This window comes from Nonomuraea sp. NPDC050394 (assembly GCF_044459065.1).
In the GTDB taxonomy this organism is placed as follows: Bacteria; Actinomycetota; Actinomycetes; order Streptosporangiales; family Streptosporangiaceae; genus Nonomuraea.
On record NZ_JBITIO010000001.1, the window covers coordinates 106,808 to 330,138 of the forward strand.

Sequence of the window (223,331 nt, forward strand, 5' to 3'; positions counted from 1 at the left end):
CCGTCGCCCGTATGGAACGTGACGGCCTGGTGAAAGTCGAGGGCGATCGCCATCTCGCGATGACCGACCTCGGCCGCACCCTGGCCACGCGCGTCATGCGCAAGCACCGCCTCGCCGAATGCCTGCTGACCCAGGTCATCGGGCTGCCGTGGGAGGAGGTGCACATCGAGGCCTGCCGCTGGGAACACGTCATGTCGGAGTCGGTGGAGAGCCGCCTGGTCACGCTGCTCGACAACCCCACGGTCTGCCCGCACGGCAACCCCATCCCCGGGCTGGCCGAGCTCGGCGCGCACGAAGCGGATGAAGCAGCAGATAAGCCCCTGGAGGCCATGGCCGATCTCGCCGGACCCCGCGATATGGCGGTTGTCGTGCGGCGAATTAGCGAACAAGTGCAAAGCGATCCCGCTGTGATGCTTAAACTCAAGCAAGTTGGGATACAACCCGGACGCGAGGTGACGCTCGCGGCGAGCGACGACGGTGTGCGGGTGACAGGTGACGGAGACGCGAACGGAACTCCCGCGGAACTTCCGCGTGAGGTTGCCGCGCACGTTTTCGTCTCTAGGCGCTGACGCGCGAGCTTCTGCTTGGTTGAATCCCTCAAGGGAGAACCCTCCACTCCCCCCGGCCATGACTGTTGCAGGAGCGCCCGTGGTTCGCTTTTCGCATAAGCCTCCCCGAGGAGTGGTCTCCGGATGAAGCGATGGGGGGATCTGTCACCGGACGCGGCTGATCACTTGGCAGCCGGGTCGGTGCTGGATCACGCGGAGATGGCCGTCGTCGTGACGGACAGGTTCAGCAACCTGCTCTACTGGAACCCCTTCGCGGAGAAGCTGTTCGGCCGCCCCGGCAAGTCGTCGAGCAGGGAGACGTCCGTCCTGTCCCTCGGGATCATGGAGAAGGACCACCCGCTCGCGATCGAGCTGGCCAAGCACGTGCTCAAGGGTGGCGTGTGGGAGGGCACCTTCGACGTACGGCGCGGCGACGGCACCATCGTCTACGTCCGGGCGCAGGCGGTGCCGCTGCGCCACCCGTCCGGCTCGGTGACCGGCATCGTCATCACCGCCCGCGAGGCCCTGCGCAGCAACGAGCGCGAGAAGGACCGCTTCGGCCTGCTGGAGCGCATCGGCGAGCGGCTGGCCGGCTCCCTCTACGTCGAGGAGACGCTGAAGCGGGTCGCCGAGATGCTGGTCCCGCAGTTCGCCGACCACTGCTTCATCGAGCTGATGGAGGGCGAGCGCCTGGTGCGCCGCGTCTCCCAGCACGTCCAGGGCTGGACCCCGCCGCCGGGCACGTGGAAGCCGGTGGGCGCGGAGATCCGCTACCCCTCCGGCCACTACGCCGACACCGCGATGCGCCGCCAGGAGACGATCCTGGTCGAGGACTTCGCCACCAGCAGCTTCCCGGCCCCCCACGAGGGCAGCGCCCAGCTGTGCGGCGAGGTCGGCATGACCTCCGCCATCGTCGCCCCGCTGTGCGTGCGCGGGGAGACGCTCGGCCTGATGTACCTGGGGCTGTCCAACCTCACCGACCGCCGCAGCCCCCACTACGACGCCTTCGACCGCGACTTCGTCGGGGCCATCGCCACCCGCGTCGCGCTCGCGATCGACAACGCGCTGCTGTTCGAGGAGGAGCGGCACACCGCCGAGTCCTTCCAGAAGCACCTGCTGCCGCGCGCGCTGCCCCAGCTCGACGGCCTGGAGATCGCCGTCCGCTACTACCCGGCGGCGCCGCTGGCCTCCCACGGTCAGGGCATCCAGACCCAGGTGGGCGGCGACTGGTACGACGTGATCCCGCTGTCGGCAGGCCGGGTCGGCATCGTCATCGGCGACGTCGAGGGCCGGGGCGCCAAGGCAGCGGCCATCATGGGACAGCTGCGCGCCGCGCTGCGCGCCTTCGCCCAGGACGACAAGTCGCCCGCCGACATCCTGGCCAGGCTCGACGAGTGGACCCGCATCATCGCCACGCCCGAGCAGGACGACAACGGCACCGAGGTGAGCATCCCGCCGATCGTCACCTGCCAGTACCTCGTCTACGACGCGTGGTCGCGCCAGCTCTCCTTCGCCAACGCCGGCCACGCGCCACCGCTGCTGCTGGTCGACGGCCAGTGCCTGGAGATGGACATCGAGGAGGTCGGCCAGCCACTCGGGGTGCGGGCCAAGAACCTGCACGCCGACCTGGTCTACAAGGAGGAGACCCGCACGCTGCCGCCCGGCGCCGCGCTGCTGCTCTACACCGACGGGCTCGTCGATCGCCGCCCCGCCCGCGACGGCCGCGTCCCGACCGACGAGGAGACGCTGGGGATCCTCTGCGAGAAGCTGGCCAAGGCCACCGGCGACGACGTCGAGCGGGTCGCCGACGCCGCCACGGTCGCGGTGCCCGGCGAGATCGACGACGACATGGCGATCCTGGTGCTGCGCTCCAGCGACATCGATCTGGACGTCGAGGAACGCACGTTCCCCGCGCAGCCGATCATGGTCGGTGAAGCCCGGCGGATGGCCGCCGAGGCCTTCACCGGCTGGAACGTGCCCGAAGAGCGCGCCGAGCTGGCCTGCCTGCTGGTCTCCGAAGTGGTCACGAACGTGGTGCTGCACGCGGCCACCGCGAGCGTGCCGCGCCGGGAACTGGTGGTCGAGGGGCCGCCGCTGCCGTTCGAGGAGTCCTGGGACGTACCGTTCGAGGACGAGGTGATGGGCGACAAGGAGTTCACGCTCCGGCTGCGCAGAGGCGAGGAGTCGGTCTGGGTCGAGGTGTTCGACCAGGACCTTCGCCTGCCGCGCATCCGCAGCGCGGGCGAGAACGACGAGGGCGGGCGCGGCCTCTACCTGGTCGACCAGCTCGCCAAGCGGTGGGGTTCGCGCCCGACCAGGGAAGGTAAAGCGGTCTGGTTCGAGATTCCCACGCGCAGCCGCTGAGTGGTTGACTCCTCGGCATGGAGCTGGCCTTCGAACGCCGTGGCGCGGGCGCGCCGCTGATCCTCATCCACGGCATCGGGCACCACTGGCAGGCCTGGTTGCCGGTGCTCGACCGGCTCGCCGCCGCTCGCGACGTGATCGCGATCGACCTGCCCGGCTTCGGGGTCTCGCCGGGGTTGCCGGACGGCACGCCGTACACCGCCGAGTCGCTCGCGGACGCCGTGGAGTCCTTCTGCGCGCTGATGGGGGTGCGCGAGCCGCACGTCGCGGGCAACTCGCTCGGGGGCTACATCGCGCTGGAGCTGGCTTCCCGCGGAGTCGTCCGTACGGCTGCCGCCCTCTCGCCGGCCGGTTTCTGGTCGCGCTCGGAGCTGGTGTGGTGCCAGACGGCGCTGCGCGCGCTGCGTTCGACGGCCCGGTCGCTGCCGTACGAGCAGGCGGCCAGGGCGGCGGAGAACCCTCTTGGCAGGGCGATGTCGGCGGGCCTTCTGGTCGCCCATCCGTCCCGGCTGACGCCGGCCGCGCTGATGGCGGCCACACAGGCGCTTGCCGGGGCGGCCGGGTTCGACGAGACGCTGGAGTCGTTCACCAACCTCATGCCACCCGCCCCGCCCAAGACGCCGATCACGATCGCGTGGGGCGAGCACGACCGGCTGCTCCCGCGCAGGCAGGCGGTGCGCGCGGCCAAGTGGTCGGGGCAGCGGGTGAAGCTGCTCAAGGGCTGCGGGCATCTGCCGATGAGCGACGACCCCGGCCTGGTGGCCCGCGTCATCCTTGAGTCCGGCTGAAACAAGCGCGCTTTCCTGATGCGGCTCGTAAACTGTGGGTGATCACTCGGGGACGCACGCCTGACGAGCCGGCAGGACGTGATGGCGCACTTCGTGGACGATTCCTGGCGACATCTGGTCATGGACGACTGCCTGCTGCGCGAAGGCGGGCAGGAGCTGCCGATCATCGTGCTGCTCGGTCCACCGGGCACCGGCAAGAGTGCGCTGGCCAGGCACGTCCGCGACAGCGTGGTGACCGAGCCCGCCTCACCTGGTGCCCTGGTGAGCCTGCGCGACCAGGACGACGAGCAACTCCCGGTGACGGGGATCGTCGCGCGCGTGGCCCACGGGCTGATGCAGAGCTCGCGCGTGAAGCTGCCCCGGGTCGTGTTCACCCTGCACGTGCTGGCGTTGCGGCCGGGCAGGCGCAGTGACCAGGCGGTGGAAAAGGAGCTCGACGGGCTGGTGGACGGCACGGCGCAGAACCCGCCGGAGTTCCTGGACCCGCTGCGCGAGCTGCTCGGGATGGTGCCGCAGATCGGGCAGTTCCTGGCGGGCGGCGTGTCGCTGCTCCGGCTGGCGCTGCTGCGCAAGCGGATCGCCGTCAGGCTGCTCAACCGCAAGGGCAGGACGTGGCTGACCGCCCAGTTGCCCGACGGCAACCTGGTGAGCCTGGCCCGGCGGAACCAGCAGGGTGGCGGCGACCTGGCGGGTTCGCCCGCGGTGATCCTGTGCCGGGCGCTTCTCGCCGACCTGCGTGAGGAATACGCCAAGCCGGGCCGCCATCCGCGCAACTGCCTGCTGGTGCTGGAGGGCGCCGAGACCGAGCGCGGCCAGATGTTCCTCAAGGCGCTCAAGCTCGCCAAGGGCGACGACCCGCTGGTGGTCGTGGCGACCTCGCGATCCTGGGTGCCGGTGGGCGGCGCCTGGGCGCGGCCCGGCCTGGGCACGTCCGGCCGGCCGCAACCGGCCATCCTGCCGGAGGCCGCCCATGCCGACTGGCTCGCCCGCCGGGGTGAGGGCGAGGACCGGTGGTGGTACCCGGTGCTGATGCCGCCGCTGCCCACGTCCGGCAGCGAGCGACGCTACGCCTCCGCGATCGACCGGCTGACCGGCGGATACCGGCAGGCCGCCCTGGAACTGCTCGACCTGGCCGGATCCGCGCCCGACGACGACGCCTTCCGCTCGGCCCTCCACCGTAAGGGCGTGCTGCGCTGGCCGGAGCGCCTGCACCTGCCCAACCTCCACCACCTGTCCGGCTGGGCGGCGGCGAGGCACGTGGAGGACGCGGAGAACGCGCTCAGCGGCCGGCGGAACCTGCGTGACCTGCTGGCCGACGCGCTCTGGCTGAGGCACGACGACGAGCTGGGCCCGGTCATCCACCCCTGGTTGAGGCGGCTGCTGCTGCACCGGCTCAGTGAGGAGCAGTGGGATCGGACGCACGAGCTGCTGGAGTCCTTCTGCCATGGCAGGGACGGCGAGGCCTTCTACCACGCCCTGGCCCGCGTACGGCCCGGCGACGCCGGAGGGCACCTGGCCCGCGTGACCGCCTGGCTGGACGGGCGGTTCGAGGAGCTCGACGCGCGACGCGCGCTGCCGGAGTGGATCGCCCAGTTCAACCTGGTGACCACGGCGCCGAACCGGCTGCCGCTGGAGCGCGATCTGGAGGACCTGCACGACTCGCTGGTGACAGGCTCGGCGGAGGGGCCGGACGACTGGAGGGCGCGGATCAGGACGCTGGTCGTGGACCGCTGGTTCTGGAACGACCCCCTCCTCGACCCCTCGGGACGGCGGCGCGAGGACATCCGGCACGGCCTGATGGAGCTGCGCGAGCACTCGAAGGCGAGCAAATCCGTGCTGAAGCGGGAGGCGGACCGGTATGTCGCGGACTGATGGATCGCCGGTCAAGGAGTCCTTCCTGCGCCGTCGCCGCCGCCTGCGGATCATCCTGGTGGCCTCGGTCGCGGTGCTGGCGCTGGTGGCGACCGTGGCGGTGGTCTTGACGTTGCGGACCGCGCCGCTGACCGACGATTCCGGCGCCTTCGGCGAGGACCTGACCGAGGTGATGGAGCGCATCCGGCTGGAGAACGCCGAGGTCGAGAAGAAGCATCCTGACGCGCACGTCACGATCGTCGCGCTGCTGCCCATGTCGGGGGAGGTGCCGGAGATCTCGATGTCGCGCCAGACCATCCGGCACGGATTGCAGGGCATCCATCTGGCCCAGCTCTGGCGTAACCGGCTGGAGCAGTCGCCCCCGTACGTCAGGGTGCTGGTGGGGAGCAACGGGCCGGACGACTGGGAGGCGACCTTCGCCGACCTCGAACGGCGGGCGGCGGGCGAGCGCATCGTGGCCGTGACCGGGCTGGGCGCGAGCACGGAGAGCACGCGCAAGTCCGTCGCCGACCTGAGCGAGCGGTGGTACGGGATGTCGGCGGCGGTGATCACCTCCGACGAGTTCGGGCCGTTCAAGGGCCTGGCCAGGGTCGCGCCGCTCAACGGCGACCAGGCCAAGGCGGTGCTGCGGCTGGCCAGGCACATCAACCCGGTCCTGCGGGCGACCGTGGTCAAGGACCGGAACCGGGGCGACAGCTACACCAAGACGCTCGGCGACCACTTCACCAGGGAGCTGGGGGACAAGGAACTGGAGGAGACGCTCACGTTCGACGCGGGGGCCGGCTCGCCGGGGACGGTGCTGGGGCTCAACGCGGAGCGCATCTGCACCTCGGAGGCCAACACGGTCCTGTACGCGGGCCGCGCGGACCACCTGCCTGCGCTGATGGCCGGGCTGAGCCGGCACGCGAAGTGCGCCGACCGGGGCATCACGGTGATCAGCGGCGACGACGTGGCCGAGCTGACCGGGCCGGTCAGGCAGCCGATGTGGGGCGATCAGGCGATCCGGCTCTTCTACACCGCGCTGGCGCATTCTCAGGGAGTCACGCAACTGGGCGGGCCGGTCATCGACGACATGAAGGAACGCTTCGGTGACAAGAGCCCGGCCGCCTACGGCGTCCTGTATCCCAAGGAGTCGCTGGACGACGGCATGGCCATCGTGCACCACGACGCCATGTACCTGGCGATCAGGGCCGTGGAGAAGTTCGCCGGCGAGTTGCCGACCGCGCGGGACATCGCCAGCGTGCTGACCAGCGGCACGCTGACACTGGCGGGCGCCAGCGGGCCGTTCACGATCGGCGACGGGGGCGACCCGGTGGGCAAGAACATCCCGGTGCTGCAGCTCGGGCCGGACGGTAGCGCGACGTTCTACCGCTGGGCCGACCCGGCTAGCGCATCGTCTGTCCCCAGACCAGGAGCATGACGATGATGAAGACCAGCATGACGCCGACGTAGCCGACGGGGCCCAGCCGTAAGGACCGCCGGACACGGTTGAGACCCCAGGCGAACAGCAACGCCAGGAAAACCAGGAGGATCAGGCCGCCGTCCATAGGGCCAGTATGGCCAACTTTTCCGCTTAAAAGCCGAAAGAGCGGCCGATGATCTCCTTCATGATTTCGGTGGTTCCGCCGTAGATCGTCTGCACGCGGCTGTCCAGCCACGCCTTGGCCACCGGGTACTCCATCATGTAGCCGTAACCGCCGTGCAACTGCAGGCAGCGGTCGATGACCTTGTTCTGCAGCTCGGTCGTCCACCACTTGGCCTTGGCGGCGTCGACGACCGTGAGTTCCTTCTTGTTGAGCGCCACGACGCACTTGTCCACGTAGTGGCGGGCGATCTCGACCTCGGTGGCCAGCTCGGCCAGCACGAACCGGGTGTTCTGGAACTTGCCGATGTTGCGGCCGAACGCCTGGCGGTTCTTGCAGTACTCGATCGTCATCTCCAGTACGGCTTCCGCCGCCCCCACCGCCACCACCGCGATCGACAGGCGCTCCTGGGGCAGGTTGTTCATCAGCTGGAAGAAGCCCTCGCCCTCGTTCGGGCCGAGCCGGTTGGACACCGGCACCCGGACGTTGTCGAAGAACAGCTCGGCGGTGTCCTGCGCCTTGAGCCCGACCTTCTCCAGGTTGCGGCCCCGGCTGAAGCCGTCCATGCCGCGTTCGACGACGAGCAGCGTGGTGCCGCGCGCGCCCTCGTCCGGATCGGTCTTGGCGACGATCACGACCAGGTCGGAGTTGATGCCGTTGGTGATGAACGTCTTCTGGCCGTTGACGACGTAGTGGTCGCCGTCGCGGATCGCGGTCGTGCGGATGCCCTGAAGGTCGCTGCCGGCGCCCGGCTCGGTCATGGCGATCGCGGTGATCAGCTCGCCGCTGACGAAGCCGGGCAGCCAGCGCTGCTTCTGTTCCTCGTCGGTCAGCTCCACCAGGTAGGGCGCCACGACGTCGTTGTGCAGGCCCCAGCCGAGGCCGGACGCGCCGGTCCTGATGATCTCCTCGGTGATGATCGCGTTGTAGCGGAAGTCGGTGATGCCGGCGCCGCCGTACTCCTCGGGGACGGCGAAGCCGAACATGCCGATCTCCCCGGCCTTCTTCCAGACCTCCCGGGGGACGATGCCGTCCTTCTCCCACTGGTCGTGGTGGGGGAGGACCTCGCGGGTCATGAACTCGCGGACGGTCTCCTGGAAGAGCAGGTGCTCGTCGTCGAAGAGGTCTCGCTGCATTAGTTCGCCTCCAACTCGGATGGATGGGCAACAGAATACGATTCTGTTACTCGGAGGTATACCCGCTTTCCCACCGTACGGGGCGGCGATGGGCCCCCGGTAGATTCATCCCCATGTTGCATGGCCGGGGGGAAGAGCAGACGGCCGTCGAGCGGCTGCTGGACTCGGCCCGCGACGGCGACAGCGGGGTCCTGGTGATCCGCGGCGAGCCCGGCGCCGGCAAGTCCGCGCTGCTGCGGCATGCCGCCGAGCGGGCCGGGGACCTGCGGACCCTGCGCGGGGCCGGCGTGGAGTCCGAGGCCGAGCTGCCGTTCGCCGCTCTCCACCTGCTGTTGCACGCCGAACTCGGCCGCCTGGACGCACTGCCACAGGCTCAGGCCGAGGCGCTGAGAGGCGCGCTGGGACTGGGCGCGCTCGCTCCCGAGAACCGCTTCCTCGTCGGACTGGCCGTGCTCAGCCTGCTCGCCGAGATCGCCGGGGACGGCTCGCTGCTCTGCGTCGTCGACGACGCGCAGTGGGTCGACCAGGCCTCACTCGACGCGCTCGTCTTCGCCGCCCGGCGGCTCGACGCCGAGGGCATCGCGCTGATCTTCGCCACCCGGGACGCCGCCGCGCCCGCCGGGCTGCCCGAGCTCGTGCTGCGCGGCGTCGACCGCGCCGCCGCCACGGCGCTCCTGCCCGGCGACCTCGCGCCCGCCGTGCGTGAGCGCATCCTCGACGAGGCCGACGGCAATCCGCTGGCCCTGCTCGAACTGCCCGCCGTCCTCACCCCGGAGCAGCGGTCCGGCCGGCTGGCCCCCTACACCAAGATCCCCGTCACCAGCCGGGTGCGGCAGGCGTTCCTGGGGCAGATCACCGCGCTGCCGGAGGCCGCCCAGCTCGTGCTGGCCGTGCTCGCCGCCGACGACACCGGCTCGCTGGGCGTGGTGTTGCGTGCCTGCGAGGAGTTCGGGGCGGGGATCGGGGACCTGGAGAGCGCGCGGCGGGCCCGGCTGGTCGAGGTCGCCGGTCAGGCGGTGAGCTTCCGCCATCCGCTGATCCGGCCCACGGCCTATCAGAACGTGCCGCTGACGACGGCGCTGGCCGTACACCGGGCTCTCGCGGGTGCGCTCGACGGGCGCGAGCACGCAGACCGGCGGGCGTGGCACCTCGCGGCCGCGACGGCCGCGCCCGACGAGGACGTGGCCGCCGAGCTGGTGCGGGTCGCCGAGCGCGCGCAGACGCGCGCGGGATATGCCGCCATGGCCGCCGCCTACGAGCGCGCCGCCGAGCTCACTCCCGACCCCGACCTCCGTTCGGTACGGCTGGCCGCCGCGGCCGTGGCCGCCAGCGACGGCGGCCGGTTCGAGCACGCCGACCGGCTGGCCGACCGGGCCAGCGGCATCGGCGACCCGCTCGCGCTCGCCCACCTGCTCCAGGTACGCGCGCACGTGCACGTGCAGCAGGGGGCCTATGCCGAGGCGGCCCGGGTGATCGTCGCGGGGGCCGGGCGGATCGCGCCGCTCGATCCCGAACGGGCCGCCTACCTGTATCTGGAGGCGATCCGCTGCGCGTGGTTCGGTACCGCCGCCGAGCCGGCGCTCCGGGCGGCGGAGCTGATGCCGCCGGTGGACGTGCCGCTGGTGGGCGGGGCGCTCGGGGTCGCGGCGATGATGGGCGGGGAGGTGCCGAAGGCGCTGGCGTCGATGCAACGCCTGCTTGCCGATCCCGACGATTCCGGACTGGGAATTCCGGGGCGGCTCTTCCTCGCGCAGGTGGCGCTGGCGGCCGGACGGCCCTCGCGGGCCGACGAGGTCGCCGCGCGGGCCGTCGCCGACTGCCGGGCGCGAGGGATGGACGGCTGGCTGATCGTCGGGCTGAACGCGCGGATGCAGGCCTTGGCCTGTCTCGGGCGCTACCAGGACATGATCGAGGCGCGGGAGGACGGCACGCCGCTGGTCGGCGACCCGGCGCTGCTGGACGGGCCGCTCGCGTTCGCCCACGCGGAGCTCGGGGACGAGGAACGCGGGCGCAGCGGGGGCGGAGCCGTGGGAGCGTGGGCTCTGGGGCGCCTGGAGCTGGCGCTCGGCCGGCCGGAGGCGGCGCTGAAGGCGATGGAGCCGGTGGCGGGTGCGGCTTATGCGCCGTTCTCCCTCTTCATGTTGCCGGACCGGGTCGAGGCCGCGCTGCGGGTCCGGGACACGGCGGTGGCCGAGACACTGGCGGGGCGGTACACGGAGTGGGCGGAGGCCGTGGGGCAGCCGTCCGCGCTGGCCGTCGCCGCACGGTGCGCCGCGCTGGTCGCCGATGACGAGGAACGGTTCGCGCTGGCCGTACAGCTGCACGAGAGTGGTGAGCAGCCGCAGGAGGAGGCGCGCACGCGGCTGCTCTACGGCGAGTGGTTGCGGCGGGCGCGCCGGCGGGCCGAGGCACGTACGCAGCTGCGGGGGGCTCTGGCGGCCTTCGACCGGCTGGGGATGAGCCTGTGGGCCGAGCGGGCGCGGGCCGAACTGCGGCTCACGGGCGACGTCCCCGCCGCGCCGCGCCGCGCCGACGATCCGCTGAGCGTCCTGACCGCCCAAGAGCGCCAGGTGGTACGGCTGGCCGCCACCGGCGCCTCGAACCGGGACATCGCCGCCCAGCTGTACCTGAGCCCCAGAACGGTCGGATACCACCTGTACAAGGCGTATCCGAAGCTGGGGATCGCCGCCAGGTCGGAGCTGGCGGCACTGGTCGGTTAGGGCCTTAGCAGGCCGTAGAGGGCGTTGATCTTGGGCTGATCGGCGATGAGCGGGAGCTGGTCGAAGCTGAGCTGCCAGTTCGTCGTGACACCCCACCGGTCGTCGAGTCGCTCGATGATGCCGAAGCTCATCTTCTGGCCGTGCTTGGGGGTGACCGTGCCGTACCACTCTACGTATGTGGAATTGCCTGCTCTGACCGCCTGGCCGGGCTTCAGGTGGAGTTCGCCGATCTGGGCGAAGAACGCGTTCAGGTAGGCCAGCTTGCCCCGGGACGTCCTGATGGCGCGGCCGTCCAGGCCCGTGCCCTTGAGCGGCGCGCCGGTGAGCGGGGTGAGGAGGGCGGCGGCGTCCTTGCGGTTCCACGCCTGGCCGCGGGCCACGATCGCGTCCGGGCTGATGGCAGGCGTGCGGCCCGTCTCGGCCGGGCCGGTGTCGGTCACTCCGGCGAACAGGTTGCGGACGGTGGGGTCGAGCTTGGTGAACCACGTGTACCGGTCGTAGTAGCGGCGGCCCTGGACCACCTTGCCGTCGTCGGCCATCAGGACGCGGTAGACGGCCGGGTAGGAGATCGCGTGTCCCTTGATCGTGACCTCGTTGGCCGCCTCGAACATCACCGCGGCGCCGTCCACGCCGATCCGCGTGCCGTGGAAGCGGAAGTCGGGGGCGAGGGTGAGCGACCCGGTGATCGCCCTTTCGATCTCCGCCAGCCCCTTGGTCGGAGGCAGTTCGGCGGCGGCCGGCTCCCAGAGGGTGGCGTCCTTGTCCCAGATGTCCAGATAAAGCGGGACTCGCGTTAGGGCGTCGGGGGCCTCCTTGCCGAACGCGACCTGCCGCTTGATGAAGCTGCAGGCGTTGGGAGAGACCCAGCCGATCGCGCTGTCGCACTCGTGGGGGGTGGTCTGCGCTTGGGCAGGGGCACTCAGCAGCCCCACCGCCAGCATCGCTCCGGCCAGCGTCGCCGTCTTCCTCATCGCCGTCTCCTTCTGTTTCGCCCGGCCCAAGCGGCCGTGGCGCGATCGAAATTACGGAGATCGGTGAACGCGGGAATCTGTCATCGTGACGGTAGTGACACGGCTTCATCACAAGTCACGGCCACCGCCACATATGGCCGCTTTCGCGGTCGTTCCAGCCCTAAGATCTACCGTTGGTATGCCTGGGTGATCGGAGTAACCCATGAGTCGGTGGCGTAAGGCAGTGGTTGCCTCTTCGGTCGGATTAGCGGCCTCCGCGGCTTTCGTGGTCGGGCTGTCCAGCCCCAGCCAGGCGGCCACACTCAATGTGACCTACCGCTGCGCCGGCGGCGTCGCCGGCACGATCCCGGTCGAACTCGAGGCCGGCGTCACCCCCAAGATCAACTCTGCTGGGCAGCTGGAGGTCGGCTGGTCGCTGAAGTACCTGGGCGATCGCCGGTTCGGCTCGCCCGGCTTCTTCGCCGAAGGCTCGCTGCTCAGCCTGGAAGGCGTTGTCGACATCACCGGCGCCTGGAACGGCGCGCTGAGCCCCAGGGGCGGCAAGGAGCAGGGCTTGCTCGTCCCCGGTACCCAGATGGTGCTGCCGGAAGGACTGTCGGACGCCGGTTCCGTGCAGCGGCCCGGGAAGGTCCGGGTGAAGCCGGGCGCGCTCGTGGTCCGGTTCACGCCCGCGCAGGGCGAGGTGATGGTCAACAACACCCACGAGGCGATCGACTACACCGGCGGCTGGTCGCTCACCCACCCCGGGGCGCATTACGGCGACCATGAGCTCGACCTGCACACCACCACGACGGCGAACGCGGTGGCCAAGCTGGAGTTCACCGGCACGCAGGTCGAGTACATCGGCCGGCGCGAGCAGAACCTGAGCCCCATCAAGGTCTCCTTCGACGGCCAGCCGATCACCGACCCGCTCGTCGAGCCCGGCAAGGATGTCAACGGGACCCCGATGACCGGCACCAAGGCCAAGGAGGTCCTGTGGACCTCGCCAGAGAGGGACTACAAGCCGCACGTCATCGAGGTCGAGAACACCGCCGCCGGACGCGCCTACCTCGACGCCTTCAAGGTGATCACCGGAGCTCTTCCCGAGCCGCCCAAGCACCACGAGGCGACCTGCACGATCACCAGTGGCGGCGGCAGCATCGACGTGGACGTCCCGGGCACGCCCAGCAGTCCGCCGCCGACGACACCCACGCCGACCAAGACGCCCACCGGCACGAACAGCCCCACCAACACCCCGACGACCACGCCGCCGAACAACAACGGCGACAACAACCAGGACCCGTGGCACGTCGGCGTGGTACCGGGTGCCGTGAAGACCCCGACGACCCGCGCCTCCGCCTCGCCGACCACGACCCGCTTCATCAAGGCCCAGGTGGTCAAGACGCCCAAGGGCGGGGTGGACACGGGTGAAGCGCCCGCGGAGGCGGCGGGCGGGCCGTACGGGCTGATCGCGGGTGGTTCGGCCCTGCTGCTGGTCAGCGCGACGGGCGGCTTGCTGGTACGGCGGCGCCGCGCCGCGCACGCCGGAGGAGCGAAGTGATGAGTGAGCGGAAGAAAGCCATGAACCGGGCACTGCCCGGACTGCTGGTCGCCGGCTCGCTGGCCGGTGTGGTCGCGGTGACCGTAGGCGTGCTGCAGCTGGCCCCGAGAGTGGAAGGCGGCCCCGGCGGCGTCCTGGCCGGAGCCGCCGCCCCCCGCCCAGCCGAGAACGGCGAGCAGCCGACGCCGATCGAGATCCAGAACGCCGGCGCCTTCATGCTGTCGCCCACCGTGGGGCCGGGCGGCAAGGACGTCCCGCTGACCCCGGCCAGGCTGGAGGCCCCGCCGCCGCTGGCCGCCGTCCCGGCCGTGGCTCCCATTCCGCCGGCGAAAAAGGCGGCGAAGAAGGCCAGGCCGACGCGTATCAAGATCCCCAAGATCAAGGTGAACGCCCCGATCGGCGCCGTGACCCTCGACTCCAAGGGCGCCCTGGGCGTCCCGTCCCTGGCGAAGCCGAACCTGACCGGCTGGTACCGCGACAGCCCCATCCCCGGCGGAATCGGCCCGTCGATCATCAACGGCCACGTGAACACCCGCAAAGGCCCCGCGGTCTTCAACCGCCTGGCCGAGCTGACCAAGGGCGACCCCATCTACGTGTACCGCTCGGACGGCAAGGTGACCCGCTTCACGGTGAGCGGCATCGAGCAGGTCAGCAAGTCCACGTTCCCGACGAACCGCGTGTACGGCAACACCACCGACGCCCAGCTCAGGTTGGTGACCTGCGGCGGCGTCTACAACAAGTCGGCCCACAGCTACGCCGACAACGTCATCGTGTATGCGACCCTGTCCAAGAAGAAGGGTTGACCGGTTCTTGGTTCCGGTTTTCAGGTTTACAGGAGATTTACAGGGTCAGTTCGTACGATCTCAACCTAACCGTGACCAATCGCTGGAATCCTGGTACGCCTGTTGAACCTGCGCTGAAACGGAGATAGACAGTGCTGACGTCCAAGGCGCGGCGCCGCCTCGCCCAGAAGACTTCCGCCTTGGGGCTGGCAAGCACCCTCATCTTCGTCGCCGGTTCCACCTTCCTCCAGGCGCCCGCCACCGCGGCACAGTCGAACATGACCTCGACCTGCACGGCCGCGACGACGCCCGATGCCACGCTCAAGGTCCCGATCGGCACGGGCACCGGTGACAAGGGCCCCAAGACGGCCACCTTCAACTGCACCGCCGGCACCGTCACCAACACGTCGATCCAGGTCAGTCTGAGCACGGTCGCGAGTTCGGTGACGGCCGGAGGCAGCTTCGACGTCACCCTGGAGATCCCAACGCTCACACTGGCGACCGCGCCCACGACGGCTTCCAGCTTGAACGTCGGCTGGACGCCCACCGTCACCGGGGGCAACGCCGAGACCGGGACCAAGCCGGGCGGAGCCATCACCGCGCAGTCCACGACGGTCCCGGCCAAGAGCGTAGTCTTCAAGATCACGGCAGCGACGACGGGCACGATGGTGGAGATCAAGCCGGGGTCGCTGAGCTTCACCATCGGCACCGGGGGCGGCAACGGGACCGCCGAGATCGTCGAATACACCTGTACGGCCACGAACACCGCTGACGCCGAGTACCCGGCATATCCCGACATCAAGGTGGCACTCACTCCGCCGGCGGCCGTGGCCAACACTGAGGCAAACATCCCGTGGAGCGGGGCCATCCAGACTGGCAGTGACACGCTGAAGGTGCCTGTGGGCGCGACGTCCAGCACCAAGTTCATCGTCACCGTCAAGGCGAGCGGCGCGGGGGCTCCCGCTACAGCCTCAGGTGAGACGACGATCACAGGCTCTGCCGGTGCGGATCTCACACTGCCGACTTCGCTCAATATCAAGATCAAAGCGACCACCGCGGGCACCGTCACGCTGACGCCAAGCGATATCTACATCGGGACTTCGACGACGAACTCGCTGGTCAAGTGCTCAACGACACAGACGAACCTCAAGACGTACACCATGACCGTCACTGCGGGTAACGGGACTACGCCGACTCCCACGCCGACGCCGACCCCGACCCCCACGACGACAACCCCCAAACCCACCAAGACCACGACGAAGTTCGTCACCGAGACGCCCAAGGACAACAACGGGAAGGTCACCAAGACTCCCAAGGCCGGGGCGGACACCGGTGGTGGTGGGGACATGGGGCCTGATGGGCGGATGTTCATTCTTACCGGTTCACTGCTCATCCTGGCCGCGGGTGCCGGTGGGTTGATGGTCCGGCGGCGCGGGCTCAACCGGGGCTGAGGGTGACCGGGCAGGGGTCTCAGGGTGGCGGGCTGCGGATCACGCTGATTCTCGCGGCCATCGCCGGAGTGGTGACGGTTGTGGCCGGGTTGCTGATCGTCGCGGGGTCGCCGCAGGAGTATGGGCTGGCTCGGGACAGTCTTGATCTTGGGGCGCAGCCGGACGGCAAGAACACCGGGGCGCCGCAGCAGGCGTTGTTCAAGGCGGAGCCCACGGTGCCGCCGCCCCTGCCGCCGATCAATCCGGCGCCCGCCATGCTGCCGTCCACGCCCAAGAGGATCGTGATCAAGCGGCTGGGCATCAACGCGCCGATCTCGTCGATCGGGCTGGACAAGCGGGGCGCCATCCAGGTCCCGTCGATCGACAATCCGAACCTGGTCGGCTGGTACCGGCACGGGCCGACCGCGGGTGAGGCGGGGCCGTCGGTGATGCTGGGGCACAAGGACACGCGGCGGGGCACCGCGGTGTTCAGCCGCCTGTACGAGATCCGCAACGGCGACACCATCGAGGTCAAGCGGCAGGACGGCGTGACGGCGGTGTTCACCGTGGGCGGCGTGGAGCAGGCGGCGAAGACGACCTTCCCCACCCAGCGCGTCTACGGCGACCAGGGCGACAACGCCCAGCTCCACCTGATCACCTGTGGCGGCTACTACAACCGCAACATCGGTCACTACACCGACAACATCATCGTCTACGCGACAATGACGAGCTCCTACAGAAGCTGAGGACACGCGCATGGGCTGGATGGCGAAGCGGCGACTGCGTACTGGCCCCACGGCGGCGGTGTCCGCCAAGCCGGATCCAGCCGAACTGCTGCGGATCGTGCAACTGGCCGACCCGGACGCCCGCGCGGACGGCGGCGACATCCTGGCCGCCGACACCAGGATCCACGCGGCCGTCGAGGCGGAGCCCGAGCTGGTGGGCGGCGAGCTCGAAACGGTCTGGGCGCTGCGGGTGGCGGCCGAGGGGCCGCTGCCCTTCGACTACTTCGACCGCTACCTGGCCGAGGGCATCGCGTTCCGGCTGGGCGGGCTGGCGGTGTGCCGCGGTGAGGTGAGCGATCCGTCCGACGAGGGCGTGCAGCGCGGCGCCGCGGTGATCCTCCCGGTACGGCCGGCCGACGAGGAACTGGCCGAGTTGCTCGAAGCCGAGCCCGGTGAGGACGACGCCTTCGAGGGCACCGGGTTCCGCGCGGTCGTGGTGCCGCTGAAGACGCGGCCGCCGGCCGTACGGGATCTGCTGCCTTTCGCGACGGAGCTGACGGCGGTGGAGCTGCGCGGCGACGACCTGGAGAAGGTCGGCGCGCTGGCGCTGTCGCTGGCGGAGGGGCTGCAGGGCATCGCGGTGGACCGGTGGTGCTTCCGTATCGACGCTCCCGGAGACCTCCTGTAGAGCATCGTTCTGTTGTAGTCTGCCCAGTAACCGAATATTGCTCGGTTTCATGGAGGGCACTGTGGCAGAGGCGTACATCGTCGGGGCGGTCCGGACCCCGGTCGGCAAGAAGAAGGGCGGCCTTTCCACCGTCCACCCCACTGACCTGGCCGCGCAGACGCTGAAGGCGCTCATCGACCGCACCGGCGTCGACCCCGTCGCGGTCGAGGACGTCATCATGGGCTGCGTCATGCAGTTCGGCCCGCAGAGCATGGACATCGCGCGCAACGCCTGGCTCAGCGCCGGCCTGCCGGAGACCACGGCCGGCGTCACGATCGACCGGCAGTGCGGCTCCTCGCAGCAGTCGATCCACTTCGCCGCGCAGGGTGTCCTGTCCGGCACCCAGGACCTCGTGGTCGCCGCCGGAGTGGAGTCGATGAGCGTCGTGCCGATGGGCTCGTCGATCACGGCGGCCTTGGAGAAGGGCATGCCGTTCCCCTTCGGCGAGATGTGGGTCGAGCGGTACGGCAAGCAGGAGATCTCCCAGTTCCGCGGCGCGGAGCTGATGTGCCAGAAGTGGGGTTTCACCCGCGAGCAACTGGAGCGGTTCGCCTACGAGTCGCACCAGCGTGCCGCCAAGGCGATCGCGAACGGCCACTTCAAGGACCAGATCGTCCCGGTCAACGGCGTGCACGACGACGAGGGCCCCCGCCCGGACTCGACGCTGGAGAAGATGGCGGGCCTGAAGACGCTGAAGGAGGACGGCGTGATCACCGCCGCCACCTCCTCGCAGATCTCCGACGGCTCCGGCGCGCTTCTCATCGCCTCGGAGCAGGCGGTCAAGGATCACGGGCTGACCCCGCGCGCCCGTATCCACCAGCTCGCGCTGACCGGTGACGACCCGGTGTACATGCTGACCGCGCCGATCCCGGCCACCCGGAAGGCGTTGAAGAAGGCGGGCATGTCGATCGACCAGATCGACGTCACCGAGATCAACGAGGCGTTCGCGCCGGTCCCGCTGGCCTGGATCAAGGAGCTGGGCGCCGACCCGGCCACGGTCAACCCGAACGGCGGCGCCATCGCCCTGGGCCACCCGCTGGGCGGCACCGGCGCGATCCTGATGACCAAGCTGCTGCACGAGCTGGAGCGCACCGGCGGCCGGTACGGCCTGCAGACGATGTGCGAAGGCGGCGGCCAGGCCAACGTCACGATCATCGAGCGCCTGTAGGGCACGCGGGACGCCGCCCCGGGGCACAGACCCCGGGGCGGCGAACTCCTGGAATGATCTTGCGCATACTCAGCCCAGCTCTAGAGGGATCTCCGGGTAGCAAGATCGCGAAGGAGGTGCCCCATGTCCGGTGCCAGCAGGCGGCAGGTATTGATGGCGATGGGGGCGGTGCCGTTCCTGGCCGGTCCGCCGCCCATCGACGGGTGTGTCGAGCTCACCCACAAGGGCCGAAAGATCAGGATCTGCCCGTCGGGGCATGAGATGCACGGCCTGCTCAACAGGTCGGTGTTCGTCGACGGCGCCGCCCTGGAGATCATGGAGCAGAACGGCAGGTTCATCAGCGAGCTCAACCTGTACTCCAGCCATCGCACGCTCAAGGGCGTGGCGATCGAGGCGGTCGAGCTGCTGCGCGGCGCCAAGCTGGTCGAGCGGCCACCGGCGCCGAAGGTGAAGCTGGAGCAGCCCGACTCCGGCGGCCGGCGCAGGGCGGCCCGCCTGCGCAAGAACGCCGCCGCGCTGAGCTCCGCCGAGAAGTCCGCACTGGTGGACGCCTTCCTGCGGCTCAAGCGCAGCGGCGCGTACGACTACTTCGTCGACCTGCACCGCAGGGCCTTCGCCCAGCACGGGTGGAACGCCCACATGCACGCCGGCTTCCTGCCCTGGCACCGGGCGATGCTGGTGCACTTCGAGACGCAGCTGGGGGTGGCGCTGCCGTACTGGGACTGGACGGTGCAGCAGAGCGGCGGCGCGACGCCGTTCACCCCGGACTTCCTCGGCGGCAACGGACGCCAGGGCGACCAGCAGGTGATGGAGGGGCCGTTCGCCTTCCGCCACGGGCAGTGGCCGCTCAACGTCCGCGAGGACAACAGGGAGTTTCTGCGCAGGGAGTTCGGCGTCGGGGCGGACCGGCCGTCCGGGGCCGGACTGGTCAGTCAGGCGATGGCGACCTCGCTCTACGACCAGGCGCCGTACGACTCCTCGGCGAGCGCCGGCTTCCGCAACCTCGTCGAGGGCTGGCCGGGTGGTCCGGTCATGCACAACCGGGCCCACGTGTGGATGGGCGGCAGCATGCTGCCCGCCTCGGCGCCGAACGACCCGGCGTTCTTCCTCAACCACTGTTTCGTGGACAAACTCTGGGCCGACTGGCAGGCCAGGCACGGCTCGGCCGCCCACTTCCTGCCGGGTGAGCTGATCGACGTGCCGGTGGAACCGTTCGGGAGCGAGGTCGGCTGGACGGTCACGCCGCGCCAGCTCCTCGACCACAGCCAGTGGTACACATACGGCGGCGCCCCGGCCCTGTGACAAGCAGGGCAGGGGCGCCGGCGGTGTTCGCGCCCATGGCGTGGAGGCGCTTCAACTACCCATCCAGGTAGTGGCTCTTGGTGCTCCGACAGTAGGGGAGCGATCATTGAGGGCGCAACGGGTTATCGGCCGGGCGGCTCAGGAGCCGTTCCTCAAGGAACCGAGTTCCGCAGTCTTTCTCCCAATGCGCGGATGTGCTCGACGAGTTCGGGCGGCTCGTGCGTCTCGAAGCGGAAGCCGAGCCGCCCCACCCACAGCGCCAGCTCGTCCAGGGAGTCGGAGCCGGTGCTGACCACGCAGGTGTGCTCGTCGATCGGCTCGATCGCGCCGGAGGTCGCGGTCATGCGCTCGCTCACGGCGGCGGCGGACCCGTGGACGGTGAAGCGGCCCTGGTGGCGGTAGGGCGCGCTGGCGATCCGCCGCGAGGTGTAGCCGGCCAGGTCGTCGGCGGGCAGCGGGCGGGGCGTGAAGCGGGGGCCGTTCGGGGTGCGCAGGGTGAGCCGGTCGACGCGGTAGGTGCGCCAGTCGCGCCGCTCGACGTCCCATCCGACCAGGTACCAGCGCCGTCCTGAATGCACCAGCCGGTACGGCTCCGCCGTACGCCTGCTCGGTGTGCCGTCGTGCGCGCGGTAGTCGAACAGCAGGCACTCGCGCGCCCACGCGGCGGCCGCGATCGCGGACAGCACGCCGGGATCCACCGCGGGACCGCCCAGCGGCATCGGCACGGTCACCGCCTTCAGCGCGTCGACCCGATGCCGCAGGCGGGAGGGCAGCACCTGCTCCAGCTTGGCCAGCGCCCGCACGCAGACCTCCTCCAGCCCGGCCACGGTGCCCCCGGCGCCGGTACGCAGCCCGATGGCCACCGCGACCGCCTCGTCGTCGTCCAGCAGCAGGGGTGGCAGCCGTGACCCCGCGCCCAGCCGGTACCCCGGCGCGCCCGGGGTGGCGTTGACCGGGTATCCGAGCTCGCGCAGCCGGTCCACGTCGCGCCGGACGGTTCGCGTGGACACACCCAGCCGTTCGGCCAGTTCGGTCCCCGACCAGTCCCGGTGGGTCTGCAGGAGACCCAGCAAAGAAAGCAACCTCACAACCTAGGACGGTATCTGACCTAGGCCGTTCCTAGAGTCGTCCCCATGAAGCCCTTCCACATCGACATCCCGGACGCCGACCTCACCGACCTGCGCGAACGTCTGGCCCGCACCCGCTGGCCAGACGAACTACCCGGGGTCGGCTGGTCCTACGGCGTCCCGCTCTCCTACGCCCGCGAGCTCGCCGCCTACTGGGCCGACGGCTTCGACTGGCGGGCCCAGGAAGCCGCGCTGAACGCCCTCCCGCAGTTCACCACCGAGATCGACGGGCAGAACATCCATTTCGTCCACGTACGCTCCGCCAAGCCGGACGCCCTGCCGCTGATCATCACCCACGGCTGGCCCGGCTCGTTCGTGGAGTTCATGAAGGTCATCGAACCGCTGGCCCGGGACTTCCACGTCGTCGCGCCGTCGATCCCGGGCTTCGGCTTCTCCGGCCCGACCCGCGAGAAGGGCTGGGACCTCAAGCGGGTGGCCAGGGCTTGGGCGGCGCTCATGGAACGCCTCGGCTACGAGCGCTACGGCGCGCACGGCACCGACACCGGCTCGGTCATCGCACCGGAACTGGGCCGCGTGGCGCCGGACAAGGTGGTCGGCGTGCACGTCAACGGCGGCCTCGGCTTTCCGACGGGCGACCCGGCCGAGCTGGAGGGCCTGACGGAGGCCGAAAGCGCCCGGATGGCGATATATCCGGACACGGAGGCTCTCGGCTACGCCATGATCCAGTCGACCCGCCCCCAGACCCTCGCCTACGGCCTGCACGACTCCCCGGCCGGCCAGCTCACCTGGATCGCCGAGAAGTTCCACGAGTGGGCCGGCGTGGAAGTGGACCGCGACCAGTTGCTCACCAACATCAGCGTCTACTGGTTCACCGGTACGGCAGGCTCGGCGGCCCGCATCTACAAGGAGGGCGCCGCGGCCTGGGGCGGGCAGAGCCCGTACTCGGGAGTGCCCCACGGCGTCGCCGTCTTCCCCGGCGACACCGGCGTGCGGCGCATCGCCGAACGCGAGCACAAGGTCGTGCACTGGGCGGAGTACGACCGCGGCGGCCACTTCCCCGCCATGGAGGTGCCTGAGGTACTGGTCGCCGACCTGCGCACGTTCTTTCTCTGAGAAGAACACTTCGGCCGCCGCGGATCGCGCGGCGGCCGAAGGGCGGGGCGGGAGGAGGTCGCCCGCTGGGAATGGCCTACTTGATCGAGCCGGCGGTGAGACCGCCGACCACCTTCCGCTCGATGAGCGCGAACAGGATGATCACCGGGATCGTGGCGATCACCGATCCGGCGAACAGTCCCTGCCAGTCCACGGAGTACTGGCCCATGTAGGAGTGCAGCGCCACGGGCAGCGGCTGGTTCTCCGGGCTCGTGGTCAGGGTCAGCGCGACGACGAACTCGTTCCACGCGGCGATGAACGTGAAGATCAGCGCCGTGATCACGCCGGGCATGGCCAGGGGGAGCGTGATGCGGAACAGCGCGCCCATCCGCCCGTTGCCGTCGATGAAGGCCGCCTCCTCCAGCTCACGGGGGATGCTGGAGAAGTACGCGTTGAGGATCCACACCGCGAAGGCCAGGTTGAAACCGCCGTTGACCAGGATCAGCGACCACACCGAGTCCACCAGACCGAACTGGAAGAACTCCCGGTAGATGCCCACGACCATCGAGGTCGGCTGGAACATCTGCGTGACCAGCACCAGGATCAGGAAGAACGTGCGTCCCCTGAAGTTGTGCCGCGCGGTGTAGTACGCGGCGGGCAGCGCCACGATCAGTACCAGCAACGTCGAGCCGATCGCGACCTGCAACGAGACCAGCAGGTTGTCGGCCAGCCCGCCCCGCCAGAACCCGCCGATCGCCGACAGGTCCCAGGTGTCGGGGAACCACTGTGCCGTGCGCAGCTCGTTCTGCGGCCGCAGCGCGATCAGCACCATGACCAGGTACGGGAAGAGGAAGACGAACCCGATCAGGTACGCGAGCCCGGCGATGAGCGTCGTCTTGACCCGCGGCATCGTGTGCGAGCGGCGCGGGCGCTGGTGGTGATGGTGCCGCCGCCGGCTCAGCGGGGCGGGAGCGGTCTGCGTGCTCACCTACGCCACCTCCCTGTTCCAGCGGGAGACCCGCAAGAAGATGATGGTCAGCACGATGACCATGCCGAAGTTCACCACCGACATCGCCGCGGACGCCCCGATGTCGGAGCCCTTCAGGATGTACATGAAGATCGTGGACGTCGCGGTGTCGTAACCCGGCTGGCCCTTCGTCATCGCCCAGATGATCGGGAAGCTGTTGAAGACGTTCATGACGTTGATCAGCGCCGCGACGGTCAGCGCGGGCCGCAGCAGCGGCAGCGTGATCGACCAGTAGGTCCGGAACTTCGAGGCGCCGTCCATCCTGGCCGCCTCGTAGATGTCGGCCGGGATCGTGGCCAGGCCGGCCAGCAGCGCGTACGTCGTGAACGGCACCGACACGAACACCGCCACGAAGATCAGCCACGGCATCGCGGTGGAGGCCTGGCCGAGCTGGTCGGCCGAGGTGCCGCCCATCGCGCCGAGCAACCCCAGCGAGCTCGGCTCGATGCCGAAGGTGTCTTTCAGGAAGACGCCCAGGTCACGCCGGATCAGGTTGATGACACCGACCTCGGGGTCGAGCATCCACTTGAACACGATCGCGGTCATCAGCACCGACGCCGCCCACGGCGCGATCAGCGCCCAGCGGGCCAGCTTGCGTCCCGGGAACTTCTGGTTGAACAGCTGCGCCAGCAGCAGGGAGATCACCACGGTGAGCACCACGACCGCGATCACCCAGATCACGCTGCGGACCATGATGTCCCCGAAGTCCTTCGAGGTGAAGACCTTCGTGTAGTTGTCGGGGAAGTTGCCCTCCCGGACCACGCCGAACCGGCTGATCTGCAGGAACGACGACCGGATCATCTCGATCACCGGCCAGATCACGACGGCGGCGATCAGCAAGACCGCGGGCCCGACCCAGGCGAGCGGCTCCAGCTTCTTCATGCGAACCCTTTCTGGAGGTACGGCAGGCGCCCGGCACCGAGCCGCCTGCCGTACACACCTCGGCCGATCAGCCGGTCTCGGCGACCTTCTGGAGCTCGCCGAGCGTCTTGGCCGGGTCCTTCACGGCGCCGCCCATGGTCTGCTTGATCTCGGTGTTCAGGTCAGACCACTTGGGGTCCTGGAACGGGTAGAAGCTGGCGTTGGGCAGGCCGTCGAGGAACGGCTTGAGCTTCTCGTCGCCCGAGAGCTTCTGGATGCCGCCGTTGGTGACCGGCAGCAGCTTGTAGAGGTCAACGATCTTCTCGGCGGCGGGGCCGGTGTAGAAGAAGTCGAAGAACTTCTTGATCTCGTCGGGGTGCTTGTTCTGGTTGAACGCCATGATCCAGTCCATGACGCCCAGGGTCGTGTCGAGCGGGCCGGTCTTGCCGGGGATCGCCACGACGCCGTACTTGTCCTTCACGGCGCCCTTGTCGAAGATCGGGATGGACATGGGGCCGCCGTTGGCCATGCCGACCTTGCCGGCGGCGAAGTCCTCCCAGACCGTCTTGCGGTCCTTGGTGCCGGGGTTCGGGCTGGTCAGACCGGCGTCGACGAGGCCCTTGACGTAGGTGAAGGTCTCGACGTTCGCGGGGGAGTTGATCGCCCACTTGCCGGCGGCGTCCTTGTAGCCGCCGCCGTTGCCCAGCATCCACAGGTACGCCTCGGCCTGCGCCTCCTCCTGGCCCAGGGGCAGGCCGAAGGGCTGGCTGACGCCGGACTTCTTCAGCTTCTCGGCCGCGGCCTTGAGCTCGTCCCAGGTCTTCGGCGGCTCGGCGATGCCGGCCTTCTCGAACAGTTCCTTGTTGTAGAACAGGGCGCGGGCGGAGGAGACGAACGGCAGGCCGTACGCGGCGCCGTCGACCTTGCCGAACTCGGCGAACTTGGCCAGCAGGTCCTGCTGGACGTTCGGGGAGACGATCTCCTCGACCTTGTGCAGCAGGCCGTCCCTGACGAAGCCGGAGTAGTCGCCGGTCTGCAGGATGTCGGGCGCCTGGCCGTTCTGGACCATGGTCGCGACCTGCTTGTCGATGTCATTCCAGTTGATGACGGTGACCTGGACCTTGATGTTCGGGTTGGCCTTCTCGAACTCGCCGACGACCTCCTTCCAGAAGTTGTCGCCGGAGTTCGCCGCGCCGGGGCCGTCGCCGTAGTCGGCCGCGACCATCTTCAGCGTGACCGCGCCGCCGGCGGAGGCCGTGTTGCCACCCTCGGCCGGCGTGCCCGAGCCGCCGCCACCGCCACAGCTGGACAGGACCAGCATGGTGGCCAGGCCGAGAGCGGCGCCGCCCACAAGCTTGATGTTCACCGTAGATACCGCCTTCTCGTCGGACGGGTCACGCTGGTCCGTACCAGCCCCGGACCCAGCCCACAGGGTTTTGGGGGTGCGTGAGCCACAGCTCACCGCGTTTGCGTCAGAGTAAGCCTCTGTTCAGCAGCCGGTCTATACCGGTGGGTATCGGTTTGAAAACATCCAAACGCACAAACCTGCATAACCGGTCTAGACCGGGTGTGTCAGGGGATCTTTCTCCGCACGTTCTCCCCGCCCTCGGGCGCGCCAATCCACGGGCCCTCGACCGAGGGGTCGAGGATGCCCTCTTCGAGGAAGGTGTAGCGGCCTTCCAGGACGTAGCGCGCCAGCCGTACCTCCTGGGCGTCGTTGTTGTCCCAGAGTGTGGAGAAGAGCGTCTGGATGCGGCGGCTGGCCTGCAGGCAGAACGTGTCGGCCAGTTCCTGCGGGCGCCGGCCCAGGTCGGCGGCGTCCTCCCGGGCCTTGACGCAGGCGGCCGTCATCGCGAACAGCTCGGCGCCGATGTCCACGATCCGGCCGAGGAAGGCCTGCTTGTGCTCCAGCCGTCCCTGCCAGCGCGACATGCCGTAGAAGAGCGAGCGCGCCAGCTTCCTGCTGGTCCGCTCCACGTAGCGCAGGTGGCGGGCGAGCGGGCCGAAGTCGGGGTACGACGCGGGCAGCGAGCCGGAGCCCGCGACCAGCGTGGGCAGCCACTTGGCGTAGAAGGCGGTCGCCCGCCGGAGCGCCTGGGCCCGCTCGTGGCGGGAGGCGTCCGGATTGATCAGCTCACCGGCGGCGCTCAGATGGGCGTCGACCGCCTCACGGGTGATCAGCAGCTTCATGATCTCCGAGGAGCCCTCGAAGATCCGGTTGATCCGGGAGTCGCGCAGCATCTGCTCGGCGGGTACGCCCCGCTCGCCCCTGGCCACCAGCGACTCGGCGGTCTCGTAGCCGCGTCCGCCCCTGATCTGGACCAGTTCGTCGAGGGCGGTGTAGGACAGTTCGGTGGCGTACAGCTTGGCCAGCGCCGCCTCGATGCGGATGTCGGTGGCGGCCGAGTCGGCCATGCGCGCGGTCAGGTCGCAGACGGCCTCCAGCGCGTAGGCGGTGGCCGCGATGAACGCGATCTTCGTCGCCACGGCCTCGTGCTCGCCCACGCTGCGCCCCCACTGCACGCGCGCCGAGCTCCACTCGCGGGCGATCTTCACCGCCCACTTGGCGTTGCCCGCGCAGGTGGCGGGCAGGGAGAGCCGCCCGGTGTTGAGCGTGGTCAGCGCGATCTTCAGTCCTTCGCCCTCGCGCCCGATCAGGTTGGCCGCCGGCACCCGCACGCCGGCGAACGTCGTGACCCCGTTCTCGATCCCGCGCAACCCCATGAAGGTGTTGCGCCGCTGCACCGTGATCCCCGGCGAGTCGCCCTCGACCACGAACGCGCTGATCTTCTTTCCGGTACGCGCCATCACGACGAGCAGGTCGGCGACCACCCCGTTCGTGGTCCAGAGCTTCGTTCCGTCGAGGACGTAGTCGTCCCCGTCCTTGACGGCGGTGGTGGCCAGCCGCGCGGGGTCCGACCCCACATCCGGCTCAGTCAGCAGAAACGCCGATATTTCACCCTTCGCGCAGCGTGGGAGGAATTTCCGCTTCTGCTCCTCGGTGCCGAACAACTTCAGCGGCTGCGGCACCCCGATCGACTGATGCGCCGACAGCAGCGTCGCCAGCGCCGGGCAGTACGACCCGACCAGCATGAGCGCCCGGCAGTAGTAGAGGTACGGCAGGCCCAGCCCGCCATACTCCTCGGCGATCGTGATCCCGAACGCCCCGAGCTCCCTGAACCCGTTGACCACCTCGTCGGGAACGACCCCCGTCCGCTCGATGACCGCCGGATCGACCCGCGTATCCAGGAATCGCCGGACGGCCCTGACGAAGTCCTCCCCCCGCTTGGCCGCGTCGTCGGGGACCGCCTGAACCGGATAGACCAGATCCAGCCGGAAATCCCCGAGGAACAGCTGCTTCGCGAAGCTCGGCCGGTTCCATTCCGTCTCACGGGCCTGCTCGCCGAGCTCTCGTGCCTTGGCATAGTCGCTCATCTGCGCCCTCCCGCCGACGTTACGCCCCTGTCGCGGATGTCGGAAGGCGCCGCCCAGTACGTGGAGACCTCTATGGGCTTGCCGTCCGGGTCGCGGAAGTAGACCGACGTCATCTCGCCCAGGGCGCCCGTACGCGGCGCCGGCCCCACCTCGATGGCGACCCCCGAGGCGTCCAGATGCGCGATGACCTCCCCGATCGGCACCGCGCTCACCAGGCACAGGTCCGCCGACCCGGCTGTGGGCCCGGCGGCCTTGGGATCGATCTCGTGCCCGGCGGCGTGCAGGTTGATCTTGTGCGGGATTTGTCGGGAGCACCGGCTACTGTGTGGGCGTCACCACGGACCTAGGGGGCTCCATGACCACTCTCGCCGACCGGCCCAACACCGCGCTGCTGGTCATCGACGTGCAGAACGGCGTCGTCGCCGGCGCCCACGAGCGCGACACGGTCGTCGCCAACATCGGCGACCTCGTGGACAGGGCCAGGCGCGAGCAGGTGCCCGTCGTGTGGGTGCAGCACTCCGACGAGGAGCTGGCCCTGCGCAGCGACGGCTGGCAGATCGTGCCCGAGCTGGTGCCCGACGCGGCCGAGCCGCTCGTGCACAAGCTCTACGGCGACTCCTTCGAGGACACCGACCTGGAGACCATCCTGTCGGGCCTCGGCGTCGGCCACCTCGTGGTCGTGGGCGCGCAGACCGACGTCTGCGTGCGCTCCACGCTCCACGGCGCCATCGTCCGCGGCTACGACGCGACGCTGGTCAGCGACGCGCACACCACGGAGGACCAGTCCGCCTGGGGCGCGCCCGCGCCGGAGCAGGTCATCGCCCACACCAACCTCTACTGGCGCTTCCAGACCGCGCCGGGGCGCAAGGGCGGCACCGTGGAGACCAAGGACGTGGCCTTCGGCTGATCAGGACTGGGGAACCCGGGCCACGCAGAAGACCGTCTGGCCGAACGGGGGCCGGATGAACCGCTCGATGAAGCGGGTCGTCGGCACCACCGTGCGGTCGTAGATCTTGACCAGCCGGGGATCCGGGTAACCCACGCCGCCCCGGCGGACCGCGGCCCACCAGGCGATGCCGCCCAGGAAGTTGATCGGCTTGCACACGTCGATGTCCAGCCCGGCGCGCATGACCGTCTGGGTCAGCGTCTTGGGCGTGTAGCGCTGGACGTGGCCGACCTTGCGGTCGAAGTCTCCGTAGAGCTGCATGTAGCCGGGCACCCAGATGATGATCCGGCCGCCGGGCGCCGTGACCTTGGCCAGCGAGCGCAGGGCCTCGGAGTCCTCCTCGATGTGCTCCAGGACGTTCATGAGGACGACCGTGTCGACCTGGCCCTCCATCGGGACCGGGTCGGGAAGCGCGAAGTGCAGGACCTCGATGTCGGAGTTGTCGGCGAAGCGCTTGTTGAGCTGGTCGCAGCAGTAGGGGTCGAAGTCGCTGACCACCAGCCGGTCAAGGCGCGGCAGGAACTGCTCGGCGAAGTGCCCCAGCCCGGAGCCGATCTCCAGCATCGAGCGGCCGACATGAGGTGCGACCATGTCGAACTCGTACTGCCGGTAGTTCTTGGCCTCGTCGCCACCTAGGTGGTTCTCCAGGGCCTCGTCACCGGCCGCCGGTTGCACTACACGGTCATACCCAGAAGACATGAGTCCTTGTTTCCTTCAAGGGGCTACGGATCTGCCAGAGTCTAGTGCCCGCTTAACGTTGAGGCTCACCTCTTCCGCTGCGGGGCCGCCATGCGGTGGAATCTGTCTCGTCCATGGACGACGACGAGGCGATCACCCGCGCGCTGTCCGGCGACCTGTCCGCCTACGAGGCGCTGGTCGCCCGTTACAGCGCGCTCGCGCACCGCACCGCGGCCATGCTGGGCGCCGGTGACGAGGCCGAGGACGTCGTGCAGGAGGCGTTCGTCAAGGCCTACCGCCACCTGGTCTCCTTCCGCCGCGACGCGCCGTTCCGCCCGTGGCTGCTGCGGATCGTCGCCAACGAGACGCACAACCTCACCCGCTCGCGCGGCCGCCGCACCGAGCTGACGTTGCGGGCGAGCATGAGCGCCGACGCGGCCGCTCCCGACGACCCAGAGGGTACGGCTGTCGCCGCCGACCGCAGGGCCCGGCTCCTGGAAGCGGTACGGCGGCTGCCTGATCGGGAACGTCAGGCCGTGGTCTGCCGGTACTTCTTACAGCTGTCGGAAGCGGAGACCGCCCAGGTGCTCGACTGGCCGCTGGGCACCGTCAAGTCCAGTACGCACCGCGGGCTGGCCAGGCTGAGGGAGGAGGTGGGCCGTGACCTCGCATGAGCCGTTCGACGATCTGGAAGCCGAACTTCTCGCGCTCGGCGACGCCGTCGACGTGCCCGCGCCGCCTCCCTCCGACGTGGCGGCGGCCGTACGCGCCCGGTTGGAGGCCGACGGCGCGAACCTCGCGGACGGCGCGGACACCACCGCGCCCGAGCGGGCAGCGCCCGAGCAGGCAGCGCCCGAGCAGGCAGCGCCCGAGCAGGCAGCGCCGGGCGACGGGGTCATCGCGCCCGAGAGTGGCGCCGGGACGGCTTCACCCGCGCCGGGCGAGCACGGTGCCCGGCGGCCCGGTGGTCTCTTCCGGCGGCCGCGTGGCCGGGAGGACGTGTCGCGGCCGCCCGCCAGGCGGCGGCGGTGGGTGATCACGGCGGTCGTGGTCGCGGTCGTGGTGGCGATCACGGCGGGTACACCGCAGGGCAGGGCGGCGGTCGCGCACATCCTGCGGCTGGCCGGCATCGAGCTGCGCATCAGCGACACCCCGCCGGTGGCGGTGACGCCGACCCCGCTGCCGGGCGAGCGCACGGTCACCCCGGACCAGCTCTCCGGTCTGGTGAAGTTTCCGGTCAACCGCCCCGGCGTCCTGGGCGAGCCGGACGAGGTCAGGATCAGCGACAAGGGCCGCGTGGTGTCGATGTTCTGGGACGGCATCAGGCTGGACCAGTTCGACGGTGGCTTCAGCCCGGTCTTCCTCAAGGAGATGGGCGAGCCCTGGCCCGACAACGTCCCGCTCCGCTACGGCGAGGCGTGGTGGATCACCGGCACCCACCGGCTCAGCTACCTCAGGCGCGGCGACAACACCCCGCTCCCGCTGCGGCTGGCCGAGGAGACCCTGCTGTGGGAGCGCGGCGGCGTCGGCTTCCGCCTCGAAGGCGTCAAGGACAAGGACCGGGCAGCGGAGATCGCGAACTCACTCCGCTGACGGCGCCGCCAGCCAGTCGTCCACGCCCTTGAGCATCTCCTTGCCCACCGACTCGGGGGCGGCCGACGACCTGATCGACTGCCTGGCCACCTCGGCGATCTCGGCGTCGCGGAAGCCGTACACCTCGCGAAGAAGCTCGTACTGGCGCAGCAGGCGCGCGCCGAACAGCAGCGGGTCGTCGGCGCCCAGCGCGATCGGCACCCCCGCCTCGAACAACCGCCGCACCGGCACGTCGGCCGCCCGCTCGGCCACCCCGAGGCCGACGTTGGAGGTCGGGCAGACCTCACAGCAGATCTGGCGGTCGGCCAGGCGCTCCATGAGCCGCTCCGACTCCGCCGCGCGCACGCCGTGGCCGACACGGTCGGCGTGGAGGTCGTTGACGCACTGCTCGATGCTGCGGGGGCCGAGCAGTTCGCCGCCGTGGGGCAGTGACAGCAGGCCCGCGCGCTTGGCGATGCGGAAGGCGCGCTCGAACTCCCTGGCCTCGCCGCGCCGTTCGTCGTTGGACAGGCCGAAGCCGACCACCCCGCGGCCGGTGTACTGCACGGCGAGCCTGGCCAGCGTGTTCGCGTCGAGCGGGTGGCGGGTCCTGTTGGCCGCGACGATCACCGCGACACCGATCCCGGCATGCGCGGCGGCACGCGCGGCCGCGTCGAGCATCAGCTCCAGCGTCGCGGTCAGCCCGCCGAAGCGCTGCTGGAAGCCCGACGGGTCGACCTGGATCTCCAGCCAGCGCGAACCCTCCGCGGCCTCGTCCTCGGCCGCCTCGCGCAGCAGCCGGTAGACGTGCTCGGGCGTGGACAGCACGGATCTGGCGATGTCGTAGAGCCGCTGGAAGCGGAACCAGCCCCGCTCGTCGGTCGCGCGCAGCCGCGGCGGCCAGTCCTCCTCCAGCGCGTCCGGCAGGTGCAGGCCCTGCGACCTGGCCAGCTCGATCAGTGTCGAGTGGCGCATCGAGCCGGTGAAGTGCAGATGCAGGTGGGCCTTGGGAAGCGTGTGGAGCGGGCGGTGCATCTCCTTATTCTTCCACTCAACTTCCCGGCGGGTTCGCGTGTTGTGGAAGGCGAAAGGGGACCCCGCTGATGACGGATGAAGACGAGGCGGCCTTCGACGAGTTCGTCGCCGCCAGAAGCACCTCGCTGCTGCGGACCGCGGTCCTGGTCTGCGGCGCGTCGGCGCACGACGCCGAAGACCTGGTCCAGGGCGCACTGGAGAAGGTCTACCGGCACTGGCCGAGGATCCGCCGCGACAACCCCGAGGCGTACGCGCGCAAGGTCGTCGTGAACGCGGCCATCAACAAGGCCAGGCGCCGCCGGGTACTGCAGGAGATCACCTTCGCCCGGCCGCCCGAGACCGTGGCCGGCTCGCCCGACGTGGACCTGCGCGACAGCCTCATCGGGGAGCTGCGCAGGCTGCCGCCCAGGATGCGGGCCGTCCTGGTCCTGCGCTACTGGGAGGACCAGTCCGAGAGCGCCACCGCGGCGCTGCTGGGCTGCTCGCTCGGCACCGTGAAGAGCCAGGCGGCCAGAGGACTGGCCAAGATGCGCGAGAGCGTCAAGGAAGGAGTGTTTCGATGAACGTCGAGGAAGAGCTCAAGGAGGCGATGGCCAGGCACGTCGCCGACGTGCACGCGCCGCCGACGCTGGGGCGCTCCGTGCGCCGCGCCAGCCGCCGCCACACCATCAGATTTCGTACGGCGGGAGCCGCCCTGGTCACCGCGGCGGTGGCGGTGACGGTTCCCGCGGTCCTCACCTCCGGCGAACCCCAGCCGGTGAGGGGCAACGAGACCGCCTCGGCCGTGGTCAAGACCAAGGTCACCGTGCCCGACGTGAACGGTCTCAAGCTGGATCAGGCGGTGAAGACGCTGAGAGCCGCCGGGCTACAGGTCGACGACATCGGCGAGATCCCCCAGTTCGTCACCGAGCAGAAGCCCGCCGCGGGCGAGGAGGTCGAGCCGGGCACGAAGGTGACGCTCCTCTCCGCCCTCCAGGACCTCGGCGACCTGGGCGACGGACGGGAGTTCGGCGGGATCCGGGTGGGATACGTCCCCGAGGGCCTGTCCTGGGGCAACTGGTCGGGCAAGGACGGGTTCGGGAAGACCTCCTACACCACCTCTTTCGACGAGCCCAACAAGGACGGCGCCTACTCCATCCAGATCGTCGTCTACGAGGGTGACGCGGCGTCGTTCGTCGGGAAGCGGCTGGCGGAGTTCCCCGGCGAGGGCGCGGAAACGGTCGAGGTCAAGGGGAAGAAGGGCTACCTGGTGGCGCTGGCGGAAGACATCCGGGTGGTCAAGAAGGAAGACGAGGCCGATCCGAACATGGTCACCCATACCATCGGCTGGAAGCTCCGTGACGGCCTGGCCGTCGAGGTCATGATGAGCCCGTTCCGCGCCATGAAGCTCGACCGGGACCAGATCAAGGACGAGCTGGTCAAGATCGCGGAAGGAATTCATCCGATCTCCGAGTAAGGTACGCCCGAAACTGGGGATCTACCGGGTATGCGTTCGGGGCAGTGGTGGCGTGCCGTGTTCTCGGTCCTGGCCCTGGTGTCGTCGGTGGTGGCGCTCTCCCTGGTGTTCTCCACGGATTTCGGACAACAACCGCGACCCGCGCCGCTGCCTCCCGCCCCCACCTCCGCTCCCGCTCCCGCGATGATCAAGCCCACCACGATCGCCGTCGTCTCCGACAACTTCTGGCTCACCTACCTTCCTGCGGGCCTGGAACGGACCGGCGGCGGGGTGATCGCCCGGGAAAAGGGCGCCGACGGCGGCTGGGCCCGCTTCGGAACCGGCGAACACACGGTCGAGGCGCAGGTCGAACACGGTACTGTCGCTGCTGACTGGGAGACCTACCGCAAGCGGGCCGACCTTGAGCGTGCCCGCGAGACCACCGTGCGTGGCAAGCCCGCCGTGGTCGGCGCCCATCCGGAAGGCGGCAAGATGATCGTCTGGCTGGAACGCGTCGGCACCGGCGCGTGGATCCGCGTCAGCGAGCCGCTGGCCTGGGAACTGCTCGCCATCGCGGCCTCGGTGAAGGCTCCGCTGGGAGACTAGGGATCTTTTCCGGAAGGCGGACGATGCGGCGGTTGGCAGCGTTGGCGCTCGTGTTCGCTCTGGGCGGGTGCGGCACCGCCGTACCGGAGAGCCGGGTCGTCCCCAGCCCCAGCCCGGAGCCCGTGCGGGCGACGGTGCTCGGGTGCGGCGAGCAGCGGATCGCCTACACCGTGCCCGCCGGGCTCAAGCGCGGCGACACGGCCACCCGCATCCCCGGGCTGTCCAGCCGGTACGAGGCGCAGAGCGTCGCCTTCGGCAGCGGGGACGACACCCTGTGGATCGGGGTGGTGTGCGGCGTGCACTCGGCCCAGCGGTTCGTCACGCTGATCGGCGACTCGCGGCTGAGCACGCACGAAGGGCGGCCGGCGTTGCGCTGGAACACCCGGGGCAGCGTCCGGCACTTCATGTGGCTCGACCGGCCGGGCCTCGCCGTGTACATCGCGGCGACGCCCGACCTGGCCGACCAGATCGCCAAGGTCGCGTCCACGATCGGCGCCGGGTAGCTGGTACGGACCGCCCCGGCGGCTAGCGGGCCTCCGACAGCAGCTTGGCGATGCGGCCCACGCCCTCGGCGAGGTCCTGGTCGCCCAGCGCGTAGGACAGGCGGAAGTAGCCGGGGGTGCCGAAGGCCTCGCCCGGGACCACCGCGACCTCGGCCTCCTCCAGGATCAGCTCCGCCAGCTCCGCCGAGGTCTGGGGGCGGCGGCCGCGGATCTCCTTGCCGAGCACCTCCTTGACCGACGGGTAGGCGTAGAAGGCGCCCTTCGGCTCCGGGCAGAACACGCCCGGGATGTCGTTGAGCATGCGCACCATCGTCTGGCGGCGGCGGTCGAACGCCTCGCGCATCTCGGACACGGCCGACAGATCGCCCTTGACCGCGGCCAGCGCGGCGACCTGGGCCACGTTGGAGACGTTCGAGGTGGCGTGCGACTGGAGGTTGGTGGCGGCCTTGACGACGTCCTTCGGGCCGATCATCCAGCCGACCCGCCAGCCGGTCATCGCGTAGGTCTTGGCCACGCCGTTGAGGATGACGATGTGGTCGGCAGGGACGTAGTGGGCGATGCTGGTGAACTCGGCGCCGCCGTACACCAGGTGCTCGTAGATCTCGTCGGTGACGACCCACAGGCCGTGCTCGCTCGCCCAGCGGCCGATGGCCTCGACCTCCGCGCGGCTGTAGACCGCGCCGGTCGGGTTGGACGGCGAGACGAACAACAGCACCTTCGTACGCTCGGTGCGCGCGGCCTCCAGCTGCTCCACCGAGGCCAGGTAGCCGGTGGACTCGTCGGTGACCACGTCGACCTGGACGCCCCCGGCCAGCTTGATCGCCTCGGGGTAGGTGGTCCAGTAGGGGGCGACGACCAGGACCTCGTCACCCGGGTCCAGCAGGGTCGCGAACGCCTCGTAGACGGCCTGCTTGCCGCCGTTGGTGACCAGGACCTGGGCGGCCTCGACCTGGAAGCCCGAGTCGCGCGCCGTCTTGTCGGCGATGGCCTGCTTCAGCTCGGGCAGGCCGCCGGCCGGGGTGTACTTGTGGTTCTTGGGGTCGCGCGCGGCCTCGACGGCCGCCTCGACGATGTAGCCGGGCGTGGAGAAATCCGGCTCGCCGGCGCCGAAGCCGATGACCGGGCGGCCCGCGGCCTTCATCGCCTTGGCCTTGGCGTCGACGGCGAGGGTGGCGGACTCGGAGATCGCGGAGATTCGTGTGGAGATGCGGGGTCGGGTGGACATGGCTCCATGCTCCCACGATGCTGTTTCTTGGGTGCTGTGACCTGGGCGATCGGATTCGGTTCGACGTAGCGGGGTATTCACCCGTAGACTCTCGCCTGGTCCTGCCGCCGCATGTCGAGCCGCGGTTCGGTCCGGGCAGTGAGCCGGCCGGGGTAGTCTGGTTGGCGACATAGGGCACTAGCGCAATTGGTAGCGCACCGGTCTCCAAAACCGGCGGTTGGGGGTTCGAGTCCCTCGTGCCCTGCGAGTGCGGTCCGCGCAGCTTGGCGTGAAAGCGCGCCGCAATCTGCGTTGGACACGACGGATCAGGTGAGGACTGTGGCGATCGACACGCGCGGCGAGACCGCAGGCAAGCCTAGTGGCGAGAAGAAGACCCGCACATCTCCTGCCCTTTTCTACCGGCAGGTGGTCAACGAGCTGCGTAAGGTCATCTGGCCGACACGCAAGGATCTCATCACCTACACCACGGTCGTTCTGATATTCGTTCTGATCATGGTTGGGATCGTTTACGGCCTCGACGCCGCCCTGGGCTGGGGTGTCATCCGCGTCTTCGGCGGGGAATAACCCTTCGCCACGCGATTCGACGAAAGAGGAAATGTCACCGTGTCCGAGTCTTCATTCCCGGCCGACGAGCCCCGCGAAGAGCGGGACGCCGAGCCGGTAGAGGCCGCTGACGAGGCTGCCGAGCCCGCCGACGACGACGTCGTCGCCGAGGCTCCTGCCGCCGATGAGGTCGATGAGGCCGAGGACGACGACGCTGAGGTTCCCGCCGCCGTCGATGAGGTCGAGCTCGATGACGCGGAGTCCGGCGACGACGAGGACGACGAGGCCGGGGAAGACGCCGAGGACGAGGATCTCCCGGAGGTCGACCCGGTCGAGGAGTTCAAGCAGTCGCTGCGTGGCCAGCTCGGCGAGTGGTATGTCATCCACTCCTACGCCGGCTACGAGAACCGGGTGAAGTCCAACATCGAGAGCCGCAACGTGTCGCTCAACATGGAGGACTACATCTTCCAGGTCGAGGTGCCCACGCACACCGTCCAGGAGTTCAAGAGCGGCAAGAAGGTCCCGGTCAAGGAGCGCGTGCTGCCCGGCTATGTCCTGGTGCGCATGGAGCTGACCGACGAGTCCTGGGCCGCCGTGCGTAACACGCCCGGTGTGACCGGCTTCGTCGGCCTGTCCAACAAGCCCTCCCCGCTCAGCCTCGACGAGGTCGCCAAGCTGCTGGCCCCGGAGCCGAGCGAAGAGGCCAAGCAGACCAAGACCAAGGCGGCCGCCGGCCCCACGGTCGAGTTCGAGATCGGCGAGTCGGTCACCGTCATGGACGGTCCGTTCGCCACTCTGCCCGCCTCGGTGAGCGAGATCAGCCCCGAGTCGCAGAAGCTCAAGGTGCTGGTCTCCATCTTCGGCCGCGAGACCCCGGTCGAGCTGTCGTTTAACCAGGTCTCCAAGATCTGACATACACTGAGTCGTTCGGCTGGCCGTCTCTCGCGAAGGGCGGCCTTCCGACATGTTCGGCCAGGTACCCGGCCGAACACATCACCTATCAGGACCCGGAGTAGGAAAAATGCCTCCGAAGAAGAAGATCGCGGCCTTGGTCAAGGTCCAGCTCCCCGCTGGTCAGGCCACCCCGGCCCCGCCCGTCGGTACCGCCCTCGGTCCCCACGGCGTCAACATCATGGACTTCGTCAAGCAGTACAACGCTGCGACGGAGGCTCAGCGGGGCAACATCATCCCCGTTGAGATCACCATCTTCGAAGACCGTAGCTTCACCTTCATCACGAAGACGCCCCCGGCGCCTGAGCTGATCAAGAAGGCCCTGGGCCTCGACAAGGGCAGCGCGGTCCCGCACAAGGAGAAGGTCGGCAAGCTCAGCCGCGAGCAGCTCCGCAGCATCGCCGAGACCAAGATGCCGGACCTCAACGCCAACGACGTCGAAGCAGCGGAGAAGATCATCGCCGGCACCGCCCGGTCGATGGGCATCACCGTCGCCGACTAACCTTCCGACCACCGTGGAAGGGCCGCGCTGGCCCGCACCACAGACTCCACCACAGGAGATTGCCATGCAGCGCAGCAAGGCGCACAAGGACGCGGCGGCCAAGGTCGACCGCGACAAGCTCTACTCTCCGGCCGAAGCCGCCAAGCTGGCCAAGGAGACCACCACCACCAAGTTCGACGCGACCGTCGAGGTCGCGCTCCGACTGGGCGTCGACCCTCGCAAGGCCGACCAGATCGTGCGCGGCACGGTCAACCTCCCGCACGGCACCGGTAAGACCGCCCGGGTCCTGGTCTTCGCGACCGGTGACCGTGCCGAGGCAGCCCGCGAGGCCGGAGCCGACATCGTCGGCGCCGACGAGCTCATCGACGAGATCTCCAAGGGCAACCGCCTCAACGAGTTCGACGCCGTCGTGGCCACCCCCGACCTGATGGGCAAGGTCGGCCGCCTGGGCCGCGTGCTTGGTCCCCGTGGCCTCATGCCCAACCCGAAGACCGGCACCGTGACGCCCGACGTCGCCAAGGCCGTGACGGAGATCAAGGGCGGCAAGATCGAGTTCCGCACCGACCGGCAGGCGAACCTGCACTTCATCATCGGCAAGACGTCGTTCCCCGAGCGCCAGCTCATCGAGAACTACGCCGCCGCGCTGGACGAGGTGCTCCGTCTCAAGCCGTCGGCCGCCAAGGGCCGTTACGTGAAGAAGGTCACCTTCTCCACCACCATGGGCCCCGGCGTCCCGGTCGACCCCAACGCCACCCGCGGGCTCACCGCGGAGCTGGACGGCTAGCCGTACTGGCTGCATCCGCTCAAGGCCCTGCCGTTTGTACGGCGGGGCCTTCTGCTTTACCGGCTCGGGCCTGACAGGCTCGGGCCTTCGCCTTTCGTGCAGCCGCTTCGCGCAGGGGCGACTCCGGGCAGCGTCCGACCGGGGGGCAGAGCCCCCCGCGCCCCCACCCAAGGCACGGTCCTCGCTTCGCTCGAGCAGCCCTTCTTCGGGGGCAAGCCCAGGTGTGGCAGGCTCCCGCAGTCGCCTGGCGGTGGCCGCTTGCACGGCCGAGGAGTCGTAGACCGGCGTTCGGAGGGCAAGTGCCTTGCGGCTCGCCGGCCCCGGATGAACGCGCGCGGGCACGGTGATGGACGATCACCGCGGGTGTCTTGAGGGTCTTCGCAGCGGACTCGCCCCGGCCGCGGGGCAGGTGTCACGGCCGGAGTTCTTCGGGCAAGATCACTGTTGCTCTATGCTCCTGAACGGCAACACTGAGTGATCATCTCGTGTCTGGGGGAGTCATGCGCGTCAGGAACATCGCTACCGGTCTCGTCGTCGCGGCCCTGCTGTCCGGGCCGCACCCGGCGATGGCGGCCGCCGCCGCGGCGCCCGCGTGCACAGGGGCAGGATGCTTCAACAAGGACCCGCTCACCACCGGGTGCGACAAGGACGCCAGGCCCATCGCGGAGGTGTGGTTCCGCGACCGCCTGCTGCAGGGGTACTACAGCCCTTCCTGCAAGGCGAAGTGGGCCACCGTGATCGGCGCGCCGCTGGACCGCAGGATCTACGTCAGGAACAACAACGGCTCTCCGCTGTTCGAGAACATGGTCCACCATGTCGCGTGGACGAAGATGGTCGACGGCACGCGTCCGGCGGAGGCCTGCTTCGAGAACACCTCCGTCTGCGCGAGGCCGACGGTGGGCCAGGCTCTCTTCTAGGAGTCGGCCCGCGTCTGCCACAGTGCGCTGACAGGTACGGCAAGCATCCGATCTCCGAAGGAGAAGGTGTCGGCGCCGGTGTGCAGGACCAGGCCGGCGACGAAGCCGGGGCCGACGCGCTCGGAGAGGTGACGGAGTCCCCTGAAGTCCTCCGGTCGTACCGTGGACGCGGCCTTGACCTCGATGCCCACCACCCGGCCCTGGCGAGTCTCAAGGATGGCGTCCACCTCCACCTTGTCCTTGGTTCGGTAGTGATAGAGCTCGGCCAGGGTGTCCGACCAGGTTGTCTGCCTGGCCAGTTCCATGAGGACGAAACCCTCCAGCAGCGGGCCGAACGCGGAACCCGGCCGCAGCAGGCCGCGGGCGTCGGCGCCGAGGAGGTTCGCGGCCACCCCCGAGTCCACAAAGGCGATCTTGGGGGTGTGGATGGCCCGGTTGCTGATGTTGCCCGACCAGGCGGGCACCCGCTTCACTAGGAAGACCTCTTCGAGGAGCGCGAGGAACCGTGCGGTCGTGCTGCCGGGCAGGCCGAGATCGCGGCTCAGGCTCTGGGTGACGAGCAGTTGGCCGGACCTCGTCGCCAGCAACCTGATCAACGAACGCAGTTCCGCGGTGCGCTCGATCTCCGACAGTTGCATCACGTCGCGGTTGATCAGGTCACCGATGTAGGAGTCGAAGAAGCGTTGCCGGCGACGGGGGTTGGTCCGGGTGACCGCCTCGGGGTAGCCGCCGCGTATCAGGCGTTCGGCGTAGTCCGCTCGGGTGATCTGGGAGGTGTGCCTCAGCGCGGGACCATGGGTGAAGATCGCATCGATGAAGCCGTCGGGCTGTCCGTCGATCTCACCCTGGGCGAACGGCCAGAGCTCGATCGTCTCCATGCGGCCGGGCAAAGTGTCCGGTAGTCCGCGTAGTGCGAGGAGGCGCGACGAGCCGGTGAGCCGATACCTGCCGGGCCGCGGGTCTGCGTCCACCTGGGACTTGATGGCCAGCAGCAGTTCGGGGGCCCGCTGGATCTCGTCGATGACCATGGGCCCCGGAAAGTCGACGAACCCGCCGGGGTCGCTCATTGCGGCCTGCCGGGTCAAGGCGTCGTCCAGGTCACGCCACTCGGTGCCGCCTGACTTCGCCAGCTGCCGGACCAGTGTGCTCTTGCCCGACTGCCGGGCGCCGTTGACCAGGACAACGCGGGTGTCGGCCAGTGCGTCCGTGACCGCTTGCTCGGCGTGGCGCCGTACCAGCTGCCCGTGAGGTGTCGTGACCATGGGTTCACGATGGCATCTGTGGGGAGATGGTCGCTGGGTTGGTGGGGAGATGGTCGCTGGCGTCGGTCAGTCTGTGGGGGTGGGGTGGGGGAGGCTGAAGACGAGGATGCGGGTGCCGGTTCGGGTGCCGGGCTGGTGGACGGAGCCTGGGTGGTAGTGGAGGAAGGATCCGGCGGGGAAGGTGTGGCCGTTGTCGAGGAGTTCGCCCTCGGCCACGTAGATGAGTTCGTCGGTGGCGTGGTGGTCGGGTTCCGGCCAGGTGGTGCCGGGGGCGAAGTCGAAGGCGCGGGCGGCCAGGGCGCCGCCCGGCAGGCCGCGGCGCACGATGCCCGGGGCGATGTCGCTGGTCTCCACGGTGTCGATGGCCACGTGGGTGAGCTTCGGGATTTCTGGCATGGGGCTCATCGTGGCGGGCGGCGTACCGGGTGGAAAGTGGCTGGAATGTCATCGCTGGGTATATTGCTGCCATGATCCGAGTGGTCGCGCTGGTACACCCTCCGCAGGCGCCGTTCGAGCTGGCGTGTGTCACGGAGGTGTTCGGGCTGCGGCGGCCGGGGATGGCCGCCCGCTACGACTTCGGCATCTGTGCCCTCGAACCCGGGCAGGTGCCCACGCTCGGCGGCTACACGATCGGGGTGGGCGACGGGCTGGCGGCGCTGGAGAGCGCGGACACCGTGGTGATCCCGGGCTGGCAGGCGGACGAGGTTCCCGGGGAGATCATCGACGCGGTACGGCGGGCGCATCGCCGGGGGGCGCGGATCGTGTCCATTTGCTCGGCGGCGTTCCTGGTGGCCGAGGCCGGGCTGCTGAAGGGACGGCGGGCCACCACGCATTGGCGGCGGACGGAGGAGTTGGCGCTGCGGTATCCGGACGTGACGGTGGATCCTGACGTCCTCTATGTCGATCACGGCGATGTGGCGACGTCGGCGGGGACCGCCGCCGGGCTTGATCTTTGCCTGCACATCGTCAGGAACGACCATGGCGCCGCCTACGCCACGGAGATCGCCCAGCACATGGTGATGCCGCCACGCAGGGAGGGCGGGCAGGCGCAGTTCGTGCGGCCGGCGCCGGCGCGCGAACGTGACGGGTCGCTGGGCGCGGTGCTCGACTGGGCGGCGGGGCGGCTCGACCAGCCGCTCACGGTCGGGGATCTGGCGCGGCGGGCCCGCCTGTCGCCGCGTACGTTCGCACGTCGTTTCGCCGCCGATCTGGGTGTCAGTCCTGGTCAGTGGCTGCTCGCCCAGCGGGTGGACGCCGCCCGTGAGCTGTTGGAGCGGACCCCGTTGCCCGTCGAGACGATCGCCGCCCGGGTCGGGCTGTCGTCGGCGGTTAACCTGCGGCGCCACTTCCACGCCCGCCTCGGCACCACCCCGGCCGCGTACCGGCGGACTTTCGGCGGGTAGCGGGTCACCAGGGGACCCGCGTGCGAGAGTGGAAGGCGTGGACTACGTCGCTCACTTTCATCGCGAGGTCCAGGCGTTCGAGGCCGCGTGCCGGCGGGTGGCGGGGCGGGAGGCGCCGCCTGTTCCGTCCTGCGCGGGGTGGACGATGTCCGACCTGGTGATGCACCTGTCGGGCGTGCACCGGGTGGTGACGGCGGTCATCGGGGAACGGCTCGCGCAGCCGCCGGACCCCAGCGGGCTGGCGCACCTGCTGCCCGCCGACACCGGGGGGTGGCCGCTGTCGGGGCGGACCCCGAGCCTCGGGGTGTTGCCGGTCGGCCTGGTCGACTGGTTCGCGGAGGGCGCCGCCGTACTGGAGGACGTGTTCGCCAGGACCGGCCCGGACGAGCGGGTGTGGACGTGGTCGGCGGAGCAGACGGCCGGGTTCTGGTCGCGGATGCAGACGATCGAGGCGGCCATCCATCGGTGGGACGCCGAGAACGCCCTCGGCGAGCCGGGGGACATGGACGCCGAGATGGCCGCGGACGCCGTGGCGCAGACGTTCGAGGTCATGGTCCCGGCCCGGCGGGTGTTGAAGAACGCGCCGCCGGGGGCGGGGGAGACCTTCCGGTTCGTGTGCGGCGAAGGGGCGTGGACGGTGCGGTTCGAGGGGGATGAGCTGTTTGATGGCGGTTCCCCAGACCTGGAGGTCGCGGGTACGGCTTCGCAGCTGATGTTGTTCCTGTGGCAGCGGATCCCCGCCGGACGGCTGGCCGTCTCCGGAGATCCCAAGCTGCTTGATCGCTACTTCGAGCTGGCGCCGCCCGTCTGACCGCGGGCAGATGTGGAGGTGCTGTGCAGATCTAGGGGATTCCCCCGAGGTTTCCCTGGGTTTGTGCGGGGAAGCCGCCAGATCGGTGATTAGCCACATAGGGTCGGAGGCATGGTGAAGCGTAGGTTTTCTCTCGCTGCCGCCGCGGCTGCTGCCGCACTGGTGGTAGCCGGGGTAGCAGGTTGTGGATCGACGGCGCAGCCCATCCAGGTCAACCTGGCCGCCTCGGAGGTGCTCACGCAGGCTGCGCAGAAGACCGAGCAGGTATCCAGCTACACCGTTGACGCGGTGGTCAACGCGACGGACCCCAACGGGCAGAGCGGAAAGCTCCAGGGCCGGATGCTCTACCAGGGCAAGCCGACGCTGGCGATCGATCTCACCGTTGACACGGCGGGATTCGGCGACCGCGAGCTGCCGGGCGGGGCCAGGGCGGTCCTGCAAGGGGACGTCGTCTACGTCAAGGTCGACGCCCTCAACAAGCTCGTCGGAGCGACCAAGCCGTGGATCAAGGTTTCGCTCAGCGAGGCCGACAGCCGCGGTGAGGTGCAGCAGTATCTGGCGCAGGTCCAGCAGTTCGACCTGGCGGCGGTCACGAAGATGGTCACCGCCTCGAAGGACGTCAAGCAGGTCGGCACCGAGAGTGTGAACGGCGTCGACACGACCCACTTCAGCGGCACGTTCCCGGTCGAGGCGGCGGTGCAGCTGCTGCCGGCCGACGAGCAGCAGCGGGCCAAGGAGAACATGGCCGAGCTGAAGGACGTCAAGTTCGACATCTGGGTCGACGGCCAGGGCCTTCCGGCGAAGCTCCAGCTCAACGGTGAGAAGCAGGGCGGCAAGCTCGACGCCACCCTGTTCTTCAAGGGCTTCAACGAGCCCGTCAACATCCAGGCTCCGCCCGCGGACCAGGTCGGCGAAATGCCGTCGAACGTCCCGCAGCCGAGCCCGTCGAACTCGTAGCGACAACCCACAAGAGAACATCGATTTGGAAACTCGGCGACCAGCCCGTAGTCTGGTCGTTGCCGAAGACCGCCGGTTGTCACCTTGGCCAGTCCTGGTGACCGAAGGATCCGCTTCTTGCGGACGGCCCGCGCAGGTGTGATACGAGTTTCCCCACACGATGAGTGTGTGTGAAGCCCCGTGCGCCCTGCGCCCGGGGCTGTTCTCATTTCTGGGCCTTCTCCGGCGGAACATCCTGGAAGGAGGCCCATGGCGAGGCCGGATAAGGCGAGCGCGGTCGCCGAGCTCAAGAACGAGTTCGTGGGAAGCAGCGCAGCCGTTCTGACCGAGTACCGCGGTCTCACCGTCGCTCAGCTCAAGGAGCTGCGCGTTGCACTCGGTGGGAATGCGAAGTTCGCCGTGGCGAAGAACACCCTCACCAAGATCGCTGCCAACGAGGCCGGTCTGACGGGCCTCGACGGCCTGCTCAGCGGCCCGACCGCGATCGCCTTCGTCAGCGGCGACGTCGTCGAGGCTGCCAAGGGTCTGCGTGACTTCGCCAAGGCCAATCCCCTCCTGGTGATCAAGGGCGGTGTCCTCGACGGCAAGACGCTGGACGCCACGGAGATCACCAAGCTCGCCGACCTGGAGTCGCGCGAGGTTCTCCTCGCGAAGCTGGCCGGCGCGATGAAGGCGAAGCAGTCCGCTGCTGCCGCCATGTTCGCCGCGCTGCCCACCAACATGGCTCAGCTGGCCGAAGCCCTGCGCGCCAAGCGCGCGGAGGCCGGCGAGTAGCTGGGGGTTGCCGCACTTAACCGCGGTCCCGATCCACCTTTAAAGCACATCCCATACGGAGGAAAACATGGCGAAGCTCAGCACCGACGAGCTGCTCGGCGCGTTCAAGGAGATGACCCTTCTCGAGCTCTCCGAGTTCGTGAAGGTCTTCGAGGAGACGTTCGACGTCAAGGCTGCCGCCCCGGTCGCCGTCGCCGCCGCTGCCGCCCCGGCCGCCGGTGGTGGCGAGGCCGCCGCTGAGGAGCAGGACGAGTTCGACGTCATCCTCGAGGCTGCCGGCGACAAGAAGATCCAGGTCATCAAGGAGATCCGCGCGCTGACCTCCCTCGGCCTCAAGGAGGCCAAGGACCTGGTCGACGGCGCTCCGAAGTCCGTCTTCGAGAGCAAGGTCAACAAGGAGCAGGCCGAGAAGGCCAAGGCCGCCCTTGAGGGCGCCGGCGCCAGCGTCACCGTGAAGTAACTTTCACGCTTCCGAAAGAGGCGGCCACACCCAGGTGCCGGGTGTGCCGCCTCTTTCTGCTTTCCGCGCCTTTCCGTTACGGCTCCCGCCACCCCACCCGCCCCGCCGCACTCGGCGGGCCCCCGTCGAGCGATGGTCGTGAGGGCTCACGGGGTTCTCGCCGCGACGACTCCGCTCAGGCGATTCTCATGGCCGTCTCAGGCGGGGTGCCTAGCGTCCGGGGCATGAACTGGAAGGTGATCGGGCTGCTCGGTGGCGCCGCCGTACTGTATGTGTGGGGTCTGGGGGCTTCCGGGTGGGCCAATCCCTACTACTCGGCCGCCGTGCAGGCGGGTGCCCAGAGCTGGAAGGCGTTCTTCTTCGGCTCCTCCGACGCGGCCAACGCGATCACCGTGGACAAGACGCCAGCCTCGCTGTGGCCGATGGTGCTGAGCGCGCGGCTGTTCGGGGTGAACGCGTGGAGCGTCCTCGTGCCGCAGGCGCTCATGGGCGTGGCGACGGTGGGCGTGGTCTACGCGAGTGTGCGGCGGCGGGCGCCGGAGTGGGCGGCGCTGCTGGCCGGGGTGGTCATGGCGGTGACGCCGGTGGCGGTGCTGATGTTCCGGTTCAACAATCCGGACGCGCTGCTGGTGCTGCTGCTGTGCCTGGCGGCGTACTGCCTGGTGCGGGCGCAGGAGGGTGCGGCCACGCGGTGGGTGGTGGCGGCGGGGGCCCTGGTGGGGTTCGCGTTTCTGGCGAAGATGTTGCAGGCGTTCCTGGTCTTGCCGGGGTTCGCGGTCGTTTATCTGGTCAGTGCGCCTACGTCCGTCTGGCGGCGGTTGTGGCAGCTCTTGCTGGCCGGTGGAGCCATGGTGGTGGCGGCCGGGTGGTGGGTGCTGGCGGTGGCGCTGGTGCCGGCGGGCGAACGGCCGTACATCGGCGGGTCGCAGGGTGACAGCGTGCTCGAACTCGCGCTCGGCTACAACGGCATCGGGCGGCTCAACGGCGACGACTACGGCGGGCTCGGCAATCTCAACCAGGAGGCCGGGTGGTTCAGGCTCTTCGACTCCGAGGCGGGCGGGCAGGTCTCGTGGCTGCTTCCGGCGGCGCTGGTGCTTCTGGCGGCGGCGGTTTGGGTGACGCGGCGGGCCGGGCGCGACGACCCCATGCGGGCCTCGCTGGCGATCTGGGGGAGCTGGCTGCTGGTGACCGGGGTGATCTTCAGCCTCATGCAGGGGATCTTCCACGCGTACTACACGGTGGCGCTGGCGCCCGCGATCGCGGCGCTCGTCGGGTTGGGCGCGGCGGTGCTGTGGGAGCGGCGGGCGTTCCCGGTCCTGGCCTCGGTGATCGGGGTGAGCGCGGTGTGGGGGTATGTGCTGCTTTCCCGGAGCCCGGAGTGGAACGCGTGGCTGGGGCCCGTGGTGCTGGTCGCCGGGGCGGCGGCGGCGCTGGGGCTGGCAGGGGCGGGCATGATCTCCGGGTACGGCGGCGCCAGGGACCGGATGCTCTGGGCGGTGGGCGGCGTGGGCGTACTCGTGGTGCTGGCGGGACCCGCGGCGTACGCCATGGACACCGCGGCCACCCCGCACACCGGCGCGATCCCCGCGGCGGGGCCCTCCACGGGCGGCGGCGGCTCCAGAGCGCTCGATCGGCGGCGACCCGGCGCAGGCAACAGGCCCATGGACGGACGCCGCCCCGGCGGCGGGCAGGGCGGGCCCGGCGGGCCCGGCGGGCAGGGCGGGCCCGGCGGTGGACGGGGTGGGTTGCTGGGCGCCGTGACTCCCGGCGCCGAGCTCACCGCCCTGCTGAAGGCCGGCGCCGCCCGCTACACCTGGGTGGCCGCCACCGTGGGCTCCAACAACGCGGCCGGATACCAGCTGGCCACCGGGCTGCCCGTCATGGCGGTGGGCGGGTTCAACGGCACCGACCCGGCGCCAACCCTCGCCCGATTCCGGCAGTACGTGGCCGAAGGGCGCATCCACTACTTCCTGCCCAGCGGTCTCGGCCGCGGCCCGGCCGCCGAGATCGCCGCCTGGGTCGAGCGGACCTACGACTCCGCCACGGTGGCCGGTACGACGGTGTTCGACCTGACCAGACCCCGATAACCGGCCAGTAACAAGTTATTAGAATCTGTTCCAATTCCGCGGAACACGGCTAACGTGATGGGAACTTGAAAGTAAAGTGTGCGTCACGTTACCCCATGCTCGCGGAAGGTGACCGGTGGGCGTCGAAGTCGTGGTCGAGGGGCTGACCAAATCGTTCGGTCGGCAGGTCATCTGGCAGGACGTCTCGCTGACGCTGCCCGCGGGCGAGATCTCGGTGCTGCTCGGCCCGTCCGGCACCGGAAAGTCCGTCTTCCTCAAGACGCTCGTCGGCCTGCTGCGTCCCGACCGTGGCCACATCTGGATCGACGGCTACGACCTGGCCAACTGCAGCGAGGACAAGCTCTACGAACTGCGCCGGCTGTTCGGCGTGCTCTTCCAGGACGGCGCGCTGTTCGGCTCGCTGAGCCTGTTCGACAACATCGCCTTCCCGCTGCGCGAGCACACCAAGAAGAGCGAGACCCAGATCCGCCAGATCGTCATGGAGAAGATGGAGCTCGTCGGCCTGCTCGGCGCGGAGTCCAAGCTGCCCGGTGAGATCTCCGGCGGCATGCGCAAGCGCGCGGGCCTGGCCAGGGCGCTGGTGCTCGATCCGGAGATCATCCTCGTGGACGAGCCGGACTCGGGGCTCGACCCGGTGCGCACCGCGTACCTCAACCAGCTCTTCGTCGATCTCAACACCGACTTCGAGGCGACGTTCCTCATCGTCACCCACGACATCAACACCGCCCGTACCGTGCCTGACGACATCGGGCTGTTGTTCCGCCGGGAACTGGTGATGTTCGGCCCGCGCGAGATGCTGCTGTCGAGCGACGAGCCGGTCGTGCGCCAGTTCCTCAACGCGCGCCGCCACGGCCCGATCGGCATGTCGGAGGAGAAGGACGTCTCGGAGCTGGAGGCCGAGGCCCAGATGGGCCACGACCCCGGCGCGCTGCCGCCGATCCCGCCGCAGCTCATGCCCACGGGCAACCGGGTGCGCCGCAGTCAGCAGCCGCCCGGCGCCTGGCTGGCCGCCCACGGTGTGATCCCGCCGCAGGGCTCGTTCGTCGACGACCGCGGGCGCAACTGGCTGGAGGAGTACCCCCGGCTGGTCAGCGCCCATCTCAACGGCGTCAGGTAGCCCCCGCGCATGGACGGACCGGCCTTTTCCGCGGCCCCGAACGACTACTCTCCGCACTCGAAAGGACGCTGCCAGTGATCAGGGCGAGTGGTGCGTTCGTGGCGCTCACGCTCGACACCCTGCGGGCCGTGCCCAAGCGGCCCTTCCACTGGCGGGAGTTCCTGCGGCAGGCCTGGTTCATCGTCAGCGTCAGCGCCCTGCCCACGGCGCTGGTGTCCATCCCGTTCGGCGCCGTGCTCGCGCTCCAGGCGGGCAACCTGATCCGCCAGTTCGGCGCCCAGTCGTTCACCGGCGCCACCGCCGTGCTCGGCATCGTGCGCGAGGCCGGTCCGGTCGTGACCGCGCTCATGATCTCGGGCGCGGCGGGCAGCGCCATCTGCGCCGACCTGGGCGCGCGCAGGATCCGGGAGGAGATCGACGCGCTGGAGGTGCTCGGCATCGACCCGCTCCACCGCCTCGTGGTGCCCAGGGTGGCCGCGTGCGCGGTCGTCGCGCCGTTGCTCAACGGCCTGGTGACCACTGTCGGCCTGATCGCCAGCTATCTGTTCAACGTGATCGCCCAGGGCGGCTCGCCCGGCTCGTACCTGCAGTCGTTCAACGCGCTGGCCGAGCTGTCGGACCTGTGGGTCGCCGAAGTCAAGGCGCTCGTCTTCGGCGCCACGGCCGGGATGATCGCCTGCTTCAAGGGACTGAGCGCGGCCGGCGGGCCCAAGGGCGTCGGCGACGCCGTCAACCAGACGGTGGTCTTCGCGGCCATGGTCCTGTTCGCCGAGAACTTCCTCATCAGCGCGGCGGTGTGGTGATGTCACTCAACAAGCAGGGCGAGTTCTACACCAAGACCTTCGTCCAACTGCCCCGGGCGCTCCGCTACCGCGCCGAGATCCTGCGGCTGCTGTCGGAGGTGAGCCTCGGCACCGGCGGCCTGGCCGTCATCGGCGGCACGATGGCGATCGTCGCGTTCATGACCTTCTTCGCCGGGACCGAGGTCGGCCTGCAGGGCTACACCGCACTCGACCAGATCGGCACCTCCGCCTTCGCCGGGTTCCTCTCCAGCTACATCAACACCCGCGAGATCGCCCCCATCGTGGCCGCCATCGGCCTGTCGGCCACCGTCGGGGCGGGCTTCACCGCCCAGCTCGGCGCGATGCGGATCAGCGACGAGATCGACGCGCTGGAGGTCATGGCGATCCCCTCGGTGCCGTTCCTCGTGGGCACCCGGCTGATCGCCGGGTTCGCCGCCATGCTGCCCCTGTACGTCCTCGGCCTGCTCGCCTCCTACGTCGCCACCCGCCTGATCACCACCGTCCTCTACGGCCAGTCGACCGGCACCTACGACCACTACTTCGACCTCTTCCTCGTGCCCTACGACGTGCTCTGGTCGCTGGGCAAGGTGGTGCTGTTCGCCGTGCTGGTGATCCTGGTGCACTGCTACTACGGCTTCCACGCCTCCGGCGGCCCCGCGGGCGTCGGCGTCGCGGTGGGGCGGGCGATGCGCGCGGTGCTGGTCGCGGTCAACGTGGCCAACGTCCTGCTCGGCCTGGCCATCTGGGGCACCACCACCACGGTACGGCTGGCCGGATGAGACACGGCGCCGCCCTGCTGGCCCTGATCGCCGCCTTCACGGCGGTGACCGTCGCCGCGTACTTCAAGGTGTTCTCCGGCGCGACCATCGTGACCCTGTCGGCCCCCAGAGCCGGGCTCCAGCTCGGCCCGCGCGCCGACGTCAAGGTACGCGGCGTCCTCGTCGGCGAGGTCACCGCCCTGAAGGCCACCACCGGAGGCGCGGAGCTCACCCTCGCCCTCGACCACCCCGTCGACCGCGCCGCGACGGCCAGGCTGATGCCGAAGACCGTCTTCGGCGAGAAGTACGTGGACCTCGTCCCGCCCGCGACGCCGACCTCCGAGCTGCGCGACGGCGACCGCCTGATCGCCCCGGCCGCCGCCGTCGAGATGGCGCAGGTGCTCGACCGGCTGCTGCCGCTGCTGCGGAGCATCCACCCCGAACGGCTGGCCACCACCCTGACCGCCCTCGCCACCGCCCTGGAAGGCAGAGGCGCCAGAACCGGCGCCACCCTGGACAAGGCCGAGGACTACCTCACCCGGCTCACCCCCCACCTCCCGGCGATCCGCCGCGACATCTCCGCCCTCGCCGACGTCACCGACCTGTACGGCCAGGCCGCCCCCGACCTCCTGCGCACCCTGGCCAACTCCGCCGCGCTGAGCGCAACGCTCACCGGCAGAGAGGCCGAGATCGACCAGCTCGCCCGCGCGGTCACCAGGAGCGCGGGCAAGGCCGACGCCCTGCTGACGGTCAACGAGACCGGCCTGGTGGGACTCCAGCATGTGTCCAGGCCCGCTCTCGACCTCGCCGCCCGCTATGCGCCGACCGTGCCGTGCGTGTTCCAGGGCCTTGACCGCCTCCGGCCGCTGCTGGACGAGGCGTTCGGTGACGGGCGGGTGAAGGCGGTGCTGGAGCTGGTCAGGCCGGCGCCGCCGTACCGGGAGGGGGCCGACGCGCCCGCCTACGGCGACACCAGGGGCCCGCGCTGCTACGGCCTGCCCCGGCCGGCGGTGCCCTTCCCGGGGGTTCGGTTCGCCGACGGCACCGAGGACCTGGCGGGGCTGATGCTGCGATGACCACGCTGAAGGCGGCGATCAAGCTCGGGCTGTTCGGACTGGCCACGACCCTGTGCGTGGCCATGCTGGCGGTCACGATCTCCGGGACGCAGTTCGCCGCGTCGAGCGTCTACCGCGCGGTGTTCACCGACGTCACCGGACTGCGGCCGGGCGACGACGTGCGGGCCGCGGGCGTACGGGTGGGCCGCGTGGAGGAGGTCGCGCTGGCCGGGACGCGCGCCGAGGTCTCCTTCACCGTCCTCGAACGCACCCGGCTGCCCCGCGGCGTCATCGCCGCGATCCGCTGGCGCAACCTGGTGGGCGACCGCTACCTCGCGCTGTCCACCGGCCGCGGCGGACCCGGCGCGCTGCGGCCGGGCGAGCTGATCACCGACACCCGCCCGGCGCTCGACGTCACCGCGCTGTTCAACGGCTTCCGCCCCCTGCTCAAGGCCATCCGGCTGGAAGACGTCAACAAGCTGAGCTGGCAGATCGTCCAGGTGCTGCAGGGGGAGGGCGGCACCGTCGACAGCCTCCTCGGCCACGTCGCCTCGCTCACCGGCACGCTCGCCGACCGCGACGCGGTCATCGGCCGGGTGATCGACAACCTCACCGCGGTGCTCGCCGAGATCGCCGGCCGCGAGGACGCCTACAGCGAGCTCGTCGCCGACCTGCGGTCGCTGGTCAGCGGCCTGGCCGAGGACCGCAAGGCCATCGGCGACTCCCTCACCGCCCTCGACCGGCTCGCCGGCGTCACCGCGGGCTTCACCGAGCGCGCCAGGCCCGACCTCAAGGCCGGAATCCGGCACGCCGACGGCTTCCTCGCCGCGCTCAACGAGGAGCGGGCGCTGATCGACAAGACCATCAAGGACGTTCCGATCCGGCTCAACCAGCTCACCCGGGCCGTCTCCTACGGCTCGTGGTTCAACTTCTACCTCTGTTCCCTGGAGGTCCGGGCGGGCGCGACCACCACGCCGAAGATCGTCAACGAGAGCCGCCGATGCCGCTGATCCCCTTCCGCCACCGCGACCCGCTCCCGCTCGGCATCGCCGGCCTGGCCGCCGCCGCGGCGCTGGTGGCCGGTGCGCTGGCCGTACCCCAGCTGAAGACCGGAACCGTCTACACGGCCGCCTTCGCCGAGTCGGCGGGGCTGCGGCCGGGCGAGGACGTCGTCGTGGCCGGGGTGAAGGTCGGCGAGGTGAGCGAGGTCGAACTGGAGGGCGCGCACGTCCGCGTCGGCCTGCGCCTGGAGCGGGAGGTGCCGCTGGGCTCGCGGACCCGCGCGCACATCCGGCCGGCGACGCTGCTCGGCTCCCACCACGTCCAGCTCGAACCCCACGGCCCCGGCCGCCTCGACCGCGCCATCCCGGTCGAGCGGACCAGCGTGCCGTACGAGATCATGCCCGCCCTCGGCGACCTCGCCGACAGCGCCGCCCGCATCGACGCGGGCGCGCTCAAGAGCGCGCTCGACACGCTCGCACAGACCCTGGACGGCTCCTCGCAGGAGATCCGCGCCTCCGTGCTCGGCCTCGGCCGCCTCTCGCGGACCGTCGCCTCCCGCGACGACAAACTCCACGATCTGGTACGGCACGCCGAAACGGTCACCGGCCTGGTGGCCGGCCGCAACCAGGAGCTCCGCGCCCTGATCAAGGACGGCGACCTCCTGCTGCGCGAGATCTCCGCCCGCCGCGCCGTCATCCACAGCCTGTTGACGAACACGCTGGAGCTGACCGCGCAGATCGACGGCCTGATCGCCGACAACCGGACCACGCTCAAGCCCGCTCTGCGGCAGTTGCGGGAGTTCGCCGGGCTGCTGCGGCGCAACGAGGAGAGCCTCGACCGCTCCCTGCGGCTGCTGGCACCCTTCACCCGGCAGTTCACCGACGCGATCGGCAACGGACGCTGGTTCGACGCGATCGTCCAGAACCTCGTGCCGCTGCCCGCCTCCGTCCGGATGCCCGACCGCACCCTCGGAGGGCTGGCTCCGTGAAGACGCCCGTCGCGATCATGGCCCTGCTGCTGGCCGCCGGCTGCGGTTTCGAGGGCGTCCAGTCGCTCCCGCTGCCCGGCGGAGCCGACCTCGGGCCGAACCCGCGCGAGGTGACGATCGAGTTCGCCGACGCCCTCGACCTCGTCCCGCACTCGCTGTGCAAGCTCAACGACGTCACCGTCGGCAAGGTCACCGCGATCGAACTGGCCGCCGGCTGGCGGGCCGAGGTCACCTGCACGGTCAGGGCGGACGCCGCGTTGCCCGCGGGGACCGGCGCCGCCATCTCCCAGACGAGCCTGCTCGGCGAGAAGTTCGTCAAGCTGGTCCCCTCCGGCACCGGCAGCCTGGGCGGCCGCATCCCGCTGAGCCGCACCACCCGGACCGCCGAGGTCGAGCAGGTGCTCGCCGCCGCCTCTCTGCTGGTCAACGGCGGCGGCCTGGAACAACTGGCCACCATCAACACCGAACTCGGCGCCATGCTCGACGGCCGCACCGGCACCGTCAGGAACCTGCTGCGCCGCCTCGACGCGTTCGCCACCGCGCTCGACGGCTCCAAGGGCGACATCGTCCGCCTCATCGGCAACCTCGACCGGCTCACCGCCACCCTGGCCGCCCAGCGCCGGACCCTGCGCGCCGTCGCCACCGACATCGGCCCCGCGGTCAAGCAGTTGCGCCGCCAGCGCGCCGACCTCACCCGCATGCTCACCGCCCTGGCCCGCCTCGGCCGCACCGCCACCCGCGTCGTGACCCGTTCCCAGTCCGACACCCTCGCCAACCTCGCCCACCTGCGTGCCCTGCTGGCCGACCTCGACCGCGCCCGCCGCGAGATCGCGGCCAACCTGGGCACCGCGCTCACCTTCCCCTTCCCCGGCTCGGCCACCGGCCTGCTGCGCGGCGACTACGGCAACGTCGACGTCACCGTGGACCTCACCCCCTCCACCACCCTGGACAACCTCCTCGGCAGGAGCCCGCGATGAGCCTGCGGATCAAGCTGGCCGCCTTCCTCGCCATCAGCCTCGCCGCCACCGCGTACACGCTGGTCCGCTACGCGCGGGTCGGCGCCGACCTGTTCGACCCCGCCTACCGGGTCGGCGTCGAACTGGCCGATGCCGGCGGCCTCTTCGAACACGCCGAGGTCACCTACCGCGGCGTGCGGGTCGGCCGCGTCGAGTCGCTGTCGCTCACCGCCGGCGGGGTGCGCGCCGTCCTCCGCCTGCGGCACGAGCCGCCGGTGCCCGCCACGGGGCTGCTCGCCGTCGTCGCCAACCGCTCGGGTGTGGGCGAGCAGTACCTCGACCTCCAGCCTTCAGGTACGGCGCGGCCGTACCTGAAGGAAGGCGACACGATCGCCAGGGAACGCACCGCGCTGCCGATCACCACCGCCCAGTTGCTCGGCGACGCCGAGCGGCTGCTGACGTCGGTGGACCCGCGCGACGCCGAGACCGTCGTGACCGAGATGGAACACGCCTTCGGCGGCAACGCCGCGCACCTGCGGCGGCTGCTGACGGCGGGCGAGGAGCTGACGGCGGCGGCCGTGGAGGTCCTGCCCGAGACGGTCACGCTGATCGAGCGGGGGGAGACGGTTCTGCGCACGCAGCGGGCCGAGGGCGGGCACCTCAAGGCGTTCGCGCGCGACCTCGCCTCGCTGACCGGTTCGCTGCGCGAGGGTTCCGCGGACCTGGAGCGCACGATCGACGCCGGCGGCCCTGCGGCCCGCTCGGCGGAGAAGCTCGTGGACGGGCTCGAACCGCACCTGCGGCCGCTGCTGGGCAACCTCATCGTCGGCGGGCGCGGCGTATCGGCCAGGGTGGCGGCGCTGCGCCAGCTCCTCATCGGCTACCCGGCGGGCGTGGCAGGGGCCTTCACCGTGGTCGGCCGCGACGGGCTGCACTTCGGGCTCAACCTCAACCTCAACGTGCCGCCGCCGTGCACGCGCGGCTACGAGGACGTGCGCCGCCGCCATCCCCAGGACACCCGGGTGAAGGCGGTCGACCCGCGCGCGACCTGCACGGAGCCGGAGGGCTCGCCGACCGGGGTGCGCGGGGGCGCGGATGTGCCGCCGCCGGGCGTACCGCCGTCGATCCCGGGTCTGGAAGAGTGGCTCGCGGGTAATGATCCGGCGATCAGGAAGGAGCGGACATGACAGGCACCGCCTCTCGGTCCGCCGCTTGGCTGACGATCATCGTGCTCGGGGTGCTGGCGCTGCTGCTCGGCGGGTTCGCGCTGTGGGTCAGCGGCGAGCTCCGCGGCGAGCAGGCCACGGACGACGACCGGGCCGCCGCGCTCGACGCGGCGGGCACCCACGCGGTCAACCTGCTCTCGCTCAACTACAAGACCGTCGACGCCGACCTCGGGCGCATCCTGGCGACCTCGACCGGGGCCGCGCGGGCCGAGTACTCCGCCAACGCCGCCCGGCTCAAGGAGACCACGATCACCAACAAGGTCGTCCAGCACGGCGTGCTGCGCGCCCGGGGGCTGGAGTCCATGGCGGGCGGCGTCGCCAAGGTCCTGGTGGTGGCGGACGTCGAGATCCGCTGGGAGGGCTCCAAGAACGCCCCTCAGGAGCGCTTCTACCGCTGGTCGATGGATGTGACCAAGGTCGGCGGGGTCTGGCTGGTGTCGAAGGCGGTGCAGGTGCTGTGAAGGCCGTGGCGATCGGGGTGCTGGCGGCGCTCGTGCTGGGGCTGTCGGTGGCCCTCTGGGTGATGTGGACGGATCTGCGGCACCTGCGCGACGGGCAGTCCGCGGGCGTCGAGGCCATGGCCGCCGCCAAGGCCGTGGCGCCGGACCTGCTGTCGTACAACCACCGCACGATCGAACAGGACCTGGCGCGGGCCGGCGAGCACACCACGGGCCAGCTGACCACCCACTACAAGGAGCTGGCCACCACCCTCGTGCCGACCGCCAAGGCCCAGAAGACCGTCCAGACGACCGCGGTCGCCGGGGCGGCCGTCGAGCGCGCGGAACCCGGCCGGGTAGAGGTTCTCCTGTTCGTCAACACGGGTACGGTCAAGGAGCTGCCGGGCGAGGCCGAGCCCCAGCAACAGATCACCCAGAACCGCGCCAGGTTCGTCATGATCAAGACAGCCGGCCGGTGGCTCGTCGCCGACCTGTCGACGCTGCTGGGCACCGCCTGAGTCCCCGGGCGCGGCGTGTCCTTCAATTGTTATCAAAATTCAGGTTTAGCGAGTCCTTGCCCAGGGGTATCCCAGTCACTGCTACACCGGTTGTCGGCATGGGTTCGACCCTCGGTGTGACGGAGCGTTAGCCGTCCCCGTTCGCGGGTATCGTCTTGGGCCTGACGGTAGGCGCCCGATCACGCAGGGGAGAAATCCCAGCGTCCCGGCCTCGACCCGGCGGAAAGTCGGGGTTGTGGGCTTGACGTTTGCGTCCGAACGGGCGATGCTGCGACCAACGTGGAGCATGCAGCGAGAGCGAAGTGGACAGGCGTGTGCCGTTCGGCTACACTGCCCCTTTGCGCTGCCCTTTGACGACCCGCGATGCTTGCTCACGTTGCGAGGTTGTCTGGCGTGCGTGTAGTCAGTCCGCCGCGAGCCCTCGGAAGGACATCTGTTGGCAGCCTCGCGCAACGCCTCCGCCGTACCCGCTGGTCCCAATCGCGTTTCGTTTTCGCGTATCCAGGAGCCCCTCGAAGTTCCTGATCTTCTCGCCCTGCAAACCGAGTCCTTTGACTGGCTGCTGGGCAACGAGAAGTGGAAGGCCCGGGTTGAGGCGGCTCGCCAGGCCGGGCGCAAGGACGTCCCGACCCAGTCGGGCCTCGAAGAGATCTTCGAAGAGATCAGTCCCATTGAGGACTTCTCGGGGACCATGTCCTTGTCGTTCCGCGACCACCGGTTCGAGCCGCCCAAGTACTCAGTAGATGAGTGCAAAGACAAGGACATGACCTTCTCCGCCCCGATGTTCGTCACGGCGGAGTTCATCAATAACACCACTGGTGAGATCAAGAGCCAGACGGTGTTCATGGGCGATTTCCCGCTCATGACGCCGAAGGGCACCTTCATCATCAACGGCACCGAGCGTGTCGTCGTCTCCCAGCTGGTCCGGTCCCCGGGTGTCTACTTCGGCCGCAGTGTCGACAAGACCTCGGACAAGGACCTGTTCGACTGCCGTGTCATCCCCTCGCGGGGTGCCTGGCTGGAGTTCGAGATCGACAAGCGCGACAGCGTCGGTGTGCGCATCGACCGCAAGCGCAAGCAGGCCGTCACCGTGCTTCTCAAGGCACTGGGATGGACCAACGAACAGATCCTCGAGCGCTTCGGCCAGTACGAGTCGATGCGGGCCACCCTGGAGAAGGACCACACGGCCGGCCAGGATGACGCCCTGCTCGACATCTACCGCAAGCTCCGTCCGGGCGAGCCGCCGACCAAGGAGTCGGCGCAGACCCTGCTGGAGAACCTGTACTTCAACCCCAAGCGCTACGACCTCGCCAAGGTCGGCCGCTACAAGATCAACAAGAAGCTCGGGGTCGACAGCGACATCACGCAGGGGACCCTCACCGAGGACGACATCGTCTCCACGATCGAGTACATCGTCCGCCTGCACGCGGGCGAGGAGTCGATGCCGAGCGCCCAGGGCGAGCGGATCGTCGAGACCGACGACATCGACCACTTCGGCAACCGCCGTCTGCGCAGTGTCGGCGAGCTCATCCAGAACCAGGTCCGCCTGGGCCTGGCCCGGATGGAGCGCGTCGTCCGTGAGCGGATGACCACCCAGGACGTCGAGGCGATCACGCCGCAGACCCTGATCAACATCCGCCCGGTCGTGGCCTCGATCCGGGAGTTCTTCGGCACCTCGCAGCTGTCGCAGTTCATGGACCAGACCAACCCGCTCGCCGGCCTGACGCACAAGCGGCGTCTGTCCGCGCTGGGCCCCGGTGGTCTGTCCCGTGAGCGGGCCGGCTTCGAGGTCCGAGACGTGCACCCGTCCCACTACGGCCGGATGTGCCCGATCGAGACTCCCGAAGGCCCGAACATCGGCCTCATCGGCTCGCTGGCCTCCTACGGCCGGATCAACGCCTTCGGCTTCGTCGAGACGCCCTACCGCAAGGTCGTCGACGGCAAGGTGATCGAGCAGGTCGACTACCTGACCGCCGACGAGGAGGACCGCTTCGTCAAGGCGCAGGCCAACACGGTGCTCAACCCCGACGGCACCTTCGCCGAGTCCCGCGTCCTGGTCCGCACCAAGGGCGGCGAGACCGAACTCGCCCGTGCCGAGGAAGTCGACTACATCGACGTGTCGCCGCGCCAGATGGTGTCGGTCGCCACGGCGATGATCCCCTTCCTGGAGCACGACGACGCCAACCGCGCGCTCATGGGCTCCAACATGCAGAGGCAGTCCGTGCCGCTGCTGAAGAGCGAGGCGCCGCTGGTCGGAACCGGCATGGAGTACCGTGCCGCGACCGACGCGGGCGACGTCATCAGCGCCGAGAAGGCCGGTGTGGTGGAGGAGGTCTCCGCCGACTACGTCACCGTGATGAACGACGACGGCACCCGCACGACTTACCGTGTCGCCAAGTTCAAGCGTTCCAACCAGGGCACCTCGTTCAACCAGAAGCCCATCGTCGTCGAAGGCGACCGGGTCGAGGTCAACCAGGTGATCGCCGACGGTCCCTGCACCGACCAGGGCGAGATGGCCCTGGGCAAGAACCTGCTCGTGGCGTTCATGCCGTGGGAGGGCCACAACTACGAAGACGCGATCATCCTGTCGCAGCGGCTGGTGCAGGACGACGTCCTGTCCTCGATCCACATCGAGGAGCACGAGGTCGACGCCCGTGACACCAAGCTGGGCCCCGAGGAGATCACCCGGGACATCCCGAACGTCTCCGAAGAGGTCCTGGCCGACCTCGACGAGCGCGGCATCATCCGCATCGGCGCCGAGGTCGTACCCGGCGACATCCTCGTCGGCAAGGTCACGCCCAAGGGCGAGACCGAGCTGACCCCCGAGGAGCGGCTGCTGCGCGCGATCTTCGGCGAGAAGGCCCGCGAAGTGCGCGACACCTCGCTGAAGGTGCCGCACGGCGAGCAGGGCAAGGTCATCGGCGTCCGCGTGTTCTCCCGTGACGAGGGCGACGAGCTTCCCCCCGGTGTCAACGAGCTGGTCCGCGTGTACGTGGCCCAGAAGCGTAAGATCACCGACGGTGACAAGCTCGCCGGCCGCCACGGCAACAAGGGCGTCATCTCCAAGATCCTGCCCGTCGAGGACATGCCGTTCCTCGAGGACGGCACGCCGGTCGACATCATCCTCAACCCGCTGGGCGTGCCCGGCCGGATGAACATCGGGCAGGTGCTCGAGGCTCACCTCGGCTGGATCGCGGCCCGCGGCTGGGACATCTCGGGCCTGACCGAGCAGTGGGCGGAGCGCCTGCGCGAGAAGGGCTTCGAGCAGGTCGCGCCGCGTACCAACGTGGCGACGCCGGTCTTCGACGGCGCCCACGAGGAAGAGATCGTCGGTCTGCTCAGCAACACCCTGCCCAACCGCGACGGCGATCGCATGGTGCAGGAGAGCGGAAAGGCGCAGCTGTTCGACGGCCGCTCCGGCGAGCCGTTCCCCTACCCGATCGCGGTGGGCTACAGCTACATCCTGAAGCTGCTGCACCTGGTGGACGACAAGATCCACGCCCGGTCCACCGGCCCGTACTCCATGATCACCCAGCAGCCGCTCGGCGGTAAGGCCCAGTTCGGTGGCCAGCGCTTCGGTGAGATGGAGGTGTGGGCGCTGGAGGCCTACGGCGCGGCCTACGCCCTGCAGGAGCTCCTGACCATCAAGTCCGACGACGTCCTCGGCCGGGTCAAGGTCTACGAGGCCATCGTCAAGGGCGAGAACATCCCCGAGCCCGGCATCCCCGAATCCTTCAAGGTCCTCATCAAGGAAATGCAGTCGCTGTGCCTGAACGTCGAGGTGCTCTCCAGCGACGGCATGTCCATCGAGATGCGCGACACCGACGAGGACGTCTTCAGGGCCGCCGAAGAGCTCGGTATCGATCTGTCCCGGCGTGAGCCGAGCAGCGTGGAAGAAGTCTGAGGGGGAGATCGCACATGCTGGACGTCAACTTCTTCGACGAGCTCCGGATCGGGCTGGCAACGGCCGATGACATCCGCCAGTGGTCACACGGCGAGGTCAAGAAGCCGGAGACGATCAACTACCGGACGCTCAAGCCGGAAAAGGACGGACTCTTCTGCGAGAAGATCTTCGGCCCGACCCGCGACTGGGAGTGCTACTGCGGTAAGTACAAGCGCGTCCGCTTCAAGGGCATCATCTGTGAGCGCTGCGGCGTCGAGGTCACTCGCGCCAAGGTGCGTCGTGAGCGGATGGGCCACATCGAGCTGGCCGCGCCCGTCACGCACATCTGGTACTTCAAGGGCGTTCCCTCGCGCCTCGGCTACCTGCTTGACCTGGCCCCGAAGGACCTCGAGAAGGTCATCTACTTCGCGGCCTACATGATCACGCAGGTCGACGCCGAGATGCGCGACCGTGACCTGCCCTCGCTCGAGGCGAAGATCTCGGTCGAGCGGCAGCACATCGAGCAGCGTCGTGACGCCGACATCGAGACCAGGCAGAAGAAGCTCGAAGGCGACCTGGCCGAGCTTGAGGCCGCGGGCGCCAAGGGCGACCAGCGCCGCAAGGTCCGCGAGGGCGCCGAGCGCGAGATGCGCCAGCTGCGCGACCGCGCACAGCGCGAGCTCGACCGCCTGGACGAGGTGTGGAGCCGCTTCAAGAACCTCAAGGTCCAGGACCTGGAGGGCGACGAGCTGCTCTACCGCGAGATGCGCGACCGCTTCGGCCGCTACTTCAAGGGCGGCATGGGCGCGCAGGCGATCCAGGACCGTCTGACCAGCTTCGACCTCGACGCCGAGGCCGAGAACCTGCGTGAGACGATCCGCAGCGGCAAGGGCCAGAAGAAGGCCCGCGCCCTCAAGCGGCTCAAGGTCGTCTCGGCGTTCCTCAACACCACCAACTCGCCCCGCGGGATGGTGCTCGACTGCATCCCGGTCATCCCGCCGGACCTGCGCCCGATGGTGCAGCTCGACGGTGGCCGGTTCGCGACCTCCGACCTCAACGACCTCTACCGTCGTGTGATCAACCGGAACAACCGCCTCAAGCGTCTCCTTGACCTCGGCGCCCCCGAGATCATCGTGAACAACGAGAAGCGGATGCTCCAGGAGGCCGTCGACTCGCTGTTCGACAACGGCCGCCGCGGCCGCCCGGTCACGGGCCCCGGCAACCGTCCGCTCAAGTCCCTCAGCGACATGCTGAAGGGCAAGCAGGGCCGCTTCCGCCAGAACCTGCTGGGCAAGCGCGTCGACTACTCCGGCCGTTCGGTCATCGTCGTCGGCCCGCAGCTCAAGCTGCACCAGTGCGGTCTGCCCAAGCAGATGGCGCTGGAGCTGTTCAAGCCGTTCGTGATGAAGCGCCTGGTTGACCTCAACCACGCGCAGAACATCAAGTCGGCCAAGCGGATGGTCGAGCGTGCCCGCCCGGTCGTGTGGGACGTGCTCGAAGAGGTCATCACCGAGCACCCCGTGCTGCTCAACCGCGCTCCGACGCTGCACCGCCTGGGCATCCAGGCGTTCGAGCCGCAGCTGGTCGAGGGCAAGGCCATCCAGATCCACCCGCTCGTCTGCACCGCGTTCAACGCGGACTTCGACGGCGACCAGATGGCCGTGCACCTGCCGCTGTCGGCTGAGGCCCAGGCCGAGGCACGCATCCTGATGCTCTCGACCAACAACATCCTCAAGCCGGCCGACGGCAAGCCCGTGACGATGCCCACCCAGGACATGGTCATCGGCCTCTACTGGCTGACCACGCAGAAGGAGGGCGCCCTCGGCGAGGGCCGCGTCTTCGGCTCCGTGGCCGAGGCCCAGATGGCGTTCGACCGCCGCGAGCTGGACATTCAGGCGAAGATCCAGATCCGGCTCAAGGACGTCTTCCCCGCGCGCGACTGGGTCGCGCCGGAGGGCTGGGAGCAGGGCGACCCGATCCGCCTGGAGACGACGTTCGGCCGGTGCCTGTTCAACCAGACGCTGCCGCCGAACTACCCGTTCGTCAACTTCCAGGTCGGCAAGAAGCAGCTGTCCACGATCGTGAACGAGCTGGCCGAGACCTACCCCAAGGTCGAGGTCGCGGCTTCGCTCGACGCGCTCAAGGACGCCGGCTTCCGCTGGGCGACCCGCTCCGGTGTCACGATCTCGATCGACGACGTCGTCGCGCCGCCCAACAAGGCCGAGATCATGGAGAACTACGAGCGCCGGGCCGACAAGGTCCAGCGTGAGTACGAGCGCGGCCTGATCACCGACGAGGAGCGCCGCCAGGAGCTCATCGAGATCTGGACCCACGCCACCGCGGACGTCGAGACCGACATGGTCAACGCGTTCCCGGCGACGAACCCGGTCTGGATGATGCTCAACTCCGGCGCCCGCGGTAACAAGATGCAGGTGCGTCAGATCGCCGGTATCCGTGGCCTGGTGTCCAACACCAAGGGTGAGACGATCCCGCGTCCGATCAAGGCCTCGTTCCGCGAGGGCCTGTCGGTGCTGGAGTACTTCATCTCCACCCACGGTCAGCGGAAGGGCCTGGCCGACACCGCCCTGCGTACCGCCGACTCGGGTTACCTGACCCGTCGTCTGGTGGACGTGGCGCAGGACGTCATCGTGCGCGAGATCGACTGCGGCACCGACCGCGCGGTCCCGCTGCACGTCGGCGAGCGTGACGCGTCGGGCAACCTGGTCAAGGCCGACAACGCCGAGTCCAACGTGCACGGCCGCATCCTGGCTGAGGACGTCGAGGTCGACGGCAAGATCATCGCCCCGGCGGGTGTCGACATCAACGACATCCACGTGAGCGACCTGGTCAACGCCGGGATCGAGACCGTGCGCACCCGCTCCGCGCTGGTGTGCGAGGCCAAGATCGGTGTCTGCGCGACCTGCTACGGCCGCTCGCTGGCCACCGGCAAGCTCGTGGACGTCGGCGAGGCGGTCGGCATCATCGCCGCCCAGTCGATCGGTGAGCCCGGTACCCAGCTGACGATGCGTACCTTCCACACCGGTGGTGTGGCCGGTGCGGACATCACCCACGGTCTGCCCCGTGTCCAGGAGCTCTTCGAGGCGCGCATCCCCAAGGGTGTCGCCCCGATCTCCGAGGCCGAGGGCCGCGCGCGGATCGACGAGACCGACAAGACCCGCAAGGTGGTCATCACCCCGGACGACGGTTCCGAGGAGATCGCCTACCCGGTGTCGATGCGGTCGCGTCTGCTCATCTCGGAAGGCCAGCACGTCAAGGTCGGCCAGCAGCTGATCGCCGGTGCGGTCAACCCGAACGAGGTCCTGCGCATCATGGGCCCGCGCGAGGTGCAGCTGCACCTGGTCGCCGAGGTTCAGCAGGTGTACCGCTCGCAGGGTGTGTCGATCCACGACAAGCACATCGAGATCATCGTCCGCCAGATGCTCAAGCGCGTGAACGTGCTGGAGTCGGGCGACACCGACCTGCTCCCCGGTGAGCTGGTCGAGCGTCCCCGCTTCGAGAACATGAACCGCGAGACCGTGGCCGAGGGCGGCCAGCCGGCCGCCGGCCGTCCGGTCCTCATGGGCATCACGAAGGCGTCGCTGGCCACCGAGTCGTGGCTGTCGGCGGCCTCCTTCCAGGAGACCACCAGGGTCCTGACGGACGCGGCGATCCACGCCAAGTCCGACTCGCTCCTGGGCCTGAAGGAGAACGTCATCATCGGTAAGCTCATCCCGGCCGGTACGGGCATGCCCCAGTACCGCAACATCCGGGTGGAGCCGACCGAGGAGGCCAAGGCCGCGATGTACACGGTCGGCGGCTACGACGGCTCCGCGGCGGACTACACGTTCGGCACGGGGTCGGGCGAGGCTGTGCCGCTGGAGGAGTACGACTTCGGCCAGTACAACCGATGAGCCCGTCGCGCTAGACGGTTGACGAGGCGCCCGAGATCTCCGGATCTCGGGCGCTTCCGCGTTCTGCCCGCCCTGGGCGGTGTCCGCGCTTCCGCGTTCTCCGCGTTCTCCGCGCCCTGTGCGGTGTCCGCGCGGTCTGGGCGCCGCTGCCCGGCAACCTCCCGGTTCATCCGGCCTCCGGGCACACAGGCCCGCCGGGAGAGCGGGTGGCCCTCCACAGGCACCACCGTGGCGCCGTGAAGGGCCGCCTGCCGTGATCGTGTGCGGGAAGGGTTGCCGGGGGCTTGCCGTACCCGCGTAGAAGGTTGGTGTAACGAGGGCAGAACAGTGGCCCGGAGCGGGTAAACTTGGCGCGGAGTCTGCTACTGACCACGGCGCGAAACATATCGACGCGCAGCCGTTTTGACGTGCTGCGCGGGGCTAGGTAGTCTTGCCCTTCGTGCCCGTGTATTCATGGGCTCTCACGCGTGCGCTCGCAATGGCGCGGCGTGGCCTCCCCCTGGCGTTCTTCTGCGCGGGAGTGTGGCTCTGTAAGAGCGCGACACGCCCGACCGCGTGGGTCGAAGCAGGGGAGAAAACCGCAGGTCATGACACCGGCAGTACCTGCGAAATGCACAACCTGACGTATCACCGGCTTAGGCATGAACGGAGTGGCAGTGCCCACTATTCAGCAGTTGGTCCGCAAGGGCCGGCAGGACAAGGTCTCCAAGACCAAGACTCCTGCCCTAAAGGGGAGTCCGCAGCGACGCGGCGTCTGCCAGCGCGTCTACACCACGACCCCCAAGAAGCCGAACTCGGCACTGCGCAAGGTGGCCCGTGTCCGCCTCACCAACGGCATCGAGGTCACGGCCTACATCCCGGGTGTGGGTCACAACCTGCAGGAGCACTCCATCGTGCTCGTGCGTGGCGGTCGTGTGAAGGACCTGCCGGGTGTTCGCTACAAGATCATCCGTGGCTCGCTCGACACCCAGGGTGTCCGTAACCGCAAGCAGGCCCGCAGCCGCTACGGCGCGAAGAAGGAGAAGAGCTAACTATGCCTCGCAAGGGTTCTCCTGGCCGTCGTCAGCTCATGTCTGACCCGGTTTACAGCTCGCCGCTGGTTACGGCTCTGATCAACAAGGTGCTGCTGGACGGCAAGCGCTCCATCGCGCAGTCGATCGTCTACGGCGCCCTCGAGGGTTGCAAGGACAAGACCGGCAACGACCCGGTCATCACGCTCAAGCGCGCCCTCGACAACGTCAAGCCCACTCTTGAGGTCCGCAGCCGCCGTGTCGGTGGCGCGACCTACCAGGTCCCGGTCGAGGTGCGCGCCTCGCGCAGCACCACCCTGGCCCTGCGTTGGCTGGTGCAGTACTCCCGCGCCCGCCGTGAGAAGACCATGACCGAGCGCCTCATGAACGAGCTCCTCGACGCCAGCAACGGCCTGGGGGCGAGTGTCAAGAAGCGCGAGGACACCCACAAGATGGCCGAGTCCAACAAGGCCTTCGCCCACTACCGCTGGTAACAGCGGGTTCGACGAGACGACGAGGACGCGAGAGAAGTGGCCGCAACGACCGCTCTTGACCTGGCCAAGGTCCGCAACATTGGGATCATCGCCCATATCGATGCGGGCAAGACCACGACGACCGAGCGCATCCTGTTCTACACCGGTATCAACTACAAGATCGGTGAGGTCCACGATGGCGCTGCCACCATGGACTGGATGGAGCAGGAGCAGGAGCGCGGCATCACGATCACGTCCGCCGCGACGACTGCCGAGTGGGACGGTCACACGATCAACCTGATCGACACCCCGGGCCACGTCGACTTCACCATCGAGGTTGAGCGCAACCTGCGCGTCCTCGACGGCGCGGTCACCGTGTTCGACGGTGTCGCGGGTGTCGAACCGCAGTCCGAGACGGTGTGGCGGCAGGCTGACCGCTACGGCGTTCCGCGCATCTGCTTCGTGAACAAGATGGACCGCGTCGGCGCGGAGTTCCACCGCTGCGTCGACATGATGGTCAGCCGGCTGGCGGCGACGCCGGCGGTTGTCCAGCTTCCGTGGGGCGTCGAGGCCGGCTTCAAGGGCGTCATCGACCTCATCCGGATGAAGGGCCTGCTCTGGAGCGAAGAGGCGGCCAAGGGCGAGATGTACGACGTCGTCGACATCCCGGCCGACCACGCCGAGATCGCTCGCGAGTGGCGCGACCGTCTGGTCGAGACCGTCGCCGAGAACGACGACGAGCTGATGGAGCTCTACCTCGACGCCGTCGAGCCCACCGAGGAGCAGCTCGTCGCGGCCATCCGCCGCGCGACCCTCGCCAGCGCCATCAACCCGGTCCTCACCGGCACCGCGTTCAAGAACAAGGGCGTGCAGCCCCTGCTCGACGCCATCGTCGCCTACCTCCCGGCGCCAACCGACATCCCGGCCTTCAAGGGCCACGCGGTCGGCAACGAAGAGGAGATCATCGAGCGGCACGCGGACCCCGAGGAGCCCTTCTCGGCGCTGGCCTTCAAGATCATGAGCGACCCCCACCTGGGCAAGCTCACCTACCTCCGCATCTACTCGGGTTCGCTCGAGACCGGCTCGCAGGTTCTCAACCCTGTGAAGGGCCGTAAGGAGCGGATCGGCAAGATCTACCAGATGCACGCCAACAAGCGCGAAGAGCGCCCGTCGGCGTACGCCGGTCAGATCGTCGCCGTCATGGGTCTGAAGGACACCACGACCGGTCACACGCTCTGCGACGTGAACAAGCCCGTGGTCCTCGAGTCGATGACCTTCCCGGCCCCGGTCATCCAGGTCGCGATCGAGCCCAAGACCAAGGGCGACCAGGAGAAGCTGTCCACCGCCATCCAGCGTCTGGCCGAGGAGGACCCGTCCTTCCGCGTCCAGCGTGACGAGGAGACCGGTCAGACGATCATCTCCGGCATGGGCGAGCTCCACCTGGAGATCATCGTCGACCGCATGCGCCGCGAGTTCAAGGTCGAGGCCAACGTCGGTCGTCCGCAGGTCGCCTACCGCGAGACCATCCGCCGCAAGGTGGAGAAGGTCGACTACACCCACAAGAAGCAGACCGGTGGTTCCGGTCAGTTCGCGCGGGTCATCATCAACCTCGAGCCGCTCGGCGAAGGCAACGACGGCTACGAGTTCGAGAACAAGGTTTCGGGCGGTCGCGTGCCGAGGGAGTACATCCCCTCGGTCGACGCCGGCGCCCAGGAAGCCGCCGAGTTCGGCGTGCTGGCAGGCTACCCGATGGTGGGCGTGAAGGTGACGCTGACCGACGGTGCCGCCCACGACGTCGACTCGTCGGAAATGGCCTTCAAGATCGCTGGCTCGATGGCCTTCAAGGAGGCCGCGCGCAAGGCGGACGCTGTGCTTCTCGAGCCGATGATGGCCGTCGAGGTCACCACGCCCGAGGACTACATGGGTGACGTCATCGGTGACCTCAACGGCCGCCGCGGTCAGATCCAGTCGATGGACGAGCGCTCCGGCGCCCGCGTCATCACCGCCCTGGTTCCGCTGTCCGAGATGTTCGGCTACGTGGGTGACCTTCGTAGCAAGACGCAGGGCCGCGCGAGCTACAGCATGCAGTTCGACTCCTACGCGGAGGTGCCGCCCGGCATCGCCAAGGAGATCGTCGCGAAGGCCCGGGGCGAGTAGTACGAACCCCGGAGTCCCTGGTGGGGCGGTGCGAGCCGCCTCACCGCCCAGGGGCCGGGTAACTTCCCGGGCCCGAGTGTGAAGTAAGTCAGTCAGATTCTCTAAGGAGAGAACCAGTGGCTAAGGCCAAGTTCGAGCGGACTAAGCCGCACGTGAACATCGGCACCATTGGGCACATCGACCACGGCAAGACCACTCTGACCGCGGCGATCACCCAGGTGCTGCACAAGCGCTTCCCCGAGATCAATGAGGCGACCCCGTTCGACAAGATCGACAAGGCGCCCGAGGAGAAGGCTCGCGGCATCACGATCTCGATCGCGCATGTCGAGTACCAGACCGAGAAGCGCCACTACGCTCACGTGGACTGCCCCGGTCACGCCGACTACGTGAAGAACATGATCACCGGTGCTGCCCAGATGGACGGCGCGATTCTGGTGGTCGCGGCGACCGACGGTCCGATGCCCCAGACGAAGGAGCACGTCCTCCTGGCCCGCCAGGTCGGCGTTCCCTACATCGTCGTGGCGCTCAACAAGTCCGACATGGTGGACGACGAGGAGATCCTGGAGCTCGTCGAGCTCGAGGTTCGTGAGCTCCTGTCCGCTCAGGAGTTCCCCGGCGACGACCTCCCCGTGGTCCGCGTCTCCGCGCTCAAGGCGCTGGAGGGCGACACCAAGTGGGAGGACAGCATCATCGAGCTGATGACCGCTGTCGACGAGAACGTCCCCGAGCCGGTCCGTGAGACCGACAAGCCGTTCCTGATGCCGGTCGAGGACGTCTTCTCGATCACGGGTCGCGGCACCGTCGTCACCGGTCGTATCGAGCGCGGTGTGGTCAAGGTCAACGAGACCGTCGACATCATCGGCATCAAGGAAGACAAGACCACCACTACGGTCACCGGTGTCGAGATGTTCCGCAAGCTGCTCGACGAGGGCCAGGCCGGTGACAACGTCGGTCTGCTCCTGCGTGGCATCAAGCGCGAGGACGTCGAGCGCGGTCAGTGTGTCATCAAGCCGGGCACCACGACCCCGCACACCGAGTTCGAGGCTCAGGTCTACATCCTGGGCAAGGACGAGGGCGGCCGCCACACGCCGTTCTTCAACAACTACCGCCCGCAGTTCTACTTCCGTACGACGGACGTGACCGGCGTGGTGAACCTCCCCGAGGGCACCGAGATGGTCATGCCGGGCGACAACACCGAAATGCGCGTTGAGCTGATCCAGCCCATCGCCATGGAGGACGGTCTGAAGTTCGCGATCCGTGAGGGTGGCCGCACCGTCGGCGCCGGTCGCGTGACGAAGATCCTCAAGTAGCACGATTCGCCGGGGCGGCGGTCGGCCTCATCACAGGGCCGGCCGCCGATCCGCGAAAGCTCCAGCACGGCTCCACGCAAAGCCGTGATCTCGCAGTGGCTTCGGACGACCGCAGGTTGTGACCGAAGTAACTGCCGGATCACGGAAGAAAACGGCAGATCGTATGCGTCTGCTACGTGGGGTTATCGGGCGGTTTCGCCCGTATGAACAGCGGCAACAGGCCGCACGATACTTTTTCAGACGACAGCGAAGGACACCGAGGCCACTATGGCGGGACAGAAGATCCGCATCCGGCTTAAGGCCTATGACCACGAGGTCATCGATAGCTCGGCCAAGAAGATCGTCGAGACGGTGACGCGGACTGGCGCGAAGGTCGCGGGCCCGGTGCCGCTGCCGACCGAGAAGAACGTGTACTGCGTCATCCGCTCGCCGCACAAGTACAAGGACAGCCGCGAGCACTTCGAGATGCGCACGCACAAGCGGCTGATTGACATCATCGACCCCACGCCCAAGACCGTCGACTCGCTCATGCGTCTCGACCTCCCCGCGGGCGTTGACATTTCGATCAAGCTCTGAGGGAACGCACTGACATGGCTAAGACGATCAAGGGCGTCCTGGGCAAGAAGCTCGGCATGACCCAGGTCTTCGACGCGGACAACCGGATGGTTCCGGTGACCGTGGTCGAGGCCGGTCCGTGCGTGGTGACCCGCGTCCGCAGCGCTGAGAAGGACGGCTACTCCGCCATCCAGCTCGGCTTCGGGCAGGTCGACCCCCGGAAGGTCAACAAGCCGCTCGGCGACTACCTGCGTAAGCACGACATCACCCCGCGCCGTTACTTTGCGGAGATCCGCACCGACGACGCGAGCGACTACACCCTGGGCCAGGAACTGCTGGCCGACACCTTCGAGGCCGGCCAGTACGTCGACGTGACTGGCAAGTCCAAGGGCAAGGGCTTCGCCGGTGTCATGAAGCGCCACGGCTTCAAGGGCCTGGGCGCCTCGCACGGTACGCAGCGCAAGCACCGCTCGCCGGGTTCCATCGGTGGCTGCGCCACCCCGGGCCGCGTATTCAAGGGTCTTCGCATGGCTGGCCGGATGGGTAACGTCCGCACCACCGTGCAGAGCCTCAAGGTTCACGCCGTGGACGCCGAGAAGGGCCTCATCCTGATCAAGGGTGCGATCCCCGGCGCCAACGGCAGCCTGGTCCTCGTCCGTACCGCTGCCAAGAAGGGGGCTGCCAAGTGAGCACCACTATTGACGTCCTCGACGCCAGCGGCGCGAAGACCGGCACGGTTGACCTCCCCGAGAACATCTTCGGGGTCAAGGTCAACGTTCCGCTGATCCACCAGGTGGTCGTGGCCCAGCTCGCCGCTCGCCGGCAGGGCACCCACAAGGCCAAGACCCGTGGTGAGGTCCGTGGCGGCGGCAAGAAGCCTTACCGCCAGAAGGGCACCGGCCGCGCCCGTCAGGGTTCGACCCGCGCGCCCCAGTTCGCCGGCGGTGGCGTCGTCCACGGTCCGGTCCCGCGCGACTACTCGCAGCGGACCCCGAAGAAGATGAAGGCCGCCGCCCTGCGTGGCGCCCTGTCCGACCGGGCGTCCGGCAACCGCGTTCACGTGGTCAGCACGCTGGTCACGGGGGAGACCCCGAAGACCAAGGCCGCCCTCGAGGCGCTGCGTAAGATCACCCAGGCTCCGCGCGTTCTCGTCGTCGTCGACGAGGCCGACGAGCTGACCTGGATGAGCCTGCGCAACGCTCCGGAGGTCCACCTGCTGGACGCCGGGCAGCTGAACACCTACGACGTGCTCGTCCACGACGACGTGGTCTTCACGCAGGAGGCCTACGACCAGGTCGTCGCGCGGCTTTCGGTCGAGTCGAGCAAGAAGGAAGACGCCTGATGGAGAAGATCGCCGACCCGCGCGACGTCATCATCAAGCCGGTCGTCTCCGAGAAGAGCTACGGCCTGATCGATGAGCACAACAAGTACACGTTCCTGGTCCGTAAGACCGCGAACAAGACTCAGGTGAAGATTGCCGTTGAGCAGATCTTCGGGGTCAAGGTCAGCAGCGTGAACACCATCAACCGGCAGGGCAAGCGCAAGCGCACCCGCACCGGTTTCGGCAAGCGTCCCGACACCAAGCGCGCGATTGTGAGCCTGGTCGAGGGCGATCGGATCGACATCTTCGGTCAGATCGGCTAGTGCTCGCCGTACATAGCTAGAAAAGGGCGAACCGCCGCACATTCGTGCGGCGGGCTCTCCCATGTAACCGACAAAGGATGAACGAAAAAGATGGGCATCCGTAAGTACAAGCCGACGACCCCGGGTCGCCGCGGCTCGAGTGTCTCGGACTTCTCCGAGATCACCCGCAGCACGCCCGAGAAGTCGCTGCTTGCGCCCCTTCACAGCAAGGGCGGCCGCAACGTACACGGCCGGGTCACCGCTCGCCACCAAGGCGGCGGTCACAAGCGCGCCTACAGGATCATCGACTTCCGCAGGCATGACAAGGACGGCGTTCCGGCCAAGGTCGCTCACATCGAGTACGACCCCAACCGGACCGCCAACATCGCTCTGCTGCACTACGCCGATGGTGAGAAGCGCTACATCATCGCTCCCACCGGCCTCAAGCAGGGCGACCGGATCGAGAACGGCCCTTCGGCCGACATCAAGCCGGGCAACTGCCTGCCGCTGCGCAACATCCCGACCGGTACCTTCATCCACGCGGTGGAGCTCCGTCCGGGCGGTGGCGCCAAGCTGGGTCGTTCCGCCGGTGCGCAGATCCAGCTGCTCGCCAAGGAGGGCCAGTACGCCACGCTGCGTATGCCCTCCGGCGAAATGCGCATGGTTGACGTGCGTTGCCGCGCGACTGTCGGTCAGGTGGGCAACGCCGAGCAGGCCAACATCAACTGGGGCAAGGCCGGACGTATGCGGTGGAAGGGCAAGCGCCCGACCGTCCGTGGTGTCGCGATGAACCCCGTCGACCACCCCCACGGTGGTGGTGAGGGTAAGACCTCCGGTGGTCGCCACCCGGTCAACCCCAAGGGCAAGCCCGAGGGCCGTACCCGTCAGGCGAACAAGGCCAGTGACAGGCTGATCATCCGCCGTCGGTCCAAGAGGAAGAAGCGGTAGGAGCAGCCACAATGCCACGTAGCCTTAAGAAGGGCCCCTTCGTGGACGACCACCTTCAGAAGAAGGTCGAAGTCCAGAACGAAAAGGGTTCCAAGAACGTCATCAAGACGTGGTCGCGCCGGTCGATGATCGTGCCCGACATGCTCGGTCACACGATCGCCGTGCACGACGGCCGCAAGCACGTCCCGGTGTTCGTCACCGAGTCGATGATCGGCCACAAGCTCGGCGAGTTCGCGCCTACGCGGACGTTCCGCAGCCACGTCAAGGAAGACCGCCGCAGCCGGCGATAAACAGCCTTCAGAAGTAAGAGGAGTAAGCGATGGAAGCCAGGGCTCAGGCGCGGTTCGTCCGTGTCACGCCCCTCAAGGCCCGCCGTGTGGTGGACCTTATTCGCGGGCTGCCCGCTTCGGAGGCGCAGGCCGTGCTGCAGTTCGCTCCCCAGGCGGCGAGCGAGCCGATCTACAAGGTGCTCTCGAGCGCGATGGCGAACGCGGAGCACAACTTCAAGCTCGACCCCGAATCGCTCGTCGTGAGCCGTGCGTGGGTCGACGAGGGCCCGACGCTGAAGCGGTTCCGTCCGCGTGCCCAGGGTCGCGCCTATCGGATCAACAAGCGGACGAGCCACATCACCGTGATCGTGGAATCCCGCGAGCCGAAGGGAAGGACCCGATAGTGGGCCAGAAGGTTAACCCGCACGGGTTCCGCCTCGGCATCACGACCGACTTCAAGAGCCGGTGGTACGCCGACAAGCTGTACAAGTCATACGTCGCCGAGGACGTGTCGATCCGCCGCATGCTGCAGAAGGGCATGGAGCGGGCCGGCATCTCCAAGGTCGAGATCGAGCGCACGACGGACCGCGTACAGGTGGACATCCACACCGCGCGTCCCGGCATCGTCATCGGCCGCCGCGGCGCCGAGGCCGACCGGATCCGTGGCGACCTGGAGAAGCTGACCAAGAAGCAGGTTCAGCTCAACATTCTCGAGGTCAAGAACCCGGAGATCGACGCTCAGCTGGTGGCTCAGGCCGTCGCCGAGCAGCTGTCCAGCCGTGTCTCGTTCCGCCGCGCCATGCGCAAGGCGATGCAGTCGGCCATGAAGTCCGGCGCCAAGGGCATCCGTGTCCAGTGCTCCGGTCGTCTGGGCGGCGCCGAGATGTCCCGGTCGGAGTTCTACCGCGAGGGCCGCGTGCCGCTGCACACCCTTCGCGCGGACATCGACTACGGCTTCTACGAGGCCCGCACGACCTTCGGCCGTATCGGCGTGAAGGTCTGGATCTACAAGGGCGAGGCTCCGACCAGCCGCGCCGAGCGTGAGGCGGCTGCCGCCGGTGCTCGTGCCGGCCAGCGTCGTGAGCGCGACGACCGTCGTGGTGGTGGCGGCGGCGACCGTCCGCGTCGTGGTGGTGGCGCCGGTGGCGCTCGCCGCGGCGGCGGTGGCGGTGGCCGTGGCGACCGCGCCCCCCGCACCGAGGCGGCCGCACAGGCTGCCCCCGAGACCGGCCCGGCTGCGCAGCCGGGTGCTGAAGGGAGCTGACCATGCTGATCCCGCGCAGGGTCAAGCACCGCAAGCAGCACCGGCCCGACCGCAGTGGCGCCGCCAAGGGTGGCACCAGGGTCACGTTCGGCGAGTTCGGCATTCAGGCGATTGAGCACTCTTACGTGACCAACCGCCAGATCGAGTCCGCGCGTATCGCGATGACCCGCCACATCAAGCGTGGTGGCAAGGTGTGGATCAACATCTACCCCGACCGTCCCCTCACCAAGAAGCCCGCCGAGACCCGCATGGGTTCCGGTAAGGGTTCGCCGGAGTGGTGGATCGCCAACGTCAAGCCCGGACGCGTGATGTTCGAGCTGTCGGGTGTCGCGGAGCCTGTGGCTCGTGAGGCGCTCAAGCGCGCGATCCACAAGCTGCCGATGAAGTGCAAGATCGTCAAGCGTGAAGTGGGTGAGGCGTGATGGCCAAGAGCCTGACCGCCGGCGAGCTGCGGGTGGAGGACCAGGACACCCTGGTCCAGAAGCTCAAGGAAGCCAAGGAGGAGCTGTTCAACCTCCGCTTCCAGTCAGCGACCGGTCAGTTGGAGAGCCACGGGCGGCTGCGCGCCGTTCGCCGCGAGATCGCCCGCATCTACACCGTGATGCGCGAGCGCGAGCTCGGCATCGTCACGGTGGTTGAGAAGGAGTCGAGCGATGGCTGAGACCGAGACCACTGAGACGACGCAGCGGACCTTCCGCAAGGTCCGCGAGGGCCTGGTCGTCAGCGACAAGATGGACAAGACCGTCGTCGTCGCTGTCGAGGACCGCGTCAAGCACCGTCTGTACGGCAAGGTCATCCGCCGTACGACCAAGTACAAGGCACACGACGAGGCCAACGCCTGTGGCGTCGGCGACCGCGTGCTGCTCATGGAGACCCGCCCGCTCTCCGCTACCAAGCGGTGGCGCGTGGTGGAGATCCTCGAGAAGGCGAAGTAGGGCCTGCTCGGATATATGCGCGCCTCGTGGGGGCTGTCTCGACAGCCCCCATGACGGCGTCCAAGGACGTGGCCGTCGTACGGCTGCCGCGTCGCCTGCGGTGCGGCCTCTCTCCCTGAGAGGGGCTGTGGCCGGGGGAACAAGACAACGACAGGTTCCGCCAGGCTCAGCTCGCTGAGAACCGGCGCGACTAACAGGAGTAACAGTGATCCAGCAGGAGTCGCGACTCAAGGTCGCCGACAACACGGGTGCCAAGGAGATTCTCTGCATCCGCGTTCTCGGTGGCTCGGGTCGACGCTACGCGGGTATCGGCGACGTGATCGTCGCCACGGTTAAGGACGCCCTCCCCGGCAGCACGGGCGTCAAGAAGGGTGACGTGGTCAAGGCCGTCGTCGTCCGCACGGTCAAGGAGCGCCGCCGGCCTGACGGCTCCTACATCCGCTTCGACGAGAACGCCGCCGTCATCATCAAGGACAGCGGTGACCCTCGTGGCACTCGTATCTTCGGCCCGGTCGGCCGCGAGCTGCGCGACAAGAAGTTCATGCGCATCATCTCGCTCGCTCCGGAGGTGTTGTAATGCCGAAGTTCCTGCACGTGAAGAAGGGTGACCTGGTTCAGGTCATCGCCGGCAAGGACAAGGGTGCCAAGGGCCGGGTGATCGCCTCCCTCCCGCACGAGGACCGTGTGGTGGTCGAGGGCGTCAACCTGATCAAGAAGCACTCGAAGGAGACCAACCAGGGTCCGCGTGGCGCCAAGCAGGGCGGCGTGCAGACCATGGAGGCCCCCATCCACGTGAGCAACGTGAAGAAGCTCAAGGACGACAAGCCCGCGGAGAAGAAGGCCGACGAGAAGAAGGCCGACGCTTCGGAGGGTGAGGACAGCTGATGACTGCCACGACCACCGAGACCGAGCGTCCGACGCCGCGCCTCAAGACGAAGTACCGCGAGGAGATCATCGCGAAGCTTCGTGAGGAGTTCGGCTTCGAGAACGTCATGCTGGTGCCCGGTCTGACCAAGATCAAGGTCAACATGGGTGTCGGCGAGGCCGCTCGCGACTCCAAGCTGATCGAGGGCGCTGTCCGCGACCTCACGGTGATCACCGGCCAGAAGCCGGCCGTCGTCCGCGCCCGCAAGTCCATCGCGCAGTTCAAGCTGCGTGAGGGCATGCCGATCGGCGCGCACGTGACCCTTCGCGGCGACCGGATGTGGGAGTTCCTCGACAGGCTGCTGTCGCTGGCGCTGCCCCGTATCCGTGACTTCCGCGGTCTGTCGCCGAAGCAGTTCGACGGCAACGGCAACTACACCTTCGGTCTGACCGAGCAGGTCATGTTCCACGAGGTCGACCAGGACAAGGTCGACCGGCCGCGGGGCATGGACATCACGGTCGTGACCACCGCGAAGAACGACGACGAGGGCCGGGCGCTGCTGAAGCTCCTCGGCTTCCCTTTCAAGGAGGCCTAAACGATGGCGAAGAAGTCGCTGATCGCCAAGGCGGGGCGTAAGCAGAAGTTCGAGGTCCGGGCATACACCCGTTGCTCTCGCTGTGGCCGTCCCCGCGCCGTCTACAGGAAGTTCGGCCTGTGCCGTGTCTGCTTCCGCGAGATGGCGCACCGGGGCGAGCTGCCCGGCATCACCAAGTCCAGCTGGTAGGTACTCTAAGGGGCGGCCGTTCTCCGGCCGTCCCTGGAGTGCGCCGGCCGTACTTTCCAGATATATCCAAACTGGGTGCTCCGTCGGAGCGCCCGTGACCACGCCGAAGGTCCACCGGTAGAGCGCGGAGAGGTAGCCGAAGCGGGCACCGAGGGAGGGCATTCGCCCACCCCGAGGTGCGAGCCGAGGCGGACTCGACCATCAGATGCGACTTCACCGACTGGAAACCGCGGCGAGGAAGGCCGTTGGCCATGACGATGACCGACCCGATCGCAGACATGTTGACGCGTCTGCGCAATGCGAATTCGGCATATCACGACAGCGTGACCATGCCGTATTCCAAGATCAAGGCGCACATCGCCGAGATCCTCCAGCAGGAGGGTTACATCCAGGCCTGGACCGTTGAGGACGCCAAGGTCGGAAAGAACCTCGTGGTGGAGCTCAAGTTCGGGCCGAGCCGTGAGCGTTCGCTCGCGGGGCTGCGCCGGGTTTCCAAGCCCGGGCTGCGTGTATATGCGAAGAAGGACAACCTGCCTCGAGTTCTGGGCGGGCTGGGCGTCGCGATCATCTCGACGTCTGGCGGGCTCATGACCGACAAGCAGGCCGGCAAGCGTGGCGTGGGCGGCGAAGTCCTCGCCTACGTCTGGTAGAGGGGAGGAACACAGCATGTCGCGAATCGGACGGCTGCCCATCCCTGTGCCCAGTGGCGTAGACATCACGATCACCGGCCAGGACGTCCAGGTCAAGGGCCCGAAGGGCACGCTTTCTCACACGGTGGCCGAGCCCATTTCGGTGGCTCGCGCCGAAGACGGGACCATCTCGGTCTCCCGTCCCAACGACGAGAACAAGGTCCGTGCGCTGCACGGCCTGTCTCGCACGCTCATCGCCAACATGGTGCAGGGTGTCACTCAGGGCTACTCCAAGAGCCTTGAGATCGTCGGTGTTGGTTACCGCGTTCAGGCCAAGGGCCCGTCGCAGCTGGAGTTCGCTCTCGGCTTCAGCCACCCGGTGATCGTTGACGCTCCCGAGGGTGTCTCCTTCCGCGTCGAGAAGCCGACGCTGTTCCACGTGGACGGCATCGACAAGCAGAAGGTCGGCGAGGTCGCCGCGAACATCCGCAAGCTGCGCAAGCCCGACCCGTACAAGGGCAAGGGTGTGCGGTACCAAGGCGAGCAGATCCGCCGCAAGGTCGGAAAGGCTGGTAAGTAGGCATGGCTGGCAAGACTGCGTACAGCAAGCACACGGCTGCCCGCACCGTCTCGCGGGCCCGCCGACACGGCCGCGTCCGCAAGAAGGTCGTCGGTACGGCGGAGCGTCCGCGCCTCGTCGTCAACCGCTCGACCCGGCACCTGTTCGTCCAGATCGTGGACGACTCCAAGGGTCACACGCTGGTCAGCGCCTCGACCATGGACGCCACGCTGCGTTCGGCCGAGGGCGACAAGACCGCGAAGGCCAAGAAGGTCGGCGAGCTCCTCGCTCAGCGGGCCAAGGATGCCGGTATCACCGCTGTCGTGTTCGACCGTGGTGGTAACCGCTACGCGGGCCGTATCGCCGCTCTGGCGGACAGCGCCCGTGAAGGCGGGCTCGAGTTCTGATGAGGAACCGAGGATCGCAACTGATGGCAACAGCTGAGAAGAGGAACCACTGATGGCTGCAGCTCCGCGTCGCGGTGGCGGCACCGGTGGCGAGCGGCGGGACCGTCGCGACGACCGCCGCGGTGGCGCCGCCGACAAGGGCGTTTCGTACATCGAGCGCGTAGTGAAGATCAACCGAGTGGCCAAGGTCGTGAAGGGTGGTCGTCGCTTCAGCTTCACCGCCCTGGTAGTCGTCGGTGACGGCAACGGCCTGGTCGGCGTCGGCTATGGCAAGGCCAAGGAAGTTCCCGCGGCCATCGCCAAGGGTGTCGAAGAGGCGAAGAAGCACTTCTTCCGCGTACCTCGCATCCAGGGCACCATTCCGCACACCGTGCAGGGCGAGGAGGCGGCAGGCGTCGTCTTCCTGCGTCCGGCCTCGGCCGGTACCGGCGTCATCGCCGGTGGCCCGGTGCGCGCGGTCCTGGAGTGCGCGGGCATCCACGACGTGCTGTCCAAGTCGCTCGGCTCGGACAACCCGATCAACATCGTGCACGCCACGGTCGCGGCGCTGCGGGGTCTTTCGACTCCCGAGGCGATCGCGGCCCGTCGTGGCCTGCCGATCGAGGACGTCGCTCCCAAGGCGATGCTCAAGGCGCGCGCCGAGGGTATTGCCGAGGCTGCCGCGGCGGCTAAGGCGGTGAGCTAGTCATGGCACGCCTGAAGATCACTCAGGTTCGCTCGAAGATCGGTGGCAAGCAGAACCAGCGTGACTCGCTGCGTTCGCTTGGCCTGAAGCGAATCGGCGACGTCGTCGTCAAGGAGGACCGTCCCGAGATCCGTGGGATGGTCTCCGTGGTGACGCACCTCGTCGTGGTGGAAGAGGTCGACTAGTCATGACTGACAAGGCTCCGCTCAAGATTCACGACCTGCGTCCGGCTCCTGGATCCAACAAGTCGAAGGTCCGCAAGGGCCGCGGCGAGGCGTCCAAGGGCAAGACCGCGGGTCGCGGCACCAAGGGCTCGCGGGCCCGCACGACGGTTCCCCTCGGTTTCGAGGGTGGCCAGGTGCCGCTGCAGCGCCGTCTGCCGAAGCTGAAGGGCTTCTCCAACGCGCTGTTCAAGACGACGTACCAGGTTGTCAACCTGGACAAGCTCGGCGAGCTGTTCCCCGACGGTGGCGAGGTCACCGTCGAGACGCTGGTCGCCAAGGGCGCCGTCCGCAAGAACCAGCCGGTGAAGGTCCTCGGCACCGGTGAGATCTCCGTCGCGGTGAACGTGCAGGCTCACGCCTTCTCGGGTTCCGCGAAGGAGAAGATCACCGCTGCTGGTGGGTCCGTTACCGAGCTGTAAGACCGCTATGACGAGGCGTGGGGGCCCTGACCATGGGCCCTCACGCCCGTAGTGCGTTAGAGTTCGCGAGACGGCAGGCATCTGTCCGGCTCGAATTGACTTGACACTTCAAATGGCAGATCCCCGCACCATCGCATACTCACACCGCCACCATGGCGCGCAGGAGGGACCGTGCTGACCGCGTTTACCCGGGCGTTCCGGACGCCGGACCTGCGCAAGAAGTTGCTCTTCACTCTGGGCATCATCGCGCTGTTCCGACTCGGCTCGGTTCTTCCGACTCCGGGCGTTCACGTCCAGAATCTCGCGACCTGTCTCGAACAAGCACGAGACAGTTCCGCCGGCAACATCTATGGAATGGTGCAGCTGTTCAGCGGCGGCGCCCTTCTGAAGTTGTCGGTTTTCGCGCTGGGCATCATGCCGTACATCACCGCGAGCATCATTCTGCAGCTGCTCGTCGTCGTGATTCCCCGACTAGAAGCCCTGAAGAAGGAGGGGCAGGCCGGGCAGACGAAGATCACGCAGTACACGCGTTATCTGACCATCGGCCTCGGCATTCTCCAGTCGACCGCCTTCATCGCGCTGGCCCGTACCGGCCAGCTGTTCCCGCAGTGCCAGCAGGAGATCCTGCTCGACCCGGACAACATCTTCGGGATCGTCACGATGGTCATCATCATGACGGCGGGCACCTCGGTGATCATGTGGCTCGGTGAGCTCATCACCGACCGCGGTGTCGGCAATGGTATGTCGATCCTCATCTTCACGCAGGTCGTTGCGGTCTTCCCGTCCGAGCTGGCCAACATCTTCCAGGCGAACAAGTTCACCTTCGCCGCCGTTCTGGTGGTCGGCATCTTCATGATCGCCGCGGTCGTCTTCGTCGAGCAGGCTCAGCGCCGCATCCCCGTGCAGTACGCCAAGCGGATGGTCGGGCGCCGGATGTACGGTGGCACTTCCACCTACATCCCGCTGAAGGTGAACCAGGCGGGCATCATCCCGGTCATCTTCGCCTCGTCCCTGCTCTATCTGCCGCAGCTGCTCACCTCGTTGTTCGCCAACGCGGAGAGCCCGAACGCGGTCGTGCAGTGGATCTCACAGAACTTCGTGACGGGCGACACCCCGATCTACATGATCACGTTCTTCCTGCTGATCGTGTTCTTCACCTACTTCTACGTGTCGATCACCTTCAACCCCGTTGAGATCGCCGACAACATGAAGAAGTACGGTGGGTTCATTCCGGGTATCCGCCCGGGACGGCCCACGGCCGAATACCTGAACTTCGTGCTCACCCGGCTGACCGCGCCCGGCTCGCTGTATCTGGGTCTGATCGCCATGGTCCCGATCGTCGCCCTGGCCATCGCCGGCGCGAGCCAGAACTTCCCGTTCGGAGGGACGAGCATTCTCATCATGGTTGGTGTCGGCCTGGACACGGTGAAGCAGATCGAAAGCCAGCTCCAGCAGCGTAACTACGAAGGTTTCCTGCGCTAGTGAGGCTGGTTCTGGTCGGGCCCCCCGGAGCGGGTAAGGGGACACAGGCCCAGTACATCGCATCAAACCTGTCCATCCCGAAGATCTCGACAGGTGACATTTTCCGTGCCAACGTCTCGGGCGGCACGGAGCTCGGCACGCTCGCCAAGACGTACATGGACCGCGGCGACCTCGTGCCCGACGAGGTCACGATCGCCATGGTCCGCGACCGGCTCCGTGAGGACGACGCGCAGGACGGTTTCCTGCTCGACGGCTTCCCTCGCAACGTGTCGCAGGCCGAGGTGCTGCGCGACATGCTGAAGGACTGGGAGCAGGGTCTCGACCTCGTGCTGGAGCTCGTGGTCGACGACGAGGAGGTGGTGCGCCGGCTGGCCGGCCGGCGTACCTGCAGTCAGTGCGGGCGCATCTGGCACGTCGAGTTCGACGACAAGAAGGACGACGTCTGCGACGCGTGCGGAGGCAAGCTCTTCCAGCGCGACGACGACAAGGAGGAGACCGTCAGGCACCGCCTGGAGGTCTACCAGGAGCAGACGGCGCCGCTGGTCTCGTTCTATGCCAAGGACGACCTTCTCGTGGGCGTCGACGCCACTGGGCCGGTGGAAGAGGTCACGCAGCGGGCCATGGAGGCGATTCGCCCTTTCATGGGATAGCGAGCTAGGTATGCGAGGTGGCGCGGGATTCCGTGCCACCTCGCGGCTATTGTGGGGGAATTGACCTCCCGCGTCCGCCCGTTGAAACACCCTGGGGGGTGCCACACGTGTTCAAGAAGAACCGGCATGGAATTCAGATCAAGTCGCCCGAGCAGCTCGAGAAGATGCGGGCGGCCGGTCTGGTCGTCGGGCGTACGCTCGATCTGCTGAAGCGCTCGGTGCGGCCCGGCATGACGCCGCTGGACCTCGATGTGATCGCGGAGAAGGCGATCCGCGAGGAGGGCGCCGTTCCGTCGTTCAAGGGCTATCAGGGCTTTCCCGCGACGATCTGTGCCTCGGTCAACGACGAGGTGGTCCACGGGATCCCGACCAATGCCCGCCAGTTGCGCGAGGGCGACATCATCTCGATCGACTGCGGCGCGATCCTGGACGGCTGGCACGGCGACTCGGCGGTGACCGTCGCGGTGGGCGAGGTGGCACCCGAACTGGTCGAGCTCATGCGGGTGACGGAGGAGTCGATGTGGCGGGGAATCGCGGCACTCAAGGTGGGCGCGAACCTGTCCAACATCGGTTTCCAGGTGGAGAAGTACGTCAAGTCCCAGGGCCGCTACGGCATCCCCCAGGAGTACGGCGGGCACGGCATCGGCACCGAGATGCACATGGACCCGTGGATCGCCAACCACGGCAAACCGGGTCGCGGGCCGGTTCTGGAAGAGGGCATGTGCCTGGCGATCGAGCCCATGGTGAACCTGGGCGGGGCGCGTACGCGGGTGCTGGCCGACGAGTGGACCGTCGTGACGATGGACGGCAAGCCATCCGCGCACTTCGAGCACAGCGTCGCGGTGACACATAATGGTCCTTGGGTGCTAACCGCCCTCGATGGGGGCAAAGAGCGACTAGCACAGCTGAACTAGCGGGCCGGGAGTTGAGGGTGATGGCGCAAAGCCCCGAGATGAGGGCGTCCGACGTCGATCGCGACCGGGTGGCCGCAGTCCTGCGTGAACACACGGCACAGGGCCGCATCACCATGGACGAGTTCAATGATCGGCTTGAGCAGCTGTACCAGAGCAAGACCTACGGCGAGTTGGCCAGGCTGACCGCCGACCTGCCCGACGTGGACCTGCGGGCACGGCCCGCGAAGGCGGTCGGATCGGGGGTGCCCGCGCCCAAGCAGGGAATGCACCCCGGGATGCGCGGCGCCTGGGGCGCGTGGGCGGCGGCCAGCGGCATCAACTGGGTGATCTGGCTGATCATCAGCGTGACCTCGGGCGACTTCATCTATCCGTGGCCGCTGTGGGTGATGGGGCCGTGGGGTGTGATCCTTCTGCTGAGCACGGTCTTCGGTAGCGGGCCGCGCCGTACGTAAAAGTGGTATGTGTGCATTCCTGCGCAGATCGGGCGGGTTCTGCTTCCTAACGTGAGCGGTGTCGGCAACAGCCGGCCCAACTCCCGGAGGAAGACAGATGCGTAAGTTCCTCGTAGCAGCAGCGATCGCCGGATCCGTCGCCAGCGGCCTCGCCCTCGCCCCCGCCGCCCAGGCGAGCGCCGACACGTCGAGCTCGGCCGGCTTCTGGGGGCCGTACTTCTCCAGCAACGGTGGCAAGGCCTACGCGAAGGGCCGCACCTACAAGTCCGGCGGATACGTTCACACGATCTGGTCCGGCAAGGAGAAGTTCGGCGGCGACAAGAAGTACGGCTACGTCTGGTTCGAGTACTACAAGGGCGGCAGCTGGCACAAGTTCTACCGCCACTGGAACGGCTCGGGCGGCGACAGCTGGAAGGGCAAGGGCATCAAGAAGATGTACACCTACACCTGCTGGGGCAAGAAGCCGAACCACTACTGCGGCTCGAAGCACCGCATCTACTAGGCGATTCCCGCACAGAGCCCGTCCGTGACCTGGTCACGGGCGGGCTTTGCCCTATATCCGGAGTGAAAGACGCACTCTTTACCGCTGGTGCCAGTTGGCGGCGATCAAGAGGGGTAGATGATCTTTGACCAGCGAACCGGCGCTTTAGGGGGACAGATTGAGACGTGTCCTGCTCGGGGTGCTGGTGACCGCGTTCTCCACTACGGGGGCTTCGTCTTCGGAGCCCGGGGTGAGTGTTTCGCCCACCAGCGCCGGGCCTGGCGAGCGGGTGACCGTGCATGTGCACGAGTGCGGTGCCACGGACCAGGTCGTCGCCTCGTCGATGGCGTTCGCGGGGCGGCACGTCCGGCTGGCGCGCGGCGGGAGTCCCGGCGGGTGGGTGGGGAGCGTGGAGGTGCAGGTCGGGGCGGTCAGCTCGGTGCACGAGGTGACCGCTCGATGCTCCGATCGGCTGGTCAGGACCTACCTCACCGTGCGTGGCCATCCACGGCGCGGGCCGGATACCGGAGGAGGCGGGCTGGCCCTTGGCGGCGGTTCCGGGCTCGCCGACTCTGGGCTCGCCGACTCTGAGGTTGCGGGTTCTGAGGTTGCGGGTTCTGAGGTTGCGGGTTCTGAGCTTGCGGCTTCTGAGGTTGCGGCTTCTGAGGTCGCGGGTTCTGAGCTTGCCGGGGACGAGGGGCGGGCGCCGTGGCTGGCGGGTGCGCTGGGCGTCCTCGTGCTGGTGGCCGGGGGCGGTGCGCTGGCCGCCTGGAGGCGGTGGCGCGGCTCGCGTGACGCCGCGCCCTAGAGACTCGTGCCCGCCTGGCGCCGCGTGTCGGCGGTCGTCGGCGCCGGGCGGGCACGTGATCGTCGCTGTGGGGCTCGTTCTGGGCCTTTCCTCCTGTACGGCGCCGCCCGCCATGCCCGGGGAGGTGGCCGGCGGGCCGCCTGCCGTACAGGGGAAGGGGTGGCCGCGGCCGCTCGCGGGAGAGCCGGGCCGGGCCGAGCCCACGCGGGTGCTGATCCCGCGCCTTCATGTGAGCGCGCCGCTGGTGGTGCTCGGGGTGGGTGGCGACGGAGCGCTGGCGGTGCCACCTCTGGACCACGGGAATGTGGCCGGATGGTACGGCGGTGGCGTGACGCCGGGGGAGCGTGGCTCGGCGGTGATCGCGGGGCATCTCGACACCAGGCGGGGACCGGCGGTCTTCGCCCGGCTGGCCGAGCTGCGGGCGGGAGACGTGGTGGGCGTGGTGCGCGCCGACACGAGCGTGGCGGTGTTCGTCGTGGAACGGCTGTCGCGCGCGCCCAAGGACCGCTTCCCCGCGGAGGAGGTCTACGGGCCGACGGACACGCGCTGGCTGCGGCTGGTGACCTGTGGAGGCAGCTTCGACCGGATCCGGCGTACCTACAGTGACAACGTGATCGTGCACGCGCGCTTCCGAGCGGCGTACGCGAGCGCGGACTTGCGCTAAACTGGCGCATGGTTGTGTCAGGACACCTGGCACGCGTTTCGCGTTTTTAGCTCAGGTGTCGTACACTCCTTAGTCGGCTCACTTTGACTGTCACGCGTCGGCGATCCTTGCCGGTCGCCGCTCTCTTCGAAGCGTGATGTCGCGGCTGCAGTGAACCGAAACCTCAGACGACCGATCAGTGAAACGCGAGGGATTTTGGCCAAGAAAGACGGCGCCATCGAGATCGAGGGCACTGTGGTTGAGTCGCTCCCGAACGCCATGTTCCGGGTGCAGCTCGACAACGGCCATAAGGTCCTGGCCCACATCAGCGGCCGGATGCGGATGCACTACATCCGAATCCTGCCTGACGACCGGGTAGTCGTTGAACTGAGCCCCTACGACCTCAGTCGTGGGCGGATCGTCTACCGATACAAGTAACGACGGAAGCCGCCGCTCCGCGGGGGATGTTCCGGCGTTAGGCGCGGGTTTCGGCCCGCGAGGAAACACGTCTGAGGATACGAAGGACAATGAAGGTTAAGCCGAGCGTCAAGAAGATCTGCGACAAGTGCAAGGTGATTCGCCGGCACGGTCGCGTCATGGTGATCTGCGACAACCTGCGCCACAAGCAGCGTCAGGGCTAGTCGCGGTAAGGCTTCTCCGAGTCCGACACCCGTCAAGGGGTGGCGGGCTCGACGCATGAGCAGCCTGAAGTAATCGCGTGCCACACCCACATCAGTGGGACACCCTCGGTCGGAGGCCGAGGCCCTCACCCCGGGCATGGGGAGGGGCAGTGGAGCGCAAGACCTCCGCCACAGAGAAGGAGAATGCCCGACCATGGCTCGCCTGGTTGGCGTCGATCTCCCCCGCGAAAAGCGGCTGGAGATCGCTCTCACCTACATTTTCGGAATCGGCCGCACCCGGGCCCTTGAGATTCTCAAGGCCACCGGCGTCAACGGCGACCTTCGCGTGCACCAGCTCTCCGACGCTGAGCTCGTCCCGATGCGTGACTACATCGAGTCGAACTACAAGATCGAGGGTGACCTGCGCCGCGAGGTCCAGGCCGACATCCGTCGCAAGATCGAGATCGGTTGCTACCAGGGCATCCGTCACCGCAAGGGTCTTCCCGTCCACGGCCAGCGCACGCAGACCAACGCGCGCACCCGTAAGGGCAAGAAGAAGACCGTCGCCGGTAAGAAGAAGCCCGGTAAGAAGTAGTTCGCGCAGCCGCGGACCGAAGACCTCAGGAGTAATGGCTAACAATGCCTCCTAAGAGCCGTCAGGGCGCACCGAAGAAGGTGCGCCGCAAGGAAAAGAAGAACGTCGCTCACGGGCACGCCCACATCAAGAGCACGTTCAACAACACGATCGTCTCGATCACCGACCCCAACGGGAACGTGATCTCCTGGGCCAGCGCCGGCCACGTGGGTTTCAAGGGCTCCCGTAAGTCCACCCCGTTCGCCGCCCAGATGGCCGCCGAGAACGCCGCCCGCCGCGCCATGGAGCACGGCATGCGCAAGGTCGACGTCTTCGTGAAGGGCCCCGGCTCCGGCCGTGAGACCGCGATCCGTTCGCTGCAGGCGACCGGGCTCGAGGTCGGCTCCATCCAGGACGTGACCCCGGTTCCGCACAACGGCTGCCGTCCGCCGAAGCGCCGCCGCGTCTGACACCCAGGAGATATTGAGAAATGGCTCGTTACACGGGCGCGGACTGCAAGCTCTGCCGTCGGGAGAAGACCAAGCTCTTCCTCAAGGGCAGCAAGTGCGAATCCGCCAAGTGCCCCATCGAGATCCGTCCTTACCCGCCGGGTGAGCACGGTCGCGGTCGTCCGAAGGAGTCTGAGTACCAGCTCCAGCTTCGTGAGAAGCAGAAGACCCGCCGCATCTACGGCGTCCTCGAGAAGCAGTTCCGCAACTACTACGAGGAAGCCAGCGCCAAGACCGGCAAGTCCGGTGAGGTGCTTCTCCAGATTCTGGAGAGCCGTCTCGACAACGTCGTCTTCCGCGCCGGGTTCGCCCAGTCGCGTGACGCCGCCCGCCAGCAGGTGCGCCACGGCCACATCCTGGTGAACGGCAAGAAGGTCGACATTCCGTCGTACCGCGTTCGCGAGCACGACATCGTCGAGGTCCGCGAGAACAAGCGCAACCTGATGCCGTACGAGGTGGCCCGCGCCACCGCCGGCGAGCGCACCGTTCCGCCGTGGCTCGGCGTCGTGCCGGAGAAGCTCCGCGTCCTGGTTCACCAGCTGCCCGTCCGCGGTCAGATTGACACCCAGGTCCAGGAGCAGCTGATCGTCGAGTACTACTCCAAGTAGTCACTCGTCTCTAAGTGGAGTACGGCCCGCCGTACTCCACTTAAGCTGTTATGGAGAGCGGCGTCATATAGCGGTCGCCGCACTACAAGGGGAGATCCCACATGCTGATCGCTCAGCGTCCGACTCTTCTCGAAGAGTCGCTCGACGAGACCAGGTCCCGATTCGTCATCGAGCCGCTGGAGCCGGGCTTCGGCTACACCATCGGCAACGCGGTGCGGCGTACGCTGCTGTCGTCCATTCCGGGCGCGGCCGTCACCAGCATCCGCATCGAGGGCGTGCTCCACGAGTTCTCGACCGTGCCGGGGGTCAAGGAGGATGTCACCGACATCATCCTGAACCTCAAGGAGCTGGTCGTCTCCTCCGAGCACGACGAGCCGGTCGTCATGTACCTGCGCAAGCAGGGCCCGGGTGAGGTCACCGCCGCCGACATCGCGCCCCCGGCCGGTGTCGAGGTGCACAACCCCGAACTGCGCATCGCCACCCTCAACGGCAAGGCGAAGCTGGAGATGGAGCTGACCGTCGAGCGCGGTCGCGGCTACGTCTCCGCCGCGCAGAACAAGCAGCCCGGCCAGGAGATCGGCCGCATTCCGATCGACTCGATCTACTCGCCGGTCCTCAAGGTCACCTACAAGGTCGAGGCGACCCGAGTCGAGCAGCGTACCGACTTCGACCGTCTGATCCTGGACGTCGAGACCAAGGCCGCCATGAAGCCGCGCGACGCCGTGGCCTCCGCGGGCAAGACGCTGGTCGAGCTGTTCGGCCTGGCCCGCGAGCTGAACGTCGAGGCCGAGGGCATCGACATCGGCCCGTCGCCGACCGACGCGGCCCTGGCCGCCGACCTCGCGCTGCCGATCGAGGAGCTGAACCTCACGGTTCGTTCCTACAACTGCCTCAAGCGCGAGGGCATCCACACTGTGGGCGAGCTAGTCGCCCGCAGCGAGCAGGACTTGCTCGATATAAGGAATTTCGGCGCCAAGTCCATCGAAGAGGTCAAGCAGAAGCTCCACGAGATGACGCTTGCTCTCAAGGACTCCCCGCCCGGGTTCGACCCGAGCGCGGTGGCCGGCGGCGGCTACGACGACGACGACTCCGCGTACGTCGAGACCGAGCAGTACTAAGCAGGACCCCCGGGCCGCGAGGCCCGGGATCGCATCTGGTTTATCGCGGGCCCCTGTTCGCAGGGGCCTGGCGGCTCGACTCCGGTACCTAACACGGCCGGGGCGGGTTCATTCTCAAGGAGAACGTAATGCCCAAGCCCACCAAGGGTGCACGTCTTGGCGGCAGCCCGGCTCACGAGCGGCTGATCCTGGCGAACCTCGCCACCGATCTGTTCCGCTACGGCCGTCTCACCACCACCGTGACCAAGGCCAAGCGCGTCCGCCCGCTGGCGGAGCGCCTGATCACCAAGGCCAAGAAGGGCGACATTCACAACCGTCGCCAGGTGCTGACCGTCGTCAAGGACAAGGGCGTCGTCCACCACCTGTTCACCGAGATCGCCGTGACTTTCGCGGAGCGTCCCGGTGGCTACACCCGGATCACCAAGATCGGTAACCGTAAGGGCGACAACGCGCCCATGGCGGTCATCGAGCTGGTCACCGAGCAGCTGAACCCGGTCACCGTCTCGCGCACCACCCCGGCCGCCGAGGCTGCCGCCGCTCCCGCGGCCGCCGCCGAGGTCGTCGAGGAGGTCGCTGAGGAGACCACCGAGGCTGAGACCACCGAGGCCGAGGCCCCCGCGGCCGCCGCCGACGAGGCTCCCGCCACGGAGACCGAGGCGAAGAAGGACGAGGCCTGATCTTTCAGGCCGTCAACGGGCCCGGACCCCTTTTGCGGGGGTGCGGGCCCGTTGCGCATTCAGGAGGATGACATCGTGGTACGGCTCCGCCTCGACCTCGGTTACGACGGCACCGACTTCTCCGGATGGGCGCGTCAGCCGGGGCGGCGTACGGTGCAGGGCGAGATCGAGGAAGCGCTGACACGGATCCTGCGGCTGCCGGAGCCGGCCTCGCTGACGGTCGCCGGGCGGACGGATGCCGGGGTGCACGCCCGGGGGCAGGTGGCGCACGTCGACCTGGATGAGGAGTCGCTGGGGCAGCTGGATCCGCGGGGCGGCGCGCCCGCGGGACGGGCTGAGAGGCTTGCTGCGCTTGTGCGGAGGTTGGCGGGGGTCCTGGCGCCAGATGTACGGATATTTCGCGTCTCGGTGGCTCCTGAGGGCTTTGACGCGCGATTCTCGGCTCTGTCCCGGCGGTATGCGTACCGGGTGTGCGACGCACCGGGTGGGGTGGACCCGTTGGTGCGGCGGGAGGTGGTCTGGCATGCCCGGCCGCTGGACGTCGAAGCCATGAACGCCGCGGCCGTGCGGTTGCTGGGTGAGCATGACTTCGCGGCATTCTGCAAGAAGCGCGAGGGCGCTACGACGATTCGGGAGCTGCAGCGGCTTGAGTGGGTCCGGGACGGGCGGGGGCTGCTGGTCGCCACCGTGGTCGCGGACGCGTTCTGCCATTCCATGGTCCGGGCGCTGGTCGGGTCGTTGATGGCGGCCGGGGACGGGCGCCGGCCGGTGGAGTGGCCGGGGGAGGTGCTGGCGGCAGCCGTACGGGATTCGGGGGTGCACGTGGCGCCCGCCCACGGGCTGTGCCTGGAGGAGGTCACCTACCCGGCGCCCGCCGAACTCGCCACAAGAGCAGCCGCCACCCGCCGCGTCCGCACCCTCTGACCACCCCTCGGGGTCTTCGTCCCCGCACCCATCTGGCGGTACGGCTGACGCGCACCCATGCCACGCTGCCCCCGTCCTGGGCGACGACCATCCGGGTCCTGCCCGCCGCGTGCCCCGGAGTCGCACCTGCGCCTCGCGACTCGGGGCCGGCATTTGGCCCGAAGCATCGATGGCACGGGAATCCGGATCACGGCGACGAACGTCCCATGCGGAGTGTGTCAGCTGGCGGCGATTCGGCGTTCCAGGACCTTGGCGGTCTGGTCGCGGAAGCCGCCGCTGATCTTGCCCAGGCCGGTTTCCTTTTCCGTCGGGGTGTGGCCGTCGGCGTAGGTGGCGTAGCTGAAGACGATGTAGCGCCCCCAGACCAGGCCGGCCGCGTAACCGCCGGCGATGTGGATGCGGTCGCCGCCGCTGCCCGCCGAACCGGGCAGGGCGCGGAACCAGAGGTTGCGGCTCAGGTTCTTGGCCTGGTCGGCTTCGACCGCCGCCTCCTTCGTGGGCAGGACCGCGAGGCCGGTGGTGACGGCGTAGCGGCGCTTGCTGTCGACGTACGTGGCGCGCAGGACGCGGCTGCAGTCCTGCTTGCGCAGCGCGTCGGCGAACGGGCCCGCGGCGACCTTCTCGCAGTTCTCGGCCATGCTGGTCTTGACCCTGGTGAACGACCTGCCGCCGATCTTGATCTTCTTGGCGGGGAAGGCCTCGGTGAGGGCGAGCTTCTTGGGGTCGGTCTGCTCGGAGTTCAGGACCGAGGCGCCTGCGGTGTCGTCCGGTGGGTCGGTGGTCGCGGAGGTGGAGGGCTGCGACGTGGCCGGGGGTTGTGAGGCCGCGGCGTCGGCGGGCTTGGAGCCGTTGATCGACCGGTAGGCGAAGAACGCGCCGGTCGCCACGCCCGCCAGGACCAGGACGCCCAGCGCGGCCAGGAGGACCTTCTTGCCCTTGGCCGGTGGTTGCGGGGGGCCGGGTTGCGGGGGCGCGGTGGGGCCGCCCGGCGTGAACAGGCTGCCCGGCTGGGTGTGCGCCTGCTGACCGGCGAAGGGCTGGTTGCCGAAGGCCTGGCGGGCCGGGGGCTGGAAGTTGTTCGGTACCGGTGCCTGTGGGCGCGCGGGGTCCGGGTGGGGGCTGTCCGCCGCCGGAGGGCGGGGGCCGGGGAAAGCGGGGATGCCGTGGGGCGGGGTGTCCGAGTCGGCCGGGGGCAGCGCCATGGGCTGCCTCGGCGCGGGCAGCTCGGGCTTCGGGCCCCAGACCTCTGGCGGGAACGGGAGCTCGGGCAGCTGGTGCGGGCCGGTGTCGTCGGACTGCTTCATCGGCCACACCGGGATGTCGCCGGGCTCGGCCTGGCGGGCCACCGGGAGGGTGAGGCCGGGGTCGAACGGCTGGTTGGGTCCGGCGCTCTGGGGTCCGGGCGGCTGGTTGTGCCCGGTGCCCTGGTGTCCGGGCGGCTGGTTCGGTCCGGTGCTCTGGGGGCCAGGTGGCTGGTTGTGCCCGGCGCTCTGGTGTCCGGGTGGCTGGTTCGGTCTGGTGCTCTGGGGTCCGGGTGACTGGGGTGGGCTGCCGGGGGGCTGGGGTGTGTTGCTTTGGGGGGCTGTGGCCGGGTGCTGGGGGTTTGCGGGTACGGCGGGCGTACCCGGCCATGGGGCCTGGGTTTCCAGGGCGTCGTAGTCGGCGCCGGGGATGGGTTCGCCGGTCGCCGCGGGCCACGGGGGTACCGCCGGGTCGGTCACCGGGGACGGCCAGACCTGCATGCCCGCTGCCGCGGCGGTGAAGCCGGGCGGGGGCTCCCAGGTGGGCTCGCCGGGAGGCGGGGTGCCGGACGGGAGTTCGGGCTTGGGCCAGGAGGTTCGGGTGAGCTGGGGGTCGTCGGGCTCGGGGTCGGCGAACCAGTCGTACTCGGCTTCCTCGCCGGGCACCTCCCACGGCTTCGCGCCCGGGAAGGCGGGCAGCTCGGGCAGGTCGGCGGTGGGCACAGGCTCGGGGGCCGGAGCCGGGGCCGCAACGTTCCACGGCTGGACGTCGGCAGTAGGCACAGGCTCGGGGGCCTGGGCCTGGGCCTGGGACGCAACGTTCCACGGCTGGGCGTCGGCATGAGGCGCCCCCGGCACGGGGTTGGCCGGGTTGGTGTCCGCGGCGCCGAAGTCCGGGGCGGGACCGGGCGGCGGTGGGTATCCGAGCGCGTCCGCCGGTGGCGGCTGGGGGCCGCTGCTGGGCGGGGGTCCGGTTGTTGGCCTGGTGGGGTCGTGGCGGGGGTCCGGGGTGGTGGAGCGGGGGGCCTCGGGCCAGCTCGGGGGCAGGGGCGGCTCGGGGGCCGGGAGGTTGGGGGGCGGGCCCGGGTAGACGGGGATGGGGGCGCCGCCGGCACTTGGCCAGGGCAGGCGCTCCGCCGTCTCCTGCTGGTCGCCCTCGCCACCGTCCTGTACGGCGTCGCCGTACAGGACGGGCGGGGCTGTCTGGTCGTCGGCGGGTGAGAGGAGCTGGCCGAAGCTCGGCGGCGGTGTCGTCGCCGGAGCGACCGAGCCGTCGGTCTCGGCGCGCTCGTGCTCGGACCCGGGTTCCTGGCCACGCATAAGGGGGAGCCTAGCGAGAAGGTCGAGATCGTCATGCCGGTATGGGCGTTCCCGGCCGGATCGACCGCCTTGTTTGTCCGCTTATGGTAGGTTATGGGCGGTTCAAGTCCCGGGGTATCCGCTGAGTGAACGGGCGTCCAGAGCCTTGAAGGCGGTCGCCTTCGCGATGTCGTCGGCCGCCTGGGCGAGAACCTTGGAGGTCTTCTTGGTCGGCTCCGAGCCATCCTTGTTCTGGAACCAGACCATGATCGCGTAGTGCCCGTGGACCCAGATCTCGGCGGCGCCGGAGCCCGATCCGATGTACTTGGTCACCGCGTCCTTGCCGGGCAGCGCCTTCACGTACACCGAGCGCTTGTCCTTGCCGCCGGCGGCGGCGACCTTCTTGGCGGAGCCGGTGGTGTTGAGGTTCGCGACGCCGACGGTGCCGATGACCTTGCCGGCCTTGTCGCGGAAGCTGGCGCGGACCACCTGGGTGCACTTGCCGGACTTCAAGGCCTTCGCCAGCTTCTCGCCGTTGGCGGCGTCACCGCACTTCTTGTCGCTCTTGGTGATGGTCATCTCGTAGGAGCGCCCCTCCACCGTGAACTTCTTCTGGGCGAAGAGCTCCTTGACCGTCAGCGGTTCGGGGTCGGTCTTGCGTTCGCCGGCGAAGCCGAACTCGCCGGGCGGCGCCGACGGCAGCGGCGCGGAGGTACGGCGCGCCGTCTCGGCCTGGCCGGGAGTCTCGGTGTTCCACATGATGACGAGGCCGCCGGCGAGCAGTCCGAGCACGGCCAGCCCGCCCAGGGCGAACCACAGCGGCCCCCGGGAGCGCGGTCCCTCGTCATAGGGGCTCCACATGGTGCTCTGCCGTGTGGTCTCGGTCGTGGCCGAGGCCTCGTCTTCGCCGCCGGTCGATCGCTTCTTGGGGAAACCCATGCCGGGAGATTACCGCGTCAGCGGTAGCCGAAGTCCTGGGTCCACCACAGGCCGGTCGGCCCGTTGGCGACGCCGACGCCGATGGCCACGATGTCGCAGTTGAGGATGTTGCCGCGGTGGGAGCGGTTGGTCAGCCACCCGCTGACCGCCTCGCCGGGGGTGGTGTAGCCGCTGCCGATGTTCTCCGCGGCGCCCTGGCGGTAGCCCGCGCGCTCCATCCGCTCCCACGGCGAGGAACCGTCGGGCGAGACGTGGTCGAGCTTGCCCTCGGTGGCCATCTCCATGGAGTGGGCGCGGGCCGATCGGGTCAGGCGCGTGTCGACGCGCAGCGGCCGGCAGCCCTTCTTGACCCTGGCGCTGTTGGTGAGGACGACCACGCGGCGGGCGAACTCGGGCTCCAGCCGTACCACCGGATCGCCGAGGATCTGCGTGGGGTGGTCCTGCGGGAAGAAGCCGGAGATCTCGCTCGACGGCGAGGGCAGCGGCTTGGCGGTCGCGCGGCCGTGCGGCTGCGACGGGGTGGTCTCGCGCGGGATCGGGGCCGCGAACGGCTGTTTCCTGGGCGTCGGTACGGCTGTCGCCGCCGCGGGCGGCACGCTCTCGTTGAGGTAGAGCTGCTCGGCCGGCGGCTCGGCGTCGGTCAGGCGGCCGATGAGCACACCGGTGAAGACCGCGGCAGAGAGGCACGCCAGCACCCCCAGGTGGTTCCGGCGCCGGAAAGTCCGCTGGGTCAGCCGGGTGTGAATGCTCTGCCACATGCCGGAGCCAACGATAGGGATGAGCGGTGGTGGTAAAGAAGGGATTGCCGGGAAACGAAATAGAACCGTTCTGTGTCGGGTAGACTCGGCGCCGGTTACCGGTAGCTCTTGAAGTGAGGTAGCCTAGTCAATCGTTGTGTGCATAGGTCCAGAGCGACCGATGCGCGGCGCGTCCGGCGTCATCTCCCATGAAGCCTGTTGAGGCAGGGAGACGGAAGGTCCGGGCTGTCGTGCGCCCGCACCGACCGACAAAGGCGCTGACCGATTCCGGCAGCGGTAAGAAGACGCCGAGCAAGATAAGGCTAACGACCGTGCGCACGTACTCACCGAAGCCCGCTGACGTCGAACGTCAGTGGTACGTCATCGACGCGACCGATGTCGTGCTGGGCCGGCTGGCCAGCCACGTCGCGACCCTGCTCCGCGGCAAGCACAAGCCGATCTTCGCCAACCACGTCGACACCGGTGACTTCGTCATCGTCATCAACGCGGAGAAGATCGCGCTGAGCGGTAACAAGCTTGAGCAGAAGAAGGCTTACCGCCACTCGGGCTACCCGGGCGGTCTGCGTTCCGTGACCTACGGCGAGCTCATGGAGAAGCGCCCCGACAGGGCGGTCGAGAAGGCCGTCAAGGGCATGCTCCCCAAGAACTCCCTCGGCCGGAAGATGGCGAAGAAGCTCAAGGTCTACGCGGGTTCCGAGCACCCGCACCAGGCCCAGCAGCCCGTGCCGTTCGAGATCACCCAGATCGCCCAGTAGTAGTTCGAAAGATTTAGAGGAGAACCGTGGCTGAGCCCACCGGTGTCGAGACGGCCGTCGTCGAGGCCGAGCAGGAGGACTTCTCCACCGAGGAGTTCCCGTCCGAGTACACCACCGAATCCGCCGCCAGCGCCGACGCCCCCGTGCGTAAGCCCGTCACCACGGGCAACTCGTACGGCACCGGCCGCCGCAAGGAGGCGATCGCCCGCGTGCGCATCGTCCCCGGCACCGGCAAGTGGACGATCAACGGTCGTTCGCTGGATGCCTACTTCCCGAACAAGGTCCACCAGCAGATCGTCAACGAGCCCTTCGTGGTGCTCGGTGCCGAGGAGGCCTTCGACGTCATCGCCCGCATCGACGGTGGCGGCGTGACCGGCCAGGCCGGTGCCCTGCGCATGGGCCTGTCCCGCGCGCTGGCGGTCCTGGACGTCGAGAACAACCGTCCGCCGCTGAAGAAGGCCGGCTTCCTCACCCGTGACGCCCGCGCCACGGAGCGGAAGAAGTACGGCCTCAAGAAGGCCCGCAAGGCTCCGCAGTACAGCAAGCGCTAAGTGGGGCGCCTTTTCGGCACCGACGGGGTACGTGGGGTCGCGGGTCGCGACCTCACGGCCGAGCTCGCCATGGACCTTTCGGTCGCGGCGGCTCACGTCCTCGGCGATGCGGGCGCGTTCGCCGCGACAGGCCACAAGAGGCCTGTCGCGGTCGTAGGCCGGGACCCCCGGGCTTCAGGTGAATTCCTGGAGGCCGCGGTGGTCGCCGGCCTCGCGTCGTCCGGAGTGGATGTGCTGCGCCTCGGCGTGCTGCCCACCCCGGCCGTCGCCCACCTCACGGCCGCGCTCGGCGCCGACATCGGCGTCATGTTGTCGGCGTCGCACAACCCGGCGCCGGACAACGGCATCAAGTTCCTGGCCAGGGGCGGCTTCAAGCTGTCCGACGCGGTCGAGGACGAGATCCAGCGGCGGCTCGGTGAGGCGTGGAACAGGCCCGTCGGCTCGGCCGTCGGCCGGGTCAGAGACGCCTACGGCGAGGCCGACCGTTATATCTCCCACCTGCTGACCACCGTCCAGGGCAGCCTTGACGGGCTGAACGTGGTGGTCGACTGCGCGCACGGCGCGGCGCACATGGTGGCGCCGGAAGCGCTGGTACGCGCGGGCGCCCGGGTGGAGGCGATCGGCGCCAGGCCCGACGGGCTCAACATCAACAACGGCTACGGCTCGACCCACCTGGACAAGCTTCAGCAGGTGGTCATCTCGCGCGGCGCCGACCTCGGGGTCGCCTACGACGGTGACGCCGACCGCTGCCTCGCGGTCGACCACACCGGTGCGATCATCGACGGTGACCGCATCATGGCGGTGCTGGCCAGGGCCATGCACGACGAGGGCACGCTGGCCCACGACACCGTGGTCGCGACCGTGATGTCGAACCTCGGCTTCAAGCTGGCCATGCGCGAGGCCGGGATCAACGTGATCGAGACCGCGGTGGGTGACCGCTACGTTCTCGAACGCATGAAGGCCAACGGCTACAACCTCGGCGGTGAGCAGTCGGGCCACGTCATCATGCTCGACCACGCCACCACCGGCGACGGCCTGCTGACCTCGCTCCACCTGCTGTCGGTGGTCGCGCGGACCGGCAAGACGTTGCGCGAGCTGTCCTCGGCGATGACGGCGCTGCCGCAGATCCTCATCAACGTCAAGGACGTCGACAAGGGCAAGGCTTCGGTGCCGGAACTGGTCGCCGCCGTGGCCGCGGCGGAGGCGGAACTGGGCGAGACCGGCCGGGTACTCATCCGGCCGAGCGGCACGGAGCCGATGATCCGGGTCATGGTCGAGGCCTCATCGGAGGACCAGGCCTCGCAGGTCGCGGGCCGCCTGGCCGATGTGGTGCGCACGTCCTGCTCGTAGAGGTTTTTTCAAGGGGTACGGCGGTGCCGTACCCCTTTCCTCATTCCACGCGCCCGCCGGGATAGACGCGCACCTGGGCGCGTCGTCGATGGCCCGCCGGGGGAGAGTTGACCGCCCGCCCGCGGATCTGCCTGCTGGTCGAGGACGCGCAACTGCGCGTACAGGCTCTCACTCGTCTCCGGTGAGGGAGAAGGCGCGCAGCCGCAGCCCCGCCCAGACGACCGCGCCGACCGTGACGATCACGATCGCCGGTATGGCCCAGCCGATCGTCACCGCGGTCTGGTCGATGAACGCCGAGGTGGAGATCTGGTCGGCGATCGCCTGGGCCCACTGCTGGATGGAGAAGTTCTGGGCGCCCTTGACGAAGGTGCCCACCATGCCTTCCCAGATCAGCGCGTAGATGATGCCGATCGTGACCGCGTGGCGGGTGAGGACGCCCAGCAGCAGGAACAGCGCCGCGTACGCGATGCCGCCGAGCAGGGAGCCGAGGGCGAACCCGAAGGCGATGCCGTCCTCGTCGCGCACCAGCAGCCAGGCGGCGAGGTAGGTGGGGACGGCGGCGAAGACGGCCAGCATGGAGGCGGCCACCAGGAACTTCGTCTGGGCGATCACCGGCCGGGAGATCGGCTTGGACATCAGGTGGATGATGGTTCCGTCGTCGATCTCGGGCGCGATGACGCCGGTGCCGGCGATCAGGCCGAGCAGCGGCAGCATGGTGGCGATCGCGAAGTTCTGCATGAGCAGGATCGCCGAGCGCTGGTCGGCGCCGCCGGTCAGGCGCAGCAGGACGGCCAGTCCGATGAGCGCGAGCGGCAGCAGGAGCAGCAGCACGATGCGCCGCCTGCCGAGCAGTGCGCGGTAGGTGATCCCGGCAACCACGGTGTTCATCAGGTGCTCCGGTTGATCAGGTAGGAGAAGACGCTCTCCAGGTCCTCGTCGACGGGGGAGACCTGGTGCAGGTTGATGCCCTCGGCGCGGGCGACGCGCGGCAGCAGCCAGGCGAAGCGGCGGAACTCCACCGCCTGCACCTCCAGGCCGTCGGGGCCGAGCGTGACGCCGCCGGAGGAGGCGTCCACGATGAGCGCGGCGGCCAGCTTCCTGTCGTCGCTGGACTTGATGCGGAACAGGTGCGGGCGGTCGGTCATCAGGCGGCGGATCTGCCGGAAGTCGCCGGAGGCCGCGTGGCGCCCGGCGACCAGTACCTCGATGTGCTGGGCGACCCGCTCGACCTCTTCGAGGATGTGCGAGCTGAACAGGATGGTCTTGCCGGCGGTGCCCATGGCGCGGATGAGGTCCATCAGGTGCATGCGCTGGCGCGGGTCCATCCCGTTGAACGGCTCGTCGAGCAGCAGTACCTCGGGGTCGTGGACGAGGGCGGCGGCGACCTTGACGCGCTGGCGCATGCCCTTGGAGTAGGTCTCGACGCGGCGGTCCTTCGGCCCTTCCATCTCGACCGTGGCCAGCGCCTTCTGGGCGGCGCTGACGGGGTCGGACAGGCCGTGGAGCTTGGCGGCCGAGAGCACGAACTGCCAGCCGGTGAGGAAGCCGTAGACGCCCTCGCGCTCCGGCACCAGGCCGATGTCGCGGTAGATGTGGTGGTTCTTCCACACCTTGGTGCCGTCGAGCGTGACGCTGCCTCCCGACGGGCCCAGGAACCCGGCCATCATGTGCAGGAGCGTCGACTTGCCCGCGCCGTTGGGCCCGAGCAGGCCGGTCACGCCGGGCCCGATCGTCATGGTGACGTCGTTGACCGCCACCACGTTGCCGTACCAGCGCGAGACCTGGGAGAGCTCGAGTTTCATTGGGCCGCCGCCTTCCGGTAGCGCAGGGCCAGCACGCCGATGGCGAAGGCGATCAGCGCGAGCGTGATCAGCGCCGGGGCCGGGCCGGGCGGGTATCCGCCCTCGGAGTTGGGCGTGGTGCCGAACAGCCACACCTGGACCGCGTCCACCAGCCAGAACGGATTGAGCAGCCACGCCCACTTGGCGGCCACTTCCTCGTTCATCGACAGCAGCGTGCTGTAGATGACCGGTACCGCCGCCAGCGACAGCAGGTAGACGGCGATGACCGAGGCCACGCCGAGCCCGCGCCGGGGCGTGAGCGAGGCCAGCGCCAGGCCGAACGCGGTCAGCAGCACCGCGAGCAGCAGCGCCATGGTCAGCGCGCCCAGGTACTCCTTGGTCTGCGGCGGCCCCGGCAGGTCGATGAGCAGTTCGCCGACGTAGATGAGCGTGAGCGGCACCGCCACCAGCATGAACAGCGCGGCCGTCATCGAGATGACCTTGGCGCTGACGTACTGCACGATCGCGACCGGGCGCGAGAGGTAGAGCGGCAGCACGCGGTAGCGCAGGTCGGGGGCGACCACGGTGGGCGCCTGCGCGGCCAGGAAGATGGCGATCACCGCCTGCATGATCACCGCGAACGCGCTGTAGGCCATGCCGCGCTGCTGGAGCAGGGCCATCATGGCGATGCTCACGACCGCGGGCAGCAGCATGATGATGGCGAGCAGGAAAGGCATGATCTTGCTGCGGGCCGTACGGCCGAGGCCGAAGATGCCGCGCAGGCTGTGCAGCGTCAGCGCCCGCGTCGCGTAGCCGGGGCCCAGTCGCGGCCCGTCGTAGTGGCGGTAGCCGATGTCATAGATCTCAGACGACATCCGCGGCCTCCTCCCTGAAGACGTCCTCGATGCGGTGGCGGCCCTGCTCCATCCGGATGAGGCACAGGTCGAGGTCGACCACGGCGTCGCGGATGGCGTCGAACGTCTCCGGGCCGCTCACCTTGACCAGCAGCAGGCGGCCGTGCTGGGTGACCTGCTGGCCGTGCTCCGCCAGCCGTTCCGCCAGGGGCTGCACGCCCTCCTCGACCTCGACGGTGAGGCTCTGGGTGGCCTGGGTGAACTCGGTGATGGCGGAGGAGCGCAGCAGGCGGCCGGCGTCGATGACGATCACGTGGTCGCAGATGCGTTCCAGCTCGCCGAGCAGGTGGCTGGTGACCAGGACGCTGATCCCGAACTCGGTGCCGATGCGGCGGATCAGCGCGAGCATCTCGTCGCGCCCGCGCGGGTCGAGGCCGTTGGTGGGCTCGTCAAGGAAGATCATCTTGGGGTCGTGTACGAGCGCCTGCGCCAGCTTGACCCGCTGCTTCATGCCGGTGGAGTAGCCGCCCATGGCGCGGTAGCGCTCTTCGGCCAGCCCCACGTGGCGCAGGACGTCGGCGGCGCGCTCGCGGGCGGCCGTGCGCGGCAGCCCGGACATCTGGGCGAGGTGGACGACGAACTCGGTGGCCGACACGTCGGGCGGCAGGCAGTCGTGCTCGGGCATGTAGCCGACGAGGCGGCGAATCTGCGTGCCCTGCGTGGTCACGTCGAGATCGAGCACCTTGGCGCCGCCCGCGGTGGGTGGCAGCAGGCCCAGGAGGATCTTGATCAGTGTCGACTTGCCCGCGCCGTTGGCGCCGACCAGGCCGGTCACGCCCGTTCCGACGTCCACCGTGAGCCGGTCGAGCGCGGTGACGGTCGGGAAGCGTTTGGTCAGCCCCTCGGTAGCGAGGATGTGCATGATCCGGACACTACCCTCCGTGGCCGTCAGGTGGCCTCCTTCATGGGGAGGAGGGGCGTCCTACTTGAGGCCAGACTCTGCGCTGGATCAGGAGGGTGACGGTCCCGGCGAGCACCATGCCGAAGATGTTCACCGCGAGTTGCCAGACCGGCCCCGCAACCTCCGCCCAGTCACCCACCGCGAGCGCCACGGCCAGGTAGCCGGCGGCGGGCACGGTGGTGACCGAGATGAAGACGCCGATCAGCGCCGAGGACTTGCCCGAGGTGATCGACAGTACGCCCGCGACGCCGGCCAGCAGCGCGACGATGAACGACCAGCGGTCCGGCTTCACGATGAACTTCACCTCGTCGTTGATGTCGAGGTTCGTGCCGTCGATCCAGCCGAGCCAATGGGAGACCAGCGCGCAGGCGAAGGTGATCGCGATCGCGATGGTGAAGCCGATGAACAACGTACGCAGCGCCTCGATCACGAGGCGCCAGCGGCGGCGCAGGAGCCCGAAGCAGATCGCCGCGACCGCGCCGAACTCCGGCCCGAGCACCATCGCGCCGACGATGAGGATGGGCGAGTTCTGCAGGGCGCCGATGCCCGCGAGCTGCGTGGCGATGGCCAGGAAGGCCAGGTACGCCCAGGTGATGCGGGAGTCGTTGTGCACCCGGTGGGCCAGTTCCTCCCACACCACGGCGTCGTCGGGGTCGCCCGGCGCCTCCTCGACCGCCTCCTCGGCGACCCTGGACAGGGCCAGGTCGATGTGCTCGATCGCGATCGACCCCTCGTCCTCCAGCCACTTGAGCCTGGACAGGGCCTCGTTGGCCGACTCCCGCGCGGTGTCGCAGAAGACGAGGTCGCCGGCGGGCTCGCGGGCGGCGCCGGGCAGCACCACGATGTTGGTGATGCCCGGACACTCCCGCAGCACTCCCAGTACCTCGTCCGTGCGGCCGGGAGGGCAGATCAATCGAAGATGTAGCACGAGGCCATTGTCGTAGATTCGACGTTGACGTTCTGTTGAACGGGTCCCTTCAGGCTGTGGCCATGTCAATACGCATCTGCCACGTCGACGGCGAGGACTGCTGGTTCGCCGACATCGACGACCAGGGCTGCCAGGGCCGCTTCGCCGTCTACGTACTGGGGGAGAGCGGGGGCGGGGATCTCACGTACGGCGCAGCCGTATCCGCCTGATCGAGTGGTCGGCGCCCTTCTGCAGGACCAGGTCGGCGCGACCGCGGGTGGGGGCGATGTTCTCCACCAGATTCCGCTCGTTGATGTCGCGCCAGACGTTGACGGCGAAGTCGGTGGCCTCTTCGTAGGAGAGTTCGGCGATGTACTTGAAGTAGGACTTGGGGTCTTCGAAGGCGGTTCTGCGCAGCTTGTGGAAGCGGTCGACGTACCAGCTCCTGATGTCCTCGACCTTCGCGTCCACGTAGATGGAGTAGTCGAAGTAGTCGTTGACCGCCAGCGAGGTCGGGGGAGCCGGCTGGAGGACGTTGAGCCCCTCGATGATCAAGATATCGGGGTTTTTCACGATCTGGTGGGCCCCGGGGACGATGTCGTACTCAAGGTGGCTGTAGACCGGGGCGCGTACCTCGCCCATGCCCGACTTCACCTCCGCCACGAACCGCACCAGCGCCCGCCGGTCGTAGCTTTCCGGGAAGCCCTTGCGGTGCATGATGCCCTTGGCTTCGAGAACCTTGTTGGGGTAGAGGAAGCTGTCGGTGGTCAGCAGCCCGACGTTGGGGTGCTCCGGCCAGCGGGCCAGCAGCGTGTGCAGCAACCGCGCCGTCGTCGACTTGCCGACCGCGACGCTTCCGGCGATCCCCAGCACGTACGGCACGCGCGGCCCCGGCTTGCCGAGAAAGGCGCTCAGCACGTTGCTGCGCTCCTGGGACCCGGTGTAGTGCAGGTTGAGCAGCCGGGTGAGGGGGAGGTAGATGTCGGTGACCTCGGCGAGGTCGATGGGGTCATCGACGCCGCGAAGGGCTTCCAGCTCGTCTGCGGTGAGAGTCAAGGGCGTGTTTTTGCGGAGATCGCTCCACTGCTCCCTGCTCAGTTCCACGTAGCCGTTGTTCACGTTGGCAGCGTAGCGACGGCGTACAAACCGGGTCCCCGGGGGTGCCCCGCGAACCTCTCCACAGCCTGTGGACAAAACACGGGGATTACCGGCGCTTGGCGCGGGGAATGATGTACTGCCTTGGCGAGGTCTGACATAGGCCACGATCTTCCGCGCACCTTAACATCCGGTGAACAACGTCACGGAAGGTCAGCACCATGGATCGACGTCGCTTCATCACCGGAGCGGGAGCCGTCGCGGCGGGTGTCGCCGGGCCGTTCGCCGGGGTCGCGGAGGCCGGAGCAAGGGGCGGCGTGCGGCCCGTGACCGGGTACGGCCCGCTCGGACCGGTGCCCGACGCCCGGGACGGCCGCACCAGGCTCTTCCTGCCGGACGGCTTCCGCTACCGCTCGTTCAACGCGGCGGGCGAGACCTTCCCCGACGGCAGCCGGGTGCCGGGCAGGCACGATGGCATGGCCGCCTTCCGCGGCCCGCGCGGCAGCACGATCCTGGTCCGCAACCACGAGGTCAACGGGCCCGTCGGCGCGTTCGGCGATCCGGCCGGGGCCTACGATCCTGCAGCCGGCGGCGGCACCGCGACCCTGCGGGTGACCCCGTACGGGGAGGTGCTGGCCGGCGGGCCTTCGCTCAACGGCACGATGATGAACTGCTCGGGTGGCCCGATGCCGTGGGGCGCCTGGGTGACCTGCGAGGAGACCGTCAACGGCCCCGACGTGGGCGATGACTTCTCCGGCGGCGACAACTCCAAGCTCACCCAGAAGCACGGGTACGTGTTCGAGGTGCCGATCACCGGTGTCGCGCGGCCCGTGCCGATCCGGTCGGCGGGGCGCTTCGCGCACGAGTCCGCGGCCTTCGACCCGGTCAGCGGGGCCCTGTACCTCACCGAGGACAACTTCGGCTTCCCGTCCGGGTTCTACCGCTACCTTCCGCCGAAGCATCCGCTCAGGGCCGGGCGCATCCTGGACGGCGGGCGGCTGGAGATGCTGGCCGTACGGGATGAGGACGGGAAGGATCTGTCGGCGGGTCAGCCCGCGGGCGCCGTCTACCGGACCCGGTGGGTGGAGATCGCCGAGCCCGACCCGGAGTTCACCGGCAGGCCGGCCAACGACACGGCGGTGCGGGCGGTGAGCCGGCAGGGGCTCGACCAGGGCGCGGCGATCTTCTCCAGGCTGGAGGGCGCCGTCCACCACCACGGCACCGTCTACTTCGTCTCCACCCAGGGCGGCGCCACCGGCGACACGCCGCCGTCCGGGTTCGGGAAGGGCCGCGGCCAGGTCTGGGCCTACGAGACGTGGAGCGGGCGGCTCAAGCTCGCCTACGAGTCGCCGGGCTCGACCGTCCTGGACCTGCCCGACAACGTCACCGTCAGCCCGCGCGGCACGCTGGTGCTGTGCGAGGACGGCGGCGGCGACAACTTCCTGCGCGGCCTGACCAGGCGCGGTGAGATCTTCGACTTCGCCCGGCTGGCCCCCGTGGACGGCGACCCGGGTGCGGAGTTCGCCGGTTCGACCTTCGGCCCCGGCGGGCGGACCCTCTACGTCAACATCCAGTCGAACCAGGGCGTGTCGTTCGCCATCTGGGGACCCTGGCATCGGGGCGGCTTCTGACGTGAACGACGTGCGCGGGCATCCGGAATGTTCGCAAATCGCGTACGTCGTGCGCTATGCTGGCGGCACGTGAGAGGAGCTTCGCATGCCCGCCCAGAAGCAGCCCATTCCCTCGGTGTGGACCCGCCCGCGCCGCCAGCAGCAGCAACCCGCCCTCAGCCGTGAGCGCATCGTCGCCGAGGCCGTGAAGCTCCTCGACGAAGAGGGCATGGACAACCTCAGCATGCGCACGCTCGGCACCCGGCTCAACGCGGGCGCCACCTCTCTGTACCGCCACGTCGCCAACAAGGACGAGCTCATCGAGCTCGTCGTCGACGAGGTGTACGGCGAGCTGCGCGTGCCCGAGGCGGAAGGCGACTGGCGGGCGGCGGCGACCGAGTGCGCCGGCAGCCTGCGCTCGATGATCCTGCGCCACCCGTGGGTGGCCTCGGTCCTGGGCCAGGTCGGCCTGGCCGAGCTCGGCCCCAACCTGATGCGCCAGACCGACCGCATGCTGGCCATCTTCACCCTGGCCGGATTCGAGCTCGACGAGGCCAGCCAGGCCATGAGCACGCTCATCTCCTACGTCATCGGGATGTCGACCTCAGAGGCGGCGCTGCTGTCGATGCTGGCCAGGCTCGGCCAGACCGAGGAAGAACTGGAGGCCCAGATCCGCGCCGCGGCCGCGGAGACCAACCGGGAGCTGCCCCGGCTCCAGGCGCTGGACGAGCACATCCTGAAGAGCGGCGGCGGCCCCGCGGCGATGCGCGACCGGGACTTCCGCTACGGCGTGGACCGCATCCTCGACGGCCTCGCGACCCGCCTGCCCTAGCCTGGGGACATGATCCTGGGCATCGGGGTGGACGTGGTCGACGTCAAGCGGTTCGCGGCGGCCTTGGAGCGCACCCCGGGGCTGCGCGGCAGGCTGTTCACCGAGGACGAGCAGAAGGGCCGGGCCGTCCACTCCCTGGCCGCGCGCTTCGCCGCCAAGGAGGCCGTCGCCAAGGCGCTCGGCGCGCCACCCGGCCTCGGCCACCTGGAGGCCGAGGTCGTCTGCGACGAGAACGGCCGGCCCGAGCTCCGCGTGCGCGGCAAGGCCGCCGACGTCGCCTACGGCCTGGGCGTCAAGCGCTGGCACCTCTCGCTCTCACACGACGCGGGTGTGGCGATGGCCTACGTGATCGCGGAGGGATAGCTTCTGATCATGCTTACCGCCTACACCGCCGATCAGATCAGGGCCGCCGAGCAGGCGCTCATGGCGCGCCTGCCCGAGGGGACGCTGATGGAGCGCGCCGCCGCCGGGCTGGCCGCCTGCTGCGCCGCGATGCTCGGGGGCGTCTACGGGGCGCGGGTGGTCCTTCTCGTCGGCAGCGGCGACAACGGCGGCGACGCCCTCTACGCCGGCGTACGGCTGGCGCGGCGCGGCGCCCGGGTCGAGGCGGTCCTGGCGGGCAGCAGGGTGCACGAGGCCGGACTGGCGGCCCTGCGGCGGGCCGGCGGGCGGGTGCGCGGCATCGAGGCCGTGGACCGGGCGGACCTGGTCGTCGACGGGCTGGTCGGGATCGGGGTGGCGGGGGCGCTGCGGGAGCCGTACGCGCGGGCCGTGGCGCGGGTGAACCAGGGGCCGGGGCTCGTGGTCGCCGTGGACGTGCCGTCCGGGGTGGACGCGAGCACGGGCCGGGTGCCGGGGGCCGCCGTACGCGCGCACGTGACGGTGACGATGGGCGCCTGCAAGACCGGGCTGCTGATCGACCCCGGCGCCGGCCACACCGGGCGGCTGGAGCTGGTCGACATCGGGCTGGGCGCGTACCTGCCGGATCCGGACGTCGCGGCGCTCACCGACGGGGACGTCGCCGATCTGCTGCCGGAGCCGGGCGCGGAGTCCGACAAGTACCGCAGAGGCGTGGTGGGCGTGGCCGCGGGCAGCGAGGAGTACACGGGCGCCGCGGTGCTGGCCGTCGGCGGGGCGCTGCACGCCGGGGCCGGCATGGTGCGCTACGCCGGCACCGCCGCGCCCGTGGCGCAGGTGCGTTCCCGCTGGCCCGAGGCGGTCATCACCGAATTGCGTGAGCCCTCGCTCGACGGCGTCGGCCGTGTGCAGGCCTGGGTGCTCGGCCCCGGGCTCGGCACCGGCGACTTCGCCCACGAGCTGGCCAGGAGGGTGCTGGCCAGCGACGTGCCCGTGCTGGTGGACGCCGACGCGCTCACGCTGGTCTCGCGCGACGCCACGCTGCTGCGCCGCAGCGCGCCCGTGCTAATCACGCCGCACGCCGGTGAACTGGCGCGGCTGATGCGGGTCCCGCGCGAGCGCGTCGAGGCGGGCAGGCTGGAGCACGCCCGCAGGGCGGCGGCCGACCTCGGCGTGACGGTGCTGCTCAAGGGCTCCACGACGCTGGTGGCCGAGCAGGACAGGCCGGTGCGGGTCAACCGTACGGGCACCTCGCGGCTGGCCACGGGCGGCACCGGGGACGTGCTGGCCGGGGTGGCGGGGGCGCTGCTGGCCCAGGGACTGAGCTGTTATGACGCCGGGTCGTGCGGGGCGTATCTGCACGGGCTGGCGGGACGGCTGGCCGCCGACGGGGCGCCGCTGGTCACCGCCGACGTGGCCGCCGCGATTCCGGCGGCGATCAGGTCGCTGACCGAGTACGCCTAGCGCTGCGAGCGGGCTGCCGTCGAACCCCGCTCAAGCATCGAGTCCAGCTGACACACTGGAAAGATGACATCTCCGGCCGAGGCCCGCATCGATCTGTCCGCCATCAGGCACAACGTCGCCGTGCTCACCGAGCACGCCGACGGCGCCGCGTTGATGGGCGTGGTCAAGGCGGACGCCTACGGGCACGGGCTGGTGCGGGTGTCGCGGGCCCTGCTCGACGCGGGTGTGAGCCGGTTGGGCACCGCCACGCTGAGCGAGGGGCTGGCGCTGCGGGCCGCGGGGATCACCGCTCCGGTCACCTCGTGGCTGCTGACGCGGGGCGGGCCGTACGAGGAGGCGCTGCGCGCCGACGTGGAGCTGTCGGCGGCGGAGACGGGGCTGCTGGGGGAGATCGCCGCCGCGGCGCGCGCCACCGGCGTCACCGCGAAGGTGCACCTGGAGGCCGACACGGGCATGAGCAGGGGCGGCGCGCCACTCGCCGCCTGGCCCGAGCTGCTCGCCGCCGCGGCGGCGCTGCGGGCCGAGGGCGCCGTCGAGGTCGTGGGCCTGTGGTCCCACTTCGCCTGTGCCGACATCCCCGGTCACCCGTCGATCGAGGCGCAGCTCGACGCCTTCGACCAGGCGCTCAAGATGGCCGACCAGGCCGGTCTCAGCGGGTCCCACGTGATCAGGCACATCGCCAACTCCGCCGCGCTGGTCAACGTGCCGCGCGCCCGCTTCGATCTGGTACGGCCGGGCATCGCCCTCTACGGCCTGAGCCCGATCCCCGAGCTGGGTGATTTCGGTCTGCGCCAGGCGATGACCCTGGTGGCCAGGCTCGCCCTGGCCAAGCGCATGCCGGAGAGTTCCGGAGTGTCCTATGGGCACCTTTATGTCACAGATCGCGAGACAACGCTTGGCCTGGTTCCCCTCGGGTACGCCGACGGGATCCTCAGACACGCGACGGGGCGGGTCGAGGTGCTGGCAGGAGGCCGCCGCAGGGCGATCGCCGGCCGGGTGTGCATGGATCAGTTCATGATCGACGTCGATGACGACGTCATCGCCGCAGGGGACGAGGTCGTCCTGTTCGGTCCTGGCAAGGACGGCGAGGCCACCTTGCAGGAATGGGCGGATAACCTCGGCACGATCACGCATGAGATCGTGACGAAGATCGGCGCACGCGTGCCGAGAGTTTATGAGGGGACATGACGACGACAACACGGCGGAAGGTTGGGATCGCCGGCGCGATCGTCGGCGCCGCTTCGGCGGGCGTCGCGGGGCTGGCCCTGGCCAAGCGCCTGGCGGTGGGCCGGATCAGGCTGCGCCCCGACTCCGAGGCCAGCGAGCCCTTCGGCGAGCTGCGCGGCAGGGAGCGCACCCACACCACCTCCGACGGCATCGACCTGCACGTGCAGATCGACGGCCCCGACGACGCGCCGCTGACGATCGTGCTGTGCCACGGCTACTGCCTCAACCTGGAGTCCTGGCACTACCAGCGCCGCGACCTGCGCGAGGAGTACCGCCTGGTGCTGTGGGACCAGCGCTCCCACGGCCGCTCGCAGCGCGCCGCCCCCGAGGACAGCACGATCGACCGGCTCGGCGACGACCTGGCCGAGGTGCTGGAGCGCTTCGTGCCCGGCCCGTGCGTGCTGGTCGGTCACTCGATGGGCGGCATGACCATCATGGCGCTGGCCGACCGCCACCCCGAGCTGTTCGGCGACAAGATCCGCGCCGTCTCGCTGATGGCCACCAGCGCGGGAAAGCTGGCCGAGCTGACGCTGGGCCTGCCCGCGATGGTCTCCAAGGCGGTCCACAAGATCGCGCCGGGAACGATCTCCCTGCTCGGCAAGCGCGGCTCCCTGGTGGACAAGACCCGCCACGCCGGCAGCGACATCGCCTTCCTGATCACCCGCTTCGTCGGCTTCGGCGACTCCAAGAACGTCAGCCCGACCCTGGTCGACTTCGCCGAGTCGATGATCCGCGCCACCCCGACCGAGGTGTTCGCGAACTTCTACCCGGCGCTCATGGACCACGACAAGCTCTCGGCGCTGCACGTGCTCGATCCGGTGCCGACCGCGATCCTCGTGGGCGACAAGGACTGGCTCACCCCGCCCGAGCACGGCAGGGCGATGGCCGAGGCCCTGCCCAGGGCGAGCTTCACCGAGGTGCCCGACACCTCGCACCTCATCCAGCTGGAGCGCCCGGCCGTGATCAACGAGGCGCTGCGCGATCTGATCAAGGAGATCTAGTGGAAAGGCTCGCCACCGCCGAGGACATGCGCGCGTACGGCGCGCGGCTGGCCGCCCGGCTGCGCGCGGGAGACCTGCTGGTGCTGTCCGGCCCGCTGGGCGCCGGGAAGACCACGATGGTCCAGGGGATCGCCGAAGGCCTGAAGGTCCGCGGCCCGATCACCTCGCCCACGTTCGTCATCGCCCGCGTGCATCCGTCGCTGTGCGAGGGTCCGCCGCTCGTGCACGCGGACGCGTACCGGCTGGGCGGGGATCTGGAGGTCGACGACCTCGACCTGGACGCCTCGCTGGAGGAGTCGGTCACGATCGTCGAGTGGGGCGAGGGCCTGGTGGAGGGCCTGTCGGAGGAACGCCTGGAGATCCACATCGACCGGGAGGGCGGCGACGACGTCCGCCTGGTCACCCTGCGCGGGGTCGGCGAGCGCTGGGCCGACACGCCGTCTGATCGCGTGGAAGAGTAAAACGCTCCTCAGGCCCCGGCAACCCTGGCACCCTTGACGAGTATCGACATTGGCGTAAATCATGATCATTGGTCATGGATTTACCTAGATTTTCTGGGTATCAGGTGGGGCGGCATCCGCAATTCTGGTGGATGCTGAGGGAAGTCGGCGGAGTGGGGTGCGGCCGTGCTCAGGGTCAGGCAAGTCGCGTACGCAGGTGCCATCGTCATGATCGGCGTCGTCGGCTGCACAGCCGACGCCTCGACCGATCCCACGGCCACGCCAACGGCGAGCCCCACGACGACCGCGACCACCTCACCGACCACCTCACCGCAGGCCACCGCGAGCGCCACACGGGCGCCCATCGACGTCCAGCTCAACCCTGACCGCGTCACCGCGGGCGAGACGTCCAAGGTCTGGATCCTGGCCAACTGCCCGGTGCCCACCGGCGGCCCGGCGCACGTCGGCACCGCCTCATCCAACGCGTTCCTGTCCGGCGTCACGCTCAACCCGGTGCCGCCCGCCACGCCGTCGGCCAGCCCCGCCAACGCCACGGCCACCCCCGCGCCCGTCCCCTGGGTACGCGGGCAGGCGTCGGTCTCCGGCACCGTCAAACGCGGCAGCTACACCGTCGACGTCAAGTGCGACGGCACCAGCCACACCGGCAAGGCCACGCTGCGCGTGGTCAGGGCCACCGACGACACGCCCACCGGCGTGCCCACCAAGGCGCCCAGGGCGGGCGGCGGCGGCACGTTCGGCCAGGACGCCGGTGACGACTCCTCGATGCCGATCGGCCCCGTAGGCGTGATCGTCGGCCTGGCCCTGGCGGGCGGCGCCGTACTGATCCTCAAGCGCCGCCGGGCCTGAGCATGGCCCGTGCGGGACGGATCGTTCTGGCGGGCGCGATCACCGGCCTGGTGCTGGTGGCGTTCGGCAAGACCGTGGAGAAGAAGGCCGAGGCCGTCGTCCCGGAGAGCATCGGCATCCCCTCGATCGACGTGGACGCCCCGCTGATGAAGCTCGGGCTGACGAAGGACGGCGAGGTCGAGCTGCCGCCGTACGAGAAGCCCAAGCTGGCCGGCTGGTACGAGAAGAGCGCCGTCCCGGGGGAGAAGGGCGCCTCCGTCATCGTCGGCCACGTGGACACCAAGACCGCGCCGGCCGTCTTCTACAAGCTGCGGCACCTGCGCAAGGGCCAGCTCGTCCGCGTGGAGCGCAGCGACGGCAAAACCGTGGAGTACAAGGTCGACTCGGTCGAGCAGGTGCACAAGAACGACTTCCCGGCCAAGCGCGTCTACGTTGAGGACGGGCTCAAGCTGGTCACCTGCGGCGGAAAATTCGATTACGCCAAGGGCGAGTACGACGATAACGTCATCGTCTATGCCTCCCCCGCCTGATGCCTCCGGAGTAAGAGTTCCCTGGTCGGACGTGGCCGAGCCGGTGCGCGCCCGCGTGGAGGACCTGCTCGGCGGGCGTGTGGCGGAGGCCGTCACCCAGACCGGCGGGTTCTCGCCCGCCACCGCCGCGCGGCTGCTGCTCGACACCGGCCGCCGCGCCTTCGTCAAGGCGGTCGGCCCCGGCGTCAACGACCGGGCCACCGCCCTCTACCGCGACGAGGCCCGCGTGGCCGCCGCGCTGCCGGCCGGCGTCCCCGCCCCGCGCATGCTCACCTCCTTCGAGCAGGACGGCTGGGTGGTGCTGCTCTTCGAGGACGTCGACGGCCGCCCGCCGGCGATGCCGTGGCGGCGCGACGAGCTCGACCGCGTCCTGGCCGCCACCGGCGAACTCGCCGCCTCGCTCACCCCCTCGCCCATCGACGTGCCGCCCATCGCCGAGGTCTTCGGCCAGATGTTCCGCGGCTGGCGGCTGCTCGGCCTCGGCGAGGATCACGACGGGCTCGACCCGTGGATCACGCGCAATCTCGTTGCCCTGGCCGAGCTGGAGTCCGGCTGGGAGCGCGCCGCCGCCGGCGACACGCTCGTCCACGCCGACCTGCGCGCCGACAACGTCCTGCTCACCGACGAACGCGTCTACGTCGTCGACTGGCCCTACGCCTGCCTGGGCGCCCCCTGGTTCGACCGGCTGGCCATGCTGCCGTCCGTCGCCATGCAGGGCGGCCCCCGTCCCGGCGAGCTGCTCGCCGACCCCGACCCGGCCCTGACCTGCGTCATCGCCGCACTGGCCGGCTTTTTCGTACGGCAGAGCCGCCAGCCGCCGCCACCCGGCATCCCCACCGTCAGAGCCTTCCAGGCGGCGCAGGGCGAGGTCGCCGTCGACTGGCTTCGCGAACGGACAGGATGGTCATGACGCGGGCCCGGTAGGCTCATTGTTCGTGCTGGTCCTGGCTTTCGATACCGCGACACCCGCTGTCACCGCCGCTCTCCACGACGGTGACCGCGTGCTCGCCGAGTCCACCACGGTCGACGCGCGCCGCCACGGCGAGCTGCTCGTGCCCACCATCGAGAAGGTGCTGGCAGAGGCTCGGGTACGGCTGCGTGAAGTGACCGCCATCGTCGCCGGCACCGGCCCCGGCCCCTACACCGGGCTGCGGGTCGGGCTGATGACCGCCCAAGGGCTCGGCACCGCGCTCGGTCTCGCCGAGGTCTACGGCGTCTGCACGCTCGACGCCCTCGCCTACGGCACCCGCCGGGACGAGCCCTTCCTCGTGGTGACCGACGCGCGGCGCAAGGAACTGTTCTGGGCCCGCTACGACGACGCGCGCACGCGGGCCGAGGGGCCGTTCGTGGACAGGCCGGCCGACATTCCGCGCGACGGGCTGCCGGTCGCCGGGGCCGACCTCTATCCCGAGGTGCTGGGGGCGGCGGTGGCGCCGCCGTACCCCTTGGCGGGGTTTCTGGCCGCGCTGGCGGCCGAGCGCATCGCGGCGGGGCAGCCGCTCGACGAGCCGCGCCCCATCTACCTGCGGCGGCCCGACGCGGTCGAGCCCAAGGCGCCCAAGAAGGTGACCGGCAGGGAGCCCAGGCGGACCAGGGAGCGGGCGTGAGACTGCGGCAGATGACCGACGCGGACCTGCCCGCGGTCATGGCCATCGAGCGCGCGACGTTCCCGCTGGACGCGTGGAGTGAGGGGATGATGCGCGGCGAGCTGGCCGACCAGCCGCGTACCCGGCACTATGTCGTCGCGCTGCGCGACGACGGCGAGATCGTCGGCTACGCGGGGCTCGCCGCGGCCGGCGACCAGGCCGACGTGCAGACCATCGCGGTACTACAGGACCACCAGAGCCGGGGCATCGGCGGCGCGATGCTGACCGAACTGCTCGGCGAGGCGCGCCGGCGCGGGGCCAGGGAGATCTTCCTGGAGGTCAGGGCCGACAACCCGCGCGCCAAGGCGGTCTACGAACGGTTCGGTTTCGAGGAGATCGGCCTGCGCCGGCGCTACTACGACGACGGCACCGACGCGGTCATGATGAGAAGGAAGCTGGATGGCTGACAGGCACGAACCCCTGGTCCTCGGCATCGAGACCTCGTGCGACGAGACCGGGGTGGGGATCGTACGCGGGCACACGCTGCTGGCCAACACGATCGCCTCCAGCATGCACGAGCACGCCAGGTTCGGCGGCGTGGTGCCGGAGGTGGCCTCGCGGGCGCACCTGGAGGCGATGACGCCGGTCGTGGAGGGGGCGCTGGCCGAGGCGGGCCTGACGTTCTCCGACATCGACGCGATCGCGGTCACCGCCGGTCCGGGGCTGGCCGGGGCGCTGCTGGTGGGCGTGGCCGCCGCCAAGTCCTACTCGCTGGGCCTGGGCGTCCCCCTCTACGGCGTCAACCACCTGGCCGCCCACGTCGCCGTCGACCAGCTCGAACACGGGCCTCTGCCCAAACCCTGCATCGCCATGCTGGTGTCCGGCGGTCACTCGTCGCTGCTCCTGGTCCCCGACGTGGCCCAGGACGTGATCTCCCTCGGCTCCACCGTCGACGACGCCGCCGGTGAGGCCTTCGACAAGGTCGCGCGCGTCCTCGGCCTGCCCTTCCCCGGCGGACCCTACATCGACCGCGCCGCCCGCGAAGGTTCCGCCGCCGCGATCAACTTCCCCCGCGGCAAGATGGACGACGGCACCCTCGACTTCTCCTTCTCCGGCCTGAAGACCGCCGTGGCCCGCTGGGTCGAGGCCCAGGACTCGATCCACGTGCCGGACGTCGCCGCCTCCTTCCAGGAGGCCGTGGTGGACGTGCTGACCCGCAAGGCCCTTCAGGCGTGCAAGAAGTACGACGTGAAGGACCTGCTCATCGGCGGTGGCGTCGCGGCCAACTCACGGCTGCGCGCGCTGGCCCAGGAACGTTGCGACAAGGCGGGCGTACGGCTGCGCGTGCCCCGCCCCGGACTCTGCACCGACAACGGCGCCATGGTCGCCGCGCTGGGTTCTGACCTGGTGGCGGCCGGGATCACCCCGTCGGCGCTGGACATCCCCGCCGACTCGTCGATGCCCATCACAACCGTCCACGTGTAAGGCGACAGCACGCCCGCGCACCTCCGCAGTGCCCGGCGGCGTGTGCTTGCCTGGTCCCGGTGGCGGCCCCGTGTCTTGTGAGGTTCCGGGGCTTCCGGGCGTGCCGGGCCCGGGGTTTTCCGGCGCCGCGCGGTGGGGTGTTGGGCGGTGGGGTTCGGCGCCGCGCTGGACGGCGGCCAGCGCGGCGCACGGAACCCGGTCAAGGGCGGAGTTGTCACGGCGAGTACCCCGTGAGCCCTCACGACCATCGCTCGACGGACGGTCAGGAGGTATGGCGGGGCGGGTATGTGCGCTCTGCCGTAACGGCTCCAGAAGGCCCTTAGTCCTTGGAACGCGTCGGGCGGAGGAGCGCCTCGGCGAGGGCGAGCATGGTCTCCTCCAAGGCGCCGAGGCGCTTGGTGAGGTCGGTGGAGGCGTCCGTGACGGACTGGGTCAGCTCGTCGCGGTCCGGGCGGGCCTCGATCGTGGCCGAGAGTTCGGCGGAGGCGGCGGCCAGGCGTTCGTCGATGGCGTCGAAGCGCTTGACCTGCTCGGTCGTCTGCGAGTCGAGCAGCTCGCCCACCCGCTCGGCGATCGCCAGCGTCGCGGGGAGCTGGCCGACGCGCTGGTTGACCGCCTCGACCCGGTCGTCGACGCCCTCCAGCTGCTCGGTGCCGCGGGTGAGCTGGGTGTCCACGCCGTCGAAGCGGGCGACCACGTGCTCCTCGACCTCGCCGAGGCGCTCGTCGAGGGATTCGAAGGCGTTGTCGAGCTTGTTGAAGCGGCCCTCGGTACGCGTGGCGGTGTCGGAGCGGTGCTGGTCGGCGGCGGCCAGCCACTCGTCGACGATGGTGACCCGCCCGTCGAGCGTCTCGAAGCGGGCGTCGACCCGGCCGTCGAGGTCGCCGATGCGCTTGCCCATGTGGTTGTCGAGGTCGCCGATGTGGGTGTCGAGCTCGCCGACGCGCTTGTCGAGCCCGGCCACGCGGTTGTCGAGGCCGACGACGCGGTTGTCGAGCCCGACGAGGCGGTTGTCGACGCCGCCGACCCTGCCGTCGATGCCGTCGAGGCGGGTGTCGATGTCGGCCAGGCACTCGTCGGCGGTCTCGATGCGGCCATCGACGCTGTTGAGCCGGCCGTCGACGGCGATGAGGCGGCCGTCGACCCGGTCGACCCGGCTGTCGAGGCCGTCGAGGCGGCCGGACAGGCGCTCCTCCGCCGTCTCGACCCTCGCGCCGACCTGCTCGACGGCGCTCCTGAGCTCCTCGCCGACCGTGCCGATGCGGGCGGTGAGGGTGTCGGACAGGTCGGTCATGCCGCCCTCGACCCGCTCGGTGCGGGCCGTGAGCTCGCCGATGGACTTGTCGAGCCTGGTGAAACGGTTGGCCGCCGCCTCCATGCTGGAGTTGAGCTGGCCGAGTCTGCCTGCGAAGTCGCCGAGCCGCTTGGCGATGCCCTCGGTGCCGTCGAGCACCGTCTGCAGCCGCTTGAGCGCCTCATCGACGCTCTCGCCGACCGTGCCGACGTCCGCCCACAGGCTGGGCAGCTCGATGACGGGGCTGACGCGCTGGCTGACGTTCTCGACGCGGGCGTCGACGTTGCCGATCTGCTCGCCGACGGCGTCGACGTGGTCGCGTACCGCCTCCACGTGCTGGGCCAGTCCCTCGGCCCAGACCGGCGGCTTGGCGGAGATGTCGTCGAGGCGGCCGCTCACGGACTCGAGCGTGCCGCTCAGCCCGCCGAGCTCGCGCTCGCGCACCTCGCGCAGCAGCCACTCCATGCCTTCGAGCCGCTGGCGGATCTCGTCGAGTACGGCCCCTTGGGTGCGCTGCTCGTAGACGTGGTCCTGGGCGGCGCGCGCGAGTAGCTCCCGCATCCTGTCGGATATGGCGGTCTGGCCGCCTGCCTGCAAAAGGGTGGTGTGATTGGAATGATCCACCGAAAGCTCCTTCACTCGCCGACGGAGTGCCGCGCAGCGGTGGGATAGGTCCGGTATGCAATGACTGAAGGAGAACGCGGTAATCCGCTATAGGGGGGAGAACTCCCGCGCGTCCACCTTAGCCTTTGGATCAAGGTCCGTCGGGGTGACTGGAAAAGATCCTGTTTTGTCATTTATGCAGGTGGGAGCCCCAGGCAGATGAGAACAAAAGGTTGGTTCATAATCCGCGTGAGGATGATTACTCCTGACTTGTCACCGGAAAGTCTCAGGTCTCGCCGCAATCGTTCGATGTCCACGGCGGAGCCGCGCTTCTTGATGGTGACATTTCCTATTTCGCGGGCCCGGAGTGCCGCCCGCAGCCGCTTCAGCGAGAACGGCAGCGCCTCGTCCACCTCATACCTGGCCGCCCAGGGCGTGTCCACCGGCTCGTCCCCGGTGATGTAGGCGATCATCGGATCCGCCAGCCGCCCGCCCACCATCTCGGCCACCTCGCCCACCAGATGGGCACGGATCGCCGCCCCGTCGGGCTCGTAGACGTACCGGCCGAGCTCGCCCACCGCCGCCGGCGCGCCCGTGGGCGTGAGCGTCTGCCCGCCCGGCAGCAGCGTCGCCCTGCGCCCCGCCCGCCCGGGAGTCCAGAGCGCCGCCTCCTTGACCTCCCCCTTGTACGAAACCCACTCGGCCTCGGCCGCCTCCGGTATGTACTCGTACGGAATCCCCGGCGCCACCTTCAGACACGACCCCCGCGCCCGCCCGACCAGATCCATGACCACCGGCCAGGGCGGCGAGTAGGCCTGCGGATCGAACGTCCTTCCCCTGGCGGTACGGCGGGCCGGATCGGCGAACAGCGCGTCGTACTCCTCGGGGGCCACCTCCGCCGCGTCCCCCACCCGCACGCGTACCCGATCCCCGACCCCCAGCGCCTCGGCGTTGGCCCGCGCCACGGCGGCGGTGAGCGGATCGAGCTCGACCGCGTCCACCCGATGTCCGGCCCGCGCGAGCTCCAGCGCGTCCCCGCCGATGCCGCAGCAGGCGTCCACCACCCGGGCGGGCCCCTGGGTCGCCGCGGTCAGCCGCCGCGCCCGATGCGCCGCCACCTCGGCCCGGGTGGACTGCTCCAGGCCGTGCGGCGTGAAGTACATGAGCCGGGCGTCGTCCCCGAACTTCGCCACCGCCCGCGCCCTGAGCCCGGCCTGGGTGAGTGCGGCCGAGGTGAGCGCGCTGTCGTAGGTCTTCCTGAGCCGCGTGGCCGCCTTGACCGGATCGCTCCCGCTCAGCTCGACCGCCTCGTCCAGAGCTTTGCGGCCACGGGGCGTCAGCAGGCCGAGGAAGGCGTCGAGGTCCACGTCATCCGACGTTAGTGCACGCGCTCAGGTCAGCAGGTCGGCGATGTCGATGGTGATGGGGAAGGGGAGCTGGAGCTGGAGCTTGTCGCGGAAGATGCCGATGCCTGAGTAGAAGCTCGTCGCCTCGTCGAGTTCGTAGACGTGCACGACCGGCTGGCCGCGCTCTTCCTCGATGATCCAGAAGTGCCGGATCCCGGCGCCGGCGTAGATCTTCGGCTTGACGTGGATGTCGCGATGCTCGGACTCGGGGGAGACGACCTCGACGACGAGGTGTACTTCCTTGGCCTGGAAGGCAGTGCGGGCCATGTCTCTTGAGGCGTCGGCGTCGACGACGAGCACATCAGGGTCTGGACGCTGCCACCTGTCGATGCGGATGGTCATCTGCGTGCTCGGCCGCAGATGTGCGGGAGCCTGCGCTTTGAGCATGCCTCGCAGGTTGGAGATCACATACTCGTGGAAGTTGCGTTGGGGGGACATGAGGATGAGGGCTCCGTCAATGAGTTCGACGCGCTTGAAGAGGTCCAGCTCGCCGTTGGGCCCGTCCTGAGGCAGGAGATCGAGATCGTCGGACGTCCAGCCGCCGTCCGGCGGATAGGGCCAGTTCGCGAGTACGTCTCTCGTGCGGTCCATCGTGGCGGTCACATCACTCACTGTAAGGTCGGTGTCGTCGCCGTTCGTGGTCATCGAACCACATTCTGCTGCGCTTTCCTCTAGGAGAGATGTTCCCCCATTCACAGCTCCGTGTCGCCCAGGGAGACCAGGAGTTTGCGGAGGGTTTCGGCCAGGGTTTTCTGGTCGGCGGGGGTGAGGGCGGACAGGAGCCGGGCCTCGTTGGCCACGTGGAGGGCCAGGAGGTCGCCGGCCAGGCGTTCGCCCTCCTCGGTCAGCGCCACCAGGACCATGCGGCGGTTGCTTTCCAGCGGCCAGCGGCGCACCAGGCCGCGTTCCACCAGGCGGTCCATGCGGTTGGTCAGGGCGCCGGGGCTGACCAGGGCGGAGGCGGCCAGGTCCTTCATGCACATGGTGTGCTCCGGGTTGCCGCGCAGCAACGTGGCGAGCATGTCGAACTCCCACGGCTCCAGCCCGTGCTCGGCGAAGAACTCCTTGATGCCCCGCTCCAGCAGGCGCGAGGCACGCGACAGGCGGCCCACCACGCCCATCGGGCTCACGTCCACGTCGGGGCGGGCGGCGGCCCACTGGTTCGTGATCGCGTCCACTGCGTCTCGCATGGCTGCACACTATCAAAAACTTCGAGGTTGAAATGTTCGAGGGTCCGGGCTACTGTCCACCACGTCGAAAGTTTCAATGTCGAAGTGTTTGGGGTGGAAGAGCGATGAAGGTTCTGGTGCTGGGCGCGACGGGGTACATCGGCGGCGCGCTCGTCGAGGAGCTCACCGGGCGCGGTCATGAGGTCGTGGCCCTGGTACGGCCGGCCGAGGACGGGGGCAGGCGGCTGCCCGCCGTACCGGAGGAGAGGCATGGGGACCTGTCCGACGCGGCGTCGATCACCGCGGCCGTGACGCCGGACGTCGACGCGGTCGTGCACGCGGCGCAGCTCACCGGCGACGAGGCGACCGACCTCCAGGTGATCGGGGCGCTGCTCGGCGCGGGCAGGCCGGTGGTGTACGTGAGCGGCGTATGGGTCCTCGGCGCGACCGAGGACGGGCACGAGGAGAGCGCGACCGACCCGATCCCGATCGTCGGGTACCGGCCGAAGGTGGAGGATCTGGTGCTCGGCGCGGGCGGCGTGGTGGTGCGGCCGGGGCTGGTGCACGGGCGCGGCGGCGGTATCGCGGCGATGCTGCGCGGCTGGGCGGCCGAGCGCGGGCGCGGGGTGCACGTGGGCGAGGGCGGGGAAGGCTCGACGTTCGTGCACGTGGACGACCTGGCCGACCTGATCGTGACGGCGGTGGAGAAGGGGCGGCCCGGCGCGATCTACCACGGGATCGCGGAGGACCACGTGCCGCTGGCCCGGGTGGCCTCGGCCGCGGCCCGGTCGGCGGGGGTCGATGAGGGCGCGGACGTGCTGTCGTTGCCGGTGGAGGAGGCGGCGCGGGTCGTGGGTCTGCCGTTCGCCGAAGCGCTCGCGCTCAGCCAGCGTGTCAGCTCTGCGCGAACCCGTGCGGCACTCGGATGGGCCCCCAGCAGGCCGGGTATCGTCTCCGAGCTGCGGGAAGGCTCTTACGCGCGCTGAGCCGGTTCGTGTTGACTGTCAAGCCCCTCTTGCATATGTTTCGTGTTGGCACTCTCCCCTTGAGAGTGCCAACGTGCGACGAGGCAGGTCTACCACCCGCGACGGCAGGCCCCGCTGGTCGCCTCTTCTAGATCATTCAAATCTGAAGGGGAGGTCCGATCGTGACGACCGCCACTAAGGTTCCCGTTAAGCCGCTCGGCGACCGCATTGTGGTCCAGCCGCTTGAGGCCGAGCAGACCACCGCTTCCGGCCTGGTCATCCCAGACACCGCCAAGGAGAAGCCGCAAGAGGGCAAGGTCCTCGCGGTGGGCCCGGGCAACTGGGACGAGGACGGCGACAAGCGGATTCCGCTTGACGTCTCCGAGGGCGACATCGTCCTCTACAGCAAGTACGGCGGCACCGAGGTCAAGTACGGCGGCGAGGAGTACCTCGTGCTCTCCGCCCGCGACGTTCTCGCGATCATCGAGAAGTAAGCCGGTATGTGTCGGGCCCCGGACGCAGCTCTCAGCAGAGGCGACCGGGGCTTTCGACGCTAGGAGAGGACTTTCAACCAAATGGCGAAGATCCTGGAGTTCGACGAGGACGCGCGGCGCGCTCTTGAGCGCGGCGTCAACGCCCTCGCGGACGCCGTGAAGGTAACCCTCGGCCCGCGTGGCCGTAACGTCGTCATCGACAAGAAGTTCGGTGCTCCGACGATCACGAACGACGGCGTGACCATCGCTCGCGAGATCGAGCTGGAAGACCGCTACGAGAACCTCGGCGCCCAGCTCGCCAAGGAAGTGGCCACCAAGACCAACGACATCGCGGGTGACGGCACCACCACCGCGACCGTCCTGGCCCAGGCCATGGTCCGCGAAGGTCTGCGCAACGTCGCCGCCGGCGCCTCGCCGCTGTCGCTGAAGCGCGGGATCGACAAGGCCGCCAAGGCCATCAGCGACAAGCTGATCGCCAGCGCCCGCGAGGTCGGCGACAAGAAGGAGATCGCCAACGTCGCGACGATCTCCGCCCAGGACGCCAAGATCGGCGACCTCATCGCCGAGGCGTTCGACAAGGTGGGCAAGGACGGCGTCCTCACGGTCGAAGAGTCCAACGCCATGGGCATGGAGCTCGAGTTCACCGAGGGCATGCAGTTCGACAAGGGCTACCTGTCGCAGTACATGGTGACCGACCCCGAGCGCATGGAGGCCGTCCTGGAGGACGCCTACGTGCTGCTCACCCAGAGCAAGATCGCCTCCATCGCGGACTTCCTGCCGCTGCTGGAGCAGGTCGCCCAGACCAAGAAGCCGCTGTTCGTGGTCGCCGAGGACGTCGAGGGCGAGGCCCTGGCCGTCCTGGTCACCAACAAGATCCGCGGCACGTTCACCTCCGTGGCCGTCAAGGCCCCGGGCTTCGGTGACCGTCGCAAGGCGATGCTCCAGGACATGGCCATCCTCACCGGCGGCCAGGTCGTCGCCGAGGAGGTCGGGCTCAAGCTGGAGCACGTCGGTCTCGAGGTGCTCGGCACGGCCCGCCGCATCGTCGTCACCAAGGACGCCACCACCATCGTGGACGGCGCCGGCGACGCGCAGGCGATCGAGGACCGGGTCAAGGAGATCAAGCTCGCCATCGAGCAGTCCGACTCCGACTGGGACCGCGAGAAGCTGCAGGAGCGCCTGGCCAAGCTGGCCGGCGGTGTGTGCGTGCTGCGTGTCGGCGCCGCCACCGAGGTCGAGCTCAAGGAGAAGAAGCACCGTCTCGAGGACGCGATCTCTGCGACGCGCGCCGCGATCGAGGAGGGCATCGTCTCCGGCGGCGGCACCGCGCTGATCCACGTCGGCAAGGAGCTGGACGACCTCGGCCTCACCGGGGACGAGGCCACTGGCGTGGGCGTCGTCCGCCGCGCGCTGGTCGAGCCGACCCGCTGGATCGCCGAGAACGCCGGCCTTGAGGGCTACGTCGTCACCCACAAGGTGGCGGAGCTGTCCGCGGGCCACGGCCTCAACGCCGCGACCGGCGAGTACGGCAACCTGATCGACCAGGGCGTCATCGACCCCGTCAAGGTCACCCGCTCGGCGGTGCAGAATGCGGCGTCCATCGCCGGCATGCTGCTCACGACGGAGGCCCTGGTGGTCGACAAGCCCGAGGAGGAGGCTCCCGCCGCGGGCGGCGGCCACGGTCACGGCCACGGCCACTGACCGCTTCCCGGATCGCCACTGACCTCTCAAGGTCGCCAAGGCCCGTTGAGGTCGAAACGGCCCGCACCGCTCGCCAGTGCGGGCCGTTTCGCGTTCGTGCCGTCCTGTGCGCCGCTTCCCTGTGCCGTTTCCCGTCGCGTGGCGTCTTGCGCGCGGCTTCCCGTGCCGGTTCCCGTCGTGTGCCGTCCTGCGGGCCGTTTCCCTTGCGGGCCGTCTTCTGTGGGTTGTGCCCTTCCAGGGCTTGGGTCTGTTCTTGCCGGGCTGGGGTCCGTTTCGGGCGGCACGTCGTCGGTGGGGGCGGTCGTTCGGGCTGACGGCGGGTTCTCGGGGTGGGCGTCTGTGCTGGGGACGCCCCTGGCGGGGCTGGGGTGCGTTCTGCGGCCCTTCCCTTACGGCCCAGCCGCCCCACCCCCACCCGCCGCACAGGGCCGGGCTCCGTCCAGGGTGACGCTCCTCCGGTGATGCGGGGCCGGCCGCCGTTACGCGCGTATCATGCCCGACTGGGTGGTTAATGCCTGCATGCGAGCTTTTATAGGCATGAGGCGTATGTAGCGCATGGGGCCCAGTGGGCGATCTCATGCGTAGGGGTGGCGGAGAGGCGGCGGCTGGTGGATGTCCAGATGTGGAAAGTTGGGTTATTGCGGTAAACCAACCTATGGAGTAAAGCGTCTCGCGCCCGTGACAATTTTCGCGCATTTCGGGGAATCGGGTGAAATATTCCGACTCCATAGAAAGGCTTAGTGTGGTCGTCCGATTACGGGTAGTTATCGTCTCTTCAATGTGACCAATCCGTAGCCGTTCGCCATGACGACAGGCCGGACCAGGGCGGGCATCATGCCTAACGTGAGCGAGGGAAGCGTCGCCGACGCCAAAATTGGGGTAAGGCTCGCGTCGAGACTTCCGGCACGGACGGATGACTCCGACCTAAGAGAACTGACGAGCCTCGCCGTTGCGGGCGATCGTTCTGCGATCGAATCCCTGCTCGGCGAGTTGCGGCCGATGGTGGTGCGCTATTGCCGCGCCCGGCTGGGCCGGGTTTCTGGGCAATATCACATTGCGGATGACGTGGCCCAGGAGGTCTGCATCGCGGTGCTGTCCGCACTGCCGCGCTACCGGGACATGGGCCGGCCCTTCGCCTCCTTCGTCTTCGGCATCGCCTCGCACAAGGTGGCCGACGCGTTGCGGAGTTCGGTCCGCTCCGCCGTACCCACGCAGGATCTTCCTGACGGGCCCGACGAGGGCCCGGGGCCAGAAGAGACCGTGGTCCGCTACATCGAGGTCGAGCACGCGCGCAGGTTGCTGGCCCGGCTGCCCGCCAACCAGCGCGAACTCCTGCTGCTGCGGGTGGTGTCAGGACTGTCGGCCGAAGAGACCGGTAATGTACTCGGCATGTCACCAGGAGCGGTCCGCGTCGCCCAGCATCGGGCGCTGGCCAGGTTGCGGCAGATGGCCGAGCTGGAGTCGGCTTGACGCCGGAGGAACACGTGGAGGGCGCGGCCGCGTACGGCGACCGGACGCCCCCGAGCTCAACCGACCCGTCGCCCCAGGTCCCGGCCGATCCGTCATCCGGCGGCTCGGCCCGTGTGGCGGCTGACGGCACGACCGGACGTTCACCCAGGCTCTCGGACGGCCCTTCGCCCGAGGGCTTGCCGGTACACGGAGGTCCGGCGGCGGGGGCGCGGGACTTCGCGGAGCCGGCCGCCGGGGAACGGCGGTCCGTCACGGCGGTGGCCGGAGAGTGGGAACTCGGCGGGTTGACGGCCGAGGAGCAGACGGACGCGTTTCTGGATGCTCTGGCGCTCGGGTATCAGCCTGACGCGACGGATCCGGCGCTACGGCTGCTGGCGGCGTTGCGGCATGACCTCGACGATCAGCGGCGCTCTTCGGTGTCCATGACGCCGTCGACGTAGCCCCTCGCGTACTCCCAGGTCACGTAGTCGGCGGGGTCGGGGTGGAAGGCGGGCTCGTGTACCTGCGGGCGGCCCTTGTCGATCATCTGGCGGAGGTTGCCGCGGAGCAGCTCCCAGTCGAAGAAGTGCTGTTCGCCGCATTCCGGGCAGTCGAGGACCAGTCCGAGGACGCCCTGGGGCTCCAGCAGCGAGCGAAAGACCTCCACGTCGGCGAGGTCGGTGATGGCCTCGTCGCGCTCGGCCGCCGTCAGCGGCTCCGGGTCGTCGAATTCGCCCATGGCGGAGGAAGGATCGTTCGGATCGTCCGCGAACGGGTCGCGGGGGACGTCTTCCAGCACCTTTCCACCATAGTGACCTAACGCAGCCTGGGCACTAATAAGCACCGCACCGACCCCTTGTGCCGCATTCACCCCGGGACCACAGCTCCCGAAATACCGGCAAACTCCCTGCCAAAGCACTGGCCGGGCCCAGGGTCTCCCGACGCTCAGATCCGTTGGCTTCTCCGGTCCGGATGGCCCCCCGCGGGCTGATGGTCGGCTTCTCCGGTCCGGGGTGGGCCCGTCGGGTCGGCGGTTGGTTCCTCCTGGTTCGGGTCGCCCGCTCGGGTTGACGGTCGGCTCCGGGGTCCGGGACGGAGGGCGCGGGCCGTACCGGAAGCGGCCGTACCGGAAAGCGGCCGTACCGGAAAGGTGGTCAGCCGAGCCAGCCGCGGCGGGAGGCTTCGACGCCGGCGTGGAAGCGGGACTGTGCCCCCAGTTCGGCCATCGCGTCGGCGAAGCGGGCGCGGACGGTGCGGACCGAGACGCCGAGCTGCCGGGCGATCGAGTCGTCGCACATGCCCTGCGCGGCCAGCCGCAGCACCTGGACCATGCCGTCGCCCCGCCGCCCCCACGGCAGAGGTACCGAGCGGCTCCACAACTCCTCGAAGAGCGAGCGCAGGACGCCGACCACGATGGGCGCGCGGACGAGGTAGAAGTTGTACGCGTGGTCGGGCAGGCCGCCGCCCCACAGAGCGGGCAGGCCGGCGGCTTCGGGGCCCGCTGTCATGAACCAGCTGGGTACCCGGTCGAGCGTGCGGACCCTTCCGCCGGACTCCAGCAGGCGCGTGAGCTGGTCGCGGACGCCCGGCAGGGCCAGGGTGGCCACCGGGATCACCGCGCGCATGCTGAGCAGGCGGCGTCGCTGGGCGTCGATCCAGGGGTCGGCGAACTTGCGGACGAAGTCGGTCATGGTGCGTTCGTCGGGGATGGCGATCAGCAACTCCAGCGGAGGAGCCTGTACGGCCATGCCGACCACGCTCTCGTAGAGCACGTCGGCCCCGCTGACCAGTTCGACCGGAAAGGGACCACTCTGGTAGTGGCGGCCGGCGTCGTAGTCGTGGATGAGGCCGCGGATCGAGCCCAGGGCGGAGTCGATGCGCCGGCTCTCCTCGGCCAGCCGGTCCAGCCGCTCGGCGATGAGCCGGCCGAGGGCGGCGGCCGGGTGCCGGGCGAGGTACTCGCCGGACCGCTCGTCCACCACGCCCAGCCGGACGAGGTCCTCGAGCTGCCTGCCGACCCTGTCGGCCGGGCCGTCCATGGCCTCGGCGAGCTCGGCCAGCGTGGCGCGGTGCAGGCGTAGGACCGCGGTGTACAGCGCGGTCTGTGCCGGGTCGAGGCCCAGCGTCTCGAGTGGATCGGAAACGGTGGCGGGCTCGTTACGCATGTGGGGGGCTCCGTAGGGGGGACACGGGCGTGCGGCGAGAATAACTCGGCACCGGACCTCTGTCCGGGTGTTGCTCCGACTCCTTCGGCGGGGGTGCAACTTCGTGCAATTGCACGTTTTCACATTGCGGTGTGCCCATGAGTAACGCAGGCTTAACCCAGCGTCGGCATCAAGGGTCGGGCGACGCGGCCATCAGGACGCGGAGGGGGGTTCGGTGGCGTAGAGCGCGTCCGACCAGATGCCGGTGGCCGGAGGAACCGGGCGGATCACCGACCGGCCGGTTCCTCCGGCACTTTTGTGCCTCTCCGGATGCGCCGGGGAGACGGCGGTCCGTGGGGGTCATCGTCCCCCCGGCGCGTTCTCACCCCCATCTTCCGGACCCGCGCGGTTCCGTTTGCAGACAGGCTCTAAACTTGTCGCATCAGCGCATTGGCAGGAGGGGGCCGCAGCATGTCCAAATTCACCCAAACGGGGTTGACCTTCGATGACGTGCTGCTCGTGCCGGGGTATTCGGATCTCCAACCGGGCGAGGCGGAGACCGTCACGCAGCTGTCGCGCAACATCACGCTCGCCATTCCGCTGGTCTCCGCGGCCATGGACACGGTGACCGAAGCGCGCATGGCGGTGGCCATGGCCCGGCAGGGCGGCATCGGCATCCTGCACCGCAACCTCTCGATCGAGGAGCAGGCCCAGCAGGTCGACCTGGTCAAGCGGTCGGAGGCGGGGATGGTGACAAATCCGGTCACCTGTACTCCGGACAACACGCTGGCCGACGTCGAGAAGCTGTGCGCGACGTACCGGATCTCGGGCGTGCCCGTCACCGACCGCGACGGCACCCTCGTCGGCATCGTCACCAACCGTGACATGCGCTTCGAGACCGACCAGAGCCGCCCGGTGCGCGAGGTCATGACGCCCATGCCGCTGGTGACGGCGCCGGTGGGCGTGTCGCGTGACGACGCCTTCTCGCTCCTGCGCAGCAACAAGATCGAGAAGCTGCCGCTGATCGACGGCGACGGCCGGCTGCGCGGGCTCATCACGGTCAAGGACTTCACCAAGAGCGAGCAGTACCCGCTGGCCACCAAGGACGCGGGCGGCCGCCTGGTCGTGGGCGCGGCGGTGGGCGTGGGCCCCGACGCCGAGCTGCGGGTCAAGGCGCTGATCGAGGCCGGTGTCGACGTCGTCGTGGTGGACGTGGCCCACGGCCACTCCAAGGGACTCGCCGACATGATCGCCACGGTCAAGGCCAACAGCAAGGTCGACGTGATCGGCGGCAACATCGCCACCAGGGCGGGCGCGCAGATGCTCGTCGACGCGGGTGCGGACGCGGTCAAGGTGGGCGTGGGCCCCGGCTCGATCTGCACCACCCGCGTCGTGGCCGGTGTGGGAGCGCCGCAGGTCACCGCCATCCATCAGGCCTCGCTGGCCTGTGGTCCCGCGGGTGTGCCGGTGATCGGCGACGGCGGCCTGCAGTACTCGGGCGACATCAGCAAGGCCATCGCGGCGGGTGCCGACGCGGTCATGCTGGGTTCGCTGCTCGCCGGGTGCGAGGAGTCCCCGGGCGAGCTGATCTTCATCAACGGCAAGCAGTTCAAGTCCTACCGCGGCATGGGCTCGCTCGGCGCGGTCCGCAACCGCGAGCGCGGCGGCATGTCCTTCAGCAAGGACCGCTACGCGCAGGCGGACGTCGGCGGCGAGGACAAGTACATCCCGGAGGGCATCGAGGGACAGGTGCCCTACCGCGGCCCGGTCTCGGCGGTGGCCCACCAGCTCGTGGGCGGTTTGCGCCAGGGTATGTGGTACTCAGGATGCCGCACGATCGCGCAGATGCACTCCGACTGCGAGCTCATGCCGATCACCGCGGCGGGCCTCAAGGAGAGCCACCCGCACGACATCCAGATGACCGTTGAGGCTCCCAACTACCACAGAAGGTAAAACATGACTCAGGTGGAGATCGGCCGGGGCAAGACGGGCCGCCGGGCGTACGCGCTCGACGAGATCGGCCTCGTGCCCTCGCGGCGTACCCGTGACCCGGAAGAGGTCTCGATCGCCTGGCAGATCGACGCTTACCGGTTCGAGCTGCCTGTCGTGGTCGCGCCCATGGACAGTGTCGTCTCGCCGGCGACCGCGATCGAGATCGGCCGCCTCGGCGGCCTGGCGCCGCTCGACCTCGAAGGGCTCTGGACCCGTTACGAGGACCCGTCGCCGCTGCTGGAGGAGTGCGCCGCGCTCGACTCGGCCGCGGCCACCAAGCGGCTCCAGGAGATCTACGCGGCGCCGATCAAGGAAGAGCTGATCGGCCGGCGTATCGAGGAGATCCGCGCCTCCGGTGTCACCGCCGCCGTGCGCCTGTCACCGCAGCGCACCGTGCAGTACCACAAGACGGTCATCGACGCGGGCGTCGACATCTTCGTCATCCGCGGCACCACCGTCTCGGCCGAGCACGTCTCGGGCAAGGCCGAGCCGCTCAACCTCAAGCAGTTCATCTACGAGCTCGACGTCCCGGTGATCGTCGGCGGTTGCGCCACCCACACGGCGGCGCTGCACCTCATGCGCACCGGCGCGGCCGGCGTGCTGGTCGGCTTCGGCGGCGGCGCCTCCCACACCACCCGCAACGTGCTGGGCGTGGCGGTGCCGATGGCCACGGCCATCTCCGACGTGGCCGCCGCCCGCCGCGACTACATGGACGAGTCCGGCGGCCGGTACGTGCACGTGATCGCCGACGGCGGCATGGGCACCTCCGGTGACATCGCCAAGGCGATCGCCTGCGGCGCCGACGCGGTCATGGTGGGTTCGCCGCTGGCCAGGGCGGCCGAGGCGCCGGGCCACGGGTTCCACTGGGGCTCGGAGGCCCACCATCCCGACCTGCCGCGCGGGCGCCGGGTGGAGTTCGGCACGGTGGGCACACTGGAGCAGATCCTCCACGGTCCCTCCAGCGTGGCCGACGGCTCGATGAACCTCATGGGCGCGCTGAAGCGCACGATGGCCTCCACCGGCTACTCCGACATCAAGGAGTTCCAGCGCGTGGAGGTCGTGGTCGCGCCGGTGCAGCGCTGACGTTCGCGACACGAAGGACCCGCCCCCTCGGGGTGCGGGTCCTTTTCCGTGTACGGCTAGCCACGGGTGTACCAGGTGACCTGGGCCCCGTTGTCGAAGCTCTCGCGCTGGGTGGGCGTGAACAGCGTCGGGTCGAAGCCGCCGGAGAAGGCCGGGACGCCGTCGCCGGCCACGACCGGGTAGCTCTTGATGATCAGCTCGTCGATCTCCGGGAGCACGCTGGCCGCGATCTTGCCGCCGCCGGCCAGCCAGACGTCCATGCCGGTGTCCTCGGCCTTGAGGCGCCTGACCAGCCCGATGGGGTCCTCGGTGACCAGGTCGACGGTGGGGTCGTCGATCTTTCCCAGGGTGGTGGAGACGACGTACTGGCGCAGGTGGGCGTACGGGCTGGTGACATTGATCTCCAGAGCGGGGTCGTAGGTGCCGCGGCCCATCACGAGGGTGTCGAAGCGCTGGTTGGGTGCGCCTTCGAGGCCGACGTGCGCGCGTACGTGCGTGGGCAGGGTCTCGGGGTAGCGGGCGTTGATCCAGGCCGACATCTGGTCGGAGAGCGGGTAGAAGTCCCACTGGTTGGCGGGGCCGGCGATGTAGCCGTCGATGGAGACGCCGACGTAGTAGACAAGCTTTCGCATTTTTGAACTCCGTGTGTAGTACTCTGTTTGAAGTGGTTTCAACGTAGTACTACAAGTGGAGTGGTGTCAAGTGCGGAAGAATCCGGAGCGGCGGCAGGCGTTGGTCGACGCCGCCATCGAGGTGCTGGCCAAGGAGGGGGCGCGCGGGCTGACGTTCCGCGCGGTCGACGCGGCGGCAGAGGTGCCGACGGGCACCGCGTCCAACTACTTCACCAGTCGCGACGACCTGCTGACCCAGGCCGGTGGGCGTATCTACGAGCGGCTGCTGCCCGACGACGAGACCATGGCCCAGCTGGACGTGGGGGATCAGGACCGCGCGCACTTCGCCCGGCTCATGCACGAGCTGGTCGATCGGGTCATGGCCTTCAACACCGGATTCCTGGCGCTGCTCGAACTGCGCCTGGAGTCGACGCGCCGCCCCGAACTACGCGAGGTCGTCACCAAACGCATCCGCGCCGACGTCGACCAGAACATCGCCAATCACGTCGCCTCCGGGCTGCCGGGCGACTCCACCACGGTGGTGACGCTGATGCTCGCGCTCAACTGGCTGATCATGGAACGGCTGACGCTGCCGGACCTCTTCTCCGAGCAGGAGGCGCACGAGCTGGTCGACGCGCTGGTGGAGCGCCTGATCGGCCGTTGACATCTCATTAGATAGTGCTACTATCTAATTTAAATGAGATGAGGTGCGACATGATCACTCCTTGGGTGCCGGGGCCCGCCGCCGGCCACACGGGCGACGTGCAGGTGATGGCGTCCCGGTTCGAGCTGAAGAGCCTGGCCCAGGTGCCCGGGTTCCTGCTTCAGGCGATGCGGATGCTGTTGCAGGCCCGGCGCAGCGCGGGGGCGGTGGGGGCCACGTTGAAGGCGGCGCCGTTCAGGAAGACCTTCTGGACCTTGTCGGCGTGGACGGACCGCGCGGCGCTCGGCGCGTTCGCCGGGGCGCAACCGCACCGGGGCATCGTCCAGGCGTACAAGAGCAGCATGGCGGCATCGACGTTCGAGTTCTGGACGGCCGCCGCCCCGGCCGGTTGGGACGAGGCGCACGAACGCCTCAAGGACGGCGCGGCAGGCTGACACTCAGGCCGCCCTCGGGCGGCGCGGTTCGGGGCAAACGGGGGCCCGGCCGTAAACGGGGGCGGTTGTAAACGGGAGCGCGGTCGTAGGAGACCTTCGGGGGAGCCAAGGCCAAGGGTTCGGGCCTTGAAGGGGCAACGTGGGCCGTTGCGGCGGGGACCACGTCCGACGTGGGAAGCGATCCCCACGATCGGCGTCCGCGCACGACGGCGGGTGGCGGTGGGGCGGCTTGCCGTAACGGATGGGCGCCCGAACGGCGCGCGGACGAAACCGATAGGCGCCCGAACGGCGCGTCAGGCGCGGATTACCTTGACGCCGGCTTCGGAGAGTTGGTCGAAGAGGGCGTCGGAGAGTTGTTCGTCGGTGACGAGGGTGTCGATCTCGGACAGGGGGCAGATGCGGGCGAAGGCGCGCTTGCCGATCTTGGAGGAGTCGGCGACCACCACCACCTGGGCGGCGCGGCTGACGAGCAGGTGGTTGACGCTGGCCTCGCCCTCGTGGTGGGCCGAGGCGCCGAGTTCGGCGTCGAGCGCGTCCACGCCGAGGAACGCCGCGTCGAGGGTGACCTGGTCCAGGACGCCTCCGGCCAGCGGGCCGATGAGTTCGTAGGACTGCTGGCGGGCCACTCCGCCGGTCACCACGATCTTGACGTGCTGGCGGACGGTCAGTTCCGAGGCGATGTTCAGCGCGTTGGTGACGATGGTGAAGCCCGACTCCAGCGTCGAACGGGTGGCCAGCGTGCGGGCCAGTTCCGAGGTGGTGGTTCCGCCGTTGAGGCCGATGACGGCGCCGGGGTTGACGAGTTCGGCGGCGGCCGCGGCTATGCGGTGCTTCTCGTCGGCGTGCCGGGCGGTCTTGTAGCGCAGCGGCAGGTCGTAGCTGACGCTCTGGGCCACGGCGCCGCCCCGCGTGCGCATGAGCATCTGCTGCTGGGCGAGCTGATCGAAGTCGCGGCGGATGGTGGCGGTGGAGACCTCGAGCGCCTGGGCAGCTTCCTCTACGGAGAGACGGCCCTCCTGGGCGAGCAATTCGAGAATCGCGTTCCATCTGTCATACCTGGACACGATTTGCCTCCTAGGTGATCCGTCAGGAGCAAGCGTGGCACAACCAGGGAGGTCAGAGCGAACAGTGCAGTTTCCTGCTCCATTCTGGTATAAAAAACGCAGAAACAATCACCCCCCGCGGAGGTAAGTGGTGACCACCCACACCGAGGCAGAGATCGCCTCTCAGCCCGAATGCTGGCGCCGTGCCGTCGAGAACGTGCCCGTCGACGCGCTGCCGCGACCGGGAGAGCGCGTCGCCGTCGTCGGCTGCGGGACCTCCTGGTTCATCGCGATGGCCTACGCAACGCTGCGCGAGCGGGCCGGGCTGGGCGAGACGGACGCGTTCGCCGCCTCCGAGGCGCCCACCGGACGCCGCTACGACCGCGTGCTCGCGCTCACCCGCTCCGGCACCACCACCGAGGTGCTGGAACTGCTCGGCAAGCTCGGCGACACCAGGACCACGGCGATCACCGCCGACCCGAACACCCCGATCATGAGCGCGGCCGAGCAGGTGATCGTGCTCGACTACGCCGACGAGAAGTCCGTCGTGCAGACCCGCTTCGCGACCACCCAGCTCGCCATGCTCCGGGCGAGCCTCGGCGAGGACCTCACGCAGGCGATCGCCGACGTCGCGCAGGCGGTCGCCGCACCGCTGCCCGGCGAGCTGGTCGAGGCCGAGCAGTTCAGCTTCCTCGGCTCCGGCTGGTCGGTGGGCCTGGCCCAGGAGGCGGCGCTGAAGATGCGCGAGGCGTCCCGGTCGTGGACCGAGGCGTACCCGGCCATGGAGTACCGCCACGGCCCGATCAGCATCGCCGGACCCGGCCGGGTCACCTGGATGCTCGGCTCCGCCCCGGAAGGACTGCGTGAGCAGGTCGAGGCCACCGGCGGCGGGTTCTTCGAGTCCGACCTGGACCCGATGGCCGAACTCGTCCGCGCCCAGCGCGTGGCCGTCGCGCGCGCCTTCGCCCGTGGGCTCAACCCGGACGAGCCCCTGCACCTCACGCGATCTGTGATCCTTTCTTCATGAGCATCACTGCATCCGTCACTCTCTCCGACGCCCGCATCGTGAGCCCCGAGGGGGTTCACGACGGGTGGCTGACCATCGAGGACGGCCGGGTCACGCACGTCGGCCAGGGCCCGGCTCCGCGTGATGGTCACAGTCTTGGCGGACGCCACGTCGTGCCCGGGTTCGTGGACATCCACAACCACGGCGGTGCGGGCGGCTCCTTCCCGACCGGCGACCAGGAGACCGCGCGCGACGCGATCGCCCTGCACGAGAAGCACGGCACCACCACGATGGTGGCCAGCCTGGTCAGCGGGCCCGTGGCCGGCCTCGCCGCCGCGGCGGCGTCGCTGGCCGAGCTGTGTGACGATGGGCTGCTGGCCGGGATCCACTTCGAGGGTCCCTACATCTCCAAGGACCGCTGCGGCGCGCACGACCCGGCCGCGCTGCGCGACCCGTCGCCGGGGGAGTTCGCCGGGCTGGTGAAGGCCGGGCGCGGACATGTGCGCATGGTCACGATCGCCGCGGAACTGCCCGGTGCGCTCGACACCATCCGCGAGGCCGTCGGCTCCGGCGTGATCGCCGCCATCGGGCACAGCGACGCGACGTTCGAGCAGACGCAGGCCGGGATCGAGGCGGGCGGCAGCGTCGCCACCCACCTGTACAACGCGATGCCCGGGCTGGGCCACCGCGCCCCCGGGCCGATCGCCGCGCTGCTGGAGGACGAGCGGGTGACCGTCGAGCTGATCAACGACGGGGTGCACGTGCACCCGGCGATGATCAAGCTGGCCTTCGACGTCGCGGGGCCGGGCCGTACCGCGCTCATCACCGACGCCATGATGGCCACCGGCCTGTCCGACGGCGTCTACAAGCTCGGCGCCATGGACGTCAACGTGGCCGGCGGCGTGGCCCGGCTGGCCACCGACGGCACGATCGCGGGCAGCACGCTCACCATGGACGTCGCGTTCCGGCGCGCGGTACGGATGGCCGGGCTCACGTTGCCCGAGGCCGTGAGCGTGACCTCGGCGACCCCGGCACGCGTGCTCGGGCTGTCGGACCGGCTCGGCACGATCGCCGCGGGCAAGTTCGCCGACCTGGTGGTGCTCTCCTCCGACCTTGAGGTGGAGGGCGTGATGCGGCGCGGAATCTGGATCACGGAGCCCTGATGATCGTCACTGTCACCCTCAACGCCGCCCTGGACACCACCTACCGGGTCGGAGCCGTGGACTGGGACGGCGTCAACCGCGTCTCGGCGGTTCACCGGCGGGCGGGTGGCAAGGGCGTCAACGTGGCCCGGGTGCTGGCCGCGCTCGGTCACGACGTGCTGGCCGTGGGCCTCGCGGGCGGCCCGACCGGCCAGGCGGTCCTGTCCGACCTGGACTCCGCTGGGCTCGCGCACGCCTTCACACCGATCGCGGGCGAGTCCCGCGCCACGCTGGTCATCTCCGCACACCCTGCGGCTCCGTCGGGCGCGGGAGATCCTTCAGGCGCGGGGGATCTGCCGGGCGGGGGAGATCCCTCGGGTGTGGGGGGTCTGCCGGGTGCGGGAGATCCCTCGGGTGCGGGAGGTTCGGTGGGTACGGCGGTGCCCGCCGCGGGCCGGACGGCGTTGTTCAACGAGCCGGGGCCCGAGGTGACGCCCGAAGAGCTACGAAATTTCGTGATGTCGTATGAAACGCGGGTCCAAGCGGCCGATGCGGTCGTGATCTCGGGGAGCCTGCCCGGAGGCGTGCCCGCCGACTTCTACGCCACGCTGGCCCGGATCGCCGCCCGCCACGGCGTGCCCGCCATCGTCGACGCCGACGGTGAGCCGCTGCGCCACGCTCCCACCGGACGGCCCACGATCGTCAAGCCCAACCACGAGGAGCTGGCCAGGGCGGTACCCGGCGGTACCCCGGCCGAAGGCGCCCAGGCCCTGCGCTCCCGTGGCGCCGAGTCGGTGGTCGTCTCCATGGGCAAGGACGGCCTGCTGGCCGTCACGCCGGAGGGGGACTTCCGGGCCCGCATGCCGTACACGGTGGCGGGGAACCCGACGGGCGCGGGCGACGCGCTCGTGGCCGGGCTGGCGCTGGGCCTGGTCGAGGCGGCGGCCTGGCCGGAACGGCTGCGCCGGGCCGCGGCCCTCGGCGCCGCCGCGGTCGCCGCACCGGTGGCAGGAGACTTCGACCGCAACGTCTACACCGACATCCACCCAAAGATCGATATTTCCTAACTTCACCCGCCCACCCCGACCTGGCCGCCCGCCCGTTCGACGGATCCGTAGGTCCGCCCGACCAGGCCGTCCGCCCGCCCGTTCGACGGATCCGTAAGCCCGCCCGACCTGGTCGATCCACCTGGCCCGCACGACCCAGCAGACCCGCACGACCCAGCAAAACGCCCCGGTTCCTGCCGGGACATCCCGACCTGAAGGAGCCCGTCATGCCCCTCGCCGGAATCGGCGACATCATCGCCAGCTCCCCCGCCGGCGTCGGCGCGTTCAACGTGATCCAGCTTGAGCACGCCACCGCCATCGTGGCCGGCGCCGAGGCCCTGGGCCTGCCGGTGGTCCTGCAGATCAGCGAGAACTGCGTCCGCTACCACGGCGCCCTCGCGCCCATCGCCCGCGCCTCGCTGGCCGTGGCCGAGCTGGCCAAGGTGCCCGTGGCCGTTCACCTGGACCACGCCACGCGGCGTGAGCTGGTGGAGGAGGCGGTGGAGCTGGGGATCGGGTCGGTGATGTTCGACGCCTCGGCGCTGCCCGACGAGGAGAACGTGCGGGTCACGGCCGAGGTGGCGGCGTACTGCCATGAGCGGGGTGTCTGGGTGGAGGCCGAGCTCGGCGAGGTCGGCGGCAAGGACGGCGTGCACGCGCCCGGCGCGCGCACCAAGCCGCACGAGGCGGTCGGCTACGTGGCCCGCACCGGCGTGGACGCCCTGGCCGTCGCGGTCGGCAGCTCGCACGCCATGACCACGAAGGACGCCGTCCTCGACCTGGGCCTGATCGCCGAACTGCACGCGGCGGTGCCGGTCCCGCTGGTGCTGCACGGCTCGTCCGGCGTGCCCGACGAGACCCTGAGCGCCGCGGTACGGCAGGGCATGAAGAAGATCAACATAGCCACGCACCTCAACAAGGCGTTCACCGGCGCGGTCCGCGACTACTTGGCAGGCGACGAGAAGGTGGTCGACTCCCGCAAGTACCTCAAGGCCGGCCGCGAGGCGGTGGCCCGCGAGGTGACACACCTGCTGCGGGTGCTCACGACTCCCGCATGAACCGGAGGAACGCCTGAGGGTCGTCCAGCCAGGGAAATGCCCGGCGCCCGGCTGGACCGCCATGACCGCGCGCGGGAACAACCGGGCCGTCTCCCGCACGACCCCGGGCTCGTCCTTCCTGAGCATGGCGAACCCGCGCCGCCGCGCCCCGACGGCATCAGGCCGACCGCGAACACGCTGGGCGTGACCAGCGTCAGCGACCGGACGCGTTCGGGGTGGCGGGCGGTATAGAGGACCGCGAGGTTGGCGCCGGCGGAGTGCGCGCGCAGATCGAGCATGACCAGGCGCCGCTCCTCCGACAGCCCGCCCAGGTCGCCGACATCGGCCCGCCCGGCAGGCAGACCGGCGGCTCGCCCTGGCCGAGCTCGTGCAGGGCCAGGGTGGTTCCGTCGCCGGCGGTGAAGGTCGTGGTGGTCATGGCCGACAAGCCTGGATGAACCAGGTCACAAACGAGGCGGCGCCGTAAAGCAAGGAGAAGGGGGGAATAGGGTCGGGAGGGAGAGCCGACGGCCAGGACGAGCGGCAGGGGGACAGATGTCGGGTAAGGGCGCACTCGGGCCGGATGACCGGACGGCGGCGCTTGCGGCCATGGAGGAGCGCGAGCTCGATCTCGTCGTGGTCGGCGGCGGCGTCGTGGGCGCAGGCGTGGCGCTCGACGCGATCACACGTGGACTGCGGGTCGGCGTGGTGGAGGCCAGGGACTTCGCCTCCGGTACCTCCTCGCGCTCGTCGAAGCTGATCCACGGCGGCCTGCGCTACCTGGAGCAACTCAACTTCGAACTGGTCCGCGAGGCGCTGCAGGAGCGGGCACTGCTGCTGCAGCGGATCGCGCCGCACCTGGTCAGGCCGGTGCCGTTCCTGTTTCCGATGACGCATTTCGGGTGGGAGCGGCCCTACGTGGGCGCGGGCGTGGCGCTGTACGACACGCTCGGCCTCGCCTCCGGCCAGAACAGAGGCGTACCGGGCCACCGGCACCTGTCGCGCAGCCGCGCGCTGCGCCTGGCACCGGCGCTGAAGAAGACCTCGTTCACCGGCGCCGTGCAGTACTGGGACGCGCAGGTCGACGACGCACGCTACGTGATGACGCTGCTGCGCACGGCCGCCTCCTACGGCGCGCACGTGGCGCAGCGCGCCCAGGTGGTCGGCTTCCTTCGCGAGGGCGAGCGCGTCACCGGGGTCCGGGTACGCGACCTGGAGAGCGGCGCCGAGCTGGACGTGCGCGCCCAGCAGGTGGTCAACGCCACCGGCGTCTGGACCGACGACATCCAGGAGCTCGTGGGCGGCCGCGGCCAGATCCACGTACGCGCCTCCAAGGGCATCCACCTGGTCGTTCCCAGGGACCGCATCCACTCGCGCACCGGAATCATCCTGCGCACGGAGAAGTCGGTGCTCTTCGTCATCCCGTGGGGCCGCCACTGGATCATCGGCACCACCGACACCGAGTGGACGCTCGACAAGGCCCACCCGGCCGCCTCCCGCGTGGACATCGACTACCTGCTCGACCACGTCAACGCGGTGCTGTCGGTGCCGCTGACGCGCGACGACGTGGAAGGCGTCTACGCGGGGCTGCGCCCGCTGCTGTCGGGCGAGTCGGAGGAGACCTCCAAGCTGTCGCGCGAGCACGTCGTCGCCCACCCGGTGCCGGGACTGGTGATGATCGCCGGAGGCAAGTACACGACCTACCGGGTGATGGCCAAGGACGCCGTCGACGCCGTGGCGCACGGCCTGGACCAGCGGGTGCCGCGCTCGTGCACCGACCGCATCCCGCTCGTGGGCGCCGAGGGCTACCAGGCGCTCTGGAACGGCCGCCAGCGCCTGGCCGCCGAGTCCGGCCTCCACGTGGCCAGGATCGAGCACCTGCTCCAGCGGTACGGCTCGCTCATCCACGAGGTCCTGGCCCTGATCGAAGCCGACCCGTCGCTGGGCGGCCCGCTCAACGGCGCCGACGACTACCTGCGCGCCGAGATCGTCTACGCCGCCACCCACGAGGGCGCCAGGCACCTCAACGACGTGCTGACCAGGCGTACCCATATCTCGATCGAGACCTTCCACCGCGGTCTGGCCGTCGCGCACGAGGCGGCCGAGCTGCTGGCCGGGCCGCTCGGCTGGGACGACGAGCAGGTCAAACGAGAGGTGGAGTACTACACCAAGCGGGTCGAGGCCGAGCGCCTGTCGCAGGAGCAGGACTCCGACCAGGCCGCCGACGCGATCCGGCTGGGCGCGCCGGAGATCGTCCCGATCCCGGAGCGGTCATGAGCGAACCGTCCCAGCGGCTGTCCGACCCACGCGAGCTCTTCCTGGCCTACCTCGACTGGTACCGCGAGGTGGTGCTGAGCAAGCTCGACGGCCTGGCGCCGGAGGAACTGCGCGGCAGCCGCCTGCCTTCGGGGTGGTCGCCGCTGGAGATGGTCAAGCATCTGGCGTACATGGAGCGGCGCTGGATCCGGTGGGGCTTCTGCGGCGAGCCGGTCGAGGACCCGTGGGGCGATCACGAGGACGGCCGCTGGGCGCTGGCGCCGGAGGACACCTTGGAGAGCCTGCGCGCCTTCCTCCTCGAACAGGGCGAGCACACCCGGCGCGCCGTATCGTCGGCCGACCTGGTACGGCAGGCGCCCCCGGGACCCCGGTTCCGGGAGGGCGCGCCGCCTCCGGCGCTGAGCTGGATTCTTTTCCACGTGCTGCAGGAGTACGCGCGGCACGCGGGGCATCTGGACGTCGTTCGGGAGCTGGCCGACGGCGTGGTGGGGGAGTAAGTATTCGCATTACGTAGGTCCTACGTATAGGCGTCGCCCCTGATCGTGATTGATGTTGGCTGTTGATCCCGATCAGGAGGACCTTCATGCGACGACGCATCCCGGTACTCGCCTTACTCGCCGGCGCCCTTGCCTTATCCGGCGCGGGCGTCGCCTCCGGTGAACAGGCCCAGCAGGCCCCGCCGGCGACGCCCGCCGTACACGGCGACGACCACGGCAAGCCGGACATCGACAACAGGAAGGGCGAGGTCAGCCCGCCCGCCCAGGCCAGGAGAAGCGGCAAGGAGACCGTCCGCTGGAACGCTCTCGGCACCGCTGCCGTGGTCACGGCCGACACGCCGCTGGCCGAGGGGCTCTCGTCCGATCCGGAGCAGGCGGCGCGCGCCTATCTGGCGGCCAACCCGCAGCTCTTCGGTGAGGCTCTAGGCTCGCTGGAGAAGGTGGCGGTCAACCCCATCGGCTCCGGCTTCGCCGTCATGCTGCGGCAGAAGTTCGGCGACCTGCCCGCGGGAGCGGACGGGATGGTCGTGGTCGGCGTCCAGGGCGGCAAGGCCGTCTACGCCTCCTCCTCGCTGTCACGCTCCACGGCCGTGCCTCCCGCGGCCGCGATCACCGAGCAGCGGGCGCTGGAGATCGCCGCCCAGGACGCCGAGATCGATCTGGCCTCGGCGACGACCAAGCAGGTCACCGCGGTGGCGGTGCCCGCGGGCGAGAACGTGCACAGGGCGTTCCAGATCGTGCTCATCGGCAAGGACGTCGGGTACACGACCCACGTGGACGCCGTCAGCGGCGCGATCCTGCTGCGCGAGAACCTGGCCGACCAGTTCGACCCGGAGTGGTCGGTGTTCCCGGCCAACCCGCCGGCCGACTACTCCTCGACCGACAACCGCCAGCGCTGGTGCTTCACCCCCGGTCCCGGCTGCGCCCTCGTGGTCGGCGGCGACCCGGCCACCGGCAAGGCGTGGGACGTGGACCACGCGACGGACACGCCCACGAACACCAGTCTCGGCAACGCGGCCCGCACGTTCGAGAACCGCGCCAGCGGCGACCCGTTCACGGTCGGCACCCGCAGCAACGTTCTGACGCCGAGCCGCAAGTACGTCTACCCGTGGACGAACGCCTGGTACAAGGCGTCGTGCAACCCGGCCGTGCTCGACCAGCCGGGCGAGGCCGACCTTGAGGCGGCGATCTCGAACCTGGGCGTGATGCACAACCGCATGCACGACTGGTCCTACCGGCTCGGCTTCACCGAGACCGCGTGGAACATGCAGGTCAGCAACGGCGACCGCGGCGGCCTCGGCGGCGACCCCGAGCAGGGCAACGCCCAGGCGGGCGCGAAGGTCCTGAGCGTGCGCGACAACGCCAACCAGATCACCGGTCCCGACGGGGTCGCGCCGATCACGAACATGTACATGTGGCAGCCGATCGCCGGCTCCTTCTACTCGCCGTGTGTCGACGGTGACTACGACATGTCGGTCATCGGGCACGAGTACACGCACGCCATCTCCAACCGCATGGTCGCCGGCCCCAACGCCGGCCTCAGCGGCGCGCAGGCGGGCGCGATGGGCGAGAGCATGTCCGACCTGTTCGCGATGGAGTACCTCTACGAGAACGGCTTCCGCCCGCGCGGCAACACCCCGTACGTCACCGGCGGTTACGCCACCGGCGACGCCGAGCGCGGCATCCGCAACTACGACATGTCCAAGTCGGACCTGAACTACAGCAACATCGCCTACGACCTGGTCGGCCAGCAGGTCCACGCCGACGGCGAGATCTGGTCCTCGACCCAGTTCGACGTCCGCAAGGCCTTCCTCAAGAGGTACGGCGACGCCTCCACCCGTGTCCAGCGCGACTGCGCCGAAGGCCGCAGGGCCATCGACAAGTGCCCGGGCAACCGCCGCTGGATCCAGCTCCACTTCGACGCGTTCCTGCTCACGGCCATCGGCACGCTCAGCTACGTCGACATGCGCGACGCGATGCTGGCCGCCGACCGGCTGCGCTTCGACGGCAAGAACCAGGACATCATGTGGAACGCCTTCGCCGAGCACGGCCTCGGTGACGGCGCCACCAGCAACGGCACCGCCGACCCCGACCCGGTGCCCAGCTTCGTCTCCCCGCACGCCAAGAACGCCACGTTCACGCTGAAGCCGGTCGGCGAGGCGAAGGACGCGGCGGTCCGCCTGTACGTGGGCGACTACGAGGGCCGCGTGGTCCCGGTAGCCGACACCGACCCGGCCACCGCGATCGACGAGACCTTCCAGATCGTGCCCGGCAAGTACGACTTCGTGGCGGTCGCGCCGGGCTTCGGCCACACGCGCTTCTCGCTGCCGGTACTGCCCGGTCTGAAGCTGCCGCTGCCGTTGCCGCTGAGCCGTAACCACGCCTCCGCCGCGGCGGGCGCGACGGCCTCCGGCGACGGCGTCAACCAGGCCAAGCTCATCGACGAGACGGAGGCCACGAACTGGGCCTCGCTGACCGGTCCCGTGGCCGGCAAGAACGTCATCGTCGACCTGGCCGGGACCGCGCCGGTGCGCGTGGGCCGGGTTCAGGTCAGCGCCATGCTCCGGCCGAACATCGGCGACCCGGCCGACCCGGGCACGCAGAACCGCTTCTCGGCGCTGCGCTCGTTCGAGATCCTGGCGTGCGACGCCTCGACCGGGGCCGACTGCGCCAACCCGGCGAGCTTCCACAAGGTCTACACCAGCGCGTCCGACGCGTTCCAGACGGCCAGGCCCCGCCCGCGCGGCGCCGACCTGCTGATCGAGTCGTTCCGGGTGCGTTCGTCGAAGGCCACCCACCTCATCCTGCGTACGGTGTCCAGCCAGTGCACCGGCAACCCGGTCTACGCCGGTGAGCAGGACCAGGACCCCAACTCCGCCACCGACTGCACCACCGCCAGCCCGCTGGCCGGTCACATCAGGGCCGCCGAGCTGCAGGCGTTCACGCACTAGGAAACGTATGACGCTGGCCCCGTCGCATGCCATGCGGCGGGGCTAGCCGCTGCTTCCCGGCAGTTGCCTGCGCGAGGTCAGGCCGAGTTTGCGCAGCGCGTTGGCCACGTGCACCTCGACGGTCCTGGGCGACAGGAAGAGGCTCTCGGCGATCTCCCGGTTGGTCAGCCCCTGGGCGGCCAGGCCGATCACCTGCTCCTCGCGCGGCGACACGGCGCCCTTCGTCTCGGCCGGCGCCTCCACCCTGCGGTGCAGCCTGCGCCGGATGCCGGGGGTGATCGAGTCGTAGACCGCCTGTCTGGCCAGGGGCTGGCGCAGGCCGTACCGGCCGGGGGTGGGCTGGTGGAGCAGGCCGCGCCGTACCGCCTCGGCGAGGCCGCGCTCGCTCTGCTCGGGCGGGAGGCCGGCGATGGCGGCGAGCGACCGCTCGCTCGCCGGCTCGTCGAGCACCGCGGCCGCCTGCACGATGCGCCGCGCCGCGACCGGCAGCGCCTCGATCTTCAGCAGTACGGCGTCGCGCAACGCGGGCGGTGTCCCGGAGCCCCGGCCTTCGGCCAGCATGCGGGCCAGTTCCTCGATCGCGAACGGCACCCCGAGCGTCAGCGGCCACAGGTCCGGCGGGTCGGGCAGCAGATGCTTGGCCAGCAGCGCGGTCTCCTCGGCGTCCAGCGGCGCGAGGGACAGCTGGGAGTGGCGGATGTGCGGCGGCAGGTGCGAGCGGAACGCGGCGACGGGGAAGGAGGCGTCCTCCGGACGGAAGGTCAGCAGGAGGTTGGCCCCGGCGGGCAGGCAGCGGGTGAGGAAGGCCAGCAGTTCGCGGGTGTCGGGATCGATCCAGTGCACGTCCTCGACGACCAGCGTGATCGGCTGGAGCGCGTCGATCAGCGACAGCACGGCCCGGAACAAACGATGCCGCTCGACCTGCGGGTCCTGGACAGGAGGCGGGTCGAGCGGCAGGAGGTGGGAGAACTCCGGTAACAGGGGGCGTAAGGCCCCGGTGACGGGGTTGAGGCCGGGTGGGAGCTCGGCGTCGCGCAGCGCTTCCACGATCGGGCCGAACGGGAAGCGCATGGGATGGCAGTTGCCGACCAGCAGAGGGCTGGGCAGTTCGCGGAGCAGGCGCGTCTTGCCCACGCCCGCCTCGCCGTCGATCAGGACGACCGCGGGTGGGCGGGCGAGAACGGCCGACACATGGTCGAGTTCTCGCTCTCGTCCCACGAAAGGCATCCGCACCCCCAACATCACGGTGTCAGTGGATTTTTCACCATTAGTTGGGGACTGTCCAGATCCGTTTACGTCACCGGGATCCACGCCTTCTCGGCGAGCGTGGTGGCGTCGTTGACCTGGACGCCTTCGTAGGAGACGGTCCAGAGCTCGTCGCCGATCACCATCGCCCGCTGGATGCCGGGCTGGTAGGAGTACTCCTTCTGCGTCTGCTTCGGGTGCTTGACCATGCCGACCTTGGTGACGCCGCTCTGGTCCACCTTCATCACCATGGCGCCGGTGGTGTTGTCCTTGTAGCCGGACAGCGGGATCACCGTCAGGCCGGTCTTGGGCCAGTACAGGAAGGCGTGCGGGTCCCACTCGGCCTCGGAGCCGGAGTCCTTCTGGAACATCTGCGACAGGCGGCGCGGGCTCGCCGGGTCGGTGACGTCGAACAACGACAACTGGGTGCCCAGCGTGCGGCCCTTGTCGCTGGCCTCCTGGCCGACGCCGATGAGCCGGCCGTCGCCCGCCGGGTGCAGGTAGGCCGAGTAGCCGGTGATCTTCAGCTCGCCGGTGACGCGCGGGGCGGCCGGGTCGCGCAGGTCCAGGGTGTAGAGCGGGTCCACCTGGCGGAAGGTGACCACGTAGCCGACCGGGCCGATGAAGCGCACCGAGTAGATGCGCTCGCCCTTGCCCAGGCCGCCGACCTCGCCGACCTTGGCCAGGGTGTCGGCCTTGAGCACGTAGACGCTGCTGGAGCTGGACTTCTGGTCGGACTGCGTGGTGGCCACGCGCAGGTTGCCCTCGAACTCCGACAGCGAGTACTGGTTTAGCAGGCGGCCGGGCACCTTGCCGGAGGAGACGTACCTGGGCGCGCCGGCCTGGCCGACGTCGAAGCGGTGGAGTTCGGTCTCCTCGGGCGGGATCACCGGGGTGGGCCGGGCCGGTTCGGTGGGATCGACGGGCGGCGCGTCGCTCGGGGTGGCCGTGGTCGTGGCCGTGGCGTTGGAGGTGGGGGTGGCCGTGGCAGCGGCTGTGGGCGTGGCCGTGGGGGTCGGCTCGGTCGGGGAGGGCTCCTCGGCGGGCGCCTGGGCGGTGGAGGCCGTGTCCGGAGTGGCGGCCGGGGTGGGCGGCGGCTCGACCGTGGTGTCCTCCAGCATCACCGGCCCGCTCGGCCACCACCAGCGCGGGTTGCTCGCCACGTACAGCGACTGGCCGGTGCCGTAGACGGTATCGCCGTCGGCGGCCAGGCTGATCGGGTCCGTTCCGGCGGCCGTCACGCCCTGGGCCAGGTCGAGGCTGTGCACGGTCAGCAGCGAGGTGCCGGTGTAGTCGGCCGGGTGGCTGACCCGCTCGCAGGCCACCGAGTCCTTCTTGACCGTGCCGTTCTCGTCGGTGATCTCGATCCTGGGCAGCCAGGCTTCGATGGGGGCCTGCCGTACGACCTCCTGGTTGATCTTCTTGAGCTGTTCCTCGCCGATGCGGTCCTTCGGCTGCGGGAACTTGATGTCGGGCTGGCTGCGGGTCACGATGCGGACCGTCGAGCCGACCATGCGGGCGTCCACGTGCTCACCCTGGGGGCGTACGGTGCTGAGCACCTTGGGCTTGCCGGACAGGTCGACCAGGATGTAGGCGGTCTGCATCTGGGGGGCGAAGCTCTTTTCCAGCATCGCCATGCCGCCGCGGTAGATCACCAGCACGCGGTCGCCGGAGATGAGCAGGTCGCCGCTCATGAAGCCGCCCGGCTGGTCCTGCTTGACCAGTTCGAGCTCGGCGGTCACCTTCTTGGTCGCGGTGTCGATCACGCGCAGCCTGCCGTTGGTGACCGTGAAGACGCGGTTGCCGTCGGTCTTGACCAGGTCGGGCTCGTCCACACCCGCTTCGTGCACGTTCGTCGTGGAGTGCTCGGGCGTGGCCTTCGCCGTCGCGGCGGTGTCCGACTGCACCATCTCGCGTGCGCCGAACGGCTGGATCCCCGGGCCGAACCCCCACGGGCCGACGTTCTCCGCCGCCTTCCGGCGCAGCCCGGCGAGCATGTCGTCGCAGCTGGAGTAGGCGACCAGGCGCACGTCCTTGCTCAGGTCCAGCGGCGCCGGCTCCGGCGTCTGGGCGGTGGAGGTGCAGGCGGCGGCGGCCGTCGCCAGGGCGGCGACGGTCAGTGCCGTGCGGATCAGCGTCTTCATGTCCTCCATGACGGATGACCGGGCGAAGCGGTTCAGGAGCCTCTGGTCGGATTGATGGTGAAGCTCGGGCTGAACTCCACGTCGTCGGAGACGTCCAGCAGCTTGCGGCTGAGTTTGCCGTCGAAGCCGACCACCTGGATCTCGTCGCGCGGCGCGTCGTCCTGCTCCCAGCAGAACAGGTTCGTGTTGTCGTACCAGCCGAGCACCTTGTCGCAGGCGGAGGTGAACCTGCGTACCTGCTTGCCGGTGTCCGCGTTCCACAGGCAGTGGTCGCCGTCGTCGCCCCCCGGGCAGTTGGTGACGAACATGGTGCCGTCGGGGGAGAAGACGTCCTGCGTGCCCGAGGGCAGCTCGCCCACCTCGGCGAAGTCGCGTACGGCCTTGCCCGCGGGGCCGAAGAAGCGCAGCCCGGTGTCCTTGCCGTAGACGGCGATCACACCCTTCTCCTGGGCGTCCCATCCGTAGCCGGACTCGCGGACCTGCGCGTCGCTGACCTTGCTCATGCGGGCCTTGCCGCTCGCCACGTCGACGATCGCGAAGCCGAGGTAGATCCAGTTGCCGCCGATCTTCTTCTCGAGGTTGAGCAGGATCCGCTTGCTGTCCTTCGACCAGCTGGCGATGCTGCTGATCTCGGGGCGGCGCACGGTCTTGACCGTGGTCCTGCCGCCGCCGGCCCGGTCGGTGATCACGATGTAGTCGTAGCCGTCGGAGGTGTAGTTCTGGCCACGGCTGGCCATCATCGTGCCGTCGGGCGACAGCAGGGTCTCCTCGTTGTCGCCGTAGCGCTGGAATCTGCCGTCGAGGCCGTCCCTGGCGTAGTCGACCCAGTTCTTGGCGCTCTTGTCGTAGATCTCGTAGGAGGTCAGCGTGATCGGGTCGGTGGTGCTCTCGTACAGATAGAGGCTGGCGCCGGGCAGTTTCGTCCGCTTGATCTCGGCGGGCGGCGTGCTCTTGGTGCTCGCCCGCTTCTTGGCGCTCGGCTTCGGCGACGACGAGGACGCGGTCGTCCCGCCCTGACTCCACGGTACGGCCAGCGCCACGCCCCCCAGGAGCAGGAGCGCCACGCCGATCGAGATCCCGATGAGCAGCGGCGCCCGCCGCTTCCGCCCGGACTGGTTGGTCGGCGCCGCCCCCCAGTGCGGCGGCCCGCTCATGCCCTGGGCGGGGTGGCCGGGCGCCGGCGGTCCCGGTGTCGACTGGCTTGGCGCCGCCCAGCTCTGTCCGGGATTTCCCGGCCCGGTGGCGAATGGTCCCTGGCTTCCAAATCCCTGGCTTGCGGGCGGCCCTTGGTTTCCCGGGCCGGTCGGGTAGGGCGTCGGCTGGGGGTGGATGGTCGCCGCCGCGGCGCCCTGCGCCAGCATGCCCCCGGCCGACGGCACCGGATGCTGCAGCAGCCGCATCATGACCTGCTCGGCGGTGGGCCGCAGCGCCGGGTCCTTCTGCAGGCAGGCGCCCACCACCTCACGCAGCGCCCCGTCCAGCGCCCCGAGGTCGGGCGGCTGGTTGAGCACCCGGTTGATGACCGCCGGCATCGTGTCGTTGCCGAACGGCGGCCGGCCCATGGCGGCGTAGACCATCGTCGCGCCCCACGCGAACAGGTCGGCGGAGGGCCCGACGGGCTGCCCCATGAACTGCTCGGGCGGCATGTACGACGGCGTCCCCACCGCCATGCTGGTCAGGGTCGAGGTGGCGTTCAACGCGCGGGCGATGCCGAAGTCGATCACCCGTGGCCCGTCCGAGCCGATGATGACGTTGGCCGGCTTGAAGTCGCGGTGGACGATTCCAGCCTGGTGGATGGCGGCCAGCGCCGTGGCGGTGCCGATGGCCAGGCGGTGCAGCGCCGATCCGGTCCGCGGCCCCTGCTCCTGGACGATCCGGTGCAGGGAGGGCCCGTCGATGAACTCGCTGACGATGTAGGGCCGCTCGTTCTCGACGCCTTTGGCCAGGACGGTGGCGGTGCAGAAGGGCGCGACCTGCTCGGCGACCTGCACCTCGCGCATGAACCGCTCGATGCTGACGGAGTCACCGGCCAGCTCGGAGCGTAACCACTTGACGGCCACGTGCGTGCCGGCCGGGTCGTTGGCGAGGTAGACGACACCCTGTCCGCCCTCACCCAACCGGCCCAGCAACCGGTACGGTCCCAGCCCTTCTGGGTCCCCTGGTCTGAGCGGCGAGAAAGACGGCATGATTCGAATTCTGGCCTCATATGGGGATGGACGACAAAACTACCGGCCAGTAGCTATCCGGAATATCATTCGGTCATGCATGTGACCCGGCAGATCACCGCCCCTTTCACCGGCGAGCAGATCGCCGAACTCCCCATCTCCGACGGCGACCACGTACGCGCCGCCCACGAGAAGGCGAGGCAGGCTCAAGCCTCGTGGGCCGCGCTGCCGGTCGCCGAGCGCGCCCGCCCGTTCCTGCGCCTGCATGACGAGATACTCAACCGCCGCGACGAGATCCTCGACATCGTCCAGAACGAGACGGGCAAGGCCAGGAAGCACGCGTTCGAGGAGGTCCTCGACGTGGCCGGCTGCGCGCTGCACTACGCCCGCCGCGCCGCCCGCCTGCTCGCGCCCAAGAGCCGCAAGGGCATCTTCCCCGTGGCCACCCAGGTCACCGAGCTGCGCCAGCCCAAGGGCGTCGTCGCCCTGATCACCCCGTGGAACTACCCGCTCTCGCTCGGCGTGACCGACGCCGTCCCGGCGCTGCTGGCCGGCAACGCGCTCGTCCACAAGCCGGACACCCAGACCGCGCTGTCCACGTTGTGGACCGTCGACCTGCTGGCCGAACTCGGCATGCCGCGCGAGATCTGGCAGGTCGTGCTCGGCGAGCCGGCCGACATCGGCGACGCGCTGCTCGACGGCGCCGACTACGTGGCGTTCACCGGCTCCACCCGCGGCGGCCGCAAGATCGCCGAAGAGGCGGCCAAGCGGCTCATCGGCTGCTCGCTGGAGCTCGGCGGCAAGAACCCCATGATCGTGCTCGACGACGCCGACCTCGACGTGGCCGCGCACGGCGCGGTCCGCGCCTGCTTCACCAACGCCGGCCAGCTCTGCCTGTCGATCGAACGCCTCTACGTGCACGAGTCCCGCTTCGACGACTTCGCCCGGCGCTTCGCCAAGCAGACCAAGAACCTCAAGCTCGGCGCCGGCTTCGACTGGTCGGTCCAGATGGGCTCGCTCACCTCCCGCCGCCAGCTCGACACGGTCAGCGCGCACGTGGACGACGCGATCGTCAAGGGCGCGACCCTCCTGGCCGGCGGCAGGGCCCGGCCCGACCTGGGCCCCTTCTTCTACGAGCCGACCATCCTCACCGGCGTCAGCGAGAAGATGGAGATGTGCGCCAACGAGACCTTCGGTCCCGTCGTCGCCCTCTACCCGTTCACGAGTGACGAGCACGCCGTGGCCCTGGCCAACGACACCGTCTACGGACTCAACGCCTCCGTCTGGACCCGCGACCTGGCCAGGGGACGATCGGTCGCCGCCCGGCTGAAGGCCGGCACGGTCAACATCAACGAGGGCTACGCCTCCGCGTACGCCTCCTACGACGCGCCCATGGGCGGCATGAAGTCCTCCGGCCTCGGCCGCAGGCACGGCGCCGAGGGCCTGCTGCGCTACACCGAGGCGCAGACCGTGGCCTCCCAGAGCACGCTGCTGGGCTTCGAGGCGCCCTTCGGCCTCGGCAACGACACCTGGGCCGAGTTCATGGCCACCGCGCTCAAGACCATGCGGAGGCTGCGGCTCAAATGAGCGACTTCGACGTCCTGGTCATCGGCTCCGGCTTCGGCGGCAGCGTCTCGGCGCTGCGGCTCACGGAGAAGGGCTACACGGTCGGCGTGCTGGAGGCGGGCCGCCGCTTCACCGCCGCGACGCTGCCCAAGACCTCCTGGCGGGTACGCGACTTCCTGTGGGCGCCGTGGCTGGGGCTCAAGGGCATCCAGCGCATCCACGTACTGGGCGGCGACCGGGGCAACCGCGTGATGGTGCTGGCCGGGGCGGGGGTGGGCGGCGGTTCGCTGGTCTACGCCAACACCCTCTACGAGCCGCTCGGCCCCTTCTTCGCCGACGCGCAGTGGGCCGGCATCACCGACTGGAAGGCCGAGCTCGCGCCCCACTACGACCAGGCCAAGCGGATGCTCGGCGTCGTCGTCAACCCGACCACGACCCGCGCCGACGAGATCATGAAGAAGGTCGCCGCCCGGATGGGCGTGGCCGACACCTTCCACCTCGCCCCCGTCGGCGTCTACTTCGGCGAGGACGGCGCCGACCCCTACTTCGGTGGCGCCGGCCCCGCGCGCAACGGCTGCGTGGAGTGCGGCGAGTGCATGACCGGCTGCCGCCACGGCGCCAAGAACATGCTCACCGAGAACTACCTCTACCTCGCCGAGAAGGCCGGGGCCCGCGTCTACCCGGAGTGCACGGTCACCTCCGTCCGTCCGCGCCCTTCCGGCGGCTACGTGGTGGAGGTCCGCAAGACGGGTTCGGTACGGCTCCGCCGTACCTTCACCGCCCGGCAGGTGATCTTCGCGGCCGGCACCTACGGCACCCAGCGGCTGCTTCACAAGCTGCGCGCCAACGGCGCGCTGCCCCGGATCTCCGCCCGGCTCGGCGTGCTGACCAGGACGAACTCCGAGGCGCTGCTCGGCTTCGAACGCCTGGCCGTGCACGGCGAGAAGCTCAACGGCGGCGTGGCCATCACCTCCTCGATCCACCCCGACGCCGAGACGCACATCGAGCCGGTGCGCTACGGCAACGGCTCCAACGCCATGGGCCTGCTGCGCACGCTGCTCGTGGACGGCGGCCAGAACCGGTGGCGGGTCTTCGGCCGCGAGCTGGCCGAGCGGCCGCTCAAGGCACTGCGCCTGCTCAACCTGCGGCGCTGGTCGGAGCGGAGCCTCATCGCCCTGGTCATGCAGGCCAAGGACAACTCGATCTCGGTGACCCGCACCCGCTGGGGGCTGCGCGCCGCGCCGGGACACGGCGAGCCGAACCCCACGTGGATCCCCGCGGGCCACGACGCGGTACGCCACGCGGCCGAGGAGATCGGCGGGCTGCCCGGCGGCTCCTGGCTGGACCTCTTCGACATCCCGGCCACCGCGCACTTCCTGGGCGGATGCGCGATCGGCGCCTCGGCGGAGAACGGCGTGATCGACGCCTACCACCGCGTGTTCGGCCACGAGGGGCTGCACGTGATCGACGGCTCCGCGATCTCCGCCAACCCGGGCGTCAACCCGTCGCTGACCATCACCGCGCAGGCCGAACGGGCGATCGCGCTCTGGCCGAACGCCGGTGAGCCGGACGCCCGGCCGCCTTTGGGCGCGCCGTACGCGCGGCTGGAGCCCGTCGCGCCGCGCGCTCCCGCGGTGCCCGCCGCCGCCCCCGCCGCGCTGCGCCTGTACGGAATATCCCGGCGGCCCGGCATGTCGTAACGCGGTATGCGGATCCAATACGTGGGCGGCCCGACCGCCATCCTGGAGATCGGCGGGCTGCGCCTGCTGACCGACCCGACCTTCGACCCGCCCGGCCACTACCCCGTCGGCAGCGGGCTGACCAAGACCGACGGTCCGGGCGTGGCGGTCGCGGAGATCGGCGCGATCGACGCCGTCCTGCTCTCCCACGATCAGCATCCCGACAATCTCGACACCTCGGGGCGCGAACTGCTCGCGTCGGCGCCGCTCGTGCTGTCCACGCCGAGCGCCGCCACGCGGATCGCCGCCCAGGCGCTGCCCAACTGGAGCGAGGTGGAGCTGGGCCCGCTGACGATCACCGGCGTGCCCGCCCGGCACGGACCCGACGGCACCGAGCACCTGGTCGGCGAGGTCACCGGGTTCGTGCTCAAGGGCGACGGACTGCCCACCGTCTACGTCAGCGGCGACAACGCCTCACTCGACGTCGTACGCGAGATCGCCGGGCGGATCGGGCAGGTGGACGTGGCGGTGCTGTTCGCCGGGGCCGCGCGCACCCCGCTCATCCCCGACGCCGACCTCACCCTCAACAGCCGTGACGCCGCCGAGGCCGCCCGCATCCTGGGCGCGAAGCACGTGGTGCCGCTGCACTTCGAGCACTGGGAGCACTTCTCGCAGGGGCGGGCGACGCTGGCCGAGGCGTTCGCGGACCTGGACGGCGTTCAGGTGCTCGCCCCCGGAGAGTGGGCCGTCACAGGATCTTCTTGAGCAGCCCCAGCGGCGGCGAACCGAGGTCGAGCATGGCCTTGTGGAAGCGCTGCAGTGTGAAGGCCGGGCCCCACTCCCTGCGCGCCTGCTCACGCAGGTCGAGGATGAGCAGCTTGCCCCACGTGTAGCGGCCGTAGGTGGGATCGAAGGAAGCGCGGCGGGCCTCCGACAGCGCGGCGGGCCCGGACAGGTGGGTGTCGGCGGCGAAGCGGCGGGCACCCTCCTCCACCGTCATCTGCCCGGTGTGCACGCCGATCGCGCAGGCCAGCCGGGTCACCCGCACCAGCGCCTCCAGCCAGACGCCGATCTCGAAGCGCGGGTCACCGGCCTCGAAACCCTCCTCGACGCAGACCTCCTCGACGTAATGGGCCCAGCCCTCGGCGAACGCCATCGACTGCAGCAGCCTGCGCACGTCGCCCTTCGCATGACGCAGCGCCCGGCCGTGGGAGAAGTGGCCGGGCGCGACCTCGTGCACGTTGATCGCGGGCAGCGTGGTGTGGCTGAACACCTCCAGCCACTCCTCCTGCTCCTCGACCGGCCACGACGCGTCGGGCGGGGTGATGTAGTACCAGCTGGGGCCCTCGGGTTCGCCGGGGGAGTTCCAGCACATCATCGCCATCGCCCAGCGGCGCGACTCGGGCGCGAGGCCGACCAGGCACTCGCCGTCGTGGTAGGGGACGAGGTCCTTCTCGCGGGTAAACGCGATGGCCTTCTCGGTGCCGATCCTGGCGGCCTCGATGACGCCGTCGGCGCCGGGGTGCTGCCTGACCAGCTCGCGGGCGACGTCCAGCGGCCTGCCGCTCTCGCCCAGCTTGGCGACGGCCTCGGCCAGCAGCGTGTGGAGGCGGTCGCGTTCGGCGTCGGCGCGCTCGGCCAGCCGGCCGAGGTCGACGTCGATGCCCTCGGTGCTGCCCATCAGCCGGGCCAGCGCGGGCCCGCCCAGCGAGGCGTCGGGGTCGCCGACCGCGGCGGCACGCTCGACGTGCGCGACCAGCAGCCGGTGGGCGTCGAGCGCGGCCGCGTCGGTGACGCCCGCGGCCAGGCCCTTGACCGCCCCGGCAAGCGCGGTGGCGACGGGGGCGCTGACCTGGTCGAGCGCGGCGATCGCGCCATGGACCGCCGCCGGCCACTCCCCCAGATGGGCCGCCCTGGCGGCGGCGCGTTCCGCCTCCGGGGCGTAGTCGCGGTCGTAGCAGGCCAGGTCGAGGTTGGACAGGTGCGGCAGCGGGTTGCGGCGATGGAGCTCCAGCTCGCCGAACTGCACGCGCAGCCCTGTCTCGAAGACCGTGAGGTGTTCGGCGTCGTAGGAGTCCTCGGGCAGCGTGCCCTCGCCCAGGCGGGCCAGGCCGGACCGGACGCCCTCGGGGGAGAGGTCCTGAATCCGGCCGTCGTACTCGTGCCTGCCGCCCATCTCGCGGGCCTCGGCCATGATCAGATCGGTGACGGCCCGGAGCCGGGGATCGAGTTCGGTCATGAACTCGACGCTAACGCACACTCTTGATCTTCAGTACGGCCAGCGAGGCGATCAGCGAGACCACGATCCCGACCAGGAAGAGGGTGGTGTAGCCGCCCATGGTCACCAGGAAGGCGGCGAGGGCGGGGGCGGCGATCTGCGGGCCGGCGTTGGCGATGTTGAGCACGCCCATGTCCTTGCCGACCTCTTCCTTGTTCGGCAGCACCTTGGTCACCAAGGCCATGTCCACGGCCATGAAGATGCCGAAGGCGACGCCGTGCAGGACGTTGTAGACGAGCATGCCCTCGAAGGACGGCATGAGCAGCGGGATGCCCAGGGTGATCGCCGAGGCCAGACCGGCGATCAGCGCGAACATCCGGAATCTCGCCACCTTGTCCGACAGTGGGCCGATCAGTACCACCGCCAGGAACGTCGCGACCTGGCCGACGAGCATGAGCATGCCCATCTTGGAGACGACCTCGGTCTTCGGGATCTTGATGAAGTCCTCAAGCAGGAAGAGGTTGAAGGTGAAGATCATCATGTAGCCGAGCATGATCCCGAAGCGCCCGACGAACGCCCACAGGAAGTCCCGGTGGCGTAGTGGCCGCACGAACGCCGCGAGAAACTCGCCCATGTCGAACGGCTGGCGCGGCAGCTCCGTGGACGAGCGGTCGGGGCTGGCCAGGACGATGAGCAGCGCCGCGGCCACCAGAACCCCCATGACCACGTAGTACGCTCCGCCGTCGGCCAGTTGCGGCATGCTCATGAACATCAGGGCGGCGGCGATCGTCGCCACCGGCGTGCCGAGGCCGAACAACGCGGAGAAGGTGCCGTAGCGGCGGGCCGGGACCCGGTCGGGCAGGATCGCGGTGATCGCGGCCTGGTAGCCGTTCATGATGAGCTGCACGCCGGCCCAGCTGATGCCGAGCATGAGCACGCTGGCCGCGTTGGCCTGCAGCAGCAGGGCGAGGACGCCGATCGCGACGCAGCCCAGGATCCAGGGGGAGCGGCGGCCGAACCGGGAGCGGGTCCGGTCGGAGATCTGGCCGAAGATGGGGTTGGCGATGGTGGCCATGAGCGGGCCGATCGAGTTGGCCAGGCCGAGCGCGGCCACGTCGTTGGTCCCGGTGATCAGCTGGACGTGGCGGGGCAGCAGGAACGCGCCCACTCCGATCCAGAGGAACATGACCGCGACGTTGGCGAGGGGGAGCGTGAGATAGAGCGGGCCGAGACGGAATCCGCGATCCTCATCTGCCGTGGGGGCTTTGCCCTGAACATGGGTCATCGACCAGGACCTTTCCAGCTGTGGTGATACGTATCACCGACGATTGCTCTGGACTGTAGGTCGCCGGTCCCCGCGTGACAAGACACGCGGCCAAGTTGTTACGAGCTGGATCTGACGATCAGGCGTGGGCCGTAGATGCTGACGACCGTCCCCGGGTCCGCGGTGCGGTCGCCGCGGACCAGTTCGTCGATGTAGGCGGCCATTTCGGCCGGGGTCGCCGTGGTGTCGAAGTGGACGCTCGTCAGGCGGGGGCGTACCAGGGAGGCGAGCGGCAGGTCGTCGGCGCCGACGATCGCCACGTCCTCCGGGACCCGCACGCCGGCGTCCTGCAGCGCGCTCATCAGCAGCAGCGCGTACTCGTCGTTGTAGGCGAAGACGCCGTCGGGCAGGTCGTGCCTGGTGGCGACCGCGCGGGCGGCCTCCTCGGTGAAGGCCAGGTCGATGCGCTCGGCGCCGGGCGCCACCTGGCGTACGCCGCGCAGGCGGCCCATGCCCATGAGGTCGACGCCCTCCTCGCGGGGAACGATCGCGGCCAGCCGCCTGCGTCCGCGTTCCGCCAGGTGGCGGGCGGCACAGGCGCCCACCGACTCGTGGTCCATGACCACCGCGGGCACCAGCGGGGACGGGCCGTCGGCGAAGCCGATCACGGTCCGCGTGCCCGAGGCGCGCAGCAGGTCCACGGAGGCCCTGGTGAGCCGGTCGGCCTCGACGATGACCGCCGTCGGGCGCAGCCCCGCCCACACCTTGGCCGCCGGTACGCCCTTGAGTCGGCGCTCGCCGTACTGGACGAGGGTGTAGCCGCGCGGCCGGAGCTCCTCGCCGAGGTCGTCGAGCAGATCGCGGACGAGCCCGCCCGTGCGGGCGGGAGACAGCGGGACCAGCACGATGCCGCTGCGGCCGGTGCGCAGGGTGCGGGCGCTGGCGTCGGGCACGTACCCGAGCCGGGCGGCGGCGTCGCGCACGCGCTGCCTGGTCTCCTCGCTCACCCGGGCGTTGGGGTTGTCGTTGAGCACGTAGGAGACGGTGGCCTGCGAGACGCCGGCGGCCCTGGCCACGTCCACGCTGGTCGGCGGTCTGTTCGAGGTCACACTCTTGTCCCGTTCATCGGTGGGATGCTATCAAGCGCTTATACGTATAACTATGAGGCGAGGCGAGCATGAAGCTGCACACGCGCGAATGGGGCACCGGCGACCGGGTCGCTCTGCTGATCCACGGCATCATGGCCGACTCCCGGTGCTGGTGGCGAGTCGGGCCCGCGCTGGCCGGGCGCGGGTACCGGGTCGTCGCCGTCGACCTGCCCGGCCACGGCGCCAGCCCCCGGGCCGAGGACTACACGCCCGAGTCGCTGGCCGCCTCCGTCCTGGAATCGGTCCCTGCCCGGCCCGCGCTCGCGATCGGCCACTCGCTCGGCGGCCTCACGCTCGGCGCCGCCGTCGACCGCCTCATGCCCCGCCGGGCGATCTACTCCGACCCGGCCTTCCGGCTGCCCGTGCTGGAGGGCGGCATCCCGATGACCGACCTGATGGCACAGGCGGCCAACGCGACGGCCGAGGAGATCGCGGCCATGCACCCGGGGTTCCCGGCCGAGGAGGTGTCCGTCGAGGTCGAGATGCTCAAGGGCTGGGACCCGCGGACGGCGCTGTCCTTGAGCGGGTTCGCCGGCACGGACCTCACGCCCGCGCCCGTCGTGCCGTCGCTGGTGCAGGTGGCTGATCCGTCGTTTTTGGTGTCACCGGAGTTCCAGGAGGAGCTGGTGGGGAAGGGATTCGAGGTGAGGGTGGTCAAGGGCGCCGAACACACGATCCACCGGCACCTGTTCGAGGACTTCATGACGGGGTTGGACGGCTGGCTCTGAAACTCCCGGCAGCGCGGCACCCGGAGCCCGCGCTGCCGGGCCCACCCCAGGCGGCCCCCGTCACACCACCCCTCCCGTGCCGCCCGCCCACCCACTTCCGCCACCCGTGCCCGCCGCGCCTCCAGGCGGCTTACGGCCTGCCCCGCCCACCCACTTCCCCGCCCGCGCCGCGCCTTGTCTTCCGGGCGGCATGGCCTTTCAAGGGGTGCCGTTGCGCGGCCTGCCCGCCGCCGGTTCCGGGACGTGGTGCCGTCATCCCGGGGTCAGGCGGGTGATTTCGTCCAGGAGGTGTTCCAGGTGGCTGTCGTCGGTCGCCGGGTTCATGACGGTGACGCGGAGGTGGCGGACGCCGTTCAGGATGGTCGAGGTCAGGTAGAAGGTGCCGTCGGCCATCATGCGTTCGCGGATCTCGGCCGGGTCGGCCGTGCCGTACCGGAAGCAGACGATGTTGCTCTCCGGCTCGTACGGCAGCGCGAACCCCGGCCGGCGGCGAGCCAGTTCCCAGAAGCGGTGAGCGGCGGCATAGCGGCCGGCCACGAAGTCGCCGAGGCCGCGCTCGCCCCGCCAGGCGAGGTTCAGGAAGATCTTCAGGCCGAGCTCGGCCTTGGTGCACTCCACGGTCCTGCCGATCAGGTCGAAGCCCTGGTCGCCGTAGAAGATGTAGCTGGCGTCCTGCTGGAAGGCGGCGTCCAGGGCGCCTTCGTGGCGGACCAGGACGGCGGCGGCCAGGGAGGACGTGCGGAGCATCTTGTGGGCGTCCCAGATGAGGGAGTCGGCCAGTTCGACGCCGTCGAGCAGGTGGCGGTGGGCGGGGCTGAGCAGGGCGGAGGCGCCGTGGGCGCCGTCCACGTGGAACCAGATGTCCCGGTCGCGGCACCACTGCCCGACCGCGCGCAGGTCGTCGTGCAGGCCGGTGCCGGTGGCGCAGGCGGACGCCACCAGTGCGATCGGCCGTTTTCCGGAGATCTCGGGGAATCGCCCGACGGCCAGGCGGCCCAGATCGTCCGTCGGCAGCTCCACCACCGCCTTCTGGCCGAGGCCCATGATCGAGGCGGCTCGCGAGACCGAATAGTGTGCCGACGGCGGTGCCAGGATCACCAGGTCGGCGGGGGTACCGTTCGCCCACGCCTCGGGCGCGGCGTGCGCGCGGGCGGCCAGGAGGGCGGTGAGGTTCGCCAGCGAACCCCCGTGGGTCAGCACGCCGGCGCCGTGGGGGAAGCCGGCCTTCTCCAGCATCCACCGGACCACCTCGAACTCCACCGTGGCCGCCGCCGCGCCCATCTCGTAGATGGCCATGGGGTTGTTCGTGGCGCCGTGGATGAAGTCGGCCAGCGCGGCGGGAAAGTCGGGAGAGGCGACCTGATGGGCGAGATAGGCGGGGTGGTGGAGTCGTGTCCCCTCGCTCAGGAAGGCGTGGAGGAAGTCCTGGTACGTCTCCGTGCTCAGCCCGCCCTCCCGGATGAGCTCGGCCAGGCGGAGCTTCCCGGCGATCTCCGCCGGCGGCCGCTGCCGGACCACGGGCACCTGGCCGCGCTGGCTCTCCTCGACGTAGGCGGCCAGTTCGCTGACGGTGACGGCGGCAGCTTTGGTAAAAGCCTCAACATCCCACATAACCCGAAATATCCGTGCTCAGCAGGACGTGTGGCTAGATTTATCGAATATGAGGGACCAATCGGGGCCTGCAGCCGAACTGGATTCGATTGACCTGGCCATTCTGGCCGAGTTGCAGAACGACGCTCGGCTGCCCAACAAGGACCTGGCGGAAAAGCTCGGCGTGGCACCATCCACGGCCCTGGAGCGGGTACGCGCGCTGCGCCGCCGTGGAGTGATCACCGCCTTCCGCGCCGACGTCGACATCGCCCGCCTCGGCCGCCCGCTGGAGGCCCTGCTGGCACTGCGGGTACGCCCGCACACCGCCCAGCTCTCCGACCCGCTGCGCCGGTTCGTCCTGAGCCTGCCGGAGACCATCACGCTGTTCAACGTCGCCGGCCCCGAGGACTTCCTCGTGCACGTGGCCGTCGCCGACGCCACCAGCCTGCACCGGCTCGTACTGGAGAAGTTCCTGGTCCGGCCGGAGATCGTGCACCTGCAGACCACCCTGATCTTCAAGACCGAAAAACAGGCGGTGCAAAGGCCCTCCGAACTGTGAGAATGTCCGCCATGTCCCTCCGGATCACCACGCTGGCCGAGCGTCCCGAGTTCGCTGAGTCGTTGTGGGACATGGACACGGCCTGGCCGGAGTTCATGCTCAACGACCCGATCGCGGACCTCTTCTACGCGGTCGCCACCACCCACTACGCCGACTACATCCTGGTCGCCGACGACTCCGACGAGCCCGGGAGGATGGTGGCGCGCGGCTGCATGATCCCGTTCAACTCCCGAGACGGCGAACTGCCCGAGGACGGCTGGGACGCGGTCATCAGGCGCGGCTGGCTGACCAGGGACAGCGGCACGAAGCCCGACGCCGTCTCCGCCCTGGAGATCACGATCAGGAAGGACCTGCTCGGCGCCGGACTGTCCCGCCACATGGTCGCCGCGATGCGCGAGCGGGCCGCGCGCCTGGGCTACTCCGAGCTGCTCGCGCCGGTCAGGCCCAACCAGAAGCACCTGGAACCGCGCACCCCCGCCACCGAGTACGCCTTCCGCACCCGCGCTGACGGCCTGCCGTACGACGCCTGGCTACGCGTGCACGTCCGCGCCGGCGCGACGGTGGAGAAGGTCGCCCACCGCTCGATGACGATCTCCGGCACGCTCGGCGAGTGGCGGAAGTGGACCGGCCTGCCGTTCGACGCCGAGGGCCCGGTCGAGGTGCCGGGGGCGCTCGTTCCCGTGCACTGCGATGTCACCCACGATCACGCGGTTTACGTCGAACCGAACATCTGGGTGCGCCATTCGCTCTGATAACGTTCTTGGTGCCAAGCGAGCGCTCGGGAGGCTGGCGTGCGGGAACTCTCCGGCAAGGTCGCAGTGGTCACCGGAGCGGCGAGCGGCATCGGCCGCGCGCTCGCGGTCCGCCTGGCCGAAGAGGGCATGAGCCTGATGCTCGCCGACGTCGACCCGGGCGGGCTGGCCGAGACCGCCGCGCTGGCCGGGCGCGGCAGGGTGCTCACGCAGATCACCGACGTCTCCGACGACGCCGCCGTCCAGCACCTGGCCGCGCGCACGTTCGGCGAACTCGGCGCCGTCCACGTGCTGTGCAACAACGCCGGCGTCTTCCAGGGCGGCCACATCTGGAACCGCACCACCGAGGACTTCGCCTGGCTCCTGGGCGTGAACCTCTGGGGAGTGCTCCACGGCATCCAGGCCTTCGTCCCGCGCATGATCGAACAGGACACCGAAGGCCACATCGTCAACACCGTCTCGGTGGCGGGGTTGTTCGCGGCGCCGTACACGGCGGGCTATGCCGTCAGCAAGTACGCGGCGTTCGCCGCGTCGCAGACCCTCGCCCAGGACCTCGCGATCACCGGCTCCAAGCTGAAGGTGACCGCGCTGTGCCCCGGCGCCGTGCGCACCCAGATCAACACCTCCGAGCGGGTACGGCCCGCCGACCTCCTCGTCGGCCGCACCCGCGACGACTACGCCGCCCAGGGGATCATCGACGCCATCATGGAACGGGGCATCGACCCCGCGGACGTGGCCAGGCAGGTGGTCGAGGCGATCCGCGAGGAGCGTTTCCTCCTGCTCACGCACCCCGAGTACGCCAAGGGGCTGCGTGACCAGCTCGAAGCCCTGCTCGACGGCGCCCTCCCGCCGCTGCCCGGCTACGAGTGACCACCGCGCCGTCCGCAGCGGGGCGGGGTGCCGGGGCCGATACACTGGGGGCACCGCATTCGCTGTTGGAGGGTCTGTCTCGTGTCTGAGTTCGACACTGTGCTCGTGGTCGACTTCGGTGCGCAGTATGCGCAGCTCATCGCCCGCCGCGTGCGCGAATGCCACGTCTACTCGGAAATCGTCCCCTCGTCGATGCCGGTCGAGGAGATGCTGGCCAAGAAGCCCAAGGCGATCATCCTGTCGGGCGGGCCTTCGTCGGTCTATGCCGACGGGGCGCCGGCCGTACCGGATGGGCTGTTCGAGACGGGTGTGCCGACGTTCGGCATCTGCTACGGCTTCCAGGCGATGGCACGTTCCCTCGGCGGCGAGGTCGCCCGCACGGGCGTGGCCGAATACGGCGGCACCGCGCTCGACGTGCTCAATGAGGGCGTGCTCTTCGCGGGCCTGCCCGACAAGCAGAAGGTGTGGATGTCCCACGGCGACAGCGTGGCCGCCGCGCCCGCCGGCTTCGTGGTGACCGCCTCGACGTCCGAGACCCCCGTCGCCGCGTTCGAGGACACCCTCCGCGGCCTGTACGGCGTGCAGTTCCACCCCGAGGTCCTCCACTCCGAGCACGGGCAGGCGGTGCTCAAGCACTTCCTCGACGCGGCCGGATGCCGTCCGAGCTGGACCATGCTCAACATCGTCGAAGACGCCGTCGAAGCGGTACGCCAGCAGGTCGGCGAGGGTCGCGCCATCTGCGCGCTGTCCGGCGGCGTCGACTCCGCCGTGGCGGCCGCCATCGTGCAGCGGGCCATCGGTGACCGGCTGACCTGCGTCTTCGTTGACCACGGCCTGCTGCGCAAGGGCGAGGCCGAGCAGGTGGAGCGCGACTTCGTGGCCGTCACCGGGGTGAAGCTGCGCGTGGTGGACGCCGCCGACCGCTTCCTGAAGGCCCTGGACGGCGTGACCGACCCGGAGGAGAAGCGCAAGATCATCGGGCGCGAGTTCATCCGCGTCTTCGAGGACGAGCAGCGGGCCATCATGGCGGACGGCCCCGTCGACTTCCTCGTGCAGGGGACGCTCTACCCGGATGTGGTCGAGTCGGGCGGCGGCACCGGAACCGCCAACATCAAGTCGCACCACAACGTGGGCGGGCTCCCCGACGACCTGCAGTTCCAGCTCGTGGAGCCGTTGCGGACCCTCTTCAAGGACGAGGTACGGCGGGCGGGCGAAGAGCTCGGACTGCCGTCGGCGATGGTGTGGCGGCAGCCGTTCCCGGGGCCCGGGCTGGGGATCCGGATCATCGGGGCGGTCACCAAGGAGCGGCTGGACCTGCTGCGCGAAGCCGACGCGATCGCCAGGGAAGAGCTGTCGCGGGCCGGGCTGGATCGGGAGATCTGGCAGTGCCCGGTGGTGCTGCTGGCCGACGTACGGTCGGTCGGGGTGCAGGGAGATGGGCGCACCTACGGCCACCCGGTGGTGTTGCGGCCGGTCACCTCCGAGGACGCGATGACGGCGGACTGGGCCAGGGTGCCTTACGACGTGCTGTCGCGTATCTCGACCCGGATCACGAACGAGGTCCGCGAGGTCAACCGGGTGGTGGTCGACGTGACCAGCAAGCCCCCGGGCACCATCGAGTGGGAGTAAGGGCCAAAGGCTCGGTGCTCGCGTTGCTCGCGCGTCTGGCCAAAGGCAAGGTGCTCGCTCCGCTCGCGCGCCTTCCTGAGGCCCACCCGTTGCCCAGTTGGGGTGTCGGCCAGTTGGATCCCACCCTGCCCAAAGGTGCTTGCTCCGCTCGCGCGCCTTCCTAAGGCCCCCACCCGTTGCCCGGCCAAGTGGTTGGGCAGCTGAAGCCCACCCAACCAGCGGCTCGCATGCCCACTCGCTACCCGGCTATCCAGGGTGGTCCGGAGACAGCGTCGCCCAGGAGAGACTTCCGAGACTGGTGACAGTCGTTGATCGAGTGATCTGAGTTCGTGTTTCTGCCTCCTGTTCACTGAGCGTGATCGTTTGGGCGTGGCGGCTCCAGGGTCTCCACCGCTTCGGATGCGAGCCGAGTGGTGGTCTTGTCGTGGAAGCCCAGCGCCTGCACGATGACGGGCGTGGGGGCTTGAAGGACCCATTGCCGAAGGGCTGCGGGCGGGCGGCTTGGCCAGAGATGCCGAGGTCGCGGACCAGGGCGGCAAGGCTGCGGTGATGGAGGGGCTGGCCGGCTCGGCGTCCGGGAAATGCCAGCGGGCATCGACGTGGTGGCTGTGTCCATGTCTGGGGAGACCTCCGCGGGACAGGAAGGATCATCGACTTTCCGGCGTTCGGCGCTCTCGTCGTCGGATGGGAAGAACGCCTCGATGCGCAGTCGCCTCTCTCACGCTCTGCCCGGTATCGGTCCACCCTGCCCACCAGGGCACCGGCATCGGAACCGCACTCGTGCGCGCCAACCTGCCCGAGTAAGCCCGCCCTGACAACTCAACAGTGGTCGTGGGGCGGCTCGATGATGGTCCTCGTGGAGAACTTGTGAAGCACTCCTAAGATCACTTCACGACCATCCTCTACAGGAAGATCCCACTCATGCGTACCCTCTACGTCGTCACCCATCCGGAGGCGACGCACCACGTCGACAGGGTCGTCGGCGGCTGGCATGATTCGGCGTTGACGCCAGCCGGCCTCAGCGCGGCGGCCTCCATTGCCGAGGCGCTGCGAGCTCAGATCCCCATCGGTGCTGATGTGGAGTTGTTCTCCTCCGATCTGCGGCGCACCCGGCAAACGGCCGAGCGGGTGGGCGAGTTGTTCGGCCTGACACCGGTCCTGGATCGCAGGCTGCGGGAGAAGTCCTACGGAGAGGCGGGGGGAAGGCCACAGGAGTGGCTGGACCAACGATTCATCCAGCCGCCGGCTGCCGGGGAGCGGTTGGAACACGAGGAGGGCGTGGCGGGCGCCGAGACCAAGGCGGCGTTGGTGGAGCGCATCTACGCGGCCATGGACGAGATCCTGCAGCGGCCCTGCGAGCACCAGATCATCGTGACGCATGGTGGCTCCCTGACATTCGTCGTCACGTCCTGGATCAAGATGCCGATCAAGGCGGTCGGCTACGCCAGTTTCCGGGCACCATCCGGCAGCATCACCACGCTGCACGAAGATGACTTCTTCCACAACCGTTCGGTCGTCAACCTCGGCGATGCCCGTCATCTCGACTCCGCCAAAGCCAGTTGACTTGGCCCTTGTCAGAGCAAGCCCGTGGCCGATGCGATGGGCATGGCAGACCCGTGACCGACCAGGACCGGCGCGCCGTACACCTGAAGGTGGAAGGCAGGAGCAGCGCGCCGACATGTGCTGGGGGCTGGCTGGGCCGTAAGCTCCCGCCCGCCCTCCGCGAAGAGCTGTTCGCCGCGTTCAGACGCACATCCAGCGATACATCCCGTGGCTGAGTCGCACCGCCTCGCGGGCCAGGTCTCGTAGGGCGGTGATGCGTTCGATCTCGTACTCATCGAGCAACTCGTCCTCGGCATACTCACGCAGCCGCGCATCTTCGACGGCGGCGAGCGCGGCGACCGTCTCCGGCATCACCCGGTCCACGCCCGATTCCTCACTGTCGTTCACGACGACCTCGCAGTCCCGGAACTCGCTGACATCGCGCACGCTGAGCTCGGCCACCAGGTCTCCGGGGTCGTCTTCGCCAACCAGCTAATTTGACATTCCTCTAATCAGAGGCACATCATGAGGGTGCTGCTTCGACAATCTTCTAAGTAATGGCGCACATCGTTCGCATCTTGAGGAGGGCTCATGAGCAACAGCTGCTGCGGCACCGCGCTCGAACTCGAGCAGGTCGCGCACGGCCCCGGCGCGGCGGGACTGCCGGTCGTGGTGATCGGCGCGGGCCCGGTCGGCCTGGCCGCCGCCGCCCATCTGGCCGAACGCGGCCGGCCCTTCCTGGTGCTGGAGGCGGGCGGGCAGGTCGCCGCCTCCGTCGCCCGGTGGGGTCACGTGCGGGTGTTCAGTCCGTGGAAGTACAACGTCGACGCCGCCGCCCGCCGCCTGCTTCACGCCGGCGGCTGGAGCGCCCCGGACGGCGAATGGCTGCCCACCGGCGCCGAGCTCATCGACGACTACCTCGCCCCGCTGGCCAAGCTCTTCGGCGAGCGCGTACGGCTCGGCGCGAAGGTGGCCGCCATCAGCCGTGAAGGCTACGACCGGGTCCGTACCAACGGCCGACAGGACGCGCCCTTCCTCATCCGCCTGGAAAGCGGCGAAGAACTCCAGGCCCGCGCGATCATCGACGCCTCCGGCACCTACGCGACACCGAACGTGCTCGGCGCCGGCGGCCTGCCCGCCCACGGCGAGGCCGAGGCGGCCACGGCCGGGCTGGTCGACCACGCCCTGCCCGACGTGCTCGGCACCGACCGCGAAGACTACGAGGGTAAGCGGGTCCTGGTCATCGGCGCCGGCCACTCGGCCGCCACCACCCTGCTCGCCCTGGCCCAGTTGTCCGAGGCCACCCGCATCACCTGGGCCATCCGCGCCGGCGCCGCCGCCCGCACCTACGGCGGCGGCGACGCCGACGCCCTCCCGGCCCGCGGCGCACTCGGCACCCGCCTGCGCGCCCACGTCGAGTCCGGCCGCATCCAGCTCGTCACGGGCTTCTTCGCCCACACCATCCAGCACGACGGCCATCAGGTGAGCGTGATCAGCCGCGACCGCCACGGCCACGAGCAGACCGTCGTCGCCGACCGGATCGTCGCGGCGACCGGCTACCGCCCCGACCACACCATCGCCGGCGAACTCCGCCTCGACCTGGACCCGATCCTGGGCTCCACCCGGCGGCTCGCCCCGCTGATCGACCCCAACCAGCACTCGTGCGGCACCGTCCCCGTGCACGGCGTCGACGAGCTCGCCCACCCCGAACCCGGCTACTACGCCGTCGGCGTCAAGTCCTACGGCCGCGCGCCGACCTTCCTCATGGCCACCGGCTACGAGCAGGTCCGCTCCGTCGTCGCCGCGCTGGCCGGTGACTGGCAGGCGGCCCGCGACGTCCAGCTCGACCTGCCCGAGACCGGGGTGTGCTCCTCCAGCCTGGCCGAAGCTCAGGAGCAGCGGGTCGGGCTGGCCACCGGCCTCAGCGGCGGCCTGCTCGCCGCCCCGCTCCCGCTGGTCACCGCCACCACCGGCGGCGGCTGCTGCGGCTGACCGCCTTCTCGCGAAGAAGGAAGTCCGGAGATACCTGACGGCTACCCCACCGCCCTGCAGAAGGAGGTCCTGCGCCTCGGCTGCGACCACGACGGGCTGGAGGTCGATCGCCTGGCCGCCCACCTGGTCAGCGCCAGGCGATCGAGCCCCAACCCTGGTTACGCCCGCGCGATCACCCGCATGGCCGGCACGCTGGCCTGGCGCCTGCAAGCTCAGGGCTTCATCACCCAGAGCGGTGACACCTGGGCCACCACACCCACCGGCAGAGCCCGCATCTCCTGCCGGAGCGGCACGGCGTGAGAAGGGTGTCTCTGAACCAGCAGACGATCAACTAGCTGTGCGAACTGTGCGCGTCGACGTGCCCGGCCCGGATGGTGACCCCGACCCGCCCCTGAACCGACTCCTGTATCGGGTCAACGATCTACTGATGGACCCCGTTCAACGGGGCCGAGGGCCGGTGACCCTGTGTGGGGGCCGTCGCCTATCCGGTGCGAAGCCCTCAGCGTGGTCTCGGGCAGATGTTGTTCGCCTCTGCCGAGGCGCTGTCCCCATCGGCGTCCTTCACCGTGAACATTGCGAAGGTTGCGCCTTTGCGGCTGCAGGTCCCGTCGGCCTGACTCCAGCGGTTGGCCTCGTCGGTCTGGATGCCGAGTGGGAGGTTGGACTTCCAGGTGATCGTGAAGGGTGGCCGGCCACCGATCCATCTGGCCGTGCAGTGGAACTCTCCATCGTTGGGCGTGTAGCTGACGCACTTGAAGCTCTTGATACCCACCGAGACGTTCGCGTGCGCCGCGGTGGCTGTGGATGCGGCGAGGCCGGCACCGAGGATCACTACCGCCGCGACGAGGGTGGCTCGGCGGCGCACCGCCGACCCGAGGAAGCCGCGACGCCGACGTGCCGGTTGGCCGTCGGATGTGGGGATCAGGCGCTGGTGCCGGTCCGAGAGTTGTGGGGCGAGGTTCACCGTTGTCCTCCGTGATGAGCGGGACAGCTGTCACCTCGTATTCGTGCGGTGCGATCGGCTGGATGTGCCTTGGCTTGCCAGCGGAAGCAAAGTCGCTGTCAGAGGACTTGCGCCGGATTCCTGGCGCTGAGTTCGTCGTGGTGACGATCGGCTGACCGCCGGCCCGGGGCGTCGCCTACCTCGCCGCGGCCTGCGTGATCGCCGCAGGAGCGCTGGTCGCCTACCACCACATATAGTTAGATTGCCGTCGAACCAAGGAGTCGTGTCATGGCCGCCCCCGCAAGCGCCGCCTGCTGCGCGCCGATCGCGCGTGAGCCGATCTCCGAGAGCGACGCCGCCGAGGCGGCAGTCCTGCTCAAAGCCGTCGCCGATCCGGTACGGCTGCGCCTGCTGTCGATGATCGGCTCCCACGCCGGCGGCGAAGCGTGCGTCTGCGATCTGACGCCCGTCTTCGACCTGACCGCACCGACGATCTCCCACCACCTGAAGATCCTGCGCACCGCCGGCCTCATCGACGGCGAACGCCGCGGCACCTGGGTCTACTACCGCATCATCCCCGAGACCGTGAACAAACTCGGCGCCCTGTTCGCGCCTCTGGGCGAGGTCACGCCGGCTTCCGACGGCCCCTTCGCCCTGTCGTCTTGACCCGGGGCAGGGCCGCACGCACCGGCCGCGCGACGCGGACAAGACAGTGATGGGGCATCTGGCCGGTCACAACTGCCGCCGAGGAGGTAGCCGTCAGGCCGGCAGCAGGTCGGCCAGGAGCTTCTCGACGCGACTCTTGATCTCGTCGCGGATCTCACGCACGGCCTCGACGCCCTGACCGGCGGGGTCGTCGAGCTTCCAGTCCTCGTAGCGTCTGCCGGGGAAGATCGGGCAGGCGTCGCCGCAGCCCATGGTGATCACGACGTCGGAGGCTTCGACCGCGTCCGTGGTGAGGACCTTGGGCTGGGCGCCGGTGATGTCGATGCCGACCTCGTTCATGGCCTCGACGGCGACCGGGTTGATCCGATCGGCGGGCGCGGATCCGGCCGAGCGAACCTCGACCCGGTCTCCGGCCAGTTCGCGGAGCCATCCGGCGGCCATCTGAGAACGTCCGGCGTTGTGGACGCAGACGAACAGCACACTAGGCACCGCTGAGCTCCTTGCTGAACAGGCGTCGGCCCCACAGGCTGACGTAGACGAGGGCGACCAAGACGGGCACCTCGATGAGCGGACCCACGACGCCGGCCAGTGCCTGGCCGGAGGTCACGCCGAACACCCCCACGGCGACGGCGATGGCCAGCTCGAAGTTGTTGCCCGCCGCGGTGAAGGCGAGCGTGGTAGTGCGCTCGTAGGACAGGCCGATCGCCCGCCCGGCCAGGAAGCTGCCGCCCCACATCAGCGCGAAGTAGGCCAGCAGCGGCAGCGCGATCCGGGCCACGTCGAGCGGCCGCCCGCTGATCGTGTGGCCCTGCAGGGCGAACAGGATGACGATGGTGAACAGCAGCCCGTACAGCGCGACGGGCCCGATCTTCGGCAAGAACCGGGTCTCGTACCACTCCCGGCCGCGGGTGCGCTCGCCGAGCTCGCGGGAGGCGTACCCGGCGGCCAGCGGGATGCCGAGGAAGATGAGCACGTACTGCGCGATGTCCCAGGCGGAGACGTCCAGGGTGCTGCCCGCCAGGCCGAGCCAGCCGGGCAGCAGCTCCAGGTAGAACCATCCGAGCAGACCGAAGGCGAGCACCTGGAAGAGCGAGTTCAACGCCACGAGGACGGCGGCGGCCTCGCGGTCGCCGCGGGCCAGGTCGTTCCAGATGAGGACCATGGCGATGCAGCGGGCCAGTCCGACGATGATCAGGCCGGTGCGGTACTCGGGCAGATCCGGCAGCAGCGCCCACGCCAGCGCGAACATGAGCGCCGGGCCGAGCACCCAGTTGAGCACCAGCGAGGACAGCAGCAGGCGGCGGTCGCCGGTGACGGCGCCGAGACGGTCGTAGCGGACCTTGGCCAGCACCGGGTACATCATCAGCAGAAGACCCAGGGCGATCGGCAGGGAGATCTGGCCGATCTTCACCGCTTCCAGAGCCGTGTCCAGGCCGGGCAACAGGCGGCCGAGCAGCAGCCCGGCGGCCATCGCGGCGCCGATCCACACCGGCAGGAACCGGTCCAGCGTGGACAGCCCGGCGATCACCCCCTGGCCGGACGCGGGCGCCGCGGCGGAGCCGGAGCTTCGGATGGCCACCGGACTACACCGCTGCCGGGGCGCCGAGGATCGCCGACAGCTCACCCAGTGTCTCCGGCACGAGCCGGTAGTAGACCCAGGACGCGCGCCGCTCCGAGGTGAGCAGGCCGACGTCCTTGAGCACCTTGAGGTGGTGGCTGATGGTCGGCTGGGACAGTTCGAACGCGCCGGTGATGTCGCATACGCACACCTCGCCGCCTTCGCGGCTGGCCACGATCGACAGGATGCGCAGCCGTACCGGATCACCCAGCGCCTTGAACACGCGGGCCACGCCCGCGGCCTGGCCGGCGTCCAGCGGCTCGCGCGCCAGCGGCGGGCTGCACTCCAGGATCTGCAGCAGCTCCATACCTCTCTCCATATCGATGAGTATCGAAGTCGACTCACGTCTATATTGACATATGTCTATGCATGGTTGGTGATGGTCAGGGCGTGGCGGGTGAACAGTCCGCTGCCGATCCCTTCGACGGGGACGGTGCGGGGGTCGTTCCACGTGATCGACGTTGCCCATGGTGGCGCGGGCGGGACGGGTGCGGCAGACTGCCTTGGCCAAGCCGCACGAGCGGGTCGACGGCGAACGGTCGTTGGTCGAGACCCAACGGCACCTGCTGTTCGCCGGCGATGCCTGGCTCGGCAATGCCGTACTGGAGGAGGAAGCGCCGTACCACCCGTTGGGCTTCCCTTACGGCGGGATGCCGTCCGACGCGCCGGCGAAGCTCGGCCTCACCCTCGAAGCCACCCCGACGCTCGACGAGGTGCTCGCGCCGCGGCTGGCCCGCATGGCCACGATGCGGCGTGTCGTAGACGGGCTCACCGAGGCCGAGCTCGATCGGGTATGCGGTCGCAAGCCGGCCGACCCGTATCCCGACCAGGACTACGTCGTGCGCCGTTGTCTCAAGGTGGTGCTGAAGGAAGAGGCCGAACATCACCGCTACGCCGTCCGCGACCTCGCCGTGCTCGAGGCTGATGCCTGAACCGGAGCCGCTATTGCGGCAGGAAACCGGCCGCGATCATCTCTAGCCTCGCGGTATGGAGATGACCCAGCAAGATCCCGAACCTCCGGGTGAGAACACCGTCAACGGATTCGTGGTCGTTGACGGTGCCGCGCCGTTCATCGACTTCCTCGTCGCGGTCTTTGGCGCGACCGAGCGGACGGAAGCCCGCACCCCTGACTTCTACGCCGGAGACGGAACGCTGATCCACGCCGAAGTCAAGATCGGCAACTCGTTGCTCATGGTCGCCGACCGTAAGGCCGGCTGGCCGTTCACGCCGGCCCTGACCCAGGTGTACGTCGCCGACCCCGAGGAGACGATGCGCAGAGCGGTCGGACGCGGTGCGACCGTCGTCACCCCGGCGTCTCCCTTCTACGGCGGGTACGGCATCGCCCGGTTCCTCGACCCTTGGCACAACCTGTGGTGGCTGTTCTTCCCGGCGGCGGAAACCGGTCCGGCGACCGGGGAAGAGCCGAACTGGGAGGAATCCGCCGAACCCGGCCCTGTCTACACGACGCTGCTTGAGACGATGGCCACGCTGGCCGACCCCAGGGGCGGAGACGCTCACGCTTGAACCGCTGGTGGCCGCTTTCTCGATGTCCGCGGGCGCCCGGGATGGACGACGACCCCCGCCAGTTCCCAGCCACCGGCCACGACAACCAGCAAGCCGCGGCACATGCCGCTGCCGAGGGGCATGCCGGTGTTGCCGGGAAGCGTGATGGTGGCAGGGCCGGGTGGGTGATCTGTGGAGGGGTGGGGGAATCCATCGTGGGGTGTGCGGACGTATTAGAGGCAGGTGCCGCCCATGAAGGGAAACCAGATGATCAAGCGCCTGTACGGGTTCGCCACCATCTTCGCCGCGGTGGTCGTGGCCGCGGTGTCGTTGTCCTCTCCGAGCACGGCGGCCGTCGCCCTGCCGGCGCCGGAGCCGCTGCGTGTCGACACCGTCACCGCGACCCAGATCTCCTTCCACTGGTCCCAGAACACCTCGGGGAGCGTGGGCGTCCTTCGCGCCCGGATCTACCAGAACGGGGCTCTGGTCACGACCACGCGGCTGCAGCGCCACACCGCTTCCGGGCTGGTTCCGGGCGCCACCTACTCCTTCCATGTCGTCGCCGCCGATGACGCCGGGAACACCTCGCCGCCGAGCCGTACCCTCACGATCACCACGCGCGGACCGGGAGTGGTTCCGCCCGGACCGGCGAATCTGCGGGCCACCGAGGTGGCCTCCGCGCGGGTCGGTCTCGCCTTCGAACAGCCTGACGACAGCTGGGACATCGGCTACTACGAGGTGCTCGACGGGGGCGCGGTCGTCGCCACCGTCCCGGCCGGGCCCTTCAACGGGATCGAGACGATCGATCTGGTGGTGCGGGGGCTGGCCGCGCGGTCGTCGCACGCGTACGTGGTGCGGGCGGTTCGCGGGGCCATAGGTGTGTCGCCCTCGTCGAACACGCTGACGCTCGACACACTCGCGCGTACGGACCCGGCCGCGCCGTCGGCACCCACCGGGCTGGTGGCGAAGACGGCCAGGTACGCGTGCTTCACCGTCGATCTGACCTGGACTCAGTCGAGCGACAACGCCGATCCGCAGTCCGCGATCGACTACGAGGTCCTCGTCAACGGCACGCACGATGGCTGGGTGCGCGGTGCCGGGGCCCACACCATCGGCATCGTGCCCGTGGGGGACAACACGATCACGGTCCGCGCCGTGGACAGTTCCGGCAACGTCTCCGCCGCCGCCACGACCACGTTCGTGCGTTCGCCCAGTTGCGGCGACGACGCCTGACATCCACCGGACTGTGTGGGTGTATGCCGGGCTGCTCCTCACGTCGTAGTGCCCGGCGGGGATCTGCGTTGGACGTGGTAGCCGGACGAACGACCTCAGGGCGATGATCGCCGCTCGCGCCGCGGCGATGATTTCCCCATGTGAAGCGCCCGTGCCCCCAGGCGCGCGGCTTTCGTGAGGAGACTTCCATTGCCTGTCCAACCCCGACGACTCGCCATCACCTTCGCCCTCGTCCTCGCCGCCGTGTCCGCGGGAACCGGGATCGCGTCCGCTGAGAGCGGCACCCGTGGCTGGGACGCCACGTGGACCGCTTCGCCGCAGCGGCCAGGTGTGAACTACACGCCGAACTGGTCACAGGAGGGGTTCTCCCAGCAGACGCTTCGCCAGGTGGTCCGGGTCAGCGTGGGCGGTGTGGCGGCTCGGGTGCGGCTGACCAACGCCTACGGGACCACGCCGCTGAAGGTCGCGGGGGCCACGGTCGCGCGTACCGCGGACGGCGCCGCCGTTCGGCGTGGGTCGGTCCGGCATCTCACCGTCAACGGTGCGAGGGCCTTCACGGTCCCGGCGGGGGCCGAGATCGCGAGTGATCTGGTGCCGCTGCCGGTTGAGGCCTTGAGTTCGGTCACGGTCACGCTCTATCTCGCCGCGCCTACCGGTCCGGCGACCTACCACGCCCAGGCCATGGCGCCCAGCTACCGCGCGAACGGCGACCACCGGGCCGACGTGGGCGGCGCGGCGTTCACCGAGACCACTGTGTCCTGGTACTACCTGAGCGGGGTCGACGTCATCGGCGGTACGCATCGCCGGGGCGTGGTCGCCTTCGGAGATTCGCTGACCGACGGCTACGGGTCCAGGCCGGGCGCCGACAACCGCTATCCCGACGAGCTGGCCGAGCGACTGGCCGCCGCCGGCCGGCCGCGTGCCGTACTCAATCAGGGGATCGGTGGAAACCGGGTGACGGTCGACTCGGCGCAGCTCGGTGACAAGGGCACCTCCCGGTTCCGGCGCGATGTACTGGGCCAGCCCGGCGTGGGCACGGTCATCGTCCTGGAGGGCATCAACGACATCGGGATGAGCCGGCCGCCCGCCGACGTCTCCGCCCGCCAGGTCATCGCCGGGCACCGGGAGCTGATCCGGCAGGCGCGGGCCAGGGGTGTGCGGGTCATCGGTGCGACCCTGCCGCCGATGAAGGGGTCGCATTACTACGACGCGGTCAGAGAGGCCAAGCGGGACGAGGTCAACGCCTGGATCCGTACGTCGGGTGAGTACGACGCGGTGGTCGACCTCGACCGCGTCCTTGCCTCGTCCTCCGACGGGGACCAGCTCAACCCCGCCTACGACTCTGGTGACCATCTGCACCTCAACGACGCGGGGTACCGCGCGCTGGCGTACGCCGTCGATCCTGCCGACCTGCGCTGACGTGGTGCTCGTGGAGACTCAGCGGAGCTGGTTGCGGTCGGCCCAGGCGGCGATCGCCGCCGCGATCCGCTCCGGCTGGTCTTCCGCGGCGTGGTGGCCCGCGGCGCCGGCGTACTCGACCTCAAGCGCCGCCACCGCGGACCTGCTCCACTCGGCCACCTCGGGCGTGATGAGCAGGACGGGCGAGCCGTCGAAGGTGAGCAGGAGCTTGGGGGTCTCGTGGCTGGCCGCGAGCCACTTTCCGTAGTGGGCCATGCGGTCGGCCACGTCGGCGGGTTCGCCGTCCAGCGGGATGGACCGGGCCCAGGCCAGGATCGGGCGGCGGCTCTCGGGGGTGGGGAACGGCGCGAGGTAGGCCGCCTTCTCCTCCTCGCTCACGGGGGTGAGTACGCCGCCGGTGTAGGCGGTCTGGATGAAGTAGTCGGTGCTCAGCACCAGTTCTTCACCCTTGGGGGAGCGGATGGCCTCGGAGCGGGCGCGTGGGCCTTCGCCCAGGTCGGCCCAGGACAGGGGGCGCATGAAGGTTTCGAAGACGGCGACGCCGCGTACCTTGCCGGGGTGGCGGGCGGCCCGGTCGAAGGCGAGTGCGCCGCCCCAGTCGTGGCCGACGAGTACCACGTCGTCCAGGCCGAGCGCGTCGAACCAGGCGTCCAGGTAGCGCGCGTGGTCGGCGAAGGTGTAGCCGATGTCGGGCTTGCCCGAGCGGCCCATGCCGATCAGGTCGGGCGCCAGCAACCGGCCCTCGCCGACCAGCGGGAGCACCTTGCGCCACATGTGGGAGGAGGCGGGGTTGCCGTGGAGGAAGACGATCGGGGTGCCGGAGCCGATCTCTTCGTAGTGGATGGTCGAGCCGAGAATCTCGATGGTGGGCATCGCGTACTCCGTTAGTCAGATAAACGTTAGTGGCACGAACGAAATTACATCGTTAGTGCCACTAACGCAATAGCCTTGGCGCATGGAGAAGACCCCGGCCCGCCTCAGAAGGGTGCCGAGCAGACTGCTGGGCCTCGCCGCAGCCCAAGCCGACCGGGTGGTGACCTCCAGGTTCGCCGAGCTGGGCGCCCGCAAATGGCACTACAGCGCCCTTGTCGCCCTGCACGACTCCGGGCCGGCCAGCCAGGCCGAGCTGAGCGACAGGACCGGGATCTACCGCAGCGACCTGGTCGCCGTCATCAACGAGCTGGCCGGGCGTGGGCTGGTGGAGCGGACGCCGGACCCGGATGACCGGCGGCGCAACGTCATCTCGCTGACGGAGGCGGGGCGGGAGCAGTTCGTCCGGCTGGAGGCCGCGCTCGCCGCCACGCACGAGGAACTGCTCGCACCGCTGACCGAGGCCGAGCGCGAGCAGCTCATCGACCTGCTGGTCAAGCTTGTGTTCTCGCCGTGACCCGCGCCGCCGTCCGCCTGCCGGGCAGCATCGCGATCGCCGCCAGCAGGCCCACCGCGGCGATCGCCGCCGAAGCCATGATCGCCGCCTGGTATCCAGAGGTCAGCGCCTCCGGTGATGGGGCGGGGCCGGAGACGGTGGTGGCCAGGGAGACGAGGGCGGCGACGCCGATGGAGATGCCCACCTGCGGGGTCACGTTGAACAGGCCGGAGGCCAGCCCCGCCTCCTCCGGCGTGGCCTCCGCCGTGGCGGCGATCGTGACGGCCACCACCAGCAGGCCGAAGCCGATGCCGGTCAGCAGTTCGGGGGCGAGGAGGGTTCCGAGGAAGGTGCTGCTGGGGGTGATGCGGAGGTACGCGACGGCTCCTGCGGTGATCAGCGCCATGCCGGTGACGGCGGTGGCGCGGATGCCGAATCGGCTGACGAATCGGCCGCCCACGGTCGAGGCGGTCAGGGCGATCGCCACGGAGATGGCGACGACCGACAGGCCGGCTTCGGTGGCGGAGTAGCCGAGGACGTACTGCGTGTAGAGGGTGAGGATGACGAACAACGGCTGGGCGGCGGCGGCCACCAGGAACATGATCGTGTTGCCGGCGCGCAGCAACGGCCTGCGGAAGATCGAGAGCGGCATCAGCGGGTTCTTGGAGCGCGACTCGATGACCAGGAACAGCGCCAGGAGAACGACGGCCAGGCCGCCCAGGGGCAGCGACGACTCCACGACGGCGTACATGAGCAGGCCGAGGCCGGCCGTCGAGGTGATCGCGCCGAAGACGTCGAAGCCGCGGGCGCCGGAGGGCGCGACGTGGGGGAGCAGGCTCAGAGCGAGGACGGCGACGACCACGCCCACCGGGACGTTGACGTAGAAGACCGAACGCCAGCCGAGCCAGTCGGTCAGCACGCCGCCGAGCACGACGCCGGCCGAGGCGCCCACGCCGCCGACCGCGCCCCACAGGCCCATGGCCCGGTCGCGGTCGGCGTCGCCGTCGAAGATGGTCATCACCAGCGACAGCGCGGCGGGCGCGACGAGGGCCGCGGCCATCCCCTGTACGGCCCGCATCGCCACGACCAGCACCCCGCCGGAGGCGAGCCCGCCGAGCAACGAGGCGAACGCGAACAACAACATCCCGGCGACGAACACCCGCCGCCGGCCGAAGAAGTCGGAAAGGCGCCCGCCGAGCAGCAGCAGGCCGCCGAACACGAGTGAGTAGGCCGTGTGCACCCACGACAACTGCTCCTGGCCCATGCGCAGATCCTGGCCGAGGAGCGGCAGCGCGATGCCGACGATGGTGGAGTCAAGGATGAGGACGAACTGGGTGGTGGTGAGGAGGGCGAGGGCTGTCCACTTGTTCTTCACGATGCTTCCTTAGGGAACGACTTGTAACAGTGGACATCGTGTGTGACCATCAAGGTCCGACGGAAGAAGGCACTTTCATGTCCCAGGGGAACACCGCTGTACCAGGCCAGCTCAAGACGCTGGCGGACGCTCAGGCGCTCATCGACTCGGGCCAGTGCCCGATCCCGCCCCGCGAGATCCTCGACCGGATCGCCGGCAAGTGGGCGATCCAGATCATCGTGGTCGCCTCACGGGGCCCGGTCCGGTTCACGGAACTGGAGCGCACGGTCGAGGGCGTCAGCCGGCGCATGCTGACGCTGACCCTGCGCAACCTGGAGCGTGACGGCATGCTGGAGCGCACGGTGTATCCGACGGTGCCGCCGAAGGTGGAGTACCAGACCACGCCGATGGCGCTGGAGCTGTATGAGGCGCTGCTGACGGTGACCAACTGGTCGCGCAAGCACAGCGCCTGCGTCGCGCGGGCGCGCGAGGACTACGACCGGCGCCTGAACGAAGAGGCCAGCAGCGGCAGCACCATGACGCCGACGAAGATCGGCGTGGCCATGTAGCGGAAGTCCTGGGCGGAGATGTTGGCCAGGATGGCCAGTTGCTGGCCGAGGACGATGGCGGCGACGCCGAGCACGTACCGGTTGCGCAGCGACCAGGCGGCCAGCGCGAGCGCGAGGTAGGACAGGTACGACCAGAGCGCGCCGCGCCACAGCATCCAGTCGACGGCCTTGTTCAGCGTGACGTCCAGCCAGGTGCCGGCCAGCGTGTTCAGGCCCTGGTTGAGCGGGCGCAGGGTGAAGACCTCGCGGCCCCGGTAGTCGGGCACCTGGTCCTCGCCGATGTAGGAGTCGGCGTTGGGGCGGCGGGAGAAGCGGTAGGTGTCGCCGCCGGTCTCCTCGTCGTCGGCCCAGAGCTGCCAGGCGATCGCGCCTCTGCACAGGCGGGTGTCCACGACCAGGCCGGGCTCCTTGACCAGCAGCCGCTTCCACAGGTCGAGCAGTTCTGTGGCGTGCGCGTCGGCCTGCGCCCAGCTGAAGTCGCCGCGCCAGATCAGCGGGTTGATCGTGTGGCAGGTGCCGCCCTTGTCCCAGCGCTTGAGCGGCGCGATCGTGGCGAGCATGGCCCGGTCACTGTTGTCGAACAGGTCGGGACGCTCGTGGAAGGCGACCGCGATGTCGCCGAAGGCGGTGTGGTAGACGTACGTCTTGCTCGGCGCCGAGATCCCGATCAGCGGGAAGATCAGGTTGCTGAGCAGCAGGGGGATGGCGGCCGCCGCGGTGCCGAGCAGCGCCAGCCGTACCCTCAGAAGGGGGACGACGAGCAGGAGCGCGGCCACGGCGATCGCCACGACCAGGAAGCCGTTGGCGCGGAAGAGGCCCAGCAGCGTGAACAGGGCCGACAGCGCGGCCAGGCGGCCGTTGGTGAGGTCGCGGTCGGCGGCCACGCGCGCGCAGACGCCCGCGATCGCGACCGCGCAGATCGTGAACGGCACGTCCTTCCACAGCGCGACGGAGAACGCGCCGAGCGGCGGCAGGAACGCCAGCAGGATCGCCATGGCGTTGGTCCAGCGCGGCGGCGCCCCGAGCGCGATCAGCGCCCGCGCGAGGAACGTGAGCGTGAGGGCCGTCGCGGTCGTCTGCAGCAGCGTCACCGCGCCGAGATCGCCGGTGAGGCTCATGCTGAGCCACAGCACGGAGTCGTAGAGGACCGAGTGGTCGCTGATCCACGGTCCGGCCAGGGTGTGGCTCAGGTAGAGGACCGAGTCACGGCTGAACAGGCCGGGGTAGAAGGCCGCCCACCAGCAGAGCAGCACGATCTGGATGGGCAGGAACGTGGAACGGAGAACGCGCATGAGTCCTGAGGCCGGGGAGGGTGCACCTTGGGGGCAAACCCTACCCGTCCGTTACGGATATACCATTCCCGGCGCCAGTTTCTTGCCGCCGGCCAGCTGGGGCACGGTGACGAGCGTGTAGCCGCGCTTCTTGAGCTCCTTGATGATCTCCGGCATCGCCCGCACGGTCTGCGGGACGGTCTCGTGCATCAGGATGACCCCGTCACGCTTGGCCAGCCGCAGCACCGCCGCCTTGATCTTCTTGACGTCGCGCGACTGCCAGTCGAGCGTGGTGCCGGTCCACATGACCTGTGACATGCCCTCCTGCGCGGCCAGCTCCACGATGCGCTCGTCGGTGTGCCCGTACGGCGGGCGGAACATCTTCGGCGTGATCCCCGCCACCCGCTCGACGATCTCCTGCGTGAGCCGCAGCTCGGTCGTGACCTGCTCGTCCATGAGCGAGGGCAGCGACGGGTGCCCGTAGGTGTGGTTGCCGATCGCGTGCCCGTCCGCGACGGTCTTCTTCAGTACGGCAGGCCGCCGCTCCACCTGCTTGCCCATGACGAAGAAGGTCGCCTTGACCTTCGCCTTCTTGAGCACCTTGAGCAGCTCGGGCGTCGTCTTGCCCGGTCCGTCGTCGAATGTCAGGGCCAGGCACTTGGCCTTCGCGCAGTTGACCTTCGCCGCCTGCGCGGGGATCGCCGGAAGGATCGTTCCCGCCACGAGTACCGCCAGCACCGCCACTCCACGCCCGACCACCGGGCACCACCTCCCCTTCACGAACCCCCGGCAAGTGTGGCATATCCCCGATATCAACCTTTTGTATCGTGCGACGGAATCACGGCCAGGGGAATTGATTGCCCCAGCATTGGTATGTCGGGAGGTCAATCCGCCGCGCACCGGCGCCGATCGGCGAGAGGGTCGAGGGCGTGCGCCTGCTCACTCCTCGCATCCTGCCGGTCGCAACCGCCGCGGAGCCCGCGGTCCGGGCAGGGAGGGCGGCGCTGGTCGCCTTCGGCGTCTACATCGTGCTCCTGCCACCGGCGCTCCTGGTGCCCGGCCTGGCCGGCGCCGACCCGTTCACGCTGCGCGGCACCCTGTTCCCGCTGGCCGTGGGCTTCATGCTGGCCGTACCGCTGCTCGCGGTGGCGCTGATGTGGCGCCGCCCGGCCGTCTACGACGTGGCCGCCGCCGCGTTCGCCGCGTGGACGGCGCTGGCCATGCGCGTGGCCCTGAACGGCACGCCGTTCGGCTTCGACGGACTGTCCGGCGACATGGCCAGGATGGCCTCGATGGCCACCAGGTTCAGCGTGGTCGCGGCCAGCAGCGACGGCATCGTGGAGGGCGTCGCCGCCGAGTACCCGCCGCTCTACCCCTGGCTGATCGGCCGCGCCGCCGCGCTCACCGGCATCCCCGCCTGGCAACTGCTGGCGGAGGCGGAGATCGTCTGGACCTCGGCCGCCGTCGTCGCCGCCTACGCCCTGTGGCGCCGCACCACCACCGCCCCCGTCGCGCTGGCGCTCGCCGTCTTCAGCCTGGTGGCGTTCTCCTACCCGTGGAAGGCCTACGAGGTCTTCGCGCTGGCCGTCTTCATCCCCTGGGCGCTCGGCACGCTGGCCGCCCGCCCCGGCGGGCGGATGCACTGGCTCGGCTCGGGGTTGCTGCTCGGCCTCATCGTCCAGCTCTACCTGGGCTTCTTCCTGTACGGCATAGCCGGCCTGCTGGCCCTGGTCGTCTACGCCTTCTGGCAGAGCGCCGACCGGTGGGGCCTGCTGTGGTACTTCACCAGGGTCGTGTCCATCGGACTGGCCGTCTCGGCCTGGTACGTGGCGCCGTACCTGGTCACTCTGGCCACGACCGGCGGCCAGAACGTCGCGGACCTGTACGCGACGCCGGCCGTCGCCGCCTCCTCCTTCCCGTTCATGCAACCCTCCTTCCTGGGCGCGGTCGAGGCCGCCGGCCTGGTCGGCGCGGTCGTGCTGCGCAACCGGAGCTGGTGGGGCCTGCCGATGGCGCTGCTCATCGCCGGCACCTACGCCTACCAGGGCGCCTACGCCGTCGGCTTCGTGTTCACCGGGCACACCGGGATGGCGCACCACTCCATGCACCTGCTGCACGGCCTGCTGCTCGCCTCCGGCGTGCTCTCGCTGACCTGGCTCGTGCCGAAGCTGCCGGTGAAGCCATGGGCGCAGGTCGCGCTGGCCGTCTGCGTCGTCTGGTCGGGCAGCTACCTGTGGCGCGCCTGGTCGCCGGTGCCGGTGGGCTCGGCCGCCGCCTCGCACGCCGCGGGGGTACACGCCGCGAGGGCGCACGCCGAGCCGCTGCCCGACGGCAGAATGCCCGCCACCGGCGCGGCCGGGCAGGAGGAACTGCGCCAGCTCGGCGCGGCGCGGCCCTGGGCCTTCCCCGTCGCCGAGATCCGCCGCGCCGTCCGCGAGCACTACGGCCCGCACGTGCGCCCGCGCACGCTGGCCGTCGACGAACGCCTCTACTCCTACCTGCCCTGGCCCGGCTACCTGCCCGTGGTCAGGACCGCCGCCCTCAGCGTCGTGCGCTGGGACGACAGGTACGCCGAGCTCCAGCGGCTGGCCGCCATCACCGACCCGGAGCGGTTCGCCGCGGCCACGCGGGCGAGCAGGTTCGGCGGGATCGACGTCTTCGTGCTGTGGGCGCGCAAGGCCGCCTGGACGTGGCGGCCCGTGCTGGCCGACGGCAGCACGGCGCAGTTCTCCCCGGTCCAGTTCTCGCCACGGCACTTCGCGATCGTGCGCGACCTGCCCGGCGGGATCGTCGTCGCGATCAGGCTGCCCGATCGTCAAGTCTCGGCAAGGAGTGAACCAGGACCCTGCCGAGGCGCAGCGTGTGCGGCCCTGGACGCCCATGCTTCCTGACAGGGAGGGGGAAGCGATGCGGGTACTGATCATCATTCCTGCGTACAACGAGGAACAGTCGATCCGGCTGGTCATCGACGAGCTGGAACGGGCCTGCGGCTACGCCGACATCCTGGTCGTGGACGACGGGTCAGCGGACTCCACCGCGGCGCTGGCCGAGGCGGCCGGCGTGGCCGTGCTCCGCCTTCCCTACAACCTCGGCGTCGGCGGCGCCATGCGCGCGGGCTACCGCTACGCGCTGGACCGCGGCTACGACGTGGCGCTTCAGGTCGACGCCGACGGCCAGCACGACACGCGCTACATCGGCAAGCTGGTCGCCGCCGTGGAGTCGGCGGACATCGTGATCGGATCGCGCTTCGCGGGGGCGGGCACGTACACGAGCGCGAAGTTCGCCAGGCGCCTGGCGATGCGGCTGCTGGCCATGGTCGTCTCGGGCCTGGCCAGGACCAGGCTGACCGACGTGACCAGCGGCTTCAGGGCCGCCAACCGGAAGGCGATGGCGATCTTCGCCGTCCACTACCCGGTGGAGTACCTGGGCGACACCGTGGAGTCGCTCGTCATCGCGGTCCGCAGCGGCTGCGTGATCAGGCAGATCCCGGTCAAGATGCGGCCCCGCGAGTACGGCACGGCCAGCCAGTCGAGCCTTCGCGCGCTCGTCTACCTGGTCAGGGCCGGGGTGGCGCTGGGCCTGGCGCTGATCAGGCGCTGGGAGCCGGTCTCCGCGGCCGAGGTTCCGGAGAGGGCCGGAGTATGAGCGTCTACATGCTGGGCCTGGTCGGCGCCGTCGTCACGGTCTCGATCGTCTTCGAGATGCTGCGCCGCAGGAAACTGCGCGAGAAGTACGCCACGTTCTGGGTGCTGCTCGCCGGGGTGATCGTGGTGATCGCGTTGTTCCCCGAGGTGCTGGCCGGGGCCGCCGCGATGCTCGGCGTGCAGGTGCCGGCGAACCTGCTGTTCTTCCTCGGCAGCCTCGTGCTGCTGGGAGTGAACGTGCAGCTCAGCTCGGAGCTCGGCCGCCTTGAGGAGCGTACGCGGACGCTGGCCGAAGAGGTCGCCCTGCTGCGGCTGTCCAGCCGCGAGCACCGCTGAGCATGACCACGCTCAGGAGCCTGCTGCGCTTCCTGCTGGTCGGCGGGCTGAGCTACGCCGTCGACCTCGGCGCCCTGTACCTGCTGCACAGCGTCCTGACCGTCGGCCTGGCCCCGGCCACCCTCCTGGCGTTCCTGCTGGCGCTCGTCGTCAACTTCGCACTCAACCGGTCGGTGTCCTTCGCCGCCGCCCCCGGCCGGATGCGCCGCCAGTTTCTGCGTTACTGCACGCTGTGCGCCGTCAACTACGGTCTCACCCTGGTCGGCGTGCTCGGGCTGGTCGAGCTCGGCACGCACTACCTGGTCGCGAAGACCGCCATGGTCGGCGTGGGCGTGGCCGTCAATTTCGTCCTCTGCCGCTACTGGGTCTTCCCCGCGGTGAGCCATCGGAGTGAGCGACCTGACTACCATCCAAGCGTCCCCGTCTGAGCGGACCGCGATCGCGGCGAAGCCGTCCAGGATCGACCGGCTGCCCGCCCTCGTCTTCACCGGCTGCCTGGCCGTCTACGTGCTGTGGTGGGCGGCCTTCTACCCCGGCCTGATGAGCTGGGACTCCATCACCTACGTGTGGCAGGTGACGACCGGCAACTGGCGCGCCGACCACTCGGTCCTCTACGACGCGCTCGTGTGGCTGTCGCTGGCCGCGACCGGCGACCTGGCCGCGCTCACCCTCGTTCAGGCCGCCGCCGCCGCGCTCACGCTGGCCGTGCTCGCGTGCGTGGTGCGCGACTTCGGCGTCCCGTGGGCGTGGTGCCTGGCCGCCGCCCTCGCGGTGGCCGCGCTGCCCGCCACCGGCACGTTCGTGGTCACGGTGTGGAAGGACGTGCCGTTCGCGCTGGTCCTCGTCCTCATGACGGCGACGCTGGGCCGCCTGGCGCTGCGCCGCCGCTCGTGGCCGCTGATCGTCGCGCTGGGCGTGGAAGTTCTGGTGCTGTGCCTGCTGCGCAACAACGGCTTCCTGTTCGCCGCCATCGCGATCGCCCTCGCCGTCATTCTGCTTCCTGGTACGCGGGCACGGCTGGCCGGCGCCGCCGCCGTCCCCCTGGCGACGGTCTACCTGGTCACCGCCCACGCCTACCCCGCCATGAGCGTGGACCCGGTCCGCCCCTGGCTGAGCTACGCCACGGCCTACTCCGACATCGCGGTCACCTACGCCCGCCGTCCCGCCGCCTTCCAGGAACGCGACCTGACGCTGATGGCGCGGATCGCGCCCCTGGAACACTGGAAGTCCAACGCCAACTGCCTCAACGCCGACACCACCCTGCGCTCCGGCTTCGACGTCGCCCGCGCCGACCGGCTCTACAAGAAGCTCGTCGGCCTGTGGGTGCGGCTGATCAAGCGCGCCCCCGACGTGGTCACCGCCGCCCGGCTCTGCCGCGGCTCGGTGGCCTGGGTGGCCTTCCCCGCCCAGCCGGGCGAGCGCGTGCTCGTCGGCCTGCCCAACGTCCCAGAAGACCTGTACGGCTGGCGCGCCTCCGGCCAGACGATGGCGGCCAGCCCGTACCGGCCGATCCTTGCCACGCGCCCGCTCTCGCAGACGCTGCACGACGCCGCGGTCTTCGTCAGGGGCCTGTCGCTGACCGAGCAGTTCGAGTGGCTGCTGTGGCGTGGCGCGACCTGGTGCTACCTGGTCTACGCCGCGGCGGCCGCGCTGGCCTGGGCCGGACGGCGGCAGGCGGCGCTCGTGCTGGCGGTGGTCGTGGCGGGGCACCAGCTCGCGGTGACGGCGGCCATCCCGGCGCAGCTGTTCAGGTACATGGCCGCGCCCATCATGATCGGGATCATGCTGCTGCCGATCCTGGTGGCGGTGCTGTCCAAGCGGCTGCGGAGACCGGCCGGCGAAGGTCAATAGATCGCCTGGTTTTCCCCTGCTCCCCACCAAGCGACCCGGTGATCGTGTCGCTTCTGGTCATGCTGACATGCGGTTTTCACGTCGATCGGGAGGAAGCTTCGTGACGCCTGCGCTCAGCGTCGTCGTACCGTTCCACAACGTCGAGCCCTACCTGGAGCACTGCCTGTCCTCGCTGGCGGCCCAGGAGTTCCCGGATCTTGAGGTGATCTGCGTCGACGACGGGTCGAGCGATCTCAGCCCGGTGATCGCCAAGGACTTCGCCGGCCGCGACCGCCGCTTCACACTGCTCCAGCAGCAGCACAGCGGCCCCGGACCGGCCCGCAACGCCGGGATCGCGCTGGCCTCCGGCCGCCTGCTGGCCTTCGCCGACGGCGACGACTACGTGCCGCCGGAGGCGTATGCCACGCTGATCGAGAGCCTGGAACGCACCGGCTCCGACCTGGCCTGCGGGAACGTCTGCTGCTTCGACTCGGTGAGCACGTGGCGCTCGCCGCTGCACGCCGACATGTTCGCCGCGACCGTCGAGCGCACCCACGTCAGCCGCATGCCCGTGCTCATGACCGACAGGACCGTGTGGAACAAGGTCTACCGGCGCGCGTTCTGGGACGCCGCCGAGCTGGCGTTCCCGGCCGGCTACTACGAGGACACGCCGGTCGCGGTGCCCGCGCACGTACTCGCCGACACGGTCGACGTCCTGAACACCGTGGTCTACCACTGGCGCCAGCGCGACTCCGGCACCCGATCGATCACGCAGAGCCGGCGCGAGCGCGGCCATCTGGAGGACCGCGTCTCCACGATCGAGACCATGCGCGACTTCCTGCGCCGCGACCACACGGCGCTGCTGCCGCTCTACGACGAGCACGTGCTGCGGAGCGACCTCGTGCCGTTCCTGAAGGCGTTCGAGTTCACCGACGGCGGCAGCGACGACTACCGCGAGCGCCTCTTCGACCGGCTGGAGCCGCTGCTGGCCGCGATCCCGCGTGACGTCTCCATGTCCCTGCCGTGGCTGGAGCGGCTGGCCTACCACCTGGTGCGTACGCGCGAGGCCGACGAGCTGACCCGGCTGCTCACCGACCGCCGCACGGGCCGGGCGTTCGCCGTCCGGCGGCGCTGGCCCAACTTCTACGTCGACCATCCGCTGCGCCGCAAGGGCGGGGTGCCCGCGCGGCTGTTCCGCGTGCGGCCGGCCGAGGTGACGCTGCTCGCGCAGGCCGACCGGGTCAGCGAGGCGGGCGCGGGATTCCGGGTCGGCGGGCACGCGTACTTCGAAGGGCTCGACGCCGCGGGCTCCAAGATCCGGATGTGGCTGCAGCCCGGTGACGGCCGTCGCGTGGAGGTGCCGGTCCGCAGGGTGAGCAGGCCGGACGTCAGCGAGGCCCACGGCTGCGAGCCCGGCGTCTACGACGACTCGGGCTTCGAGGCCGACCTCGACGTAACCGGCCTCTGGACGCCGGCGAGCCCGGCCACCACCTGGGAGGTCCTGGTGGAGGTGCGCAACGGCCGCGCGCACGCCGAACTGCCGCTGCCCCTGCCCGCCCGCGTGCTGCCCGCCCAGTCGCTCAACCGCTGGCTGTCGCGCTCGGCCAAGGTCGAGACCATCAGGAGCAAGGGCCACCTGGTGGTGCGGGCCAGGGCGGTGCGTGTCGTGGCCGAGTCCTGCGCGGACCTGCCCGGCGGGCTCGAACTGCGGGGCCGCGTCTTCACCGCGGTCCGTGCGGGAGAGCTGACCGCGGCCGACACCACGACCCGGCTGCCGGTGGAATTCCTGCGCGGCAAGGACGGGACCGCCTTCCGCGTCCTCATCCCGCACGACGCCGGATTCTCCGGCGCGGTGTGGCTGGAGAGCGGCAAGGAGCGCTTCAAGATCTTCACCGCCGAGCATTGGGCCGACGGCTCCGGCGCCACCCCCGGCGGTGAGCGCTGGCTGAGCGCCACCCGGACCGGCGCGCTCACCGCGACGAGCAGGGAACGGCGGCCCGCCGTACTGTCCGCCGAGTGGACCGGCGCGCGCTCGCTCACGCTGCGCGGCCACTACCGGGGTACGGCCAGGCCCGCCGGCTTCCGGCTGGAGCGCACCGGCGGCGGTGGGGTCCACGAGCTGCCGGTGACGTGGGAGGGCCAGAACTTCACCGTGGAGCTCGACCCGGCCGCCATGCCGGTCTTCGGGCAGAGCCTTCCGCTGGCTCCGGGAACCTGGCAGCTCACGGCGGCGACCGACGCCGGCCGGGCCGCGATCGGCCTCACCAACAGCGCGTTGCGCGAGGCGGGGGCCGAGATCACCGTGGGCACGCACGACCTGCGTCTGCAGTCGGACGCGGAGGACACGGCCGAGCTTCGGGTCCGCGCCCTCGCGGCCACGGGCAAGGCGGCGCTGCAGCGCGCTCTGGAGAAGGACTATCCGCGCCTGCGCGCCATGCCCACCCTCGACCTGGCCGTCTTCGAGTCCTGGGAGGGCCGCCAGTACTCCGACAACCCCCGCGCGATCTTCGAGGAACTGCGCCGCAGGGGCGACGCGCGGGAGTGCGTCTGGGTCACCGCCGACGGCCGGTTCGAGCCGCCCCCCGGCGTGCGCACGGTGCTCAGCGGCAGCGCCGCGCACGTCGACGCGCTGGCCAGGGCCGCGCTCATCGTCTCCAACGACTGCGCGCCCGAGTGGTTCGTCGCCCGCGAGGGCCAGAAATACGTCCAGACCTGGCACGGGACCCCGCTGAAGACGATCGGGCACGACGCCAGGCGGCACCCGTTCCCCGCCGCCATCGACTACGCCCGGCGCCTGGCCGGCGACGTCGCCAGGTGGGACCTGCTGCTGTCGCCCAGCCCGTACTGCAGCGACATCTTCCGCCGCGCCTTCGGCTACCGGGGCGAGATCGCCGAGGTCGGCCAGCCCCGCAACGACCTGCTGCGCCGCCCGCCCGCCGAGGGCCTGCGCGAACGGCTCGGCATCCCGCCGGGCAAGAAGACCGTCCTGTACGCGCCCACGTGGCGCGACGACGAGATCGGCCGGGGCGACCTGTACCGGATGAACCTCATGCTGGACCTGGCCGAGATGCGCGAAGGGCTGGGCGAGGACCACGTGCTCCTGGTCCGCGCCCACTCCAGGGCCGCGGGCGCCATGCAGCCGCTCGGCGAGCCCGGCTTCGCGATCGACGTCAGCGCCTACCCGGAGATGGCCCACCTGCTGGGCCTGGCCGACGTGTTCGTGACCGACTACTCCGCCGCCCTGTTCGACTTCGCGGTGACCGGCAGGCCCATGGTCTTCTTCGCGCCCGACCTGGCCAACTACCGCGACCACGTACGCGGCCTCTACCTCGACTACGCCACCGGGACGCCTGGCCCGGTCGCCGCCACCACACGGGAACTGGTCGCGGCCGTCAGGGCGGCCGGGATCGGCTACGACGCGGCCTTCCTGGAGAAGTACTGCCCCCTGGACGACGGCCACGCCGCGGCCAGGGCGGTGGACCGGATTCTCGGCTGAGACGCCAAATCTCGGCAACGGGAGCCCCGGCTGATCGCGATGCCGGCGCCACGCCCGGCACGTCCTCAGGATGCTGGATCCATGGGTTGCCCGAAGATCAGTATTGTCGTCCCCTTCTACAACGTGGAGCGATACCTCCGGCCCTGCCTGGAGTCGCTCGCCCGGCAGACGCTGACCGACATCGAGGTCGTCATGGTCGACGACGGCTCGCCCGACGCCAGCGCCGTCATCGCCAAGGAGTACGCCGCCCGCGACCCCCGCTTCCGCCTGATCCAGCAGGAGAACCAGGGGCTCGGGCCGGCGCGCAACACCGGGGCTGGCCAGGCGGGCGGTCAGTACCTCGCCTTCGCCGACAGCGACGACCTCCTGCCGCCCCAGGCCTACGACCTGCTCGTCAGCTCGCTGGAGAGCACCGGCTCCGACCTGGCCTCAGGTGACGTGCGCACGTTCGGCACGACGGGCGTGCACCGCTCGTGGCTGCCACGCGGGTTGTTCCACGCCGACCGCCCCCGCACCCACGTGCGCAGGGACAACCGCCTGCTGTGGGACCGCTCGGCGTGGAACAAGGCGTTCCGCCGGACCTTCTGGGACGCCCACGGCTTCGCCTTCCCCCCGGGCCTGTACGAGGACGTGCCGGTCACCATGCGCGCCCACGTCGCGGCCGGGACCGCCGACGTGGTCAGGGACGTCGTCTACTACTACCGCCAGCGCGACGGGGCCGGCGCGCCCTCCATCACCCAGCGCGACGGCGATCTGGCCAACCTCCGCAGCCGCGTGGGCGGCCTGCACGAGGTGGCCCACTTCTTCGCCGCCGAGGCGCCCGAGCTGAAGAACGCCTTCGACCGGACCGTCCTCATCGGCGACGTCCGGCGGGTGATCGAGGCGCTGCCCGCCGCCTCTCCCGAGGACCGCGCCACGCTGCTGGACCTCGCCACCGGATACCTGAACAAGGTGGACGCGGCCGTCATCGCCGAGCTCGGCCCCGCCCATCGGCTGAAGTTCTCGCTGGCCGCCGACGGTGACCTGGACGCGCTGCTCAGGACGCTGGAGGCCGAGCGCCGGGCAAAGGAACCCTCCGGCATCGTGCGCCGGGGCCTGCTGCGCCGCCGCCTGCTCCACGACCTGCCCGAGGCCGGCGGACGGCTGCCCGAGCGACTCTTGCGCGCCGAGCGCGACCTGTCGCTGCGCGCCAAGGTCGACGCGGCCGCCTGGCACGGCGAGACGCTGCGCATCCGCGGCCACGCCTACATCGAGCGGCTGGAGATGGCCGAGCGCGACGGGCTGCGCGCGTGGCTGCAGGACACCCGTTCCGGCACCCGCGTCACGCTCAAGCTCGCGCGCGAGCGGCGGCCCGACGTCACCACCGCCTCCGGGCAGTCGCACGTCTGCCTCGACTGGGCGGGTTTCACGGCCGAGGTGCCCGCCGGCGTACTGAAGACGGGGGAGCGCTGGGCTCCCGGCACCTGGGAGCTGCGCGTCGCCGTCACCGCCGGGGGACAGGCCAGGGAGGGCCTCGCCGGCCTGTCGCCCGACGTCGCCGAGCGCCGCCCGGCCGCCCGCGCGGTGGGCGAGCGCTGCTGGGTACGCCCGCTGTTCACCGAGGCGGGACGCTTCCAGATCCGGGTCCGCAAGCCGAAGGCGGTCGTCACCGCCTGCCGTCCGACCGAGGACGGGCTGCTCGTCGAAGGCTGGATCAGGCGCCTGGCCAGCGCGGAGCCGCCGGTCCTCGTGGCCACCAGGCGGCGCGACGGGGCCGAGGTGCGCCGCCCGGCCGCCTTCACCCCCGAGGACGAGCGCCACCAGGCCTTCACCGTGACGATCCCCGCCGCCGAGTTCGCCGACCCGCCGAGGAGCCCGCTCGCCGACCCGATGTTGTGGGAGGGCGAGGACAGCCGGTGGAGCCTGTCCTTCGAGGCGGGCGAGGAACAACTCCCGCTCGCCGCCGACGACCTGCCCCCCGTCCGCGTGCGCGCCGGTGAGCAGGAAGCGGTCCTCACCCAGACCGGGTACGGCTCCGCCGACCTCGTCCTGCGCCCCCACCGCCCCGTCCTGGCCGAAGCCCACTGGACGGCCGCCGGCGAACTGGTCGTCACCGGACACCACTTCGGCGGCCCTGCCGGGTTGCGGGCCGGCAGGCGGATCGAGGGCGACGCCCACCCGTTCGAGGTCACCTGGGACGACGGCAGCTTCCGCGCCGTGCTGAACCCGGCCGGGATGCTGCCCGGCGCCTGGGAACTCCTCGACGACCGCGGCGGCCCGGTCGTCACGGACGGGGCCGCGCCCCTGCCCGCCGCCCGGGTGCACGACGACCTGGAGTTCGCGCCGCGCTCGTCCGGCACCGGCGCGCTCCTGCTCAACGTCAGGCAGGCGCTGGCCGACGACGAACGCGGCCGGTACGCCCGCCGCGTGCTGCAGCAGGAGGTCTACCCGGAGCTGCGCCGCGCGCCGGTGCGCGAGTGCGTCGTGTTCGACAGCTGGGAGGGCAAGCAGTGCTCCGACAGCCCGCGGGCCATCTTCGAGGCGCTGGCCGGGAGCGGTCTCGACCTCGTCTGGGTGCGCAGGGAGGGGCGCTTCGCCGTACCGGTGGGGGCGCGGTCCGTGGTGCGTGACAGCAGGGAGCATGTCGAGGCGCTGGCCACGGCCCGCTACATCGTGGCCAACAGCACGCTGCCCGCCTGGTTCCGCAAGCGGCCGGGCCAGGTCTACGCGCAGACCTGGCACGGCACGCCGCTCAAGCGCATCGGGTTCGACATGGAGGCCGTGCTCAGCGTGGAGGGCGCCGCCTACCTGGAGCGATTCGCCGCCGACGTACGCCAGTGGGACCTGCTGATCTCACCCAACGCCTTCAGCACCCCCATCATGCGCAGGGCCTTCCGCTTCGAGGGCGAGGTCGTCGAGAGCGGCTACCCGCGCAACGACGCGCTGCTCGCGCCCGGCGCCGACGAGCGCGGCAGGGCGGTGCGCAGGGCGCTCGGGGTGCCCGACGGCAAGCGGGCCGTCCTCTACGCGCCGACCTGGCGCGACGACGAGCACGCGCACGGCCGCTACCGCTTCGACCTGCGCATCGACCTCGACCGGGCCAGGGCTGAGCTGGGCGGGGACACGGTGCTGCTGGTGCGCGGGCACAGCAACGTCACCGCCGGGATCCCGGCGGGCGACGGGTTCGTGGTGGACGTGACGCGCCACCCCGACGTCGCCGAGCTCTACCTGGCCGCCGACGCGCTGGTCACCGACTACTCCTCGGTGATGTTCGACTTCGCGGTCACCGGCAAGCCCATGGTCTTCTTCACCTACGACCTGGAGCGCTACCGGGACGAGCTGCGCGGGTTCTACTTCGACCTGGAGGCCGGGGCGCCGGGGCCGCTGGTGCGCGACTCCGAGGCGCTGATCGGGGCGCTGGCCGACCTCGACGGCGTCGCGGCCGGGTACGCGGCGGCGTACCGGGGCTTCCGTGAGCGGTTCTGCGAGCTCGACGACGGCGGCGCGACGGCACGCGTGGTGAGCCGGGTCTTCGGCCGCTAGCGCCTTGCCAAGGGGAGGCCCGGGGCCGAGTCCTCCGGGATGGTCAAGAAGCGGCATGGACATCCTCCAGTAGTTCCAGAGAGTAATCGGTTCCCGACCCTGAGTCGCCATGCTGGAATCCATGAGGACCTATTCGCTCGATGACGTCTACGCGACACGCAAGCGGAGAGACTCCTGGTGGACCGTGTACTTCGTGGACCCGGTCGCCTGCCGGGTCGCGCTGACCGTCGCCAACCGCACGAGCATCACACCCAACGCGCTCACGGTCTGCTCGTTGGTCCTCGGCCTGGTGTCGGCGGCCTGCTTCGCGGTTGACGAACTGGCCGCGGGGGCGGTCGTGTTCTACCTCAGCTTCATGATCGACTGCGTCGACGGGAAGATCGCCCGGCTGAAGGGCACGGGGACGCCGTTCGGCCTGTGGCTCGACTACGTGGGGGACCGGGTCCGGGTGGTGTTCTGCGCCACCGGGCTGGCCGTCGGGCAGTACATGCTCACGCACAACGTCGAGTTCATCGTGCTGGGGGCGGCGGTGGCCGTCCTGGACCTGTTCAGGTACGTGAACGCGCCGCAGATGAAGCGAGTCCGTGAGGCGATCAGGGAGGGCATGCCGCCCAAGCCCACGGTTTCCGAGGAGGTTGTCGTCCGGCCCGCGCGCCACCCGTCGTTCATGCGCAGGCTCAACAAGTACCTGGCGCGCAGGCGGGTGCGCTCCCATCTCATCAGCGGAATCGAGTTCCACGCCGCCGTGTTCGTGGTCGCGCCCCTCATCGGAGCGGCGGCGCTCATCCCGGTCTCGGCAGCCGCCAGCGTGCTGCTGCTGGTCAACGAGATCTTCCTGGTGTATCGCATGTGGCTCTTCGCGCGGCGCTTCGCCGTCGTGTCCTCCCAGGAGAGCCGAGAGCACGTTCTCGTCTAAGTTTTCGGGGGTAACGAAGCTATGTCGGATCGGCCGATATTCGTCATCGGGTGTCCACGTTCAGGGACCACGATGCTGCAGCTCATGCTGCATTCGCACCCGCGGATCGCGGTGCCGCCGGAGACCCGCTTCCTGGTACCGGCCTACTACCGGCGCCGCGTTTTCGGGGACCTCCGGGCCGCCTCGGCGCGGCAGGCGCTGGCGCAGTGGATCGCGACCGACAAGAACACCAAGTTCCGCGAGCTGAAGATCGACAAGGACGACTACGTCCAGGAGTCCGCCGACGGGCCCGGCTCGCTCGGCTCGGTCATCGGCACCGCCTTCCGCATGTACGCCGACCGGTTCGGCAAGGCCCGCTGGGGCGACAAGCGGCCCAGCTACGTCAAGCAGGTCGACCTGCTCCTGCGTCTCTTCCCCGACGCCCAGTTCGTCCACCTCATCAGGGACGGCCGCGACTGCGTGTCGTCGCTGAAGGAGATGCCCTGGTACACGCTGGACTCCTTCCACGCCGTCTCCACCTGGGCCGAGGCCATGGACGCCGGGGCCAAGCTGCGCAAGTCGATGCCCGAGGACAGCTACTACGAGCTGCGCTACGAGGACCTCACCGAAGACCCGGCCACCGAGATGAAGAAGCTCTGCCACTTCCTCGAGGAGGACTTCGACCAGGCGATGCTCTCGCCGCGTGAGGCCGCCCAGGTGGCGGTACCCGTCCACAAGGTGTGGCACAGCAACACGCACGGCGAGGTCACCAAGTCCCGCGTCGGCAGCTGGTCCACCCGCCTGGAGGACTGGGAGATCGCGCTGTGCGAGCAGGTGCTCGGCGAGCGCCTGGAGTCCATGGGTTACGAGCTCAGCGGCACCGAGAAGGCGGCCAAGGAGCACGTGCTGGCCTTCCAGAAGACCATGCAGAAGCGCCGGGCCTCGCGCATGCGCAAGGGCATGCGCGACCGCATCAACCGCCTGCGCGAGCCCAGCCCGGTCGCCGCCCTGCTCACCTCGGGCCAGCGCGCCCTGGCCGGCATCCCGCAGCAACGCGCGGAGACCCCACTGACCGAACGCGTCTGACCTTCTCCCCGGTACGGCGGAGCCGCTCCGCCGTACCGGGGTCAGCCGATGGGCGCGATGTCGAGCTGCAACCAGTCGATGTCGAGAACGAACGGCGTCGTCATGCTCAGCGCCAGCCCGCCCATGTCGCGTTGCGTGACTTTGATCTTGCTGTACTCGGTGCCGCAAACCAGAGCGTAGTGCTCTATGGAGACGGCACCCTGATCGTCGAACTGGACGATCAGGTAGTGCGGGATGCCCGCCTTCGCATACTCGGCCGCTTTGTGGACCCGGTCACGGACGATCGAGTGGCGTGACAACACCTCGACAACCACGATGACGTCCTCTGCCCGGAGCCACTCGCCAGGTTCCAGGCATGAGTGCACGACCGCATTCGGCCTCCTGAGGTGGAGCGGGACGTCCCCCAGGATGACCTCGATCTCCGTATTCACGTCCACGCACGGCGCTTTCCGCGGCCGTGACAGCGAGCGGCGGTGCTTCTCGATGCCATTCTCCAGGGCCTCAGCCAGTCGGCGTCCCGTCTTCTGGTGCCCGCGGCTTCGCTGCTCGCGCGCCACCGCAACGCCGTCGACCACCTCGATGTCCCGGCGAGTTTCCTCGTCCAAGGCCAGATAGGCGTCGAGGGTGTCCAACTGTGCGGCGTAGCTTGGTCCAACACTCACCGGCAGCTCCCGCTCATGAACCTGGCGAAAGCTTAGCGGGTCATGTGGGCGAAGAGGGTTTCCCAGCCGTCCAGGACGTGGTCGAGGCGGAAGGCGGCGGCTCTGGCTCGGGCGGCGGCGCCCAGGCGGCGGCGTTCGTCGGGGGCGGACATGAGGTCGGACAGGGCGGAGGCGAACTTCTTCACGTCGCCCGCCGGGACCAGTTCCGGGCCCGCCGAGCGGACGCCGCCGGAGACGTCGAAGGCCACCGAGGGCACCCCGTGCGCGGCCGCCTCCAGCAGGACGACGGGCAGGCCCTCGTGCTCGCTGGTCAGGGCCAGGATGGCGGCGTTCATGTACTCGGCGGGCATCTGCGCCGCCGGCACCCGGCCGCGGAAGACGACGCGGCCGGCGACGCCCTCGCGTTCGGCGTGGGCGCGCAGGCGGGACTCCTCGGCGCCGTCACCCAGCAGGTGGAGTTCCCACCCGGGGTCGCCGGTCCGGGCGAACGCGCTGATCAGGCGGTCGAAGCGCTTGACGCCCTCCAGCCGGCCCACGCCCAGGACCCTGGGGTTGGTCAGCGGAGAGGTCCGCGCCGGCCAGGTGGCCAGCGGGTTGGGCAGCGACCAGGTGTTCGGCAGCAGGGCGTGCTCGGAGAACAGCCAGGCGTCGTCATCGCTCAGGAAGACGGCCTGGTCGAGCTCGGGGTAGTGCCTGCGGATGGAGCCCAGGTGCCAGGAGCCGCGGGCGTGCTCGTACGAGCCGTGGTACTGGCCGATCGGGCGCAGGCGGCGGGGCAGCGTCGGGACCAGGCGGGTGACCACGCCGGGCGAGGTCAGCACGGCGAAGCCGGGCGTCATCGACTCGAAGACGGCGCGCAGCCGGCGGTCGGCGGCCCGGCGGGCCAGGCGGCCCTCGGGTCCCATGGGGCCGCGGCCGACGACGTGCTTGCGGTAGCGCGGCTCGGCCACGTACCGGAAGGGAGTGGTCGCCCGGTGCAGGCCGATGACGTGCACGTCGTGGCCGCGTACGGCCAGGCCCTGCGCCAGCGTGTGGGTGACCTGCTGGATGCCGCCGAGCGTGTCGGCGTCCATGCACGCGAAGACGATGCTCACCGCGTCCCCCAGACCACGGACCGGTCGGTGACGGGCTGCTCCAGCGGCACCGCGAAGAAGTCCTGGACGACCCGGGCCGAGGCGTTGCCACGCTCGTCGGCGCACCACAGCTCGCGGAAGGCCGCGTACTTCTCCGAGAACGACGTGTGCACGGCGGGCAGCGCCCGAAGGCAGGTGATGACGTCCTCGGTGCTGGTCAGGCAGGGCCCGGGGGCGATCGACGGCAGGTCGTGGTAGACGCCGCGCTCGGCCAGGCGGTACTGGTCCCAGTCGTCGATGTAGAACAACATCGGCCGGCCGGTCACCGCGTAGTCGCACATGACGGAGGAGTAGTCGGTCAGCAGTGCGTCCGAGGCCAGCATCAGGTCGTTGATCTCCGGGTAGGAGCCGGCCGGGCGGACGAAGTGGCGTACGTGCTGGGGGACGTGGTAGCGCTCCACCGGGTGGGTGCGCAGGATCATCACCCAGTCGTCGGCCAGCTCTTCCGCCATCGCCTCCAGGTCGACGCGGACGGATTTGCCGCTGTTCTTGGCGGTGTCGCGGTAGGTCGGGGCGTAGAGCAGGATCTTCTTGCCGGGTGGTAGTTCGAGCTCCTCCCAGACCCGGGGCACCGGTTCGCCGCGGACCAGGGCGTCGCAGCGCGGCGTGCCGTACCGCAGGAGGGGGCCGGTGTAGCCGTTGGACGGGACGAAGACCCGCGTGAACTCCGCGCTCGGCGCGATCAGCGCGTCCCAGCGGGCGACGGCGGCCCGCCACTGGTCGCGCGGGCCGGCGAAGTCGGCGCGCAGGTCGGGCGCGTCGAAGCCGATCGACTTGATGCCCTGGCCGTGCCAGGTCTGCAGGTAGCGGGTGCCGCGCGGCTTGGGGTAGTCGAGGGGGAGGCCGTGGCTGTCCACCCAGATGCCCGCGCGGGCCATGATCCAGATGTAGCGCCAGCTCATCCGGCGGACCAGGCCGGCGTCCTCGGGGAAGTTCTTCCTGCCGCGGGCCACCGACCAGACCACCCCGATCGGCAGCTCCCGGCGGCGCAGCTCCTCGTAGATGGCGCGGGGGGAGCCGGTGTAACCCTTGCCGCAGTCGGACTCGAAGAGCGCCAGGTCCTTACGCCGCGGCACGACCTTGATCAGTGCCTTGTAGACGCGCAGCTTCATGGCCGGGGTGCTCACCCGGGACAGGACCTCGCGTTTGATCTTGCCGGCCAGCCTGCGCCGGACCGACGGGGCGGTGACGCGGAGGAAGGCGGACGAGCCCGCGGCCTGGACGGTGTAGCCGTTGAGCGGGATCGGCTCCAGGTTCGGGTCGACCAGCAGCCGGTCGGTGGTGGTGTGGCCGTCGTGCTCGCGGGTGAACCCGATGCGCGGGTCGCCCTTGCCCTCGGGGGTGAAGACGATCTCGCTGACGTAGCCGTCGCCGCTGGGATGCGGGTGGATGGGGAAGCGGTGCCCGCCATAGGTCAGGAAGGCGCTCCATTCGGTGGGCAGCGCGCCGAAAGGGTCGTAGGTGTGGACGGTCATCGCGATCCGGCCGGCGTCCGCGGCGATCTCGGTGACCTCGTGACGCAGCCGCGCGGCGCTGAAGGGCAGTTCGGCCAGGCGCAGACGGGTGATGTCCATGCCGGGGGTGAGCGTGGTGCCCCAGTAGGTGCGGCCCTCGTGCCGGATCGCGGCGCGCGGCGGCGCGGCGGCGCCGGTGAGCGAGCGGACCGCGACGCGCAGGTCGTCGATGCGGTCGTCGATGATCAGGTGGCAGCAGACCCGGGCCATCGGCTCGATCCGGTCGATGACTTCGTGCGGGATCGTCGCCAGGTAGGGGCGGACGACCGCGGCGAACTCCTTGACCCACACCAGGTCGCGGGCGGGCAGCGGATTGAGGTAGACGCGCAGGTCCTGGCGCAGGAAGCGGTGCTGGCGCTCGGGGAGCAGGTCCTCGCGCCCGTGGTCGCGCAGGATCTTGTCGCTGCGCTGGGCGGCGATCATGCGGTGCCGTACGTTGTCCATCTCCTTGATGCTCAGGGAGATGGAGGTGTGTTCCGCCGCGCGGTGCCAGTGGTAGATCACCCAGGGGACGACCGCGAAGCGCCGCGAGGTCGCGTAGAGCTCGGTGGCGAAGACGTGGTCCTCGTAGTGGATGTCCTCGGGGAAGCGCAGCGCGTTGCGGCGCAGGAACGTGACGTCGTAGAGCTTGTTGGTGCTGAAGGAGTCGAGGAACAGCTCGGGGTCCTCGGCGATGCCGTTCACGATCCGGCGGCGGGCGAACAGCCGCGGGTAGTAGCGTTCCAGCCGCCCGCTGGGCTCGTAGTAGCGGGAGATCTGGCCGGAGACGAAGTCGGTGCCGGTGCGTTCGATCTCGGTCAGCAGGCTTTTGCAGGCGTGCCTGGGCAGTTCGTCGTCGCTGTCCAGGAACATGATGTACGGGGCGGAAGCGGCGTCGATGCCGTCGTTGCGCGGGGCCCCGCAGCCGCCGCTGTTGCGTTCGCGCCGCAGGTAGCGCACCCGGGGGTCGGCGCGTTCGAAGGCGCTTATGACCCGCGCGGTCCCGTCGGTGCTGGCGTCGTCGACGACGATCACCTCGATGTCGCGCAGGGTCTGCCTGAGCACGGAGCGCACGGCCCTGGGCACCCGCTCGGCATCGTTGAAGGTGATGATGACAACGGTGCAGTCCGGCATGCCCATCTCCCCCGAGAAGTCGAACACTCGGGTTCAGGCATTCCCCCTCTTCGGGTGATGTGTCCGGACTTGATGGTGTTTTTACCGCTGATCTCGCCTTAACTACCGCAAAAAACGCCTGATCAGCCAGATGATCAGCGCCACCAGCGCGACCCCGCCCACGAGCGGCGCCACCCGCTTCAGCAGCGGCGCTCCCGCGACCTCCAGAAGGTCCAGCGCCTCCTCGTCGGCCGTGCGCGAGGTGCGCAGCGTCCCGCTCGGGTGCGCGTCCGCGACCGCCGCCGGGTCGGGGACCGCGCTCAGGTGCCGCTCCTCGTCATCGTGCGCGGCGTTCCCAGGTACGGCTGCCGCCTCCACCCCCGGCTCGGCCAGCAACTCCGCCAGGTTGGCCGCGAACCGGTCGATCAGCTTCGCCCCGACCTCGGCCATCACGCCCTTGCCGAACTGCGCCGGCCGCCCCGTCACGTTGAACGTCGTCTCCACGCTCACCGCGCTCGACGTGCCGGCCGGGGTCAGCTTGGCCACGACCGTGGCGGAGGCGGTGCCCGAGCCCCTGGCCTCCTTGCCCGACGCCTTGAGCGTGAGCGTGTGGGCGTCCTTGTCGACGTCCTCGAAGCGGGCGGTGCCCCGGTAGGTCACGGTGATCGGGCCGACCTTCACCTTCATCCTGCCGGTGAACTCGTCGCTCTCGACGAGGTCGAGCGCCGCGCCGGGCAGGCAGGGGGCCACCCGTTCGACGTCGAGAAGCACCGCCCAAGCCTGCTCCACCGGGACCGGAACCGTGAACTCGTGCTCGAACCGCATCGCCATCGACGCCTCCTGTTTGCGACATTACGCCGGAAAGGGGGCACCCCGGAAGGGGCGCCCCCGACGGGCCTACGGAGTTCCCGCCGCCGTCCTGACCGCGCGGTGGGTCAGGACCCTGGCCAGGTGCCGGCGGTAGTCCGGCTGCGCGTGCAGGTCGGCCGGCGGCGCGGTGTCGGCCGACGCCTCCTCGCAGGCCTGCCGTACGGCCTCGCCGAGCTCCACGCCCTGCAGGGCGCTCTCCGCCGCGCGGGCACGCAGCGGGGTCGAGCCCATGTTGCTCAGGCCGATCCTGGCCTCCTGGATCGAGCCGTTGGAGCGCCGCACGGCCACGGCCACCCCGACGATCGCCCACGCCTGCACGGTCCGGCGGAACTTCTCGTAGTGGAAGCCCCACTCGCCGCCCAGCTTGGGGATCTTGACGCCGGCCAGGATCTCGCCGGCCTCCAACGTCGTCTCCAGGTAGTCGGCGAAGAAGTCGGCGGCGGGGATCTCCCGCTCACCCCGCGCCGACCTGGCCACCAGGACGCCGTCCAGCGCCAGGACCACCGCGGGCAGGTCGCCCGCCGGGTCGGCGTGGGCCAGGGAGCCGCCGAAGGTGCCGCGGTGCCGTACCGCGGGATCGGCGACCGTGGCGGCGGCCAGGGCCACCAGCGGGCAGCCCGCGCGGACCACGGGCGAGCGCAGGACCTCGTCGTGCGTCGCGAGCGCGCCGATGAAGACGTGGTCGCCGCGGTCGTGCACGCCCGTCAGTCCGGGCAGGCGGCCGATGTCCACGAGCGTGGTCGGGTAGGCCAGGCGCAGGCGCAGCAGCGGCAGCAGCGACTGCCCGCCGGCCAGCACCTTCGCCTCGTCGTCCGAGGCCAGCGCCTGGCAGGCCTCCTCCAGCGTCGCCGGGCGCAGGTAGTCGAACTGCGCGGGGATCATGACAGTGCCCTCCAGATTCGCTCGGGCGTACAGGGCATCTGGACGTCGTGGACGCCCCGCGGGCGCAGCGCGTCCACGATGGCGTTGACGACGGCCGGCGTGGAGGCGATCGTGCCGGCCTCGCCGACACCCTTCACGCCGAGCGGGTTGGACGAGGCCGGGGTCTCCGTGCGGTCGGTGACGAACGTCGGCAGGTCCGCCGCCGACGGCACCAGGTAGTCGGCCATCGTCGAGGTCAGCAGGTTGCCCTCGGCGTCGTAGACGGCCTCCTCGTACAGCGCCTGCGCCACGCCCTGCGCGATGCCGCCGTGCACCTGGCCCTCGACGATCAGCGGGTTGACCACCTTGCCGACGTCGTCCACGGCCACGTAGGAGCGGATCTTCGTCATGCCGGTCTCGGTGTCCACCTCGACCGCGCACAGGTGGGTGCCGTGCGGGAAGGAGAAGTTGTCCGGGTCCACGGTGGCGTCCGCGTCCAGCCTCGCCTCCACGCCGTCGGGCAGGTCGTGGGCGGCGAAGGTGGCCAGCGACAGCTCCTGGATGGTCTTGCCGCTCTCCGTGCCGCGCACCCTGAACGTGCCCTCGCTGAACTCGACGTCGTCAGGCGCGCACTCCAGCACGTGCGCCGCGATCTTCCTGGCCTTCTCCTTGACCTTCTCGCACGCCGCCAGCACGGCCATGCCGCCGACGACCAGCGAGCGCGAGCCGTAGGTGTCCATGCCCTTGTGGGAGATCGCGGTGTCGCCGTGAATGACCGAGACGTCCTCGAACGGCACGCCGAGCGCGTCGGCCACGATCTGGCTCCACGCGGTCTCATGGCCCTGCCCGTGCGGTGACGAGCCGGTGACCACCTCGACCTTGCCCGTCGGCAGCATGCGCACCGAGCCGTGTTCCCAGCCTCCGGCCCCGTAGGACAGGCTGCCGAGCACCCGGCTGGGCGCCAGGCCGCACATCTCCGTGTACGTCGAGACCCCGATCCCCAACTGCACCGGATCGCCCCGGTCGCGCCGATCGCCCTGTTCGGCCCGCAGCTTGTCGTAGCCGAACAGCGCCAGCGCCTTGTCCGTGGCCGCCTCGTAGTTGCCGGAGTCGTAGGTCAGCCCGGCCACCGTGGTGTACGGAAACTCCTCGTGCCTGATCCAGTTGCGCCTGCGCACCTCGATCGGGTCCAGGTTGAGCTCGGCGGCCAGTTCGTCCATGACCCGCTCGATGGCGTACGTGGCCTCCGGCCGCCCCGCGCCCCGGTAGGCGTCGGTCGGCATCTTCGTGGTGAAGACGCCGGTGCAGTTGAAGTCGTACGCGTCCATCTTGTAGATGCCGTTGAACATGAACGCGCCCAGGATCGGCACGCCAGGCGTCACCAGCATCAGGTAGGCGCCCATGTCGGCCAGCAGTTCCACCCGCAGCCCGCGGATGCGGCCGTCGGCCTCGGCGGCCAGCGTGACGTGCTGGATCTGGTCGCGGCCGTGGTGCGCGGTCAAGTTGCCCTCCGAGCGCGACTCCGTCCACTTGACCGGCCTGCCGGTCTTCCTCGTCAGCAGCAGGCAGATCACCTCTTCCGCGGTGACCTGGAGCTTCGAGCCGAACCCGCCGCCCACGTCGGGGGCGACCACGCGCAGCTTGTGCTCCGGGATGCCGGTCGTCAGCGCCAGCATCAGCCGCAGGATGTGCGGGATCTGGGTCGCGCTCCACAGCGTGAAGTTCTCCCCGTCCGTGGCGGCCATGACCGCCCGCGGTTCCATCGCGCTCGGGATGAGCCGCTGCTGGATGTAGGTGCGGTCGATCAGGACCGGCGAGTCCCGCAGCGCCGTGTCCACGTCGCCCTGGGTCAGCCGCCAGGTGAACGCCCGGTTGCCCGCCTCGTGCACCTTCGGGCCGCCCTCGGCCAGCGCGTCGTTCATGTCGAGCACCGGCGGCAGCGGCTCGTAGTCGACCTCGATCGCGTCCAGGGCGTCGGCTGCCTTGTACCGGTCGGTCGCCACCACGCAGGCGACCGCCTCGCCCACGTAGCGCACCTCCGACAGGGCCATCGGCGGATGGTCGGGGATGACGATGTCCTCGCTGACCGGCCACGCGCACGGCAGGCTGCCCTGCTCCTGCGCGAAGTCCGCGCCGGCGTAGGCGGCGATCACGCCCGGCAGGCCGCGGGCCGCGGACACGTCGACCCTGGTGATCCGCGCGTGCGCCATCGGGCTGCGCAGGAACGCCACGTAGGCCATCCCGGGCAGCTGCATGTTGTCGGTCCACTGCGTACGGCCGGTGAGCAGGCGCGCGTCCTCCTTGCGCCGCCTGGCCGTGCCCACCTCGGTCATGGCGTCTTCACCGCCATGTCCTGCGCGCCCCGCCGTACCGCCTTGACGATGTTGCAGTAACCGGTGCACCGGCACAGGTTGCCCTCCAGACCGTGCCTGATGGACTCCTCCGACGGCTCCGGGTCGTCGCGCAGCATGTCGATGGCGGCCATGACCATGCCGGGCGTGCAGTAACCGCACTGCAGGGCGTGTTCCTCGTGGAAGGCGCGCTGCATGGGGTGAAGCGTGCCGTTGGCGGCCAGGCCCTCGATGGTGGTGATCGCGGACCCGTCGGCCTGGACCGCGAGCACGGAGCAGCTCTTGACGGACTTGCCGTCCAGCAGCACCGTGCAGGCGCCGCAGTTGCTGGTGTCGCAGCCGATCGGGGTCCCGGTCTTGCCTAGCCGGTCTCTCAGCAGATGGACGAGAAGGAGCCGCGGCTCGACTTCCTCCTCGTACGCGATTTCGTCGACGGTGACGGTGATTCGGGGCATACGTCCTCCCTCTCAGGGGGGCAAGGCGGACACTCGCCAACGTACGCCCGTGTTTGTCCCGGTCAAGGGTCACTTACGGCGAGTGATCCTCGCGACGACCGCCACCAGCCCCGCAAAACCTAGCCCGACCACCATCAGCGCTACCAGCACCGCCGCGTCCGTGATCGAATCGGTCGCCAGCAGAATGCCCAGCACCACGAACAGCAGGCCGCTGAGCAACGCCATCCAGTCGGTCCTGTGCAACTGGCGCGGCTTGTCCACATCACGCCGCACGCCGGACCTCCACGTCACCCATGCCGCCGCGCAGGTTCAGCACGATCGTCGAGACCGCGCCCTTCGGCGGCGTCTCCGGGGCCAGTATCTTGTCGAACTCCACGTCCACGCCGCCGCGCAGCGACTGGTCGATCGTGATGTCGCCGACCTTCGCCGTCGCGTGTACCTCCACCCGCGCCGAGGGTGGCACGATCACCATCAGCTCGCCGACCGAGACCGAGGCGTTGAACTCCGCCGTCGCGCCCGGCTCCAGCTTCAGCTCGGACAGGTCGAGCCGGCCCTCGCCCACGCCCACGTCGTAGTTTCTGCTGGCCTCCGCCATCGTCAGCGGGGTCCAGTCGTATTCGCCGACCCGGCTGGGCAGGCCGCCGACGATCAGGCCGCTGGCGATGACGATCGCCACCAGCGTGCCCAGGGCCACCAGGCCCGCTCCACGTCCCCACCAGGCCGCGACCAGCAGTCCGGCGCCGATCGTGATGAGCACCGCCGCGCCGACGGTGGTCGGGTTCACGCCTTGGGCCGACCCTGATTGGACAGCCACGAGGATCCCTCCAATGATGAGTGCCATGAGCACGGTGATCACGCCGATGAAGGAGCGTGGCCGCTTCTTCTTCGTCGGCGGCGGGACCGGCTTGCCGTACAGGGCGGGGTCGTAGGGGGAGTACCCGGGCCGCTTGGCCGGGTCCAGCGGCTGGTAGGGGCCGTGCGGGGCGAACGCCTCGCGATGCGGGATGGGTGGCACGCCCTCCGCGGGCCGCGCGCTCACCCGCTCGCCGCCGGCCATGCGGGCGGCGCGCTTCTCACGCATCATCGCCTCGACGCGCATCATGGCCTCCTCGCGGGTCCGCGGCCGGTCCTGCGCCGCGTGGACGCGCGGGGGCCGGTGCTCGCGGGGCTCCTCGGGGAGCGGCTCGCCGTAGCGGACGGGCTCCTCGCGGGTGGGCGGCTCTTCTCCGGGCTCGTGGTGCGTGGCGGGCTCGGCCGGTGGGACGGGCTCTTCGCGGGTGGGCGGCTCGTCCCCGGTCCCGGGCTCTTGCCCGGTCCCGGGCTCTTCGCGGGTGGGCGGCTCTTGCCCGGTCACGGGCTCCTGCCCGGTCACGGGCTGCTCGCGGGTCAGGGTGCTGTCCGCCGCTTCCGGGGGGCTTCCCGCGCTGTCCGGTGTGTGGGGGTTCTGCGGGGTGTAAGGCCTTTGCGGCGTGTACGGCGGAGCCGCCGCCTCGGCCGCGAACGCCACGTCCACCATCGACCGGCCAGGCTCCGGGTGGCCGTAGTGCGGCGGCACCGGGGGAGTGGGCTGGGGCGAGGCGGTCTGCCTGCGGCTCAGCCGTTCCGGCATCGAACGCGCCAGCCCGAGCAGGTCCACCCCGTTGGCGTGCGCGGTCAGCAGCGAGATGACCAGCACCATACCGACCACCAGCGTGCCGGTGGCCAGCCAGACCGTGGTCAGGTTGAGGCCGAGCCCGAAGGCCAGCACCGCGGTCATCATCGCCAGCACGGCCTCGCCGTCGAAGTCACGGCGGGTCCAGTGCTCGATCATGCCGGGCATGCCGCGCGTGTCCTTCATCAGCATGAAGGCCGCGATGTAGAGGAAGAAGCCGACACCGGAGCCGAACAGCAGGATCCCGAACCCGACCCGGAACACCACCGGATCGATCCCCGTGTGCCTGCCCAGCCCGGCGCACACCCCGGTCAGGATGCGCCCTTCACCGCTGCGGTGCAGGATCCGGGCCTCGTTCGATGGAGCTTCCGTCATGTACTCCATCGTGACGGCACCCGCGCGCGCTCGCATCCGGGACACCCCTGACCCGACCCTGGGGGTTGTTCCCTGATGCCCGCACCCCCGCCGACATGTGACGATGTCGGTGTTATGGCTGACCAGAAGACTCTCGCAGAGCCCGGCACCGCCGAGGCGCCCTATCGTCGCATGCGCCGGCGCATGGACGGCCGCCTCGTCGGCGGCGTCGCGCACGCGCTGGCCGACCAGCTGAAGCTGGACCCCGTGGTGATCCGGCTGGCGTTCGTGCTGCTGTCCGCCGTGGACGGCGTGGGCGCGGTGGCCTATGCCGTCCTGTGGATGGTGACGCCGCGGGAGGAGCACCAGGGGCCGCCTCCCTCACGCGACTGGAGCCAGCTCGCGGCGTTCGTCGCGATCGGGGTGGCGCTGTTCGCCTTCGGGTGGATCAGCGGCGCCTCGCAGGGCGGCATCGGCATGATCCCGTTCGCGATCGGCGGCATCGGCGCGCTGATCCTCTGGCAGCAGGCCGACCCCGACCGCCGCAGGGAATGGGTCGCGGGCGGCACCAAGAGCATCCGCAAGAACCGGGCCCGCACGCTGATCGGCGTCGTCCTCGTGGTCGCGGGCGGCGTCGGCTTCCTCATCGCCCAGGACGAGCTGCAGGACGCCACGCCCGGCCTGCTGTTCACCGTCGTGGTGGTCGTCGGGCTCGTGGTGATCGTCGCGCCCTGGCTGGCCGGCCTGTGGAAAGAGCTTCAGCTGGAACGGCGGGAGCGCATCCGGCAGGAGGAGCGGGCCGAGATGGCGGCGATGGTCCACGACTCGGTGCTCCACACGCTCACGCTCATCCAGCGCGTCGCCCACGACCCGCGCGAGGTCGCCAGGCTCGCCCGCTCGCAGGAACGCGAGCTGCGCAACTGGCTCTACCAGCCCAAACAGGACGCCGACGCCACGCTGGCCGCCGCCGTCCGCAGGATCGCGGCCGAGGAGGAGGACGCGCACGGCGTCCAGATCGAGGTGGTCTGCGTCGGCGACATCGACATCGACGCCGAGGGCAAGCTCGCCGCCCTCCTGAAGGCCTCCAGGCAGGCGATGGTCAACGCCGCCAAATACTCTGAGAGCCAGTCCATTTCCGTGTACGCGGAAGTGGAGGGTGAAGAAGTCACCGTTTTCGTGAAGGATCGGGGTAAGGGCTTCGATCTGGACGAGGTGCCGCTCGACCGGATGGGCATCAGGGAGTCCATCATCGGCAGAATGGAACGGCACGGTGGCAGCGCGAGAGTCCGTACCGAACCGGGTGAGGGCACAGAGGTGATGTTGACGATGAAGGTGGCGAAGCGTGATTAAGGTCCTGATCGTCGACGACCACAGGCTGTTCCGCTCCGGGGTACGCGCCGAGCTGGGCGACTCGATCCAGGTCATCGGCGAGGCCGAGGACGTCGACTCCGCGGTCAAGGCGATCGCCGAGATGGAGCCCGACGTCGTGCTGCTCGACGTCCACATGCCGGGCGGCGGCGGCCAGGAGGTCCTGCGCCGCGTGCTCGGCTCGGGCGGCCAGGTGCGCTTCCTCGCCCTGTCGGTCTCCGACGCCGCCGAGGACGTCATCGGCGTCATCAGGGGCGGTGCCCGCGGCTACGTCACCAAGAACATCAGCGGCAAGGAGCTGACCGACGCCATCCGCCGCGTCTCCGAGGGCGACGCCGTCTTCTCGCCCCGGCTGGCCGGATTCGTCCTGGACGCCTTCGCCTCGTCCGAGGCGCCGCCCATCGACCCCGAACTGGACTCGCTGACCCAGAGGGAGCGGGAGGTGCTCCGGCTGATCGCGCGTGGGTACGCGTACAAGGAGATCGCCAAGGAGCTGTTCATCTCGGTGAAGACCGTGGAGACGCACGTGTCCTCGGTGCTGCGCAAGCTCCAGCTGTCCAACCGCCACGAACTGTCCCGCTGGGCCACCGCCCGCCGCCTGGTCTGACCTCCAGGGCGAAAGGGGCACCCAACGGCACGAGGCGGCACCCGGATGCGGTGGTGCACCCGCCGGGCGGTAACCCAAGAGCGGGAGCCGTGTGGCGCCGGGCATCGGGCCTGTGGCGCGGTACTGCCGGGGGTGGGCCCGTGACGTGGCAGTGGGCCGTGACGTGGTGCTGTCGGGGCGCGGGGCCTGTGGCTCGGTACTGCCGGGGTGGGGCCTGTGGTGTGGTGCTGCCTGGGGGTGGGCTGGTGTTTGAGGCTAGATCGTGCGACATTTCGAGGTATGGGCAGGGACGTGCCAGTCGTCGTGTTCAGCCGGGAAGACCGTAGGACATATCGGGAAAAAGTACGACGATGTCTGGATGTTTTCGCCCAGATGCTGCGTGAATCCCGCTTCGAGCTTGAACGCCCCCTCGCCGGGCTGGAGATCGAGCTCAACATCGTCGACGAACACGGCGAGGCCGCCATGCGCAACGCGCAGGTGCTGGCCGCCATCGCCCAGCCCGACTGGGCCACCGAACTGGGCCAGTTCAACATCGAGATCAACATCGAACCCCAGGGGCTGGACGGCGAGGGCGCCCTGGCCCTGGAGAACGACGTACGCTCCCGCCTCAACCACGCCGAGTCCAGAGCCCGGTCGGAGGGCGGGCACCTGGTCCTGATCGGCATCCTTCCGACCCTGCGCGAGCAGGACATCGGCGAGGGCACGCTGTCGGCCAACCCGCGCTTCCGCCTGCTCAACGAGCAGATCTTCGCGGCCAGGGGCGAGGACCTGCACCTGCTCATCGAGGGCGTCGAACGGCTCGACACCCATGCCGACAGCGTGGCGCCCGAGGCCGCCTGCACCAGCGTCCAGCTCCATCTCCAGGTCAGCCCGGAGGCCTTCGCCGCCCACTGGAACGCCGCCCAGGCCATCGCCGGCGCACAGGTGGCCGTGGCGGCGAACTCGCCGTACCTCTTCGGGAAGGAACTGCACCGCGAGACCAGGATCAGCCTCTTCGAGCAGGCCACCGACACGCGCCCGGCCGAGCTGAAGGAGCAGGGCGTGCGGCCGCGGGTGTGGTTCGGCGAGCGGTGGATCACCAGCGTGTTCGACCTGTTCGAGGAGAACGTCCGCTACTTCCCCGCCCTGCTGCCGCTGGTCGAGCACGAGGACCCGCGCGAACTGCTGGAACGCGGCCTCATCCCGCACCTGCCCGAGCTGACCCTGCACAACGGCACCATCTACCGCTGGAACCGCCCCGTCTACGCCGTGGTCGGCGGCACGCCACACCTGCGCGTCGAGAACCGGGTGCTGCCGGCGGGCCCGACGGTCCTCGACGTCGCCGCCAACGCCGCCTTCTACTACGGCCTGATGGCCGTCCTGCCTTATGCGGAGCGGCCGATCTGGAGCCAGATGTCGTTCGCCGCGGCCGAGGACAACCTCAACACCGCCGCCCGGCACGGCATCGACGCCCGCCTCTACTGGCCGGGCGCGGGAGAGGTGCCGGCGGTCGAGCTGATCCTGCGCCGCCTGCTGCCGATGGCCCACGAGGGGCTCGAACGCTGGGGCGTGGACAAGGCGGTCGCCGAGCGCCTGCTGGGCGTCATCGAGGGGCGCTGCCTGACCGGGCGTACGGGCGCCACGTGGCAGGTGGAGAAGGTCAACGCGATCGGCGGCGACCGGCACGAGGCGCTGCGCAGGATGACGCTGGAGTACATCGAGCGCATGCACACCAACGAACCCGTCCACACCTGGCCCGTCTAGGTGAGCAGGCTCTCGCCCAGTTCGGTGATCGTGTGCATGACGGAGTTCTCCTCGCGGCTGCTGGTGATCAGGCCGGCCGCCCGCAGGATCGAGGCGTGCTGGCTGGCCGAGGAGGGGGAGATGTGCAGGAGCCGGGCGAGCTGGGTCGTGGAGCGCGCGCTCCTGGTGGCGCGCAGCACCGCCGCGCGCGTGGGGCCGAGCAGCCCGGAGACCGCGTCGTCCGCCGCGTCGCCCGAGGGCAGCAGCCATGCGCCCCGGTGCTCCACGGGATAGACGAGCACCGGCGGCAGGCCGGGGTCGGCGAGGCTGACCGGCGTGCCCCAGCAGAACCACGACGGGATCAGCAGCAGCCCCCGCCCGCCCAGGTGCAGGTCCCTGTCGACCGGGTACTCCACGTGCAGGACCGGCGGCTGCCAGCGCATGATCGGCCGCAGGCTGTGCAGGACCGCCTCGACGCCGCCGGAGTGGAAGGCACGCAGCCGCCGCGCGTGGTCGGCGGCGACGTGGTTGCGCACCTGGGCCCAGTAGGGGGCGACGGTGATCCGGTGCAGGGAGCGCAGCGCGCCGGCGACCTCGTCCATCGCCTGCGCGTCGGCGCGCGCGAGGTCCCTGGCCCAGCCGGTACGGCCCGGCAGCCTGGAAACCTCGTCCCTGACCCTGGTGCCCGGCGTGGACAGCAGGCTGTCGAGCCCGTCGTCGAGCGTGCCCCCGTTGCCGGGCGTGAGGAAGTCGGGGAAGTAGGGCCGGGGCGGTGCCAGCGAACGCAGCCCGCCCAGCGGTTCCGCGGACAGCCGCGGGGCGACCTGCGTGAGCCAGTCGGCGAAGAAGGTACGGCCCCGCCGGCCGTACAGGCGATGGAGACTGAAGACCGTCTCCCAGAGCGGATCGGCGGAGGACGCCAGGCGGGTACGAGCGAGGTCGTCCCCGGTGAAGTGAATGCGTAACATGCGACCGGCCTCTTCGGTGGATCGTGCCGCCATTATGACCAGAAATTGCGTCATATCGGTGTCATAAGCAGGGTCTTTCGGTTGTGGTCGAAAGAGGGTGACCGGGGCGGGGGCGATGGGTGAGGCTGAGCGCCATGTTCCGCGTTCTCGGCCCGCTCGAGATCACGATGGGTGAACGGCTGGCGCAGCCCCCAGGACCGCGCCAGCGAGAGCTCCTCGCTCTGCTGCTGCTGCGCGCCAACCAGGTGGTCTCGATCGGCACCATCGTCAGGCTGGCCTGGGGCGAGCGGCCGCCGCCCACCGCACGGCGGCAGGCCCAGAACTGCGTGGGACGTCTGCGCAGGCTCATGACCGACGTCGGGCTGTCCCCGAAGACGATCGTGACGACCCCGGGAGGCTACCTCCTCAAGGTCGCCGACGATCAGCTGGACATGCTCGCGTTCCTGGCGCGGGCCGACGAAGGACGTGCCCTCGCGGGGGCAGGGCACGTCTGGAAGGCGAGCAGGCGCTACCGCTCGGCGCTGGCGCTGTGGCGCGGGCCGGCGTTCGACGGGATCGAGCTCGGGCCGCTGACCGGAGAGGTCGAACGGCTCGACGAGCGCCGCCTCGCCGTACTCGAAGACTGCCTGGACCTGGAGCTGCAGCTCGGCAAGCACGTGGCCGTCGCGGACGAGCTGGCCGTGCTCGTCGCGCGGCACCCGCTGCGCGAGCGCATGTGGGGGCAGATGGTGATCGCCCTCTCCCGCTGCGGCCGCGAACGCGAGGCGCTGATCGCTCTGGAAGGCGCCCGCGCCCGCTTCGAGCCCGGCGAGCGGCTGCTGGAGATCGAGGCGGCGATCCTGCGCGGCGAGGCGGGCGTCCCGGAACGGCCCGGCCGGCTGCCCGCCGACCTGCCCGACTTCACCGGGCGCGAGGAGGAGACCGGCGCGCTGGCCGCCCTGCTGAGCCGCGAGGCGGGAGCCGTCGTGTCGGGGGAGGCGGGCATCGGCAAGACAGCGCTCGCCGTGCACGTCGCGCACCGCGTCAGCAGCCGCTACCCCGACGGCCAGCTCTTCGCCAGCCTGCGCAGAAGCGGGCCCGCCGAGGTGCTGGCCGGGTTCCTGCGGCGGCTGGGCGTACCCGGGCACGCGGTGCCCGACGGGGTCGAGGAACGCGCCGAGCTCTACCGCAACAAGCTCGCCGGGCGGCGCGCGCTGATCGTGCTCGACGACGTGGCCGACGCCGCGCAGGCCCGCCCGCTCCTGCCGGAGGCCCCGCGCTGCGCGGTGCTCATCACCAGCCGCTCCGGCCTCGACGAACTGACCGGCGGCTCCCGGCTGCCGGGGTTGGGCGGGATGTCGGCGGGCTCCGTTCTGCCCGGACTCGGAGGTCTGGCGGATGAGGCGTTTCGCTCGGAACCGGGAGGAATGGCGGAGGGGGCCTTCCGCTCCGGTCTGGGCGACGCGACCGCCGGGCCGCCCGGGTCCGGGCCCCTCCCGGCCCGGCCGATCTGGCCGGCCTGGGCGGGGATGTCCGGCTTCGGGGTACGCCAGAGCCGCCCGAGCACGCCCCGCGCCGGCCTCTCGCTGGTCAAGCTCGCACCCCTGGAGAGCGGCCCGGCGATGACGCTGCTCGCCAAGGTCGCGGGTGCGGGCCGCGTGGCGGCCGAGGTCGCCGCGGCCCGCGATCTGGTACGGCACTGCGGCGGCTCACCCCTGGCCATCCGCGTGGCCGCGGCCCGCCTGGACGCCGAGCCCCGGCTGCGGGTGAGCTGGATGGCCGACCGCCTGTCCGGCCACGCGATCCAGCGGGACCCCCGACCCGAGCACCCGCGACCCGAGCGGCCGGACCCCGAGCACCCGCGACACGAGCACTCGGACCGCGAGCACCCGCGACCCGAGCACTCGGACCGTGAGCACCCGCGACCCGAGCGGCCGGATCGCGAGCGGCGGTCCGGGCGACAGGACTCCGAGGTGATCTCGGCCCTGGGCTGGCCCGCCGCCGAGGTGCTCGGCCTGGGCTATGCCGGGCTGCCCGAGGCCGCCCAGCGGCTGCTGCGCCTGACCTGTCTGGTCGAGGCCCCCGACTTCGCGCCCTGGGTGTGCGCGGCGCTCCTTGACGCCGACCTCGCCGAAGCGGAGGAACTGGCGGAACGCCTGGTGGAGGCCCAACTGCTGGAGCGCACCGGACCGGCGCGCTACCGGCTGCAGGACGTCGTCCGCGCGTTCGCCGCCCGGCGGGCCGGCGGCGACGAGCGGGCCGAGGCGCTGGGACGGCTGCTCGACGGCTGGCTCGTGCTCGCCGACCAGGCCAACGGGCTGCGGTTCGGCGGCGGCAGCGGCCCGCCGGAAGGACGCTGGTCGCCGAAGGGCGTGGCCGTCGGCGACCCCGCCGACTGGTTCGAGAGCGAGCGCCCCGGCCTCGTCTCCGCCGTACGGCAGGCCGCGGCGGAGGGCCGCGCCGAGCACTGCTGCCGCCTGGCCGTCGCCCTCGCCCGCTTCCTGGAGGGCGCCGGCCACCTCGACGATCTGGCCGAATGCCTGAGATTGGCACTGGCGGCGAATCCGCAGAGTGAACCCGGGCACACTTGGGCATTGTGAACCACGTGAAGCGTCCCCTCGCGCTCGTCGTGCTGCTGGCGCTGCTGACCGCCTGCGGCCTGGTCCGTGCCCCGTCCATGGACGCCACCGGCAAGGACACCTTCGAGGACGACGTGAACTCGGCCCGGGTGCTGAGCGAGGAGTACTGGAAGCAGCAGTTCGCCGCGCTGGGCCGGACGTACCGGCCGGTCACGGAGTTCGTGGCCTACGAGGGCGAGGGCGGGCCGAGGTGCGGCGGGCAGCCGTCCGTGCCGAACAACGCCTTCTACTGCCCGGCCGGCCACTTCATCGCCTACGACGCCCGGTGGATGCGCGGCCTGTGGGAGGAGATGGGCGACGGTTCCGTCTATTTGATCATCCCGCATGAGTTCGGGCATGCCGTACAGGCGCAGCTCGAAACGTCGTTCCAGCTCAACGTGCAGCAGGAGCTCCAGGCGGACTGCTACGCCGGTGGCACGCTCGCGGCCCTGGTGAAGTCCGGCGCCCTCCGCGCCGAACCCGGTGACGAGGAAGAGCTCCTGCTCAACCTCGCCGCCGCCGGCGACCCCGACGAGGACTGGTTCAACCCCCAGGCACACGGTACGGCCGAGCAGCGCCAAGCCTCCTTCGCCGCCGGGTACCGCGATGGAGTAGGCGGCTGCTGAGAAGTACGACCACGGGATGATGCGCGCCGGCGCCGACCCGGTCTAGCGTGGTGCCATGCCGTTGGGAGAGATCAGCTGGCTGCGCAGGGGAGCCTGCCGTACCAGCGATCCTGAGTTGTTCTTCCCGCTCGCGCCGGGCCCCGGGCAGGAGGCGCGGGCCAAGGCCGTCTGCGCCGGATGCCAGGTGCTCGACCAGTGCCGCGACTACGCGCTGAGCGCCGGTGAGTCCGAGGGGATCTGGGGCGGGATGACGCCGGACGAGCGCCGTCGTGCCCGCTTTCCCGCGGGCTGGCACAGTCCGGCCGCCAGTTAGCCTGCAGTGGTGCTGCTACGTTCCCTCGCCGTGCTCACCGCGGCCAACATCCTCAACAACCGGATCGCCCCCCGCCTCGGCCCCATCACCTCCGCCGCCGCCACCGCGGCGCTGGTCGCGATGGCCCGCAGGTCCGGGCTGACCTGGGAGGAGCTCGGTTTCCAGCACGGCCGCAGGGGTGCCGTGGCCGGTGGGGTTCTGTTCGCGGCGGTGGCCGTGGTCTACACGGCGGGCATCTCCCACCCGAAGACCCGCCCCCTGTTCCACGACGACCGCGCCCTGTCCCTGACCCGCGCCAGAGTCCTCGAAGAGGCGCTGGTGCAGGTCCCGTTCGGCACCGTGCTGCTGGAGGAGGTCGGCTTCCGCGGCGTCCTGTACGCCGCCCTGCGCCGCCGTCACGGCACCGCCGCGGCGACGGCCGGATCCTCCGCCGTGTTCGGCCTGTGGCACGTCCTGCCGTCGATCGACATGGCCAAGGCCAACCCGGCCCTGGGCGCCCTGACCGCCGCCGAGTCCCCCAACCACCTCGACACGGCACGGGTGGTGGCGGGCAGCGTGGTGTCCACGGGGGTGGCGGGCGTGGCCTTCTGCGAACTCCGCCGCCACGCGGGCCTGGCCGCCCCGGTGCTGCTCCACCTGGCGACGAACTCCCTGGGCTACCTGTTCGCCCGCCTGTCAACCCGCCTGCCCACCCGGCTCCCGGCCCCTCGGGAAACCCCCACCACCTGACAACCCGCCCACCAGCGACCCGGCTCCACGGGCTGTCTGCGCACTCGCGCCTCCGCCCTCGTGGGCCACCTGCGCACTCGCGCCTCCGGCTCGTGGGCGCGTTGTTGGCCGGGTAGTTGTGCCTGGGTCTGGGTTCCCGGTCGGGTGGGTAAGGGGGCGCCGTTACGGTGCCCGGCCCCGTGCGGGGTCGGAAGCGTCTCCCTGGAGGCCCTCAGCCCTGTGCGGTGGTGGGGGTGGGGGCGGCTGCGCCGTAAGAGATGGCCCTAAAAAGAGGTGGGAACGATCTGGAAGGGCTCGGCGGCGCGGCCGGTGGGGAGGCCGGCGGTGGCGCCGTTCTGGAGGAAGCGCTCGCGGACGAAAGCCTCGAATCCCTCGCGGTGCGACACCTGGCTCACGTGCGACAGCAGCGCCGCCACCTTGCGGTCGAGGGCGTCGGTGATGTCGACCCAGTGGTTCGGGGCGGAGCCGCCGTTGAGCCACACCTCGCGCACCGTCCACTCCGTCAGGCCCTCGTCGCGCAGCAGTTCGGGGAAGGCGTACGGGTTGCGCGCGTCGGGGTAGACGGCGTCCAGCGTGGCCCCGCCGACGGCGCGGTGGTCCGGGTGGCTCGGTGCGACGAACTGGTAGTTGCGGTCGGGATGGTGTGTGATGACCAGGTCCGGGCGTACCTGCCGGATCACCCGGGCGATGTCGCGCCGCAGTTCCAAGGACGGCACGACGGTGCCGTCGGAGTAGCCGAGGAAGCGCACGTCGGTCACGCCCACCGCCTTGGCGGCGGCGATCTGCTCGGAGCGGCGCAGTTCGGCCATGCCGGCGTTGTCCTGGGCGCGCTCGTTGCCGCCCGCGTCGCCGTCGGTGACGAGCAGGTAGGTGACCTCGACGCCCCGATCGACCATGAGCGCCACCGTTCCGGCCGCGCCGAAATCCGCGTCGTCCGGGTGCGCGGTGACCACCAGCACCCTGTTGACCTGGTTCTCCGCCAGCATGACATCCCCTTTCCGATCTCTCCATGGGCACAACCAGAGGGCCCCAGTCGGCATTCCGAGTCACGATTGTCGGTGGGGCGTCCTAACCTAGGGGCGTGCCGACCCAAGTCTCTCTAGACCACCCACTGCTCGACGGCCTCAACCCGCAGCAGCGCGAGGCCGTGATCCATCACGGCAGCCCGCTGCTCATCGTCGCGGGCGCGGGATCGGGGAAGACGAGGGTGCTGACGCACCGCATCGCCTACCTGCTGGCCGAGCGCAAGGTCCACCCGGGCGAGATCCTCGCGATCACCTTCACCAACAAGGCCGCCCGAGAGATGAAGGAGCGCATCGACAAGCTCATCGGCCCCCGCTCCAAGGTCATGTGGGTGATGACCTTCCACAGCGCCTGCATGCGCATCCTGCGCAAGGAGGCCAAGCGGCTGGGCTTCCCGTCGAGCTTCTCGATCTACGACCAGGCCGACTCGCAGCGGCTGATGGCGATGGTCTGCCGGGAGATGGACCTCGACCCGAAGCGCTACCCGCCGCGCGGCTTCTCGGCCCAGGTGAGCAACTACAAGAACGAGCTCATCGACTACGAGACCGCGATCGACCGGGCGAACAACCACCTGGAGAAGACGCTCGCCCAGGCGTACAAGGCCTACCAGCTCAAGCTGACCGAGGCCGGCGCCATGGACTTCGACGACATCATCATGAACACGGTGACGCTCTTCCAGCTCTTCCCCGAGGTGGCCGAGCACTACCGGATGCGCTTCCGGCACGTCATGGTCGACGAGTACCAGGACACCAACCACGCCCAGTACATCCTGATCAGGGAGCTGGTCGGCCACCCCGAGCTGAAGACGGCGGACGGCGAACTGGTCCGCACCGGGTCCGACATGTCGGAGCTGTGCGTGGTCGGTGACGCCGACCAGTCGATCTACGCCTTCCGTGGCGCCACGATCCGCAACATCCTGGAGTTCGAGCGCGACTATCCCGACGCGCGCACGATCCTGCTGGAGCAGAACTACCGCTCCACCCAGAACATCCTGGCCGCCGCCAACGCGGTCATCTCCCGCAACGAGGGCCGCAAGCCGAAGAACCTCTGGTCCGACCAGGGTGACGGCCCCAAGATCGTCGGGTACGTCGCCGACAACGAGCACGACGAGGCCATGTTCGTCGCCCAGGAGGTCGACCGGCTGTCCGACGAGGAAGACGTCAAGCCCGGCGACGTGGCCATCTTCTACCGGACCAACGCCGCCTCGCGGGTGTTCGAGGAGATCTTCATCAGGACCGGCCTGCCGTACAAGGTGGTCGGGGGTGTGCGCTTCTACGAGCGCAAAGAGGTCAAGGACCTGCTCGCGTACCTGCGCGTGCTGGCCAACCCGGCCGACGTGGTGTCGCTGCGCCGCATTCTCAACGTACCCAAGCGCGGCATCGGCGACCGCGCGGAGGCGATGGTCGAGGCGCTCTCCTCCCGGGAGAACATCACGTTCTGGGACGCGCTGCGCCGCGCCGAGGAGGCCTACGGCATGGCCACCCGCTCCCTGAACGCGGTGCGCGAGTTCGTGGCCATGCTGGAAGAGCTGATCGCCAAGGCCGAGGGCGTCCCGCCGTCCGCGCTGGCCGAGGAGATCCTGGTCGCCACGGGCTACCGCGCGGAGCTGGAGGCGTCGGAGGACCCGCAGGACGAGTCGCGGCTGGAAAACCTCAACGAGCTCATCTCGGTGGCCCAGGAGTTCGAGGAGGCCAACCCGGAGGGCACGCTGGTGGAGTTCCTGGAGCAGGTCTCGCTGGTGGCCGACGCCGATCAGATCCCCGAAGCCGACGGCGGCCAGGGCGTGGTCACGCTGATGACCCTGCACACCGCCAAGGGCCTGGAGTTCCCGGTGGTGTTCCTGACGGCGATGGAGGACGGGGTCTTCCCGCACATCAGGTCCCTGGGCGAGCCCAAGGAACTGGAGGAGGAGCGCCGCCTGGCCTACGTGGGCATCACGCGGGCGCAGCAGCGCCTGTACATCACGCGCGCGGCCGTACGCAGCTCATGGGGCGCCCCGTCCTTCAACCCCGCCTCCCGCTTCGTCAACGAGGTGCCGGCGACGCTGCTCGACTGGCGTACCGACCCGGAGAAGTCGGCCAGGACCGCCGCGGTCCGCCGCGACCCGACCCCGGCCCCGGCCAAGAAGAGCTCTCGCGCGGTCCCGAACCTGACGCCGGGCGACCGGGTGACGCACGACGCGTTCGGCCTGGGCACGGTGGTGTCGGTGGACGGGGTGGCCGAGCGTACCAAGGTCAAGATCGACTTCGGGAGTGGGGGAGAGAAGACGCTGCTGCTGGCGTACGCGCCCCTCGAAAAGCTCTGAGGGCATGGGCTGTCGCTTCGCTCCGGGCTGGTTGGTGTGGGGGAGCCCAGCTCCCCCACACCCCTTGCCGGAGGTCTTCCGGCCCCCGGTCCCCGGGTGTGGGCCGGGCACGGTGGGTGAAGGGCGCGTAGGGGCGCGACGCGCCTGAAGGGGTCGGTTGAACAGCCCAGGCCCCCGGGCGTTGTCCCGGCACGGGATACGGGTGGGCTGGTTCCACGGGCGCCCCGGCAAAGTGTGGGGATGACCGCTCACGCTGTGAACGGCTGAAGGTCCTCCAGCGTCACGAGCAGCTGCTTGGCGAGGGTGTACTCCAGCCGGTGGAAGCCGTCCGGCGGGATGTGCAGTTCCCATTCCACCTTCACGAGGCCCTGCGGGGACGGCTGCACCGCGTCGCCCACCACGCCGTACGGCTCGGCGGACCGCGCGGTGTAGCCGCGGGCCGCGCGGCGCAGCCGTGGGCAGGTGGCCAGCGCTCCGGGGATACAACCGCGGCAGGTGGGTGGCGCATCAGTGGCGGAGACTCTCGAAGGCGAGGCCGTACGAGCGCTGGACGAGAACGGCCTGTCGCAGCAGTCGCGGTGAGAGCTGGAGGCGGTCGTCTACGCTCTGCGCATGATTCGTCGAGGCTGAGAGGAGACCTTGGTGTCGGACGACATGACGAGGCTGACCGGCTTTCTGCATGAGATCGGGCTGCTCAAGCGCTACAAGCGCACGGGATGGCTCATCGCGGGGGTACGTGATCCGGAGAGCGTCGCCGACCACTCCTTCCGCACGGCGATCATCGCCGGCGTGATCGCAGCCCTGGAGGGAGCCGACCCTGAGCGGGCGGCGTTTCTCAGCCTGTTCCACGACACCCAGGAGAGCCGCGTCACCGACATCCCGTACATCGGCAAGCGCTACCTCAAGGCGACGCCCAACGAGCAGGTGACGGCGGATCAAGTGCGCGGCCTGCCCGAGCCGGTGGCGGAGATGATCGAAAGGGTGGTGGGTGAGTACGAGGAGAAAGCCAGCCTCGAAGCCGTCTGCGCCCGTGATGCCGACAAGCTGGAGTGCCTCATCCAGGCAACCGAGTACCGGGAGCAAGGTCACCAGAACGTTCAGCCGTGGATCGACAGCTCCCTTGCGGCGCTCAGGACTCCGAGCGCGAAGCGCCTGGCTGATGAGGCACTACGGACGGGAACCCTGGACTGGGTGCGCCGCATCCTCGACGGTGACCAGTGACAACTGGTCGGACTGCGGCAGGACCGTTGCGGAGGAGGTCCACGCCTGTGCTTCCCATCGCGCAGAGCTGACGATGGGCCCGGCCTACCTCGAGCTCACCTGGCGGGCTGGCTGAAGAAGGCCCCGGGGCGGAGGTGTCCGACAGGGTTTCGGGACAGACCGGGCCGGATTCGTCCACGCCGTTGGCTCGGGAGCGGTTACGGTCCTGGGGCGTCGTCGCCGACCTGGCCGGGGCGTTCGTCGGCGTTGAGGTGTTCGGTGAGGCCGTCCAGGAGGTGGCGGAGCAGGTCGGTCAGGAGTTCGCGCTGGTCTTCGTCGAGGTGGGCGACGAGGGCGTCTTCGTGGGTCAGCAGGGCGTCAACGGTGTCCTCGACGAGCCGGTGACCGGCATCGGACAGGGTGATGGTGTGGGTGCGTCCGCGCGGGCCTCGTGTGGTGCGCACCAGGTCCGCCTTCTCGGCGCGGGTGACGCGCTGGCTGATGGCGCCCGCCGTGACCAGGCAGGAGGTGCTCAGTTCCGCCGGGGTCATGGTGTACGGCGGGCCGCTTCGCCGCAGCGTGGACAGCAGGTCGAGGGTGGCACCGTCGATGCCGAGCCGGGCCAGCGTGCGGCGGCGCTCGTCGCCGAGCAGTTTGGCGGCGCGCCAGACGCGGGTGATGATCCCGATCGACGCGACAGGGGTGCCGGGGCGCTCCCGGCGCCAGGCCAGTTGGATCTCGTCGACGGCGTCGGGGTTGCTGTGCTGGGTCACGTTGCCTATCGTACAAGGAGAAGTTTAGGTCTAAACAAGGAGTCTGAAGATGACACGTACGGCCGTGGTGACGGGTGGCGGCACGGGGATCGGGAAGGCTACGGCGGCGGCTCTGGCAGCCGGCGGGCTGGACGTAGTGATCACCGGCCGCCGCCGGGACGTCCTGGACAGAGCGGTGGCCGAGCTGGGTGACGGGGTGCGGGCCGTGCCGTTCGACGCGACGGTGCCCGCCGAGATCGAGGCCGCGCTGCCCGAGCTGCCGGAGAGGGTGGAGGTACTGGTCAACAACGCGGGCGGCAACACCGACTTCGGGCGTGCCGGGGACCCGGGCCTGGCGGGGCTGCGGGCGGCTTGGCTGGCCAACCTGGAGGCCAATCTGGTGAGCGCGGTGCTGATGACGACGGCGCTCACGCCGCGGCTGGCGGACGGAGGCCGTGTCGTCACCCTCGGATCGATCGCCGCGGCCAAGGGCGCGGCGGGTTACGGCGCGGCCAAGGCCGGGGTGCTCGCCTGGAACGCCGAACTGGCGTTTCAGCTCGGCGGTCGCGGTATCACCGCCAACGTCGTGGCGCCGGGGCTGGTCGAGGAGACCGAGTTCTTCGGCGACGGGCTGGGCGAGCAGCGCCGTACGGCGCTGCTCGCCCAGACCGCGAACGGACGCGCCGGTCGGGTCGGCGACGTCGCCGCCACGATCGCCTTTCTCGCATCCTCCGGCGCCGGTCACATCACCGGCCAGGTCGTGCACGTCAACGGCGGGGCGTACCTGGGCGGCTGACGTCGCCGGCGGAGCCCGGCTCCATGCCTGTGCGCCCTCGCCGTGGCGCGACTCAACGGGGCCGATCAGGTGAAGACGTCCATGCCGGTCAGCTTCGCGGAGAGTTCCCAGAGCCGCGCGGCGCCGACCGGGTCGACGGCCCACGGCTTGACACCGCCGACGAGCATGTCGTCCGTGGTCGCGGGCGCGGCGACCGCGCAGTCCTGGAGGTAGGTGCCGCCGAGCCCGTCGAGCGCGGGCGAGGTGGCCGCCCACGTCGCGGTCGCCGCGCCCTGCGCGGGCGTCTTGAACCCCTCCGCGGGTCGCCCGTCGGCCGTGATCCACCCCTGCGCCACCTGCTCCTCGCGCGAGATGTGCCGCTGGAGTGGCGTGAGGATACTCCCCGGATGTACGGCATGCGCCTGGATCCCCATCCGGTTCAGGTGTACGGCGAACAGGGCGTTGGCCGTCTTCGACTGCGCGTACGCCAGCCACCGGTCGTACCCGCGCTCGAAGTGCGGATCCTCCCACCGCAGGCCGGACAGGAAATGCCCGGACGAGCTCACCGACACCACCCGCGTCCGCCCCGGCACCAGCGCCGGTCGCAGGTGGTTGACCAGCGCGTAGTGCCCGAGGTGGTTGATCGCGAAGTGCGCCTCCCACCCGTCCCCGACCCGGGTCTCCGGCCAGGCCATGATGCCCGCGTTGGCGATCACGATGTCGAGAGTGGCGACCGGTGGGGAGAACGCCCTGACGCTCGCCAGATCCGCCAGATCGAGCGCCAGGATGTCCACCCGCCCGGTCCCGAGCAGAGCCCGTCTGGCCAGGTCAGTCCGCCGGGCGGGCACGATCACCCGCGCCCCCGCGCGGCTCAACGCCCGTGTGATCTCCAGCCCGAGTCCCGAGTACCCGCCGGTCACCAGCGCGTTGGAACCCCGCAGGTCCATCCCGGTGAGCACTTCGTCGGCCGTGCTCCATGCCCCGAATGTCGTCATGTGGAGGAGGCTAAAATCTAGAGTGTGCTCTAGGTCAAGCTAGGAGAGGCCCATATGTCCCTGACGATCGGCGAGGTGTCACAGGTCACCGGCCTGAGCGTGCACGCCCTGCGCTTCTTCGAGCGCGAGGGCCTCTTCCTGCGCGACATCCCCCGCACCCTCGGCGGTCAGCGGGCCTACGAGCGGTCCGACGTCGACTGGCTCCTGCTGTGCAACAGGCTGCGCGAGTCCGGCATGCCGATCGCCACCGTCAAGCGCTTCGCCGACCTGGTCCGCGAGGGCCCCGGCAACGAGCCCGACCGCCTGGCGCTCCTGCGCGAACACGAACGCCAGGTGGAGGCCAGGATCGACGACCTGCGCGCCTGCCTGGCGGTGATCCACGACAAGGTCGTCATCTACGAGCACCACGTCAAAACCGGCACCGCCACCGGCCTCTGGTCCCCGCCACTCGCCGCGGAACCGCGACGACCCTAGACAGATCTGCCTACGATGCGCGAGCGTGCCGTTCAAGGCGCTCGACGGCTGAGGTCGTCCCGGGATCTCAGCGGGGCAGGGCGCTGCCCTTCTTCCATTCGGTCCAGTTGAGCTGCCAGTAGCTCCAGCCGTTGTTCCAGCCGAGCTTGCGCTTCGTGCCGGTGATCTTGATGACGTCGCCGCGCTGGGCGATGCCGTAGAACCACTTGGCGCCCGCGGGGGTGGCGCGTACGCAGCCGTGGCTCTGGTTGCTGCGGCCGAGGAAGTGGTAGTAGCCGGCGCTCTGGTGGACGTACTCGCCGCTGTCGGAGATCCGGACCGCCCAGGGGATCTCCTCCTTGTAGTAGCGGGGGTCCTTGGGGTCGGTGACGCCGAGCCATGAGGAGGTCATGGTCTCGATGGGCTTCTTGTTCATGGCGAGGTGGATGCCGCTGGTGGTCAGGTAGACGTCGACGCCGTTCTTGACCAGGCCGCCCTTGCCCGCGCTGATCGGGATCTTCTTGGCGAGCTTGCCGTCGCGGGTGACGCGCATGACGTGCTTGCGGGTGTCGACGACGGAGATGTTCGCGGGGCCCACGGCGAAGCGCTGGGTGACGTCCTTGACGGACTCGTTGCCGGCCAGCTTGCTGAGCTGGGCGGTGAAGGTGACCTTCTGGTGAGGCTTCCAGTAGAACTTGGTGCGGTAGATGACCTTGCGTGCCGACACCCAGCGCCAGGCACCGTCCACCGGCCGCTCCGACCGCACCTGCAGCAGCGCCTCGACCGCCGCCTTGTCCTGTACGTCGCGGTCGAAGGTCACGATGATCGGGAAGCCGACGCCGACCTTCTCCTTGTCCTGCCCCATCGGGGTGATGTCGGCGATATCCAGCTTTTTCGCAGCGGCGGCGGTGACGGCTGCGGCGGGCTTCGCGTGCGCGACAGAAGGTACGGCCGACAGGCCGCATGCCAGCGCGACGGCGACGAGCAATCTCACTTGGGTACTCCGGGGACAAGAGGGTGGTGCGTTCCAGAAGTAAGACAAGTGACGGGCGGGGTTGGTGCGTCCGGGCCGTGTAACGATCTTGCAACGGCTCTTGGCGCGGCGCTTGGGCCGCGGTGGGTAGGGTGCGGGCTGTGCGAGTACTCATCAGCGGTGGAGCGGGTTACATCGGCAGCACGATCGCCTCGGCGTGCCAGGACGCGGGCATCGCCCCGGTCATCCTGGACAACCTGGTGACCGGTCGCAGGGAGTTCGCCGAGGGGCGGGACTTCTACGAAGGCGACATCGCGGACGGCGCGCTGATCGACCGGATCTTCGCCGACCACCCGGACATCGAGGCGGTCATCCACTGCGCCGCGCTGATCGTGGTGCCCGACTCGGTGGCCGACCCGGTGGGCTACTACCGCGCGAACGTCTCCAAGAGCCTCGACTTCGTGGACCACCTGCTCAGGAACGGCTGCCGCCGCCTGATCTTCAGCTCGTCCGCCTCGATCTACCGGGCGGGCGACGACTTCACCGTGGACGAGAAGTCCGGCCTCGACCCGCAGAGCCCCTACGCCCGCACCAAGGCGCACTGCGAGGCGATGTTCGCCGACATCGCGGCCACACAGCCGATCGACGTGCTGTCGCTGCGCTACTTCAATCCGATCGGCGCCGACCCCAAGATGCGCACCGGCCTGCAACTACGCCGGCCGAGCCACGCGCTGGGCAAGATGATCGAGGCGTACGAGCTGGGGGAGCCCTTCCAGATCACCGGCACCGGCTGGCCGACCCGCGACGGCTCCGGCATCCGCGACTACATCCACGTCTGGGACCTGGCCACCGCGCACGTGGCCGCGCTCAAACGGTTCGACACGGTCATTTCACACGCCCAGGTGATCAACCTGGGCACGGGCGAAGGCACGACCGTGCGGGAGCTGGCGGACGCGTTCAACGCGGTCGTGGAACGGCCCGTCGAGGTGGTCGAGACCGGCGCCAGGCCCGGGGACGTGGCCGGCGCCTACACCCGTAGCACGCTGGCCGGTGAACTCCTGGGCTGGACGGCCGAGCACTCGGTCGCCGAGGGGATCCGGCACTCGCTGGAATGGGCGCGGATCCGGGACACACGCCTGGCGTGAACGCCGTCGGCCGGTCAAGGGGGCGGCGTCACGGCGGGGACCACGTGAGACTGCCGGGCGGCGCTCGAGGCCGGGCATGGGTACGGCGGGGCGCGGTGGGCGCGGCCCCGCCGTAACTGCGAGAAGGCAGCCGTAACTGCGAGAAGCAGTCGTGCCCGCGAGAAGTAGCTGTGACTACGTGCGGCGGTCGTGACTGCGAGCAGCGGCAGTGACTACGAGCCGCAGCTATAGCTGCGGCTCGTAGTCGCCACCACGGAGAGGCTACTTGGCGACGACGTCGCCGTTGGGCAGCGTCAGGCCGTCGGGGATCTCGCTGGTGCCGTCCTTGAACTCGGTGGTGACCTCGTCGGCGGGCGGTGCGGTGACCGTGACCTTGGAGCCCCAGCCGGTGTAGCGGGTGTCGACGCTCAGCGTCTCCTTGCCCTCGGCGTCCATGCCGATCGCGGCCGGCGAGTACGTGGTGACCAGGCGCTTCGGCAGGCCCTTGCCGTCAAGCTGCAGCTTCCAGCTGATGACGACCTTCTGCTGCTTCTTGCCGGGCTTCTCGAAGAGCGAGGCCCGGTACCAGGCGGAGACCTTGTTCAGCTGCCCGACCGTGATGGCGCCCGCGTAGCCACCCTTGATCGCTTTGCCGCTCTTGAGCAGGGTCTTCAGCGTGTTCGGCTCGGTGATGTTGACGATCTGGCCGTAGAGGCCGGTGAGCCCGCCGGTCGGGCCCTTGGGGAACTTGATCCACGTCTTGTCTTCGGGAAGCAGGGTGCCGAACATGCCGCCGGAGATGTACGACGTGGTGCCGATACGGATGGTCCGCTCCGGCGAGAACAGGCCCTTGAGCAGGTCGGGCGCGTCCTCGGGCAGGTCGGACTGCTTGAAGTTGAACTTGCCGGTGATGTCCGAGGCGGCGAGGCCGGCCTTGGAGAAGGCGAAGGTGCCGGTGCGGCGCATGAAGATCTCGCGCTGGCCCCGGTTGGAGAGGATGGTGCGGTCAATGAACTTCACACCGGTTCCCGCGACGAACTGCTTCTTGAGCGCCACGACGGGATCCTTGGGCGCTGCCGCCTGAGCGGGAGCGGCGGTGAGGGCTGCGGCGGCCACGGTGAGGGCGACGCCGGCGAAGATGCGCTTCATGGGGCCGAAGCTTGGCAATCGGAGATCACGGCAATGTCTCCGCCAACCCATCTGTTACGGGAGTTTCCATGCAGAAACCATGCAGAACTCCGGCCCCGTGAGCCCCTACTGCACCGTGCCGTCGTCGCTCGGCGGCACCGCGACGTAGTCCTCGTCGATCGGCGTTGGCGGCTTCAGGATGTGGTCGACCAGGTCATCGAGGCTGATGATCGACTCGGCGGTCGGCGTCTTGACGGAGATGTCGGCGCCCCAGTCGGAGTACCTGGTCTCGGTCGTGCCCTTGATGGTCGCCTTCTTGGTCAGCGGCATCGTCCAGTCGATCGCCAGACGCTGGGGGAGCTGCCCCTCGCCGAGAGTCAGCCGCCACGAGATGCGCGACTTTCCGATCTCGCCGTACGAGATCCCGGGCATCAGGGTGCGGAAGGACGGCGAGACCTTGTGCAACTGGGCGAAGGTGAGCGAGCCGCGGTAGCGCGGGCCCGTGTGCTTGCCGGTGGCCAGCAGGTGCTTGAGCGTGGCCGGTTCCAGCACGTTGATGAGCTGGTCACCCATGATCGCGAAGGACGGGTCGCCGTCGCCGCGGATCCAGAACTTGTCGTCGGGCAGCGCCCTGGAGAAGAGCCCGCCGTGGATGTAGTAGTGCTTGCCCGAGCTGACCATGTACGTCCGCTGGGTCAGCAGGTCGACCATGTCGGCCGCCTTCGGGTCCTTCTTCGCCTGGGCGGCGAACTGCTTCTTGAGCACCGGGCCGAGCACCGGGGTGCGTTCGCCCTCGGCGGCGACGACGCCCTTCGGCCCGAAGGCCGCGGCGCCCTCGCGTACGACGCCGATGTAGTCCTGCTTGTCCACCCAGGTACGCGAGGTCTCCTTGATCCTGACGCCCTGACCGGCGACGAACTGCTTCTTGAGCGCGTCGACGGGTTTGACCTGGGCGAACGCCGGAGGAGCCACGACCATCGCGGCAGCCGCCGCGGCAACGGCGATCAATCGCCTCATTTATGCCCCCTTATTGACATGTGCCAGGGCATCATCGCGGGGTGAGATCACCGTCACATCACGGGATTCGCGTGACCCGATGACCTGGGCAGGTCAAGCTTGGGGCTAGGCTTCGTTGGCGGAAAACGCCCGGCACGCACGGGGTGGCCCGGGCCGTCGAACACTCAGTCGGAATAGCAAGGACGGACCCTCGTGGACCTGTTCGAACATCAGGCGAAGGAGCTCTTCGCGGACTACGGCATCCCGGTGCCGCGCGGCATCGTCGCCCACACCGTGGAGGAAGCACGCGCGGCGGCTGAACAGCTGACCGGCCGTGTCGTGGTCAAGGCCCAGGTGAAGACCGGTGGGCGCGGCAAGGCCGGCGGAGTCAAGGTGGCCGACGACGCCGCCGACGCCGTGGACAAGGCCACCGCCATCCTGGGCATGGACATCAAGGGCCACACGGTCCACAAGGTACTTGTGGAGGAGGCCAGCGCGATCGCGGAGGAGTACTACTTCTCCTTCCTGCTCGACCGCGCCAACCGGACGTTCCTGGCCATCTGCTCGGCCGCGGGCGGCATGGACATCGAAGAGGTCGCCCACAGCACCCCCGAGAAGGTCGCCAAGGTGCCCGTCTCGGCCATCAAGGGCATCGACCGCGCCACGGCGCGCGAGATCGCCGTCGCCGGCGGCCTGCCGGAGAAGTCGCTGGACGGCGCCGCCGAGCTCATCGAGAAGCTGTGGTGCTGCTTCGTCGACGAGGACGCCACGCTGGTCGAGGTCAACCCGATGATCCTGTCGGCCGACGGCCAGGTGAAGGCACTCGACGGCAAGGTCACGCTCGACGACAACGCCGAGTTCCGCCAGAAGGACCACGAGAAGTTCGCCGACAAGGCGGCCGAGGACCCTCTTGAGGCCAAGGCCAAGGAGAAGGACCTCAACTACGTCAAGCTCGACGGCAACGTCGGCATCATCGGCAACGGCGCCGGCCTGGTCATGTCCACGCTCGACGTGGTCGCCTACGCCGGCGAGGCCTTCGCCGGCAAGCCGTCGCCCGCCAACTTCCTCGACATCGGCGGCGGCGCCTCCGCCGAGGTCATGGCCTCCGGCCTGGAGATCATCCTCTCCGACCCGGCCGTGAAGTCGATCTTCGTGAACGTCTTCGGCGGCATCACCGCCTGCGACGCCGTGGCCAACGGCATCGTCGCGGCGTTCAAGCTCCTGGAGGAGCGCGGCGAGGCCGTGACCCACCCGCTGGTGGTCCGCCTCGACGGCAACAACGCCGCCCTCGGGCGGCAGATCCTGCACGACGCCAAGCTCAAGGGCGTCGAACTGGTCGACACCATGGACGACGCGGCCAAGCGCGCCGCCCAGCTCGCTGCGGTAGGTGCGTAATGGCAATCTGGCTGACCGAGAACAGCAAGATCATCGTCCAGGGCATGACCGGCGGTGAGGGCACCAAGCACGCCAAGCGCATGCTCGCCGCCGGCGCCCGCGTCGTGGGCGGCGTCAACGCCCGCAAGGCCGGCACCACCCACCTCGACCTGCCCGTCTTCGGCACGGTCAAGGAGGCCATGGAGGCCACCCGCGCGGACGTGTCGGTCGTCTTCGTACCCCCGGCGTTCACCAAGGACGCGGTCAAGGAGGCCATCGACGCCGAGATCCCGCTCTGCGTGGTCATCACCGAGGGCGTCCCGGTTCACGACTCCACCGAGTTCTGGGCCTACGCCGTCGAAAAGGGCAACAAGACCCGCATCATCGGTCCGAACTGCCCCGGCATCGCCTCGCCCGGCGCCTCCAACGCCGGCATCATCCCCGCCGACATCACGCCTCAGGGCCGCATCGGCCTGGTCTCGAAGTCCGGCACGCTCACCTACCAGCTCATGTACGAGCTGCGCGACTTCGGCTTCTCCACCGCGGTCGGCATCGGCGGCGACCCGGTCATCGGCACCACGCACATCGACGCGCTCCAGGCGTTCCAGGACGACCCGGGTACCGACGCGGTCGTGATGATCGGTGAGATCGGCGGCGACGCCGAGGAGCGGGCCGCGGCCTACATCGAGCAGCACGTCACCAAGCCCGTGGTCGCCTACGTGGCCGGCTTCACCGCGCCGGAGGGCAAGACGATGGGCCACGCCGGCGCCATCGTCTCCG

The 223,331-nt window shown here is 69.7% G+C and carries 222 protein-coding genes and 1 tRNA gene (2 of these 223 running past the window's edge); 159 read left to right on the forward strand and 64 right to left on the reverse strand.

Translation table 11 applies throughout. The features are described from left to right. The 5 genes from ACIBKY_RS00645 to ACIBKY_RS00665 all read left to right on the forward strand — a co-directional run. On the forward strand, positions 1 to 569 hold the 3' portion of the coding sequence (locus tag ACIBKY_RS00645; RefSeq protein WP_184958140.1) for a metal-dependent transcriptional regulator. Its footprint begins 136 nt before the window's first position; only the last 569 of its 705 coding nucleotides appear in the window; the start codon falls outside the window, past its left edge; the stop codon is at positions 567 to 569. A gap of 123 nt (positions 570 to 692) precedes the next feature. Continuing rightward, a complete protein-coding gene (locus tag ACIBKY_RS00650; protein WP_397093352.1) occupies positions 693 to 2,912 on the forward strand; it encodes a SpoIIE family protein phosphatase in 2,220 nt (739 codons plus the stop codon). Between the two features lie 17 nt (positions 2,913 to 2,929). After that, positions 2,930 to 3,700 (forward strand): alpha/beta fold hydrolase, encoded by a 771-nt coding sequence (locus tag ACIBKY_RS00655; protein WP_397093353.1) that lies wholly within the window; start codon positions 2,930 to 2,932, stop codon positions 3,698 to 3,700. Between the two features lie 93 nt (positions 3,701 to 3,793). Next, positions 3,794 to 5,572, forward strand: a complete 1,779-nt coding sequence (locus ACIBKY_RS00660; protein ID WP_397093355.1) for a hypothetical protein — start codon at positions 3,794 to 3,796, stop codon at positions 5,570 to 5,572. Then, positions 5,559 to 6,992 (forward strand): hypothetical protein, encoded by a 1,434-nt coding sequence (locus ACIBKY_RS00665; protein ID WP_397093356.1) that lies wholly within the window; start codon positions 5,559 to 5,561, stop codon positions 6,990 to 6,992. Before ACIBKY_RS00660 ends, ACIBKY_RS00665 begins: the two co-directional genes overlap by 14 nt. On the opposite strand, the gene ACIBKY_RS00670 is transcribed toward ACIBKY_RS00665, so the two are convergent. Continuing rightward, a complete protein-coding gene (locus tag ACIBKY_RS00670) occupies positions 6,958 to 7,119 on the reverse strand; it encodes a hypothetical protein (RefSeq protein WP_379614647.1) in 162 nt (53 codons plus the stop codon). The genes ACIBKY_RS00665 and ACIBKY_RS00670 overlap by 35 nt on opposite strands. A gap of 26 nt (positions 7,120 to 7,145) precedes the next feature. After that, a complete protein-coding gene (locus ACIBKY_RS00675) occupies positions 7,146 to 8,291 on the reverse strand; it encodes an acyl-CoA dehydrogenase family protein (protein WP_397093358.1) in 1,146 nt (381 codons plus the stop codon). 113 nt (positions 8,292 to 8,404) lie between these two features. Here ACIBKY_RS00675 and ACIBKY_RS00680 point away from each other — a divergent pair, with 113 nt between their 5' ends. After that, on the forward strand, positions 8,405 to 11,011 hold the full coding sequence (locus ACIBKY_RS00680; protein WP_397093360.1) for an AAA family ATPase: 2,607 nt from the start codon (positions 8,405 to 8,407) through the stop codon (positions 11,009 to 11,011). Here ACIBKY_RS00680 and ACIBKY_RS00685 read toward each other — a convergent pair. Next, a complete protein-coding gene (locus ACIBKY_RS00685; protein WP_397093361.1) occupies positions 11,008 to 11,982 on the reverse strand; it encodes a nuclear transport factor 2 family protein in 975 nt (324 codons plus the stop codon). The genes ACIBKY_RS00680 and ACIBKY_RS00685 overlap by 4 nt on opposite strands. A gap of 307 nt (positions 11,983 to 12,289) precedes the next feature. On the opposite strand from ACIBKY_RS00685, the gene ACIBKY_RS00690 reads away from it, so the two are divergent. From ACIBKY_RS00690 to ACIBKY_RS00720, 7 genes are all read left to right on the forward strand, one after another. Beyond that, complete coding sequence (locus ACIBKY_RS00690; protein WP_397093363.1) at positions 12,290 to 13,522, forward strand: hypothetical protein; 1,233 nt, start codon at positions 12,290 to 12,292, stop codon at positions 13,520 to 13,522. Continuing rightward, positions 13,522 to 14,325 (forward strand): class F sortase, encoded by an 804-nt coding sequence (locus tag ACIBKY_RS00695; protein ID WP_397093364.1) that lies wholly within the window; start codon positions 13,522 to 13,524, stop codon positions 14,323 to 14,325. The genes ACIBKY_RS00690 and ACIBKY_RS00695 overlap by 1 nt, the downstream gene beginning before the upstream one ends. A 131-nt stretch (positions 14,326 to 14,456) precedes the next feature. Beyond that, positions 14,457 to 15,755 (forward strand): hypothetical protein, encoded by a 1,299-nt coding sequence (locus ACIBKY_RS00700; protein WP_397093366.1) that lies wholly within the window; start codon positions 14,457 to 14,459, stop codon positions 15,753 to 15,755. Positions 15,756 to 15,757: 2 nt separating this feature from the next. Next, positions 15,758 to 16,480: a class F sortase gene (locus ACIBKY_RS00705; RefSeq protein WP_397093367.1), complete on the forward strand. Its 723-nt coding sequence runs from the start codon at positions 15,758 to 15,760 to the stop codon at positions 16,478 to 16,480. 10 nt (positions 16,481 to 16,490) lie between these two features. Next, entirely contained in the window at positions 16,491 to 17,147 is a 657-nt protein-coding gene (locus ACIBKY_RS00710; RefSeq protein WP_397093369.1) for a hypothetical protein, read from the forward strand. Positions 17,148 to 17,208: 61 nt separating this feature from the next. Continuing rightward, the gene (locus tag ACIBKY_RS00715; RefSeq protein ID WP_397093371.1) at positions 17,209 to 18,354 is read left to right on the forward strand and encodes an acetyl-CoA C-acetyltransferase; all 1,146 of its coding nucleotides are present in this window, start codon (positions 17,209 to 17,211) and stop codon (positions 18,352 to 18,354) included. A 123-nt stretch (positions 18,355 to 18,477) separates the two neighbouring features. Continuing rightward, on the forward strand, positions 18,478 to 19,656 hold the full coding sequence (locus ACIBKY_RS00720; protein ID WP_397093372.1) for a tyrosinase family protein: 1,179 nt from the start codon (positions 18,478 to 18,480) through the stop codon (positions 19,654 to 19,656). Positions 19,657 to 19,808: 152 nt separating this feature from the next. Here the strand turns inward: ACIBKY_RS00720 and ACIBKY_RS00725 are convergent, their stop codons facing one another. Next, on the reverse strand, positions 19,809 to 20,744 hold the full coding sequence (locus ACIBKY_RS00725; protein ID WP_397093373.1) for a helix-turn-helix transcriptional regulator: 936 nt from the start codon (positions 20,742 to 20,744) through the stop codon (positions 19,809 to 19,811). A 45-nt stretch (positions 20,745 to 20,789) separates the two neighbouring features. On the opposite strand from ACIBKY_RS00725, the gene ACIBKY_RS00730 reads away from it, so the two are divergent. Then, on the forward strand, positions 20,790 to 21,857 hold the full coding sequence (locus ACIBKY_RS00730; protein ID WP_397093374.1) for an epoxide hydrolase family protein: 1,068 nt from the start codon (positions 20,790 to 20,792) through the stop codon (positions 21,855 to 21,857). Between the two features lie 76 nt (positions 21,858 to 21,933). On the opposite strand, the gene ACIBKY_RS00735 is transcribed toward ACIBKY_RS00730, so the two are convergent. From ACIBKY_RS00735 to ACIBKY_RS00755, 5 genes are all read right to left on the reverse strand, one after another. After that, positions 21,934 to 22,824: a carbohydrate ABC transporter permease gene (locus ACIBKY_RS00735; RefSeq protein ID WP_397093376.1), complete on the reverse strand. Its 891-nt coding sequence runs from the start codon at positions 22,822 to 22,824 to the stop codon at positions 21,934 to 21,936. Continuing rightward, entirely contained in the window at positions 22,825 to 23,745 is a 921-nt protein-coding gene (locus tag ACIBKY_RS00740) for a carbohydrate ABC transporter permease (RefSeq protein WP_397093377.1), read from the reverse strand. It abuts the gene before it with no gap. Between the two features lie 67 nt (positions 23,746 to 23,812). After that, on the reverse strand, positions 23,813 to 25,090 hold the full coding sequence (locus ACIBKY_RS00745) for an extracellular solute-binding protein (protein WP_397093378.1): 1,278 nt from the start codon (positions 25,088 to 25,090) through the stop codon (positions 23,813 to 23,815). 206 nt (positions 25,091 to 25,296) lie between these two features. Next, positions 25,297 to 27,159, reverse strand: coding sequence for an acyl-CoA dehydrogenase family protein (locus ACIBKY_RS00750; protein WP_397093379.1), 1,863 nt, complete (start codon positions 27,157 to 27,159; stop codon positions 25,297 to 25,299). Next, positions 27,156 to 27,362 (reverse strand): hypothetical protein, encoded by a 207-nt coding sequence (locus tag ACIBKY_RS00755; RefSeq protein ID WP_397093380.1) that lies wholly within the window; start codon positions 27,360 to 27,362, stop codon positions 27,156 to 27,158. The genes ACIBKY_RS00750 and ACIBKY_RS00755 overlap by 4 nt, the downstream gene beginning before the upstream one ends. Before the next feature lie 152 nt (positions 27,363 to 27,514). Between ACIBKY_RS00755 and ACIBKY_RS00760 the strand changes: the two genes are divergently transcribed. Then, a complete protein-coding gene (locus ACIBKY_RS00760) occupies positions 27,515 to 28,066 on the forward strand; it encodes a cysteine hydrolase family protein (protein ID WP_397093381.1) in 552 nt (183 codons plus the stop codon). Here ACIBKY_RS00760 and ACIBKY_RS00765 read toward each other — a convergent pair whose 3' ends face one another. After that, the gene (locus ACIBKY_RS00765; protein WP_397093383.1) at positions 28,067 to 28,780 is read right to left on the reverse strand and encodes a class I SAM-dependent methyltransferase; all 714 of its coding nucleotides are present in this window, start codon (positions 28,778 to 28,780) and stop codon (positions 28,067 to 28,069) included. A 137-nt stretch (positions 28,781 to 28,917) separates the two neighbouring features. On the opposite strand from ACIBKY_RS00765, the gene ACIBKY_RS00770 reads away from it, so the two are divergent. Both ACIBKY_RS00770 and ACIBKY_RS00775 read left to right on the forward strand, forming a co-directional pair. Next, positions 28,918 to 29,457 carry an RNA polymerase sigma factor gene (locus ACIBKY_RS00770; protein WP_397093385.1) on the forward strand — a complete coding sequence of 180 codons (540 nt, stop codon included), beginning with the start codon at positions 28,918 to 28,920 and terminating at the stop codon, positions 29,455 to 29,457. Then, complete coding sequence (locus tag ACIBKY_RS00775) at positions 29,444 to 30,376, forward strand: hypothetical protein (RefSeq protein WP_397093387.1); 933 nt, start codon at positions 29,444 to 29,446, stop codon at positions 30,374 to 30,376. Before ACIBKY_RS00770 ends, ACIBKY_RS00775 begins: the two co-directional genes overlap by 14 nt. Here the strand turns inward: ACIBKY_RS00775 and ACIBKY_RS00780 are convergent. Beyond that, positions 30,365 to 31,390 carry an adenosine deaminase gene (locus ACIBKY_RS00780; protein WP_397093388.1) on the reverse strand — a complete coding sequence of 342 codons (1,026 nt, stop codon included), beginning with the start codon at positions 31,388 to 31,390 and terminating at the stop codon, positions 30,365 to 30,367. The genes ACIBKY_RS00775 and ACIBKY_RS00780 overlap by 12 nt on opposite strands. A 68-nt stretch (positions 31,391 to 31,458) precedes the next feature. Between ACIBKY_RS00780 and ACIBKY_RS00785 the strand changes: the two genes are divergently transcribed. The 4 genes from ACIBKY_RS00785 to ACIBKY_RS00800 are packed head-to-tail and all read left to right on the forward strand — an operon-like array spanning position 31,459 to position 33,934. Continuing rightward, complete coding sequence (locus tag ACIBKY_RS00785) at positions 31,459 to 31,953, forward strand: SigE family RNA polymerase sigma factor (protein ID WP_397093390.1); 495 nt, start codon at positions 31,459 to 31,461, stop codon at positions 31,951 to 31,953. Next, complete coding sequence (locus ACIBKY_RS00790) at positions 31,950 to 32,846, forward strand: PASTA domain-containing protein (RefSeq protein WP_397093392.1); 897 nt, start codon at positions 31,950 to 31,952, stop codon at positions 32,844 to 32,846. Before ACIBKY_RS00785 ends, ACIBKY_RS00790 begins: the two co-directional genes overlap by 4 nt. 57 nt (positions 32,847 to 32,903) lie before the next feature. Then, positions 32,904 to 33,431 (forward strand): hypothetical protein, encoded by a 528-nt coding sequence (locus tag ACIBKY_RS00795; RefSeq protein WP_397093393.1) that lies wholly within the window; start codon positions 32,904 to 32,906, stop codon positions 33,429 to 33,431. 32 nt (positions 33,432 to 33,463) lie between these two features. Next, positions 33,464 to 33,934, forward strand: coding sequence for a hypothetical protein (locus ACIBKY_RS00800; protein WP_397093394.1), 471 nt, complete (start codon positions 33,464 to 33,466; stop codon positions 33,932 to 33,934). Between the two features lie 22 nt (positions 33,935 to 33,956). On the opposite strand, the gene ACIBKY_RS00805 is transcribed toward ACIBKY_RS00800, so the two are convergent. Then, positions 33,957 to 35,159, reverse strand: coding sequence for a pyridoxal phosphate-dependent aminotransferase (locus tag ACIBKY_RS00805; RefSeq protein WP_397093396.1), 1,203 nt, complete (start codon positions 35,157 to 35,159; stop codon positions 33,957 to 33,959). Positions 35,160 to 35,330: 171 nt separating this feature from the next. Between ACIBKY_RS00805 and ACIBKY_RS00810 the strand changes: the two genes are divergently transcribed. From ACIBKY_RS00810 to ACIBKY_RS00835, 6 genes are all read left to right on the forward strand, one after another. Next, a tRNA-Trp gene (locus ACIBKY_RS00810) sits at positions 35,331 to 35,403 on the forward strand. Between the two features lie 74 nt (positions 35,404 to 35,477). Further along, positions 35,478 to 35,723, forward strand: coding sequence for a preprotein translocase subunit SecE (secE, locus tag ACIBKY_RS00815; protein WP_184958106.1), 246 nt, complete (start codon positions 35,478 to 35,480; stop codon positions 35,721 to 35,723). 39 nt (positions 35,724 to 35,762) lie between these two features. Then, complete coding sequence (nusG, locus tag ACIBKY_RS00820) at positions 35,763 to 36,614, forward strand: transcription termination/antitermination protein NusG (protein WP_397093398.1); 852 nt, start codon at positions 35,763 to 35,765, stop codon at positions 36,612 to 36,614. A gap of 109 nt (positions 36,615 to 36,723) precedes the next feature. Continuing rightward, entirely contained in the window at positions 36,724 to 37,155 is a 432-nt protein-coding gene (rplK, locus tag ACIBKY_RS00825; protein WP_184958104.1) for a 50S ribosomal protein L11, read from the forward strand. A 64-nt stretch (positions 37,156 to 37,219) separates the two neighbouring features. Further along, complete coding sequence (rplA, locus tag ACIBKY_RS00830; protein WP_184958103.1) at positions 37,220 to 37,939, forward strand: 50S ribosomal protein L1; 720 nt, start codon at positions 37,220 to 37,222, stop codon at positions 37,937 to 37,939. A gap of 500 nt (positions 37,940 to 38,439) precedes the next feature. Then, complete coding sequence (locus ACIBKY_RS00835) at positions 38,440 to 38,856, forward strand: DUF2690 domain-containing protein (RefSeq protein WP_397093400.1); 417 nt, start codon at positions 38,440 to 38,442, stop codon at positions 38,854 to 38,856. Here ACIBKY_RS00835 and ACIBKY_RS00840 read toward each other — a convergent pair. Together ACIBKY_RS00840 and ACIBKY_RS00845 are read right to left on the reverse strand one after the other, a co-directional pair. Beyond that, positions 38,853 to 40,118: an ATP-binding protein gene (locus tag ACIBKY_RS00840; protein WP_397093401.1), complete on the reverse strand. Its 1,266-nt coding sequence runs from the start codon at positions 40,116 to 40,118 to the stop codon at positions 38,853 to 38,855. The genes ACIBKY_RS00835 and ACIBKY_RS00840 overlap by 4 nt on opposite strands. A gap of 66 nt (positions 40,119 to 40,184) precedes the next feature. After that, positions 40,185 to 40,514 (reverse strand): cupin domain-containing protein, encoded by a 330-nt coding sequence (locus ACIBKY_RS00845; protein ID WP_397093402.1) that lies wholly within the window; start codon positions 40,512 to 40,514, stop codon positions 40,185 to 40,187. Between the two features lie 71 nt (positions 40,515 to 40,585). On the opposite strand from ACIBKY_RS00845, the gene ACIBKY_RS00850 reads away from it, so the two are divergent. The 58 genes from ACIBKY_RS00850 (at position 40,586) to truA (ending at position 88,840) form a co-directional block, all read left to right on the forward strand. Beyond that, complete coding sequence (locus ACIBKY_RS00850; protein WP_397093403.1) at positions 40,586 to 41,521, forward strand: helix-turn-helix domain-containing protein; 936 nt, start codon at positions 40,586 to 40,588, stop codon at positions 41,519 to 41,521. A 37-nt stretch (positions 41,522 to 41,558) separates the two neighbouring features. Next, positions 41,559 to 42,332: a maleylpyruvate isomerase family mycothiol-dependent enzyme gene (locus tag ACIBKY_RS00855; RefSeq protein WP_397093405.1), complete on the forward strand. Its 774-nt coding sequence runs from the start codon at positions 41,559 to 41,561 to the stop codon at positions 42,330 to 42,332. 111 nt (positions 42,333 to 42,443) lie between these two features. Then, positions 42,444 to 43,289, forward strand: a complete 846-nt coding sequence (locus tag ACIBKY_RS00860; protein ID WP_397093406.1) for a DUF1396 domain-containing protein — start codon at positions 42,444 to 42,446, stop codon at positions 43,287 to 43,289. A gap of 249 nt (positions 43,290 to 43,538) precedes the next feature. After that, on the forward strand, positions 43,539 to 44,063 hold the full coding sequence (gene rplJ / locus ACIBKY_RS00865) for a 50S ribosomal protein L10 (RefSeq protein ID WP_379614574.1): 525 nt from the start codon (positions 43,539 to 43,541) through the stop codon (positions 44,061 to 44,063). A 67-nt stretch (positions 44,064 to 44,130) separates the two neighbouring features. Next, positions 44,131 to 44,523: a 50S ribosomal protein L7/L12 gene (rplL, locus tag ACIBKY_RS00870; RefSeq protein WP_379614572.1), complete on the forward strand. Its 393-nt coding sequence runs from the start codon at positions 44,131 to 44,133 to the stop codon at positions 44,521 to 44,523. A gap of 224 nt (positions 44,524 to 44,747) precedes the next feature. After that, positions 44,748 to 46,610, forward strand: coding sequence for an ArnT family glycosyltransferase (locus tag ACIBKY_RS00875; RefSeq protein WP_397093408.1), 1,863 nt, complete (start codon positions 44,748 to 44,750; stop codon positions 46,608 to 46,610). A 115-nt stretch (positions 46,611 to 46,725) separates the two neighbouring features. Next, positions 46,726 to 47,727, forward strand: coding sequence for an ABC transporter ATP-binding protein (locus tag ACIBKY_RS00880; RefSeq protein WP_397093410.1), 1,002 nt, complete (start codon positions 46,726 to 46,728; stop codon positions 47,725 to 47,727). Between the two features lie 74 nt (positions 47,728 to 47,801). Beyond that, entirely contained in the window at positions 47,802 to 48,530 is a 729-nt protein-coding gene (locus ACIBKY_RS00885) for an MlaE family ABC transporter permease (protein ID WP_397093411.1), read from the forward strand. Then, on the forward strand, positions 48,530 to 49,309 hold the full coding sequence (locus ACIBKY_RS00890) for an ABC transporter permease (RefSeq protein WP_397093412.1): 780 nt from the start codon (positions 48,530 to 48,532) through the stop codon (positions 49,307 to 49,309). Before ACIBKY_RS00885 ends, ACIBKY_RS00890 begins: the two co-directional genes overlap by 1 nt. Beyond that, the gene (locus ACIBKY_RS00895) at positions 49,306 to 50,364 is read left to right on the forward strand and encodes an MCE family protein (RefSeq protein ID WP_397093414.1); all 1,059 of its coding nucleotides are present in this window, start codon (positions 49,306 to 49,308) and stop codon (positions 50,362 to 50,364) included. The genes ACIBKY_RS00890 and ACIBKY_RS00895 overlap by 4 nt, the downstream gene beginning before the upstream one ends. Beyond that, positions 50,361 to 51,353 (forward strand): MlaD family protein, encoded by a 993-nt coding sequence (locus ACIBKY_RS00900; protein ID WP_397093415.1) that lies wholly within the window; start codon positions 50,361 to 50,363, stop codon positions 51,351 to 51,353. The genes ACIBKY_RS00895 and ACIBKY_RS00900 overlap by 4 nt, the downstream gene beginning before the upstream one ends. Next, positions 51,344 to 52,333, forward strand: coding sequence for an MCE family protein (locus ACIBKY_RS00905; RefSeq protein WP_397093417.1), 990 nt, complete (start codon positions 51,344 to 51,346; stop codon positions 52,331 to 52,333). Before ACIBKY_RS00900 ends, ACIBKY_RS00905 begins: the two co-directional genes overlap by 10 nt. Beyond that, positions 52,330 to 53,310, forward strand: a complete 981-nt coding sequence (locus ACIBKY_RS00910) for an MCE family protein (protein ID WP_397093418.1) — start codon at positions 52,330 to 52,332, stop codon at positions 53,308 to 53,310. The genes ACIBKY_RS00905 and ACIBKY_RS00910 overlap by 4 nt, the downstream gene beginning before the upstream one ends. Beyond that, entirely contained in the window at positions 53,307 to 54,476 is a 1,170-nt protein-coding gene (locus tag ACIBKY_RS00915; RefSeq protein WP_397093419.1) for an MlaD family protein, read from the forward strand. Before ACIBKY_RS00910 ends, ACIBKY_RS00915 begins: the two co-directional genes overlap by 4 nt. Next, entirely contained in the window at positions 54,473 to 54,976 is a 504-nt protein-coding gene (locus tag ACIBKY_RS00920) for a hypothetical protein (protein WP_397093420.1), read from the forward strand. Before ACIBKY_RS00915 ends, ACIBKY_RS00920 begins: the two co-directional genes overlap by 4 nt. Next, on the forward strand, positions 54,973 to 55,470 hold the full coding sequence (locus ACIBKY_RS00925; protein ID WP_397093422.1) for a hypothetical protein: 498 nt from the start codon (positions 54,973 to 54,975) through the stop codon (positions 55,468 to 55,470). The genes ACIBKY_RS00920 and ACIBKY_RS00925 overlap by 4 nt, the downstream gene beginning before the upstream one ends. Positions 55,471 to 55,906: 436 nt before the next feature. Beyond that, a complete protein-coding gene (gene rpoB / locus ACIBKY_RS00930) occupies positions 55,907 to 59,374 on the forward strand; it encodes a DNA-directed RNA polymerase subunit beta (RefSeq protein ID WP_397093424.1) in 3,468 nt (1,155 codons plus the stop codon). Positions 59,375 to 59,388: 14 nt separating this feature from the next. After that, positions 59,389 to 63,264, forward strand: coding sequence for a DNA-directed RNA polymerase subunit beta' (locus ACIBKY_RS00935; protein WP_397093426.1), 3,876 nt, complete (start codon positions 59,389 to 59,391; stop codon positions 63,262 to 63,264). 656 nt (positions 63,265 to 63,920) lie between these two features. Next, a complete protein-coding gene (rpsL, locus tag ACIBKY_RS00940) occupies positions 63,921 to 64,295 on the forward strand; it encodes a 30S ribosomal protein S12 (protein WP_020542315.1) in 375 nt (124 codons plus the stop codon). A 2-nt stretch (positions 64,296 to 64,297) separates the two neighbouring features. After that, a complete protein-coding gene (gene rpsG / locus ACIBKY_RS00945; protein ID WP_184958080.1) occupies positions 64,298 to 64,768 on the forward strand; it encodes a 30S ribosomal protein S7 in 471 nt (156 codons plus the stop codon). A 36-nt stretch (positions 64,769 to 64,804) separates the two neighbouring features. Further along, positions 64,805 to 66,904, forward strand: coding sequence for an elongation factor G (gene fusA / locus ACIBKY_RS00950; protein ID WP_379614542.1), 2,100 nt, complete (start codon positions 64,805 to 64,807; stop codon positions 66,902 to 66,904). Positions 66,905 to 67,020: 116 nt separating this feature from the next. After that, positions 67,021 to 68,214: an elongation factor Tu gene (gene tuf / locus ACIBKY_RS00955; RefSeq protein WP_379614540.1), complete on the forward strand. Its 1,194-nt coding sequence runs from the start codon at positions 67,021 to 67,023 to the stop codon at positions 68,212 to 68,214. Between the two features lie 267 nt (positions 68,215 to 68,481). Then, complete coding sequence (gene rpsJ / locus ACIBKY_RS00960; protein WP_012887830.1) at positions 68,482 to 68,790, forward strand: 30S ribosomal protein S10; 309 nt, start codon at positions 68,482 to 68,484, stop codon at positions 68,788 to 68,790. Between the two features lie 14 nt (positions 68,791 to 68,804). Further along, positions 68,805 to 69,458: a 50S ribosomal protein L3 gene (gene rplC, locus ACIBKY_RS00965; protein ID WP_184958077.1), complete on the forward strand. Its 654-nt coding sequence runs from the start codon at positions 68,805 to 68,807 to the stop codon at positions 69,456 to 69,458. Then, complete coding sequence (rplD, locus tag ACIBKY_RS00970; protein ID WP_379614538.1) at positions 69,455 to 70,111, forward strand: 50S ribosomal protein L4; 657 nt, start codon at positions 69,455 to 69,457, stop codon at positions 70,109 to 70,111. Before rplC ends, rplD begins: the two co-directional genes overlap by 4 nt. After that, a complete protein-coding gene (gene rplW / locus ACIBKY_RS00975) occupies positions 70,111 to 70,413 on the forward strand; it encodes a 50S ribosomal protein L23 (protein WP_379614536.1) in 303 nt (100 codons plus the stop codon). Before rplD ends, rplW begins: the two co-directional genes overlap by 1 nt. A gap of 90 nt (positions 70,414 to 70,503) precedes the next feature. Then, positions 70,504 to 71,340, forward strand: coding sequence for a 50S ribosomal protein L2 (gene rplB / locus ACIBKY_RS00980; RefSeq protein WP_184958074.1), 837 nt, complete (start codon positions 70,504 to 70,506; stop codon positions 71,338 to 71,340). 11 nt (positions 71,341 to 71,351) lie between these two features. Beyond that, entirely contained in the window at positions 71,352 to 71,630 is a 279-nt protein-coding gene (rpsS, locus tag ACIBKY_RS00985; protein WP_184958073.1) for a 30S ribosomal protein S19, read from the forward strand. 29 nt (positions 71,631 to 71,659) lie between these two features. After that, positions 71,660 to 72,013 carry a 50S ribosomal protein L22 gene (gene rplV / locus ACIBKY_RS00990; protein WP_379614534.1) on the forward strand — a complete coding sequence of 118 codons (354 nt, stop codon included), beginning with the start codon at positions 71,660 to 71,662 and terminating at the stop codon, positions 72,011 to 72,013. Beyond that, positions 72,013 to 72,873, forward strand: coding sequence for a 30S ribosomal protein S3 (gene rpsC / locus ACIBKY_RS00995; RefSeq protein WP_397093431.1), 861 nt, complete (start codon positions 72,013 to 72,015; stop codon positions 72,871 to 72,873). Before rplV ends, rpsC begins: the two co-directional genes overlap by 1 nt. Positions 72,874 to 72,875: 2 nt before the next feature. After that, positions 72,876 to 73,295: a 50S ribosomal protein L16 gene (gene rplP / locus ACIBKY_RS01000; protein WP_184958070.1), complete on the forward strand. Its 420-nt coding sequence runs from the start codon at positions 72,876 to 72,878 to the stop codon at positions 73,293 to 73,295. Then, on the forward strand, positions 73,295 to 73,534 hold the full coding sequence (rpmC, locus tag ACIBKY_RS01005; protein ID WP_184958069.1) for a 50S ribosomal protein L29: 240 nt from the start codon (positions 73,295 to 73,297) through the stop codon (positions 73,532 to 73,534). Before rplP ends, rpmC begins: the two co-directional genes overlap by 1 nt. Next, positions 73,527 to 73,808 carry a 30S ribosomal protein S17 gene (gene rpsQ, locus ACIBKY_RS01010; RefSeq protein ID WP_184958068.1) on the forward strand — a complete coding sequence of 94 codons (282 nt, stop codon included), beginning with the start codon at positions 73,527 to 73,529 and terminating at the stop codon, positions 73,806 to 73,808. Before rpmC ends, rpsQ begins: the two co-directional genes overlap by 8 nt. Before the next feature lie 205 nt (positions 73,809 to 74,013). Then, a complete protein-coding gene (gene rplN, locus ACIBKY_RS01015) occupies positions 74,014 to 74,385 on the forward strand; it encodes a 50S ribosomal protein L14 (RefSeq protein ID WP_043623452.1) in 372 nt (123 codons plus the stop codon). An 11-nt stretch (positions 74,386 to 74,396) separates the two neighbouring features. Next, the gene (gene rplX / locus ACIBKY_RS01020; RefSeq protein ID WP_379614716.1) at positions 74,397 to 74,693 is read left to right on the forward strand and encodes a 50S ribosomal protein L24; all 297 of its coding nucleotides are present in this window, start codon (positions 74,397 to 74,399) and stop codon (positions 74,691 to 74,693) included. After that, a complete protein-coding gene (gene rplE, locus ACIBKY_RS01025) occupies positions 74,693 to 75,268 on the forward strand; it encodes a 50S ribosomal protein L5 (RefSeq protein ID WP_184958066.1) in 576 nt (191 codons plus the stop codon). Before rplX ends, rplE begins: the two co-directional genes overlap by 1 nt. Positions 75,269 to 75,271: 3 nt before the next feature. Beyond that, a complete protein-coding gene (locus tag ACIBKY_RS01030; protein ID WP_020542298.1) occupies positions 75,272 to 75,457 on the forward strand; it encodes a type Z 30S ribosomal protein S14 in 186 nt (61 codons plus the stop codon). Between the two features lie 251 nt (positions 75,458 to 75,708). Then, positions 75,709 to 76,107 (forward strand): 30S ribosomal protein S8, encoded by a 399-nt coding sequence (gene rpsH, locus ACIBKY_RS01035; RefSeq protein WP_184958065.1) that lies wholly within the window; start codon positions 75,709 to 75,711, stop codon positions 76,105 to 76,107. Between the two features lie 16 nt (positions 76,108 to 76,123). Further along, positions 76,124 to 76,666 (forward strand): 50S ribosomal protein L6, encoded by a 543-nt coding sequence (rplF, locus tag ACIBKY_RS01040; protein ID WP_397093434.1) that lies wholly within the window; start codon positions 76,124 to 76,126, stop codon positions 76,664 to 76,666. A gap of 2 nt (positions 76,667 to 76,668) precedes the next feature. Then, entirely contained in the window at positions 76,669 to 77,052 is a 384-nt protein-coding gene (gene rplR, locus ACIBKY_RS01045) for a 50S ribosomal protein L18 (protein ID WP_184958063.1), read from the forward strand. A gap of 52 nt (positions 77,053 to 77,104) precedes the next feature. Continuing rightward, entirely contained in the window at positions 77,105 to 77,737 is a 633-nt protein-coding gene (gene rpsE, locus ACIBKY_RS01050; protein ID WP_379614526.1) for a 30S ribosomal protein S5, read from the forward strand. Positions 77,738 to 77,739: 2 nt separating this feature from the next. Continuing rightward, on the forward strand, positions 77,740 to 77,922 hold the full coding sequence (gene rpmD, locus ACIBKY_RS01055; RefSeq protein ID WP_049572666.1) for a 50S ribosomal protein L30: 183 nt from the start codon (positions 77,740 to 77,742) through the stop codon (positions 77,920 to 77,922). A 2-nt stretch (positions 77,923 to 77,924) separates the two neighbouring features. After that, a complete protein-coding gene (rplO, locus tag ACIBKY_RS01060) occupies positions 77,925 to 78,380 on the forward strand; it encodes a 50S ribosomal protein L15 (protein WP_184958061.1) in 456 nt (151 codons plus the stop codon). Between the two features lie 171 nt (positions 78,381 to 78,551). Beyond that, positions 78,552 to 79,862 carry a preprotein translocase subunit SecY gene (gene secY, locus ACIBKY_RS01065; RefSeq protein WP_184958060.1) on the forward strand — a complete coding sequence of 437 codons (1,311 nt, stop codon included), beginning with the start codon at positions 78,552 to 78,554 and terminating at the stop codon, positions 79,860 to 79,862. Continuing rightward, complete coding sequence (locus ACIBKY_RS01070) at positions 79,862 to 80,512, forward strand: adenylate kinase (RefSeq protein WP_379614521.1); 651 nt, start codon at positions 79,862 to 79,864, stop codon at positions 80,510 to 80,512. Before secY ends, ACIBKY_RS01070 begins: the two co-directional genes overlap by 1 nt. A gap of 107 nt (positions 80,513 to 80,619) precedes the next feature. Beyond that, positions 80,620 to 81,426 carry a type I methionyl aminopeptidase gene (gene map, locus ACIBKY_RS01075; RefSeq protein ID WP_397093435.1) on the forward strand — a complete coding sequence of 269 codons (807 nt, stop codon included), beginning with the start codon at positions 80,620 to 80,622 and terminating at the stop codon, positions 81,424 to 81,426. Positions 81,427 to 81,464: 38 nt separating this feature from the next. Beyond that, entirely contained in the window at positions 81,465 to 81,878 is a 414-nt protein-coding gene (locus ACIBKY_RS01080; RefSeq protein ID WP_397093436.1) for a DUF1707 domain-containing protein, read from the forward strand. A gap of 97 nt (positions 81,879 to 81,975) precedes the next feature. After that, positions 81,976 to 82,380 (forward strand): hypothetical protein, encoded by a 405-nt coding sequence (locus ACIBKY_RS01085; protein ID WP_397093438.1) that lies wholly within the window; start codon positions 81,976 to 81,978, stop codon positions 82,378 to 82,380. A gap of 229 nt (positions 82,381 to 82,609) precedes the next feature. Beyond that, positions 82,610 to 83,167 (forward strand): hypothetical protein, encoded by a 558-nt coding sequence (locus tag ACIBKY_RS01090; protein ID WP_397093439.1) that lies wholly within the window; start codon positions 82,610 to 82,612, stop codon positions 83,165 to 83,167. A gap of 55 nt (positions 83,168 to 83,222) precedes the next feature. Further along, positions 83,223 to 83,831 carry a class F sortase gene (locus ACIBKY_RS01095; RefSeq protein ID WP_397093440.1) on the forward strand — a complete coding sequence of 203 codons (609 nt, stop codon included), beginning with the start codon at positions 83,223 to 83,225 and terminating at the stop codon, positions 83,829 to 83,831. A 195-nt stretch (positions 83,832 to 84,026) separates the two neighbouring features. Beyond that, positions 84,027 to 84,248 carry a translation initiation factor IF-1 gene (gene infA / locus ACIBKY_RS01100; RefSeq protein ID WP_012887858.1) on the forward strand — a complete coding sequence of 74 codons (222 nt, stop codon included), beginning with the start codon at positions 84,027 to 84,029 and terminating at the stop codon, positions 84,246 to 84,248. Between the two features lie 89 nt (positions 84,249 to 84,337). Next, positions 84,338 to 84,451: a 50S ribosomal protein L36 gene (gene rpmJ, locus ACIBKY_RS01105; RefSeq protein ID WP_003956441.1), complete on the forward strand. Its 114-nt coding sequence runs from the start codon at positions 84,338 to 84,340 to the stop codon at positions 84,449 to 84,451. Positions 84,452 to 84,644: 193 nt separating this feature from the next. Beyond that, positions 84,645 to 85,025, forward strand: a complete 381-nt coding sequence (rpsM, locus tag ACIBKY_RS01110) for a 30S ribosomal protein S13 (protein ID WP_397093441.1) — start codon at positions 84,645 to 84,647, stop codon at positions 85,023 to 85,025. A 44-nt stretch (positions 85,026 to 85,069) separates the two neighbouring features. Further along, positions 85,070 to 85,474 carry a 30S ribosomal protein S11 gene (rpsK, locus tag ACIBKY_RS01115; RefSeq protein WP_020542285.1) on the forward strand — a complete coding sequence of 135 codons (405 nt, stop codon included), beginning with the start codon at positions 85,070 to 85,072 and terminating at the stop codon, positions 85,472 to 85,474. A 20-nt stretch (positions 85,475 to 85,494) separates the two neighbouring features. After that, complete coding sequence (rpsD, locus tag ACIBKY_RS01120; RefSeq protein ID WP_379614507.1) at positions 85,495 to 86,121, forward strand: 30S ribosomal protein S4; 627 nt, start codon at positions 85,495 to 85,497, stop codon at positions 86,119 to 86,121. 101 nt (positions 86,122 to 86,222) lie between these two features. Beyond that, the gene (locus ACIBKY_RS01125; protein ID WP_184958053.1) at positions 86,223 to 87,239 is read left to right on the forward strand and encodes a DNA-directed RNA polymerase subunit alpha; all 1,017 of its coding nucleotides are present in this window, start codon (positions 86,223 to 86,225) and stop codon (positions 87,237 to 87,239) included. A 128-nt stretch (positions 87,240 to 87,367) separates the two neighbouring features. After that, on the forward strand, positions 87,368 to 87,916 hold the full coding sequence (rplQ, locus tag ACIBKY_RS01130) for a 50S ribosomal protein L17 (protein ID WP_397093443.1): 549 nt from the start codon (positions 87,368 to 87,370) through the stop codon (positions 87,914 to 87,916). A gap of 75 nt (positions 87,917 to 87,991) precedes the next feature. After that, positions 87,992 to 88,840, forward strand: coding sequence for a tRNA pseudouridine(38-40) synthase TruA (truA, locus tag ACIBKY_RS01135; RefSeq protein WP_397095422.1), 849 nt, complete (start codon positions 87,992 to 87,994; stop codon positions 88,838 to 88,840). Positions 88,841 to 89,058: 218 nt separating this feature from the next. On the opposite strand, the gene ACIBKY_RS01140 is transcribed toward truA, so the two are convergent. The 3 genes from ACIBKY_RS01140 to ACIBKY_RS01150 all read right to left on the reverse strand — a co-directional run bounded on the left by ACIBKY_RS01140 (position 89,059) and on the right by ACIBKY_RS01150 (position 93,077). Then, positions 89,059 to 91,401, reverse strand: coding sequence for a hypothetical protein (locus tag ACIBKY_RS01140; protein ID WP_397093445.1), 2,343 nt, complete (start codon positions 91,399 to 91,401; stop codon positions 89,059 to 89,061). 102 nt (positions 91,402 to 91,503) lie between these two features. Beyond that, positions 91,504 to 92,319 (reverse strand): hypothetical protein, encoded by an 816-nt coding sequence (locus ACIBKY_RS01145; RefSeq protein WP_397093447.1) that lies wholly within the window; start codon positions 92,317 to 92,319, stop codon positions 91,504 to 91,506. A 17-nt stretch (positions 92,320 to 92,336) separates the two neighbouring features. Continuing rightward, on the reverse strand, positions 92,337 to 93,077 hold the full coding sequence (locus ACIBKY_RS01150; RefSeq protein ID WP_397093449.1) for a CAP domain-containing protein: 741 nt from the start codon (positions 93,075 to 93,077) through the stop codon (positions 92,337 to 92,339). Positions 93,078 to 93,388: 311 nt separating this feature from the next. Between ACIBKY_RS01150 and rplM the strand changes: the two genes are divergently transcribed. From rplM to glmM, 3 genes are read left to right on the forward strand one after another with little or no spacing between them, the layout of a single operon-like run. Continuing rightward, entirely contained in the window at positions 93,389 to 93,832 is a 444-nt protein-coding gene (rplM, locus tag ACIBKY_RS01155; RefSeq protein ID WP_184958047.1) for a 50S ribosomal protein L13, read from the forward strand. A 26-nt stretch (positions 93,833 to 93,858) separates the two neighbouring features. After that, the gene (gene rpsI / locus ACIBKY_RS01160) at positions 93,859 to 94,383 is read left to right on the forward strand and encodes a 30S ribosomal protein S9 (RefSeq protein WP_379614493.1); all 525 of its coding nucleotides are present in this window, start codon (positions 93,859 to 93,861) and stop codon (positions 94,381 to 94,383) included. After that, complete coding sequence (glmM, locus tag ACIBKY_RS01165) at positions 94,384 to 95,733, forward strand: phosphoglucosamine mutase (RefSeq protein ID WP_397093451.1); 1,350 nt, start codon at positions 94,384 to 94,386, stop codon at positions 95,731 to 95,733. Positions 95,734 to 95,901: 168 nt separating this feature from the next. Here glmM and ACIBKY_RS01170 read toward each other — a convergent pair whose 3' ends face one another. Genes ACIBKY_RS01170 through ACIBKY_RS01190 form a run of 5 tightly spaced genes read right to left on the reverse strand, consistent with a single transcriptional unit; the run spans position 95,902 to position 100,257 of the window. Continuing rightward, positions 95,902 to 96,621, reverse strand: a complete 720-nt coding sequence (locus ACIBKY_RS01170; protein ID WP_397093453.1) for an ABC transporter permease — start codon at positions 96,619 to 96,621, stop codon at positions 95,902 to 95,904. Next, entirely contained in the window at positions 96,621 to 97,535 is a 915-nt protein-coding gene (locus tag ACIBKY_RS01175; RefSeq protein WP_397093454.1) for an ABC transporter ATP-binding protein, read from the reverse strand. The genes ACIBKY_RS01170 and ACIBKY_RS01175 overlap by 1 nt, the downstream gene beginning before the upstream one ends. Beyond that, positions 97,532 to 98,389 carry an ABC transporter permease subunit gene (locus ACIBKY_RS01180; protein WP_397093456.1) on the reverse strand — a complete coding sequence of 286 codons (858 nt, stop codon included), beginning with the start codon at positions 98,387 to 98,389 and terminating at the stop codon, positions 97,532 to 97,534. The genes ACIBKY_RS01175 and ACIBKY_RS01180 overlap by 4 nt, the downstream gene beginning before the upstream one ends. Further along, positions 98,379 to 99,290, reverse strand: coding sequence for an ABC transporter ATP-binding protein (locus tag ACIBKY_RS01185; protein ID WP_379614479.1), 912 nt, complete (start codon positions 99,288 to 99,290; stop codon positions 98,379 to 98,381). The genes ACIBKY_RS01180 and ACIBKY_RS01185 overlap by 11 nt, the downstream gene beginning before the upstream one ends. A gap of 40 nt (positions 99,291 to 99,330) precedes the next feature. Beyond that, entirely contained in the window at positions 99,331 to 100,257 is a 927-nt protein-coding gene (locus ACIBKY_RS01190) for a DUF389 domain-containing protein (RefSeq protein WP_397093458.1), read from the reverse strand. Between the two features lie 62 nt (positions 100,258 to 100,319). Here ACIBKY_RS01190 and ACIBKY_RS01195 point away from each other — a divergent pair, with 62 nt between their 5' ends. Continuing rightward, complete coding sequence (locus tag ACIBKY_RS01195) at positions 100,320 to 100,466, forward strand: hypothetical protein (RefSeq protein ID WP_397093460.1); 147 nt, start codon at positions 100,320 to 100,322, stop codon at positions 100,464 to 100,466. On the opposite strand, the gene coaA is transcribed toward ACIBKY_RS01195, so the two are convergent. Further along, a complete protein-coding gene (gene coaA / locus ACIBKY_RS01200) occupies positions 100,438 to 101,340 on the reverse strand; it encodes a type I pantothenate kinase (protein ID WP_397095423.1) in 903 nt (300 codons plus the stop codon). The genes ACIBKY_RS01195 and coaA overlap by 29 nt on opposite strands. A gap of 212 nt (positions 101,341 to 101,552) precedes the next feature. Between coaA and ACIBKY_RS01205 the strand changes: the two genes are divergently transcribed. The 13 genes from ACIBKY_RS01205 (at position 101,553) to tsaD (ending at position 112,730) form a co-directional block, all read left to right on the forward strand. Beyond that, the gene (locus tag ACIBKY_RS01205; protein WP_397093462.1) at positions 101,553 to 102,962 is read left to right on the forward strand and encodes an alkaline phosphatase PhoX; all 1,410 of its coding nucleotides are present in this window, start codon (positions 101,553 to 101,555) and stop codon (positions 102,960 to 102,962) included. 85 nt (positions 102,963 to 103,047) lie between these two features. After that, entirely contained in the window at positions 103,048 to 103,773 is a 726-nt protein-coding gene (locus tag ACIBKY_RS01210; RefSeq protein ID WP_397093464.1) for a TetR/AcrR family transcriptional regulator, read from the forward strand. A gap of 9 nt (positions 103,774 to 103,782) precedes the next feature. Continuing rightward, a complete protein-coding gene (locus ACIBKY_RS01215; protein ID WP_397093465.1) occupies positions 103,783 to 104,136 on the forward strand; it encodes a holo-ACP synthase in 354 nt (117 codons plus the stop codon). Between the two features lie 9 nt (positions 104,137 to 104,145). Further along, positions 104,146 to 105,594, forward strand: a complete 1,449-nt coding sequence (locus ACIBKY_RS01220) for an NAD(P)H-hydrate dehydratase (protein WP_397093467.1) — start codon at positions 104,146 to 104,148, stop codon at positions 105,592 to 105,594. Between the two features lie 63 nt (positions 105,595 to 105,657). Then, the gene (gene alr / locus ACIBKY_RS01225) at positions 105,658 to 106,782 is read left to right on the forward strand and encodes an alanine racemase (RefSeq protein WP_397093469.1); all 1,125 of its coding nucleotides are present in this window, start codon (positions 105,658 to 105,660) and stop codon (positions 106,780 to 106,782) included. After that, a complete protein-coding gene (locus ACIBKY_RS01230) occupies positions 106,779 to 107,822 on the forward strand; it encodes an alpha/beta fold hydrolase (RefSeq protein WP_397093471.1) in 1,044 nt (347 codons plus the stop codon). The genes alr and ACIBKY_RS01230 overlap by 4 nt, the downstream gene beginning before the upstream one ends. Continuing rightward, positions 107,822 to 108,283 carry a tRNA (adenosine(37)-N6)-threonylcarbamoyltransferase complex ATPase subunit type 1 TsaE gene (tsaE, locus tag ACIBKY_RS01235; protein WP_397093473.1) on the forward strand — a complete coding sequence of 154 codons (462 nt, stop codon included), beginning with the start codon at positions 107,822 to 107,824 and terminating at the stop codon, positions 108,281 to 108,283. The genes ACIBKY_RS01230 and tsaE overlap by 1 nt, the downstream gene beginning before the upstream one ends. A gap of 207 nt (positions 108,284 to 108,490) precedes the next feature. Beyond that, positions 108,491 to 109,129, forward strand: a complete 639-nt coding sequence (locus ACIBKY_RS01240; protein ID WP_397093475.1) for a hypothetical protein — start codon at positions 108,491 to 108,493, stop codon at positions 109,127 to 109,129. 2 nt (positions 109,130 to 109,131) lie between these two features. Next, positions 109,132 to 109,659: a class F sortase gene (locus tag ACIBKY_RS01245; protein ID WP_379614457.1), complete on the forward strand. Its 528-nt coding sequence runs from the start codon at positions 109,132 to 109,134 to the stop codon at positions 109,657 to 109,659. Further along, a complete protein-coding gene (locus ACIBKY_RS01250) occupies positions 109,643 to 110,569 on the forward strand; it encodes a phosphotransferase family protein (protein WP_397093477.1) in 927 nt (308 codons plus the stop codon). Before ACIBKY_RS01245 ends, ACIBKY_RS01250 begins: the two co-directional genes overlap by 17 nt. Before the next feature lie 25 nt (positions 110,570 to 110,594). Then, a complete protein-coding gene (gene tsaB / locus ACIBKY_RS01255) occupies positions 110,595 to 111,266 on the forward strand; it encodes a tRNA (adenosine(37)-N6)-threonylcarbamoyltransferase complex dimerization subunit type 1 TsaB (RefSeq protein ID WP_397093479.1) in 672 nt (223 codons plus the stop codon). Between the two features lie 11 nt (positions 111,267 to 111,277). Beyond that, complete coding sequence (gene rimI / locus ACIBKY_RS01260) at positions 111,278 to 111,712, forward strand: ribosomal protein S18-alanine N-acetyltransferase (protein ID WP_397095425.1); 435 nt, start codon at positions 111,278 to 111,280, stop codon at positions 111,710 to 111,712. Next, positions 111,705 to 112,730, forward strand: a complete 1,026-nt coding sequence (gene tsaD / locus ACIBKY_RS01265; protein ID WP_397093481.1) for a tRNA (adenosine(37)-N6)-threonylcarbamoyltransferase complex transferase subunit TsaD — start codon at positions 111,705 to 111,707, stop codon at positions 112,728 to 112,730. Before rimI ends, tsaD begins: the two co-directional genes overlap by 8 nt. Before the next feature lie 319 nt (positions 112,731 to 113,049). On the opposite strand, the gene ACIBKY_RS01270 is transcribed toward tsaD, so the two are convergent. The 4 genes from ACIBKY_RS01270 to ACIBKY_RS01285 form a co-directional block, all read right to left on the reverse strand. After that, the gene (locus tag ACIBKY_RS01270) at positions 113,050 to 114,648 is read right to left on the reverse strand and encodes a hypothetical protein (RefSeq protein ID WP_397093482.1); all 1,599 of its coding nucleotides are present in this window, start codon (positions 114,646 to 114,648) and stop codon (positions 113,050 to 113,052) included. A gap of 173 nt (positions 114,649 to 114,821) precedes the next feature. Next, complete coding sequence (locus ACIBKY_RS01275) at positions 114,822 to 115,994, reverse strand: methyltransferase domain-containing protein (protein ID WP_397093484.1); 1,173 nt, start codon at positions 115,992 to 115,994, stop codon at positions 114,822 to 114,824. A 24-nt stretch (positions 115,995 to 116,018) separates the two neighbouring features. Next, positions 116,019 to 116,636, reverse strand: coding sequence for a Uma2 family endonuclease (locus ACIBKY_RS01280; RefSeq protein WP_397093485.1), 618 nt, complete (start codon positions 116,634 to 116,636; stop codon positions 116,019 to 116,021). Between the two features lie 89 nt (positions 116,637 to 116,725). Further along, positions 116,726 to 117,223 carry a MarR family winged helix-turn-helix transcriptional regulator gene (locus ACIBKY_RS01285; RefSeq protein ID WP_397093487.1) on the reverse strand — a complete coding sequence of 166 codons (498 nt, stop codon included), beginning with the start codon at positions 117,221 to 117,223 and terminating at the stop codon, positions 116,726 to 116,728. A 104-nt stretch (positions 117,224 to 117,327) separates the two neighbouring features. Here ACIBKY_RS01285 and ACIBKY_RS01290 point away from each other — a divergent pair, with 104 nt between their 5' ends. The 5 genes from ACIBKY_RS01290 to ACIBKY_RS01310 all read left to right on the forward strand — a co-directional run bounded on the left by ACIBKY_RS01290 (position 117,328) and on the right by ACIBKY_RS01310 (position 122,272). Further along, complete coding sequence (locus ACIBKY_RS01290; RefSeq protein ID WP_397093488.1) at positions 117,328 to 118,188, forward strand: NAD-dependent epimerase/dehydratase family protein; 861 nt, start codon at positions 117,328 to 117,330, stop codon at positions 118,186 to 118,188. A gap of 158 nt (positions 118,189 to 118,346) precedes the next feature. Beyond that, positions 118,347 to 118,661 carry a co-chaperone GroES gene (gene groES, locus ACIBKY_RS01295; protein WP_197093639.1) on the forward strand — a complete coding sequence of 105 codons (315 nt, stop codon included), beginning with the start codon at positions 118,347 to 118,349 and terminating at the stop codon, positions 118,659 to 118,661. An 81-nt stretch (positions 118,662 to 118,742) separates the two neighbouring features. Continuing rightward, positions 118,743 to 120,362: a chaperonin GroEL gene (groL, locus tag ACIBKY_RS01300; RefSeq protein ID WP_397093490.1), complete on the forward strand. Its 1,620-nt coding sequence runs from the start codon at positions 118,743 to 118,745 to the stop codon at positions 120,360 to 120,362. A gap of 834 nt (positions 120,363 to 121,196) precedes the next feature. Beyond that, on the forward strand, positions 121,197 to 121,832 hold the full coding sequence (locus ACIBKY_RS01305) for a sigma-70 family RNA polymerase sigma factor (RefSeq protein ID WP_184958018.1): 636 nt from the start codon (positions 121,197 to 121,199) through the stop codon (positions 121,830 to 121,832). Then, a complete protein-coding gene (locus ACIBKY_RS01310; protein WP_397093492.1) occupies positions 121,829 to 122,272 on the forward strand; it encodes a hypothetical protein in 444 nt (147 codons plus the stop codon). Before ACIBKY_RS01305 ends, ACIBKY_RS01310 begins: the two co-directional genes overlap by 4 nt. Here ACIBKY_RS01310 and ACIBKY_RS01315 read toward each other — a convergent pair. Then, positions 122,233 to 122,610 carry a DUF5319 domain-containing protein gene (locus ACIBKY_RS01315; RefSeq protein WP_379614437.1) on the reverse strand — a complete coding sequence of 126 codons (378 nt, stop codon included), beginning with the start codon at positions 122,608 to 122,610 and terminating at the stop codon, positions 122,233 to 122,235. The genes ACIBKY_RS01310 and ACIBKY_RS01315 overlap by 40 nt on opposite strands. A 355-nt stretch (positions 122,611 to 122,965) precedes the next feature. Next, complete coding sequence (locus ACIBKY_RS01320) at positions 122,966 to 123,976, reverse strand: LuxR C-terminal-related transcriptional regulator (RefSeq protein ID WP_397093493.1); 1,011 nt, start codon at positions 123,974 to 123,976, stop codon at positions 122,966 to 122,968. A 450-nt stretch (positions 123,977 to 124,426) separates the two neighbouring features. On the opposite strand from ACIBKY_RS01320, the gene guaB reads away from it, so the two are divergent. Next, on the forward strand, positions 124,427 to 125,908 hold the full coding sequence (guaB, locus tag ACIBKY_RS01325) for an IMP dehydrogenase (protein ID WP_397093494.1): 1,482 nt from the start codon (positions 124,427 to 124,429) through the stop codon (positions 125,906 to 125,908). Between the two features lie 3 nt (positions 125,909 to 125,911). After that, positions 125,912 to 127,030 (forward strand): GuaB3 family IMP dehydrogenase-related protein, encoded by a 1,119-nt coding sequence (locus ACIBKY_RS01330; RefSeq protein WP_379614429.1) that lies wholly within the window; start codon positions 125,912 to 125,914, stop codon positions 127,028 to 127,030. A 56-nt stretch (positions 127,031 to 127,086) separates the two neighbouring features. Here the strand turns inward: ACIBKY_RS01330 and ACIBKY_RS01335 are convergent, their stop codons facing one another. Further along, a complete protein-coding gene (locus tag ACIBKY_RS01335) occupies positions 127,087 to 127,662 on the reverse strand; it encodes a dihydrofolate reductase family protein (RefSeq protein WP_397093497.1) in 576 nt (191 codons plus the stop codon). Positions 127,663 to 127,732: 70 nt separating this feature from the next. Here ACIBKY_RS01335 and ACIBKY_RS01340 point away from each other — a divergent pair, with 70 nt between their 5' ends. Both ACIBKY_RS01340 and ACIBKY_RS01345 read left to right on the forward strand, forming a co-directional pair. Beyond that, positions 127,733 to 128,305: a TetR/AcrR family transcriptional regulator gene (locus tag ACIBKY_RS01340; protein ID WP_397093498.1), complete on the forward strand. Its 573-nt coding sequence runs from the start codon at positions 127,733 to 127,735 to the stop codon at positions 128,303 to 128,305. A gap of 50 nt (positions 128,306 to 128,355) precedes the next feature. Beyond that, complete coding sequence (locus ACIBKY_RS01345) at positions 128,356 to 128,739, forward strand: hypothetical protein (protein ID WP_397093500.1); 384 nt, start codon at positions 128,356 to 128,358, stop codon at positions 128,737 to 128,739. Between the two features lie 293 nt (positions 128,740 to 129,032). Here the strand turns inward: ACIBKY_RS01345 and ACIBKY_RS01350 are convergent, their stop codons facing one another. Next, positions 129,033 to 129,803: a DeoR/GlpR family DNA-binding transcription regulator gene (locus ACIBKY_RS01350; protein ID WP_397093501.1), complete on the reverse strand. Its 771-nt coding sequence runs from the start codon at positions 129,801 to 129,803 to the stop codon at positions 129,033 to 129,035. A 130-nt stretch (positions 129,804 to 129,933) separates the two neighbouring features. Between ACIBKY_RS01350 and ACIBKY_RS01355 the strand changes: the two genes are divergently transcribed. From ACIBKY_RS01355 to ACIBKY_RS01390, 8 genes are all read left to right on the forward strand, one after another. Then, entirely contained in the window at positions 129,934 to 130,809 is an 876-nt protein-coding gene (locus ACIBKY_RS01355; RefSeq protein ID WP_397093502.1) for an SIS domain-containing protein, read from the forward strand. Then, the gene (gene nagA / locus ACIBKY_RS01360) at positions 130,806 to 131,951 is read left to right on the forward strand and encodes an N-acetylglucosamine-6-phosphate deacetylase (RefSeq protein ID WP_397093504.1); all 1,146 of its coding nucleotides are present in this window, start codon (positions 130,806 to 130,808) and stop codon (positions 131,949 to 131,951) included. Before ACIBKY_RS01355 ends, nagA begins: the two co-directional genes overlap by 4 nt. Then, positions 131,951 to 132,997, forward strand: coding sequence for a 1-phosphofructokinase family hexose kinase (locus tag ACIBKY_RS01365; RefSeq protein ID WP_397093506.1), 1,047 nt, complete (start codon positions 131,951 to 131,953; stop codon positions 132,995 to 132,997). Before nagA ends, ACIBKY_RS01365 begins: the two co-directional genes overlap by 1 nt. A gap of 206 nt (positions 132,998 to 133,203) precedes the next feature. Beyond that, complete coding sequence (locus ACIBKY_RS01370) at positions 133,204 to 134,034, forward strand: ketose-bisphosphate aldolase (protein ID WP_397093507.1); 831 nt, start codon at positions 133,204 to 133,206, stop codon at positions 134,032 to 134,034. 257 nt (positions 134,035 to 134,291) lie between these two features. Then, on the forward strand, positions 134,292 to 134,471 hold the full coding sequence (locus ACIBKY_RS01375) for a hypothetical protein (protein WP_397093509.1): 180 nt from the start codon (positions 134,292 to 134,294) through the stop codon (positions 134,469 to 134,471). 97 nt (positions 134,472 to 134,568) lie between these two features. Then, on the forward strand, positions 134,569 to 136,290 hold the full coding sequence (locus ACIBKY_RS01380) for a glycerol-3-phosphate dehydrogenase/oxidase (RefSeq protein WP_397093511.1): 1,722 nt from the start codon (positions 134,569 to 134,571) through the stop codon (positions 136,288 to 136,290). Then, complete coding sequence (locus ACIBKY_RS01385) at positions 136,287 to 136,787, forward strand: DinB family protein (protein ID WP_397093512.1); 501 nt, start codon at positions 136,287 to 136,289, stop codon at positions 136,785 to 136,787. The genes ACIBKY_RS01380 and ACIBKY_RS01385 overlap by 4 nt, the downstream gene beginning before the upstream one ends. An 86-nt stretch (positions 136,788 to 136,873) precedes the next feature. After that, positions 136,874 to 139,738, forward strand: a complete 2,865-nt coding sequence (locus tag ACIBKY_RS01390) for a M36 family metallopeptidase (RefSeq protein WP_397093514.1) — start codon at positions 136,874 to 136,876, stop codon at positions 139,736 to 139,738. Between the two features lie 42 nt (positions 139,739 to 139,780). On the opposite strand, the gene ACIBKY_RS01395 is transcribed toward ACIBKY_RS01390, so the two are convergent. The 3 genes from ACIBKY_RS01395 to ACIBKY_RS01405 form a co-directional block, all read right to left on the reverse strand. Beyond that, the gene (locus ACIBKY_RS01395; RefSeq protein ID WP_397093515.1) at positions 139,781 to 140,956 is read right to left on the reverse strand and encodes an AAA family ATPase; all 1,176 of its coding nucleotides are present in this window, start codon (positions 140,954 to 140,956) and stop codon (positions 139,781 to 139,783) included. Between the two features lie 74 nt (positions 140,957 to 141,030). Beyond that, positions 141,031 to 143,127, reverse strand: coding sequence for a beta-propeller domain-containing protein (locus ACIBKY_RS01400; RefSeq protein ID WP_397093517.1), 2,097 nt, complete (start codon positions 143,125 to 143,127; stop codon positions 141,031 to 141,033). 32 nt (positions 143,128 to 143,159) lie between these two features. After that, complete coding sequence (locus ACIBKY_RS01405; protein WP_397093519.1) at positions 143,160 to 145,313, reverse strand: protein kinase; 2,154 nt, start codon at positions 145,311 to 145,313, stop codon at positions 143,160 to 143,162. 75 nt (positions 145,314 to 145,388) lie between these two features. Between ACIBKY_RS01405 and ACIBKY_RS01410 the strand changes: the two genes are divergently transcribed. Genes ACIBKY_RS01410 through ACIBKY_RS01420 form a run of 3 tightly spaced genes read left to right on the forward strand, consistent with a single transcriptional unit; the run spans position 145,389 to position 149,302 of the window. Continuing rightward, positions 145,389 to 146,879 carry a succinic semialdehyde dehydrogenase gene (locus ACIBKY_RS01410; RefSeq protein ID WP_397093521.1) on the forward strand — a complete coding sequence of 497 codons (1,491 nt, stop codon included), beginning with the start codon at positions 145,389 to 145,391 and terminating at the stop codon, positions 146,877 to 146,879. Next, positions 146,876 to 148,558, forward strand: coding sequence for an FAD-dependent oxidoreductase (locus tag ACIBKY_RS01415; protein ID WP_397093523.1), 1,683 nt, complete (start codon positions 146,876 to 146,878; stop codon positions 148,556 to 148,558). Before ACIBKY_RS01410 ends, ACIBKY_RS01415 begins: the two co-directional genes overlap by 4 nt. Before the next feature lie 6 nt (positions 148,559 to 148,564). Then, a complete protein-coding gene (locus tag ACIBKY_RS01420) occupies positions 148,565 to 149,302 on the forward strand; it encodes an MBL fold metallo-hydrolase (RefSeq protein ID WP_397093525.1) in 738 nt (245 codons plus the stop codon). Here the strand turns inward: ACIBKY_RS01420 and ACIBKY_RS01425 are convergent. From ACIBKY_RS01425 to ACIBKY_RS01435, 3 genes are all read right to left on the reverse strand, one after another. Beyond that, entirely contained in the window at positions 149,286 to 150,776 is a 1,491-nt protein-coding gene (locus ACIBKY_RS01425; RefSeq protein WP_397093526.1) for a DUF885 family protein, read from the reverse strand. The genes ACIBKY_RS01420 and ACIBKY_RS01425 overlap by 17 nt on opposite strands. A gap of 10 nt (positions 150,777 to 150,786) precedes the next feature. Continuing rightward, positions 150,787 to 152,040, reverse strand: coding sequence for an MFS transporter (locus ACIBKY_RS01430; RefSeq protein ID WP_397093528.1), 1,254 nt, complete (start codon positions 152,038 to 152,040; stop codon positions 150,787 to 150,789). A 98-nt stretch (positions 152,041 to 152,138) separates the two neighbouring features. Continuing rightward, positions 152,139 to 153,128, reverse strand: coding sequence for a LacI family DNA-binding transcriptional regulator (locus ACIBKY_RS01435; RefSeq protein WP_397093530.1), 990 nt, complete (start codon positions 153,126 to 153,128; stop codon positions 152,139 to 152,141). A 68-nt stretch (positions 153,129 to 153,196) separates the two neighbouring features. On the opposite strand from ACIBKY_RS01435, the gene ACIBKY_RS01440 reads away from it, so the two are divergent. Further along, positions 153,197 to 153,895 (forward strand): alpha/beta fold hydrolase, encoded by a 699-nt coding sequence (locus tag ACIBKY_RS01440; protein ID WP_397093532.1) that lies wholly within the window; start codon positions 153,197 to 153,199, stop codon positions 153,893 to 153,895. Positions 153,896 to 154,147: 252 nt separating this feature from the next. Here ACIBKY_RS01440 and ACIBKY_RS01445 read toward each other — a convergent pair whose 3' ends face one another. Further along, positions 154,148 to 155,506, reverse strand: coding sequence for a pyridoxal phosphate-dependent decarboxylase family protein (locus tag ACIBKY_RS01445; protein WP_397093533.1), 1,359 nt, complete (start codon positions 155,504 to 155,506; stop codon positions 154,148 to 154,150). 49 nt (positions 155,507 to 155,555) lie between these two features. On the opposite strand from ACIBKY_RS01445, the gene ACIBKY_RS01450 reads away from it, so the two are divergent. The 5 genes from ACIBKY_RS01450 to ACIBKY_RS01470 all read left to right on the forward strand — a co-directional run bounded on the left by ACIBKY_RS01450 (position 155,556) and on the right by ACIBKY_RS01470 (position 160,858). Continuing rightward, positions 155,556 to 156,044 (forward strand): Lrp/AsnC family transcriptional regulator, encoded by a 489-nt coding sequence (locus ACIBKY_RS01450; RefSeq protein WP_397093534.1) that lies wholly within the window; start codon positions 155,556 to 155,558, stop codon positions 156,042 to 156,044. A gap of 11 nt (positions 156,045 to 156,055) precedes the next feature. Further along, positions 156,056 to 156,796, forward strand: a complete 741-nt coding sequence (locus ACIBKY_RS01455; RefSeq protein ID WP_397093536.1) for an N-acetyltransferase — start codon at positions 156,056 to 156,058, stop codon at positions 156,794 to 156,796. Between the two features lie 39 nt (positions 156,797 to 156,835). Next, positions 156,836 to 157,666 (forward strand): SDR family NAD(P)-dependent oxidoreductase, encoded by an 831-nt coding sequence (locus ACIBKY_RS01460; protein ID WP_379614371.1) that lies wholly within the window; start codon positions 156,836 to 156,838, stop codon positions 157,664 to 157,666. A gap of 81 nt (positions 157,667 to 157,747) precedes the next feature. After that, positions 157,748 to 159,295 carry a glutamine-hydrolyzing GMP synthase gene (guaA, locus tag ACIBKY_RS01465; protein WP_397093539.1) on the forward strand — a complete coding sequence of 516 codons (1,548 nt, stop codon included), beginning with the start codon at positions 157,748 to 157,750 and terminating at the stop codon, positions 159,293 to 159,295. Positions 159,296 to 160,216: 921 nt separating this feature from the next. After that, positions 160,217 to 160,858, forward strand: a complete 642-nt coding sequence (locus tag ACIBKY_RS01470) for a histidine phosphatase family protein (protein WP_397093540.1) — start codon at positions 160,217 to 160,219, stop codon at positions 160,856 to 160,858. Between the two features lie 180 nt (positions 160,859 to 161,038). Here ACIBKY_RS01470 and ACIBKY_RS01475 read toward each other — a convergent pair whose 3' ends face one another. After that, positions 161,039 to 161,299: a hypothetical protein gene (locus tag ACIBKY_RS01475; RefSeq protein ID WP_397093542.1), complete on the reverse strand. Its 261-nt coding sequence runs from the start codon at positions 161,297 to 161,299 to the stop codon at positions 161,039 to 161,041. 129 nt (positions 161,300 to 161,428) lie between these two features. On the opposite strand from ACIBKY_RS01475, the gene ACIBKY_RS01480 reads away from it, so the two are divergent. Next, positions 161,429 to 162,829 (forward strand): FAD-dependent oxidoreductase, encoded by a 1,401-nt coding sequence (locus ACIBKY_RS01480; protein WP_397093543.1) that lies wholly within the window; start codon positions 161,429 to 161,431, stop codon positions 162,827 to 162,829. Positions 162,830 to 163,328: 499 nt separating this feature from the next. On the opposite strand, the gene ACIBKY_RS01485 is transcribed toward ACIBKY_RS01480, so the two are convergent. After that, entirely contained in the window at positions 163,329 to 163,793 is a 465-nt protein-coding gene (locus ACIBKY_RS01485; RefSeq protein WP_397093545.1) for a hypothetical protein, read from the reverse strand. A gap of 267 nt (positions 163,794 to 164,060) precedes the next feature. Between ACIBKY_RS01485 and ACIBKY_RS01490 the strand changes: the two genes are divergently transcribed. Continuing rightward, positions 164,061 to 164,438: an ArsR/SmtB family transcription factor gene (locus ACIBKY_RS01490; RefSeq protein ID WP_397093547.1), complete on the forward strand. Its 378-nt coding sequence runs from the start codon at positions 164,061 to 164,063 to the stop codon at positions 164,436 to 164,438. A 93-nt stretch (positions 164,439 to 164,531) separates the two neighbouring features. Here the strand turns inward: ACIBKY_RS01490 and ACIBKY_RS01495 are convergent, their stop codons facing one another. Genes ACIBKY_RS01495 through ACIBKY_RS01505 form a run of 3 tightly spaced genes read right to left on the reverse strand, consistent with a single transcriptional unit; the run spans position 164,532 to position 166,363 of the window. Further along, the gene (locus ACIBKY_RS01495) at positions 164,532 to 164,927 is read right to left on the reverse strand and encodes an arsenate reductase ArsC (protein WP_397093549.1); all 396 of its coding nucleotides are present in this window, start codon (positions 164,925 to 164,927) and stop codon (positions 164,532 to 164,534) included. After that, positions 164,920 to 166,017, reverse strand: coding sequence for an ACR3 family arsenite efflux transporter (arsB, locus tag ACIBKY_RS01500; protein WP_397093551.1), 1,098 nt, complete (start codon positions 166,015 to 166,017; stop codon positions 164,920 to 164,922). The genes ACIBKY_RS01495 and arsB overlap by 8 nt, the downstream gene beginning before the upstream one ends. Positions 166,018 to 166,021: 4 nt before the next feature. Continuing rightward, positions 166,022 to 166,363, reverse strand: a complete 342-nt coding sequence (locus tag ACIBKY_RS01505) for an ArsR/SmtB family transcription factor (protein ID WP_397093553.1) — start codon at positions 166,361 to 166,363, stop codon at positions 166,022 to 166,024. A 160-nt stretch (positions 166,364 to 166,523) separates the two neighbouring features. Here ACIBKY_RS01505 and ACIBKY_RS01510 point away from each other — a divergent pair, with 160 nt between their 5' ends. From ACIBKY_RS01510 to ACIBKY_RS01525, 4 genes are all read left to right on the forward strand, one after another. Continuing rightward, on the forward strand, positions 166,524 to 166,988 hold the full coding sequence (locus tag ACIBKY_RS01510; RefSeq protein ID WP_397093555.1) for a DinB family protein: 465 nt from the start codon (positions 166,524 to 166,526) through the stop codon (positions 166,986 to 166,988). A gap of 55 nt (positions 166,989 to 167,043) precedes the next feature. After that, positions 167,044 to 167,580 (forward strand): VOC family protein, encoded by a 537-nt coding sequence (locus ACIBKY_RS01515; RefSeq protein WP_397093557.1) that lies wholly within the window; start codon positions 167,044 to 167,046, stop codon positions 167,578 to 167,580. Between the two features lie 231 nt (positions 167,581 to 167,811). Beyond that, complete coding sequence (locus tag ACIBKY_RS01520; RefSeq protein WP_397093559.1) at positions 167,812 to 168,792, forward strand: fibronectin type III domain-containing protein; 981 nt, start codon at positions 167,812 to 167,814, stop codon at positions 168,790 to 168,792. A gap of 189 nt (positions 168,793 to 168,981) precedes the next feature. Continuing rightward, positions 168,982 to 170,211, forward strand: a complete 1,230-nt coding sequence (locus ACIBKY_RS01525; protein WP_397093561.1) for an SGNH/GDSL hydrolase family protein — start codon at positions 168,982 to 168,984, stop codon at positions 170,209 to 170,211. Positions 170,212 to 170,229: 18 nt separating this feature from the next. Here the strand turns inward: ACIBKY_RS01525 and ACIBKY_RS01530 are convergent, their stop codons facing one another. Next, entirely contained in the window at positions 170,230 to 171,084 is an 855-nt protein-coding gene (locus tag ACIBKY_RS01530; RefSeq protein ID WP_397093563.1) for a haloalkane dehalogenase, read from the reverse strand. An 82-nt stretch (positions 171,085 to 171,166) separates the two neighbouring features. Here ACIBKY_RS01530 and ACIBKY_RS01535 point away from each other — a divergent pair, with 82 nt between their 5' ends. Further along, positions 171,167 to 171,598: a MarR family winged helix-turn-helix transcriptional regulator gene (locus tag ACIBKY_RS01535; protein WP_397093564.1), complete on the forward strand. Its 432-nt coding sequence runs from the start codon at positions 171,167 to 171,169 to the stop codon at positions 171,596 to 171,598. On the opposite strand, the gene ACIBKY_RS01540 is transcribed toward ACIBKY_RS01535, so the two are convergent. Beyond that, entirely contained in the window at positions 171,576 to 172,952 is a 1,377-nt protein-coding gene (locus ACIBKY_RS01540) for an MFS transporter (RefSeq protein ID WP_397093566.1), read from the reverse strand. The two genes, ACIBKY_RS01535 and ACIBKY_RS01540, sit on opposite strands and share 23 nt — an antisense overlap. 77 nt (positions 172,953 to 173,029) lie before the next feature. Here ACIBKY_RS01540 and ACIBKY_RS01545 point away from each other — a divergent pair, with 77 nt between their 5' ends. Beyond that, positions 173,030 to 173,500, forward strand: a complete 471-nt coding sequence (locus ACIBKY_RS01545) for a winged helix-turn-helix transcriptional regulator (protein ID WP_397093568.1) — start codon at positions 173,030 to 173,032, stop codon at positions 173,498 to 173,500. Here ACIBKY_RS01545 and ACIBKY_RS01550 read toward each other — a convergent pair. Further along, on the reverse strand, positions 173,425 to 174,792 hold the full coding sequence (locus ACIBKY_RS01550) for a hypothetical protein (protein ID WP_397093569.1): 1,368 nt from the start codon (positions 174,790 to 174,792) through the stop codon (positions 173,425 to 173,427). The two genes, ACIBKY_RS01545 and ACIBKY_RS01550, sit on opposite strands and share 76 nt — an antisense overlap. A gap of 51 nt (positions 174,793 to 174,843) precedes the next feature. Continuing rightward, positions 174,844 to 175,530: a polysaccharide deacetylase family protein gene (locus ACIBKY_RS01555; protein ID WP_397093570.1), complete on the reverse strand. Its 687-nt coding sequence runs from the start codon at positions 175,528 to 175,530 to the stop codon at positions 174,844 to 174,846. A 170-nt stretch (positions 175,531 to 175,700) separates the two neighbouring features. Here ACIBKY_RS01555 and ACIBKY_RS01560 point away from each other — a divergent pair, with 170 nt between their 5' ends. The 9 genes from ACIBKY_RS01560 to ACIBKY_RS01600 all read left to right on the forward strand — a co-directional run bounded on the left by ACIBKY_RS01560 (position 175,701) and on the right by ACIBKY_RS01600 (position 189,580). Further along, positions 175,701 to 177,662: an arabinofuranosyltransferase gene (locus tag ACIBKY_RS01560; RefSeq protein WP_397093572.1), complete on the forward strand. Its 1,962-nt coding sequence runs from the start codon at positions 175,701 to 175,703 to the stop codon at positions 177,660 to 177,662. Positions 177,663 to 177,678: 16 nt separating this feature from the next. After that, a complete protein-coding gene (locus ACIBKY_RS01565) occupies positions 177,679 to 178,416 on the forward strand; it encodes a glycosyltransferase family 2 protein (protein WP_397093574.1) in 738 nt (245 codons plus the stop codon). Next, positions 178,413 to 178,751: a DUF2304 domain-containing protein gene (locus tag ACIBKY_RS01570; protein WP_397093576.1), complete on the forward strand. Its 339-nt coding sequence runs from the start codon at positions 178,413 to 178,415 to the stop codon at positions 178,749 to 178,751. The genes ACIBKY_RS01565 and ACIBKY_RS01570 overlap by 4 nt, the downstream gene beginning before the upstream one ends. A 2-nt stretch (positions 178,752 to 178,753) precedes the next feature. Beyond that, positions 178,754 to 179,179 (forward strand): GtrA family protein, encoded by a 426-nt coding sequence (locus ACIBKY_RS01575; RefSeq protein ID WP_397093578.1) that lies wholly within the window; start codon positions 178,754 to 178,756, stop codon positions 179,177 to 179,179. Continuing rightward, positions 179,142 to 180,602, forward strand: a complete 1,461-nt coding sequence (locus tag ACIBKY_RS01580) for a hypothetical protein (RefSeq protein ID WP_397093579.1) — start codon at positions 179,142 to 179,144, stop codon at positions 180,600 to 180,602. The genes ACIBKY_RS01575 and ACIBKY_RS01580 overlap by 38 nt, the downstream gene beginning before the upstream one ends. Before the next feature lie 100 nt (positions 180,603 to 180,702). Then, positions 180,703 to 184,077: a CDP-glycerol glycerophosphotransferase family protein gene (locus ACIBKY_RS01585; protein ID WP_397093580.1), complete on the forward strand. Its 3,375-nt coding sequence runs from the start codon at positions 180,703 to 180,705 to the stop codon at positions 184,075 to 184,077. 81 nt (positions 184,078 to 184,158) lie between these two features. Then, on the forward strand, positions 184,159 to 187,599 hold the full coding sequence (locus ACIBKY_RS01590) for a CDP-glycerol glycerophosphotransferase family protein (RefSeq protein ID WP_397093582.1): 3,441 nt from the start codon (positions 184,159 to 184,161) through the stop codon (positions 187,597 to 187,599). Between the two features lie 121 nt (positions 187,600 to 187,720). Beyond that, a complete protein-coding gene (locus ACIBKY_RS01595; protein WP_397093584.1) occupies positions 187,721 to 188,515 on the forward strand; it encodes a CDP-alcohol phosphatidyltransferase family protein in 795 nt (264 codons plus the stop codon). A 21-nt stretch (positions 188,516 to 188,536) separates the two neighbouring features. Further along, positions 188,537 to 189,580, forward strand: coding sequence for a sulfotransferase family protein (locus ACIBKY_RS01600; protein ID WP_397093586.1), 1,044 nt, complete (start codon positions 188,537 to 188,539; stop codon positions 189,578 to 189,580). Positions 189,581 to 189,621: 41 nt separating this feature from the next. On the opposite strand, the gene ACIBKY_RS01605 is transcribed toward ACIBKY_RS01600, so the two are convergent. From ACIBKY_RS01605 to ACIBKY_RS01645, 9 genes are all read right to left on the reverse strand, one after another. Continuing rightward, a complete protein-coding gene (locus ACIBKY_RS01605; RefSeq protein WP_397093588.1) occupies positions 189,622 to 190,212 on the reverse strand; it encodes a Uma2 family endonuclease in 591 nt (196 codons plus the stop codon). A 62-nt stretch (positions 190,213 to 190,274) separates the two neighbouring features. After that, on the reverse strand, positions 190,275 to 191,336 hold the full coding sequence (locus tag ACIBKY_RS01610) for a glycosyltransferase (protein WP_397093589.1): 1,062 nt from the start codon (positions 191,334 to 191,336) through the stop codon (positions 190,275 to 190,277). After that, complete coding sequence (locus ACIBKY_RS01615; RefSeq protein WP_397093590.1) at positions 191,333 to 194,002, reverse strand: CDP-glycerol glycerophosphotransferase family protein; 2,670 nt, start codon at positions 194,000 to 194,002, stop codon at positions 191,333 to 191,335. Before ACIBKY_RS01615 ends, ACIBKY_RS01610 begins: the two co-directional genes overlap by 4 nt. Positions 194,003 to 194,104: 102 nt before the next feature. After that, positions 194,105 to 194,812: an SRPBCC family protein gene (locus ACIBKY_RS01620; protein ID WP_397093591.1), complete on the reverse strand. Its 708-nt coding sequence runs from the start codon at positions 194,810 to 194,812 to the stop codon at positions 194,105 to 194,107. A gap of 66 nt (positions 194,813 to 194,878) precedes the next feature. After that, on the reverse strand, positions 194,879 to 195,733 hold the full coding sequence (locus tag ACIBKY_RS01625) for an FAD binding domain-containing protein (protein ID WP_397093592.1): 855 nt from the start codon (positions 195,731 to 195,733) through the stop codon (positions 194,879 to 194,881). Beyond that, positions 195,730 to 198,045: a xanthine dehydrogenase family protein molybdopterin-binding subunit gene (locus tag ACIBKY_RS01630; RefSeq protein WP_397093593.1), complete on the reverse strand. Its 2,316-nt coding sequence runs from the start codon at positions 198,043 to 198,045 to the stop codon at positions 195,730 to 195,732. Before ACIBKY_RS01630 ends, ACIBKY_RS01625 begins: the two co-directional genes overlap by 4 nt. Beyond that, positions 198,042 to 198,518, reverse strand: a complete 477-nt coding sequence (locus tag ACIBKY_RS01635) for a (2Fe-2S)-binding protein (protein WP_379625118.1) — start codon at positions 198,516 to 198,518, stop codon at positions 198,042 to 198,044. Before ACIBKY_RS01635 ends, ACIBKY_RS01630 begins: the two co-directional genes overlap by 4 nt. Positions 198,519 to 198,587: 69 nt before the next feature. Beyond that, positions 198,588 to 198,791, reverse strand: coding sequence for a hypothetical protein (locus ACIBKY_RS01640; protein ID WP_379625116.1), 204 nt, complete (start codon positions 198,789 to 198,791; stop codon positions 198,588 to 198,590). Then, positions 198,781 to 200,544 (reverse strand): PspC domain-containing protein, encoded by a 1,764-nt coding sequence (locus tag ACIBKY_RS01645; RefSeq protein ID WP_397093594.1) that lies wholly within the window; start codon positions 200,542 to 200,544, stop codon positions 198,781 to 198,783. The genes ACIBKY_RS01640 and ACIBKY_RS01645 overlap by 11 nt, the downstream gene beginning before the upstream one ends. A 114-nt stretch (positions 200,545 to 200,658) precedes the next feature. Here ACIBKY_RS01645 and ACIBKY_RS01650 point away from each other — a divergent pair, with 114 nt between their 5' ends. The 3 genes from ACIBKY_RS01650 to ACIBKY_RS01660 all read left to right on the forward strand — a co-directional run bounded on the left by ACIBKY_RS01650 (position 200,659) and on the right by ACIBKY_RS01660 (position 204,241). Beyond that, a complete protein-coding gene (locus ACIBKY_RS01650; protein ID WP_397093595.1) occupies positions 200,659 to 201,873 on the forward strand; it encodes a PspC domain-containing protein in 1,215 nt (404 codons plus the stop codon). Continuing rightward, positions 201,866 to 202,498 (forward strand): response regulator, encoded by a 633-nt coding sequence (locus ACIBKY_RS01655; RefSeq protein WP_397093596.1) that lies wholly within the window; start codon positions 201,866 to 201,868, stop codon positions 202,496 to 202,498. The genes ACIBKY_RS01650 and ACIBKY_RS01655 overlap by 8 nt, the downstream gene beginning before the upstream one ends. Positions 202,499 to 202,870: 372 nt before the next feature. After that, complete coding sequence (locus ACIBKY_RS01660; RefSeq protein ID WP_397093598.1) at positions 202,871 to 204,241, forward strand: glutamate--cysteine ligase; 1,371 nt, start codon at positions 202,871 to 202,873, stop codon at positions 204,239 to 204,241. On the opposite strand, the gene ACIBKY_RS01665 is transcribed toward ACIBKY_RS01660, so the two are convergent. After that, positions 204,238 to 205,188 carry a helix-turn-helix domain-containing protein gene (locus tag ACIBKY_RS01665; protein WP_397093599.1) on the reverse strand — a complete coding sequence of 317 codons (951 nt, stop codon included), beginning with the start codon at positions 205,186 to 205,188 and terminating at the stop codon, positions 204,238 to 204,240. The genes ACIBKY_RS01660 and ACIBKY_RS01665 overlap by 4 nt on opposite strands. A gap of 134 nt (positions 205,189 to 205,322) precedes the next feature. Between ACIBKY_RS01665 and ACIBKY_RS01670 the strand changes: the two genes are divergently transcribed. Genes ACIBKY_RS01670 through ACIBKY_RS01685 form a run of 4 tightly spaced genes read left to right on the forward strand, consistent with a single transcriptional unit; the run spans position 205,323 to position 209,453 of the window. Next, complete coding sequence (locus ACIBKY_RS01670; protein ID WP_397093600.1) at positions 205,323 to 207,767, forward strand: BTAD domain-containing putative transcriptional regulator; 2,445 nt, start codon at positions 205,323 to 205,325, stop codon at positions 207,765 to 207,767. A 5-nt stretch (positions 207,768 to 207,772) separates the two neighbouring features. After that, positions 207,773 to 208,411: a neutral zinc metallopeptidase gene (locus ACIBKY_RS01675; RefSeq protein WP_397093601.1), complete on the forward strand. Its 639-nt coding sequence runs from the start codon at positions 207,773 to 207,775 to the stop codon at positions 208,409 to 208,411. A gap of 55 nt (positions 208,412 to 208,466) precedes the next feature. Then, positions 208,467 to 208,724, forward strand: a complete 258-nt coding sequence (locus ACIBKY_RS01680; RefSeq protein ID WP_397093602.1) for a WhiB family transcriptional regulator — start codon at positions 208,467 to 208,469, stop codon at positions 208,722 to 208,724. Between the two features lie 9 nt (positions 208,725 to 208,733). Continuing rightward, a complete protein-coding gene (locus tag ACIBKY_RS01685) occupies positions 208,734 to 209,453 on the forward strand; it encodes a type II CAAX prenyl endopeptidase Rce1 family protein (protein ID WP_397093603.1) in 720 nt (239 codons plus the stop codon). 263 nt (positions 209,454 to 209,716) lie between these two features. Here the strand turns inward: ACIBKY_RS01685 and ACIBKY_RS01690 are convergent, their stop codons facing one another. Further along, positions 209,717 to 210,439: a PIG-L deacetylase family protein gene (locus ACIBKY_RS01690; RefSeq protein ID WP_397093604.1), complete on the reverse strand. Its 723-nt coding sequence runs from the start codon at positions 210,437 to 210,439 to the stop codon at positions 209,717 to 209,719. A gap of 125 nt (positions 210,440 to 210,564) precedes the next feature. Here ACIBKY_RS01690 and pcrA point away from each other — a divergent pair, with 125 nt between their 5' ends. Beyond that, entirely contained in the window at positions 210,565 to 212,781 is a 2,217-nt protein-coding gene (pcrA, locus tag ACIBKY_RS01695; protein ID WP_397095427.1) for a DNA helicase PcrA, read from the forward strand. 248 nt (positions 212,782 to 213,029) lie between these two features. Here the strand turns inward: pcrA and ACIBKY_RS01700 are convergent, their stop codons facing one another. Continuing rightward, positions 213,030 to 213,182, reverse strand: coding sequence for a hypothetical protein (locus ACIBKY_RS01700; RefSeq protein ID WP_397093606.1), 153 nt, complete (start codon positions 213,180 to 213,182; stop codon positions 213,030 to 213,032). Between the two features lie 253 nt (positions 213,183 to 213,435). Here ACIBKY_RS01700 and ACIBKY_RS01705 point away from each other — a divergent pair, with 253 nt between their 5' ends. After that, entirely contained in the window at positions 213,436 to 214,002 is a 567-nt protein-coding gene (locus ACIBKY_RS01705; RefSeq protein ID WP_397095429.1) for an HD family hydrolase, read from the forward strand. Between the two features lie 197 nt (positions 214,003 to 214,199). On the opposite strand, the gene ACIBKY_RS01710 is transcribed toward ACIBKY_RS01705, so the two are convergent. Further along, complete coding sequence (locus ACIBKY_RS01710; RefSeq protein ID WP_397093608.1) at positions 214,200 to 214,754, reverse strand: MarR family winged helix-turn-helix transcriptional regulator; 555 nt, start codon at positions 214,752 to 214,754, stop codon at positions 214,200 to 214,202. 49 nt (positions 214,755 to 214,803) lie between these two features. On the opposite strand from ACIBKY_RS01710, the gene ACIBKY_RS01715 reads away from it, so the two are divergent. Continuing rightward, positions 214,804 to 215,529: an SDR family oxidoreductase gene (locus ACIBKY_RS01715; RefSeq protein WP_397093610.1), complete on the forward strand. Its 726-nt coding sequence runs from the start codon at positions 214,804 to 214,806 to the stop codon at positions 215,527 to 215,529. Positions 215,530 to 215,594: 65 nt separating this feature from the next. Here the strand turns inward: ACIBKY_RS01715 and ACIBKY_RS01720 are convergent, their stop codons facing one another. Next, entirely contained in the window at positions 215,595 to 216,503 is a 909-nt protein-coding gene (locus tag ACIBKY_RS01720) for an oxidoreductase (protein ID WP_397093612.1), read from the reverse strand. Between the two features lie 54 nt (positions 216,504 to 216,557). On the opposite strand from ACIBKY_RS01720, the gene ACIBKY_RS01725 reads away from it, so the two are divergent. Further along, positions 216,558 to 216,977: a MerR family transcriptional regulator gene (locus tag ACIBKY_RS01725; protein ID WP_397093613.1), complete on the forward strand. Its 420-nt coding sequence runs from the start codon at positions 216,558 to 216,560 to the stop codon at positions 216,975 to 216,977. Between the two features lie 67 nt (positions 216,978 to 217,044). Here ACIBKY_RS01725 and ACIBKY_RS01730 read toward each other — a convergent pair whose 3' ends face one another. Then, complete coding sequence (locus ACIBKY_RS01730; protein ID WP_397093614.1) at positions 217,045 to 217,950, reverse strand: L,D-transpeptidase; 906 nt, start codon at positions 217,948 to 217,950, stop codon at positions 217,045 to 217,047. Between the two features lie 140 nt (positions 217,951 to 218,090). On the opposite strand from ACIBKY_RS01730, the gene galE reads away from it, so the two are divergent. Next, positions 218,091 to 219,074, forward strand: coding sequence for a UDP-glucose 4-epimerase GalE (gene galE, locus ACIBKY_RS01735; protein ID WP_397093616.1), 984 nt, complete (start codon positions 218,091 to 218,093; stop codon positions 219,072 to 219,074). 261 nt (positions 219,075 to 219,335) lie between these two features. On the opposite strand, the gene ACIBKY_RS01740 is transcribed toward galE, so the two are convergent. Both ACIBKY_RS01740 and ACIBKY_RS01745 read right to left on the reverse strand, forming a co-directional pair. Next, the gene (locus ACIBKY_RS01740) at positions 219,336 to 220,202 is read right to left on the reverse strand and encodes a hypothetical protein (protein WP_397093618.1); all 867 of its coding nucleotides are present in this window, start codon (positions 220,200 to 220,202) and stop codon (positions 219,336 to 219,338) included. Between the two features lie 105 nt (positions 220,203 to 220,307). Next, positions 220,308 to 221,198 (reverse strand): hypothetical protein, encoded by an 891-nt coding sequence (locus ACIBKY_RS01745; RefSeq protein WP_397093620.1) that lies wholly within the window; start codon positions 221,196 to 221,198, stop codon positions 220,308 to 220,310. Between the two features lie 192 nt (positions 221,199 to 221,390). Between ACIBKY_RS01745 and sucC the strand changes: the two genes are divergently transcribed. Together sucC and sucD are read left to right on the forward strand one after the other, a co-directional pair. Then, positions 221,391 to 222,572: an ADP-forming succinate--CoA ligase subunit beta gene (gene sucC / locus ACIBKY_RS01750; RefSeq protein ID WP_397093621.1), complete on the forward strand. Its 1,182-nt coding sequence runs from the start codon at positions 221,391 to 221,393 to the stop codon at positions 222,570 to 222,572. After that, positions 222,572 to 223,331, forward strand: the 5' portion of a protein-coding gene (gene sucD, locus ACIBKY_RS01755; protein WP_379610089.1) for a succinate--CoA ligase subunit alpha. Its footprint extends 116 nt past the window's final position; only the first 760 of its 876 coding nucleotides appear in the window; it begins with the start codon at positions 222,572 to 222,574; its stop codon lies beyond the right edge, outside the window. Before sucC ends, sucD begins: the two co-directional genes overlap by 1 nt.

What these genes read in the sequence shown, in the direction of transcription:
- ACIBKY_RS00650 (WP_397093352.1), top strand. Translation starts at nt 693, where the DNA reads ATGAAGCGATGGGGGGATCTGTCACCGGACGCGGCTGATCACTTGGCA.
- ACIBKY_RS00655 (WP_397093353.1), top strand. Translation starts at nt 2,930, where the DNA reads ATGGAGCTGGCCTTCGAACGCCGTGGCGCGGGCGCGCCGCTGATCCTC.
- ACIBKY_RS00665 (WP_397093356.1), top strand. Translation starts at nt 5,559, where the DNA reads ATGTCGCGGACTGATGGATCGCCGGTCAAGGAGTCCTTCCTGCGCCGT.
- ACIBKY_RS00670 (WP_379614647.1), bottom strand. Translation starts at nt 7,119, where the DNA reads ATGGACGGCGGCCTGATCCTCCTGGTTTTCCTGGCGTTGCTGTTCGCC.
- ACIBKY_RS00675 (WP_397093358.1), bottom strand. Translation starts at nt 8,291, where the DNA reads ATGCAGCGAGACCTCTTCGACGACGAGCACCTGCTCTTCCAGGAGACC.
- ACIBKY_RS00680 (WP_397093360.1), top strand. Translation starts at nt 8,405, where the DNA reads ATGTTGCATGGCCGGGGGGAAGAGCAGACGGCCGTCGAGCGGCTGCTG.
- ACIBKY_RS00685 (WP_397093361.1), bottom strand. Translation starts at nt 11,982, where the DNA reads ATGAGGAAGACGGCGACGCTGGCCGGAGCGATGCTGGCGGTGGGGCTG.
- ACIBKY_RS00695 (WP_397093364.1), top strand. Translation starts at nt 13,522, where the DNA reads ATGAGTGAGCGGAAGAAAGCCATGAACCGGGCACTGCCCGGACTGCTG.
- ACIBKY_RS00710 (WP_397093369.1), top strand. Translation starts at nt 16,491, where the DNA reads ATGGGCTGGATGGCGAAGCGGCGACTGCGTACTGGCCCCACGGCGGCG.
- ACIBKY_RS00720 (WP_397093372.1), top strand. Translation starts at nt 18,478, where the DNA reads ATGTCCGGTGCCAGCAGGCGGCAGGTATTGATGGCGATGGGGGCGGTG.
- ACIBKY_RS00730 (WP_397093374.1), top strand. Translation starts at nt 20,790, where the DNA reads ATGAAGCCCTTCCACATCGACATCCCGGACGCCGACCTCACCGACCTG.
- ACIBKY_RS00740 (WP_397093377.1), bottom strand. Translation starts at nt 23,745, where the DNA reads ATGAAGAAGCTGGAGCCGCTCGCCTGGGTCGGGCCCGCGGTCTTGCTG.
- ACIBKY_RS00750 (WP_397093379.1), bottom strand. Translation starts at nt 27,159, where the DNA reads ATGAGCGACTATGCCAAGGCACGAGAGCTCGGCGAGCAGGCCCGTGAG.
- ACIBKY_RS00760 (WP_397093381.1), top strand. Translation starts at nt 27,515, where the DNA reads ATGACCACTCTCGCCGACCGGCCCAACACCGCGCTGCTGGTCATCGAC.
- ACIBKY_RS00770 (WP_397093385.1), top strand. Translation starts at nt 28,918, where the DNA reads ATGGACGACGACGAGGCGATCACCCGCGCGCTGTCCGGCGACCTGTCC.
- ACIBKY_RS00780 (WP_397093388.1), bottom strand. Translation starts at nt 31,390, where the DNA reads ATGCACCGCCCGCTCCACACGCTTCCCAAGGCCCACCTGCATCTGCAC.
- ACIBKY_RS00785 (WP_397093390.1), top strand. Translation starts at nt 31,459, where the DNA reads ATGACGGATGAAGACGAGGCGGCCTTCGACGAGTTCGTCGCCGCCAGA.
- ACIBKY_RS00790 (WP_397093392.1), top strand. Translation starts at nt 31,950, where the DNA reads ATGAACGTCGAGGAAGAGCTCAAGGAGGCGATGGCCAGGCACGTCGCC.
- ACIBKY_RS00805 (WP_397093396.1), bottom strand. Translation starts at nt 35,159, where the DNA reads ATGTCCACCCGACCCCGCATCTCCACACGAATCTCCGCGATCTCCGAG.
- rplK (WP_184958104.1), top strand. Translation starts at nt 36,724, where the DNA reads ATGCCTCCGAAGAAGAAGATCGCGGCCTTGGTCAAGGTCCAGCTCCCC.
- rplA (WP_184958103.1), top strand. Translation starts at nt 37,220, where the DNA reads ATGCAGCGCAGCAAGGCGCACAAGGACGCGGCGGCCAAGGTCGACCGC.
- ACIBKY_RS00835 (WP_397093400.1), top strand. Translation starts at nt 38,440, where the DNA reads ATGCGCGTCAGGAACATCGCTACCGGTCTCGTCGTCGCGGCCCTGCTG.
- ACIBKY_RS00840 (WP_397093401.1), bottom strand. Translation starts at nt 40,118, where the DNA reads ATGGTCACGACACCTCACGGGCAGCTGGTACGGCGCCACGCCGAGCAA.
- ACIBKY_RS00845 (WP_397093402.1), bottom strand. Translation starts at nt 40,514, where the DNA reads ATGCCAGAAATCCCGAAGCTCACCCACGTGGCCATCGACACCGTGGAG.
- ACIBKY_RS00850 (WP_397093403.1), top strand. Translation starts at nt 40,586, where the DNA reads ATGATCCGAGTGGTCGCGCTGGTACACCCTCCGCAGGCGCCGTTCGAG.
- ACIBKY_RS00860 (WP_397093406.1), top strand. Translation starts at nt 42,444, where the DNA reads ATGGTGAAGCGTAGGTTTTCTCTCGCTGCCGCCGCGGCTGCTGCCGCA.
- rplJ (WP_379614574.1), top strand. Translation starts at nt 43,539, where the DNA reads ATGGCGAGGCCGGATAAGGCGAGCGCGGTCGCCGAGCTCAAGAACGAG.
- rplL (WP_379614572.1), top strand. Translation starts at nt 44,131, where the DNA reads ATGGCGAAGCTCAGCACCGACGAGCTGCTCGGCGCGTTCAAGGAGATG.
- ACIBKY_RS00875 (WP_397093408.1), top strand. Translation starts at nt 44,748, where the DNA reads ATGAACTGGAAGGTGATCGGGCTGCTCGGTGGCGCCGCCGTACTGTAT.
- ACIBKY_RS00890 (WP_397093412.1), top strand. Translation starts at nt 48,530, where the DNA reads ATGTCACTCAACAAGCAGGGCGAGTTCTACACCAAGACCTTCGTCCAA.
- ACIBKY_RS00895 (WP_397093414.1), top strand. Translation starts at nt 49,306, where the DNA reads ATGAGACACGGCGCCGCCCTGCTGGCCCTGATCGCCGCCTTCACGGCG.
- ACIBKY_RS00900 (WP_397093415.1), top strand. Translation starts at nt 50,361, where the DNA reads ATGACCACGCTGAAGGCGGCGATCAAGCTCGGGCTGTTCGGACTGGCC.
- ACIBKY_RS00905 (WP_397093417.1), top strand. Translation starts at nt 51,344, where the DNA reads ATGCCGCTGATCCCCTTCCGCCACCGCGACCCGCTCCCGCTCGGCATC.
- ACIBKY_RS00915 (WP_397093419.1), top strand. Translation starts at nt 53,307, where the DNA reads ATGAGCCTGCGGATCAAGCTGGCCGCCTTCCTCGCCATCAGCCTCGCC.
- ACIBKY_RS00920 (WP_397093420.1), top strand. Translation starts at nt 54,473, where the DNA reads ATGACAGGCACCGCCTCTCGGTCCGCCGCTTGGCTGACGATCATCGTG.
- ACIBKY_RS00935 (WP_397093426.1), top strand. Translation starts at nt 59,389, where the DNA reads ATGCTGGACGTCAACTTCTTCGACGAGCTCCGGATCGGGCTGGCAACG.
- rpsG (WP_184958080.1), top strand. Translation starts at nt 64,298, where the DNA reads ATGCCTCGCAAGGGTTCTCCTGGCCGTCGTCAGCTCATGTCTGACCCG.
- rpsJ (WP_012887830.1), top strand. Translation starts at nt 68,482, where the DNA reads ATGGCGGGACAGAAGATCCGCATCCGGCTTAAGGCCTATGACCACGAG.
- rplC (WP_184958077.1), top strand. Translation starts at nt 68,805, where the DNA reads ATGGCTAAGACGATCAAGGGCGTCCTGGGCAAGAAGCTCGGCATGACC.
- rplW (WP_379614536.1), top strand. Translation starts at nt 70,111, where the DNA reads ATGGAGAAGATCGCCGACCCGCGCGACGTCATCATCAAGCCGGTCGTC.
- rplB (WP_184958074.1), top strand. Translation starts at nt 70,504, where the DNA reads ATGGGCATCCGTAAGTACAAGCCGACGACCCCGGGTCGCCGCGGCTCG.
- rpsS (WP_184958073.1), top strand. Translation starts at nt 71,352, where the DNA reads ATGCCACGTAGCCTTAAGAAGGGCCCCTTCGTGGACGACCACCTTCAG.
- rplV (WP_379614534.1), top strand. Translation starts at nt 71,660, where the DNA reads ATGGAAGCCAGGGCTCAGGCGCGGTTCGTCCGTGTCACGCCCCTCAAG.
- rplP (WP_184958070.1), top strand. Translation starts at nt 72,876, where the DNA reads ATGCTGATCCCGCGCAGGGTCAAGCACCGCAAGCAGCACCGGCCCGAC.
- rpmC (WP_184958069.1), top strand. Translation starts at nt 73,295, where the DNA reads ATGGCCAAGAGCCTGACCGCCGGCGAGCTGCGGGTGGAGGACCAGGAC.
- rpsQ (WP_184958068.1), top strand. Translation starts at nt 73,527, where the DNA reads ATGGCTGAGACCGAGACCACTGAGACGACGCAGCGGACCTTCCGCAAG.
- rplE (WP_184958066.1), top strand. Translation starts at nt 74,693, where the DNA reads ATGACTGCCACGACCACCGAGACCGAGCGTCCGACGCCGCGCCTCAAG.
- ACIBKY_RS01030 (WP_020542298.1), top strand. Translation starts at nt 75,272, where the DNA reads ATGGCGAAGAAGTCGCTGATCGCCAAGGCGGGGCGTAAGCAGAAGTTC.
- rpsH (WP_184958065.1), top strand. Translation starts at nt 75,709, where the DNA reads ATGACGATGACCGACCCGATCGCAGACATGTTGACGCGTCTGCGCAAT.
- rplF (WP_397093434.1), top strand. Translation starts at nt 76,124, where the DNA reads ATGTCGCGAATCGGACGGCTGCCCATCCCTGTGCCCAGTGGCGTAGAC.
- rplR (WP_184958063.1), top strand. Translation starts at nt 76,669, where the DNA reads ATGGCTGGCAAGACTGCGTACAGCAAGCACACGGCTGCCCGCACCGTC.
- rpsE (WP_379614526.1), top strand. Translation starts at nt 77,105, where the DNA reads ATGGCTGCAGCTCCGCGTCGCGGTGGCGGCACCGGTGGCGAGCGGCGG.
- rpmD (WP_049572666.1), top strand. Translation starts at nt 77,740, where the DNA reads ATGGCACGCCTGAAGATCACTCAGGTTCGCTCGAAGATCGGTGGCAAG.
- rplO (WP_184958061.1), top strand. Translation starts at nt 77,925, where the DNA reads ATGACTGACAAGGCTCCGCTCAAGATTCACGACCTGCGTCCGGCTCCT.
- ACIBKY_RS01080 (WP_397093436.1), top strand. Translation starts at nt 81,465, where the DNA reads ATGAGGGCGTCCGACGTCGATCGCGACCGGGTGGCCGCAGTCCTGCGT.
- ACIBKY_RS01085 (WP_397093438.1), top strand. Translation starts at nt 81,976, where the DNA reads ATGCGTAAGTTCCTCGTAGCAGCAGCGATCGCCGGATCCGTCGCCAGC.
- rpmJ (WP_003956441.1), top strand. Translation starts at nt 84,338, where the DNA reads ATGAAGGTTAAGCCGAGCGTCAAGAAGATCTGCGACAAGTGCAAGGTG.
- rpsM (WP_397093441.1), top strand. Translation starts at nt 84,645, where the DNA reads ATGGCTCGCCTGGTTGGCGTCGATCTCCCCCGCGAAAAGCGGCTGGAG.
- rpsK (WP_020542285.1), top strand. Translation starts at nt 85,070, where the DNA reads ATGCCTCCTAAGAGCCGTCAGGGCGCACCGAAGAAGGTGCGCCGCAAG.
- rpsD (WP_379614507.1), top strand. Translation starts at nt 85,495, where the DNA reads ATGGCTCGTTACACGGGCGCGGACTGCAAGCTCTGCCGTCGGGAGAAG.
- ACIBKY_RS01125 (WP_184958053.1), top strand. Translation starts at nt 86,223, where the DNA reads ATGCTGATCGCTCAGCGTCCGACTCTTCTCGAAGAGTCGCTCGACGAG.
- rplQ (WP_397093443.1), top strand. Translation starts at nt 87,368, where the DNA reads ATGCCCAAGCCCACCAAGGGTGCACGTCTTGGCGGCAGCCCGGCTCAC.
- ACIBKY_RS01140 (WP_397093445.1), bottom strand. Translation starts at nt 91,401, where the DNA reads ATGCGTGGCCAGGAACCCGGGTCCGAGCACGAGCGCGCCGAGACCGAC.
- ACIBKY_RS01145 (WP_397093447.1), bottom strand. Translation starts at nt 92,319, where the DNA reads ATGGGTTTCCCCAAGAAGCGATCGACCGGCGGCGAAGACGAGGCCTCG.
- ACIBKY_RS01150 (WP_397093449.1), bottom strand. Translation starts at nt 93,077, where the DNA reads ATGTGGCAGAGCATTCACACCCGGCTGACCCAGCGGACTTTCCGGCGC.
- ACIBKY_RS01170 (WP_397093453.1), bottom strand. Translation starts at nt 96,621, where the DNA reads ATGAACACCGTGGTTGCCGGGATCACCTACCGCGCACTGCTCGGCAGG.
- ACIBKY_RS01175 (WP_397093454.1), bottom strand. Translation starts at nt 97,535, where the DNA reads ATGAAACTCGAGCTCTCCCAGGTCTCGCGCTGGTACGGCAACGTGGTG.
- ACIBKY_RS01180 (WP_397093456.1), bottom strand. Translation starts at nt 98,389, where the DNA reads ATGTCGTCTGAGATCTATGACATCGGCTACCGCCACTACGACGGGCCG.
- ACIBKY_RS01185 (WP_379614479.1), bottom strand. Translation starts at nt 99,290, where the DNA reads ATGCACATCCTCGCTACCGAGGGGCTGACCAAACGCTTCCCGACCGTC.
- ACIBKY_RS01195 (WP_397093460.1), top strand. Translation starts at nt 100,320, where the DNA reads ATGTCAATACGCATCTGCCACGTCGACGGCGAGGACTGCTGGTTCGCC.
- ACIBKY_RS01205 (WP_397093462.1), top strand. Translation starts at nt 101,553, where the DNA reads ATGGATCGACGTCGCTTCATCACCGGAGCGGGAGCCGTCGCGGCGGGT.
- ACIBKY_RS01210 (WP_397093464.1), top strand. Translation starts at nt 103,048, where the DNA reads ATGCCCGCCCAGAAGCAGCCCATTCCCTCGGTGTGGACCCGCCCGCGC.
- ACIBKY_RS01215 (WP_397093465.1), top strand. Translation starts at nt 103,783, where the DNA reads ATGATCCTGGGCATCGGGGTGGACGTGGTCGACGTCAAGCGGTTCGCG.
- ACIBKY_RS01220 (WP_397093467.1), top strand. Translation starts at nt 104,146, where the DNA reads ATGCTTACCGCCTACACCGCCGATCAGATCAGGGCCGCCGAGCAGGCG.
- alr (WP_397093469.1), top strand. Translation starts at nt 105,658, where the DNA reads ATGACATCTCCGGCCGAGGCCCGCATCGATCTGTCCGCCATCAGGCAC.
- ACIBKY_RS01230 (WP_397093471.1), top strand. Translation starts at nt 106,779, where the DNA reads ATGACGACGACAACACGGCGGAAGGTTGGGATCGCCGGCGCGATCGTC.
- ACIBKY_RS01240 (WP_397093475.1), top strand. Translation starts at nt 108,491, where the DNA reads ATGATCGGCGTCGTCGGCTGCACAGCCGACGCCTCGACCGATCCCACG.
- ACIBKY_RS01245 (WP_379614457.1), top strand. Translation starts at nt 109,132, where the DNA reads ATGGCCCGTGCGGGACGGATCGTTCTGGCGGGCGCGATCACCGGCCTG.
- ACIBKY_RS01250 (WP_397093477.1), top strand. Translation starts at nt 109,643, where the DNA reads ATGCCTCCCCCGCCTGATGCCTCCGGAGTAAGAGTTCCCTGGTCGGAC.
- rimI (WP_397095425.1), top strand. Translation starts at nt 111,278, where the DNA reads ATGACCGACGCGGACCTGCCCGCGGTCATGGCCATCGAGCGCGCGACG.
- tsaD (WP_397093481.1), top strand. Translation starts at nt 111,705, where the DNA reads ATGGCTGACAGGCACGAACCCCTGGTCCTCGGCATCGAGACCTCGTGC.
- ACIBKY_RS01285 (WP_397093487.1), bottom strand. Translation starts at nt 117,223, where the DNA reads ATGCGAGACGCAGTGGACGCGATCACGAACCAGTGGGCCGCCGCCCGC.
- ACIBKY_RS01290 (WP_397093488.1), top strand. Translation starts at nt 117,328, where the DNA reads ATGAAGGTTCTGGTGCTGGGCGCGACGGGGTACATCGGCGGCGCGCTC.
- groL (WP_397093490.1), top strand. Translation starts at nt 118,743, where the DNA reads ATGGCGAAGATCCTGGAGTTCGACGAGGACGCGCGGCGCGCTCTTGAG.
- ACIBKY_RS01305 (WP_184958018.1), top strand. Translation starts at nt 121,197, where the DNA reads ATGCCTAACGTGAGCGAGGGAAGCGTCGCCGACGCCAAAATTGGGGTA.
- ACIBKY_RS01320 (WP_397093493.1), bottom strand. Translation starts at nt 123,976, where the DNA reads ATGCGTAACGAGCCCGCCACCGTTTCCGATCCACTCGAGACGCTGGGC.
- guaB (WP_397093494.1), top strand. Translation starts at nt 124,427, where the DNA reads ATGTCCAAATTCACCCAAACGGGGTTGACCTTCGATGACGTGCTGCTC.
- ACIBKY_RS01330 (WP_379614429.1), top strand. Translation starts at nt 125,912, where the DNA reads ATGACTCAGGTGGAGATCGGCCGGGGCAAGACGGGCCGCCGGGCGTAC.
- ACIBKY_RS01335 (WP_397093497.1), bottom strand. Translation starts at nt 127,662, where the DNA reads ATGCGAAAGCTTGTCTACTACGTCGGCGTCTCCATCGACGGCTACATC.
- ACIBKY_RS01345 (WP_397093500.1), top strand. Translation starts at nt 128,356, where the DNA reads ATGATCACTCCTTGGGTGCCGGGGCCCGCCGCCGGCCACACGGGCGAC.
- nagA (WP_397093504.1), top strand. Translation starts at nt 130,806, where the DNA reads ATGAGCATCACTGCATCCGTCACTCTCTCCGACGCCCGCATCGTGAGC.
- ACIBKY_RS01365 (WP_397093506.1), top strand. Translation starts at nt 131,951, where the DNA reads ATGATCGTCACTGTCACCCTCAACGCCGCCCTGGACACCACCTACCGG.
- ACIBKY_RS01370 (WP_397093507.1), top strand. Translation starts at nt 133,204, where the DNA reads ATGCCCCTCGCCGGAATCGGCGACATCATCGCCAGCTCCCCCGCCGGC.
- ACIBKY_RS01380 (WP_397093511.1), top strand. Translation starts at nt 134,569, where the DNA reads ATGTCGGGTAAGGGCGCACTCGGGCCGGATGACCGGACGGCGGCGCTT.
- ACIBKY_RS01385 (WP_397093512.1), top strand. Translation starts at nt 136,287, where the DNA reads ATGAGCGAACCGTCCCAGCGGCTGTCCGACCCACGCGAGCTCTTCCTG.
- ACIBKY_RS01390 (WP_397093514.1), top strand. Translation starts at nt 136,874, where the DNA reads ATGCGACGACGCATCCCGGTACTCGCCTTACTCGCCGGCGCCCTTGCC.
- ACIBKY_RS01400 (WP_397093517.1), bottom strand. Translation starts at nt 143,127, where the DNA reads ATGAAGACGCTGATCCGCACGGCACTGACCGTCGCCGCCCTGGCGACG.
- ACIBKY_RS01405 (WP_397093519.1), bottom strand. Translation starts at nt 145,313, where the DNA reads ATGCCGTCTTTCTCGCCGCTCAGACCAGGGGACCCAGAAGGGCTGGGA.
- ACIBKY_RS01410 (WP_397093521.1), top strand. Translation starts at nt 145,389, where the DNA reads ATGCATGTGACCCGGCAGATCACCGCCCCTTTCACCGGCGAGCAGATC.
- ACIBKY_RS01415 (WP_397093523.1), top strand. Translation starts at nt 146,876, where the DNA reads ATGAGCGACTTCGACGTCCTGGTCATCGGCTCCGGCTTCGGCGGCAGC.
- ACIBKY_RS01420 (WP_397093525.1), top strand. Translation starts at nt 148,565, where the DNA reads ATGCGGATCCAATACGTGGGCGGCCCGACCGCCATCCTGGAGATCGGC.
- ACIBKY_RS01425 (WP_397093526.1), bottom strand. Translation starts at nt 150,776, where the DNA reads ATGACCGAACTCGATCCCCGGCTCCGGGCCGTCACCGATCTGATCATG.
- ACIBKY_RS01430 (WP_397093528.1), bottom strand. Translation starts at nt 152,040, where the DNA reads ATGACCCATGTTCAGGGCAAAGCCCCCACGGCAGATGAGGATCGCGGA.
- ACIBKY_RS01440 (WP_397093532.1), top strand. Translation starts at nt 153,197, where the DNA reads ATGAAGCTGCACACGCGCGAATGGGGCACCGGCGACCGGGTCGCTCTG.
- ACIBKY_RS01445 (WP_397093533.1), bottom strand. Translation starts at nt 155,506, where the DNA reads ATGTGGGATGTTGAGGCTTTTACCAAAGCTGCCGCCGTCACCGTCAGC.
- ACIBKY_RS01450 (WP_397093534.1), top strand. Translation starts at nt 155,556, where the DNA reads ATGAGGGACCAATCGGGGCCTGCAGCCGAACTGGATTCGATTGACCTG.
- ACIBKY_RS01455 (WP_397093536.1), top strand. Translation starts at nt 156,056, where the DNA reads ATGTCCCTCCGGATCACCACGCTGGCCGAGCGTCCCGAGTTCGCTGAG.
- ACIBKY_RS01470 (WP_397093540.1), top strand. Translation starts at nt 160,217, where the DNA reads ATGCGTACCCTCTACGTCGTCACCCATCCGGAGGCGACGCACCACGTC.
- ACIBKY_RS01480 (WP_397093543.1), top strand. Translation starts at nt 161,429, where the DNA reads ATGAGCAACAGCTGCTGCGGCACCGCGCTCGAACTCGAGCAGGTCGCG.
- ACIBKY_RS01490 (WP_397093547.1), top strand. Translation starts at nt 164,061, where the DNA reads ATGGCCGCCCCCGCAAGCGCCGCCTGCTGCGCGCCGATCGCGCGTGAG.
- ACIBKY_RS01505 (WP_397093553.1), bottom strand. Translation starts at nt 166,363, where the DNA reads ATGGAGCTGCTGCAGATCCTGGAGTGCAGCCCGCCGCTGGCGCGCGAG.
- ACIBKY_RS01510 (WP_397093555.1), top strand. Translation starts at nt 166,524, where the DNA reads ATGGTGGCGCGGGCGGGACGGGTGCGGCAGACTGCCTTGGCCAAGCCG.
- ACIBKY_RS01515 (WP_397093557.1), top strand. Translation starts at nt 167,044, where the DNA reads ATGGAGATGACCCAGCAAGATCCCGAACCTCCGGGTGAGAACACCGTC.
- ACIBKY_RS01520 (WP_397093559.1), top strand. Translation starts at nt 167,812, where the DNA reads ATGAAGGGAAACCAGATGATCAAGCGCCTGTACGGGTTCGCCACCATC.
- ACIBKY_RS01530 (WP_397093563.1), bottom strand. Translation starts at nt 171,084, where the DNA reads ATGCCCACCATCGAGATTCTCGGCTCGACCATCCACTACGAAGAGATC.
- ACIBKY_RS01535 (WP_397093564.1), top strand. Translation starts at nt 171,167, where the DNA reads ATGGAGAAGACCCCGGCCCGCCTCAGAAGGGTGCCGAGCAGACTGCTG.
- ACIBKY_RS01545 (WP_397093568.1), top strand. Translation starts at nt 173,030, where the DNA reads ATGTCCCAGGGGAACACCGCTGTACCAGGCCAGCTCAAGACGCTGGCG.
- ACIBKY_RS01550 (WP_397093569.1), bottom strand. Translation starts at nt 174,792, where the DNA reads ATGCGCGTTCTCCGTTCCACGTTCCTGCCCATCCAGATCGTGCTGCTC.
- ACIBKY_RS01565 (WP_397093574.1), top strand. Translation starts at nt 177,679, where the DNA reads ATGCGGGTACTGATCATCATTCCTGCGTACAACGAGGAACAGTCGATC.
- ACIBKY_RS01570 (WP_397093576.1), top strand. Translation starts at nt 178,413, where the DNA reads ATGAGCGTCTACATGCTGGGCCTGGTCGGCGCCGTCGTCACGGTCTCG.
- ACIBKY_RS01575 (WP_397093578.1), top strand. Translation starts at nt 178,754, where the DNA reads ATGACCACGCTCAGGAGCCTGCTGCGCTTCCTGCTGGTCGGCGGGCTG.
- ACIBKY_RS01590 (WP_397093582.1), top strand. Translation starts at nt 184,159, where the DNA reads ATGGGTTGCCCGAAGATCAGTATTGTCGTCCCCTTCTACAACGTGGAG.
- ACIBKY_RS01595 (WP_397093584.1), top strand. Translation starts at nt 187,721, where the DNA reads ATGAGGACCTATTCGCTCGATGACGTCTACGCGACACGCAAGCGGAGA.
- ACIBKY_RS01600 (WP_397093586.1), top strand. Translation starts at nt 188,537, where the DNA reads ATGTCGGATCGGCCGATATTCGTCATCGGGTGTCCACGTTCAGGGACC.
- ACIBKY_RS01615 (WP_397093590.1), bottom strand. Translation starts at nt 194,002, where the DNA reads ATGCCGGACTGCACCGTTGTCATCATCACCTTCAACGATGCCGAGCGG.
- ACIBKY_RS01620 (WP_397093591.1), bottom strand. Translation starts at nt 194,812, where the DNA reads ATGGCGATGCGGTTCGAGCACGAGTTCACGGTTCCGGTCCCGGTGGAG.
- ACIBKY_RS01625 (WP_397093592.1), bottom strand. Translation starts at nt 195,733, where the DNA reads ATGATCCCCGCGCAGTTCGACTACCTGCGCCCGGCGACGCTGGAGGAG.
- ACIBKY_RS01630 (WP_397093593.1), bottom strand. Translation starts at nt 198,045, where the DNA reads ATGACCGAGGTGGGCACGGCCAGGCGGCGCAAGGAGGACGCGCGCCTG.
- ACIBKY_RS01635 (WP_379625118.1), bottom strand. Translation starts at nt 198,518, where the DNA reads ATGCCCCGAATCACCGTCACCGTCGACGAAATCGCGTACGAGGAGGAA.
- ACIBKY_RS01645 (WP_397093594.1), bottom strand. Translation starts at nt 200,544, where the DNA reads ATGACGGAAGCTCCATCGAACGAGGCCCGGATCCTGCACCGCAGCGGT.
- ACIBKY_RS01650 (WP_397093595.1), top strand. Translation starts at nt 200,659, where the DNA reads ATGGCTGACCAGAAGACTCTCGCAGAGCCCGGCACCGCCGAGGCGCCC.
- ACIBKY_RS01660 (WP_397093598.1), top strand. Translation starts at nt 202,871, where the DNA reads ATGCTGCGTGAATCCCGCTTCGAGCTTGAACGCCCCCTCGCCGGGCTG.
- ACIBKY_RS01665 (WP_397093599.1), bottom strand. Translation starts at nt 205,188, where the DNA reads ATGTTACGCATTCACTTCACCGGGGACGACCTCGCTCGTACCCGCCTG.
- ACIBKY_RS01670 (WP_397093600.1), top strand. Translation starts at nt 205,323, where the DNA reads ATGTTCCGCGTTCTCGGCCCGCTCGAGATCACGATGGGTGAACGGCTG.
- ACIBKY_RS01680 (WP_397093602.1), top strand. Translation starts at nt 208,467, where the DNA reads ATGCCGTTGGGAGAGATCAGCTGGCTGCGCAGGGGAGCCTGCCGTACC.
- ACIBKY_RS01690 (WP_397093604.1), bottom strand. Translation starts at nt 210,439, where the DNA reads ATGCTGGCGGAGAACCAGGTCAACAGGGTGCTGGTGGTCACCGCGCAC.
- ACIBKY_RS01705 (WP_397095429.1), top strand. Translation starts at nt 213,436, where the DNA reads ATGACGAGGCTGACCGGCTTTCTGCATGAGATCGGGCTGCTCAAGCGC.
- ACIBKY_RS01715 (WP_397093610.1), top strand. Translation starts at nt 214,804, where the DNA reads ATGACACGTACGGCCGTGGTGACGGGTGGCGGCACGGGGATCGGGAAG.
- ACIBKY_RS01720 (WP_397093612.1), bottom strand. Translation starts at nt 216,503, where the DNA reads ATGACGACATTCGGGGCATGGAGCACGGCCGACGAAGTGCTCACCGGG.
- ACIBKY_RS01725 (WP_397093613.1), top strand. Translation starts at nt 216,558, where the DNA reads ATGTCCCTGACGATCGGCGAGGTGTCACAGGTCACCGGCCTGAGCGTG.
- ACIBKY_RS01740 (WP_397093618.1), bottom strand. Translation starts at nt 220,202, where the DNA reads ATGAAGCGCATCTTCGCCGGCGTCGCCCTCACCGTGGCCGCCGCAGCC.
- ACIBKY_RS01745 (WP_397093620.1), bottom strand. Translation starts at nt 221,198, where the DNA reads ATGAGGCGATTGATCGCCGTTGCCGCGGCGGCTGCCGCGATGGTCGTG.